At 71.2% G+C, this 227,772-nt stretch carries 194 protein-coding genes, 1 tRNA gene, 3 rRNA genes, 6 pseudogenes and 1 riboswitch (2 of these 205 only partly in view); of the genes and pseudogenes, 115 read left to right on the top strand and 89 right to left on the bottom strand.

Features of this window, described 5'->3' with window-relative positions:
• From pepN to OHB04_RS32395, 3 genes are all read right to left on the bottom strand, one after another.
• Positions 1–1,179 carry the 5' end (the start) of an aminopeptidase N gene (gene pepN / locus OHB04_RS32385; protein WP_326808850.1) on the bottom strand. Its footprint begins 1,410 nt before the window's first position, so only the first 1,179 of its 2,589 coding nucleotides appear in the window; its start codon is at positions 1,177–1,179; its stop codon lies beyond the left edge, outside the window.
• A 113-nt stretch (positions 1,180–1,292) separates the two neighbouring features.
• Positions 1,293–2,060, bottom strand: coding sequence for a transcriptional regulator (locus OHB04_RS32390; RefSeq protein WP_326691200.1), 768 nt, complete (start codon positions 2,058–2,060; stop codon positions 1,293–1,295).
• 110 nt (positions 2,061–2,170) lie between these two features.
• A tRNA-Leu gene (locus OHB04_RS32395) sits at positions 2,171–2,245 on the bottom strand.
• Positions 2,246–2,392: 147 nt separating this feature from the next.
• Between OHB04_RS32395 and OHB04_RS32400 the strand changes: the two genes are divergently transcribed.
• A complete protein-coding gene (locus tag OHB04_RS32400) occupies positions 2,393–3,031 on the top strand; it encodes an ANTAR domain-containing response regulator (RefSeq protein WP_326693017.1) in 639 nt (212 codons plus the stop codon).
• Positions 3,032–3,108: 77 nt separating this feature from the next.
• On the opposite strand, the gene OHB04_RS32405 is transcribed toward OHB04_RS32400, so the two are convergent.
• From OHB04_RS32405 to OHB04_RS32440, 8 genes are all read right to left on the bottom strand, one after another.
• On the bottom strand, positions 3,109–3,825 hold the full coding sequence (locus tag OHB04_RS32405) for an ABC transporter ATP-binding protein (protein WP_326693018.1): 717 nt from the start codon (positions 3,823–3,825) through the stop codon (positions 3,109–3,111).
• Entirely contained in the window at positions 3,822–4,775 is a 954-nt protein-coding gene (locus OHB04_RS32410) for an ABC transporter ATP-binding protein (RefSeq protein ID WP_326691201.1), read from the bottom strand. Before OHB04_RS32410 ends, OHB04_RS32405 begins: the two co-directional genes overlap by 4 nt.
• A gap of 6 nt (positions 4,776–4,781) precedes the next feature.
• Positions 4,782–6,620, bottom strand: a complete 1,839-nt coding sequence (locus OHB04_RS32415) for a branched-chain amino acid ABC transporter permease (protein ID WP_326691202.1) — start codon at positions 6,618–6,620, stop codon at positions 4,782–4,784.
• 5 nt (positions 6,621–6,625) lie between these two features.
• Complete coding sequence (locus tag OHB04_RS32420) at positions 6,626–7,555, bottom strand: branched-chain amino acid ABC transporter permease (RefSeq protein WP_326691203.1); 930 nt, start codon at positions 7,553–7,555, stop codon at positions 6,626–6,628.
• Between the two features lie 99 nt (positions 7,556–7,654).
• Positions 7,655–8,896 carry a branched-chain amino acid ABC transporter substrate-binding protein gene (locus tag OHB04_RS32425; RefSeq protein ID WP_326691204.1) on the bottom strand — a complete coding sequence of 414 codons (1,242 nt, stop codon included), beginning with the start codon at positions 8,894–8,896 and terminating at the stop codon, positions 7,655–7,657.
• 283 nt (positions 8,897–9,179) lie between these two features.
• Positions 9,180–9,623, bottom strand: coding sequence for a hypothetical protein (locus OHB04_RS32430; protein WP_326808851.1), 444 nt, complete (start codon positions 9,621–9,623; stop codon positions 9,180–9,182).
• 346 nt (positions 9,624–9,969) lie between these two features.
• Positions 9,970–10,422 (bottom strand): PaaI family thioesterase, encoded by a 453-nt coding sequence (locus tag OHB04_RS32435; RefSeq protein WP_326808852.1) that lies wholly within the window; start codon positions 10,420–10,422, stop codon positions 9,970–9,972.
• A 48-nt stretch (positions 10,423–10,470) separates the two neighbouring features.
• Positions 10,471–12,765: an FdhF/YdeP family oxidoreductase gene (locus tag OHB04_RS32440; protein WP_326808853.1), complete on the bottom strand. Its 2,295-nt coding sequence runs from the start codon at positions 12,763–12,765 to the stop codon at positions 10,471–10,473.
• Positions 12,766–12,939: 174 nt separating this feature from the next.
• On the opposite strand from OHB04_RS32440, the gene polA reads away from it, so the two are divergent.
• Positions 12,940–15,681, top strand: a complete 2,742-nt coding sequence (polA, locus tag OHB04_RS32445) for a DNA polymerase I (RefSeq protein ID WP_442815000.1) — start codon at positions 12,940–12,942, stop codon at positions 15,679–15,681.
• Positions 15,682–16,000: 319 nt separating this feature from the next.
• On the top strand, positions 16,001–17,692 hold the full coding sequence (locus OHB04_RS32450) for a lytic transglycosylase domain-containing protein (RefSeq protein ID WP_326808854.1): 1,692 nt from the start codon (positions 16,001–16,003) through the stop codon (positions 17,690–17,692).
• Here OHB04_RS32450 and OHB04_RS32455 read toward each other — a convergent pair.
• A complete protein-coding gene (locus OHB04_RS32455) occupies positions 17,682–17,885 on the bottom strand; it encodes a hypothetical protein (protein WP_326808855.1) in 204 nt (67 codons plus the stop codon). The genes OHB04_RS32450 and OHB04_RS32455 overlap by 11 nt on opposite strands.
• Before the next feature lie 216 nt (positions 17,886–18,101).
• Between OHB04_RS32455 and OHB04_RS32460 the strand changes: the two genes are divergently transcribed.
• Together OHB04_RS32460 and OHB04_RS32465 are read left to right on the top strand one after the other, a co-directional pair.
• Positions 18,102–18,236 (top strand): SPW_0924 family protein, encoded by a 135-nt coding sequence (locus tag OHB04_RS32460; RefSeq protein WP_326691209.1) that lies wholly within the window; start codon positions 18,102–18,104, stop codon positions 18,234–18,236.
• A gap of 12 nt (positions 18,237–18,248) precedes the next feature.
• On the top strand, positions 18,249–19,301 hold the full coding sequence (locus OHB04_RS32465) for a DUF3068 domain-containing protein (protein ID WP_326808856.1): 1,053 nt from the start codon (positions 18,249–18,251) through the stop codon (positions 19,299–19,301).
• A 27-nt stretch (positions 19,302–19,328) separates the two neighbouring features.
• Here the strand turns inward: OHB04_RS32465 and hrpB are convergent, their stop codons facing one another.
• Together hrpB and OHB04_RS32475 are read right to left on the bottom strand one after the other, a co-directional pair.
• Positions 19,329–21,941 carry an ATP-dependent helicase HrpB gene (hrpB, locus tag OHB04_RS32470; RefSeq protein WP_326808857.1) on the bottom strand — a complete coding sequence of 871 codons (2,613 nt, stop codon included), beginning with the start codon at positions 21,939–21,941 and terminating at the stop codon, positions 19,329–19,331.
• 28 nt (positions 21,942–21,969) lie between these two features.
• Positions 21,970–22,767 carry a class I SAM-dependent methyltransferase gene (locus tag OHB04_RS32475; protein ID WP_326693020.1) on the bottom strand — a complete coding sequence of 266 codons (798 nt, stop codon included), beginning with the start codon at positions 22,765–22,767 and terminating at the stop codon, positions 21,970–21,972.
• A gap of 503 nt (positions 22,768–23,270) precedes the next feature.
• Between OHB04_RS32475 and rpsA the strand changes: the two genes are divergently transcribed.
• The 4 genes from rpsA (at position 23,271) to OHB04_RS32495 (ending at position 27,192) form a co-directional block, all read left to right on the top strand.
• Entirely contained in the window at positions 23,271–24,797 is a 1,527-nt protein-coding gene (gene rpsA, locus OHB04_RS32480; RefSeq protein ID WP_326691211.1) for a 30S ribosomal protein S1, read from the top strand.
• Positions 24,798–25,101: 304 nt separating this feature from the next.
• Complete coding sequence (locus OHB04_RS32485) at positions 25,102–26,064, top strand: proteasome assembly chaperone family protein (RefSeq protein WP_442815001.1); 963 nt, start codon at positions 25,102–25,104, stop codon at positions 26,062–26,064.
• A gap of 47 nt (positions 26,065–26,111) precedes the next feature.
• Positions 26,112–26,699 (top strand): dephospho-CoA kinase, encoded by a 588-nt coding sequence (coaE, locus tag OHB04_RS32490; protein WP_326691213.1) that lies wholly within the window; start codon positions 26,112–26,114, stop codon positions 26,697–26,699.
• Between the two features lie 91 nt (positions 26,700–26,790).
• Entirely contained in the window at positions 26,791–27,192 is a 402-nt protein-coding gene (locus OHB04_RS32495) for a tetratricopeptide repeat protein (protein ID WP_326691214.1), read from the top strand.
• Positions 27,193–27,228: 36 nt separating this feature from the next.
• Here the strand turns inward: OHB04_RS32495 and OHB04_RS32500 are convergent, their stop codons facing one another.
• A complete protein-coding gene (locus OHB04_RS32500; RefSeq protein WP_326691215.1) occupies positions 27,229–27,780 on the bottom strand; it encodes a hypothetical protein in 552 nt (183 codons plus the stop codon).
• Positions 27,781–27,845: 65 nt separating this feature from the next.
• On the opposite strand from OHB04_RS32500, the gene OHB04_RS32505 reads away from it, so the two are divergent.
• Complete coding sequence (locus tag OHB04_RS32505) at positions 27,846–28,265, top strand: hypothetical protein (protein WP_326691216.1); 420 nt, start codon at positions 27,846–27,848, stop codon at positions 28,263–28,265.
• Positions 28,266–28,328: 63 nt separating this feature from the next.
• Here OHB04_RS32505 and OHB04_RS32510 read toward each other — a convergent pair whose 3' ends face one another.
• Positions 28,329–28,946, bottom strand: coding sequence for a hypothetical protein (locus OHB04_RS32510; RefSeq protein WP_326691217.1), 618 nt, complete (start codon positions 28,944–28,946; stop codon positions 28,329–28,331).
• Positions 28,947–28,984: 38 nt separating this feature from the next.
• Here OHB04_RS32510 and OHB04_RS32515 point away from each other — a divergent pair, with 38 nt between their 5' ends.
• Positions 28,985–31,132 (top strand): tetratricopeptide repeat protein, encoded by a 2,148-nt coding sequence (locus OHB04_RS32515; protein WP_326808859.1) that lies wholly within the window; start codon positions 28,985–28,987, stop codon positions 31,130–31,132.
• 174 nt (positions 31,133–31,306) lie between these two features.
• Here the strand turns inward: OHB04_RS32515 and OHB04_RS32520 are convergent.
• Positions 31,307–32,170 (bottom strand): annotated as a pseudogene (locus tag OHB04_RS32520) (MMPL family transporter); the annotation flags it as partial.
• Here OHB04_RS32520 and OHB04_RS32525 point away from each other — a divergent pair.
• The 3 genes from OHB04_RS32525 to OHB04_RS32535 all read left to right on the top strand — a co-directional run bounded on the left by OHB04_RS32525 (position 32,058) and on the right by OHB04_RS32535 (position 37,550).
• Positions 32,058–32,348 carry a hypothetical protein gene (locus OHB04_RS32525; RefSeq protein WP_326808860.1) on the top strand — a complete coding sequence of 97 codons (291 nt, stop codon included), beginning with the start codon at positions 32,058–32,060 and terminating at the stop codon, positions 32,346–32,348. The pseudogene OHB04_RS32520 and the gene OHB04_RS32525 sit on opposite strands and share 113 nt — an antisense overlap.
• 178 nt (positions 32,349–32,526) lie before the next feature.
• Entirely contained in the window at positions 32,527–35,625 is a 3,099-nt protein-coding gene (locus tag OHB04_RS32530) for a DEAD/DEAH box helicase (RefSeq protein WP_326808861.1), read from the top strand.
• Positions 35,622–37,550 (top strand): SWIM zinc finger family protein, encoded by a 1,929-nt coding sequence (locus OHB04_RS32535; protein ID WP_326808862.1) that lies wholly within the window; start codon positions 35,622–35,624, stop codon positions 37,548–37,550. The genes OHB04_RS32530 and OHB04_RS32535 overlap by 4 nt, the downstream gene beginning before the upstream one ends.
• 312 nt (positions 37,551–37,862) lie before the next feature.
• Here OHB04_RS32535 and OHB04_RS32540 read toward each other — a convergent pair.
• Positions 37,863–38,414: pseudogene (locus tag OHB04_RS32540) on the bottom strand (SDR family NAD(P)-dependent oxidoreductase); the annotation flags it as partial.
• Between the two features lie 530 nt (positions 38,415–38,944).
• Between OHB04_RS32540 and OHB04_RS32545 the strand changes: the two are divergent.
• Entirely contained in the window at positions 38,945–39,727 is a 783-nt protein-coding gene (locus OHB04_RS32545) for a hypothetical protein (RefSeq protein ID WP_326808863.1), read from the top strand.
• Between the two features lie 193 nt (positions 39,728–39,920).
• A complete protein-coding gene (locus tag OHB04_RS32550) occupies positions 39,921–41,237 on the top strand; it encodes a tetratricopeptide repeat protein (RefSeq protein WP_326808864.1) in 1,317 nt (438 codons plus the stop codon).
• Here the strand turns inward: OHB04_RS32550 and OHB04_RS32555 are convergent.
• Positions 41,216–42,058, bottom strand: coding sequence for a class I SAM-dependent methyltransferase (locus tag OHB04_RS32555; RefSeq protein ID WP_326691222.1), 843 nt, complete (start codon positions 42,056–42,058; stop codon positions 41,216–41,218). The two genes, OHB04_RS32550 and OHB04_RS32555, sit on opposite strands and share 22 nt — an antisense overlap.
• A gap of 109 nt (positions 42,059–42,167) precedes the next feature.
• Between OHB04_RS32555 and OHB04_RS32560 the strand changes: the two genes are divergently transcribed.
• From OHB04_RS32560 to OHB04_RS32570, 3 genes are all read left to right on the top strand, one after another.
• A complete protein-coding gene (locus OHB04_RS32560) occupies positions 42,168–42,692 on the top strand; it encodes a type II toxin-antitoxin system PemK/MazF family toxin (RefSeq protein ID WP_326691223.1) in 525 nt (174 codons plus the stop codon).
• A gap of 254 nt (positions 42,693–42,946) precedes the next feature.
• The gene (locus tag OHB04_RS32565) at positions 42,947–43,777 is read left to right on the top strand and encodes an MHYT domain-containing protein (RefSeq protein ID WP_326691224.1); all 831 of its coding nucleotides are present in this window, start codon (positions 42,947–42,949) and stop codon (positions 43,775–43,777) included.
• Positions 43,778–44,030: 253 nt separating this feature from the next.
• Positions 44,031–44,756, top strand: coding sequence for a PIG-L deacetylase family protein (locus tag OHB04_RS32570; protein WP_326693022.1), 726 nt, complete (start codon positions 44,031–44,033; stop codon positions 44,754–44,756).
• A 154-nt stretch (positions 44,757–44,910) separates the two neighbouring features.
• Here OHB04_RS32570 and OHB04_RS32575 read toward each other — a convergent pair whose 3' ends face one another.
• The 3 genes from OHB04_RS32575 to OHB04_RS32585 form a co-directional block, all read right to left on the bottom strand.
• The gene (locus OHB04_RS32575; RefSeq protein ID WP_326809564.1) at positions 44,911–46,191 is read right to left on the bottom strand and encodes an MFS transporter; all 1,281 of its coding nucleotides are present in this window, start codon (positions 46,189–46,191) and stop codon (positions 44,911–44,913) included.
• A gap of 147 nt (positions 46,192–46,338) precedes the next feature.
• Complete coding sequence (locus tag OHB04_RS32580) at positions 46,339–46,944, bottom strand: methylated-DNA--[protein]-cysteine S-methyltransferase (RefSeq protein ID WP_326808865.1); 606 nt, start codon at positions 46,942–46,944, stop codon at positions 46,339–46,341.
• A gap of 51 nt (positions 46,945–46,995) precedes the next feature.
• Complete coding sequence (locus OHB04_RS32585) at positions 46,996–47,952, bottom strand: glycerophosphodiester phosphodiesterase (RefSeq protein ID WP_326808866.1); 957 nt, start codon at positions 47,950–47,952, stop codon at positions 46,996–46,998.
• Positions 47,953–48,159: 207 nt separating this feature from the next.
• Here OHB04_RS32585 and uvrB point away from each other — a divergent pair, with 207 nt between their 5' ends.
• The 4 genes from uvrB to OHB04_RS32605 all read left to right on the top strand — a co-directional run bounded on the left by uvrB (position 48,160) and on the right by OHB04_RS32605 (position 54,468).
• Positions 48,160–50,280, top strand: a complete 2,121-nt coding sequence (uvrB, locus tag OHB04_RS32590) for an excinuclease ABC subunit UvrB (protein WP_326691227.1) — start codon at positions 48,160–48,162, stop codon at positions 50,278–50,280.
• Between the two features lie 154 nt (positions 50,281–50,434).
• Positions 50,435–51,013 (top strand): TerD family protein, encoded by a 579-nt coding sequence (locus tag OHB04_RS32595; protein WP_326691228.1) that lies wholly within the window; start codon positions 50,435–50,437, stop codon positions 51,011–51,013.
• A 133-nt stretch (positions 51,014–51,146) separates the two neighbouring features.
• The gene (locus OHB04_RS32600; RefSeq protein WP_326693024.1) at positions 51,147–53,135 is read left to right on the top strand and encodes a TerD family protein; all 1,989 of its coding nucleotides are present in this window, start codon (positions 51,147–51,149) and stop codon (positions 53,133–53,135) included.
• Between the two features lie 250 nt (positions 53,136–53,385).
• Positions 53,386–54,468, top strand: coding sequence for a TerC family protein (locus OHB04_RS32605; protein ID WP_326693025.1), 1,083 nt, complete (start codon positions 53,386–53,388; stop codon positions 54,466–54,468).
• A 73-nt stretch (positions 54,469–54,541) separates the two neighbouring features.
• Here OHB04_RS32605 and OHB04_RS32610 read toward each other — a convergent pair whose 3' ends face one another.
• From OHB04_RS32610 to uvrA, 3 genes are all read right to left on the bottom strand, one after another.
• On the bottom strand, positions 54,542–57,808 hold the full coding sequence (locus OHB04_RS32610; protein ID WP_326808867.1) for a phosphodiester glycosidase family protein: 3,267 nt from the start codon (positions 57,806–57,808) through the stop codon (positions 54,542–54,544).
• A gap of 1,105 nt (positions 57,809–58,913) precedes the next feature.
• Complete coding sequence (locus tag OHB04_RS32615) at positions 58,914–59,345, bottom strand: Rieske (2Fe-2S) protein (RefSeq protein ID WP_326691230.1); 432 nt, start codon at positions 59,343–59,345, stop codon at positions 58,914–58,916.
• Positions 59,346–59,471: 126 nt separating this feature from the next.
• A complete protein-coding gene (gene uvrA, locus OHB04_RS32620) occupies positions 59,472–62,450 on the bottom strand; it encodes an excinuclease ABC subunit UvrA (protein ID WP_326808868.1) in 2,979 nt (992 codons plus the stop codon).
• Positions 62,451–62,646: 196 nt separating this feature from the next.
• On the opposite strand from uvrA, the gene OHB04_RS32625 reads away from it, so the two are divergent.
• The 16 genes from OHB04_RS32625 (at position 62,647) to OHB04_RS32700 (ending at position 81,833) form a co-directional block, all read left to right on the top strand.
• A complete protein-coding gene (locus tag OHB04_RS32625) occupies positions 62,647–63,348 on the top strand; it encodes a maleylpyruvate isomerase family mycothiol-dependent enzyme (RefSeq protein WP_326691232.1) in 702 nt (233 codons plus the stop codon).
• A gap of 25 nt (positions 63,349–63,373) precedes the next feature.
• Positions 63,374–64,030, top strand: coding sequence for an MBL fold metallo-hydrolase (locus OHB04_RS32630; RefSeq protein WP_326691233.1), 657 nt, complete (start codon positions 63,374–63,376; stop codon positions 64,028–64,030).
• Positions 64,031–64,129: 99 nt separating this feature from the next.
• Positions 64,130–66,979, top strand: a complete 2,850-nt coding sequence (locus OHB04_RS32635; RefSeq protein WP_326808869.1) for a DEAD/DEAH box helicase family protein — start codon at positions 64,130–64,132, stop codon at positions 66,977–66,979.
• Positions 66,980–67,012: 33 nt separating this feature from the next.
• A complete protein-coding gene (uvrC, locus tag OHB04_RS32640) occupies positions 67,013–69,109 on the top strand; it encodes an excinuclease ABC subunit UvrC (RefSeq protein ID WP_326808870.1) in 2,097 nt (698 codons plus the stop codon).
• A gap of 77 nt (positions 69,110–69,186) precedes the next feature.
• The gene (gene rapZ / locus OHB04_RS32645; protein WP_326808871.1) at positions 69,187–70,140 is read left to right on the top strand and encodes an RNase adapter RapZ; all 954 of its coding nucleotides are present in this window, start codon (positions 69,187–69,189) and stop codon (positions 70,138–70,140) included.
• 5 nt (positions 70,141–70,145) lie between these two features.
• On the top strand, positions 70,146–71,189 hold the full coding sequence (locus tag OHB04_RS32650) for a gluconeogenesis factor YvcK family protein (protein WP_326691237.1): 1,044 nt from the start codon (positions 70,146–70,148) through the stop codon (positions 71,187–71,189).
• Positions 71,180–72,157 (top strand): DNA-binding protein WhiA, encoded by a 978-nt coding sequence (gene whiA / locus OHB04_RS32655; RefSeq protein WP_326691238.1) that lies wholly within the window; start codon positions 71,180–71,182, stop codon positions 72,155–72,157. Before OHB04_RS32650 ends, whiA begins: the two co-directional genes overlap by 10 nt.
• A gap of 132 nt (positions 72,158–72,289) precedes the next feature.
• Entirely contained in the window at positions 72,290–73,294 is a 1,005-nt protein-coding gene (gene gap, locus OHB04_RS32660; protein WP_326691239.1) for a type I glyceraldehyde-3-phosphate dehydrogenase, read from the top strand.
• A 108-nt stretch (positions 73,295–73,402) separates the two neighbouring features.
• Positions 73,403–74,626 (top strand): phosphoglycerate kinase, encoded by a 1,224-nt coding sequence (locus OHB04_RS32665; RefSeq protein WP_326691240.1) that lies wholly within the window; start codon positions 73,403–73,405, stop codon positions 74,624–74,626.
• Between the two features lie 39 nt (positions 74,627–74,665).
• On the top strand, positions 74,666–75,421 hold the full coding sequence (gene tpiA, locus OHB04_RS32670; protein WP_326693026.1) for a triose-phosphate isomerase: 756 nt from the start codon (positions 74,666–74,668) through the stop codon (positions 75,419–75,421).
• A gap of 226 nt (positions 75,422–75,647) precedes the next feature.
• Entirely contained in the window at positions 75,648–75,884 is a 237-nt protein-coding gene (gene secG, locus OHB04_RS32675) for a preprotein translocase subunit SecG (protein WP_326691241.1), read from the top strand.
• A 177-nt stretch (positions 75,885–76,061) separates the two neighbouring features.
• A complete protein-coding gene (locus OHB04_RS32680) occupies positions 76,062–76,397 on the top strand; it encodes an RNA polymerase-binding protein RbpA (protein ID WP_326691242.1) in 336 nt (111 codons plus the stop codon).
• Positions 76,398–76,611: 214 nt separating this feature from the next.
• On the top strand, positions 76,612–78,261 hold the full coding sequence (pgi, locus tag OHB04_RS32685; protein WP_326691243.1) for a glucose-6-phosphate isomerase: 1,650 nt from the start codon (positions 76,612–76,614) through the stop codon (positions 78,259–78,261).
• A gap of 204 nt (positions 78,262–78,465) precedes the next feature.
• Complete coding sequence (locus OHB04_RS32690; protein ID WP_326808872.1) at positions 78,466–78,912, top strand: hypothetical protein; 447 nt, start codon at positions 78,466–78,468, stop codon at positions 78,910–78,912.
• Between the two features lie 19 nt (positions 78,913–78,931).
• Positions 78,932–81,268, top strand: coding sequence for a DUF6571 family protein (locus tag OHB04_RS32695; RefSeq protein ID WP_326691245.1), 2,337 nt, complete (start codon positions 78,932–78,934; stop codon positions 81,266–81,268).
• The gene (locus OHB04_RS32700) at positions 81,243–81,833 is read left to right on the top strand and encodes a hypothetical protein (protein ID WP_326691246.1); all 591 of its coding nucleotides are present in this window, start codon (positions 81,243–81,245) and stop codon (positions 81,831–81,833) included. Before OHB04_RS32695 ends, OHB04_RS32700 begins: the two co-directional genes overlap by 26 nt.
• A gap of 14 nt (positions 81,834–81,847) precedes the next feature.
• On the opposite strand, the gene pgl is transcribed toward OHB04_RS32700, so the two are convergent.
• The 5 genes from pgl to tkt all read right to left on the bottom strand — a co-directional run bounded on the left by pgl (position 81,848) and on the right by tkt (position 88,643).
• Complete coding sequence (gene pgl / locus OHB04_RS32705; protein WP_326691247.1) at positions 81,848–82,618, bottom strand: 6-phosphogluconolactonase; 771 nt, start codon at positions 82,616–82,618, stop codon at positions 81,848–81,850.
• Positions 82,615–83,832: a glucose-6-phosphate dehydrogenase assembly protein OpcA gene (gene opcA, locus OHB04_RS32710; protein WP_326691248.1), complete on the bottom strand. Its 1,218-nt coding sequence runs from the start codon at positions 83,830–83,832 to the stop codon at positions 82,615–82,617. Before opcA ends, pgl begins: the two co-directional genes overlap by 4 nt.
• Positions 83,829–85,355, bottom strand: coding sequence for a glucose-6-phosphate dehydrogenase (zwf, locus tag OHB04_RS32715; protein WP_326691249.1), 1,527 nt, complete (start codon positions 85,353–85,355; stop codon positions 83,829–83,831). The genes opcA and zwf overlap by 4 nt, the downstream gene beginning before the upstream one ends.
• Before the next feature lie 5 nt (positions 85,356–85,360).
• Positions 85,361–86,479 carry a transaldolase gene (gene tal / locus OHB04_RS32720; protein WP_326691250.1) on the bottom strand — a complete coding sequence of 373 codons (1,119 nt, stop codon included), beginning with the start codon at positions 86,477–86,479 and terminating at the stop codon, positions 85,361–85,363.
• 88 nt (positions 86,480–86,567) lie between these two features.
• Positions 86,568–88,643 (bottom strand): transketolase, encoded by a 2,076-nt coding sequence (gene tkt, locus OHB04_RS32725; RefSeq protein WP_326691251.1) that lies wholly within the window; start codon positions 88,641–88,643, stop codon positions 86,568–86,570.
• A gap of 412 nt (positions 88,644–89,055) precedes the next feature.
• Between tkt and OHB04_RS32730 the strand changes: the two genes are divergently transcribed.
• Positions 89,056–90,015 carry a heme o synthase gene (locus OHB04_RS32730; RefSeq protein ID WP_405803165.1) on the top strand — a complete coding sequence of 320 codons (960 nt, stop codon included), beginning with the start codon at positions 89,056–89,058 and terminating at the stop codon, positions 90,013–90,015.
• A gap of 181 nt (positions 90,016–90,196) precedes the next feature.
• Here OHB04_RS32730 and OHB04_RS32735 read toward each other — a convergent pair whose 3' ends face one another.
• Entirely contained in the window at positions 90,197–90,550 is a 354-nt protein-coding gene (locus tag OHB04_RS32735; protein ID WP_326691253.1) for a hypothetical protein, read from the bottom strand.
• A gap of 133 nt (positions 90,551–90,683) precedes the next feature.
• Between OHB04_RS32735 and OHB04_RS32740 the strand changes: the two genes are divergently transcribed.
• Complete coding sequence (locus OHB04_RS32740; protein WP_326691254.1) at positions 90,684–91,841, top strand: amidohydrolase; 1,158 nt, start codon at positions 90,684–90,686, stop codon at positions 91,839–91,841.
• Here the strand turns inward: OHB04_RS32740 and OHB04_RS32745 are convergent.
• The 3 genes from OHB04_RS32745 to OHB04_RS32755 form a co-directional block, all read right to left on the bottom strand.
• Positions 91,829–92,902 carry a COX15/CtaA family protein gene (locus tag OHB04_RS32745; protein WP_326691255.1) on the bottom strand — a complete coding sequence of 358 codons (1,074 nt, stop codon included), beginning with the start codon at positions 92,900–92,902 and terminating at the stop codon, positions 91,829–91,831. The genes OHB04_RS32740 and OHB04_RS32745 overlap by 13 nt on opposite strands.
• Positions 92,903–93,040: 138 nt before the next feature.
• The gene (locus OHB04_RS32750) at positions 93,041–93,811 is read right to left on the bottom strand and encodes an ABC transporter permease (RefSeq protein WP_326691256.1); all 771 of its coding nucleotides are present in this window, start codon (positions 93,809–93,811) and stop codon (positions 93,041–93,043) included.
• 174 nt (positions 93,812–93,985) lie between these two features.
• Positions 93,986–94,912, bottom strand: coding sequence for an ABC transporter ATP-binding protein (locus OHB04_RS32755; RefSeq protein ID WP_326691257.1), 927 nt, complete (start codon positions 94,910–94,912; stop codon positions 93,986–93,988).
• Positions 94,913–95,113: 201 nt separating this feature from the next.
• Between OHB04_RS32755 and OHB04_RS32760 the strand changes: the two genes are divergently transcribed.
• The 12 genes from OHB04_RS32760 (at position 95,114) to OHB04_RS32815 (ending at position 104,989) form a co-directional block, all read left to right on the top strand.
• Entirely contained in the window at positions 95,114–95,911 is a 798-nt protein-coding gene (locus OHB04_RS32760) for a helix-turn-helix transcriptional regulator (protein ID WP_326693027.1), read from the top strand.
• Positions 95,908–97,329 carry a Fe-S cluster assembly protein SufB gene (sufB, locus tag OHB04_RS32765; protein ID WP_326691258.1) on the top strand — a complete coding sequence of 474 codons (1,422 nt, stop codon included), beginning with the start codon at positions 95,908–95,910 and terminating at the stop codon, positions 97,327–97,329. The genes OHB04_RS32760 and sufB overlap by 4 nt, the downstream gene beginning before the upstream one ends.
• Positions 97,330–97,391: 62 nt before the next feature.
• Positions 97,392–98,615: a Fe-S cluster assembly protein SufD gene (sufD, locus tag OHB04_RS32770; RefSeq protein WP_326691259.1), complete on the top strand. Its 1,224-nt coding sequence runs from the start codon at positions 97,392–97,394 to the stop codon at positions 98,613–98,615.
• The gene (locus tag OHB04_RS32775; protein WP_326691260.1) at positions 98,612–98,938 is read left to right on the top strand and encodes a non-heme iron oxygenase ferredoxin subunit; all 327 of its coding nucleotides are present in this window, start codon (positions 98,612–98,614) and stop codon (positions 98,936–98,938) included. The genes sufD and OHB04_RS32775 overlap by 4 nt, the downstream gene beginning before the upstream one ends.
• Before the next feature lie 7 nt (positions 98,939–98,945).
• Positions 98,946–99,710, top strand: coding sequence for a Fe-S cluster assembly ATPase SufC (gene sufC / locus OHB04_RS32780; protein WP_326691261.1), 765 nt, complete (start codon positions 98,946–98,948; stop codon positions 99,708–99,710).
• On the top strand, positions 99,707–100,975 hold the full coding sequence (locus OHB04_RS32785) for a cysteine desulfurase (protein WP_326691262.1): 1,269 nt from the start codon (positions 99,707–99,709) through the stop codon (positions 100,973–100,975). Before sufC ends, OHB04_RS32785 begins: the two co-directional genes overlap by 4 nt.
• A 9-nt stretch (positions 100,976–100,984) precedes the next feature.
• On the top strand, positions 100,985–101,449 hold the full coding sequence (gene sufU / locus OHB04_RS32790) for a Fe-S cluster assembly sulfur transfer protein SufU (RefSeq protein ID WP_326691263.1): 465 nt from the start codon (positions 100,985–100,987) through the stop codon (positions 101,447–101,449).
• The gene (locus OHB04_RS32795; protein ID WP_326691264.1) at positions 101,446–101,775 is read left to right on the top strand and encodes a metal-sulfur cluster assembly factor; all 330 of its coding nucleotides are present in this window, start codon (positions 101,446–101,448) and stop codon (positions 101,773–101,775) included. Before sufU ends, OHB04_RS32795 begins: the two co-directional genes overlap by 4 nt.
• A gap of 228 nt (positions 101,776–102,003) precedes the next feature.
• Complete coding sequence (locus tag OHB04_RS32800; protein WP_326691265.1) at positions 102,004–102,324, top strand: DMT family transporter; 321 nt, start codon at positions 102,004–102,006, stop codon at positions 102,322–102,324.
• The gene (locus tag OHB04_RS32805; protein WP_326691266.1) at positions 102,324–102,863 is read left to right on the top strand and encodes a TetR/AcrR family transcriptional regulator; all 540 of its coding nucleotides are present in this window, start codon (positions 102,324–102,326) and stop codon (positions 102,861–102,863) included. The genes OHB04_RS32800 and OHB04_RS32805 overlap by 1 nt, the downstream gene beginning before the upstream one ends.
• Positions 102,864–102,978: 115 nt before the next feature.
• Positions 102,979–103,968 (top strand): 2,3,4,5-tetrahydropyridine-2,6-dicarboxylate N-succinyltransferase, encoded by a 990-nt coding sequence (dapD, locus tag OHB04_RS32810; protein WP_326691267.1) that lies wholly within the window; start codon positions 102,979–102,981, stop codon positions 103,966–103,968.
• Between the two features lie 58 nt (positions 103,969–104,026).
• Positions 104,027–104,989 (top strand): EI24 domain-containing protein, encoded by a 963-nt coding sequence (locus OHB04_RS32815; protein WP_326808873.1) that lies wholly within the window; start codon positions 104,027–104,029, stop codon positions 104,987–104,989.
• Between the two features lie 53 nt (positions 104,990–105,042).
• On the opposite strand, the gene OHB04_RS32820 is transcribed toward OHB04_RS32815, so the two are convergent.
• Positions 105,043–106,929 carry an endonuclease/exonuclease/phosphatase family protein gene (locus OHB04_RS32820; protein WP_326808874.1) on the bottom strand — a complete coding sequence of 629 codons (1,887 nt, stop codon included), beginning with the start codon at positions 106,927–106,929 and terminating at the stop codon, positions 105,043–105,045.
• A 379-nt stretch (positions 106,930–107,308) separates the two neighbouring features.
• Here OHB04_RS32820 and OHB04_RS32825 point away from each other — a divergent pair, with 379 nt between their 5' ends.
• On the top strand, positions 107,309–108,901 hold the full coding sequence (locus tag OHB04_RS32825) for a hypothetical protein (protein WP_326809565.1): 1,593 nt from the start codon (positions 107,309–107,311) through the stop codon (positions 108,899–108,901).
• A 119-nt stretch (positions 108,902–109,020) separates the two neighbouring features.
• On the opposite strand, the gene OHB04_RS32830 is transcribed toward OHB04_RS32825, so the two are convergent.
• Positions 109,021–109,818 (bottom strand): crotonase/enoyl-CoA hydratase family protein, encoded by a 798-nt coding sequence (locus OHB04_RS32830; RefSeq protein WP_326691270.1) that lies wholly within the window; start codon positions 109,816–109,818, stop codon positions 109,021–109,023.
• A 633-nt stretch (positions 109,819–110,451) separates the two neighbouring features.
• Here OHB04_RS32830 and OHB04_RS32835 point away from each other — a divergent pair.
• Positions 110,452–111,738, top strand: coding sequence for a YeeE/YedE family protein (locus OHB04_RS32835; protein ID WP_326691271.1), 1,287 nt, complete (start codon positions 110,452–110,454; stop codon positions 111,736–111,738).
• Between the two features lie 279 nt (positions 111,739–112,017).
• Positions 112,018–112,365, top strand: a pseudogene (locus OHB04_RS32840) (MFS transporter); the annotation flags it as partial.
• On the opposite strand, the gene OHB04_RS32845 reads toward OHB04_RS32840, so the two are convergent.
• The 3 genes from OHB04_RS32845 to OHB04_RS32855 form a co-directional block, all read right to left on the bottom strand.
• Positions 112,332–112,526: a hypothetical protein gene (locus OHB04_RS32845; protein ID WP_326808875.1), complete on the bottom strand. Its 195-nt coding sequence runs from the start codon at positions 112,524–112,526 to the stop codon at positions 112,332–112,334. The pseudogene OHB04_RS32840 and the gene OHB04_RS32845 sit on opposite strands and share 34 nt — an antisense overlap.
• Before the next feature lie 56 nt (positions 112,527–112,582).
• Positions 112,583–113,185 carry a DUF1648 domain-containing protein gene (locus OHB04_RS32850; protein ID WP_326691273.1) on the bottom strand — a complete coding sequence of 201 codons (603 nt, stop codon included), beginning with the start codon at positions 113,183–113,185 and terminating at the stop codon, positions 112,583–112,585.
• 134 nt (positions 113,186–113,319) lie between these two features.
• Complete coding sequence (locus tag OHB04_RS32855) at positions 113,320–113,538, bottom strand: hypothetical protein (RefSeq protein WP_326691274.1); 219 nt, start codon at positions 113,536–113,538, stop codon at positions 113,320–113,322.
• A 74-nt stretch (positions 113,539–113,612) separates the two neighbouring features.
• Between OHB04_RS32855 and OHB04_RS32860 the strand changes: the two genes are divergently transcribed.
• Positions 113,613–114,287, top strand: a complete 675-nt coding sequence (locus OHB04_RS32860; protein WP_326691275.1) for a class I SAM-dependent methyltransferase — start codon at positions 113,613–113,615, stop codon at positions 114,285–114,287.
• 118 nt (positions 114,288–114,405) lie between these two features.
• Here the strand turns inward: OHB04_RS32860 and OHB04_RS32865 are convergent, their stop codons facing one another.
• Positions 114,406–115,011: a TetR/AcrR family transcriptional regulator gene (locus OHB04_RS32865; protein ID WP_326691276.1), complete on the bottom strand. Its 606-nt coding sequence runs from the start codon at positions 115,009–115,011 to the stop codon at positions 114,406–114,408.
• 261 nt (positions 115,012–115,272) lie between these two features.
• Here OHB04_RS32865 and OHB04_RS32870 point away from each other — a divergent pair.
• Positions 115,273–116,019 (top strand): annotated as a pseudogene (locus OHB04_RS32870) (DMT family transporter); the annotation flags it as partial.
• A gap of 187 nt (positions 116,020–116,206) precedes the next feature.
• Positions 116,207–117,442: a TerD family protein gene (locus OHB04_RS32875; protein WP_326808876.1), complete on the top strand. Its 1,236-nt coding sequence runs from the start codon at positions 116,207–116,209 to the stop codon at positions 117,440–117,442.
• 172 nt (positions 117,443–117,614) lie between these two features.
• Here the strand turns inward: OHB04_RS32875 and OHB04_RS32880 are convergent, their stop codons facing one another.
• The 3 genes from OHB04_RS32880 to OHB04_RS32890 all read right to left on the bottom strand — a co-directional run bounded on the left by OHB04_RS32880 (position 117,615) and on the right by OHB04_RS32890 (position 119,666).
• Entirely contained in the window at positions 117,615–118,043 is a 429-nt protein-coding gene (locus OHB04_RS32880; protein WP_326691277.1) for an SSI family serine proteinase inhibitor, read from the bottom strand.
• A 361-nt stretch (positions 118,044–118,404) separates the two neighbouring features.
• Positions 118,405–118,686 carry a GlsB/YeaQ/YmgE family stress response membrane protein gene (locus OHB04_RS32885; protein WP_326693030.1) on the bottom strand — a complete coding sequence of 94 codons (282 nt, stop codon included), beginning with the start codon at positions 118,684–118,686 and terminating at the stop codon, positions 118,405–118,407.
• 164 nt (positions 118,687–118,850) lie between these two features.
• Positions 118,851–119,666: an NAD-dependent epimerase/dehydratase family protein gene (locus OHB04_RS32890; protein WP_326693031.1), complete on the bottom strand. Its 816-nt coding sequence runs from the start codon at positions 119,664–119,666 to the stop codon at positions 118,851–118,853.
• 284 nt (positions 119,667–119,950) lie between these two features.
• Here OHB04_RS32890 and OHB04_RS32895 point away from each other — a divergent pair, with 284 nt between their 5' ends.
• Both OHB04_RS32895 and OHB04_RS32900 read left to right on the top strand, forming a co-directional pair.
• Complete coding sequence (locus OHB04_RS32895; protein ID WP_326691278.1) at positions 119,951–120,910, top strand: 5-dehydro-4-deoxyglucarate dehydratase; 960 nt, start codon at positions 119,951–119,953, stop codon at positions 120,908–120,910.
• A complete protein-coding gene (locus tag OHB04_RS32900; protein ID WP_326808877.1) occupies positions 120,910–122,163 on the top strand; it encodes a hypothetical protein in 1,254 nt (417 codons plus the stop codon). Before OHB04_RS32895 ends, OHB04_RS32900 begins: the two co-directional genes overlap by 1 nt.
• Before the next feature lie 272 nt (positions 122,164–122,435).
• On the opposite strand, the pseudogene OHB04_RS32905 reads toward OHB04_RS32900, so the two are convergent.
• Positions 122,436–122,725: pseudogene (locus tag OHB04_RS32905) on the bottom strand (penicillin-binding transpeptidase domain-containing protein); the annotation flags it as partial.
• Positions 122,726–122,948: 223 nt separating this feature from the next.
• On the opposite strand from OHB04_RS32905, the gene OHB04_RS32910 reads away from it, so the two are divergent.
• Positions 122,949–123,506, top strand: coding sequence for a carboxymuconolactone decarboxylase family protein (locus tag OHB04_RS32910; protein WP_326691280.1), 558 nt, complete (start codon positions 122,949–122,951; stop codon positions 123,504–123,506).
• Between the two features lie 93 nt (positions 123,507–123,599).
• The gene (locus OHB04_RS32915; protein ID WP_326691281.1) at positions 123,600–123,965 is read left to right on the top strand and encodes a VOC family protein; all 366 of its coding nucleotides are present in this window, start codon (positions 123,600–123,602) and stop codon (positions 123,963–123,965) included.
• A 120-nt stretch (positions 123,966–124,085) separates the two neighbouring features.
• Here OHB04_RS32915 and OHB04_RS32920 read toward each other — a convergent pair whose 3' ends face one another.
• The 5 genes from OHB04_RS32920 to OHB04_RS32940 form a co-directional block, all read right to left on the bottom strand.
• Positions 124,086–124,754: a response regulator transcription factor gene (locus OHB04_RS32920; protein WP_326691282.1), complete on the bottom strand. Its 669-nt coding sequence runs from the start codon at positions 124,752–124,754 to the stop codon at positions 124,086–124,088.
• On the bottom strand, positions 124,751–126,079 hold the full coding sequence (locus OHB04_RS32925) for a sensor histidine kinase (protein WP_326808878.1): 1,329 nt from the start codon (positions 126,077–126,079) through the stop codon (positions 124,751–124,753). Before OHB04_RS32925 ends, OHB04_RS32920 begins: the two co-directional genes overlap by 4 nt.
• Before the next feature lie 98 nt (positions 126,080–126,177).
• Positions 126,178–127,266: a hypothetical protein gene (locus OHB04_RS32930; RefSeq protein WP_326808879.1), complete on the bottom strand. Its 1,089-nt coding sequence runs from the start codon at positions 127,264–127,266 to the stop codon at positions 126,178–126,180.
• 182 nt (positions 127,267–127,448) lie between these two features.
• Entirely contained in the window at positions 127,449–128,378 is a 930-nt protein-coding gene (locus tag OHB04_RS32935) for an endonuclease/exonuclease/phosphatase family protein (RefSeq protein WP_326808880.1), read from the bottom strand.
• A gap of 296 nt (positions 128,379–128,674) precedes the next feature.
• On the bottom strand, positions 128,675–129,445 hold the full coding sequence (locus OHB04_RS32940; RefSeq protein WP_326691286.1) for an IclR family transcriptional regulator: 771 nt from the start codon (positions 129,443–129,445) through the stop codon (positions 128,675–128,677).
• 137 nt (positions 129,446–129,582) lie between these two features.
• Between OHB04_RS32940 and OHB04_RS32945 the strand changes: the two genes are divergently transcribed.
• Positions 129,583–131,094 (top strand): aldehyde dehydrogenase (NADP(+)), encoded by a 1,512-nt coding sequence (locus OHB04_RS32945; RefSeq protein WP_326809566.1) that lies wholly within the window; start codon positions 129,583–129,585, stop codon positions 131,092–131,094.
• Positions 131,095–131,185: 91 nt separating this feature from the next.
• Here OHB04_RS32945 and thpD read toward each other — a convergent pair whose 3' ends face one another.
• From thpD to ectA, 4 genes are all read right to left on the bottom strand, one after another.
• Entirely contained in the window at positions 131,186–132,085 is a 900-nt protein-coding gene (gene thpD, locus OHB04_RS32950) for an ectoine hydroxylase (protein WP_326808881.1), read from the bottom strand.
• Positions 132,086–132,184: 99 nt separating this feature from the next.
• Positions 132,185–132,589, bottom strand: a complete 405-nt coding sequence (locus OHB04_RS32955) for an ectoine synthase (protein WP_326691288.1) — start codon at positions 132,587–132,589, stop codon at positions 132,185–132,187.
• A 97-nt stretch (positions 132,590–132,686) separates the two neighbouring features.
• Positions 132,687–133,955, bottom strand: a complete 1,269-nt coding sequence (gene ectB / locus OHB04_RS32960; RefSeq protein WP_326691289.1) for a diaminobutyrate--2-oxoglutarate transaminase — start codon at positions 133,953–133,955, stop codon at positions 132,687–132,689.
• Between the two features lie 94 nt (positions 133,956–134,049).
• Positions 134,050–134,568 (bottom strand): diaminobutyrate acetyltransferase, encoded by a 519-nt coding sequence (gene ectA, locus OHB04_RS32965; protein WP_326808882.1) that lies wholly within the window; start codon positions 134,566–134,568, stop codon positions 134,050–134,052.
• Positions 134,569–135,015: 447 nt separating this feature from the next.
• Between ectA and OHB04_RS32970 the strand changes: the two genes are divergently transcribed.
• The 6 genes from OHB04_RS32970 to OHB04_RS32995 all read left to right on the top strand — a co-directional run bounded on the left by OHB04_RS32970 (position 135,016) and on the right by OHB04_RS32995 (position 140,938).
• On the top strand, positions 135,016–136,122 hold the full coding sequence (locus OHB04_RS32970; protein ID WP_326691291.1) for an amidohydrolase family protein: 1,107 nt from the start codon (positions 135,016–135,018) through the stop codon (positions 136,120–136,122).
• A gap of 154 nt (positions 136,123–136,276) precedes the next feature.
• Positions 136,277–136,684, top strand: coding sequence for a YciI family protein (locus OHB04_RS32975; protein WP_326808883.1), 408 nt, complete (start codon positions 136,277–136,279; stop codon positions 136,682–136,684).
• Between the two features lie 64 nt (positions 136,685–136,748).
• Positions 136,749–138,077, top strand: a complete 1,329-nt coding sequence (locus tag OHB04_RS32980) for an RNA polymerase sigma factor (protein ID WP_326808884.1) — start codon at positions 136,749–136,751, stop codon at positions 138,075–138,077.
• A gap of 32 nt (positions 138,078–138,109) precedes the next feature.
• On the top strand, positions 138,110–139,618 hold the full coding sequence (locus OHB04_RS32985; protein WP_326808885.1) for a carboxyl transferase domain-containing protein: 1,509 nt from the start codon (positions 138,110–138,112) through the stop codon (positions 139,616–139,618).
• A gap of 28 nt (positions 139,619–139,646) precedes the next feature.
• Positions 139,647–140,372 carry a DsbA family oxidoreductase gene (locus OHB04_RS32990; protein WP_326691295.1) on the top strand — a complete coding sequence of 242 codons (726 nt, stop codon included), beginning with the start codon at positions 139,647–139,649 and terminating at the stop codon, positions 140,370–140,372.
• 167 nt (positions 140,373–140,539) lie between these two features.
• Positions 140,540–140,938, top strand: coding sequence for a J-domain-containing protein (locus tag OHB04_RS32995; protein ID WP_326691296.1), 399 nt, complete (start codon positions 140,540–140,542; stop codon positions 140,936–140,938).
• Between the two features lie 239 nt (positions 140,939–141,177).
• Here the strand turns inward: OHB04_RS32995 and OHB04_RS33000 are convergent, their stop codons facing one another.
• The 11 genes from OHB04_RS33000 to OHB04_RS33050 all read right to left on the bottom strand — a co-directional run bounded on the left by OHB04_RS33000 (position 141,178) and on the right by OHB04_RS33050 (position 153,904).
• Positions 141,178–142,479 (bottom strand): alpha/beta fold hydrolase, encoded by a 1,302-nt coding sequence (locus OHB04_RS33000; protein ID WP_326809567.1) that lies wholly within the window; start codon positions 142,477–142,479, stop codon positions 141,178–141,180.
• Between the two features lie 80 nt (positions 142,480–142,559).
• Entirely contained in the window at positions 142,560–143,624 is a 1,065-nt protein-coding gene (cobC, locus tag OHB04_RS33005) for an Rv2231c family pyridoxal phosphate-dependent protein CobC (protein WP_326691297.1), read from the bottom strand.
• Positions 143,621–144,160 carry a cobalamin biosynthesis protein gene (locus OHB04_RS33010; protein ID WP_326808886.1) on the bottom strand — a complete coding sequence of 180 codons (540 nt, stop codon included), beginning with the start codon at positions 144,158–144,160 and terminating at the stop codon, positions 143,621–143,623. The genes cobC and OHB04_RS33010 overlap by 4 nt, the downstream gene beginning before the upstream one ends.
• Positions 144,157–145,509: a cobyrinate a,c-diamide synthase gene (locus OHB04_RS33015; RefSeq protein WP_326691299.1), complete on the bottom strand. Its 1,353-nt coding sequence runs from the start codon at positions 145,507–145,509 to the stop codon at positions 144,157–144,159. The genes OHB04_RS33010 and OHB04_RS33015 overlap by 4 nt, the downstream gene beginning before the upstream one ends.
• Before the next feature lie 7 nt (positions 145,510–145,516).
• Positions 145,517–146,122: a cob(I)yrinic acid a,c-diamide adenosyltransferase gene (gene cobO, locus OHB04_RS33020; RefSeq protein WP_326808887.1), complete on the bottom strand. Its 606-nt coding sequence runs from the start codon at positions 146,120–146,122 to the stop codon at positions 145,517–145,519.
• Complete coding sequence (locus OHB04_RS33025; RefSeq protein WP_326691301.1) at positions 146,122–148,227, bottom strand: putative cobaltochelatase; 2,106 nt, start codon at positions 148,225–148,227, stop codon at positions 146,122–146,124. Before OHB04_RS33025 ends, cobO begins: the two co-directional genes overlap by 1 nt.
• Before the next feature lie 85 nt (positions 148,228–148,312).
• Positions 148,313–149,845, bottom strand: coding sequence for a cobyric acid synthase (locus tag OHB04_RS33030; protein WP_326691302.1), 1,533 nt, complete (start codon positions 149,843–149,845; stop codon positions 148,313–148,315).
• Complete coding sequence (locus OHB04_RS33035; RefSeq protein ID WP_326808888.1) at positions 149,842–150,837, bottom strand: cobalamin biosynthesis protein; 996 nt, start codon at positions 150,835–150,837, stop codon at positions 149,842–149,844. The genes OHB04_RS33030 and OHB04_RS33035 overlap by 4 nt, the downstream gene beginning before the upstream one ends.
• A gap of 173 nt (positions 150,838–151,010) precedes the next feature.
• A riboswitch (cobalamin riboswitch) is annotated at positions 151,011–151,130 on the bottom strand.
• Between the two features lie 309 nt (positions 151,131–151,439).
• Positions 151,440–151,658, bottom strand: coding sequence for a hypothetical protein (locus OHB04_RS33040; protein ID WP_326691304.1), 219 nt, complete (start codon positions 151,656–151,658; stop codon positions 151,440–151,442).
• Positions 151,659–151,675: 17 nt separating this feature from the next.
• Positions 151,676–152,980 (bottom strand): inorganic phosphate transporter, encoded by a 1,305-nt coding sequence (locus OHB04_RS33045; protein ID WP_326808889.1) that lies wholly within the window; start codon positions 152,978–152,980, stop codon positions 151,676–151,678.
• Positions 152,981–153,139: 159 nt separating this feature from the next.
• Positions 153,140–153,904, bottom strand: a complete 765-nt coding sequence (locus OHB04_RS33050) for a lysozyme (RefSeq protein ID WP_326691306.1) — start codon at positions 153,902–153,904, stop codon at positions 153,140–153,142.
• Between the two features lie 559 nt (positions 153,905–154,463).
• Here OHB04_RS33050 and OHB04_RS33055 point away from each other — a divergent pair.
• The 7 genes and pseudogenes from OHB04_RS33055 to OHB04_RS33085 all read left to right on the top strand — a co-directional run bounded on the left by OHB04_RS33055 (position 154,464) and on the right by OHB04_RS33085 (position 161,649).
• Complete coding sequence (locus tag OHB04_RS33055) at positions 154,464–155,618, top strand: alpha/beta hydrolase (protein WP_326808890.1); 1,155 nt, start codon at positions 154,464–154,466, stop codon at positions 155,616–155,618.
• A 209-nt stretch (positions 155,619–155,827) separates the two neighbouring features.
• Positions 155,828–157,126 (top strand): hypothetical protein, encoded by a 1,299-nt coding sequence (locus OHB04_RS33060; RefSeq protein WP_326808891.1) that lies wholly within the window; start codon positions 155,828–155,830, stop codon positions 157,124–157,126.
• Positions 157,127–157,217: 91 nt separating this feature from the next.
• Positions 157,218–157,964 (top strand): annotated as a pseudogene (locus tag OHB04_RS33065) (MDR family NADP-dependent oxidoreductase); the annotation flags it as partial.
• Between the two features lie 52 nt (positions 157,965–158,016).
• Positions 158,017–158,403, top strand: coding sequence for a MerR family transcriptional regulator (locus OHB04_RS33070; protein ID WP_326808892.1), 387 nt, complete (start codon positions 158,017–158,019; stop codon positions 158,401–158,403).
• 224 nt (positions 158,404–158,627) lie between these two features.
• The gene (locus OHB04_RS33075; RefSeq protein ID WP_326691310.1) at positions 158,628–160,226 is read left to right on the top strand and encodes an ABC-F family ATP-binding cassette domain-containing protein; all 1,599 of its coding nucleotides are present in this window, start codon (positions 158,628–158,630) and stop codon (positions 160,224–160,226) included.
• A gap of 345 nt (positions 160,227–160,571) precedes the next feature.
• The gene (locus OHB04_RS33080; protein ID WP_069811969.1) at positions 160,572–160,793 is read left to right on the top strand and encodes a helix-turn-helix domain-containing protein; all 222 of its coding nucleotides are present in this window, start codon (positions 160,572–160,574) and stop codon (positions 160,791–160,793) included.
• A gap of 76 nt (positions 160,794–160,869) precedes the next feature.
• Entirely contained in the window at positions 160,870–161,649 is a 780-nt protein-coding gene (locus OHB04_RS33085; RefSeq protein ID WP_326808893.1) for an enoyl-CoA hydratase/isomerase family protein, read from the top strand.
• 101 nt (positions 161,650–161,750) lie between these two features.
• Here OHB04_RS33085 and OHB04_RS33090 read toward each other — a convergent pair whose 3' ends face one another.
• The gene (locus tag OHB04_RS33090; protein ID WP_326808894.1) at positions 161,751–162,644 is read right to left on the bottom strand and encodes a hypothetical protein; all 894 of its coding nucleotides are present in this window, start codon (positions 162,642–162,644) and stop codon (positions 161,751–161,753) included.
• A gap of 187 nt (positions 162,645–162,831) precedes the next feature.
• Between OHB04_RS33090 and OHB04_RS33095 the strand changes: the two genes are divergently transcribed.
• The 5 genes from OHB04_RS33095 to amaP all read left to right on the top strand — a co-directional run bounded on the left by OHB04_RS33095 (position 162,832) and on the right by amaP (position 165,355).
• Positions 162,832–163,326 (top strand): Asp23/Gls24 family envelope stress response protein, encoded by a 495-nt coding sequence (locus tag OHB04_RS33095; protein WP_326808895.1) that lies wholly within the window; start codon positions 162,832–162,834, stop codon positions 163,324–163,326.
• Positions 163,327–163,395: 69 nt separating this feature from the next.
• A complete protein-coding gene (locus OHB04_RS33100; protein ID WP_326691314.1) occupies positions 163,396–163,584 on the top strand; it encodes a hypothetical protein in 189 nt (62 codons plus the stop codon).
• Between the two features lie 4 nt (positions 163,585–163,588).
• Entirely contained in the window at positions 163,589–164,038 is a 450-nt protein-coding gene (locus tag OHB04_RS33105) for an Asp23/Gls24 family envelope stress response protein (protein WP_326808896.1), read from the top strand.
• Positions 164,035–164,748: a DUF6286 domain-containing protein gene (locus OHB04_RS33110; protein ID WP_442815009.1), complete on the top strand. Its 714-nt coding sequence runs from the start codon at positions 164,035–164,037 to the stop codon at positions 164,746–164,748. The genes OHB04_RS33105 and OHB04_RS33110 overlap by 4 nt, the downstream gene beginning before the upstream one ends.
• A 10-nt stretch (positions 164,749–164,758) precedes the next feature.
• Positions 164,759–165,355, top strand: coding sequence for an alkaline shock response membrane anchor protein AmaP (amaP, locus tag OHB04_RS33115; protein WP_326808897.1), 597 nt, complete (start codon positions 164,759–164,761; stop codon positions 165,353–165,355).
• Between the two features lie 94 nt (positions 165,356–165,449).
• Here amaP and OHB04_RS33120 read toward each other — a convergent pair whose 3' ends face one another.
• The 4 genes from OHB04_RS33120 to OHB04_RS33135 all read right to left on the bottom strand — a co-directional run bounded on the left by OHB04_RS33120 (position 165,450) and on the right by OHB04_RS33135 (position 169,215).
• Positions 165,450–166,229: an SDR family oxidoreductase gene (locus tag OHB04_RS33120; RefSeq protein ID WP_326691317.1), complete on the bottom strand. Its 780-nt coding sequence runs from the start codon at positions 166,227–166,229 to the stop codon at positions 165,450–165,452.
• Between the two features lie 88 nt (positions 166,230–166,317).
• Entirely contained in the window at positions 166,318–167,331 is a 1,014-nt protein-coding gene (locus OHB04_RS33125) for an SURF1 family cytochrome oxidase biogenesis protein (RefSeq protein WP_326808898.1), read from the bottom strand.
• 26 nt (positions 167,332–167,357) lie between these two features.
• Complete coding sequence (locus OHB04_RS33130; RefSeq protein WP_326691319.1) at positions 167,358–168,407, bottom strand: DEDDh family exonuclease; 1,050 nt, start codon at positions 168,405–168,407, stop codon at positions 167,358–167,360.
• Between the two features lie 127 nt (positions 168,408–168,534).
• Positions 168,535–169,215, bottom strand: coding sequence for a TetR/AcrR family transcriptional regulator (locus OHB04_RS33135; RefSeq protein WP_326693035.1), 681 nt, complete (start codon positions 169,213–169,215; stop codon positions 168,535–168,537).
• Positions 169,216–169,320: 105 nt separating this feature from the next.
• On the opposite strand from OHB04_RS33135, the gene OHB04_RS33140 reads away from it, so the two are divergent.
• The 4 genes from OHB04_RS33140 to OHB04_RS33155 are packed head-to-tail and all read left to right on the top strand — an operon-like array spanning position 169,321 to position 173,718.
• Positions 169,321–170,181: an acetoacetate decarboxylase family protein gene (locus tag OHB04_RS33140; RefSeq protein WP_326808899.1), complete on the top strand. Its 861-nt coding sequence runs from the start codon at positions 169,321–169,323 to the stop codon at positions 170,179–170,181.
• Positions 170,181–171,080, top strand: a complete 900-nt coding sequence (locus tag OHB04_RS33145; protein WP_326808900.1) for an SDR family NAD(P)-dependent oxidoreductase — start codon at positions 170,181–170,183, stop codon at positions 171,078–171,080. Before OHB04_RS33140 ends, OHB04_RS33145 begins: the two co-directional genes overlap by 1 nt.
• Entirely contained in the window at positions 171,077–172,408 is a 1,332-nt protein-coding gene (locus OHB04_RS33150) for an amidohydrolase family protein (protein ID WP_326691322.1), read from the top strand. Before OHB04_RS33145 ends, OHB04_RS33150 begins: the two co-directional genes overlap by 4 nt.
• A gap of 35 nt (positions 172,409–172,443) precedes the next feature.
• The gene (locus OHB04_RS33155; protein ID WP_326809569.1) at positions 172,444–173,718 is read left to right on the top strand and encodes an amidohydrolase family protein; all 1,275 of its coding nucleotides are present in this window, start codon (positions 172,444–172,446) and stop codon (positions 173,716–173,718) included.
• Between the two features lie 70 nt (positions 173,719–173,788).
• Here the strand turns inward: OHB04_RS33155 and OHB04_RS33160 are convergent, their stop codons facing one another.
• Positions 173,789–174,814 (bottom strand): helix-turn-helix transcriptional regulator, encoded by a 1,026-nt coding sequence (locus OHB04_RS33160; protein WP_326691323.1) that lies wholly within the window; start codon positions 174,812–174,814, stop codon positions 173,789–173,791.
• Between the two features lie 104 nt (positions 174,815–174,918).
• Between OHB04_RS33160 and OHB04_RS33165 the strand changes: the two genes are divergently transcribed.
• From OHB04_RS33165 to OHB04_RS33175, 3 genes are all read left to right on the top strand, one after another.
• On the top strand, positions 174,919–175,344 hold the full coding sequence (locus OHB04_RS33165; RefSeq protein WP_326808901.1) for a VOC family protein: 426 nt from the start codon (positions 174,919–174,921) through the stop codon (positions 175,342–175,344).
• 226 nt (positions 175,345–175,570) lie between these two features.
• On the top strand, positions 175,571–176,671 hold the full coding sequence (locus tag OHB04_RS33170; RefSeq protein WP_326808902.1) for a winged helix DNA-binding domain-containing protein: 1,101 nt from the start codon (positions 175,571–175,573) through the stop codon (positions 176,669–176,671).
• Positions 176,672–176,768: 97 nt separating this feature from the next.
• Positions 176,769–177,725 (top strand): sterol desaturase family protein, encoded by a 957-nt coding sequence (locus OHB04_RS33175; RefSeq protein ID WP_326808903.1) that lies wholly within the window; start codon positions 176,769–176,771, stop codon positions 177,723–177,725.
• A 12-nt stretch (positions 177,726–177,737) separates the two neighbouring features.
• Here the strand turns inward: OHB04_RS33175 and OHB04_RS33180 are convergent, their stop codons facing one another.
• Entirely contained in the window at positions 177,738–179,273 is a 1,536-nt protein-coding gene (locus OHB04_RS33180) for a S8 family peptidase (RefSeq protein WP_326691327.1), read from the bottom strand.
• A 298-nt stretch (positions 179,274–179,571) separates the two neighbouring features.
• Here OHB04_RS33180 and OHB04_RS33185 point away from each other — a divergent pair, with 298 nt between their 5' ends.
• From OHB04_RS33185 to moaA, 3 genes are all read left to right on the top strand, one after another.
• Complete coding sequence (locus OHB04_RS33185) at positions 179,572–179,970, top strand: DUF485 domain-containing protein (protein ID WP_326691328.1); 399 nt, start codon at positions 179,572–179,574, stop codon at positions 179,968–179,970.
• The gene (locus OHB04_RS33190) at positions 179,967–181,613 is read left to right on the top strand and encodes a solute symporter family protein (RefSeq protein ID WP_326691329.1); all 1,647 of its coding nucleotides are present in this window, start codon (positions 179,967–179,969) and stop codon (positions 181,611–181,613) included. The genes OHB04_RS33185 and OHB04_RS33190 overlap by 4 nt, the downstream gene beginning before the upstream one ends.
• A gap of 350 nt (positions 181,614–181,963) precedes the next feature.
• Positions 181,964–182,953: a GTP 3',8-cyclase MoaA gene (moaA, locus tag OHB04_RS33195; protein WP_326808904.1), complete on the top strand. Its 990-nt coding sequence runs from the start codon at positions 181,964–181,966 to the stop codon at positions 182,951–182,953.
• Here the strand turns inward: moaA and OHB04_RS33200 are convergent.
• The 5 genes from OHB04_RS33200 to OHB04_RS33220 form a co-directional block, all read right to left on the bottom strand.
• The gene (locus tag OHB04_RS33200; protein WP_326691331.1) at positions 182,936–183,181 is read right to left on the bottom strand and encodes a hypothetical protein; all 246 of its coding nucleotides are present in this window, start codon (positions 183,179–183,181) and stop codon (positions 182,936–182,938) included. The two genes, moaA and OHB04_RS33200, sit on opposite strands and share 18 nt — an antisense overlap.
• A 192-nt stretch (positions 183,182–183,373) precedes the next feature.
• Positions 183,374–183,730: a DUF3099 domain-containing protein gene (locus OHB04_RS33205; RefSeq protein ID WP_326693037.1), complete on the bottom strand. Its 357-nt coding sequence runs from the start codon at positions 183,728–183,730 to the stop codon at positions 183,374–183,376.
• A gap of 218 nt (positions 183,731–183,948) precedes the next feature.
• On the bottom strand, positions 183,949–185,367 hold the full coding sequence (tyrS, locus tag OHB04_RS33210; protein WP_326691332.1) for a tyrosine--tRNA ligase: 1,419 nt from the start codon (positions 185,365–185,367) through the stop codon (positions 183,949–183,951).
• A gap of 79 nt (positions 185,368–185,446) precedes the next feature.
• Positions 185,447–186,961: a metallopeptidase TldD-related protein gene (locus OHB04_RS33215; RefSeq protein WP_326691333.1), complete on the bottom strand. Its 1,515-nt coding sequence runs from the start codon at positions 186,959–186,961 to the stop codon at positions 185,447–185,449.
• Positions 186,958–188,487, bottom strand: a complete 1,530-nt coding sequence (locus OHB04_RS33220; RefSeq protein ID WP_326808905.1) for a TldD/PmbA family protein — start codon at positions 188,485–188,487, stop codon at positions 186,958–186,960. The genes OHB04_RS33215 and OHB04_RS33220 overlap by 4 nt, the downstream gene beginning before the upstream one ends.
• Positions 188,488–188,683: 196 nt before the next feature.
• On the opposite strand from OHB04_RS33220, the gene fabG reads away from it, so the two are divergent.
• Together fabG and fabI are read left to right on the top strand one after the other, a co-directional pair.
• Positions 188,684–189,388: a 3-oxoacyl-[acyl-carrier-protein] reductase gene (gene fabG, locus OHB04_RS33225; protein ID WP_326691335.1), complete on the top strand. Its 705-nt coding sequence runs from the start codon at positions 188,684–188,686 to the stop codon at positions 189,386–189,388.
• 2 nt (positions 189,389–189,390) lie between these two features.
• A complete protein-coding gene (fabI, locus tag OHB04_RS33230) occupies positions 189,391–190,161 on the top strand; it encodes an enoyl-ACP reductase FabI (RefSeq protein ID WP_326691336.1) in 771 nt (256 codons plus the stop codon).
• A 228-nt stretch (positions 190,162–190,389) separates the two neighbouring features.
• Here the strand turns inward: fabI and OHB04_RS33235 are convergent, their stop codons facing one another.
• Positions 190,390–191,106, bottom strand: a complete 717-nt coding sequence (locus tag OHB04_RS33235) for a FadR/GntR family transcriptional regulator (RefSeq protein WP_326691337.1) — start codon at positions 191,104–191,106, stop codon at positions 190,390–190,392.
• 23 nt (positions 191,107–191,129) lie between these two features.
• Here OHB04_RS33235 and OHB04_RS33240 point away from each other — a divergent pair, with 23 nt between their 5' ends.
• From OHB04_RS33240 to OHB04_RS33255, 4 genes are all read left to right on the top strand, one after another.
• Positions 191,130–192,659, top strand: coding sequence for a CynX/NimT family MFS transporter (locus OHB04_RS33240; protein ID WP_442815010.1), 1,530 nt, complete (start codon positions 191,130–191,132; stop codon positions 192,657–192,659).
• 17 nt (positions 192,660–192,676) lie between these two features.
• Entirely contained in the window at positions 192,677–192,793 is a 117-nt protein-coding gene (locus OHB04_RS33245) for an SGM_5486 family transporter-associated protein (protein ID WP_326691338.1), read from the top strand.
• A 194-nt stretch (positions 192,794–192,987) separates the two neighbouring features.
• Complete coding sequence (locus OHB04_RS33250; protein ID WP_326691339.1) at positions 192,988–193,212, top strand: hypothetical protein; 225 nt, start codon at positions 192,988–192,990, stop codon at positions 193,210–193,212.
• A gap of 90 nt (positions 193,213–193,302) precedes the next feature.
• Positions 193,303–193,818 carry a SixA phosphatase family protein gene (locus tag OHB04_RS33255; RefSeq protein ID WP_326691340.1) on the top strand — a complete coding sequence of 172 codons (516 nt, stop codon included), beginning with the start codon at positions 193,303–193,305 and terminating at the stop codon, positions 193,816–193,818.
• Positions 193,819–194,119: 301 nt separating this feature from the next.
• Here OHB04_RS33255 and serB read toward each other — a convergent pair whose 3' ends face one another.
• Positions 194,120–195,364, bottom strand: a complete 1,245-nt coding sequence (gene serB, locus OHB04_RS33260) for a phosphoserine phosphatase SerB (RefSeq protein WP_326691341.1) — start codon at positions 195,362–195,364, stop codon at positions 194,120–194,122.
• A gap of 395 nt (positions 195,365–195,759) precedes the next feature.
• Between serB and OHB04_RS33265 the strand changes: the two genes are divergently transcribed.
• The 5 genes from OHB04_RS33265 (at position 195,760) to OHB04_RS33285 (ending at position 202,222) form a co-directional block, all read left to right on the top strand.
• Positions 195,760–198,474, top strand: a complete 2,715-nt coding sequence (locus tag OHB04_RS33265) for an ABC transporter ATP-binding protein/permease (protein WP_326808906.1) — start codon at positions 195,760–195,762, stop codon at positions 198,472–198,474.
• A gap of 1,134 nt (positions 198,475–199,608) precedes the next feature.
• On the top strand, positions 199,609–200,799 hold the full coding sequence (locus OHB04_RS33270; protein ID WP_326808907.1) for a GAF domain-containing sensor histidine kinase: 1,191 nt from the start codon (positions 199,609–199,611) through the stop codon (positions 200,797–200,799).
• Complete coding sequence (locus OHB04_RS33275) at positions 200,792–201,427, top strand: response regulator transcription factor (RefSeq protein WP_326691345.1); 636 nt, start codon at positions 200,792–200,794, stop codon at positions 201,425–201,427. Before OHB04_RS33270 ends, OHB04_RS33275 begins: the two co-directional genes overlap by 8 nt.
• A gap of 207 nt (positions 201,428–201,634) precedes the next feature.
• Complete coding sequence (locus tag OHB04_RS33280) at positions 201,635–201,880, top strand: chaplin (protein WP_326691346.1); 246 nt, start codon at positions 201,635–201,637, stop codon at positions 201,878–201,880.
• A 96-nt stretch (positions 201,881–201,976) separates the two neighbouring features.
• Entirely contained in the window at positions 201,977–202,222 is a 246-nt protein-coding gene (locus OHB04_RS33285; protein WP_326691347.1) for a chaplin, read from the top strand.
• 131 nt (positions 202,223–202,353) lie between these two features.
• On the opposite strand, the gene OHB04_RS33290 is transcribed toward OHB04_RS33285, so the two are convergent.
• Positions 202,354–203,187: a hypothetical protein gene (locus OHB04_RS33290; RefSeq protein WP_326691348.1), complete on the bottom strand. Its 834-nt coding sequence runs from the start codon at positions 203,185–203,187 to the stop codon at positions 202,354–202,356.
• A gap of 105 nt (positions 203,188–203,292) precedes the next feature.
• On the opposite strand from OHB04_RS33290, the gene OHB04_RS33295 reads away from it, so the two are divergent.
• From OHB04_RS33295 to OHB04_RS33310, 4 genes are all read left to right on the top strand, one after another.
• A complete protein-coding gene (locus OHB04_RS33295) occupies positions 203,293–204,084 on the top strand; it encodes an ABC transporter ATP-binding protein (RefSeq protein WP_326691349.1) in 792 nt (263 codons plus the stop codon).
• A 21-nt stretch (positions 204,085–204,105) separates the two neighbouring features.
• Positions 204,106–204,528, top strand: a complete 423-nt coding sequence (locus tag OHB04_RS33300) for an NfeD family protein (RefSeq protein WP_326691350.1) — start codon at positions 204,106–204,108, stop codon at positions 204,526–204,528.
• A 74-nt stretch (positions 204,529–204,602) separates the two neighbouring features.
• Positions 204,603–205,574 (top strand): SPFH domain-containing protein, encoded by a 972-nt coding sequence (locus OHB04_RS33305; protein ID WP_326691351.1) that lies wholly within the window; start codon positions 204,603–204,605, stop codon positions 205,572–205,574.
• Positions 205,575–205,673: 99 nt separating this feature from the next.
• Entirely contained in the window at positions 205,674–206,441 is a 768-nt protein-coding gene (locus OHB04_RS33310) for a sulfite exporter TauE/SafE family protein (protein WP_326691352.1), read from the top strand.
• Between the two features lie 63 nt (positions 206,442–206,504).
• On the opposite strand, the gene OHB04_RS33315 is transcribed toward OHB04_RS33310, so the two are convergent.
• Together OHB04_RS33315 and OHB04_RS33320 are read right to left on the bottom strand one after the other, a co-directional pair.
• Positions 206,505–207,026, bottom strand: coding sequence for an HNH endonuclease (locus OHB04_RS33315; protein ID WP_326691353.1), 522 nt, complete (start codon positions 207,024–207,026; stop codon positions 206,505–206,507).
• A 490-nt stretch (positions 207,027–207,516) separates the two neighbouring features.
• Positions 207,517–208,053, bottom strand: a complete 537-nt coding sequence (locus OHB04_RS33320; protein WP_326691354.1) for a YbhB/YbcL family Raf kinase inhibitor-like protein — start codon at positions 208,051–208,053, stop codon at positions 207,517–207,519.
• Between the two features lie 176 nt (positions 208,054–208,229).
• Between OHB04_RS33320 and OHB04_RS33325 the strand changes: the two genes are divergently transcribed.
• Positions 208,230–208,661: a barstar family protein gene (locus OHB04_RS33325; RefSeq protein ID WP_326691355.1), complete on the top strand. Its 432-nt coding sequence runs from the start codon at positions 208,230–208,232 to the stop codon at positions 208,659–208,661.
• Positions 208,662–208,676: 15 nt separating this feature from the next.
• On the opposite strand, the gene OHB04_RS33330 is transcribed toward OHB04_RS33325, so the two are convergent.
• Positions 208,677–209,459 carry a sporulation protein gene (locus tag OHB04_RS33330; protein ID WP_326691356.1) on the bottom strand — a complete coding sequence of 261 codons (783 nt, stop codon included), beginning with the start codon at positions 209,457–209,459 and terminating at the stop codon, positions 208,677–208,679.
• A gap of 52 nt (positions 209,460–209,511) precedes the next feature.
• Between OHB04_RS33330 and OHB04_RS33335 the strand changes: the two genes are divergently transcribed.
• From OHB04_RS33335 to OHB04_RS33360, 6 genes are all read left to right on the top strand, one after another.
• Positions 209,512–210,207 carry a DNA-3-methyladenine glycosylase gene (locus tag OHB04_RS33335; protein ID WP_326808908.1) on the top strand — a complete coding sequence of 232 codons (696 nt, stop codon included), beginning with the start codon at positions 209,512–209,514 and terminating at the stop codon, positions 210,205–210,207.
• A gap of 437 nt (positions 210,208–210,644) precedes the next feature.
• Positions 210,645–212,173: ribosomal RNA gene (locus OHB04_RS33340) — 16S ribosomal RNA — on the top strand.
• Between the two features lie 302 nt (positions 212,174–212,475).
• Positions 212,476–215,598: ribosomal RNA gene (locus OHB04_RS33345) — 23S ribosomal RNA — on the top strand.
• Positions 215,599–215,716: 118 nt separating this feature from the next.
• A 5S ribosomal RNA gene (rrf, locus tag OHB04_RS33350) occupies positions 215,717–215,833 on the top strand.
• Together the 16S, 23S and 5S rRNA genes form the textbook arrangement of a ribosomal RNA operon.
• Before the next feature lie 196 nt (positions 215,834–216,029).
• Entirely contained in the window at positions 216,030–216,938 is a 909-nt protein-coding gene (locus tag OHB04_RS33355) for a hypothetical protein (RefSeq protein WP_326808909.1), read from the top strand.
• Positions 216,878–217,591, top strand: a complete 714-nt coding sequence (locus tag OHB04_RS33360) for a hypothetical protein (protein WP_326691359.1) — start codon at positions 216,878–216,880, stop codon at positions 217,589–217,591. The genes OHB04_RS33355 and OHB04_RS33360 overlap by 61 nt, the downstream gene beginning before the upstream one ends.
• A 152-nt stretch (positions 217,592–217,743) precedes the next feature.
• Here OHB04_RS33360 and OHB04_RS33365 read toward each other — a convergent pair whose 3' ends face one another.
• From OHB04_RS33365 to OHB04_RS33385, 5 genes are all read right to left on the bottom strand, one after another.
• The gene (locus OHB04_RS33365; RefSeq protein WP_326691360.1) at positions 217,744–219,555 is read right to left on the bottom strand and encodes an IucA/IucC family protein; all 1,812 of its coding nucleotides are present in this window, start codon (positions 219,553–219,555) and stop codon (positions 217,744–217,746) included.
• Positions 219,552–220,133 (bottom strand): GNAT family N-acetyltransferase, encoded by a 582-nt coding sequence (locus OHB04_RS33370; protein ID WP_326691361.1) that lies wholly within the window; start codon positions 220,131–220,133, stop codon positions 219,552–219,554. Before OHB04_RS33370 ends, OHB04_RS33365 begins: the two co-directional genes overlap by 4 nt.
• Positions 220,130–221,485 carry a lysine N(6)-hydroxylase/L-ornithine N(5)-oxygenase family protein gene (locus OHB04_RS33375; RefSeq protein ID WP_326691362.1) on the bottom strand — a complete coding sequence of 452 codons (1,356 nt, stop codon included), beginning with the start codon at positions 221,483–221,485 and terminating at the stop codon, positions 220,130–220,132. The genes OHB04_RS33370 and OHB04_RS33375 overlap by 4 nt, the downstream gene beginning before the upstream one ends.
• Before the next feature lie 23 nt (positions 221,486–221,508).
• Entirely contained in the window at positions 221,509–223,023 is a 1,515-nt protein-coding gene (locus OHB04_RS33380; protein ID WP_326691363.1) for a pyridoxal phosphate-dependent decarboxylase family protein, read from the bottom strand.
• Positions 223,024–223,251: 228 nt separating this feature from the next.
• Positions 223,252–224,640, bottom strand: a complete 1,389-nt coding sequence (locus OHB04_RS33385; protein ID WP_326691364.1) for a DUF1015 domain-containing protein — start codon at positions 224,638–224,640, stop codon at positions 223,252–223,254.
• A 318-nt stretch (positions 224,641–224,958) separates the two neighbouring features.
• On the opposite strand from OHB04_RS33385, the gene OHB04_RS33390 reads away from it, so the two are divergent.
• Positions 224,959–226,053: an HAD hydrolase-like protein gene (locus OHB04_RS33390; protein ID WP_326691365.1), complete on the top strand. Its 1,095-nt coding sequence runs from the start codon at positions 224,959–224,961 to the stop codon at positions 226,051–226,053.
• Positions 226,054–226,210: 157 nt separating this feature from the next.
• On the opposite strand, the gene OHB04_RS33395 is transcribed toward OHB04_RS33390, so the two are convergent.
• The gene (locus OHB04_RS33395) at positions 226,211–227,095 is read right to left on the bottom strand and encodes a siderophore-interacting protein (protein WP_326691366.1); all 885 of its coding nucleotides are present in this window, start codon (positions 227,093–227,095) and stop codon (positions 226,211–226,213) included.
• 124 nt (positions 227,096–227,219) lie between these two features.
• Positions 227,220–227,772, bottom strand: the 3' portion of a protein-coding gene (locus OHB04_RS33400; RefSeq protein WP_326808910.1) for an ABC transporter substrate-binding protein. The gene runs 455 nt beyond the window's last position; 553 of the gene's 1,008 nt are visible here — the last part of the coding sequence; its start codon lies off the right edge, out of view; it ends in the stop codon at positions 227,220–227,222.

Below are 227,772 nucleotides of genomic sequence, written 5' to 3' on the forward strand. Positions count from 1 at the left end.
CCACGCCACCAGCTGACGCAGCGCCGAGGCACCCTTGGCGTAGGAGATCCCGTCGAAGTTCTGCCGCGCCGCCGTCGTGTCCGGCACCGCCTCCGAAGCCGGCGCCACCGGATGCGTCGAGTGCCGCTCATCCGCGTCATAGCCCCAGCTCTTGCGGGACACCGCGAAGTCCGTCCACGTATCCGTGAACCGCGTCGCCTCGCTCAGCACCTGATAGCCCATGTACTCCGCGAACGACTCGTTCAGCCAGATGTCGTCCCACCAGCGCAGCGTCACCAGATCGCCGAACCACATGTGCGCCATCTCGTGCGCGATCACCATGCCGCGCGTCTGCCGCTCGGTGTCCGTGACCGCCGAGCGGTGGATGAACTCGTCCCGGAAGGTCACCAGCCCCGGATTCTCCATCGCACCCGAGCTGAACTCCGGCACGAACGCCTGGTCGTAGGAGTCGAACGGATACGGCTCGTCGAAGATCTCGTGGTACCGGTCGAAACAGCGGCGCGTGATGTCCAGCAACTCCGCCGCGTCCGCCTCCAGATACGCTCCCAGCGACTTGCGCACATGCAGCCCGAACGGCAGCCCCGCGTGCTCCGTGCGCACCGAGTGGAACGGACCCGCCGTCACCGCCATCAGATACGTACTGATCGGCGGGGTCGGCGCGCACTCCCAACGCCCGCCGCCCGCCCGCTTGGCCACCCCGTTCCCCAGCACCGTCCAGTCCTCGGGCGCGGTCACCGTCACCCGGAACTCCGCCTTCAGATCCGGCTGGTCGAAGCAGGCGAACACCAGCGGCGCGTCCGACATGCAGCACATCGTGTACACATACGTCCGGCCGTCCTCGGGATCCGTGAAGCGGTGCATGCCCTCGCCCACCCGCGAGTACGGCATCTCCGCCTCGACACGCAGCTCGTGCTCCCCCTCCGCGAGCCGGCGCAGCGGCAGCCGGCCCTCGCGCAGCTCGCCGGGGTCGATCGCCACCCCGTCGAGCTCGGCCGCCACCAGCGTGACCGGCCGCACCTCGACGAACGTGTCCGCCCCCGCCTCTCGCACGGCGAACCGCACGACGGTCGTGGACCCGAAGACGTCCTCCCCACGCGTCAGATCGAGATCGACCGCATACTGCTGCACCTGGAGAACCTGGGCTCGGCTCTGCGCGTCCTCGCGCGTCAACACGGACATGCGCGCCATAGTGCCGTACGTCACTTATGGGCGCATCAGGGCGTCAACGCTCGTGTCCCGATCGGTGCTTGGGCCCCGATCGGGCGCGGGATCCAATCGCTGCTCGGGGCCGCTCAGTGCTTGGGCCCGATGTGGCGGTCCATCATTGCTACGGAGGGTTTGCGGGCGACGGAGAGCGTGTAGGCGCCCTTGCGACTGCGGCTGCTGGTCCACTCGATGCCAAGGGTGCCGAGCGTCTTGCCATAGAGCCGCGCGATGTCGACGGACTTGTTGGTGAAGAAGTACCTCGGATACTCGTAGCGCCTCCGGATGCCGCCGACCGTTTTCGTCGTCCAGTTGGTGATCCGGCACCCGTCGGAGTGCACCAGGCCCCGGACCAGTTCCCATGGATGCGCGTCCACGATCTCCCGCTGCCAGGGCTCCAGTACGATCCGGCGCTCGTGCTTCTTGCCGGGGCCGTGCTGGGGAAAGAGGCAGGGCCAGTGGTTGGAATAAGCGGTGACGGCCACACAGCCCGGAGCCTGGACGCGGTTGACGCTATTGTCCGGCCGTACGGCGCGTATGGCGCGCTCGCACTCTTCGATGAGCCCGGGCCAGGCGTCCGCGCACGAGACGCGGAGCGTGTAGGTGCGGGCCAGGCGGCTGACGCAGCCGTCGCCAAGGTAGAGGCCCAGCAGATAGCTGTAGGCGCTGGGGTCCTCGGGCGACCGGGGAGGGGACGAGCAGCGGGGGCAGGTGCTCTTCGGGGACAGCGGGTGCAGCCGCTGCTGCCAGGAACGGAGCGACCAGCGGGAGATGCCGGTCTCCTTGCTCACGGAATTGAGGCTGCGCCCCTGGGTGACCAGGGCGAGGGCGCGCTCGCGGGTGGCGATCTCGTACATGGGCACAGGATTCGATGACCCATGCGGATCGCGAGGCGTATCGAAGGCTCGTTCGCCCGATGTGGCGAAGTCAGCGCGTATCGGTTGTGACCTTGGAATCGAAGGTCAAGTGCCCCGGGTCGGACTCGAACCGACACTGTATGGGTTTTGAATCCATTGCCTCATGCCAATTGGGCTACCGGGGCCGGTAGAATCTAAGGCTAACGCCCACCCGCTGGGCCACTACTTTACAGGACCTGGGTAGGCTCGTACCTCCCACCTTTGCGTAAACGAGGAGCCCAGTGAGCGCCGCGGACGTCCCCGAGTCTGAGAGTGCAGAGAGTGCCGAGCCCATCGAGGCGGGCGCTGAGACAAGTGGTGGTGAGCATGTGCCTCCGGCCACGACCCGGGTCGTGATCGCGGAGGACGAGGCGCTGATCCGCATGGACCTCAAGGAGATGCTGGAGGAGGAGGGCTACACCGTCGTCGGCGAGGCCGGGGACGGGCAGGCCGCCGTCGAGCTGGCCCGCGAGCACCGCCCTGACCTGTGCATTCTCGATGTGAAGATGCCGGTCCTCGATGGCATCTCCGCAGCGGAGAAGATCGCCGAGGAGAGCATCGCGCCGGTGCTGATGCTGACCGCGTTCTCCCAGCGCGAGCTGGTCGAGCGCGCCCGGGACGCGGGCGCGATGGCGTATCTGGTGAAGCCGTTCAGCAAGAGTGACGTGGTGCCGGCGATCGAGATGGCGGTCTCGCGGTTCACGGAGCTGAAGGCGCTGGAGTCGGAGGTCGCCGACCTCTCCCAGCGGCTGGAGACGCGCAAGCTGGTCGACAGGGCCAAGAGCGTGTTGCAGACCCAGTACGGGCTGACGGAGCCGGCGGCCTTCCGCTGGATCCAGAAGACGTCGATGGACCGCAGGCTCTCGATGCAGCAGGTCGCCGAGGCGGTCATCGCCGACGGCGAGGAGCGCAAGAAGCCGAAGGAACAGTAGAGGCCGGCGGTCTCGGACCGAGGCGGCGCGCACGGCGCGGGCGGGCCCACGGGTGCCCGTCCGCGCCGTGCGCCGTCTCAGTCCTCCCCGAGGTACGCCTTGCGTACCGACTCGTCGTGCAGCAGCTCTTCGCCGGTGCCCGACAGGGAGATGGTGCCGATCTCCATCACGTGGCCGTGATCGGCCAGTGACAGCGCGGCCTGGGCGTTCTGCTCGACGAGCAGGATCGTGGTGCCCTGTGCCTTCAGCTCGCTGATCGTCGACATGATCTTCTGCATCATGATCGGCGAGAGTCCCATGGAAGGCTCGTCCAGCATCAGGAGCTTGGGCTGGGACATCAGCGCGCGCCCCATGGCGAGCATCTGCTGCTCGCCGCCGGAGAGGGTGCCGGCGGCTTGTCGGCGGCGTTCGCCGAGGATGGGGAAGCGCTCGTAGGCGCTGTTGATGTCCCGGGTGACGGCGTCGCCGTCCTTGCGGAGGAACGCGCCGAGCTGGAGGTTTTCCTCGATGCTGAGCCGGGGGAAGATCCTGCGGCCTTCGGGGGAGTGGGCCAGGCCCATGGAGACGATCTTGTGTGCGCCGACCCCGTTGAGCACCTGTCCGTCGAAGGTGATCTTTCCGGCGAGCGGTTTGAGCAGGCCGGAGAGGGTGCGCAGGGTGGTGGTCTTGCCGGCGCCGTTGGTGCCGATGAGGGTGACGACCTCGCCGGCCTCGACGGAGAACGAGATGCCTTTGACGGCCTCGATCTTGCCGTAGGCGACGCGGAGGTCCTCGACTTCGAGCAGGGCCATCAGTCCTCGTCCCCTTCCTGCGAGCGCGCTTCCCGCGAGTGTGTGTCCTGCTGCGGGCGGGTGTCCTGCTGTGCGTGCGCTTCTTCTTGGGAGTGTGCTTCGGCAGCCTGGACCTCGGCGGCCTCGGCCTCTCCGGGTTCGCCTTCGAAGGGTGTGCCCAGGTAGGCGGCGATGACGCGCTCGTCGTTCTGCACGGTCTCGGGGGTGCCCTCGACCAGTTTCTCTCCCTGGACGAGGACGGCGACGCGGTCGCAGAGGTTGAAGATGAAGCGCATGTCGTGCTCGATGACGAGCACGGCGGTGCCCTGTTGCCGGACGGCCAGTACGAGTTCGCGGGTGGCGGTGGTCTCGCTGGCGGTCATGCCGGCGGTGGGCTCGTCGAGCAGGAGGAGCCCGGGTTCGCTGGCGAGGGCGCGGGCGATCTCCAGCTTGCGCTGTTCGCCGTAGGGGAGGTTGCGGGCGAGGTGTTCGCGCTTGTCCTCCAGGCCGGTGAAGCGCAGCAGTTCCATGGCGCGCTCTTCGGATTCGCGTTCGGCGCGGCGGAAGCCGGGGCCGCGCAGGAGTGCGGAGAAGAGGCCCTCGCTGGTGCGGGTGTGGCGGCCGACCAGCACGTTTTCCAGGACGGTCATGTTGGCGAAGAGCCGGATGTTCTGGAAGGTGCGGGCGATGCCGGCCTGGGTGACCAGGTGGGAGCGGTGGGGCAGGACGGTGCCTTTGTAGCGGACGACGCCCTCAGTGGGGATGTAGAGGCCGGTGAGGCAGTTGAAGAAGGTGGTCTTGCCGGCGCCGTTGGGGCCGATGAGGCCCAGGATTTCCCCGGCGTTGACCTTCAGGTCGACGCCGCGTACGGCGGTGAGGCCGCCGAAGCGCATGGTGACTCCGGAGGCGTCGAGCACGGTGCCGCTCGCGGCTCCGGGCGCGGTGGCGTCCGCGGTCTTGGTGGTGGTCGTCATCTCTTCTCATGCCTCCGTCTTGCTGAGGCCGGGGGTCGTTGCCGTGGGGACGTCGAGCTGTCCCGTTTCGTGGAATTCCAGCTGTTTGCGGCGGTCGGCGATGAGTCCTTCGGGCCGGAAGCGCATCAGGAGGATGAGGGCGATGCCGAAGAGCAGCAGCTGGTAGTCGGCCATGAACTGGAGCTTGGCCGGGATGAGGTAGAGCAGGGCCGCGCCGATGAGGGGGCCGGTGACGGTGCCCATGCCGCCGAGGATGACGGCGATGAGGAGGAACGCGGAGTTGGGCGGGGCGGTGTGGACGAATTTGTAGGACTCGGGGTTGACCGAGAACTCGACGTGGGCCAGTACCGTGCCGGCCATGCCGGCCAGGGTGGCGCCGAGTGCGAAGGCCATCAGTTTGAGCCGGAAGGCGTTGACGCCCATGGCGCGGGCGGCGGTCTCGTCCTCGCGGATGGCGATCCAGGCGCGGCCGATACGGGAGTTGTCGGAGCGTCGGAAGATGGTGACGACGATGGCGGTGAACACCAGCATGAGCAGGTAGTAGTTGGCGAATCTGCCCAGTTCGAAGCCGAGGATGGTGTGTGGCTCGCCGAGGTTGAAGCCGAAGATCTCCAGGTCGGGGATGTTGGGGACGCCGTTGGGCCCGTTGGTGACGTTGGGGCCGGAGTCGCCGTCGAGGTTCTGTACGGAGATGCGGAAGATCTCACCGAAGCCGAGGGTGACGATGGCGAGGTAGTCGCCGTGCAGCCGCAGCGAGGGGAAGCCGATGATCAGGCCGAAGACGAGGGCGACGCCGGCGCCGAGGAGGACGGCGGCCCAGAAGGGCACATGGAACCCGAGTGGGGAGGTGTCGGCTCCGGAGACGAGTGCGGCGGTGTAGGCGCCGACGCCGAGGAACGCGACGTAGCCGAGGTCGAGGATGCCGGCGAGGCCGACGACCATGTTGAGGCCGAGCGCGACGGTCGCGAAGATCAGCACGCTGACGGCGATGTTGGTGTAGGCCTCGTTGCTCTGGGTGATGGGGAAGAGCAGTGCGGCGACGAAGGCGGCGGCCAGGGTGACGTTGCGGTGCTTGGCCGCGATGGCGGACAGCCGTCGGGTCAGTCCGGCCCTGCCGAGCGCGGGTGCGGCGAAGGCGACCAGGAGGAGGAAGCCGATGAACGGCGGTCCGTCCTCGGCCTCGATGCCGTAGGCGAAGACGTACAGGCCCAGGGCGCAGGACGCGCAGATGACCAGGATCTCGGCCCAGCCGGGGAGGGGCGCCGGGGCGCCGGGCGCGGGTGCCTTGAGGGCGTGGACGAGCCGCTTCCACGGGTTGCTGCGCTCTTCGGTGAGGCCGGGGTCGGCCGGGGGCAGGTCGGTGGGGAGGGCGAGCGCTCCGACGAGGGCGAGGAGGGTGCCGGCGACTCCGATCCACATGCCGGGTTCGAAGTTGGCGAGGCCGCCGAGTTCGACGGCGATGGCGCCTGCTGTGTACCAGGTGGCGGCGAGGTTGGCCAGCGTCATCAGCAGCAGCGCGCTGTGTTTGCCGCCGGGGGTGAGCCAGCGCAGTCCGCGTACTCCGGCCCCGGCCAGCAGGAGTGTGGCGGTGAGGATGGAGGCGGCGACGGTGAGGAGCTGGAGCCCGGCCGGGTAGAAGGCGACCGTCAGGTCGCCGGGGAATTCGGCCGTCCATGTCCAGGCGAGCATGGTGCTGGCGAAGGAGATGACGGCGCCGGCGCCGACGAGGATCCGGCCGAGTTTGCGGCTGGTGTACGGGTCGGGGCTGAGGGGCAGGGGTGGTGCGCCCGCTGTGGAGGTGCGGGGGGCGGTGGTGTCCGCTTCGGTGGTGTGGTCGGTGGTCATGGATATCACGCCCGATCCGCGAGGCGTTCGCCGAGAAGCCCCTGGGGTCGTAGCAGCAGGACCAGGATGAGCAGGATGAAGGCCCATACGTCCTTCCACGATCCGCCGCCGAACTGTTCCATTCCGGGGATGTTTCCGATGTAGGCGGTGGCCATGGCCTCGGCGACGCCGAGGACGAGGCCGCCGACCATGGCGCCGTAGATGTTGCCGATGCCGCCGAGGACGGCGGCGGTGAAGGCTTTGAGTCCCGCGATGAAGCCCATGCGGAAGCTCACTTCGCCGGTCTTGAAGCCCTGTGCGATGGCGGCGACGGCGGCGAAGGCGGCGCCGATGGCGAAGGCCATGACGATGATGCGGTCGGTGTTGATGCCCATCAGCTTCGCGGTGTCGGGGTCCTGCGAAGTGGCCTGCATGGCGCGGCCGGTGCGGGTCTTGGCGACGAAGAGGCCGAGCGCGATCATGCACACGGGTGCCGAGATGTAGATGAACAGGTCTTCGCGGGAGAGAGTGACGAAGCCGAGGTCGAAGTCGGCGCCGGTGAACTGCGGGAAGGGGCGGGCCTTCTTGGCGTCGGGGTAGAAGGACCAGACGGCCTGCTGGAGCGCGAGGGAGAGGCCGATCGCGGTGATCAGCGGGGAGAGCCGTGGTCCTCCGCGCAGCGGCCGGTAGGCGAAGCGTTCGGCGCCGACGCCGACGAGCGTGGCGCAGACGACGCCGAGAAGGATCATGAGGGGCAGGGCGATGGTGAGTCCTGTGCCGTCGGGCAGCCACAGGTAGGCGGTCAGCGCGCCGAAGCCGCCGATCATGAATATCTCGCCGTGGGCGAAGTTGATGAGCTGGACGATGCCGTAGACCATCGTGTACCCGATCGCGATGAGACCGTACAACGCGCCGAGTGCGAGGCCGTTCGCCAGCTGATCCGGCAGATCTTGCACCGGGTGTCCTCCGGGGATGTGTCAGATACGGCTGCGCGGGGGCGCTTGGGGCGCCCCCGCGCGGCAGTGAGATTTGGTTGGGGCGGGTGGGGAGGGGGGTCAGCTTCCCTGGAAGGGGCCGGTCTGTACGGGCTTGTGCTTGCCGCCCTTGACCTCGTAGACGGAGAGCTGCTTGTTGGTGGTGTCGCCGTACTGGTCGAAGGCGACATCACCGGTGACACCGCTGAACTTGACGTTCTTCATGGCCTCGGTGACCTGCTTGCGGCCGTCGTCGCCCTCGGGCAGCTTGCCGTCGTTCTTCTCCACGACGGCCTTGACCGCCTGGATGATGGCCCAGGTGCTGTCGTAGGAGTAGCCGCCGTAGGCGTCGTAGAAGGCCTTGTAGCCCTCGCTCTTGTAGTTCTTGATGAACCTCTTGGCCGTGTCGAGGGTCTCCAGCGGAGCGCCGACCGAGGTGGCCATGTCGCCCTCGGACTTCTTCTTGTGCAGCTTGATGTACTCGGGGCTGTAGAGCGCGTCGCCGCCGACGGTCGGCAGGGTGCCGCCCGCCTTCTTGATCTGCGCGGAGAGCGGGGCGCCCGCGGGGTACTCCATGCCGAGGTAGACGAAGTCGGCCTTGGACTTGGCGACCTTGGTGGCCACGGCGGAGAAGTCGCGGTCCTCGGGGTTGATGTGGTCGCTGCCGACGACCTTGCCGCCGAGCTTCTTGAACTCGTCGCTGAAAGTCGCGGCCAGGCCGGCGCCGTACGTCTTCTTGTCGTCGATGACGTAGGCCTTCTTGAACTTCCGCTCGTTGTACAGGTACTGGGCCGCGTAGGGGCCCTGCACCGCGTCGGTGGTGGAGGTGCGGAAGTAGGTGTCGAACAGCCGCTTCTTCTTGCCGGACTGCCAGTCGGGGCCCTGGGAGAGCTGCGGGGCGGTGTTGGCGGGGGAGACCTGGACCAGGTTGGCGTTGCCGAAGACCTTCTGCATGGACTGGCCGACGTTCGAGTTGAGCGGACCCACTACGCCGTAGACGTCCTGGTTGCCGACGAGCTTGGTGGCGTTCTGCTGGCCGGTGCCCGCCTGGGCCTGGTCGTCGAGCGGCTCCAGCTTGAAGGTGACGCCCTTGACCTCTTCGTTCTTGTTGGCTGTCTTGACGGCGAGGTCGGAGGAGTTCTTGATGCCCTGGCCCAGTGCGGACAGGTCACCGGTCAGCGGGGCGTCGAGCCCGATGGTGACAGTGGTCTTCTCGCCGCTGTCGCCGCTGCCGCCCTTGTCGTCGCGCGATCCGCACGCGGACAGGGTGAGAGCTCCCACCGTGACGGTGGTGGTGAGTATGAGCAAGGAACGGTGACGCACGATCAGTCCTTTCCCAAGGCGCGGCCCTCGTGGTGAGTGGCCGTATCGCGCGCCGGGCCGTACGAGGGGTACAGATCGGTGCTCGTCGTGCACGCCCGGCGGCGCGGTGACTGGCGGTGACTCTATGGCGATGGACTGAAGTCGGGCAGAGGGGCGGGAGAGGATGTGACTTTCTTGTTATGACCGTCACACAGTCAGCAGTCCTGTCCGAAGGTGTCCCTCAACTTCCCTTGTATGACGGGGACGTAGCGGACACGTTTCTCGTGGCGAAGCCGCAGTTGGTTCAAGGGGTGTCCGCGGAGGGTCGCGGAGAGGGTCCGCATACCGTACGGAAGACGCGGGTGAGTGACCGCGCGTAATGATCACCGGGGATGAAGCTGAGATCTTGAGTGGCGCGCGCGTTACGCAGGGTTACTTCGAAGAAGGGGAGCCGGGCCGCCATCGGCAGGTCCCGGCAGGAGAGCACCCGGGCATGAAGCCACAGCCGCCGGGGCGTTCCGGGCCGGACCCTGACCGGTTGTGACGGTGTGAGGGTCATGTCGAGTGCGGCGTAGTTCTGGGTGACGCGCTGGATCAGGACGGGATCGTCGGTCCTGGCGCGCAGTTCGACCCGGAAGGTGCGCCGGTGTTCGTCCACGTCCAGGACGCGTACGAAGGTGACGCGGGTGCTCTGCGCGGGGTAGGGCACCTTGTGCGCGGCGCGGGCCTGCGGAGGTCCGGGGCGCACGGTGAGTGCGTATCCGGCGCCCGCGACGAGCAGGTGAGCAGGGCGGCTGCGAGGACGAGACGGCGCACGCGGCGCGGGAGCGTTCCCCAGCGCTCCCGCAGGCGAGGTCCTTCGCCGCCGCCGCTGAGTATCTCCCCCCGTGCGGGGGAAGCTAGCGAATCCCCGCGCTTGCGCAATGGCGCGCGCCGCACCGGTGTCCGCGGCAGCGGGACCCGCCGCTCTCCCCGCCGTGACGGGCCCGCGTTCTTTCCCGCCGCACCGGTGCCCGACCACGACGGTGAGGGTTCGGCGGAATCCGGGACGGGCTTTGCCGCCGCGTTCGTGAGGAAGCCGGCCGGATTGCCGGCTACGCGTCGCGCAGGAGGCAGGAGAGCCGGGCCGAGCAGACCCGCTTGCCGTCCTCGTCGGTGATGGCGATCTCGTACGTGGCCATCGTGCGGCCCCGGTGCGCGGGGGTGGCCACGCCGGTGACCAGCCCGGAGCGCGGGCCCCTGTGGTGCGTGCAGTTGAGGTCGACGCCCACGGCGGCCTTGCCGGGGCCGCCGTGCAGCATCGCGCCGACCGAGCCGAGCGTCTCGGCCAGCACGGCGGAGGCGCCGCCGTGCAGCAGTCCGTAGGGCTGGGTGTTGCCCTCGACGGGGAGGGTGCCGACGACGCGCTCGGGGGAGGCTTCCACGACCTGGAGGCCCATGCGCTCGCCCAGGTGCCCGGCGGAGAACAGCGCCGGCAGGTCGAGCCCGGAGCCCGCCCACTGGTCCAGGATCTCCTGGGGGAACTTGGTCGTGGTCTGCTCACCCATGCCCGCGGCTCCGATCGTCCTTTGTCGTCGTCCGCTTCGAGCTTAGGTTCAGACGAGCGGATCTCCCTCGCCCGAGGGGGTGAGCCTGATCACCACGGACTTGCTGGCCGGGGTGTTGCTCGTGTCGGCCGTGGCGTCCAGCGGGACCAGCACGTTGGTCTCCGGGTAGTAGGCGGCGGCGCAGCCGCGCGCGGTCGGGTAGTGGACGACACGGAAGCCGCGTGCGACCCGCTCCACCCCGTCGCTCCACTCGCTGGTGAGATCCGCGTAGGCGCCGTCGTCCAGCCCGAGCGCCTGTGCGTCCTCCGGCCGGACGAGCACCACGCGGCGGCCGTTCTTGATACCGCGATAGCGGTCGTCCAGGCCGTAGATCGTGGTGTTGTACTGGTCGTGCGAGCGCAGAGTCTGCAACAGCAGGCGGCCCTCGGGCAGCTTCGGATACTCGATGGGAGCCGCCGTGAAGTTGGCCTTGCCCGTGGTGGTGGGGAAGCGCCGCTCGTCGCGCGGCGCGTGCGGCAGCGTGAACCCTCCGGGGTGGGCCACCCGTGCGTTGAAGTCCTCGAAACCGGGGATGACGCGGGCGATGCGGTCCCGGATGAGGGCGTAGTCCCCCTCGAAGTCCTCCCAGGGGGTGGCGCTGCCGGGACCGAGCACGGCGCGGGCCAGGCGGGCGACGATGGCGGGCTCGGACAGCAGGTGGGGGCCGGCGGGGGCCAGCCTTCCGCGGGAGGCGTGCACCATGCCCATGGAGTCCTCAACGGTCACGAACTGATCGCCGCCGGACTGCGTGTCGAGCTCGGTCCTGCCCAGCGTCGGCAGGATCAGCGCCCGCGCGCCGGTCACGCAGTGCGACCGGTTGAGCTTGGTGGACACGTGCACCGTCAGCCGTGCCCTGCGCATCGCGGCCTCGGTCACCTCCGTGTCGGGGGAGGCGGACACGAAGTTGCCGCCCATCGCGAAGAAGACCTTGGCCTGCCCGTCGCGCAGCGCCCGGATGGCGCGTACGACGTCGAAGCCGTGCTCGCGCGGCGGTGCGAAGCCGAACTCCTTCTCCAGCGCGTCCAGGAAGGCGGGCGCGGGGCGCTCGAAGATGCCCATGGTGCGGTCGCCCTGCACGTTGCTGTGCCCGCGCACCGGGCACACTCCGGCGCCCGGCCTGCCGACGTTGCCGCGCAGCAGCAGGAAGTTGACGACCTCCCGGATGGTGGGCACCGAGTGCTTGTGCTGGGTCAGGCCCATCGCCCAGCACACGACGGTGCGGCGGGAGGCCAGCACCATCTCCAGGGCGCGCTCGATCTCGGCGCGCTCCAGGCCGGTCGCCGTCAGCGTCTCGTCCCAGTCGGCGGCCCGCGCGGCCCCCGCGAAGTCCTCGAAGCCGTGCGTGTACTCCCGGACGAACTCCTCGTCGACGGCTCCCTCGTGCTCCAGGAGCATCCGGTTGAGCGTGCGGAAGAGCGCCTGGTCCCCGCCGATGCGGATCTGGAGGAAAAGGTCGGTCAGCGCGGTGCCCCCGGCGGCCAGTCCCCTGGGCGTCTGCGGGTTCTTGAACCGCTCCATCCCCGCCTCGGGCAGCGGGTTGACGGTGATGATCCGGGCGCCGCCCGCCTTGGCCTTCTCCAGCGCGGAAAGCATGCGCGGATGGTTGGTGCCCGGATTCTGCCCGGCGACGATGATCAGATCGGCCTCGTGCAGGTCCTCCAGCAGCACGCTGCCCTTGCCGACTCCGAGGGTCTCGCTCAGCGCGGAGCCGGAGGACTCGTGGCACATGTTGGAGCAGTCGGGCAGGTTGTTCGTGCCGTACTCGCGGGCGAAGAGCTGATAGAGGAACGCCGCCTCGTTGCTGGTACGCCCGGAGGTGTAGAAGACCGCTTCATCCGGTGAGGCGAGCGCCCCCAGTTCCTCGGCGACCAGCGCGAAGGCCCGCTCCCAGGTGATCGGCTCGTAGTGCTCGCCGCCCTCGGGCAGGAACATCGGCTCGGTGAGCCGGCCCTGCTGGCCGAGCCAGTATCCGGAGCGCCGCGCCAGGTCGTCGACCGGATGCCCGGCGAAGAAGTCCCTGGTGACCCGATGGGTGGTCGCCTCCTCGGCGACCGCCTTGGCACCGTTCTCGCAAAACTCCGCCGTGTGCCGCTTGTCACCCTCCGGCCATGCGCACCCCGGACAGTCGAAGCCGTCCTTCTGGTTGACGCGCAACAGCGTCAGCGCTGTGCGCTTCACCCCCATCTGCTGCCGCGCGATGCGCAGCGAATGCCCAACGGCGGTCAACCCGGCCGCGGCGTGCTCCGGCACCCCGACCTCGGGCGCGTCCTGAACGGGATCGGAGGAGGGGGGCTTACGCGTCATGATTCCGATGGTGCCATCAACAGGCCGCCGTGGGCAGTCCGGGCCAAGGGCGCAGGGTGGGCACAGCCCCACCACCGGCCCGCACAGGGCGACGAACCCCCGGCCACACCGGTGCGAGCCCCTGCCCCGCGCCGCCGTACCCACAATGTCAGAGCCACATGCGAGGATCGCCACGTGGCTAAGAAGGCAGCAGCGAAGACGACGAAGCACGCACCCAAGACGGCGAGCGGCGAGGCGCAGCCTCGCCTCCTGCTCATGGACGGACATTCCCTGGCGTACCGCGCCTTCTTCGCGCTGCCCGCGGAGAACTTCAACACCGTCACGGGTCAGCCGACGAACGCGATCTACGGCTTCACCTCGATGCTGGCGAACACACTGCGCGACGAGGCACCCACGCACTTCGCCGTCGCCTTCGACGTCTCCCGCAAGACCTGGCGCTCCGAGCAGTTCTCCGAGTACAAGGCGAACAGGTCCAAGAGCCCGGACGAGTTCAAGGGGCAGGTCGAGCTGATCGGCGAGCTGCTCGACGCCATGAAGGTGCGCCGCTACGCCGTGGACGGCTTCGAGGCCGACGACGTGATCGCCACGCTGGCCACCGAGGCGGAGGAGGAGGGCTTCCAGGTCTCCATCGTCACCGGTGACCGCGACGCCTTCCAGCTGATCACCGACAACATCACGGTGCTGTACCCGACCAAGGGCGTCTCCGAGCTGACGCGCTACACCCCGGAGAAGGTCGAGGAGAAGTACGGCCTGACTCCGGCGCAGTATCCTGACTACGCCGCGCTGCGCGGCGACCCCTCGGACAACCTCCCGGGCATCCCCGGTGTCGGGGAGAAGACCGCCGCGAAGTGGATCAGGGAGTTCGGCTCCTTCGCCGAGCTGGCCGACCGCGCCGAGGAGGTCAAGGGCAAGGCGGGCCAGAACCTCCGCGACCACCTGGAGGCCGTCCAGCTCAACCGGCGGCTGACCGAGCTGGTGCGCGACGTCGAGCTGTCCGACCGCCCCGAGGACCTGATCCGGGCCCCGTACGACAGAGACGCCCTGGGCGTGATCCTGGACGCGCTGGAGTTCCGCCACCAGAACTTCCGCGACCGCCTCTTCGCCGTGGACCCGGGCAACGCCACGGAGGAGGAGGCGCCCGCGGTGGCCGAGGGCGTCGAGGTCGACGGCACGCTCGTGGAGCCCGGAGCCCTCGGCCCGTGGCTGGCCGAGCACGGGGGCGGCACGCTGGGCGTGGTCACGGTCGACGTGTGGAAGCTGGGCAGCGGCAGCGTGAGCGAGGTCGCGCTGGCCACCGCGACCGGCCCCGCCGTGTGGTTCGACCCGGCGCAGCTGTCCGAGGACGACGACAAGGCGTTCGCCGCCTGGCTCGCCGACACCGGCAAGCGCAAGGTCATGCACGACGCCAAGTCCGTGCAGCGAGTCTTCGCCGAGCACGGCTGGAGCGTGGGAGGCGTGTGGACGGACACCGCGCTGGCCGCCTACCTCGACAAGCCGGGCCGCCGCTCCTTCGCGCTCGACGCGCTGTCCGTGGAGTACCTGGGCCGTGAGCTGGGCCCCGCGGCCGAGGCGGACGGGCAGCTCGCGCTGGGGGTGGACGAGCAGGCCGAGGCGGACGCGCTGATGGTCAAGGCCCGCACCATTCTCGACCTGGGGGTCGCCTTCGAGGAGCGCCTGGAGCAGGTCGGCGCCGCGGAGATGCTGCGCGACCTGGAGCTGCCGACCTCCGAGGTGCTGGCCCGTATGGAGCGGGCCGGTATCTGCGCGGACCGTGAGTGGCTGACGGGCCTGGAGCAGCAGTTCGCGGACGCCGTGCAGCAGGCGGTGAGCGAGGCGCACTCCTCGGTGGGCCACGAGTTCAACCTCGGCTCGCCCAAGCAGCTCCAGGAGGTCCTCTTCGGTGAGCTGGGCCTGCCCAAGACGAAGAAGACCAAGACGGGCTACACGACGGACGCGGACGCGCTGGCGTGGCTCGCCGGGCAGACCGAGCACGAGCTGCCGGTGATCATGCTGCGTTACCGCGAGCAGCAGAAGCTGCGCACCACCGTCGAGGGCCTGATCAAGACCATCGCGCCCGACGGCCGTATCCACACCTCGTTCAACCAGACGGTGGCCGCCACCGGCCGGCTCTCCTCCACGGACCCGAACCTCCAGAACATCCCCGTGCGCACCGACGAGGGCCGGGCCATCCGCCGCGGCTTCCGCGTCGGGGAGGGCTACGAGTCGCTGATGACGGCGGACTACAGCCAGATCGAGCTGCGGGTGATGGCGCACCTGTCCGAGGACGCGGGCCTCATCGAGGCGTTCACCACCGGCGAGGATCTGCACACCACCGTCGCCGCGCAGGTCTTCGGGGTGGAGAAGTCCGCCGTCGACCCGGAGATGCGCCGCAAGATCAAGGCGATGTCCTACGGCCTGGCCTACGGTCTGTCCGCCTTCGGTCTCTCCCAGCAGCTGGGCATCACCCCGGATGAGGCGCGCAAGCTGATGGACACCTTCTTCGAGCGCTTCGGAGGGGTCCGGGACTACCTCCAGAACGCGGTGGAGGAGGCCCGCGCCATCGGCTACACCCACACGATCATGGGCCGTCGCCGCTATCTGCCCGACCTGACCAGCGACAACCGGCAGCGCCGCGAGATGGCCGAGCGCATGGCACTGAACGCGCCGATCCAGGGCACCGCGGCGGACATCGTCAAGGTCGCCATGCTCAAGGTCGACGCGGCCATCCGCACGGCGGGCCTGCGCTCGCGGATGCTGCTCCAGGTCCACGACGAAATCGTGCTGGAGATCGCACCGGGCGAGCGCGAGCAGGTCGAGAAGCTGGTGCGCGCCGAGATGTCCGCGGCCGTCAGCCTGCGCGCTCCGCTGGACGTGTCGGTCGGCGTCGGCCAGGACTGGGAGTCCGCCGCGCACTGACGCCGCCGCCTCCGTCGTACTTGTCGCGCCGAATTCCGCCGCGTCGGCCTCCTTCGCGGCGAGTTCCTTCGTACTGATCCGCCCGTGGGCGGCCCCCGCCGGGGCCACCCACGGGCGGATCGGCGTACGGGCGGGGGGAGTTGGGGTGACACCTGGGCAAATGCTGGGGAAACCGGCCCGAAAAGCGGGTCAGAAGCGTCGCAAGTGGCCGGTGCCCGCTGACTTGGGACGTGTAGTTGCCGTAAGGTCACGTTGATTGCGTCCCCAGGGGAGAGGACGGGACTCACTTATGGTGCGGTACCGGGGCAGGCACGCAGCAATGAGACAGGGCGCCACGAACAGGCGGCGCAGGGCGTTCGGCGGCAAGAGGCTCCGCCGCGGACTGGGCGGAACGGCGGTGGCCGCCATCGTCATGGCGGCGCTGACCGCGTCCCAGGCACCCGGCGTGGAGCCGGGCGGAAAACAGGACGGGAAAAAGGGCCACTCGGACACGGCCCAGGACGGCTCTACCGGCGACGACTCGTACCACACCGAGCTGCCGCCGCTGGAGACCCCCAACCCGCCCGGCGGCGACGCCCCCGGCAGCGCAGGCGACGAATCGGGCATACCGGCCTCGGTGTTGGACGCCTACAAGAAGGCCGCCAAGTCGCTCGCCTCGTCCTCGACCGGCTGCGGGCTGCGCTGGGAGGTCCTTGCCGCCATAGGCAAGGTCGAGTCCGGCCAGGCGCGCGGCGGCGCCGTCGACGAGAAAGGTACGACGCTGCGGCCCATCCTGGGCCCGGTGCTCAACGGCCAGGGCTTCGCCAGCATCAAGGACACCGACGGCGGCAAGTGGGACGACGACGCCGAGTACGACCGCGCCGTCGGGCCCATGCAGTTCATACCCTCCACCTGGAGCCGGTGGGGCGCCGACGGCAACGGCGACGGCCGCAAGGACCCCAACAACGTCTACGACGCAGCACTGGCAGCGGGCGAATACCTGTGCGCGGACGGCCGTGACCTGGCGGTCAAGGCCGACCTGGACCGGGCGATCCTCAGCTACAACCACTCGAACGACTACCTGCGTACGGTCCTCTCCTGGTTCGACTACTACCGCAAGGGCACCCACTCGGTGCCCGACGGCGAGGGCGCTTTGCCGACCTCGCCCGGAGCGGGCGGCTCGGGTGACAGGTCCTCGCAGGGCTCCGCCGAACGCGGCGGAAGCGGTAGCGGCGGCAAGGGCGGCAAGGGCGGGGGAAGCAAGGGCGGGTCCGGTCACAGCAAGCCCGGCAAGGGCGGCTCCAACGGCGGCTCCGGCGGCGGGGGTGGCCAAGGCGGCGGCAGCCACAGCCCGAGTCCGAGCCCCAAGCCGACGGCCCCCTCCTCCCTCAAGCGCGTCGGCGCCAAGGACCTCACCGCGGCGGCGGGCGAGAGCTTCGCCAAGCGGCCCCAGGTCAAGGCCGCGACGTCCAGCGGCAAGGGCGTCAAGGGTGTCCACGTCCGCTTCGAGATCCGTGGTGAGACCGGAGCGAGCTTCGCGGGCGGCATCAAGAGCGTGGCCGTCGCCACGAACTCCGCCGGCGTCGCCACGGCCCCCGCGCTGAGCGCGGGCGGCGAGACCGGCTCCTTCACGGTGCGCGCCTCGGCCCCGGGCAAGGGTCTGGGCACCGTCGACTTCGCCGCCTCGGTGACCGCACCGAGGGCGGAGGCGCTGGCCCGCACGGGCGACGCGGCGCTGGAGGCCGAGAAGAACGGGACCTTCGCGAACGCGGTCGAGGTCAAGGCCACGCGAGGCGGCAAGGCGGCGGCGGGCGTCGCGGTGACCGCGGCCTTGGCCGACATGTCGAAGGGCCCCTTCTTCAAGGACGCCGACGGAAAGCCTCTGCGTACCCTTCAGGGCCTCAAGACCGATGCCAACGGCATCCTGAAGCTCCCCCCGCTCTACGCTGACGCGACCCCCGGCACCTATACCCTCACCCTCACCGCCACAGGCGGCGCCAAGCTGGAGGTAAAACTCACCATCAAGGGCTGACCCCTCCCTTCTCGTGTCGCCCCCGGTGCTCCGTACCGGGGGCGACGGCGTGTGCGTGCGCACCCTCTCCCAGCCCCAGCCCCAGCCCCAGCCCCAGCCCCAGCCCCAGCCCCAGCCCCAGCCCCAGTCCAAGCCCCAGCCCCAGCCGCAACGGCGCCCAGCCGAGACGGCTCATGCCCGGCCGCAGGGCCACGCGCCGAGCCGGGCTCCCAGTAAGGGGCCACCCCCAATCGCGCGGTCACCCTCGCGCCGGCCCGACACGGGGCGCGGGCACCCATCACGCTGACGCGTCCCAAGGCGTTCCCATCAAGCGCGGCGCTTGCTACCGTGCCCCGGCAACTGACGGAGCATCAGTTCGCGTGTCCCTGCCCCCGGGAGGGCTCGCGTGCCCACCCCCGGGAGGCCCCGTATGCGAGCCCTCATCGCGGCCGTCATCGGCCTGGCCGCGGCCCTCGCGCTCGTCCTCACGATCACCGCCGTCGGCGCACCGCCGGGCGAGACCTCGAAGAAGCCGCTGCACACCACCGTTCCCCAGCACCCATAAGCAGGAGGCAGCATGCGCAGGAAAGCGAGCCTCGTCCTCCTGGCGCTGGCGGTGTTCTTCGCGGCGCTCTCGCCCCTGATCCGCTGGTACGCCTTCCCGCGCCTGGCGAAGATCCCGCCCAGCCAATATCAGGACATGGTCCTGGAGGCGAAGAACGCCACCCTCCTCGACTACGCCACGATGAAGTCCAAGAAGGTCGACAAGGTCAGCATCGTGCAGACCCTCAAGGGCAACGTGAAAGAGGCCGAGAAGGTCAAGGACCGCACAGGGCGCGACGTGGTCGTCTGGGACTCGCTCAGCTACGTGGCCGATCCCAAGGGCAAGATGGTCTCCCAGATCCCCGAGCGCTACATCTTCGACGCCCACTCCCAGGAGCCCGTGCACGCCTCCGGCGAACATGTCGACGGCGACCGGGTGCGCCGCGAGGGCATCGAGTACAAGTGGCCCTTCCTCACCGAGAAGCGCGACTACGAGTACTTCGACTTCCAGACCCGCACCTCGGCCCCCATCCACTACAAGGGCACCCGCACCGTCCGCGGCCTGGAGGTCTACTACTTCGAGCAGGACATCCCCTGGACCAAGGTGAAGGTCCCCAAGAAGCTGCCCATGGGCGCGACCCCCGAGGTCGTCAAGCAGGCCGGAATGGAGCGCTGGTACACCACCAAGCGGATGTTCTGGGTCGAGCCGACCACCGGCGCACCCGTCGACGGCCAGGAGATCCACAAGGAGCAGATGCGCTGGACGGGCAAGCCCGGCAAGAAGCCGCTGACCGCCTTCGCCGGGCACGTCAAGATGCGCCCCGACTACCAGGACGCGACGGTCGACCTGGTCTCCTCCCAGCGCCGGCTCGTCCTGGCGATGACGACGTATCTGCCCTGGGGCTTCCTCGTCCTCGGCGGCGCTTTGCTGGCTCTCTCCCTCACGCTGGAGGCCAGGGGCCGAGGCCGCGCCGCCTCCGGTGCGGCCCCGGGCGCGGACGGGGACGACGGGGACGGCGGGGACGGCGGGATTGCCGGGGACGGCCGCCCGGCCGGTCCGCCCGGCAGACACCGGCTTCAGGTGTGACAGAGCCGGGGGAGGGAGCGGGGGTCCTCAGCTTCCTGAAGCCCCCCGCTCCCGCGCCGCCTGCTTCGCCTTCGTATGCCGCGTCGCCTCCGCCGAGGCCGGGTCCTCCGGCCACGGATGCTTCGGGTAGCGCCCGCGCAGACCCGCGCGCACCGACGGATACCCGTTCTCCCAGAAGGAGGCGAGGTCGGAGGTGACCGCCGCCGGGCGCCCGGCCGGGGAGAGGAGATGCACGCGCACCGCCACCCGCCCGCCCGCGAGCCGTGGTGTCTCGCGCGCGCCGAACATCTCCTGGACCTTCACGGCCAGCACCGGAGGGTGCTGCTCATAGTCGACCCGGACGCGGGACCCCGAGGGGACCTCGATCCGCTCCGGCGCCAGCTCCTCCAGCCGCGCCGCCTCACCGGACGCCCAGGGCAGCAGCCCCGACAGCATCGCGGCGGCGTCGATCCGGGCGAGGCCGGCGCGGGACCGCACCGTGCCCAGCCACTCCTCGGCCCGCTCCAGCAGCGCCTCGTCGGAGACGTCGGGCCAGGGCTCGCCCAGCTCATGGTGGAGGAATCCCAGCCGGCGCCGCAGCGATACGGCGCTCTCCGTCCAGCGCAGCAGTCCGAGGCCGGACTGGCGCAGTCCCTCCAGCGCGGCGGCCCACAGCCGTTCCGGCGCGGGGCGGGGCAGCGCGCGCACGGCAAGCCGCACGGCGCCGAGCGACTCCACCTCCTGCGCCACGACATCCCCCTCGTCCCCGCGTGCGGCGTCCCATCGCACCTCCTCGCGGAGCTCGTGCAGCGCGCCCGCCGCCTCCAGCGCCGTCCGTTCGTCGACGGCGACCGCGAGCCGCACCCGGGCCGAGGCGGCGCCCGCCGGCCGGTCGGCGACGGCGACGGCCAGCCAGGGCGTGCCCCGCAGTGCGCTGTCCCGGCCCAGCTCGGCCCGGGTCCCGGCGACCATCAGATACGAGGTCCCGCTCCGCGCCCGCCCGATACGCTCGGGCTGGGCCAGCGCGACGACCATGCCCACGGCCTCGTCGTCGCTGAGGAACCGCCCACGGCCGGCTCCTTCCCCCGGGCCGCCCTCCTGCCGGCCGCCCTCCGCGCCCAGCAGCGCCCGCAGCCGCCGTACCTCCGCCACCCAGCGCGCCCCGTACGGGTCGCCACCGCGCCGCGCGCGGGCCCGCCGCAGTGCCTCGGCCGCGTCGTCGCCGTACTCGCGCGGCGGCTCCTCGCTCAGCAACGCCACGGTTTCCGCCGCCAGTTGGGGACCCACGGCCGCCGCCCCGTCCAGCAGCGCACGGGCCAGCCGGGGGTGCAGTCCGAGACGTGCCATCCGGGCGCCCCGTGCTGTCACCCGCCCCGCGCCGTCCAGCGCACCGACGGCGCGCAGCGTGGCGTGGGCCGCCGCCATCGCGCCCTGCGGCGGCGCGTCCAGCAGAGCCAGGCTCGCGGCCCCCGGGTCGCCCCAGCAGGCGGCCTGAAGCGCGAAGGCCGTCAGATCGGCGACAGCGATCTCGGGGGAGGGCTCCTTGGGCCGCCCCGTGTCCTCGCCCTGGGGCCAGCACCGGAAGGTGACCCCCGGCGCCTCGCGCCCGGCCCGGCCCGCCCGCTGGTCGGCGCCCGCACGGGAGACCCGTACCGTCGCCAGCGAGCCCAGACCCCGCGCGTGGTCCATCCGCGGCTCCCGCGCGAGCCCCGAGTCGACCACGACCCGCACACCGGGCACCGTCAGGCTCGACTCGGCGACGGCGGTCGAGAGGATCACCCGCCGCCTGCGAGGATTCCCGTCCCCGTTCCCGTTCCCGCCCCCGCCCCGCAGCACCGTGTCCTGCACCGCGGCCGGGGCGCGTCCGTGCAGCTGCAATACCTCCGCACCCAGAGCCGCCACGTCCGTCAGCAGCGCGCCGACCCTGTTGATCTCGCCGACACCGGGCAGGAAGCACAGCACGTCGCCCTCCGGCACCGTCTCCAGCGCCTCACGCACCGTCGCGGCGACATGGCGCAACAGCGCCGGGTCCACCCAGGTCCCGTGCGCGGGCCGCACCCCGGACGGCGGCGGGGCATGCCGCACGTCCACCGGGTGGCTCGTCCCGCTGCCGTGGACGACCGGTGCCGACAGCAGCCGCGCCCACGCCTCGCTGTCCTGCGTGGCGGAAGCGGCGATCAGCCGCAGGTCGGGGCGGAGCGTGGCGCGTACGTCCAGCAGGAAGGCGAGCGCCGTATCGGCGTCCAGATGGCGCTCGTGGCACTCGTCCATGAGGACCACGTCCACGCCGGGCAACTCCTGGTCGCGCTGGAGGCGTTGCAGCAGTACCCCGGTGGTGACGACCTCCACCCGGGTCCGCGGTCCCGCACGGCGCTCACCGCGCACGGTGAAGCCGACGCTGTCCCCGGGCTGTTCACCCAGCAGCCAGGCCATCCGGCGCGCCGCCGAGCGGGCCGCCATCCGGCGCGGCTCGGCGACCAGAACGGTGCGCGCGGCGGCGCCGTCGTCGAGCAGGCCCGCCAGGGCGAGCGGGATCAAGGTGGTCTTGCCGGTACCGGGAGGGGCGTGCACCACGGCTGCCCCACTGCCCCGCAGCGCCTCGCGCACCCGTGGCAGCGCCTCCCCGATGGGCAGCCGCGCCAGCTCGTCCGTTCTCAGCACTGATCGTCCGTTCTCGGCACCGACGCGGTCACTCCGGCCGGGTGCAGACGAAGATCGCGGTCCCGGGGATGAGTCGGCCCCGCAGCGGGGACCAGCCGCCCCAGACCTGCTGGTTCCATTCCGGCCATTCTGGTTCGACGAGATCGTCCAGCCGGAAGCCGGCGCCCACCAGCTCCCGCACCCGGTCGCCCAGGGTCCGGTGGTGCTCCACATACACCGTGCGCCCCTGCTCGTCCTGCTCGACGTACGGCATCCGGTCGAAGTAGGAGCCCAGCGCGGTGAGCCCCTCGGGACCGGGCTCGTCGTCGAAGGACCAGCGCAGGGGGTGGGTGAGGGAGAAGACCCAGCGCCCACCGGGCCGCAGCACCCGCCGGACCTCGGTGAAGACCCGCTCGGGGTCGGCGACGAACGGGATCGCGCCGTAAGCCGAGCAGGCCAGATCGAAGGAGGAGTCGGCGAAGGGCAGCGCCCGCGCGTCCGCCTCGATCAGCGGAAACCCCAGGTCACCGCCGGATCCGTCGCCGATCCGCAGGGCGTGCTGGAGCTGGCGGTGGGAGAGGTCGAGCGCGACGGGCCGCGCGCCCTGGGCGGCCAGCCAGCGCGAGCACTGGGCCGCGCCGGCGCCCACCTCCAGGACGTCGAGGCCACGCAGCCCGGCAGTGGGCCCGAGCAGCCCGGCCTCGGCCTCGTCCAGGCCCTCCGGCCCCCAGACGAAACGGGCATCACCCAGGAAATCGCCGTGATCGTTCTGGTACTCGTCGGCGTTGCGGTCCCACCAGCCGCGGTTCGCGTGGCTGCTCTCGCCGCCCCCGGCGGGCCGCCGCATGGCCACCGCCTGCTCGTCCACTCCGCCGCCTCCCTGGCCGTCCGTGCCGTGCCCGTCTGCCCCGCCATGGCCGGACGCCGCGCCGTGGTGTGCGACGGGCTGGACGCCCCCGCCCACATCGTGCTTTTGTTCCATAGCGTCTGTCGCCGTACTCTCGTTGATGTCCGCTGCCGGACCCGGCAGGACACCGAAGATGATCTCCGGAGCGCGCCGGGCGAAGGCCATCTGACCATGCGAAGCGGCGAGTTGTGCCGGGTATGGGCCGTTCCATCCCAGGTGTGCTCTTTCGCGCATTGACCATGCCCAGCGGCCCCCGTATGCTACAAGTTGCGCTGCGGGCCTGTGCGCCTCAGACGGAGCAGGCCGCGCTCGCATCGGTTGTATGTCCCCTCGGGTTTCCTGTCTCTCAAGGCTGTCCGGCTGACTTGCATGTGGTGCGAATCAAGGGCTCTCGGCGTAGCAGTACCTACGACTCAATGTCCGTACCGGAGACCGTTAACCACATGACGAGCAGCACCGAGACCTCCGCCACCACTCCGCAGGTTGCGGTAAACGACATCGGTTCCGAGGAAGAATTCCTCGCCGCGATCGACGAGACGATCAAGTACTTCAACGACGGCGACATCGTCGACGGCGTCATCGTGAAGGTCGACCGGGACGAGGTCCTGCTCGATATCGGTTATAAGACCGAAGGTGTCATCCCTTCCCGAGAGCTGTCGATCAAGCATGACGTCGACCCGAACGAGGTCGTGGCCGTCGGCGACGAGATCGAGGCCCTGGTTCTCCAGAAGGAGGACAAGGAAGGCCGCCTGATCCTCTCGAAGAAGCGCGCTCAGTACGAGCGTGCCTGGGGCACCATCGAGAAGATCAAGGAAGAGGACGGCATCGTCACCGGTACCGTCATCGAGGTCGTCAAGGGTGGTCTCATCCTCGACATCGGCCTCCGCGGCTTCCTGCCGGCCTCTCTCGTCGAGATGCGCCGCGTCCGCGACCTTCAGCCGTACGTCGGCAAGGAGCTCGAAGCCAAGATCATCGAGCTGGACAAGAACCGCAACAACGTGGTCCTGTCCCGCCGTGCCTGGCTGGAGCAGACGCAGAGCGAGGTCCGCCAGACCTTCCTCACCACCCTCCAGAAGGGCCAGGTGCGCTCCGGCGTCGTCTCCTCCATCGTCAACTTCGGTGCCTTCGTGGACCTGGGTGGCGTCGACGGACTGGTGCACGTCTCCGAGCTGTCCTGGAAGCACATCGACCACCCCTCCGAGGTTGTCGAGGTCGGCCAGGAGGTCACGGTCGAGGTCCTGGACGTCGACATGGACCGCGAGCGCGTCTCCCTGTCGCTCAAGGCGACCCAGGAAGACCCGTGGCAGCAGTTCGCCCGGACCCACCAGATCGGCCAGGTCGTCCCCGGCAAGGTCACCAAGCTGGTGCCGTTCGGTGCGTTCGTCCGCGTCGACGAGGGCATCGAGGGTCTGGTCCACATCTCCGAGCTGGCCGAGCGCCACGTGGAGATCCCGGAGCAGGTCGTCCAGGTCAACGACGAGATCTTCGTCAAGGTCATCGACATCGACCTGGAGCGTCGCCGCATCAGCCTCTCGCTGAAGCAGGCGAACGAGTCGTTCGGCGCCGACCCGTCGGCCGTCGAGTTCGACCCCACGCTCTACGGCATGGCGGCGTCCTACGACGACCAGGGCAACTACATCTACCCCGAGGGCTTCGACCCCGAGACCAACGACTGGCTCGAGGGCTTCGAGACCCAGCGCGAGGCGTGGGAGAACCAGTACGCCGAGGCGCAGTCCCGCTTCGAGCAGCACCAGGCCCAGGTCATCAAGTCCCGCGAGGCCGACGAGCAGGCTGCGGCGGAGGGTGCGACCTCCACCAGCGCTCCGGCGCCGCAGGGCGGCGGTGGCGGCGGCCAGGGTGGTGGCGGCGGCTCCTACTCGTCCGAGGGTTCGGAGGAGGACAGCGGCGCGCTGGCCTCCGACGAGGCACTCGCCGCCCTCCGCGAGAAGCTTGCCGGTGGTCAGAGCTAACTCCTGACCCCGGGCTCAAGCCCGCGACGAGGCCCGCACTCCCCAGGGAGTGCGGGCCTCGCCCATTTTCGCGACCCCTTGGGCCTCTCGTCCGGATCTTGCCGGGCTCGCGGTGTCCGGCACCGCTACCTGATCCGGCCCGATCCGAACGGCAGCCCTGATTCCGCGCCGCAGCGGCGGCGCACCGCCATCCCGGGTGGTCACATCGGGGGCGCCATGTCGTCGCGTACGGCGCACGGCAGAGGCGGGAATGACGGGCGGGCGGCGGGCGTTGAGCGTATGTATGCCAGAGGAGCGTGAATCAGTGGATCCGCAGGGTTTGTACGCGTGGGACCAGACCGGGCTGGAGGCCGTCGACGCGATCGTCGACGAGCCGGACAGTGCCGGGCTGGTGATGCTTTACCACTTCGAAGGCTTCATGGACGCCGGCGACACCGGAGAGCAGATCGTGGAGCGGCTGCTGGAGAGTCAGCCCTCCGTCACGGTCGCGCGCTTCGACGTCGACCGGCTCATCGACTACCGCGCGCGCCGCCCGATGATGACGTTCCGCCGTGACCAGTGGGTCTCCTACGAGAGGCCACGCCTTGAGCTGCGCCTGATGCGGGACGCCACGGACGCGCCGTTCCTCCTGCTCGCGGGCCCGGAGCCGGACAACGAGTGGGAGCGGTTCTCGGCCGCCGTCCTGGAGATCGTCGAGCGCGTGCAGGCCCGGCTCTCCGTCACCTTCCACGGGATCCCGATGGGCGTCCCGCACACCCGTCCGGTCGGCCTGACGCCGCACGGCAACCGCACGGAGCTGGTGCCGGGGCAGCGGTCCGTCTTCGAGGAGGCGCAGGTGCCCGGCAGCGCGTCGGGGCTGACCGAGCTGCGGCTTTCCGAGGGCGGGCACGACGTGCTCGGCGTCGCCGCGCACGTGCCCCACTACATCGCGCGGTCCACATATCCGGACGCCGCGCTGATCGTCACCGAGGCGATCACCTCTGCGACCGGCCTCGTCCTGCCCGACGTCGCGCACGCGCTGCGCACCGAGGCGCTGCGGACGCAGAACGAGATCGAGCGGCAGCTCGCCGAGGGCGACGAGGACCTGGTGTCGGTCGTACGCGGCCTGGAGCAGCAGTACGACGCGGTCGCCGGCGCCGAGACGCGCGGCAACCTGGTCGCGGAGCCCACCGAGCTGCCGTCCGCCGACGAACTGGGCGCCGTCTTCGAGCAGTTCCTCGCCGACCGGGAGGGCGAGGGTGGCCCCGGCGGGCAGCGCGGGAGCTGACGGGAGCGGAAGCCCGACGCGGGCGCGCGGCGTATAGCGTGGCCCTTATGGTCAAGGTGGGTCTGACAGGCGGGATCGGCGCCGGCAAGAGCGAGGTCTCGCGGCTGCTGGGGGAGTACGGCGCGGTCGTCATCGACGCGGACGTGATCTCCCGGGAGGTCGTGGCGCCCGGGACGCCCGGGCTCGCGGCGATCGTCGCGGAGTTCGGGGAGGACATGCTGGCGCCCGACGGCACACTCGACCGGCCCCGGCTGGGCTCGCTCGTCTTCTCCGACACGGAGCGCCTCGCCGCGCTGAACGCGATCGTCCACCCGCTGGTGGGGCAGCGCTCGGCGGAGCTGGAGCGCGCGGCGGGCGAGGCTGGCGTGGTGGTGCACGATGTGCCGCTGCTCGTGGAGAACGGGCTCGCGCCGCTCTACGACGAGGTGATCGTCGTCGACGCCTCCCCGCAGACCCGGCTCGATCGGCTGGTGCGGCTGCGCGGGATGGACGAAGGCGAGGCGCGCGCCCGGATGGCCGCTCAGGCCACCCGCGAGGAGCGGCTGGCCGTCGCCGATGTCGTGATCGACAACGACGGCCCGCTGGAAGAGCTGGAGCCGCAGGTGCGCGAGGCGTGGAAGCGGCTGAGCGGCTGAGGGCGGCTTTCCGGGCTTCAGAGGGGGAGCCGTCGGGAATGCTGCGACTCGGTGTGCTGTTGTGCACTGCGACGACCCGAAGAGAAGGGCGGTGCCCGTGACCAGCCCCGAGACGAACATCATCCAGTTCCGCGCGGCTGAGCAGCTGCTCGAGGCGCGCGACGCGCGCGGTGCGGTCAACCTCCTCGACGGGGTGATCGAGGCGCACCCCCAGCACACGGCGGCCCGGCTGCTGCGTGCCCGCGCCTACTTTCTCGAGGCCCGGCTCCAGTCCGCCGAGCAGGAGTTCCAATGGGTGCTGGAGCGCGAGCCGGACAACGCGTTCGCGCACTTCGCGCTGGCGCGCACGCTTCAGCGCTGCTCCCGCGGGGACGAGGCCCGGGGGCACTTCAAGCTCGCCGCCGCGCTCGACCCGCGCCCGGACTTCGTCGAGGCCGCCGGCTTCGACTCCTTCGAGCCCCCGGCTCCCGGCACCACGGATCTGGGCAACTGAACCGCTCCGACGGAACCCCCTGCCCGCCCCACACCTTCAGGCCCCGCGCTCCCGCTCCGCGGCCCAGCGGGCGAGCGCCGCGAAGTCCGCGGCGCGCAGGCCGCGCCGGGCGTCCACGTGGTGGAGCAGCGCGGGGCCCGGGTGGTGCGCGGTGACGAATCTGCGCTCCCTCGGCGTGAGCGCGTCGTCCACCCAGGCGAACGGGCGGCCGGACGCCCACTCGACCACGTGCCGGGTCTTCCACAGCAGCCCGTCCAGCTCCGGGATGAACTCTTTCGGCCACTCGATCACGGGCAGCCGCGGCAGCCCCAGCACCGGCCCGATGAACTCGTTGGCCTCGGCAGCCCACGCCGTGGCCCACACCAACTCGTAGTCCAGGCCCCGCAGAATCGCTCCGTGTGCGGCGTTCAGCCGGACCCTGAGAGGCTTGGTGTCCTTTCCGGCGGCCTCCCGCCGTGCTACGTAGCTGGGCGGCAGCAGCCGGTGGGTGCGATAGCCGCGCGGGCTCAGCGGCAGCCGCGCCGCGAACGGATTGAGCGGGCCGTCGACATCCAGCAGCAGGAGAGGGCGCCGGGAGTCTGCTTCCATACTGGCCGACGGTACCGCGAGGGCGCCCTGGCGGGAGCCGCGCCCACAGATCTACCGTATGCCGCATGGACGTTGAAGCCGCACTCGCTCTCGCGACGACCGCTGCCGCTTCCGCCGCAGGGGGTGCCGCCACCGCCGCGGGGCAGTCCGCGTGGGAGTCCCTGCTCTCCCTCGCGCGGCGGGTCACCGGCCGGGGCGCCGTGGGCGAGGGCGGCGCGGCGGGCGAGGCGCGGGGCGCTGCCGGTGAGCTGACGTCCGTCGATCCCGGGGACGCGGATCAGGTGCGGGTGCTCACCGGGCGGCTGGCCGACCAGGCGCGCGCGGACGAGGAGTTCGCCGCGCTGCTGCGTGGCTGGGCGGAGCGGCACGCTCCGGCGCTGCACGCCGAGCGTTCCGAGGTGCACAACACGATCTCCGGCCCCGCCCAGGTCAACGGCCCCGTCATCCAGGCCCGCGACATCCACGGCGGCATCAACCCGGGCTGACCGGGGTCGTCGGCGGGTCCGGAGCGCCGGCAGGGCCGGAGCGGGGAGTGGCATGCCCGGAACTCAGCCGTCCTCGGACGGCGGCGGAGACTGCGGTGGTACGGGAGGCTGCGGTGGTAAGGGCGCGTCCAGGCGGATCAGGTCGCCGACGCCCGCGACCTGCTGGAGCGTGAGCGCCAGCGACAGCAGCGCCTCGCGCACGGCCGCGATGTCGGAGCGCAGCTGCTCCGCGTGCTCCCAGGCCCGCTCGTAGGCCACCGGATCGGTGCCCTGGGGGCGCTGGGACTCGTAGGCGGCCAGCCGGGGGTGCCAGCGCGTCAGCAGGGGGCGCAGCACGCGGTTGAGCGTCGTCATCGCCAGGACGCCGAAGCTCACATGGCCCGGCTGGAGCGGTGGCGCGACCTCGGGGCCGTAGCGGCGCAGGATGTCACGGGTGGTGCCGAAAAGGGAGTAGAGCGAGGAGATCGCCTCGCGCAGCAGCCCCTGCTCGCGGTCCAGTTCGACCACGGAGACGCGGCTGGCCAGCTCCAGATACAGCTCCCACGAAGCGCGCCGCTCCGCGTCCGCCGGCTCCCACACACCGGAGATCTCTCCGAGGAACGGAAGTGCCAGCCGCGCGCTGACCTGCGTCGGCCCCGGCATCCGTGCCGGCTTCCTGCCACCTTGCTGCCTTCGGCTCATGGCTCCCTCCCCGATCGACCACAGTAGGGTAAGACGCCGTGTGGGACGTCTTCTTCAGCTACAGCCGCGGTGACGCGGAGCGCGTACGGCCGTTGCTGGAGGCCCTGCGCGGTGCCGGGCTGAAGGTCTTCACGGACGAAGCGGGTGTGGCCGGGTTTTCCGGCATCAGCCGGACGATCCGCACGGAACTGGCCCGCTCCTACGCGCTGCTCGCCTTCTATTCGCGCGAGTATCCGGAGCGCGAGGCGTGCCAGTGGGAGCTGACCGCCGCCTATCTGGCCGGGCTGGGCGAGGGCGACCCGCGCGCCCGGGTCATGGTCGTCAACCCTGAGCGGGGCACCGGCCACATCCACCCCGTGGAGCTGCGCGACGCCCGCCACTGGCCCTGGCCGCCCCCGGGCGGAACCGGGGCCACGGGGGCGCTCGTCGCGGACGTCCAGGCCCACTTGGCGCGGCTGCACGCGCCCATGCGGCTCGCCGGGTGGGACGAGGCCCGCCAGGACACCGCGCTGCCGCGCTGGCTGCCCGACCCCCGCCCCACGGCCGCGCCCCGCTTCCTGGGACGGCTGCCGGAACTGTGGCGGGTCCACAGCGCGCTGCACGCGCACGCGGCGCCCCTGGTGACCGGCAGCCCGGCGGCGCGCGCGGTGCAGATCCGGGGCCTGGGCGGCATCGGCAAGTCGCTGCTGGCGCGCGAGTACGCACAGCGCTTCGGCGCCGCCTTCCCCGGCGGCGTCTGCTGGCTGGACGCCTCGGACGAGCGCGGCTACGAGGCGGAACTGCGGCGGCTGGAGCGGCGGCTGGACACCCGCGACCTGTACAGGCACTTCGAGGCAGCGGGCGCGCCCTTCCTCTTCGTCGTCGACGGGCTCCCGGGTGGGCTCACCCTGGCGCAGGCCGCCGCCTTCGCGGCTCCCCACCCGCTGGGGCGCACGCTGTTCACCACCCGCAGCCGGGCCTACGGTGCGCTCGCGGCCCCGGTCGACCTGCGGCCCCTCGATACGGAGCACGCCGCCGAGCTGGCGGGCTCGCCCGTACTCGCCGTCGAGGCCGGCGGACACCCCGGCGCGCTGGCGCTGCTGGGGGATGCCGTGCGCGCGGGTCAGAGCGCGCGCGCCCTCGTCTCACGCCTGTACGCGCCGGGTGACTCCCTGCTGGACGCCCTCGGCGGCGGCACGCAGGAACCGTTCACCGCCTCCCTGCTGCGCGACGCGCTGAGCGCCGGGGACGAGGCCATGGACGTCCTGCGCTGCGCCGTCGCCCTCTCGCCGCTGCCGCTGGCCGAGGAGGACGTGGCGACGGCGTTGGCCGCGGCGGACCCGGTGCCGTCAGTGGTCGCCCGCCGCCGCACGGCCGTGGGACTGGCGGAACTGCGCGTACGCAGCATCCTGTCGGCCCGTTCGCACGAGCCGGCCCGTTCGCACGAACCCGCGCAGGGCCCGGCCGAGCCCGACCACTTCGTGCCGCCCTCACACACCGACGGCGCGGTCTGGCACGTCCACCCCGTGACCGCCCACGCCTGGCGGCACCACGACCCCGCCCCCGACCGTACCGAGGCACTGCGGCACGCGATGCTGCGCACTCTTCATGGAGCATCCGGTCACGGGCACTGGCGCACGGCTACGCTGAGGGTCTCCGATGACCGGAGGAAGGCACGGCACATGGCAGGCACCACGGGGGACACCCCCAGCGAATCCGAGCGGATGGCCGCCTTCGACATCCAGGTCGAGCTGGTCACCCGGATCGGCGTCCAGGAACTGGCCCCCGGCACGGGCAGCCTGCGCGAGGCGCTGGCGTCGCTGCACGCGCTGTTCGCGTTCACGCGCGGCACGCTGCGCGAGTACAGCATCAGCCTCGCCGAGAGCCGGGCCGGCGGGGGCGCCGGGAGCGAGGGCTCGGGCTCGTCCGGCGACGCGCCCGAGCCGACGGCTCCTACGGTGCAGTCCCTCGCGCACGAGCTGCTGAACGGCACCCTGCGCCCGTTCCTGTCCACCTGGCACCCGCGCCTGTCCGCCTACGAGGCCCAGCGCCCGGACGGGTCCAGCCCGCTGGACCACGAGGCCGCCTGGCAGCACGCCGCCGAACTGCGCGCCGAACTGGCGGCCCTGCGGGCCCCGCTGCACCGCATCGCCACGGCCCTGGCCGCCATCTCGGGTGCGGACTTCGGCCTGGCGGAGGTCGGCTGAGCGGTGGCCTTGGCCGTGTCCTGGGCCGTGTCCCTGACGCCGGCCCCGGCCGGGCGCGGTGCCGGTGCGGTGTCCCGTCGCGGGGGTGCGGGGATGTTCGGCGAGGCCGATGCGGCGGTGGAGACGGCGCATCGGTGCCGGGGCCCACCAGTTGGCGCGGCCCGCCAGGCGCATGAAGGCCGGTACGAGCACACCCCTGATGAGGGTGGCGTCCACGAGGACCGCCAGGGCCATGCCGACCCCGAGCTGTTTGAGGAAGACGACACCGCCGGTCGCGTAGCCCGCGAAGGACACCGCCAAGATGGCGGCGGCCGAGGTGACCAGGGGCGCGCTGCGGGCGATACCGAGCGGGACGGAGCCGGCCGCGTCGCCGGTGCGGTCGTACTCCTCTTTGATGCGGGAGAGCAGGAACACCTCGTAGTCCATGGACAGCCCGTAGGCGATGCAGAACATCAGGATCGGGATACTCGGCTCGATCGTCCCCGTGGGCGTGAATCCGAGCAGCCCTGCCAGATTCCCGTCCTGGAAGACGAAGACGAGCGCGCCGAACATCACGCTCAGGCTGAGCATGTTGAGCACGGACGCCTTCAGGGGCGCGATCACGCTGCCGGTCATGACGAACAGCACGACGAACGTCACCAGCACGATCAGCGCGGCGATCAGGGGAAGTCTGCTGGTCACCCCGTCGCGGTAGTCGGTGAGTTCGGCCGGGTAGCCGCCGGCCTCCACGTCGAACGGCGCCTTCACCGCGCGGACGTCGCCGACCAGGCCGCCGGGATCGGACTCCAGCCGGTCGGAGGAGGGGATGACGGTCAGCCGCCCGCCACCGCCGTCCTTCGCGGTGAACGAGGCGCCCCGCGGCGCCGGTGCGCGCTCGCCGCCGGAGTAGGAGCCCGCGGCGGAGTCGACCCGTACGACGCCGTCGATGCGGGACAGGTCGGCGGCGTACGGGCTCACACCGGCTCCGCCGCCGGGGGTGACGACCTGGACCGCGTCGGCCTCCTCCACCGCGAAGCCGTCACGGATCTGGTCGTACATCTGGCGAGCCCTGCGCGGCTACCCCGGGCCCGTCATCGGCTGGACGGCCATCGGCCGGGACGCGGAGGGTCGGGACACGGTCGGCCGGGACGCGGTGGGCCGGGACGCCGTGGGTCGGGACGCCAGCGGCCGGGACGCGTCCGGGGAAGGGCGACCGGGAGCCCGACGGCCTGAGTGAACTCCTTGCCGATGCGTGGCTTCGGGGGAGGGGCTTCGGGTGGGTGATGCCGCACCTGACCTGCATATGCCTTGATCGTCGGAGGGGATTGTCACTGGGCGCTCCTAGACTCGCTTGCGGGTGGATGATCCGCGAGGCGGCCTGGGTGGCCGGTGGTGAACAGGGAGTGGTGGCGCGTATGGGGCAGGGGAGCGGTGCGGATCTCCTGCGGTGCGCCGTGGTGTTCCTTCCCGGGGAGGTGCCCCGGGAAGGGCGGCTGGCGTTCTGGAGCGCGGACGGGGCCGAGGTGTCTCAGGAGGGGGAGCCGGGGGAGCTGGGCGAACTGACCGTTGTACGGCCGCAGGGGCGCGGCGTACGACAGCGGGAGGTGCCCGCCCGGATGCTGACGGTGCGGGAGGCGCTGCCCCTGCTGATGCGGGCGCGCACCGCCCCGGGGGCCCACCCGTCCGCCGCCTGCTGGGGCGCCGCCGCCCTGCACGGCCTTCGCCTGGTCGCGCAAGGGCGGCTGGTGCCCTCGGTGGGCGAGGGAGACACGGATGTGTGGCGGGCGGGGCCTCTTGACGAGACGGATGCCGCGCACCTGAGAGCGATCGCCGCCGCGATGCCCGGGGAGGGCCACGCGGTGCCGGCGCCGCTGCCTTCCGAGGGCGGGGGTGCGACATCGGGTGGTGGTGCGACCTCGAGTGCGACGGCGGGCGGGGCCGGGGCGCTCGATGAGGCCGGGCCTCGGGTGCCGGAGGCCGAGGGGCTCGTACGCGCGTTCCTGGACGCCGTCGCCGACACGCTGCCCCGTACGCCCGCCGGGCCCTCCGTCGCGGGATCCGCGTTCGCCGCGCGGGAGCCGCAGCGGCTCTCGGAGCGGTATCCGCGGGTGCGCGAGTGGGAGGCCGAGGTCGCGGCGGGGAACGACGCGGGCATCCGGATCTCCCTGCGGCTGGACCTGTCGCCGCGCGGGCTGTTCGACACCGGCACGGACGAGGAACGGGAGGCGGGCGCCGGCAGCGGGCCGGAGGGCCCGGGCAGCGGTTCGGGGCCGCCGCCGCGTGCCGCCGCGCTCGTCCAGGCGCACAGCGTCGAGGACGCCACGCTCGTCGCGGACGTCGGCGAGTTGTGGCGGGGCGAGGCCGGACATCTCGGCCCGCGCGCCCGGGCGGACACCCTGTTGGCCATCCGCCGCGCGGCCCGCGTCTGGCCGCCGCTGGGGCGCCTGCTGGAGCGGCCGGTACCCGATGTCCTCCCGCTCTCCGAGGAAGAGCTGAACGACCTGCTGGGCCGCACCGCGCGCGAGCTGGCGGCGGCGGACGTCGCCGTGCACTGGCCGCGCACCCTCGCGCGCGAGCTCGGCGCGACCGCCGTCGTCGGGCCACGGCGGCAGGCGCCCGGCTCGGCCGCCGACGGCTTCGGCTTCTTCAAGGAGGAGCACCTCCTTGAATTCCGCTGGCAGCTCGCCCTCGAAGGAGACCCGCTCACCGAGGGCGAGATGGACGAGCTGGCCGAGGCGCACCGCCCGCTGGTGCGGCTGCGCGACCAATGGGTGCTGGTCGACCCGGAGCTGGTGCGCAAGGCGCGTAAACGGCACCTCGGCCTGCTCCAGCCCGGAGCCGCGCTCGCCGCCGCGCTGTCGGGCGAGGCGGAGGTGGACGGCGAGCGGGTGGCGGCCGTGCCGACGGGAGCGCTGGCCGCGCTCCGGGACCGTCTCACCGACCGGATGAAGCACGGCGGGGAGAACGACGGGGAGGCGGAGCTGCCTCCCGAGGCACTCCGTGCGACGCTGCGCGGCTACCAACATCAGGGGCTCGCCTGGCTCGACCTGATGACCTCGCTCGGACTCGGCGGCTGCCTGGCGGACGACATGGGCCTGGGCAAGACCGTCACCCTCATCGCGCTCCACCTGCGGCGCGCCGAACGGGGCGAGACGGCGCCGACGCTGGTCGTATGCCCGGCCTCCCTGCTGGGCAACTGGCAGCGGGAGATCACCCGTTTCGCACCCGGCGTCCCCGTACGCCGATACCACGGGCCCGGCCGCAGCCTGGAGGGGCTGCCCCGGCGCGAGGAAGAGCACGCCGGGGGCGGGAGAGACGCCGAGGGCGGGAGAGACGCCGGGGCCGAGGAGGCGGACGAGGGCACGGACGGCGGATTCGTCCTCACGACCTACGCGACGATGCGCACCAGCGCCGCCGAACTGGCCGGGCGCCGCTGGGGCCTGGCCGTCGCCGACGAAGCCCAGCACGTCAAGAACGCGCGCTCCGCCACGGCCCGTGCCCTGCGCACCCTCCCGTCCGCCGCCCGCGTCGCCCTGACCGGCACCCCCGTCGAGAACAACCTCTCCGAGCTGTGGGCACTGCTGGACTGGACGACGCCGGGGCTGCTCGGCCCGCTCAAGACGTTCCGTGCCCGGCACGCGCGCGCTGTCGAGGGCGGTGAGGATCCGGAGGCGACGCGGCGGCTCGCGCGCCTCGTCAGCCCGTTCCTGCTGCGCCGTAAGAAGTCCGACCCCGGCATCGTCCCCGAGCTGCCGCCCAAGACCGAGACCGACCATCCGGTCGCGCTCAGCCGCGAGCAGGCGTCGCTCTACGAGGCGGTGGTGCGCGAGACGCTCGCGGAGATCGAGGCGGCCGAAGGCATCGCGCGGCGCGGCCTGGTGATGAAGCTGCTGACGGCGCTCAAACAGATCTGCAACCATCCGGCGCAGTATCTGCGCGAGGCCGCCGGAGGCCGTGCGCGCGAGGTCGCGACCGCGCACCCCGGCCGCTCCGGCAAGCTCGAACTCCTCGACGAACTGCTGGAGACGATCCTCGCCGAGGACAGCTCGGTGCTGGTCTTCACGCAGTACGTGGAGATGGCCCGCCTCCTCGCCGCGCATCTGGGCGAGCGCGGCACGACGACCCAGCTCCTGCACGGCGGCACGCCCGTGGCACAGCGCGAGGAGATGGTGGACCGCTTCCAGTCGGGCGAGATCCCCGTCTTCCTGCTGTCCCTCAAGGCGGCGGGCACGGGCCTGAACCTGACCCGGGCCGGTCACGTGATCCACTACGACCGCTGGTGGAACCCTGCGGTCGAGGAGCAGGCCACCGACCGCGCCTACCGCATCGGCCAGACCCAGCCCGTACAGGTGCACAGACTCCTCACGGAGGGCACCGTGGAGGACCGCATCGCGCAACTCCTCCATTCCAAACGGCAGTTGGCCGACGCGGTGCTCAGCGGCGGCGAGGCCGCGCTGACAGAGCTGTCGGACGCGCAGCTCGCCGACCTCGTCTCGCTGCGGAGAGAGCCGTGAGCGGCCCGGAGTCCCCGCTCGGGCGGTGGGGCGAGGCGTGGGTGCGCGCGCTGGAGGAGACCGCGCTGGATACGGCACGCCTGGAGCGGGGGCGCGCCTACGCGCGCGACGGAGGAGTGGCCGGAGTGCGCGTGGAGCGCGGACGGATCACCGCGTACGTGTACGGCAGCCGGCCCCGCCCGTACCGCGCCGAGCTGCGGCTGCCCGTGCTGACGCCGGCGCAGTGGGACACCTTCCTGGACACGGCGGCGGAGCAGCCGGCGTGGGTGGCCGCGCTGTTGGACGGTGAGGTCCCCCACGAGGTGGCAACCCAGGCCGAAGCCGCCGGCGCCCGCCTCCTCCCCGGCCCCGGCGACCTGCTCCCCACCTGCACCTGCCCCGACAGAGGCCGCCCCTGCAAACACGTAGCGGCCCTCTGCTACGAGGTGGCGGCCCAGTTGGACGCCGACCCCTTCACCCTCCTGCTGGCCCGGGGAATGCCGAAGCCCGACGTCCAGACCCGCCTGCACCGCCGCGCGCGCCGCCACGGGCAGGCCCACGGCGAGGCGGACCCACGGAGCTTGCGGAGCCCGTGGAGCTCACGAAACCCGCGTGCGACGCGCACGAGCGCGGAGGGCCCGCGGGGTTCGGGGGGTGTGCGAGGCGCGCGGGCCGGGACGCCGGGCACGGGCGGGGACGCCGGTGTGGCGGAGTCACCTGCCGGTGCGGGGCGCGAAGAGGCGGGGGACACGTGTGCCGGGGCGGAAGCTTCCGCACGCAGTGGCGAGGCGGATTCGGACCCGAGCGCCGGTACGGCCGGCACGGGCAAGGAGGCGGCGCGGGCGGCTGCGAGGCGCGCGCGTACCGGGAACGCGGAAACAGATGGAGGCGCGTCGGGAGCGAGCGCGAGTCAGGCGGGAGCGCGTGCGCGGGCGGTCGGCAAGGACGAGGGCGGTGGTGTGGCGGGGTCGCGTTCTGGTGTGACGGATGCCGGGGCTGCCGCTGCGCAGGTGGCGCGGATGGCTGCGAGGCGTGCGCGTGGTGGGGGCGCGGGTGTTGGTGCGGGGGGTGCGAGCGCGCGTTCGGGCGCGGTGGGCACGGGTGCGGCGGGGCCAGGCACCGGTGCGGCACGTGAGGACGGGCGAGGTGCGCGTTCGCGGGACGCGGAGGAGAGCGGCCCCGGGTCCGGGGCCGGGGAGCCGGGTCAGGGGGAGGGAGGCGAGGCCTCTCCGGCTCCCGTCCTGCGGTCCGGTGGGGGCTTCGTGCCGGCCACGGAGGCGCTTGCCGCCTCCGTACGGCCCCCGTTGCCCGAGCCGCTGCCCGCGCTGGAGGGGCCCGGGGAACCCGGCCCGTTCCCCGACGTTCCGGGCGGGCCCAGCCCGGACGGCCTCGCGTTCCTGGCGATGGACGCGGCAACCCGCGCGCACCGGGCACTCACCGCACGCACCGCACCCCCCGCACCCCCCGCACCCCCCGCACGCACCGCACCCACTGCCCCAAGCGCGGACCCGCTGACCGAACTGTCGATGGAGCACGACATCATCCGGCTCGCGGCCACTCACCCCCGGCTGACCGGCCGCCGCACCCTCTCCCCCCTATTCGCCGGCCTCGCCCGCACGGCGGGGTGCACCGCGCCGGAGCTGGCGCGGGCCGCGGCGGCGTGGCGGCAGGGCGAGGCGGCGGGGCTCACCGTGCTGGAGGAGGACTGGGATCCGCCCGCCGGTGACTTCGACCGGGCCCGCAGCATCCTGGCCGCCGCCGGGATATCCGTGTCCATCCGCCGTAACCACCTCACCCACACCACCCGCCTCCTTCAGCTCCGCTATGGTCCGGACGGCCGCTGGTACCCCTACCGCGCGGACAGCGAGGACGGTGAGTGGTGGCCCGAAGGCCCGTCCGCCGCCGATCCGTTGACCGCCATGTCGGCGGCGCTTGGGGAGGGGTAGCCTAAGCCCGCCGTCCCCGTCCGCCGTCCGCCGTATGGAGCGCGCCGAGCGCCGGGCGCTCACGTGTCGAGATCGGTGGCCCGTGCGACCTTCTCCCAGGCGCCGATCTCCTCGCGCACGCTGTCCGCATGGCTGAGGATGGCGTTGACGGCGTCTCCCCCCGAGCGGAAGCCGGAGCGGGGTGTGTTCGGCGTTCAGCGCGGTGAGGATCGCGGCGGCGGCCTTGTCCGGATCGCCGGGCGCCGTGCCGTCGTTCGACTCGGTCATGCGCCGGGTCGGTCCGACGGTCTCCGCGTAGGGGCCGGTCTCCTCGCTCGTGCTTCTGGCGCGGAAGAGTCCGGTCCTGAACGTACCGGGCTCCACCACCAGCACTTGATCCCGTAGGGCGTGAGTCCACCAGCGCCTCGGACATCCCCTCCAGCGCGAACTTCTCGCGCTGTACGCCCCGAGGCCGGGGAAGGACATCTGAGCGCCCATGCTGCTGAGCTGCACTATCGCGCCGGAGCGCCGGGCGCGCATGTGCGGCAGTACGGTGCGGCTGAGCGCGGCGGGGTCGAAGACGTGCACGTCGAACAGGGCACGCAGCTCGGCGTCTGTGGTCTCCTCGACGGCTCCGACGTGAGCGCGCCCCGCGTTGTTGACCAGGATGTCGATCCGGCCGTGCCGGGCGACCACGTCGGAGACCGTCGCCTCGATGCCTTCGGTGTCGGTCACGTCGAGCCGGACGGCGTCGACCTGGCCGGGGTGGGCGGCGACGAGGCCGTCCAGCGCCGTGGTGCGGCGTGCTGTCGCGACGACGGTGTCGCCGGCGACCACGGCGGCTCGCGTGATCGCCCTCCCGAAGCCGCTGCCCGCGCCTGTCACCAGCCATATTCTGCCTATCGGTACTCCCCTTTTGATCGGTTCGTCCGCTCAGCTCTTCTCTCCGGTCTCCGCCGGAGAACCGGAGACCGTTGGACAAGGATCTTGCTGAATTTTTCGGCGCGCGCCCAACACTCTTTGAACGCGCGCCCAACACTCTTTGAAATAGCCATTGTTGTGGACGTCCATGGCTGAAAACTGCGCTGCTTCCGAGCGATTTACGGAGGACGTGCACTTCGCACGCGCAGGAGAGCGACTTACGCGCGCGGCAGAGCGGCTGTTCGTCTCGCGGCCTGGCTCCACCCCGGGGTCGGGTGTCCTTTGACCGCCCGTGACCGCTCATTGACAAGTTAGGTTCCTGATCTTGTCCCTGACTGTGACTCGGCCCACGCCCGGCCCCGGCTGGCGGCCCCCGACGCTCTCGTGTCACCTTCGCCGAGTACGCTGCGCCGGACGCTGGGACAGCCATCGGGCTGGGCAGCGCGCAGACGACACCGAGGACGCGCAGAGCGTACGGAGCGAGGAGTGGCCCGATGGCCTTTCGTAAGGCGACGATGAAGAAACAGGTGGCCGAGGCCATCGCTCAACAGGCTCCGGGCGACCGCCCGTTGGTCTCCGTAATGACCGTCGCGGGTCCCAATCCGTGGCTCAGTGTCGGATTTCTGGGCCTGGTCGGACAGTTTCTGATCAAGTACTACTTCATCACGATCACAGATCAGGCCCTGCTTTTGCACCGTATGGCCAGGTTTTCGCAGAAGCCGAAGGAAATCGTGCACGCGATCCCCCGCGACCAGGCGCGCCCGCTCTTCGGCGAGATTCAGCTCAACCCCTTGTGGAGCTTCTTCCACATGACCCTGCCGGACTCGGCCAAGCCCGTCCGCGTCAACGTCCACCGCATGTGGCGCAACGAGCTGGAGGAACTGCTCGCCGTCGTCGGTGGCACCCCGGGTCCGCAGGGCCCGCAGGGTTACGCGCCCCCGCCCCAGCAGGGTTACGCCCCGCAGCCCCAGCAGGGCTACGCGCCTCAGCCGCAGCAGCAGCCCTACGCCCCGCAGCAGCCCCACCAGCAGCCGCAGGCACCCCAGCAGCCGCAGGCACAGCCGGGCTATCAGCAGCCGCAGCCCGGCTACCAGCCGCAGCAGCAGCCGCAGGGCCACCCCGGCTACCAGCAGCCCCAGCAGCCGCAACAACCCCAGCAGCCCGGCCCGTACTACAACGACCCCCGGGCCCCGCAGGCTCCCCAGGCCCCGCAGGACCAGCCTGGCCCTTACTACGGCAACCCGGGCCAGCAGCAGGGCGGCAACCCGTACGCGTAAGCGGCGACCCGTACGCGTAGGGCACCACCGGGGGAACGCGCAGGACGACGGCCCCAGAGCACAAGCGCGTAAGTAGCGCCGTTGCCCCCCGGCCCCGTCGTACGGTGGGCATCCACCCACGGCGGGTGGCGATCCGGGGCCGGGGCAGGGCCGCCCGCGCGCTCCCGCCGCGTCGATGCAAGGGGAACGCACCGTGACCGCAGCTCTGTCCGTCGCGTATTCGGGCCTCACCGCTGAGCAGGCCAGGCTCTACCGGCTGCTCGGGCTGTTCCCCGGGCCCAGCCTCGACATCGGGATCGCCGTCTGCGTGGCGGGAGCCGCGCCCGAGACCACCGAGGACCTCCTCGACACGTTGGAGGACGCCGCACTCCTGGAGTGGGACGAGGAGGCCGGCCGCTACCGCCTTCCCGAGGCAGCGCGCCCGCACGCCCGCGAGTGCGCTCTGCACGAGGAGAGCGAGCAGGAGCGCGAGGCGGTGCTGGAGCGCTGCGTCGACTACTACGTCACCGGTGCCGCCTTCGCGGACCTGGCCGTGCTGGGTGCGGCCCGGCTGCGGGTCGGCGGCGAAGCGGCCCACCGCCCCGGCGCCTTCGACCCGTTCGACGCGCCCGGCAGGGACCGCGCCGCCCGGCGGCGCGCCGCACTCGCCTGGCTGGCCGCCGAGCGCCGGGACGCGCTCGCCGTACTGCGCGCCGCCGCCGAACACGGCGGCATGGCCCGGCAGGTGTGGCAGCTTGCCGAATCCCTCACCGCGCTCTACCTGCACCACCGTCATGTGGACGACTGGCGGGTCTGCTGCGACCTGGGCATCGAGGCAGCCGTCACCGAGGGGGAGCCGGAGGCCGAGGCCCGGCTCCGGGCCCTGCTCTCGCGTCCCTTGCTGGACGCGGGGGAAGAGGGACGGGCGCGCGCCGAGCTGGACAGCGCGCTCGCGCTCGCCGGCCTGGCGGACGACCGGCAGCTGCGCGCCGGTGTGCACGTCGCCGACGGCCACTACTGGCTGGCCCGCGAACCCCGTCGCGCCATAGCCGCCTACGAGCGTGCCCTCGCGCTCAACGAGCAGGCCGGCCAGGACAGGGCCACCGCCGTCGTCGACTACTACCTCGGCCAGGCGCTGAGTGTGGCCGGTGAACTCGGCCAGGCCCGGACCCTGCTGGAGGACGCCCACCAGCGCTTGCGCGAGTTGGAGGACGACCGAACGGCGGGCCGTGCCCTCGCGGCGCTGGGACGGGTGTACGACGCGCAGGGCGAGCAGGACGCCGCTCAGGAGGCGTACGAGAACGCTGTCCGGATGCTGCGTGAAAACCAGGCGGCCCACTATGAGGCGCGGGCGCTTGAGGACTGGGCCGGGCTCGACCAGCGCGCGGGGCGCGCCCAGGAGGCGCGCGAGCGGCTGCTGCGGGCTCTGGAGATCCACGAGACCGTCGGCGGCCCGCGCGCGGAGAGCGTCCGCCGCCGGCTGGCGGAACAGCCGCCGGCGCCGCCGGCTCACTCCCCGTCGCGGACGTAGGCGCGGGGCAGCGTGGCGCGGATCTTCGACTGCCGGTGCGGCAGTTCGTCCCAGTCGTCCATCGTCGCGGCCAGCAGCCCCTGGGACTCGGCGAGCGCGATGAGCGTGGCGGGCCGGTAGTAGAAGTCCTCGTGCAGGACGTGGTGTTCCTCGCCGTCCGTCCTGTTGTACGTGAAGTCGAAGAATCCGCCCGGCTTCAGGACGCGGGGGATGTGGCTGAGGCACTCCTCGATCACCTGCGGTGGGGAGTGCGAGAAGACGCTGTGCGCGTGCGCCATGTCGAAGTGCCCCTCCGGGAGGTGTGCCAGACGCATGTCGTCCACGAGCGTCAGGTGCGGCAGCTTCCCCTGGAGTCCGCGCGAGGCCAGCACCCGCTGGGCCGCGAACAGGATGTCGGGTGAGATGTCGAGGCCGTAGTAGTGCCCCGGCGCGAGGTAGTCGATGAACCGCCATCCGGCGCGCAGATTCCCGCATCCGATCTCCAGCAGCCGGTGCGAGGGCTGAAGTCCGTGCGACCGCAGGTAGCTGAACTGCAACTCGCCCACTGCCTCCCAGCGTTCCTGGGTGGGGGTGCCCACGGCCGCGTTCGGATTCCGGGCCACGTCCGAGCGCATCACACCCCGGTAGAAGGTGATGTGGTCGCCGTGCGCGCCGCGCCGCAGCCACCAGTCCCGCATCATCCGCCGTGCGTAGGGGGCCAGGCGCGCCGGGTGCAGCAGCGTGTGCCGCAGCCGCTCCGGAGAGGAGAGCCCCTGGCGGGCGCGGGAACCGGCGCGTGCGCGGGCGCGCGGTCCGCCGTGGGAAGTGGCGTCGTGAGGCATGAGGGTGCCCCGCCTTCCGGCTCGTCGCGGCAGTCGACTCCTTCCCTTCCCCCAGGCGCCCGGTTCAAGGGGAATTCGAGGAGCGGAAGGCGGACGATAACTTGAGCCCATGAGTCATGTGCGCGACGAAGGACAGGATGCCGCGGGATTCGGCGGTGCTCCGGATGAAGAGGGTTTTCCCGGGCGGTACGGCCCCAGCGCGACCGTCGAGGTCGACCCCCGCTCTGTTGGCCCCGTACGGACGGCATACGCGCCCGACCCGGACGGCGACCCGGATCCCGGCGAGATCGTATGGACGTGGGTGCCCTACGAGGAGGGCGACGGCAGGGGCAAGGACAGGCCGGTCCTGATCGTCGCGCGCGAGGGCGGCGGGGAGCAGCCGGAGCGCGGGGGCGGGAGCCGGCAAGGGGTCGTCCTCGCCGTACAACTCACCTCCCGTGAACACCACGGCGACCAGGAGTGGCTGCCGCTCGGCTCGGGTCCGTGGGACCGCGAGGGCCGGGACTCCTGGGTCGGGATCGACCGGGTGCTGCGCCTGCGACCCGGCGGCATGCGCCGCGAGGCATGCGCCCTGGACCGCGCCCGCTTCCAGGCCGTCGTGCACCGTCTCCAGCAGGTGTACGGCTGGCGCTGACACCCGCCGGATCCCCGGGTGTTGACCGGCTCCGTCATCGTGTTGACGCGAGGTTCCGTCAAAAGGCGTACCCGGTACTGAGCTTGGTGCGAGACCTCTTCCCCTGAGCACCCGGTCCATAGGATCGGACGGCATTCATGTGTGTGCGCGGAGTGACGGACTTCAGGTTCGCGGCCCGCCGGTCACTCCGCTCATACAGGGACCGAAAAACAGGCCCCTTCGCCGCACGCGGGGGCCGCTCAGGGGGACAGATCATGCAGAGCGCAGCCGGTGTGCCGGTCGACAGTTTTTCCTACGGACTGGTGACACCCGTTCTGGCCTACGGGATGGCGTGTCTGGGCAGTGCGCTGGGACTCAGATGCACGGTGCGCGCGCTGGGCCTGCGCGGCGGGGCCCCGACCGGCTCCGAGCGCGCCGGGTGGCTGCTGCTGGGCTCGCTCGCGATCGGCACCGGCATCTTCACCATGCACTTCATCGCGATGATGGGCTTCACCGCACGCGGAGTCGAGATCCAGTACGACCTCCTCACCACCTACGCGAGTCTGGCCGTCGCGGTGGCCGTCGTCGGGGCCGGGGTCTTCCTCGTCGGACACCGGGGACGCACAGTGCCGGCCCTGCTCGGCGGCGGCGTCATCACCGGACTGGGCGTCGCCGCCATGCACTACCTCGGGATGGCGAGCATGCGCATGCCAGGCAGCCTCGTCTACGACCTGCCGACCGTCCTGCTCTCCATCGCGATCGCCGTGGTCGCCGCGACGGCAGCCTTGTGGTTCGCCACGTCCGTGAAGGTCCTCGGCGCGGCCCTGGGCGCCGCGATGATCATGGGGGTGGCCGTCTGCGGCATGCACTTCACCGCGATGCGCGCGGTCTCCGTCCACTCCCACGACACCGACGCCGCCGTGGACGGCACCTCCGCCATCGCCACCGTGATGCCGATCCTCATCGGTCCCGTCCTGTTGCTGCTGTTCGTCGGCCTTTTCGTGAGCCTTGACCCGATGGTGCAGCGCGACGGCAAGCGTGGCTGGGGCAGCAGGCCGGGGGAGGGCTCCGGTGAGAAGCTGGAGTGGACGCCGTTCGAACGCTGAAGGATCACCGCGCGTGAACACCAGTGGGAACACCGCGTTCTCCCGGCGTCGTTGAGACCGCACAGACCCGTACGGGTACGGGCCCGTACAGCCGCCGACCGGCGTGTTCAGCGCGCCGCTACGAGGGGTGAGACCGATGGCTGCAACAGCGGACGACGCGGCTGCGCCCGGCGAAGGAGGCGCCCCCGGCGAAGGGGCCGCGCCCGGCCCGGACGCGGGAGCGGGAGCGCGTACGAGCCCCCAGCTCGCGGCGATGCCCGAGGGCTGGACCCGGGCTCTGGCGGTCGTGGCCCACCCCGACGACCTGGAGTACGGCGTGGCCGCCGGCATCGCGGAGTGGACAGCGCGCGGCAAACAGATCAGCTATCTCCTCGCGACCAGGGGAGAAGCGGGCATCGACAGCATGGATCCCGCCGAGGCCGCACGGGTGCGCGAGGACGAGCAGCGCGCGAGCGCCGCCGCCGTCGGCGTCACCGACGTGCGGTTCCTGGACCACCGCGACGGGGTCCTGCAAGAGGGCCCCGCGCTGCGTTCGGACATCGCGTCCGTCATCCGCGCCGCCCGGCCCGAACTGGTCATCACGGTGAACCACCGCGACACCTGGGGCGGCGCCCCCGGCAGCCCCTGGAACACCCCCGACCACCGTGCGCTGGGCCGCTCCGTACTGGATGCCGTCGGGGACGCGGGCAACCGCTGGATCTTCACCGAACAGCTGAAGAAGGACGGCGTCCAGCCGTGGGGCGGCGTCCGGTGGGTGGCCGTGGCCGCCTCGCCCGCCGTGACCCACGCCGTGGAGGTCGGCGAGGAGGCGGCACGCAAGGGCCTCGCCTCGCTGCTGGAGCACCACGCCTACATCACCGCGCTCACCGACGAGGACCCGGAGACCTACGCACGCTCGATCGTGAACCGCGCGCTGGACATGTACGGCCAGAGCTACGGAGGCCGCCGGGCGGTCGCCTTCGAACTGCACCCTTGCTGAAGGACCGACGGAGCCGAGGAGCCGACGGAGCCGACGGAGCCGACGGAACGAGGAACCGAGGAAGGCGGGCGGCGGACCCGAGTGAGGTGGGGAACGGGGTACGCGGGAGGCGGGGAGAGCGGGAGGTGGTGGGTGCCCCCGGCCGCGCCACCCGTCACTTCCGTCGCCGCACCACGGACAGCAGCGTCAGCGCGGCCACCGGCACCAGCGTCGCCGCGGCCAGGACGTTCAGCCAGCCGTAGCCGGCCTGGGCGACGACCAGCCCGGAGAGGGCCCCGCCGATCCCCGCGGCGGAGTTCATGATCAGGTCCGAGAGGCCCTGTACGGCGGCGCGTGCGGGCTGTGGCACCGAGTCGGTGAGCAGCGCCGATCCCGCCACCAGCCCGGCCGACCAGCCGAGGCCGAGCAGGAACAGCCCCGCGGCGGACTGCGCGTGATGGCCGTTCGCCGTGCCCGCCAGCGCCGTCGCACAGGCCAGCAGTGCCACGCCCGCCAGAATCACGCTGAGCCGTCCGACGCGGTCCGCGAGAGTCCCCATGAGCGGTGAGAACGCGTACATGCCCATGATGTGCCCGCTGATCACCAGCCCGATCAGCTCCACTCCGGCGCCGTGCCCGCCCAGGTCGACAGGCGTCATCACCATCACCGACACCATGACGGTGTGCGTACCGGCGATGGCGGTCAGCGCCACGCGCGCGGAGGGGGAGGCGGTGACCGCGGCCAGCCCCGCGCGCAGCGACCGCTCGCCTCCAGAGCCCTCCTCGGTGCCGCCCGCACGGGCCAGGGCGCGCGCCGTCAGCAGTGGGTCGGGCCGCAGCATCATGTGCATCAGCAGCCCCGCCACCAGGAAGACGCCCGTGCCCCACAGGAAGGGACCCGCAGCTTCGGGCACCCCCAGCCAGGCGACGGACTTCCCGGCGGGAGCCGCGATGTTCGGCCCCAGCACGGCGCCGATGGTGGTCGCCCACACGACCGTCGAGATCGCTCGCGCGCGGTGAGCGGGCTCTGCCAGGTCGGCGGCGGCGAACCGCGCCTGGAGGTTCGCGGAGTTTCCCGCGCCGAACGCCGCCATCCCCACCAGCAGCAGCGGGAAGCTCCCCGCCGTCGCGGCTGCCACGACGACGAGCCCGCCCAGGGCGGCCACCGCGTACGCCGTGGTCAGGCCCATCCGTCGGCCGTGCCTGGCCATGAGCGCGGCGAAGGGCAACGAGAGCAGCGCTGTCCCGATCACCGAGGCCGTGGAGGCGAGGCCCGCGACCGCCTCGGACCCGCCGATGTCCTCGGCCAGCATCGGGGCCAGCGCGACGGCTGTGGCGACCCCGAGGCCCCCGAGGATCTGGCTGACCACGAGCGTGCTCTGGACCCGGCGTCGCACCGCCGCCAGACCTCCGGCGGGGAGGGGGTCGGATATGCCGTCGGGAAGGGGCCCGGCCATGCCGCCCTCGGGTATGTCCCCAGGGTCGCCGCCGGGTGTGTCAGGTGCGTCGGCTGAGTCACTGATGTCGGTCACGTCGCGCAGTGTGGCAGGAGCGGGCCTGTCCCACCATGGGTTTGACGCGCCATGAAGCCAGGCGCCCGCGCCTCAGAAGAGCGGCTCCGGCAGCACCCCCTCCAGCGTCAGCAGCGTGCGCTTGGTCTCCAGACCGCCCCCGAAGCCGCCTATGCCGCCTGAGCTCTCCAGGACGCGGTGGCAGGGGACGACGACCGGCAGCGGGTTGGCCCCCATGGCGACGCCCACCGCGCGGGCCGCGCCGGGCTCCCCGACCCGGACGGCGAGATCCTGATATCCGACGGTCGTGCCGTACGGCACCGATTCGGCCAGCTCGCGCAGCACCCGCTCGTGGAACCCGCCGGTCAGCGACCAGTCCAGCGGGACCGTGAAGGGGACGGCCGCCCCGTCGAAGTAGCCGGTCAGCTCTCTTCCCACGCTGTCCAGGTGCGCGGCGGGCGACGAGGGCGGGGCCTCGGCGGGTGCCGCCCCGTCGAGGGGTGAGGTGTCTTCGAAGCGGCCCGAGAGCCGCGCGAGGGCCTGGTCGAGAACGTGTCCCCGCGCATGGAAGACGACGTTGACCAGACCCTCTCCGGTGGCCGCCAGCAGCAGCGGGCCGATGGGGGTGTCCCGCACCGTCCAGGCGCAGGACACCGCACCGGGCGTCTCGTTCACCGGCTCCACCGGCGCGTCAGTCATACCCGCAGACTAGAGCGGGCCACTGACAGCGCCGGCTCGGCTCGTCGGGGCTCAGTTCGCCGGGGCCGCGGAGTCCTTCGCCGCGTCCCGGACCACGTCCGGCTTGTTGGAGATGATGCCGTCCACACCCGCCCCGGCGACCTTCTTCGCGGTCTCCGCGTCGTTCACCGTCCAGGTGAACACCTCCAGCCGGCGGTGGTGGGGGCCCTTGACGTCGTGGACGGCGTCCACGTACTCCTTGCTGACGTCGGTGTGGGTCGGGTTTATCTGGTCCGCGAACTTCGCGTAGGACTCCAGCTCGCTCACCTTCGGCGTGCCCAGGAAGCCCGTCTTGACCTCGGGCTTGTCCTGGTGGACCGCCGCGACGGCGTCGGCGTTGAAGCTCTGGATTATCAGCTTGTTCTTGGTGTGGTGCCGGTTGAGCCAGCCCTTCTGCCGCAGCTCGCCGAGCGTCTGGCGCTCGATGCCCGGGTAGAGCTCGGGTGCTTTCAGCTCCAGGAGCAGCTCCTGGCCGTTCTTGGTGACCCGCGCGAGGTACTCGTCCAGGGTGGGGATCTTCTCGCCCTCGAATTCCTTGCTGAACCAGCTCCCGGCGTCCAGCGACTTGATCTCCTTGGCCGTGAAGTCGGAGACGTTCCAGGGGGCGCGGTCGGGGAAGCGCTGTTCGACGTCCGTCGTACGGGAGAGCGTCGTGTCGTGTATGACGACCAGCTCGCCGTCCTTGGTGCGCTGCACATCGTTCTCGACCCACTCGATGCCGAGCTGGCGGGCCTTGTCGACGGCGGCGAGCGTGTTCTCCGGCGCGTAGGCGGACGCTCCCCGGTGCGCCACCGGGAGGGGGTCGCGCTGGGCTGTGCCGGCCGCCGCCCCCGGCGCCTGGCCGGATCTCGTCGGTGCCGCGGTGTTTTCGGCCGCCGTGGCGGTCGGGGTGACGGTGAGGAAGAGCGCGCTCATACCCAGCAGCGCACCGGCAGTGGTGGCGGTCGCAGTCAGTGGGCGTATCGACATGCGGGACTCCTCGCTTCTGTCTGTGCACGGACTGCGATGACAGTTCCCGATGCGCAATACAAACAAGCGGGGGCAAAGTGGCGCGGAGCTGAACGCGGAACGTCCGAGCCGCTGACCTGCGGCAGGACAAAATGGCGGTTATCTGCCACCCGGGGATTGTTTGGGCGTGGACGCCCATTGTCAGTGGTGAGTCGTACGGTGGTTTGCATGCGGCCCAACACCGAGATCGAACGCAAGGTGGCGCCTTTCGAGGTCGTCAGCCCCTATCAGCCAAGCGGCGACCAGCCGACCGCCATCGCCGAGCTCGCCCAGCGCGTCACGGGCGGGGAGAAGGACGTCGTACTGCTCGGCGCAACCGGTACGGGCAAGTCGGCGACGACCGCATGGATGATCGAGAAGCTCCAGCGTCCGACCCTGGTGATGGCACCCAACAAGACGCTCGCCGCCCAGCTGGCCAACGAATTCCGCGAGCTGCTGCCGAACAACGCGGTGGAGTATTTCGTCTCCTATTACGACTACTACCAGCCAGAGGCGTACGTCCCCCAGACGGACACCTACATCGAGAAGGACTCCTCGATCAACGAGGAGGTGGAGCGCCTCCGCCACAGCGCCACCAATTCCCTGCTCACGCGGCGTGACGTGGTGGTGGTCGCCTCCGTCTCCTGCATCTACGGCCTGGGCACCCCGCAGGAATACGTCGACCGGATGGTGCCGCTCAAGGTCGGCGAGGAGTTCGACAGGGACCAGCTGCTGCGCCGTTTCGTCGACATCCAGTACACACGCAACGACGTGTCCTTCACGAGGGGCACCTTCCGCGTCCGGGGCGACACCATCGAGATCTTCCCGGTCTACGAGGAGCTGGCCGTCCGCATCGAGATGTTCGGTGACGAGATCGAGGCCCTCTCCACGCTCCACCCCCTCACCGGCGAGGTGATCTCCGACGACCAGGAGCTGTACGTCTTCCCGGCCTCGCACTACGTGGCCGGTCCTGAGCGCATGGAGCGCGCGATCAACGCCATCGAGGCCGAGCTGACCGAGACGCTCACCTCGATGGAGAAGCAGGGCAAGCTCCTGGAGGCCCAGCGGCTGCGCATGCGCACGACCTACGACATCGAGATGATGCGCCAGATCGGCACCTGCTCGGGCATCGAGAACTACTCGCGGCACATCGACGGCCGCGACCCCGGCACAGCGCCCCACACCCTGCTGGACTACTTCCCGGACGACTTCCTGCTGGTCATCGACGAGTCCCACCAGACGGTCCCGCAGATCGGCGCGATGTACGAGGGCGACGCGGCGCGTAAGCGCACCCTGATCGACCACGGCTTCCGGCTGCCCTCGGCGATGGACAACCGCCCGCTGAAGTGGGAGGAGTTCCTGGAGCGCATCGAGCAGACGGTGTATCTGTCCGCGACCCCGGGCCCCTACGAGTTGGCCCGCTCCGACGGCTTTGTCGAGCAGGTCATCCGCCCCACCGGGCTCATCGACCCGGAGGTCGTCGTCAAGCCGACCGACGGTCAGATCGACGACCTGGTGCACGAGATCCGCGCCCGCGAGGAGCGCAACGAACGGGTGCTGGTCACCACGCTGACCAAGAAGATGGCCGAGGATCTGACCGACTATTTCGTCGAGCTGGGCATTCAGGTCCGCTATCTGCACAGCGACGTGGACACCCTGCGACGTATCGAGCTGCTGCGCGAGCTGCGCTCCGGGGAGTACGACGTCCTGGTGGGCATCAACCTCCTGCGTGAGGGCCTCGACCTGCCCGAGGTCTCCCTGGTGGCGATCCTCGACGCGGACAAGGAGGGCTTCCTGCGCTCGGGCACCTCCCTGATCCAGACGATCGGCCGCGCGGCTCGCAACGTCTCCGGCCAGGTGCACATGTACGCGGACAAGATCACCCCGGGTATGGAGCGGGCCATCGAGGAGACCAACCGCCGCCGCGAGAAGCAGACCGCCTACAACGAAGAGCACGGCATCGATCCCGAGCCGCTGCGCAAGAAGATCGGCGACATCGTCGCGGACATCGTCCGCGAGGAGATCGACACCGAGGCGCTGCTGGATACGGGCTACCGCCAGCGGGACGAGACGGGCAAGGGCGGCAAGGCGGCCAAGGGCAAGGCCCCCACCCCGGCCAAGGGCAAGGCCAAGGCCGGCGAGCTGACCGACCGGCCCGCCGCCGACCTCGCCGAGACCATCGAGGAGCTGACCGAACGTATGCGCGCCGCGGCGGCGGAGCTACAGTTCGAGGTCGCCGCCCGACTGCGTGACGAGGTGGGCGAGTTGAAGAAGGAGCTGCGCCAGATGAAGGAGGCGGGGCTGAAGTAGCGCACTGGCAGGCGAGGGGCCGCCAGACCTGCGGAGTGTTGCAAGAACGACACAAAGAAGTCGCCGCCCGACCTGGCCGTCACCCGTCTTGCGTAGGGTTCTGCGCGTGGTGGCCGCCGGTCCGTGGCGGTCACGCTGTCGAGAGGGGACGCACGTGTCGGTCAACTTGTCCAAGGGCCAGGCGATCAGCCTCCAGAAGAGTGACGGAGGCACCCTGACCGCCGTACGGATGGGGCTCGGCTGGCAGGCCGCACCGCGCCGGGGGCTCTTCGGGAAGCGCACCAAGGAGATCGACCTCGACGCCTCGGCGGTGCTCTTCGCCGACAAGCAGCCGGTCGACGTCGTCTTCTTCCGTCACCTGGTCAGCGACGACGGCTCCGTCAAGCACACCGGCGACAACCTGGTGGGCGGCGCGGGCCAGGGCGGCGACGACGAGGCGATCATGGTCGACCTCCAGCGCGTCCCCGTCCACATCGACCAGATCGTCTTCACGGTCAACTCCTTCACCGGGCAGACCTTCGCCGAGGTCGAGAACGCCTTCTGCCGCATCGTGGATGAGACCAACGGTCAGGAGATCGCCCGCTACACCCTCACCGGCGGCGGCGACTACACGGCGCAGATCATGGCCAAGGTGCACCGCCAGGGCAGCGGCTGGCAGATGACAGCCATCGGCGACGCCGCCAACGGCCGCACCTTCCAGGACCTGATCCCGGTGATCCTGCCGAAGCTCTGAGGCTGTGGGACGGGGCCGCGCGGGCCCCGAGGTGAGGTGAGTGACCGGCCCGGCCGTACGGACCGCGCGGGCCGCGACCGGCAGGGACCGACCTGCCGGTCCACAGAGGCAGTGCGACATGGGGGGCGCGAGAATGACGGCCGAGCTGGTCAGGGGGCAAAACCACCTGCTGCCCGTGACCCGGGTGGAGATCCGGGTGTCGGCGGGCACCCCGGTCATCGCCGGGGCGACGCTCAACGACGAGCAGGGACGGATGCGTGACACCGGATGGTTCGCACACCCGGCCGAGCCGCAGCTGCCCGGGCTTGAGGTCTCCCGCCAGGCCGCCGCAGTGCACCGCCTCGCCGTCGACCTGGCGGCGCTGCCCGAGGACGCGCACCGGGTCAACGTCCTGCTGGCCCTGCCCGCCGGAGTCGGCGGGCCCACCAGCTTCGCGGGGCTGGCCACGCCCTTCGTCGCCGTCACCGGCCTGGACGGTGAGGAGATCGCCAGCTACACCGTCGAAGGGCTGAGCGCCGAGTCCGCCGTCGTCACGCTGGAGCTGTACCGCAAGCAGGACGCGTGGAAGGTGCGCGCCGTCGGCCAGGGGTACGCCGAGGGGCTCGCCGCGATGCTCGGCGACCAGGGCCTGCCCGAGGCGCGGCAGCTCGCCGACGAGATCAACGAGGCTGTGGCCGCCGGAATGGCCCGCTCGATAGCGCCCCCGCCCGGACGGCCCACACGCCGTCCGGAAGGCTCCGCACAGCAGCAGGAGGCCGGCACGGCCACCGGCGTGAGCACGGCCGGTGCGACGAGCGCGGCGGGTGCGGCGGGCGCGGGCACGGCCCCCGTCGGCGGCACGGCCGCCGGCCCTCCGGGTCCGGCCGCTACCCCGAGCCCGGCCGCCGGCAACCAGACCCCGGCCCCGGCCGGCGGCCCGGTCAACTACCAGCACCCGCGCCGCGCCGCCACCCCGAAGCCCCAGCCCCAGCCCCAGCCGGACGGCGCCGAGGGGCAGCCCGTCGCCGGGGACGCGCCCGGCTGGTCGATGGAGGAGCGGCTCTACAACCAGGTGTGGGGCATGTTCGAGGACCTCGCCCGCACCGTCGCGGCCTACCGCTCCGCCGTCGACTTCGCCGACTCCCGGATGGAGCGCGAGCTGGAGAAGGTGCTGGACGACCCGCGCACCCGCGTCGGCCCCGTGGCCGACGCGGCCCGCAGCGAGGCCAGGGCCAAGCACAGCAGCCTTGTCGCGCAGGCACAGACTGTGCTCGACCGGGACATCGACCAGCTGGTGGCCGAATCGCAGGTGGTCGAGCCCGCGCTCCCGCCCGCGCTGGCCCGCTGGGACAACCCCGTCTGGCAGGCGTACCAGCCGCCCACCGAGCGCCCGATGGCCCTGCGTGTGGGCGACCTCAGCCTTCCGGAGGGCTCGGGGCTGCGCATCCCCATGCTGTTGCGGCTCCCGCTGGACCGTGGCCTGTGGATCGACAGCGGACGCTCCTCCGGCAGCGAGGGCCTCGCCCATGGCGACGAGGTGCGGCAGCTCGCGGCGCAGACGGCGACGGCGCTGGCGGCCCGCCTTATCGCCGTTCATCCGGCGGGCGAGTTCTCGGTGCACGTCATCGACCCGGCGGGCTCGGCATCCGGTGCGCTCGCCCCGCTGGTGGAATCCGGTGCGCTGCACGAGCCTCCCGCCGTGGGAGCGGCGGGTGTCTCCGCCGTGCTGGAGCGGCTGACCCAGCGCGTGGACCTGGTGCAGATGGCTGTGCGCAGCGGCGCCACCGACGCCCTGCCCGACGACCTCGACATCGGCGACCAGCTGCTGATCGTCCACGACTTCCCGCACGGCTTCGACGACCGCGCCGTCACCCAGCTCCGTTACTTGGCGGACGAGGGCCCCTCGGTCGGGGTGGGTCTGATGATGGTCGCGGACCGCGACGAGGCCCGCGGGTACGGGCCCGTGCTCGACCCCCTGTGGCGCTCCCTGATGCGGCTGACGCCGGTGCCCGACGACCACCTGGCCGACCCCTGGGTCGGGCACGCGTGGACGTACGAGCCGCCGCTGGCGCCCAGCGGCAGCCAGGTGCTGCCGCTGGTGCTGCGCCGGATCGTGGCCGCGCGCCAGTCCTACGGGGGCTGAGTTCCGCCCGAACGTCTTGTTCCCCGGGGCCGCTCGGGCCGTCGGTCCACGTCCTGGACGCTCACTTTGCCTTTATATGGGATTGCTTTACTCTTTCTTTCAACGGAGGGGAGTATTCCCAGCCACGCGGTGACCCCGTCAGTACGGACCGGCAGGACGGTCCCGGGGCGCCGGCCCGGTCCGCCTTGGGCGGCGAGACCAGGGTGGAAGAGACCTCCGGCCCATGCTCGTAGCCAAGCCGGAGGATTTTGTGGACGTCTCCATGACCATCTGGGCGCTGACCATCGTCGGTCTCTGCGCCCTCATCGCCGCCGACTTCTTCATCGGTGGCCGAAAACCGCATGACGTCTCCCTCAAGGAGGCGGGGATCTGGACCACCGTCTGGGTCGTGCTGGCCGCGCTCTTCGGAGTCGGCCTGCTGCTCACCGGCAACGGCCAAGCGTCCGGCGAGTTCTTCGCGGGCTTCATCACGGAGAAGTCGCTCAGCGTCGACAACCTGTTCGTCTTCGTCCTGATCATGGCGAAGTTCTCGGTGCCCTCGATCTACCAGCAGCGGGTGCTGATGGTGGGTGTCCTGATAGCGCTGGTGCTGCGCGGCATCTTCATCGCTGCGGGTGCCGCGATCATCTCGAGCTTCTCGTGGGTCTTCTTCATCTTCGGCGCCTTCCTCATCTGGACCGCGTGGAAGCTGATCCAGGAGGCGCGCTCGAGCGAGGAAGACGAGGACTGGGAGGAGAACCGCCTGCTGAAGGCGGTCGAGCGGCGCTTCCCGTCCACGGACAAGTACCACGGCACCAAGTTGTTCATCGTCGAGAACGGCAAGCGGCTGATGACGCCGATGCTGATCGTGATGCTCGCGATCGGCACGACGGACCTCCTGTTCGCGGTGGACTCCATCCCCGCGATCTTCGGCCTGACCCAGGACCCGTACATCGTCTTCACCGCGAACGCCTTCGCGCTGATGGGCCTGCGTCAGCTGTACTTCCTCATCGGCGGTCTGCTGAAGAAGCTGGTCCACCTGTCCTACGGGCTCTCGGTGATCCTCGGCTTCATCGGCGTCAAACTGGTGCTGCACGCGCTGCACGAGACGGGAGTGCACGTCCCGGTGGTCAGCATCCCGGTCTCGCTCGGCGTCATCTGCGCCGTGCTGGTCGTCACCACCATCACCTCGTTGATGGCCTCCAAGAAGCAGGAGTCCCAGCAGGCCCAGGAGCAGCAGGAGACCGCCGGCGAGGAGCAGGACGCCGACGCCGGAAGTGACGCCAACTCCGGAAGTGACGCCGACACCGGAAGCGAGGCCGGCGCCGGACGCAAGGCCGACGTCGACTCCTGAGCGCCCCGCACCTCCCGGCCCCGCCCCGCCACTCCTTCCGGTAGGGGGCGGGGCCGGGAGTCCGTCGACGGCGTCAGCGGGCGACGGTCACCTCGCGGGCGGCGCGGGTCCCGTTGACGGTCACCGAAAGTGTGACCTTCCCGGGTCTGTTGCCCGAGAGGGTGCCGCTGTCCGGGTCGTACGACGCCACACAGCGCCCCCTGGGCACCGTGCCCTTCACACACAGCCCCGGTGAGCCGGGCCAGTCGGCGCTCACCGGCCAGTCCACCGGGATGCGCCGGGCATCGGACCCGGTGCCCTGCGTCACCGTCGCCGAGGCCTCGGCCCGGCCGCCCACCCGGATACGCGCGGGCGCCTCCATCGACAGCCCGTCCACATGGGCGCGGGTCTGCACGGAGATCCAGTCGCCGTCACGCGGCGGCCTGCCCGCGTCGATGCCCAGCAGGGACCACCCGGTGAAGCCGCCCTCGTCCGGCGGTGAGGCGGGCGCCTTGCCCGAGTTGCCGTTCACCAGATACGGGACGCCGTCCACGCGGGAGGCGTCGAAGACCCCGACATGGCTGCCGACCAGCACCGCGCCCTTGCCGGTGCGGGAGCGGAAGCCGGCCAGCCAGTCCTCCAGCAGATCGGCCTCCCGGCGGTCGGTGAGCCTGCTGGCCTGCTGCGCTGTCGGGTCGCGTGGCGGCACATGCTGGATGACGGCCACGGAGCTGACGCCGCTGTCCTTGGCGGCGTCGTCCAACTGCCGCCGCAGCTCCCGGAACTGCTCGTATCCGCCGCCCCGCACCGTCAGCGAGGAGGTGTCCAGCGTGATGAAGCGGGTGCCCCGGTGGTCGAAGGTGCGCCGGGCCGGGCCGAACTCGTTGACGAAGTTGCTGATGGAGCCGCCCATCACCTCGTGGTTGCCCGGCACGTAGTACCAGTCGACGGCATCACCCAGCTCCTCCGTCAGCACTTTGCGGGCGAACTTCAGATCCTCCGGCGAGCCCTCGTCGACCAGGTCCCCGTTGACGACGAGGAAGTCCGGCCGCGCGGCGCGGATCTCCCGCAGCGTGCGGCGCGCCTGGCGCACGAGGTCGCTGTCCGGGGCGCGCGCCACGAACTGGGCGTCCGACATCACGGCGAACCGCCAGTCGCGCCCCGCCGTGTCCGAGGCCGTGGAGATCAGCGGATCGTGCGGGCGCCCGGCGGGCGGCAGGTCCACATCCGGCGGGGTGCGCGCCACCAGTTCGTCCAGTACCACCTCGCCGGTGTACTGCGCGGTGGGGCGGGTCTCGGCGAGGTAGATGCGGTGCAGCTTGAGGGGATAGGCGACGCCGTCCGGCACCTCGAAGGTGATCTGCCGCCAGTCCCGCCAGTCGATCACAGGGCCGCGCAGCACCTGGTCGGTACCCACGGCGTCCTTGAGATGGAGGGAGGGCCAGGCGCCGGAGCCGTCGCCTCTTATCCACATGGTGAAGCTCTTCGGCTGCCCGGCGACGCCGCGCGCCGAGGGCGGGTTGACGTAGGCGGCGCGGGTGGCCGTCGACTGGGTGAAGTCGTAGCCGAGCTTGAGGCCGCCGCCCTCCTTGCCCGAAGGCTCGGGGGTGACCGAGCCGGTGGCGCGGGCCGCGCTGAAGGTCCATCCGGACGCGTCGTCGAAGTCCGCGACCTTCTGCTCGCGCAGGCCGACGGTCAGGGCGAGGTGCGTGGTGCGGCCGTCCACCGTGACGGTCAGGACCCCGGAAGCGGACTCCTGCCCCGGGCGGGCCTTGACCGTGAACGCGCCGGTGGCGGCGTCCTTGTCCGGGGTGACCTCGAAGTGCGAACGGTCGTAGTCCAGCCGCGCGTCCGAGGGCTCCACCGGAGCGCTGTTCCCCTGCGCGTCGTAGCCGACCAGGCCGAACGAGGCCGTCGCGCCGCTGTCCTGGAGCCCGACCCGGTCGGTGGTGGGCCGGACCCGTGCCAGCCTCCCGAGCACCTTCAGCTCCGTCGCTCCCTTGGCCGGCCCGCTGCGCGCCATGACTTTGGTGCTGCCGGTGCGGTGCGCGTGGAAGACGCCGCTCGCGTCGCTCCGGCCAACGGCAGGCCGGGTCGAGACCCATCCGGGGCGGGGCGCTCCGGTGGCGGGGCCGTAGGTCTCGTCGTATCCGGCGGCGGTCAGTTTTCTGGTGAGCCCGGGGAAGACGCGCTCCGGATGCCCGCCCGGAACGTTGTCGGCGGTAGGGGCCTTCTCCGGGTCGGTCGCCGTTTTCACCCGGAATCCGGACAGCCGCCCCGATCCCTCGGGTGCCGTCAGCGCCAGCCCGTTGGGAACCTCCCGCTCCTCGCCGTCGGAGGGCGAGTTCTCCAGGCGCAGCCCGTCGGAGCCCGGCTCGCGCGCCAGGAGCGTGGAGGAGCCGCCGCCGTCGAGGTTGAGGGCGTTGTAGGCGCCCAGCTTCTTCATCATCAAGGCCAGCTCGGTCAGCGTCACTCCGCCCGAGGACGCCTGCCGGCCGTCGACGGTGAGGACGTGCATGGTGCCGCCGTCCTTGGAGAAGCCGACCGCTGTGCGGGGAGCGGCCGGGTTGTTCGGCCGGCCTTCCCAGTCCTGCGCCGCGCCGTCCACCACCAGCAGTCCGCGTCCGCCGACTGCCGTACGGGGTACGGGCGAGCCGTCGTCGGTGCGTACGCGGTACTCCACCGACACCGGATCACCGGTGTGCAGCGCCGCCAGCCGCTCCGCGCCTTCGCCGCGCCCGAGCAAGACGGTCACTCCTTCGGGTACGGGTCCCTTGCCCGGCTTCTCGGACACGGAGGTCACCTTGCCGTCCTCGACGGTCACCTCTGTGGTGTCGGACGCCTGATCGACCGTCAGTTCGCGGTCGGCCTCGCCCCACTGCGCGTCGTACAGGCCGATGCCGTCTTCGGGGACGTTGGCGGCGTCGCGCCCGTCGAGCCGCACCGTGCCGCCGGGGAGGGTGAGCGTTCCCTCGAAGTACAGGTCCAGCACGCGGCCGGCCGCCTCGGGGCCGACGCCGACCGCCTCCGAGGTGCCCGGCGCGGGGGAGTGGGCGGGCCGCCCGTCGCGCACTCCGGGACCGAGCGGCGCGCCTGTCTCGTTGATGTCGAAGAAGTCGGCGTTGAAGGCCGCGACCGTACGCCGTCCCTTGCCCGGGTCGTGGGCCTTGGCCAGCTCGCTGACGGGCTTGCGCTCGGACACCTTGCCGGAGGAGAGATAGTCGGCCGTCGCCCCCTTCTTGCCGCTGCCCAGCCGGAGACTGAGCGCGTCGGCCCGGAGCCATTTGTCCGACTCCAGCCTCTCGAACGAGGTGAGTTCGGCTCCGGGCGCGACAGGACGGGTGGTGCGCGACAGCTCCATGCCGTCCCCGTCGGCGCTCGACCGGGGACGCGTCTGTGCGCTCCCCGGGGGCGGTTCGGCTCCGGGGGAGGCCAGCGCCGCGCCGGCCGGCAGGAGACCGGCCAGGAGCGCGGAAACGGCCGCTGCCGGAAGCAGCGACCGGGCGAGGAGTCTTCGGGGCGAACGGTTCGGCGACCGTCGTGCGCGTGCGTGGACTTGTCTCACAACGTCCCCCACAAACACCAGTGTTCTCCGTGCTTTCTGCGCAGAGTGCCGCACAGCGTCCCAAGAGGGACCGGTCTACACCAGAGGGTTGTAGCGAAATCGAGGGAAACATCCGCCCGTACGGCCCCATTCGTCTCAACCCTTACGGGACGGTCCGGGGCCCGACGGGAAGCCGGGCCGCGGGCGCCGGAGTACGTGGGGACGCCGGAGTGGTTGGGGACGCCGGAGTGCACGTGGACGCCGGAGTACCCATGGACGTCGCTGGGGCGTGTGCCGCCGCTGCCGCAGAGGCGGGCGCCGCTCCCCTCCATCGCCGGATCAGCCATGTCACGCCCGCTGCCGCCGCCATGGCGAGCCCGCCGGAACCCGCGGTCGTCGCACCGGCTCCCCGTGCGCCGTCCCCGCTCTTGGGATGTGCGTTCGGGCCGAAGTCACCAGCCAGCCCCTTCCTGTCGTACGCCGAGCCCGGCAGCTTGTCGGCGTACCCGGCGGGCACCCGCTCCTGGCAGGCACGCAGGCTGGTCCCCTCCTGACCGACCGCCTCACGGGCTCCGGATCGAGGGGGCAGCGCACGCGTCCTCTCCTGGACGTACCACGCGTCGATCTGCGGCTCGTGGAGGACCGTGCCGCCGGGCGCCTTCTTCGCACCCATGGCGGCGTACCGGGTCTGTCGTCACCGGTCGCGATGAATGCCGACGGCCGCCGGCCGTGCTCCGTACGTACGCGCCGACAGGGCTCAGGTCGCTACCCGTCGATACGGCGTGCGCCGTCGATACGACCGCCCCCGGAGGGTGGCTTCGGTGCGGCGGGCGCACCATCGGGGCGCGTGGCGAGGGCCTGGGGTGGGGCGAGGGACTGGCCGAGCCCGGCCCGGAGGACGCCCAGGCCCCTCAGCGCCACGTCAGCCCGCGGTGAGCTTCCCGTCGCTCTCCTTGACGGGAACGGAGGGCAGCGGCTTGGTGGCCGGGCCCTTGGCGACCTTCCCCGTGTCCACGTGGAAACGGCTGCCGTGCAGCGGGCACACGGCCTCGCCCTTTTGAATGTCGTCCAGAATGCTGCCCTTGTGGGTGCACACGGTGCTGAACGCCTTGAACTCGCCCTTCTTCGGCTGTGACACGAGCAGCTTCTCCTCGTGGTACAGCTTGGCGCCGCCCACCGGGACGGCGCCCGCCTCGCCGAGGTCGACGGGCTTGTCGGGGGTCTCCGAGCTGCTGGACCCGCCGCTTCCGCCGCCCGAGTCGTCACCGCAAGCGGCGGTGGTGAGGCCGAGCGCGGCAAGGGCGGCCCCGCACAGGACGGTACGGCGCGTGGCCTGCGGATCAGTGCTTGTCACGTGCCGTACTCTACGTCCTCTTCCGCCCTCCCGACCCGGTCGCGGACCGCCATATCGGCGGTCGCGGCAGGGGCGGAAGGGCCGGCAGAGGCGGGGCCCGCCCTCAAGACCGGCAGGCCCGGTGCCTCACTGCTTGCGTGCGGCTGCCTTCTTGGCCGGCACCTTCTTCGCGGCGCTCGCCGTGGTGCCCTTCGCCGGGGCCTTCTTGGCGGAGCCGGCCGCCGGCTTCCGGCCGCCGCCCTTCACCGGGGTGGCATCGCTGACACGGTCTCCCAGCACGTCGCGCAGGAATTTCCCGGTGTGGCTGGCGGGGATGGCCGCCACCTGCTCGGGGGTGCCCTCCGCGATGACGAGGCCGCCGCCGCTGCCACCCTCGGGGCCCATGTCCACGACCCAGTCGGCCGTCTTGATCACGTCGAGGTTGTGCTCGATGACCATCACCGAGTTGCCCTTGTCGACCAGGCCCTCCAGGACGCCGATGAGCTTGCGGATGTCATCGAAGTGCAGGCCCGTCGTCGGCTCGTCCAGGACGTAGACCGTGCGGCCCGTCGAGCGCTTCTGCAACTCGCTGGCGAGCTTCACCCGCTGGGCCTCGCCGCCCGAGAGGGTCGGCGCCGACTGCCCCAGGCGGACGTAGCCGAGGCCGACGTCGTTGAGGGTGCGCAGGTGGCGGGCGATGCCGGGCACCGCCTCGAAGAAGTCCAGGGCCTGCTCGATCGGCATGTCCAGGACCTCGGCGATGTTCTTGCCCTTGTAGTGCACCTCCAGGGTCTCCCGGTTGTAGCGCGCGCCGTGGCAGACCTCGCAGGGGACGTACACGTCCGGCAGGAAGTTCATCTCGATCTTGATGGTGCCGTCGCCGGAGCAGTTCTCGCACCGGCCGCCCTTGACGTTGAAGGAGAACCGGCCCTGCTGGTAGCCGCGGACCTTCGCCTCGGTCGTCTCCGCGAAGAGCTTGCGCACATGGTCGAAGACGCCGGTGTACGTCGCGGGGTTGGAGCGCGGCGTACGGCCGATGGGCGACTGGTCGACATGCACCACCTTGTCGACCAGGTCGTCGCCCTCGACGCGGGTGTGCCTGCCGGGCACGGACTTGGCGCCGTTCAGCTCCCGCGCCAGGTGCGTGTAGAGGATGTCGTTGACCAGCGTCGACTTGCCGGAGCCGGAGACGCCGGTGACGGCCGTCAGCACACCGAGCGGGAAGGACACGTCGATGTCCCGCAGGTTGTTCTCCCGGGCGCCCCGCACGGTCAGGTGACGCGAGGGGTCCACGGGCCTGCGCACGTCGGGGGTCGGGATCTGGCGCTTGCCGGAGAGGTAGTCGCCCGTCACCGACTCCGGGTTGCTCAGCAGCTCCTTCAACGGGCCGCTGTGCACGACCTTGCCGCCGTGCTCCCCGGCGCCGGGGCCGATGTCCACGACCCAGTCGGATGCCTTGATGGTGTCCTCGTCGTGCTCGACGACGATCAGGGTGTTGCCCAGGTCGCGCAGTCGCACCAGGGTTTCGATCAGCCGGTGGTTGTCGCGCTGGTGCAGGCCGATGGAGGGCTCGTCCAGGACGTAGAGCACGCCCACGAGCCCGGAGCCGATCTGGGTGGCGAGCCGGATGCGCTGGGCCTCGCCGCCGGAGAGGGTGCCCGCGGCGCGGTTGAGCGTCAGATAGTCCAGGCCGACGTCGACCAGGAAGCGCAGCCGCTCGTTGACCTCCTTCAGCACCCGCTCGGCGATCGTCTTCTCGCGCCCGGTCAGCTTCATGTCGCGCAGGAAGTCGGCGCACTCGGTGATCGACATCGCGGAGACCTCCGCGATGGACTTCCCCTGCACCGTGACCGCCAGGATCAGCGGCTTGAGGCGGGTGCCCTCGCACGCCGGGCAGTTCACCTCGCGCATGTAGCCCTCGAAGCGCTCCCGGCTGCTGTCGGTCTCCGCCTCCGAGTGCCGCCGCTTCACGAAGGGCACCGCGCCCTCGAACGCCGTGGTGTAGGCGCGCTCGCGGCCGTAGCGGTTGCGGTAGCGCACCTCGACCTGCGTCTTGTGGCCGTGCAGCAGCGCCTTCTTGGCGCGCGCCGGAAGGCCCGCCCAGGGGATGTCCGTACGGAACCCGAGCGCGTCGGCCAGCGCGTTGATCAGGCGGGCGAAGTAGTCCTTCGTGTGGCCGTGCGACCAGGGGTGGATGGCGCCCTCGTCCAGCGACTTGTCCTCGTCGGGGACGATCAGCTCGGGGTCCACCTCCATCCGGGTGCCGATGCCGGTGCACACCTGGCAGGCGCCGAAGGGGGAGTTGAAGGAGAACGAGCGCGGCTCCAGCTCCTCGAACGACAGGTCGTCCTGCGGGCAGTACAGGTGCTCGGAGTACATCCGCTCGCGCTGCGGGTCGTCCTCGTCCAGGTCGACGAAGTCGAGGATGATCATGCCGCCGGAGAGCCCGAGCGCGGTCTCCACCGAGTCCGTCAGCCGCCGCTTGGCGCTGCTCTTGACCGTGAGGCGGTCGACGACCACCTCGATCGTGTGCTTCTCCTGCTTCTTGAGCTTGGGCGGCTCGGACAGCTGGATGGTCTGCCCGTCGACCCGGGCGCGGCTGTAGCCCTTGGCCTGTAGCTCGTTGAACAGGTCGACGAACTCGCCCTTGCGCTCGCGCACCAGCGGGGAGAGCACCTGGAAGCGGCTGCCCTCCTCCAGGTCGAGGACCTTGTCGACGATGGCCTGCGGCGACTGCCGGGAGATCGGGCGCCCGCAGACCGGGCAGTGCGGCTTGCCGATACGGGCGTAGAGCAGCCGCAGGTAGTCGTAGACCTCGGTGATCGTGCCGACCGTCGAGCGCGGGTTGCGCGAGGTCGACTTCTGGTCGATCGAGACGGCGGGGGAGAGGCCCTCGATGAAGTCGACGTCGGGCTTGTCCATCTGCCCGAGGAACTGCCGTGCGTATGCGGAGAGCGACTCCACGTAGCGACGCTGTCCCTCCGCGAAGATCGTGTCGAAGGCGAGCGAGGACTTCCCCGAGCCGGACAGACCGGTGAAGACGATGAGGGAGTCGCGGGGGAGATCGATCGAGACGTTCCGGAGATTGTGCTCGCGAGCGCCACGGACGAGAAGACGGTCGGCCACGCCGGTTGGCACCTTTCATGTGAGAAGCGGGACCCGCGGCGGCGCGGGGATCCCCGACCAAGAGTAGGACGGCGCCGGCCGGAGTGTCGTTCGCTTCCGGGACAGGAGCCTCCCAGAGCCTATAGCACGTGCTTTCGAATTGCGGCCGGGTCTTGCCATCTTCCACTCGAAGGAGTGGCCGGATTAGCTTTGGATCATGACGACGCCCACGCACGACGCCGAACTCGTACGGACCGCGACCGAGCACCTGCTGAGCGCCACCGTCAAACTCGACCCGTCCGCGATCGCCGAGCCCTCCCAGCTGCCCGGCTGGACCCGCGGCCACGTGCTGGCCCACCTCGCGCGCAACGCCGACGCGCTCGTCAACGTCCTGGCGGGCAAGCCCATGTACGCGAGCGCCGAGGCCCGCGACGCCGACATCGAGCGTGGCGCGCCCCGCACCCTGGACGACCAGGTCGACGACGTGCGCACCAGCGCCTCCCGCCTGGAGAGCGCCTTCGCCTCGCTCGGCGAGGAGGACTGGGCCCGCACCGTCACCCTGCGCAACGGTGTGACGGACCTCGCCTCCTCCCTCCCCTTCCGCCGCTGGATCGAGGTCGAGCTGCACCACGTCGACATGGGCATCGGATACAAGCTGGAGGACCTGCCCGGCTCCTTCCTCGACCGGGAGCTGACCAACATGGCCGGCCGCTTCCTCGGTCACCCCGACGTGCCCGTCGCGGTCGAACTGCGCGCCGAGGACGGCAGGACCTGGCGCACCGGCGCGCGGGAGGCCGGCGAGGAGGGCCTCCTGGTGGTGGTCGGCGGCCCGGTCGCGCTGGTCGGCTGGCTGACCGGACGCACCACCGGAAGCGGACTCTCGGCGAGCGGCTCCCTGCCTCCGCTGCCCGCGCTCTAGGGGGAAGACGCCCTAGGGTGGGTGCATGCCTTACAGCGGAGTGGTGAGGGTCGGCGGACCCGCGGACGTGCACGAGCTGCCGGAGCTGATGATCTCCAAGGCGGCCGTCGGCCCCATGGAGAACAACGCGTACCTGTTGCGCTGCCGGGCCACCGGCGAGCAGCTGCTGATCGACGCGGCGAACGAGCCGGAGACCCTGCTGCGGCTCATCGGTGAGGACGGTATCGCCTCCGTGGTCACCACCCACCGGCACGGCGACCACTGGCAGGCGCTCGCCGAGATCGTCGCCGCCACCGGCGCCCGTACCTTCGCGGGCCGGTACGACGCCGAGGGGATCCCCGTGCCGACCGACGTGCCGGTCGACGACGGACAGACGCTGCGGGTGGGCGAGGTGGAGCTGACGGCCCGTCACCTGACCGGGCACACCCCCGGCTCCATCGCCCTGGTCTACGACGACCCCCAGGGCCACCCGCACCTGTTCACCGGAGACTGCCTCTTCCCCGGCGGCGTGGGAAACACCTTCGGGGACGCGGACGCTTTCGTCAGCCTGATCGACGACGTGGAGAGCAAGCTGTTCGCGCAACTGCCCGACGAGACCTGGGTGTACCCCGGGCACGGTGACGACACCACCCTCGGCGCCGAGCGCCCCCACCTGGGGGAGTGGCGCGAGCGCGGCTGGTAGCGGAAGCGGGCGGGAGGCGCGACCGGGGGAGCGGTCGTAAGGCGCAACGGGCAGCGGGCGCAAGAGCCGACGGGCAGCGGTCGTCGCGGGGAGCGGGACATGGGGCGCGGGTACGCGGAAATGGCCGCCGCGCGTCCGCCCGTGCCGCTGCGCGGTCCGCAGCGCGCGGCGCTGGACGAGCTGGAGCGGGTGTTCGCCGCCGGCCGCCGCCGTGCCTGGCTCGTGCTGCCGCCCGGCATGGGCAAGACGCTCACCGGGCTTGAGGCGGCCCGGCGGCTGGGGCGCCGCGCCGTCGTTTTCGGGCCCAACACCGCCATCCAGGCCCAGTGGCTGCGGGAGTGGGCCGCCTTCCGCCCCGCGCCCGAGCCCGCCGGCACCGACCGTTCGCTGACGTCTCCCCTCACGGCGCTGACCTACCAGTCCCTGGCGACCTTCGACCCCGAGGCCGAGATCGCGGAGGAGGGCGGACCCGGCGACGGCTCCGCCCGCCCCCACCTGCGGCGGCTGCGCTCTCAGGGGCGGGAGCTGGTCGGCCGGCTGCGGGCTGCCGGAGACCTCACCCTGCTGCTGGACGAGTGCCATCATCTCCTCGACACCTGGGGCGAGTTGCTGGCCGAACTGCTGCGTGAGCTGCCCGACGTCACCGTCATCGGCCTCACCGCGACCCCGCCCGAGCGGCTCAGCCCCGCCCAGACGGCACTGGTCACCGAGCTGTTCGGCCCCGCGGTACGCGGCCCCTCCCTGCCCGCCGCCGTCCGCGACGGCTACCTGGCCCCGTACGCCGAACTCGCCTGGCTGACCGAGCCGACCCCGGCCGAGACCGACTGGATCGACGCCGAGGCGGAGCGCTTCACCGAGCTGACCACCCGTCTGCTCGACCCCGCCTTCGCCTCCGTACCGTTTCTGGCCTGGCACGACGCCCGGGTGGTGCATCGCCGGTTCGAGGGTGCCGAGGGGCCCCCGCTGCCCTGGCGCCGCTTCGAGCGCGAGCAGCCGCAGCTCGCCGCAGCCGCGCTGCGCCTCCACCACCACGGCCTGCTCGCCCTGCCGGAGGGCGCCCGGCTGCGCGAGGAGCACCGGCGGGCGCCCGACGCCGCGGACTGGGTGCGGCTGCTGGACGACTGGGTACGGCACTGCCTCGGCGACAGCGCGGACCCCCGGGACGCCCGCGCCGTGGCGGCCGTACGGGCCGCGCTGCCCTCGGTCGGACACCGGCTCACCGCGCGCGGCATCCGCGCCGGGCGCTCCGCCGTCGACCGGGTGCTCGCGCGCAGCGCGGCCAAGACCGGCGCCGTACGCGAGATCCTCGCCGCCGAGGCCGCCGCGCTGGACGCCCGGCTGCGGGCCGTCGTCGTGTGCGACCACGAGCGCGCGACGGCGACCTTGCCCGCACGGCTGGACGGGGTGCTCGACGAACAGGCCGGCTCGGCGCGGCTCGTGCTGGCCGAACTCGCCGCCGACCCTCGCACCAGCGCGCTCTCCCCGCTGCTGGTGACGGGGCGCACGGTGGCCGCGTCCCGCGCCACGGCCGCGCGCTTCGCCCGCTTCTGCGCGGAGGCGGAGCCGGACCTGAGACTGCGCCTGGTCCCGTCCGGGCCGGAACCGGAGGGTCCGGACGGTCCGGAGAGCCCGGATGACCCGGCCGGGACTCTCACCGAACTGGCGGGCAACTGGACCAGCCGCCGCTGGGTCCCCCTGGCCACCCGCTTCCTGGAGAGCGGCGGCACCCGCGCCCTCGTCGGCACCCGGGCCCTGCTGGGGGAGGGCTGGGACGCGCGCGGCGTGAACACGCTGGTCGACCTCAGCGAGGCCACCACGGCGACCGCCGTCGTCCAGACCCGGGGCCGGGCCCTGCGCACCGACCCGGGCTGGCCGGACAAGTGCGCGCACACCTGGTCGGTGGTGTGTGTCGCGCCGGGACACCCGCGCGGCAACGCCGACTGGGACCGCTTCGTGCGCAAGCACGAGGGCTACCCGGGCGTCACGGCGACAGGGGAGGTGATGACGGGAGTGGCCCACGTCCATCCGGGCCTCTCCCCGTACGCGCCGCCCCCGCCCGGGGAGTTCGCCCGGCTCAACGCCCGGATGCTCGACCGGATCGAGGCGGACCGGGCGAGCGTACGCGCGCTGTGGCGGGTCGGCACCCCGTACGAGGACAGCCTCGTCCACACCGTCCGGGTGACCCGGCACGGGCGCACCCCGTCGGCGCGCCCCCTGACCCCGGACGGGCCCGCGCCCGCCCCGCCGGACGCCGTGCCAGGGCCGCGCGGACTCGTGCCCCGCGTTCCGCTCGGCCGGGCCACCCCGGCGGTCACCACCACGGCCGCGCTGCTGGCGGGTCCGCTCGGCGCGGTGGCGGGCGGCGGGCAGACGGGTCTGGTGTCGGGGGTACTGGCCGGCTGGGCCGCCTACGCGGCGGGACGGACGGTCAGCGGGCTGCGCGCGCTCCGCGCCGCGAGCGCCGAACCCGTGCTGCCCGCGCTCGCCCTCGCCGTGGCCGACGGGCTGCACGCGGCCGGATGCCTGCCCGTCGGCGCGGCGGCCGTTCGGATCGAGCCCGACGGCACGGGCGCGTACGGCATCCGGCTCGACGGGGTCTCCCTTGCGGACTCCGAGCGCTACGCGACGGCGCTGGACGAGGTCATCTCCCCGGTGGCTGACCCGCGTTATCTGATGCCCCGCTACCTCGTCCGCGCGGGCGGCCCGCTTGCCGGCCTCCGGGCGGCGGGCCGCAGGGCGACGGCCGACGCCGTGGTCCACCACGCCGTTCCCGGCGCGGCCGGCGCCAACCGGGGGCTCGTCACGGCCTACGCCGGGGCCTGGCGACGCTGGGTCAGCGCGGGCGAGCCGGTCTACACCCGCGGCCCGGAAGGCGCCGGGCTGCTCGCCGCACAGGCGGGCCGCTGCCCGCTGGATGTGACCACGGCGCTGCGCGTCGGATGGCGCTGAAGGCTGTCACCCCGCGCCAGTAGGGTGTGCGTCATGGCAGACCCCACCAGCTACCGTCCCAAACCGGGAGAGATCCCCGACTCACCCGGGGTCTACCGCTTCCGTGACGAGCACCGCAGAGTGATCTACGTAGGCAAGGCCAAGAGCCTGCGCCAGCGGCTGAACAACTACTTCCAGGACCTCGCCGGGCTGCACCCCCGCACCCGCACGATGGTGACGACAGCCGCTTCCGTGGAGTGGACGGTCGTCTCCACCGAGGTCGAGGCGCTCCAGCTCGAATACACCTGGATCCAGGAGTACGACCCCCGCTTCAACGTCAAGTACCGCGACGACAAGAGCTATCCGTCGCTCGCCGTGACGATGAACGAGGAGTTTCCCCGCGTCCAGGTGATGCGCGGCCCCAAGAAGAAGGGCGTGCGCTACTTCGGCCCCTACGGCCAGGCATGGGCCATCCGCGAGACGGTCGACCTGATGCTGCGGGTCTTCCCCGTACGCACCTGCTCCGCCGGGGTCTTCAAGCGCTCGGCGCAGATCGGCCGCCCCTGCCTGCTCGGCTACATCGGCAAGTGCTCGGCGCCCTGCGTGGGCCGCATCAGCCCCGAGGACCACCGTCAACTGGCCGAGGAGTTCTGCGACTTCATGGCCGGTCACACCGGCTCCCAGCTGCGCCGCCTGGAGCGCGAGATGCAACAGGCCGCCGAGGAGATGGAGTACGAGAAGGCGGCCAGGCTCAGGGACGACATCGACGCGCTGCGCCGCGCGATGGAGAAGAACGCGGTGGTGCTCACCGACGCGACCGACGCCGACCTGATCGCCGTCGCGGAGGACGAGCTGGAGGCCGCCGTCCAGATCTTCCACGTACGCGGTGGGCGCGTACGCGGCCAGCGTGGCTGGGTCACCGACAAGGTCGAGGAGATCGGCACCCCCGAGCTGGTCGAGCACGCGCTCCAGCAGCTCTACGGCGAGGAGCGCGGCGACGCCGAGGGCAGCAGCGGCAGCGGCGGCGTGCCCAAGGAGGTGCTGGTCCCCGCGCTGCCGGAACCGGCCGAGCCGATAGCGCAATGGCTGGCCGAGCGCCGGGGCTCCCATGTGAGCCTGCGCATCCCGCAGCGGGGCGACAAGCGTGCCCTGATGGACACGGTGCGTCGCAACGCCGAGCAGGCACTCGTGCTGCACAAGACCAAGCGCGCCTCGGACCTGACCACCCGCTCCCGCGCCCTGGAGGAGATCGCCGAGGCCCTCGACCTGGACTCGGCGCCGTTGCGCATCGAGTGCTTCGACATCTCCCACCTCCAGGGCGACGACGTGGTGGCCTCCATGGTCGTATTCGAGGACGGCCTGGCCCGCAAGAGCGAGTACCGCCGCTTCCAGATCAAGTCTTTCGCGGGCCAGGACGACGTCCGCGCCATGCACGAGGTCATCAGCCGGCGCTTCCGCCGCTATCTCCTGGAGAAGCAGAAGACCGGCGAGTGGCCCGAGGAGGAGCTGGGCGGCGAGCTGGAGACGGGTCCAGCGCCCGAGCCTGTCCCCGCCGCCGACGGCCCCGCTCTCGACGGGCCCGCTCCCGAGGGCGCTGGCGCCGACGGCCCGCCCGCCCGGGGCGCCGGGCGGGATGAGGACGGGCGGCCCAAGAAGTTCGCCTACCCCCCGCAGCTCGTGGTGGTCGACGGCGGCCGGCCGCAGGTCGCGGCGGCCCAGGCGGCGCTGGACGAGCTGGGTATCGACGATGTCGCCATCTGCGGCCTGGCCAAGCGGCTGGAGGAGGTCTGGGTCCCCGGCGAGAGCGACCCCGTCGTCCTGCCGCGCACCAGCGAGGGCCTGTACCTGCTGCAACGGGTCCGTGACGAGGCGCACAGGTTCGCCATCCGCTACCAGCGGGGCAAGCGCGGCAAGCGGCTGCGCAGCAGCCCGCTGGACGACGTCCAGGGGCTGGGGGAGACCCGCAAGAAGGCCCTGCTCAAGCACTTCGGCTCGATGAAGAAGCTGCGGGCCGCCAGGGTCGAGGAGATTTCCCAGGTCCCGGGGATCGGCCGCAAGACCGCCGAGACGGTCGCCGCGGCGCTGGCCGGCTCCGCGCCCTCGGCCCCCGCGGTGAATACCGCGACCGGTGAGATTGTTGAAGAAGAGTGAACAAGCACCAAGAAGATCGAAGAAGCGGACAAAGGCCGGTGTGACCGGCCGGACGGAAACCGGCGGGGGATGACAGCATGAGCGCGGAACGCGAGCAGCGCGGAGACGGAGCAGTGGTGAGTACGCTCAAACCGGCCGAGCCGGCCGATCCGGACACTGCGGCAGGCGCGACGATCCCGGAGCTGGTGATCATCTCCGGGATGTCCGGCGCCGGCCGCAGCACCGCGGCCAAGTGCCTGGAGGACCTCGGATGGTTCGTGGTCGACAACCTCCCGCCCGAGCTGATCCCGACCATGGTCGAGCTGGGCGCCAGGTCCCAGGGGAATGTGGCCCGCATCGCGGTCGTCGTCGACGTACGGGGCCGTAACTTCTTCGACAACCTCAAGGGCTCGCTGGCCGATCTCGCGGCCTACAACGTCGCCCGCCGCATCGTCTTCCTCGAAGCGTCCGACGACGCCCTCGTGCGCCGCTTCGAGTCGGTGCGCCGCCCGCACCCCCTCCAGGGCGACGGGCGCATCGTCGACGGCATCGCCGCCGAGCGCGACCTGCTGCGCGAGCTCCGCGGCGACGCCGACCTGGTGATCGACACCTCGGGGCTCAACGTCCACGAGCTGCGCGCCAAGCTGGACGCCCAGTTCGCCGGCGACGAGGAGCCCGAACTGCGCGCCACCGTCATGTCGTTCGGCTACAAGTACGGCCTGCCCGTGGACGCCGACCTCGTCGTGGACTGCCGCTTCCTCCCCAACCCGCACTGGGTCCCCGAGCTGCGCCCCTACACCGGCACCAGCGAAGAGGTCTCCAACTACGTCTTCAACCAGCCCGGTGCCAAGGAGTTCCTGGACCGCTACACCGAGTTGCTCCAGCTCATCGCCGCCGGATACCGCAGAGAGGGCAAGCGGTACGTCACCGTCGCCGTGGGGTGTACGGGCGGTAAGCACCGCAGCGTCGCCATGTCCGAGAAGGTGGCCCGCAGGCTGTCCGACGAGGGCGTGGAGACGGTCGTGGTGCACCGGGACATGGGGCGTGAGTGACGCACATGCCCCGTAGGACACTCCGGCACCTCGTCGGCCCGCGTGGCTCGCTGCGCGGCTCGACGGGAAAGCAGGGAAAGCTGGGGAAGACCCCCAAGGTGGTGGCCCTCGGCGGTGGCATGGGCCTGTCGGCCTCCCTCACCGCGCTGCGCCGCATCACCGGAGACCTCACCGCCGTGGTCACCGTCGCCGACGACGGCGGCTCCAGCGGCCGGCTCCGTGACGAGCTGGGCGTGCTGCCGCCCGGCGACCTGCGCAAGGCGCTCGCCGCGCTGTGCGGGGACGACGAGTGGGGCCGCACCTGGGCAGAGGTCATCCAGCACCGCTTCGAAAGCAGGGGCGAACTGCACGAACACGCGGTCGGCAACCTGCTGATCGTCGCCCTGTGGGAACAATTGGGCGACCACGTCCAGGCCCTCGATCTGGTCGGCAAGCTGCTCGGCGCGCACGGCAGGGTGCTGCCGATGTCCGCCGTTCCGCTGGAGCTGCGCGCCCGCGTGCGCGGGCACGACCCCGCGCGCCCCGACGAGCTGTCCACCGTCCGCGGCCAGGCCACTGTCGCGCTCACCCGTGGTGAGGTGCGCGAAGTCCACCTGGAGCCGCACGACCCGCCGGCCGTGCCCGAGGCGGTACGCGCCGTGCTGGACGCCGACTGGGTGGTGCTGGGGCCCGGCTCCTGGTTCTCCTCCGTCATCCCCCACTTGCTGGTCCCTGACCTGCTGGGCGCGCTCACCGAGACCAAGGCCCGCAAGGTCCTCTCACTCAACCTCGCGCCGCAGCCCGGAGAAACGGATGGTTTTTCCCCGCAGCGTCATTTGGAGGTTTTGGCCCGACACGCACCTAAACTCGCCTTCGACGTGGTGCTGGCCGACCAGGACGCCGTGCCGGACCAGGACTCTCTCAGCGAGGCCGCCGAACAACTCGGCGGAAAGGTCGAGCTGGCTCCGGTAGCGGCGCCTGACCGTGCTCCGAAGCACGATCCGGAGCTGCTGGCCGCCGCGTACGACCGTATTTTTCGGATGCATGGAAGGATCGGCCCATGGCGATGACGCCTGCGGTGAAGGACGAGATCTCCCGGCTTCCCGTCACCCGGACCTGCTGCCGGAAGTCAGAGGTCTCGTCGATCCTGCGCTTCGCCGGGGGTCTGCACCTGGTGAGCGGGCGGATCGTGATCGAGGCGGAGCTGGACACGGGCATCGCGGCCCGGCGCCTGCGCAAGGACATTCTGGAGATCTTCGGGCACGCCTCCGACCTGGTGGTGATGGCACCGAGCGGGCTGCGCCGTAACAGCCGGTACGTCGTAAGGGTGGTCGCCGGCGGCGATCAGCTCGCCCGGCAGACCGGTCTGGTGGACGGGCGGGGCCGCCCCATCCGGGGTCTGCCCCCGCAGGTGGTCTCGGGGGCCACCTGCGACGCGGAGGCCGCCTGGCGCGGGGCCTTCCTGGCGCACGGCTCGCTGACCGAGCCGGGCCGCAGCTCCTCCCTGGAGGTCACCTGCCCCGGCCCCGAGGCGGCGCTGGCGCTGGTCGGCGCGGCGCGCAGGCTCCAGATCCCGGCCAAGGCCCGCGAGGTGCGCGGCGTGGACCGCGTCGTCGTCCGGGACGGCGACGCGATCGGCGCGCTGCTCACGCGCCTCGGCGCGCACGACTCGGTGCTGGCGTGGGAGGAGCGGCGCATGCGCCGCGAGGTGCGCGCCACCGCCAACCGGCTCGCCAATTTCGACGACGCCAATCTGCGCCGCTCGGCCCGCGCCGCCGTCGCCGCCGGTGCCCGCGTGCAGCGGGCGCTGGAGATCCTGGGCGACGAGGTGCCCGAGCACCTGGCCGCGGCCGGCCGGCTGCGCATGGAGCACAAGCAGGCCTCGCTGGAAGAGCTGGGCGCGCTCGCCGACCCGCCCCTGACCAAGGACGCGGTCGCAGGCCGGATCCGGCGCCTGCTGGCCATGGCGGACAAGCGCGCACAGGACCTCGGCATCGCCGGTACCGAGACAAATCTGAGCGAGGAAATGGTCGGCTGAGGCCCCGGCCCGACCCGCCCGGCCGATGTGAGCCCCACCCCGATGGAGAGGTAGGGTCGGACGCGGTCGGGGACATCCCATACAGCACTCGCCGGTGTCCTCACCGGCGTACCCAGCGAGGAGATCGGTTTCGTGACGATCCGCGTAGGCATCAACGGCTTTGGCCGCATCGGTCGTAACTACTTCCGCGCGCTGCTGGACCAGGGTGCGGACATCGAGATCGTCGGTGTCAACGACCTGACCGACAACGCGACCCTGGTGCACCTGCTGAAGTACGACAGCATCCTGGGCCGTCTGAAGCAGGAGGTCAGCCACACCGACGACACCATCAGCGTCGGCAAGCAGACCTTCAAGACCATGGCGGAGAAGGACCCGGCGAAGCTCCCGTGGGGCGAGCTGGGCGCCGACATCGTCATCGAGTCGACCGGCATTTTCACCAAGCGTGACGACGCGGCCAAGCACCTCGCCGCCGGCGCGAAGAAGGTCCTCATCTCGGCCCCGGCCAAGAACGAGGACATCACCATCGTGATGGGCGTCAACGAGGACAAGTACGACGCCGCCAGCCACGACGTCATCTCCAACGCCTCGTGTACCACCAACTGTGTGGCGCCGATGGCCAAGGTCATGGACGAGAGCTTCGGCATCGAGCGCGGCATGATGACGACCGTGCACGCCTACACCAACGACCAGCGCATCCTGGACTTCCCGCACAAGGACCTGCGCCGGGCGCGTGCCGCCGCCGAGAACATCATCCCGACCACCACGGGTGCCGCCAAGGCCACCGCGCTGGTCCTCCCGCAGCTCAAGGGCCGCCTGGACGGCATCGCCATGCGCGTGCCGGTCCCCACCGGCTCCGTCACCGACCTGGTGATCGAGCTGAAGCGCGAGACCACCCGCGACGAGGTCAACGCCGCCTTCAAGAAGGCCGCCGATGGCCAGCTCAAGGGCATCATCGAGTACACCGAGGACGAGATCGTCTCCTCGGACATCGTCAACCAGCCGCCGTCGTGCACCTTCGACTCCGCGCTGACGATGGTCGACGGCAACCAGGTCAAGATCATTGGTTGGTACGACAACGAGTGGGGCTACTCCAACCGTCTCGTCGACCTCACCACCTACGTCGGCGCCCGTCTCTGACTCCGGGCAGCACGAGGTGAACGACAGGGCTCGTGCGCTGTGCACGAGCCCTGTCCCCATGCTGCATCCCCCGGGGGAGGCCCCGGGGTCCCCAAGCAGGAGCCATCCATGAAGACGATCGACGAACTGGTCGGCGAAGGCGTCTCCGGCAAGCGGGTATTCGTCCGCGCCGACCTCAACGTCCCGCTCGACGGCCAGCACATCACCGACGACGGCCGTATCCGTGCCGTCGTCCCCACGATCAGCAAGCTCGCCGCCGCCGGCGCGCGGGTGGTCGTGGCCTCGCACCTGGGCCGCCCCAAGGGCGCCCCGGACCCGCAGTTCTCGCTCGCACCCGTCGCGCGGCGGCTCGGTGAGCTGCTCGGCGACACCGCCTCGGGCGGGGTCGCGTTCGCTGCGGACACGGTGGGGGACAGCGCGAAGGCCACCGTCGGCGCCATGGCCGACGGCGGGGTCACGCTGCTGGAGAACCTCCGCTTCAACCCGGGCGAGACCAGCAAGGACGACGGCGAACGCGGCGCCTTCGCCGATGAGTTGGCGGGCCTCGCCGACACGTACGTCGGCGACGGGTTCGGTGCCGTGCACCGCAAGCACGCCTCCGTCTACGACCTGCCCGCACGGCTCCCGCACGTCGCCGGGTATCTGATCGCCACCGAGGTCGGCGTCCTCAAGAAGCTCACCGAGGACGTCAAGCGCCCCTACGCGGTGGTGCTCGGCGGCGCCAAGGTCTCCGACAAGCTCGGGGTCATCGATCACCTGATGCAGAAGGCCGACCGCATCCTCATCGGCGGCGGCATGGCCTACACCTTCCTCAAGGCACAGGGCTACGGCACCGGAGACTCGCTCCTCCAGGACGACCAGGTCCCCACCGTCAAGGGCTACCTGGACCGCGCCAAGGAGCTGGGCGTGGAGTTCGTGCTGCCGGTGGACGTGGTCGCGGCGGCGCAGTTCCCCGACCTGAAGACCAAGGCACCCTCCGACCCGACGACGGTCTCCGCCGAGGAGATCCCCGCCGGCCTGATGGGCCTGGACATCGGCCCCGAGAGCCGTAAGCTCTACGCGGCGAAGCTCGCCGACGCGGCGACGGTCTTCTGGAACGGGCCGATGGGCGTCTTCGAGCACCCGGACTACGCCGAGGGCACCAGGGCGGTCGCGCAGGCCCTGCTCGACTCCTCCGCCTTCACGGTCGTGGGCGGCGGCGACAGCGCCGCGGCTGTGCGCCAACTGGGCTTCGACGAAAACGCGTTCGGACACATTTCGACCGGCGGTGGCGCCAGCCTCGAATACCTCGAGGGCAAGACGCTTCCTGGCCTCGCCGCACTGGAGGACTAGATCACCGTGACAGATTCCCCCCGGGGCCGCACTCCGCTGATGGCGGGCAACTGGAAGATGAACCTCAACCACCTTGAGGCCATCGCCCACGTCCAGAAGCTCGCCTTCGCGCTGACGGAGAAGGACTACGAGGCCGTGGAGGTCGCGGTCCTGCCGCCCTACACCGACCTGCGCTCCGTCCAGACACTGATCGACGGCGACAAGCTGAAGATCAAGTACGGCGCCCAGGATGTCTCGGCGCACGACTCCGGTGCCTACACCGGCGAGATCTCCGCGCCGATGCTGGCCAAGCTGAGCTGCACCTACGTCACCATCGGTCACTCGGAGCGCCGCCAGTACCACGGCGAGGACGAGCCCGTGGTCAACGCCAAGGTGAAGGCCGCCTTCAAGTACGGCCTGACCCCCATCCTCTGCGTCGGCGAGGAGCTGGAGGTCCGTGAGGCAGCCGGCCACGTCAGCCACACCCTCGCGCAGCTCGACGGCGCCCTCAAGGACGTCAAGGCCGAGTCCGCCGCCGAGATCGTGGTCGCCTACGAGCCCGTGTGGGCCATCGGCACCGGCAAGGTCTGCGGCGAGGAGGACGCGCAGGAGGTCTGCGGCGCGATCCGTGGCCGGCTGGCGGAGCTGTACGACGAGGAGACCGCGCAGAAGGTGCGCATCCAGTACGGCGGCTCGGTCAAGGCGGGCAACGTCGCCAAGATCATGGCGCAGCCCGACATCGACGGAGCCCTGGTCGGCGGCGCCGCGCTGGACGCGGAGGAGTTCGTCAAGATCGTCCGCTTCCGTGATCAGTGAAGACGCAGTCGTGATCAGTGAAGACGTAGTCGTGATCAGTGAAGGCACGGCCGTGATCAGCGATGAACGCAGAAGCGACCGGCAGAGCTGATCAGTGAGTGTGACGGCGGGTGTGAGCTCGTCGTAGTCTTACGGGGCCGGGCCGGCTGTCCGGCCCCGTAAGCGTTCATAAGCTGTAGTCGTCATCCATAGTGTCCAGCCACGATCCGAGAGAGTTGGTCCAGCCGTGGTCATGGGGTTCCAAATCGCCCTTATCGTCTTCAGTGCCCTGCTGTTGATGCTGGTGCTGATGCACAAAGGAAAGGGCGGCGGCCTCTCCGACATGTTCGGCGGAGGCATGCAGTCCTCCGTCGGTGGCTCCTCGGTAGCCGAGCGTAACCTCGACCGGATCACCGTCGTGGTCGCTGTGGCGTGGTTCGCCGTCATCGTCGTACTCGGCCTCTTGATGAAGTTCAAGAGCTGACGCTTGCAGGAGAGCTGACAGGGTGTCGTACCCCCTGCCTATCATGAGGACTCGCGTCCGGTACCGACGCAGTAACTCTGGTCACTGGACGCGCGTTGGGCCCTACGTACACTAGGGCGCCCGCAGCGGAGCTGCTCTTCGATGCTCCGCAGCACCGTGAGGCAGGGAGTTACGACCGTGGCAAGTGGCAACGCGATCCGGGGAAGCCGGGTCGGAGCGGGGCCGATGGGGGAGGCCGAGCGAGGCGAGTCTGCGCCCCGCCTCCGGATCTCCTTCTGGTGCTCCAACAGGCACGAGACCCAGCCGAGCTTCGCCAGCGACGCACAGATCCCGGAGACCTGGGACTGCCCGCGCTGTGGCTTCCCAGCCGGGAAGGACCGGGACAATCCCCCGGACCCGCCGCGCACGGAGCCGTACAAGACGCATCTCGCCTACGTCAGGGAGCGGCGCAGCGACGCGGACGGCGAGGCCATTCTCGCCGAGGCGCTCGCCAAGCTGCGGGGTGAGATCTGAGATCGCCAAGGCCCGTCCCGGACCCGTACGTACCCAGGACGCGTACGCGCTTCGTCCTCGTCCCCCACGCGGTGAACAGGCAGCGAGTACGCATACAGCACCGACCGATGGACGGCTCGGTCGCACGCCGCAGGGGCGGTGCGCGACCGAGCCGTCCATCGTCTAGGTTGGAGGTGGTGGGGATCGTTACGAGAGGAATGGGCTGATTTCGCTGATGAACGCTGAAGGCCGCACCCGGCTCGACCAGATGCCCGAGTGGCACGCGCTGTCCAAGCACCGCGAGGAGTTCGGCCAGACGCATCTGCGACGGCTGTTCGCGGACGATCCCGGCCGCGCCGAGCGTTACACCGTGCGGGTCGGCGATCTGTACCTCGACTATTCCAAGCACCTGGTCACCGACGAGACCTTGCGCCTGCTCCAGCAGTTGGCCGAGTCCGCCGGGGTGTCCCGGCTGCGGGACGCGATGTTCGACGGCGAGAAGATCAACATCACGGAGGACCGCGCGGTGCTGCACACCGCGCTGCGCACCCCCGAGTCCGCCACCGTGCGGGTCGACGGGGAGAACGTGATGCCCAAGGTGCACCAGGTGCTCATCAAGATGGGGACGTTCGCCGGCAAGGTCCGCGAGGGCCACTGGCGCGGGCACACCGGCAAGCGCATCAAGACCGTCGTCAATATCGGCATCGGCGGCTCCGACCTCGGCCCCGCGATGGCGTACGAGGCCCTGCGGCCGTACACCGCACGGCACCTGGACTTCCGCTTCGTCTCCAACGTCGACGGCGCCGATCTGCACGAGGCCGTCCGCGACCTCGACCCCGCCGAGACCCTTTTCATCGTCGCCTCCAAGACCTTCACCACGATCGAGACCATCACCAACGCCAAGGCGGCGCGCGCCTGGCTGCTGGACGGCCTCGGCGGCGACACGGACGCGGTGGCCAAGCACTTCGTCGCGGTCTCCACCAACGCCGGGAAGGTCGCCGAGTTCGGCATCAACACGGACAACATGTTCGAGTTCTGGGACTGGGTCGGCGGGCGCTACTCGTACGACTCGGCCATCGGGCTCTCGCTCATGGTGGCCATCGGCTACGACCAGTTCGGGGGGATGCTCGCCGGCTTCCACCTCGTCGACGAGCATTTCCGCACAGCACCGCCGGAGGCCAACGCCCCGCTGCTGCTGGGGCTGCTGGGCGTCTGGTACGGCAACTTCCACGACGCGCAGTCGCACGCCGTGCTGCCCTACAGCCACTATCTCTCCCGGTTCACCGCCTATCTCCAGCAGCTCGACATGGAGTCGAACGGGAAGTCGACCGACCGGGAGGGCCGGCCCGTCAACTGGGAGACGGGCCCCGTCGTCTGGGGCACACCCGGCACCAACGGGCAGCACGCGTACTACCAGTTGCTGCATCAGGGCACCAAGATGATCCCCGCCGATCTGATCGGCTTCGCGGAACCCATCGCCGAGCTGGGCGCGCTGCGCGACCAGCACGACCTGCTGATGGCCAACCTCTTCGCCCAGGGCCAGGCCCTCGCCTTCGGCAAGTCCGAGGAAGAGGTGCGGGCCGAGGGCGTCTCCGAGGCCCAGGTCCCGCACCGCACCTTCCCGGGCAACCGCCCCACCACGACGATCCTCGCCGACGAGCTGTCCCCCTCGGTGCTGGGCCAGCTCATCGCCCTCTACGAGCACAAGGTCTTCGTCCAGGGCGCCATCTGGAACATCGACTCCTTCGACCAGTGGGGCGTCGAGCTGGGCAAGGTCCTCGCCAAGCGCCTGGAGCCGGCGCTGACGGAGGGCGCGGAGGTGGCGGGGCTGGACGCGTCGACCTCGGCGCTGGTCGAGCGCTATCGATCGCTGCGCGGACGCTGAATCCTGTGCGGTCCCGAGAGGGGGCGAGGCCGAGGGCCTCGCCCCCTCTCTTGTGCGCGGTTCGCTCTTTCGGGTGGGCGGCCGTAGCGCGTCCCCTGCCCTGCCGGGGCCGGCCCTTCGAGCAGCCGGGGACGCCTGCTTCCCGTGAGATACCGTCCGTGCCCAGGTGGTGGCTACGAGTGGTGCCGGTGCGGTGGGGGCGAGATGGACGAGGGACAGGCGGGGGCGGGGACGGGGGCGTTGAACGACGTCCTCAAGCACTCGGAAGTGGCGAAGAGGCACGCGGCCCGGTACATCGAACACCACCTCGGCCCCGACGTACGCGCGGCCGGCGCCCTGGCCGAAACCGAGACCCAGGCGGCGGCAGGACCCGCCGCGATTCCCTGGGCCCCGGGCCGCTCCGGCCCGGCCACCTTCTCCCCGCAGGCCGGTCTGCGCGGCTGGGAGATCCAGGCGGGCCTCACCCACCGCGAGAGGGAGTGGAAGCACCACCAGAAGCAGTTGGAGGCCAGGCTGCGCGGTGAGATGGCCGCACTCCTCGACGCGGGCTTCGTGTTCGGATGCCAGGACACACTCACCGCCCACACCCTCTCCGGCCAGGCGTGGGGCAGCCCCCGGCCCTCGGTACGCAGCCGCCTGGAGGACCTGTGAGGGACCGGGAGGCAGCCGAGTGAGCGTCGGCTACGAAACCATCGTCAACACCGACCTGGGCGTGCTGAAGACGGCCGCCCAGGCGTGGACGGACATGGGCGACCGCTACGCGACGCTCCACGGCCAGTACCGCGACCACGTCAAAGCCGCCGTCGACAGCGACAGCTGGCAGGGGCTGGCCGCCGGCTCGTATCGGTCCCAGGCGCGGGTCACGCTCCAGGAGTTCGCAGGGGCACGCGACGAGGCCCGGGCGGTCGGCAAACTGCTGGACGAGGCGTACCGGACCCTCCACCAGCACAAGCGGCACGTGGAGCGCCTGCGTGACCAGGCGGAAGGCGTCGGCATGACCGTCTCCGCGACCGGCCACTGCACGGTGGACCTCGCCAGTCTGGATGAGGACAAGGCCGAGGCCTACGCCCGGGATCACCTGGCCCGTGAAGAGGCGGAACGCGCCTGGACCGGCCGGATCGCCCGAGCCGTCAAAGACACCCAGGACGCCGACCACAACCTGAGACTCGCGCTGAAAGCCAGCCCCTCGGACGGCGACCGCGGTCTGCCCGACGGCTTCAACAGCGCGCTGAAGGGCGACGCCGGGGCGGTGAACGCCGGCCGAGCGACCGAGCTCTACCGAAAGCTCGCCGGAGGAGAGAACCTCAGCGCGGGGGAGCTGCGCGAGCTGGCCTTCCTCGCGCGCGAGAACGGAGAGGATCGCGAGTACGCCCGTACGATGCTGAACTCCCTCGGCCCGGCCGGGACCATCGAGGCGGCCAACCGCCTCGCCCTGCTCTCCCACCAGGGCGACGCGGCCCGGCGCGCCGTGTACGGAGACCTGGAAGGGGGCCTCGCGACCTCGCTCGCCACCGCCACGAGAGTGCCCGTCTTCCGCGACGCCGCCGGCAAGAAGCTCGCCCTCGGCTCGGAGCCCTACGCGGACCGGTTCCGCGACTGGCTGCACGGGCGGGACGGCGCCTTCTACCGCAGCTGGCGCGAGGGCATGCGGCGTGTCGGCGTACGCGCCTTCGACGCGGATGCCGCGAACGAGACGACCGACCCTCAGCGCGAAGTGCGCGGCTACCAGAGCCTGGTGACACTGATGCGGCGCGGTGACGACTACGCGCCACAGCTGCTGTTCGACCTCGGCGACGGCATCCGCGCCGCCGAGGAGAAGGAGCCGGACCTCTGGGACCAGGAGCGCCGGTACGCCGGCCGGCACGGCGGCTGGTTCGCCAACGACCCCATGGACGGAGTCCTCGGCCTCATGAGCGAGGACCCGCCCACCGCCGCCGCGTATCTCGACCCCCGCTCCGGCGGGGGAAACGACCGGCTGGACTACCTGGTCAACGACCGGGACTGGCACGTCATCGACACCTCGCGCTTCCTGGACGGGGCGGAGGTGCGGGACCACGACGTGGCGGACGCGGACACCCACTCCGGGTTCGAGGCGGCGTTGGAGGCCGGAGCCACCGGTCGGGCGCCCGGCGCCGAGCCGGAGCCGTCCGCCCACCACTCCGCGTCGAACGCCGGCGTCATGCGGGAGGCCGTACGTCTCTTCGGAAGCGAGCCCTCGCTCCTCCAGAAGGACGGCGACTTCCAGGACCTCCGGCCCGCGCTCGGCCGGATGACCGCCGACTATCCCGCCGACGTGCAGCGGACCATGTACCGCGACGATTTTCCCGTCGCCGGGGCGCGCGCCGGCTTCAGCGCGGGCGAACTCCACGGCTTCCTGGGCGCGGTCGCGCGCGATCCCCACGCGTACGGCGCCATTGCCGCCTCCCAGCACGCGTACACGGCCGGGCGTCTGGACAGCGCCCTGGGCGCCTTGCCGCCCGGCACCGACAAGAGCGATGCCGCGCTGGAGGGCCAGCACGCCGTTCGAAGCGGCGCGAAGGTTCTCGGCATCCTCAGCGAGGCGAAGGCTGACGCGCTGTACGAGGACAAGGTCGTGGAGGTCCGCGAGTTCAACGAGCGGGCCGACGAGGGCAGCAAGTGGGTCAACCGCCTCGTGGGGCTCGGCACCGGCACGGCCTTGGAACCCACCGCAGGCGGCTCAGCGGCGGCCACCCCTGTGGGGTGGCTCCAGGAGGACCTGAACGAGTTGGTGATGGAGCACATCAAGAAGGACGCCCCCAGCGAGTTCGCAGACTCACAGGAAGAGGCCAAGCACGGGTTCGTGAGTGGAGGCGACCAGACGGTCAAGAGCACCAAGGAAATGGCAGAACATGCAGGAGCCGACGCGGGGATGGAGCCGAACATTCTCAAAGCTGCCAGTAGCGCTGTCGCAGGACAGGCGGGCAGTTCCTTCGCCGAAGGGGCGGGGACAGAGAGGGCGCATGGCTCGACGGAACCGATCGATTAGCGTCGGCATCGCACTTGCGGTGTTCTGCGTCCCCTTGGCAGGTTGTGGTGATGAGCAGCAGCGGAACTACGCGTTGCCCGAGAGCTTCTGTGGGCTCGACCTCTCGGTGAAGAAGTACGCGCCGGTCTTTGCCCCCGGAGAGCGGATCGAGGCTGAGTACAACAGACGATGGGGGGACCGCGAAGAGCGCAGCTCGCAGGGGTGTCGCTATTTCGTGGACGGAAACATCGCTGTGGATGTCAGTGGCGACTGGCGGCGCAGCGATGAAAAGGCGCTACCCGCTGACCCCATGGCGGCTCTAGCACGCTATTCCGGAGCCGACCCGCGGCCTTACCCGGGCAGATTCGGAGCGGCGACACGACGCGGTGGCGCTGCGGCGGTGCTCAAGTGCTCCCCTGCCAAAAGTGGTGGCCCAGACCGGTTCCACCTCGACATCAGCGTGAACGCCTACAAGTTCGCCCAGGACTGGGACGAGGCGCGTGAGCCGCTCGGCAAGCTCGTTCAAGCCGCCATGGCCAAGGTCGAAGCGCGGTTGCCGTGTAAAGGAAAGAAGCCCCCGGCGTGAGCCGGGGGCCGGGGTCAGGGGTGGTGTTTGGCGGCGGCCGGCTCGTCCAGGAGCCAGAGGGTGCGGTCGCGGCCTCGGGCCGCCGCCGCGGGGGCCTGGAGTTCGCCCGGGCCCGAGAGGGCGAGGGCGACCGCGTCGGCCTTGTCCTCGCCCGCCGCGAGCAGCCACACCTCGGAGGCGGCCCGGATCGCGGGGAGCGTGAGGGAGATCCGGGTGGGCGGCGGCTTGGGCGCGCCGTGGACGCCGACCGCCGTCCGCTCCGTCTCGCGCAGCGCCGGGTGTTCGGGGAAGAGCGAGGCGACGTGGGTGTCGGGCCCCACGCCCAGCAGGAGGACGTCGAAGGCGGGGACCATGGGAGCCCTCGCCTGGTCCCCCCGTCGGGCCGCCGCGGCCAGTTCGGCCGCGTACGCCTCGGCCGCCGCCTCCACGTCCCCGCTGTAGGGGCCGTCCGAGGGCGGCATGACGTGGACCCGCGCGGGGTCGAGCGGGACGGCGTCGAGCAGGGCCTCGCGGGCCTGGGTGTGGTTGCGGTCCGGGTGCCCCTCGGGGAGGAACCGCTCGTCGCCCCACCACAGGTCCAGGCGGGACCAGTCGATGGCGCCCCGGGCGCCTGACGCGGCGAGGGCCGCCAGCAGCGCGTTGCCGTTGCGGCCTCCGGTGAGGACGACGGAGGCCGCGCCCCGTGCGGCCTGCGCGTCGGCGACGCGGGTGATCAGGCGCGCGGCGGCGGCCTCGGCCAGCTCCTCCTTGTCGTGGTGTACGAAGACCTCGGGGGCTGCGGTCACTTGTCCGCCGCCTTCTGCGAGGAGCTCGCGGACGGTGCCGCCTTCTTCGAGGAGCTCGCGGACGGTGCCGCCTTCTTCGAGGAGCTTGCGGACGGTGCCGCCTTCTTCGAGGGGCCGGCGGACGACGCCGACGCGGTCTTCTTCGCCGGGGGCTTGCTCTTCCCCGTCTTCCCGTCCCCGTCCCCGTCCCCGCCGCCCTGGGCAGTCGCAGTCGCAGTCGCAGTCGCAGTCGCAGCCGGTGCCGGCGCGGGTGCGGTCGGGGTCGGGTGCGCCGGGTCGGGCGCCGCGAGCTTGTTGACGCCGAAGCTCACAGCTTCCGCGTACGCCTCGTCCGGGTCGAGCCGCCGCAGCTCTTCGGCGATCAGCTCGGCCGTGGTGCGCCGCTGGAGGGCGACGTGCCGGTCGGGCTGGCCGGGGACGGCCAGTTCCGCGAGGGCGCCGTTGGCGCGGTCCAGACAGATCTGGCCGTCGGCGGTCTCCAGGCGGACGGCGGTGATGCCGGGGCCCTCGGAGATGCGCCGCTCGACGGGGATCCGCAGCCGCTCGGCCAGCCACAGCGCGAGCAGTTCGCTGGAGGGGTTGTACTCCTCGCCCTCGATCACCGCCGAGTGCAGCGTGGAGTGCTTCTGGTCCAGCGAGGCGGCCAGCATGCTGCGCCAGGGAGTGATGCGGGTCCAGGACAGGTCCGTGTCACCGGGCGCGTAGGTGGAGGCGCGCAGACTGAGCGCGCCGACCGGGTCCTCGGTGGCCGCCGCGTCGGTGATGCGGCGCTGGGCGAGCTTGCCCAGGGCGTCCTCGGCCGGGTTCTCGGGGGCGTTCTCCGGCCACCACACGACCACCGGCGCGTCCGGCAGCAGCAGCGGCAGGACGACGCTGTGGGAGTGCGAGGCGAGTTCGCCGTGCAGGCGAAGGATGACCGTCTCGCCGGAGCCCGCCTCGCGGGCGTCGGTGCCGACGCGGACCTCGGCGTCGAGGCGGTGCTGTGCCCGGTCGCGGGGTGAGCGCCCGGGGCGGCGCACCACGACGAGGATGCGCGAGGGGTGCTCCCTGGAGGCGCCGCTGGCGGCCTTGAGCGCGTCGTAGTGGTTGCCTTCGTCGGTGACGATGACAAGGGTGAGCACCATGCCGGTGGCCGGTGAGCCGAGGGATCGGCGCGCCTTGACCAGTTCGGCGTTGATGCGGCTGGACGTGGTGTCCGTGAGGTCGATGTTCATGGCCGGCGCCAGCTCCGTCCGTCGCGTGCGAGCATCTCGTCGGCTGCCTGGGGCCCCCAGGTCCCGGCGGGGTACTGCTCGGGCTTGCCGTGCTTGTCCCAGTACTCCTCGACGGGGTCGAGGATCTCCCAGGAACGCTCGACCTCCTGGTGCCGCGGGAAGAGGTTCGCGTCGCCCAGCAGGACGTCGAGGAGGAGGCGTTCGTACGCCTCGGGGCTGGACTCGGTGAAGGACTCGCCGTAGGCGAAGTCCATGGTCACGTCGCGGATCTCCATCTGGGTGCCGGGCACCTTGGAGCCGAAGCGGATCGTGACGCCCTCGTCCGGCTGGACGCGGATGACCAGCGCGTTCTGACCCAGCTCCTGGGTTTCGGTGGCGTCGAAGGGGGAGTGCGGCGCCCGCTGGAACATGACGGCGATCTCGGTGACGCGGCGGCCCAGACGCTTGCCCGTGCGCAGATAGAAGGGGACGCCTGCCCAGCGGCGATTGTCGATCTCCAGCTTGACCGCCGCGTAGGTGTCGGTCTTCGACTTGGGGTCGATGCCGTCCTCGTCGAGGTAGCCGGGCACCTTCTCGCCGCCCTGCCAGCCCGCGGCGTACTGGCCGCGCACCGTGTGCTTGCCCAGATCCTTGGGCAGCCGCACGGAGTTGAGGACCTTCAGCTTCTCGGTCAGCAGCGCCTTGGCGTCGAAGGAGGTGGGCTCCTCCATGGCGGTCAGGGCGAGGAGCTGGAGGAGGTGGTTCTGGATGACGTCACGGGCCGAGCCGATGCCGTCGTAGTATCCGGCGCGACCGCCGATGCCGATGTCCTCGGCCATGGTGATCTGTACGTGGTCGACGTAGCCGCGGTTCCACAGCGGCTCGAACATCGTGTTGGCGAAGCGGACGGCCAGGATGTTCTGGACCGTCTCCTTGCCGAGGTAGTGGTCGATGCGGAAGACCTCGGCAGGCTTGAACACCTCGTGGACGACGGAGTTCAGGTCCTGCGCGGACTTCAGGTCGTGCCCGAACGGCTTCTCGATGACGGCGCGGCGCCAGGAGTCGGGGCCGGAGTCGGACAGCCCGTGCTTCTTGAGCTGGGAGACGACGGTGGGGAAGAACTTGGGCGGCACAGAGAGGTAGAAGGCGAAGTTGCCGCCGGTGCCGCGCGACTTGTCCAGCTCGTCGATGGTGGCCTTGAGCGTCTCGAAGGCGTGGTCGTCGTGGAACTCGCCCGACACGAAGCGCATGCCCTCGGCGAGCTGCTGCCAGACCTCCTCGCGGAAGGTGGTGCGCGCGTGCTCCTTGACGGCGTCGTGCACGACCTGTGCGAAGTCCTCGTCCTCCCAGTCGCGCCGGGCGAAGCCCACGAGGGAGAACCCCGGGGGGAGAAGGCCGCGGTTGGCGAGATCGTAGACGGCAGGCATCAGCTTTTTACGTGACAAATCACCCGTGACGCCAAAGATGACCAGACCCGACGGCCCCGCGATACGCGGGAGCCGACGGTCCTGGGCGTCACGCAGCGGGTTGGCTGCGCTGCTCAATTCGCTTACGCCTCCTTCGGGGCGAGGCGCTGAAGCTCGGCCTCGGTGGACTTCAGCAGGTCGTTCCAGGCGTCCTCGAACTTCTGCACGCCCTCGTCCTCCAGCACCTTCACGACGTCGTCGTAGGAGATGCCGAGCTTGGCGATGCCGTCCAGAACGGCCTGCGCCTCCTCGTAGGTGCCGCGGACCGCGTCACCGGCGATCTCGCCGTGGTCGGCGGTGGCCTCCAGCGTGGCCTCCGGCATGGTGTTGACCGTGTTCGGCGCCACCAGCTCCGTGACGTAGAGCGTGTCCGGCAGCTCCGGGTCCTTCACGCCGGTGGAGGCCCACAGGGGGCGCTGCTGGTTGGCGCCGGAGCGCTCCAGCTCCTGCCAGCGGTCGGAGGCGATGACCTGCTCGTACGCCTGGTAGGCGAGCCGGGCGTTGGCGATGGCCGACTTGCTCTTCAGCTGCTTGGCCTGGTCCGTGCCGACGGCGGCGAGCCGCTTGTCGATCTCGGAGTCCACGCGGGAGACGAAGAACGAGGCCACCGAGTGGATCTGCGAGAGATCCAGGCCCAGGGCCTTGGCCTTCTCCAGGCCCGCCAGGTAGGCGTCCATCACGGCGCGGTAGCGCTCCAGGGAGAAGATCAGCGTGACGTTGACGCTGATGCCCTTGCCGATGGTCTCGGTGATCGCCGGCAGGCCCGCCTCGGTCGCCGGGATCTTGATGAAGGTGTTCGGACGGTCCACCAGCCACGCCAGCTGCCGGGCCTCGGCCACCGTGGCGCGGGTGTTGTGCGCCAGGCGCGGGTCGACCTCGATGGAGACCCGTCCGTCCTTGCCGTCGGTGGCGTCGAAGACCGGGCGCAGCACGTCGGCCGCGTCCCGGACGTCCGCCGTGGTGATCATGCGGAGGGCCTCTTCGACGGAGACCCGGCGCGCCGCCAGATCGGCCACCTGCTGCTCGTAGCCGTCACCGGCCGAGATGGCCTTCTGGAAGATCGACGGGTTGGTGGTGACACCCACCACGTGCTGCTCGTCGATCAGCTCGCCGAGGCCGCCCGACGTGATGCGCTTGCGCGACAGGTCGTCCAGCCAGATCGCGACGCCTTCGTCGGAGAGGCGCTTGAGTGCGTCTGTCATGGGGTTTGCATCTCCTGTGCTCGTTGAAGCTTTCTGTTGTGCCGCCGGCACCGGCCCGTCGACGACGGAGCCGGCGCCCGCGGCGCGGTCACCGTGCCGCGTCTGCCAGCGACTCCTTCGCCGCCAGCTGTACGGCCTCGACGGTGAGGCCGAACTCGCGGAAGAGGTCCTTGCCGTCGGCCGAGGCGCCGAAGTGCTCCAGCGACACGATCCGGCCGGCCTCGCCCACGTAGCGGTGCCAGGTCAGGCCCACGCCCGCCTCGACGGCGACCCGCGCCTTGACGGCGGGCGGGATCACGCTGTCGCGGTAGGACTGCTCCTGCTCCTCGAACCACTCGACACACGGCATGGACACCACGCGGGTGGGCACACCCTGCGCCTGGAGCCGCTCGCGCGCCTCGACGGCGAGCTGCACCTCGGAACCGGTACCGATGAGGACGACCTGCGCGTTGCCGCCCTCGGCGTCGAACAGGACGTAACCGCCCCTGGACGCCGCCGGGTTGGACTCGTACGTCGGCACTCCCTGACGGGTGAGCGCGATGCCGTGCGGGGCCGGCTTCTTGTCGTGGCGGCGCAGGATCTCCGCCCAGACCGTCGCCGTCTCATTGGCGTCGGCGGGGCGCACGATGTTCAGGCCGGGGATGGCGCGCAGGGCCGAGAGGTGCTCGACCGGCTGGTGCGTGGGGCCGTCCTCGCCCAGGCCGATGGAGTCGTGCGTCCACACGTAGGTGACGGGCGCCTTCATCAGCGCGGCCAGGCGCACGGCCGGGCGCATGTAGTCGGAGAACACCAGGAAGGTGCCGCCGTAGATACGCGTGTTGCCGTGCAGCGCGATGCCGTTCATGGTCGAGCCCATGGCGTGCTCGCGGATGCCCCAGTGGACCGTACGGCCGTAGCGGTCGGCGCCGGGCAGCGGGTTGCCCTCCGGGAGGAAGGAGGTGTCGGCGAACGTGGTGTTGTTCGAGCCCGCGAGGTCGGCGGAGCCGCCCCACAGTTCGGGGACGACCGGGCCGAGCGCCTTGAGGACGCTGCCGGATGCCTTGCGGGTGGCGACCGACTCGCCGGCGGGGAAGGAAGGCAGTGCCTCTTCCCAGCCGTCGGGCAGGCGGCCGGCGCTGATCCGGTCGAACTCGACGGCGCGCTGCGGGTTGGCGGCGCGCCACTCGTCGAGCCGCTTGTCCCACGCGGCGTGCGCCTCGCGGCCCCGGTCACCGGCCTTGCGCACGTGGGCCATGACCTCGTCGGAGATGAAGAAGTGCTTCTCCGGGTCGAAGCCCAGCACCTTCTTGGTGGCCGCGACCTCGTCCTCGCCCAGCGCCGAGCCGTGTGCCGCCTCGGTGTTCTGGGCGTGGGGGGCCGGCCAGGCGATGATGGAGCGCGCCGCGATGAACGAGGGGCGCTCCGTCTCGGCCCGCGCCGCCTTCAGCGCCTGGTAGAGCGCCTTCGGGTCCAGGTCGCCGTTCTCCAGCTGCTCGACGCGCTGCACGTGCCAGCCGTACGCCTCGTAGCGCAGAAGCGTGTCCTCGGAGATGGCGGTCTCGGTGTCGCCCTCGATCGAGATGTGGTTGTCGTCCCACAGCACGACGAGGTTGCCGAGCTTCTGGTGGCCCGCGAGCGAGGACGCCTCGGAGGAGATGCCCTCCTCCAGGTCGCCGTCACCGGCGACGACCCAGACCGTGTGGTCGAACGGCGACTCGCCGGTCGGGGCCTCGGGGTCGAACAGCCCACGCTCGTAGCGGGCGGCCATCGCCATGCCCACGGCGTTTGCGACGCCCTGGCCCAGCGGCCCCGTCGTCGTCTCCACGCCGACGGTGTGGCCGTACTCGGGGTGGCCGGGGGTGCGGCTGCCCCAGGTGCGGAACGCCTTCAGGTCATCCAGCTCCAGGCCGTAGCCGGCGAGGAAGAGCTGGATGTACTGGGTGAGGCTGGAGTGCCCGGCGGAGAGGACGAAGCGGTCGCGCCCCTTCCACTCCGGATCGGTCGGATCGTGGCGCATCAGCTTCTGGTAGAGCAGGTACGCGACGGGAGCCAGGCTCATGGCCGTACCGGGATGGCCGTTGCCGACCTTCTGCACGGAATCCATGGCCAGGACTCTCACGGTGTCCACGGCCTGCTGGTCCAGATCGGTCCACTCAAGATCTGTGGTGGTCGGCTTGGTGCTCACCCTGCGTCAGGGCTCCTCTCCACATGTTCGATGGCCGGTGTGTGCGCTCACCGGGCGGTGTCGAGCGTACCTCTGCCGGGACGTGCGGCTTTTCGCGTGTTCACTGTCCGGTCGCCTCCCGCGCCTGGGCCGCCATCCAGGAAAACGAGGGAAGGAAATGTGCTATTCCCACCGGTTGGCCGTGCCGGGCACGGCACGCCTCTCCAGGCTGCCGCGTGTGCCCCCGTTCCGCCTGTCGAACACGGACCGTCCACCGAACACGGACCGTCTGCCGGATGGCGAAGGAAGCCAACACGAGCGACCCCCCATGACAGGCGATGTATCGCCAACGTCTAAAGTGGCTTGGTACGCGCGAGCTTGGCCGGGCCTGCACATTTCGTGCGGCACGGGCCCGACAGCTCGCTGGTTCCTTATGAGGCGATCAGAGGTGTCCGTGACGGCCGTCGAAACCCGTCCAGCGGGGGCGCTGGACAGCAGCGGCCACCGGCCGTTCGGGGCCCGCGTGAAGGCGTTCATCGAGCTGACCAAGCCGCGGATCATCGAGTTGCTCCTCATGACCACCATCCCGGTCATGTTCCTCGCGGCGCAAGGTGTCCCCGACCTCAAGCTCGTGCTGATCACCTGCCTCGGCGGTTATCTGTCCGCGGGCGGCGCCAGCGCGCTGAACATGTACATCGACCGGGACATCGACGCGCTGATGCACCGCACCGAGCAGCGCCCCCTGGTCACCGGAATGGTCAGTCCGCGCGAGTGCCTGGTCTTCGGCATCAGCCTCGCCATCGTCTCCACCCTGCTGTTCGGGCTGCTGGTCAACTGGCTGTCCGCGGCACTGGCGTTGGGCGCGCTCCTCTTCTACGTCGTCGTCTACACGATGATCCTCAAGCGGCGCACCTCCCAGAACATCGTCTGGGGCGGCATCGCGGGCTGCATGCCCGTCCTCATCGGCTGGTCCTCGGTCACGAACGACGTCAGCTGGGCGGCCGTCATCCTCTTCCTGGTGATCTTCTTCTGGACGCCGCCGCACTACTGGCCGCTGTCCATGAAGGTCAAGGAGGACTACCAGCGGGCCGGAGTGCCGATGCTGCCGGCCATCGCCAGCAACGTCACCGTCGCCACCCAGATCGTCGTCTACAGCTGGGTGATGGTGCTCGTCTCCCTGCTGCTGTGGCCGCTGGGCTACGTCGGCTGGTTCTACCCGCTGGTCGCGGTCCTGGCGGGCGGGCTGTGGCTCTGGGAGGCGCACGCGCTGCGCTCGCGCGCCCGTGCGGGGCTGACCGGGGCCAAGCTCAAGGAGATGCGGCTCTTCCACTGGTCGATCACCTACGTCTCGCTGGTCTTCATCGCCGTGGCGGTCGACCCCTTCCTGCGCTGAGCCCCGCACCGCGCTTCGCGGCACGCACGGCCTCGCGTACACGCTTTCTCGCACACGACCTTCACGTAAACGGCCCTCGCGTACACGGCCTCGCGAACCCGACCCCGCGTACACACGCACTCCGGCCCCTCCCGCTCGGCGCGGGCAGGGGCCGGAGTGCGTGGTGCCGTCCTGCGGGGTGCTATGTGCTCGCCGGGTTTGCGAGGTTCGTGGGATTCGCAGGGTTCGCGGGGCCGCCGATCTGGACGCCGGCCATCCGCTCCCACTCGTAGGGGCCGGTGCGCACCCGCTCGGCCAGCTCGCTGTCGAAGTTCTCCTTGAGCGCGATCCCGGCCCGCTCCGCGGCGTCCTCGGCGACATCGCGGGACGGGGCCATCAGGTCGCCCCAGCCGCCGTCCGCACCGACCAGGACGATACGGAAACCGGCCTCGCCCACATAGGCGATCTGTCCCTCGGCGCTGCCGCCGTGCCGCCCGGCGAAGGCGCTGATCTGCTTGGCGAGCCGGGCCGCCCGCCTGCTGTTGTCTGCTGCCATGACGCTGATGCTACCGGCGGGTAAGCGAACAGGCGAGGGGCCCGAGCTCCCCGTACGGCTGCGGCCCGGCTCCGGCCCGCGACCGCGACCTGAGCGACCTTCGGACGTTAACCAGCGGGGGAGAGGAGGGCGGATGGCTGCTGTCTCACGGGAAGCGCTCTCTCGGGCACCGTTCCTCCGCGGACCGATCATCGACCAGTACGCCCGCGGTGTAGTGCACACAGAGCTGGGGCTGCGGACCTTCGAGACCCGGCTGGCGGCGGCCACCCGCTGCGGCACACCGGTGCACGGCACCTTCTACGACAGCCCGCACGGGCTCGCGCTGCGCCGCTGGTGCCCGCCGCTGCTCGGCCTGGAGCCGCACTGCTCGCCGGTCCGGTATCTGGCACGGCGCCGCGAGCTGGGGGCCTACGCCGCCTCCCGGGCACTGCTGCGGGGTAGCGGAATCGGCTGCTTCCTGATGGCGGATTCCGGTGGCGCACCGGATGAGGGCCGCGCACCGGATGAGGGCCGCGCACCGGGTGAAGGCTGGGCGACGGGAGAACGCGCCGCACCGGATGAGGACGCGGACGGGGGGCTGTGCTCGCCGGGGGAACTGGCCGCCGCCTCCGGCACGCGGGTGGGCGAAAGCGTCCGGCTGGAGGCGCTGGCCGCGCAGGTCGCCGATACGTCGGGGACCGTGCGCGGCTTCGTCGCCAACGCCGCCGAGGCCCTGTACGGGGCGGCGGAGCGGGCCGTGGCCTTTCTCTGTGAGGCGGCCTTCCTGGAGGGCGAGCCGCCCGGCCCGCAGGAGGTGCACCGGGCGGCGGGCAGATGGCTGCGGACGAGACCCGCCGGGGGAGCGCCGAGCGGGGAGCCCGCGCTGCTGCGCCATCTGGTGTGGAGCGCGCTCGTCACGGGGCGGGCCGTGCAGCTGCGCTGCGACGATCCAGGGCCGCTGGCCCGCTTTCTGCGGGCGACGGCGGGACGCGGACCGGAGGTGGTCCTGCTGCCCCGGGCCCCGCACCACAGGGCCGCCGCGCGGCTGGCCGCTGTCTTCCCGCACGTGTACGCGGATGTGGGGCCCTGCCCGGCCGGGACGCTGGCCGAGGCCCCCTTCGGCAAGCTGCTCTTCTCCTCCGGCGCCCGCACGCTTCCCGAGCTGTACGTCGTGCGGGCGCGTGCCTTCACCGCGGAGATGGAGCGGCTGCTGTCAGGGTGGACGCGCGAGGGGGTGTGCTCCCGCGTGGACGCCGTCCGAATCGCCGGACGGATCGCTCACGGGAACGCACGCCGGCTCTACCGGCTGTGAGCGGGTGAGGCATCCGGTGCTTCGGGAACTTCCGCTGCATCCGGTTCGACGGGCTTTTCCGCGGCATCCGGTACATCGGATCGCTCCTGGCCGACGGCGGGCGCCGGTACGGTCGCCTTCGCGGTCTGTGGCAGCCCGCGCTCCCGCATCGACATCAGCACGCGCAGTGCGCCGACCCACACCACCGTCGAGCCCAGCAGGTGCAGCGCGACGAGGACCTCCGGCATGTCAGTGAAGTACTGGACGTAGCCGATGACGCCCTGCGCGAGCAGGACGAGCAGGAAGGTGCGGGTGGCCCGCCGGGGCCCGGCGGGCGCGTCGACGGCGCGCAGGACGAACCACAGCGCCAGCGTCAGCACGATCACGATCCAGGCGAAGGCGCCGTGCGTCTGCGCGGCCAGCTTCACCTCGATGGGCATGCGCGGGACCTCGCTGCTGTCGCCCGCGTGCGGCCCCGCGCCGGTGACGACGGTGCCCGCGGCGACGAGGAGGCCCGAGAAGACGACCAGCACGGCCGCCAGCTTCTTGACCGGCTTGCCGACCAGCGGCCTGGGCGGGGTGTCGCCCTCGCGGACGCGCATCCAGGTCAAGGCGGTGACGGTCAGCAACGCCATGGCCGCCAGGAAGTGCCCGGCGACGGTGTAGGGGTTCAGCTCGGTGAGCACGGTGATCCCGCCGACCACGCCGTTGCTCATCACCAGCCAGAACTGCGACCAGGCGAGCTTGCTGAGGCCCCGGCGCGCCGGCTTGGCGGAGCGCACCGCGATGATCGTCCAGCCGACGGCGGCCGAGAGCACCCACGTCAGCATCCGGTTGCTGAATTCGATCGCGCCGTGGATGCCCATCTCCGAGGTGGCCGTCAGGCTCTCGCTGCTGCACTTGGGCCACGTCTCGCATCCCAGCCCCGAGCCGGTGAGCCGCACGGCCCCGCCCGTCAGCACGATGAAGACACTCATCAAGAGCGCGGAGGAGGCCGCGCGCTGGAGAGTGCGCTGCGTGGGCGTCCAGCGCGCGGCGATGTACGCGATGGGGTTACGTACGACTTCGAGCAGATTCGGCACGGAGACATCGTAGGGCGCCGCTTGTGCGCGCTTTCACGAGGGGCCCGCCGGAACGCCTTTCCCCTGCGGAGCCCGGACTTGCTCCCACGTGAGCCCGGGTTACTGTCACTTGAAGCCGGGCTACTCCCACTTGAGCTGCTACTCCCACTTGAAGAAGCGCGCGGCGGTGCCCAGGCCGAGCACGGCCCAGACCGCCAGGATCGCCAGGTCGCCCCACGGAACGCCGGCGCCGTGCTGGAGCACGTCGCGCAGCCCGTCCGAGAGCGCGGAGATGGGCAGCAGGTGCAGCACGTCCTGTGCGGGGCCGGGGAACTTGTCCAGCGGGACGACGACGCCGCCGCCGACCAGCAGCAGGATGAAGAGGAGGTTGGCGCCCGCGAGGGTCGCCTCGGCCTTCAGCGTCCCCGCCATGAGCAGGCCGAGCCCGGAGAAGGTCGCCGTGCCCAGCAGGAGCAGGAGCACCACCGTGGCCGGATTCCCGTGCGGCGACCAGCCCAGCGCGAAGGCGACGACGCTCAGCAACGCCACCTGGAGCACCTCGATGACCAGGACGGAGCAGGTCTTCGCCGTCATCAGGCCCCAGCGGGGCAGCGGGGAGGCGCCCAGCCGCTTCAGCACGCCGTAGCGGCGCTCGAAGCCGGTGGAGATGGCCTGTCCGGTGAAGGCCGTGGACAGCACGGCCAGCGCCAGGATGCCGGGCGCCAGGAAGTCGACCCGTGAGCCCTTGCCGGTGTCGACGATGTCGACGGCGCCGAAGAGCACCAGCAGCAGCGTCGGGATGATGACGGTCAGCAGCAGCTGCTCGCCGTTGCGCAGCAGCGTCCGCGTCTCCAGCGTCGCCTGTGCCCGCACCATTCGCCCCAGCGGCGCGGCGCCGGGCGCGGGTGCGTACGTCCCGTGAGCGCTCATGACCGCAGCTCCTTCCCCGTCAGCTCCAGGCTGCGTTTCCCCGGGGGGCGACCCCCGGACCCCCGGCCGGGGCAGGCGTACCGCCTCATGACCGCAGCTCCTTCCCCGTCAGCTCCAGGCTGCGTTTCCCCGGGGGGCGACCCCCGGACCCCCGGCCGGGGCAGGCGTACCGCCTCATGACCGCAGCTCCTTCCCCGTCAGCTCCAGGAAGACGTCCTCAAGGGTTCGGCGCTCCACCGAGATGCGGTCGGGCAGGACGCCGTTCTGCGCGCACCAGGAGGTGACGGTTGCGAGCAGTTGGGGGTCGACCGTGCCGGTCAGGCGGTAGCTTCCCGGGCTCAGCTCGATCGCCGCGGTCCCGGAAGGGAGGGCCTTCAGCAGGGAGTTGAGGTCGAGGCCGGGCCGGCCTCCGAAGCGCAGGGTGTTCTCCGCGCCGCCCTTGCACAGCTCCTCGGGCGAGCCCTGGGCGATGACCTTGCCGCCGTCGACGATCGCCACGTCGTCGGACAGCTCCTCGGCCTCCTCCATGTGGTGCGTGGTCAGCAGCACCGTCACGCCGTCCGCGCGCAGGTCGCGCACCAGGTCCCAGGTGGCGTGCCGGGCCTGGGGGTCCAGACCCGCCGTCGGCTCGTCCAGGAAGACCAGCTCGGGGCGGCCGACCAGGGCCAGTGCGAGCGCGAGCCGCTGCTGCTGGCCGCCGGAGAGCCTGCGGTAGGGCGTACGGCCGCAGCTGCCCAGCCCGAGCCGTTCGATCAGCGCGGGCACCTCCAGCGGGTGCGCGTGCAGGGTCGCCATGTGGCGGAGCGTCTCCTCCGCACGGGCCGTGGGGTAGATTCCGCCGCTTTGGAGCATCACCCCGATACGGGGGCGCAGCTCGGAGCCCTGAGTGACCGGGTCGAGGCCGAGGACCCGCACGGTCCCGGCATCCGGGCGCCGGTAGCCCTCGCAGGTCTCGATGGTGGTGGTCTTACCCGCTCCATTGGGGCCCAGGAAGGCGGTGACGGTGCCGCGCGCGACGGTCAGGTCGAGTGCGTCGACGGCGGTCTTGCTTCCGTACCTCTTCACCAGCCCGGCGACCTCCACAGCCGCTGAACTTCGCATGCCAGGCAGTCTAAGGAGCCGTACGCCGGCTCCTTCCCCGGGGCCGGGGCCGGGGCGGCCGACCGCCAGGTCTGCTACTTAGGTCTGCCTTACGTGATACACCCCATTGCGGCTGGTCATGGGCACCGCTTGCCGGGTCCGCCGGAATTAAGCAACAATGGCGTTGTGAAAAAGAGGGACGAGGCTCGGGAGGACCGCACGATGGCCGCACAGGCCACCGGCGGCTCAGCCGTGCCCGCGCCCCAGGATGAACAGAACGGCACGAGGGACAGGGTCGCCCGCTCCATTCTCGACCACGGCCCGTCCACAGCGGCCGAGCTGGCGCTGCGCCTGGAGCTGACCCAGGCGGCCGTCCGCAGGCATCTGGACGCGCTCGCGGCCGAGGGTGTCGTGGAGCCCCGTGAGAAGCGGGTCTACGGCTCCCGGGGCAGGGGCCGCCCCGCCAAGGTCTTCGCCCTGACGGACTGCGGCCGGGACGCCTTCGACCAGGCATACGACCAGCTCGCGGCCGACGCCCTCCGGTGGATCGCCCAGACCGCCGGAGGAGGCGAGGTCGGAGAGGCCGCAGTGGCGGCCTTCGCCCGCGCCCGGATCGCGGCACAGGCCGAGAAGTACCACGCGGCGCTGGAGAGCGCCGCGCCCGAAGACCGCACCAGGGCGCTGGCCGAGGCCTTGACGCAGGACGGGTACGCTGCCACGGCGCGCGCCGCGCCCGCCCAGGCGGGCGAGCAGCTGTGCCAGCACCACTGCCCGGTGGCGCACACCGCCGAGCAGTTCCCGCAGCTCTGCGAGGCGGAGACCGAGGTCTTCTCCCGTCTGCTCGGAACCCACGTCCAGCGCCTGGCGACCATCGCCCACGGGGACGGGGTGTGCACCACCTTCATTCCCGGAGCGCAGCCGAAGCCCTCGGCGAGCTCAGCAAGCCCCTCGAAGACCAGCAACGCCAGCACCACCAGCAACGCCACCAAAGCGAACCAGGCCGGGAGGAACCCCGCATGACCGCTCCTACAGAGACTGCTCACCCCGAGCTCGACGGGCTGGGCAAGTACGAGTACGGCTGGGCCGACTCCGACGCCGCGGGCGCCGCAGCCAAGCGGGGCCTGTCCGAGGACGTCGTCCGCGACATCTCCGGCAAGAAGAACGAGCCCGACTGGATGCTGAAGCTGCGGCTCAAGGGCCACAAGCTCTTCCAGAAGAAGCCCATGCCGAACTGGGGCTCGGACCTGTCGGGCATCGACTTCGACAACATCAAGTACTTCGTACGGTCCACGGAGAAGCAGGCCCAGTCCTGGGAGGACCTCCCCGAGGACATCAAGAACACCTACGACAAGCTCGGCATCCCCGAGGCGGAGAAGCAGCGCCTGGTCGCCGGTGTCGCCGCGCAGTACGAGTCCGAGGTCGTCTACCACCAGATCCGCGAGGACCTGGAGGAGAAGGGTGTCCTCTTCCTGGACACCGACACGGCCCTGCGTGAGCACCCGGAGCTGTTCCAGGAGCACTTCGGCACCGTCATCCCGGCCGGTGACAACAAGTTCGCCGCGCTGAACACCGCGGTGTGGTCCGGCGGCTCCTTCATCTACGTCCCGCCGGGCGTGCACGTCGACATCCCGCTCCAGGCCTACTTCCGGATCAACACCGAGAACATGGGCCAGTTCGAGCGGACGCTGATCATCGTCGACGAGGACGCGTACGTGCACTACGTCGAGGGCTGCACCGCGCCGATCTACGACTCGGACTCGCTGCACTCGGCCGTCGTCGAGATCATCGTCAAGAAGGGCGGCCGTTGCCGCTACACGACGATCCAGAACTGGTCGAACAACGTCTACAACCTGGTCACCAAGCGTGCCGTCGCCTACGAGGGCGCCACGATGGAGTGGGTCGACGGCAACCTCGGCTCCAAGGTGACGATGAAGTACCCGGCGGTCTACCTCATGGGTGAGCACGCCAAGGGCGAGACGCTGTCCGTCGCCTTCGCCGGCGAGGGCCAGCACCAGGACGCCGGCGCCAAGATGGTGCACATGGCGCCCCGCACCTCCTCCAACATCGTCTCCAAGTCGGTGGCCCGCGGCGGTGGCCGTACCTCCTACCGCGGTCTGATCGAGATCGGCGAGGGCGCGGAGGGCTCGAAGTCCAACGTGCTGTGCGACGCGCTGCTGGTGGACACCATCTCGCGCTCCGACACCTACCCCTACGTCGACGTCCGCGAGGACGACGTGACGATGGGCCACGAGGCCACGGTCTCCAAGGTGAGCGACGACCAGCTCTTCTACCTGATGAGCCGCGGTCTGTCCGAGGACGAGGCGATGGCGATGATCGTGCGCGGCTTCGTCGAGCCGATCGCCAAGGAGCTGCCCATGGAGTACGCGCTGGAGCTGAACCGGTTGATCGAGCTCCAGATGGAAGGGGCGGTGGGCTGACCCCCGGCCGCACCACGCACCCCAACCCCTTTTGAGCGAAGAAAGCGAGCAACACGACAGCCATGGCTGAGGCCCAGAACTCCTCCGAGGACCTCCGACAAGCTCCGGTCCAGGGGGGACCCCTATCGGTCGGTTCGAACACCACCGGAGCGATCGCGGTGGCCGCGGAGTCCACCACCGCCACGAGGATGAGCGCGCCGCCGTCCTTCGACGTGGCGGACTTCCCGGTGCCGCACGGCCGCGAGGAGGAGTGGCGGTTCACTCCTCTGGAGCGGCTGAAGGGCCTGCACGACGGTACGGCGCAGGCGTCCGGCTCGGTCAAGACCGAGGTGTCGGCGCCCGACGGCGTCACCGTCGAGACGGTCTCCCGGGACGACGCGCGCGTCGGCCGGGCCGGCAAGCCGGTCGACCGGGTCGCGGCCCAGGCGTTCTCCGCCTTCGAGAAGGCGTCGGTCATCACCGTGCCCAAGGACGCGGTCCTGGCCGAGCCGGTGCGGGTCAGCCTGCACGGCGAGGGCGGGGTCACCTACGGGCACACCGTCTTCGACATCGGCGCCTTCGCCGAGGCCGTCATCGTCATCGACCACACCGGTGACACCGTGCGCTCGGCCAACGTCGAGTTCGTCCTCGGTGACGGCGCCAAGCTCACCGTCGTCTCCGTGCAGGACTGGGACGACAGCGCGGTGCACTGCTCGCAGCACAACGCGCTGGTGGGCCGCGACGCGACGTTCAAGTCGGTCGTGGTCACCTTCGGCGGCGACGTCGTCCGGCTCAGCCCGCGCGTCAGCTACGGCGGCCCCGGCGGCGAGGCCGAGCTGTACGGCCTGTACTTCACCGACAGCGGCCAGCACCAGGAGCACCGTCTCCTCGTCGACCACGACACGCCCAACTGCCGCAGCAACGTGGCGTACAAGGGCGCGCTCCAGGGCGAGGACGCGCACGCGGTGTGGATCGGTGACGTGCTCATCCAGGCGGGTGCCACCGGCACCGACACCTACGAGCTGAACCGCAACCTGGTGCTCACCGACGGCGCCCGCGTCGACTCGGTGCCCAACCTGGAGATCGAGACCGGCGAGATCGTCGGCGCCGGCCACGCCTCGGCGACCGGCCGGTTCGACGACGAGCAGCTGTTCTACCTGATGGCGCGCGGCATCTCCGAGCGCGAGGCGCGCCGGCTGGTCGTACGCGGCTTCTTCGCCGAGCTCGTTCAGCAGATCGGGCTGCCCGACCTGGAGGAGCGGCTCATCACGCGGATCGAGACCGAGCTGGAGGCGTCGGTCTCATGAGCGAGGAGAGCTTCGTGCGCGCCACGGCGCTGAGCGACCTTGAGGAGGACACCCCGGTGCGGGTGGAGCTGGGCGGCGTCCCGGTCTCCGTCGTCCGCACGGAGGAGGGGGTGTTCGCGATCAACGACATCTGCTCGCACGCCAACGTCTCGCTCTCCGAGGGCGAGGTGGAGGATTGCACCATCGAGTGCTGGCTGCACGGCTCGCGCTTCGACCTGCGGACCGGCAAGCCCTCCGGGCTGCCCGCCACCCGGCCGGTCCCCGTATACCCCGTAAAGATCGAAGGGGACGATGTTCTCGTCTCCGTCACACAGGAGTCCTGAAGTCCCCATGGCAACGCTTGAGATCAACGACCTGCACGTCTCCGTCGAAACCGAAGGCGGCCCCACCGAGATCCTGCGCGGCGTCGACCTGAGCATGAAGCAGGGCGAGACGCACGCGATCATGGGCCCGAACGGCTCCGGCAAGTCCACGCTCGCGTACTCCCTGGCCGGTCACCCGAAGTACACCGTCACCAGCGGCTCCGTGAAGCTCGACGGCGAGGACGTCCTGGAGATGTCCGTCGACGAGCGCGCCCGCGCCGGTGTCTTCCTCGCCATGCAGTACCCGGTCGAGGTTCCCGGAGTCTCCGTCTCCAACTTCCTGCGTACCTCCGCCACCGCCGTGCGCGGCGAGGCACCCAAGCTGCGTACCTGGGTCAAGGAGGTCAAGGAGGCCATGGAGCGGCTCTCCATCGACCCGAAGTTCGCCGAGCGCAACGTCAACGAGGGCTTCTCCGGCGGTGAGAAGAAGCGCCACGAGATCCTCCAGCTGGAGCTGCTCCGGCCGAAGATCGCGATCCTCGACGAGACCGACTCCGGCCTCGACGTCGACGCCCTGCGCGTGGTCTCCGAGGGCGTCAACCGCGTCCACGAGACCGGTGAGGTCGGCACCCTGCTGATCACCCACTACACGCGCATCCTGCGCTACATCAAGCCCGACTTCGTGCACGTCTTCGCCAAGGGCCGCATCGCCGAGTCCGGCGGCGCCGAGCTGGCGGACAAGCTGGAGGAAGAGGGCTACGAGGAGTACGTGAAGGGTGGTGCCACTGCGTGACAGCTTCCTCCCAGTCGCTTCCGGGGCTGCTCGACACCGAGGCGATCCGTAAGGATTTCCCGATCCTGGATCGCCAGGTGCACGACGGCCAGAAGCTGATCTACCTGGACAACGCCGCGACCTCGCAGAAGCCGACCCAGGTGCTGGACGCGCTGGCCGACTACTACGAGCGGCACAACGCGAACGTGCACCGCGGGGTGCATGTGCTCGCCGAGGAGGCCACGGCGCTGTACGAGGGCGCGCGCGACAAGGTCGCCGCGTTCATCAACGCGCCCAGCCGCGACGAGGTGATCTTCACCAAGAACGCCTCGGAGTCGCTGAACCTCGTGGCGAACATGCTCGGCTGGGCCGATGAGCCCTACCGCGTCGAGCGCGACACCGAGATCGTCATCACGGAGATGGAGCACCACTCCAACATCGTGCCGTGGCAGCTGCTGTCGCAGCGCACGGGCGCGAAGCTGAAGTGGTTCGGGCTGACCGACGAGGGCCGGCTCGACCTGAACGGGATCGATCAGCTGATCACCGAGCGCACCAAGGTCGTCTCGCTCACGCTGGTCTCCAACATCATGGGCACCTTCAACCCCATCGAGGCCATCGTGCGCCGGGCCCAGGAGGTGGGCGCGCTGGTCGTGGTGGACGCCTCGCAGGCCGCGCCGCACATGGTGCTGGACGTCCAGGCGCTCCAGGCCGACTTCGTGGCCTTCACCGGGCACAAGATGTGCGGGCCCACAGGCATCGGCGTGCTGTGGGGGCGGCAGGAGCTGCTCAACGACCTTCCGCCGTTCCTCGGCGGCGGCGAGATGATCGAGACCGTTTCGATGCACTCGTCGACGTACGCGCCCGCGCCGCACAAGTTCGAGGCCGGCACGCCGCCGATCGCCCAGGCGGTCGGTCTGGGCGCCGCTGTGGATTACCTCACGGCGATCGGCATGGAGCGGATCCACACACACGAGCAGGCGCTGACCGAGTACGCGGTGCGCAAGCTCCAGGAGATCCCGGACCTGCGGATCATCGGCCCCCCCACGGCCGAGGACCGGGGTGCGACGATCTCCTTCACGCTCGGTGACATCCACCCGCACGACGTCGGTCAGGTCCTGGACGAGCAGGGCATCGCGGTCCGTGTCGGACACCACTGCGCTCGGCCCGTCTGCCTGCGGTACGGAATTCCCGCGACCACGCGAGCGTCGTTCTATCTGTACTCCACTCCCGCCGAGGTGGACGCCTTGGCGGACGGGCTGGAGCACGTACGGAATTTCTTCGCTTAGGGGCTGTCGGTGAAGCTGGACTCCATGTACCAGGAAGTGATCCTGGACCACTACAAGCATCCGCACGGACGTGGCCTGCGCGAAGGCGACGCCGAGGTGCACCACGTCAACCCGACGTGCGGGGACGAGATCACCTTGCGGGTGCGCTACGACGGCGACACGATCAAGGATGTGTCGTACGAGGGTCAGGGCTGCTCCATCAGCCAGGCCAGCGCCTCGGTGCTGAACGAGCTGCTGGTCGGCAAGGAGCTGGGTGAGGCCCGTCAGATCCAGGAGAGCTTCCTGGAGCTGATGCAGTCCAGGGGCCAGCTTGAGCCGGACGACACCATGGAGGACCTGCTGGAGGACGCTGTGGCGTTCGCCGGGGTCTCGAAGTACCCGGCGCGGGTGAAGTGCGCCCTGCTGAGCTGGATGGCCTGGAAGGACGCCACGGCGCAGGCATTCGGTGAGCCGACCAAGGAGACGACATCATGACCGAGACGACCACCAAGCCCGCGAGCGAGGACGAGGTCCGCGAGGCGCTGATGGACGTCGTCGACCCGGAACTGGGTATCGACGTCGTCAACCTCGGCCTGATCTACGGGGTTCACATCGATGACGCGAACATCGCGACCATCGACATGACGCTCACGTCGGCGGCCTGCCCGCTGACCGACGTCATCGAGGACCAGGCAGTGTCCGCGACCGAGGGCATCGTCAACGAGCTCAAGATCAACTGGGTCTGGATGCCCCCGTGGGGTCCGGACAAGATCACCGACGACGGCCGCGAGCAGCTCAGGGCGCTGGGCTTCAACGTCTGAGCCGCCGCGCTGATCGCGCCGTCCCGGAGCTGATCACACCGCCGGGAAAACCGCCTCGTAACGGCCATGCCCGCCAGCCATGCTGGCGGGCATGGCCGTTTTGCTGCACCAACCTCGGGCTCGGGGCCCGGAAGCCGGACATCGGGCAGGGGGAGGGCAGGTCCTGGTGGTGCTCCGGGAACCGGATTATATGTACAGGCGTACGCAACGTTGTGTACGCTCGTACGCATGATGTACGTGACGCTCGCAGGCGCGATTTTCGCCGAGATTCTGGCGACGACCTCGATGAAGTACAGCGACGGCTTCAGCAAGCTGTGGCCCTCGCTGATCACCGGGGTGGGGTACGTGGTGGCGTTCCTGCTGCTCGCGCATACGCTGAAATCCATGTCCGTGGGCACCGCCTACGCGATCTGGTCCGGCGCGGGGACGGCAGTGGTGGCGATGATCGGGATGGTGTTCATCGGCGAGGCCGTCACCATGGCGAAGATCCTCGGGCTGTTGCTGGTGATCGCGGGGGTTGTGGTGCTGAACCTGGGAGGAGCGCATTGATGGCACGGCGGTACGACCCCGAGCGGCGGCAGCGCATCATCGACGCCGCGATCAGGATCGTGGAGCTGAAAGGCATCACGGCGCTGAGCCACCGCTCGGTCGCGGCCGAGGCCGATGTGCCGCTCGGCTCCACGACGTACCACTTCGCGAGCCTGGACGATCTGCTCGTCGCGGCGCTGGAACAGGTCAACTGCGGGCCGCAGTCCGCGATCGAGAGCTGGGAGCGTGAGCTGTCGGGCGACGAGCCGCTGCTGGACGCGGTCACGCGGATCCTGGAGGAGTACACCTCGGGCGCGCACGGGCGGATCCGGCTGGAGTACGAGCTGTATCTGGGCGCGCTGCGCCGCCCGCCCCTCCAGCCGGTGGCTGCGGCCTGGATCGACGACTGGGTCGAGGTGGTCGGCCGCCACACCGCCGACCCCGCCACAGCGCGGGCGCTGGCGGCGCTGATCGACGGGCTGCTGCTCCAGTTCCTGCTCACCGCCCGGCCCTTCGACCGTACGGAGGTCCGGGCCGCGCTCGCCCGGGTCATCGGCTGACCCAGGCCGCTGCCGACCGGCAGGCCGGACCGCGGCCAAGGCCGCCGCCGAGGCCGCCTGATCGCACAGCGGACCGGTTCGTCATCGCGGCCCGGATCCGGATAGCGTTCCAGGCATGACCGACGCACCCACCACTCGCACCACCGGCGCCGTCGCCGCCGGGCTCGCCACCGTCACGGCCGACGGGAGCGTACTCGACACCTGGTTCCCCAGCCCCGAGCTGACCACCGAGCCGGGCCCCGCCGGAACCGAGCGGCTGAGCGCCGAGCGCGCCGCCGCGCTGCTGGGAGAGGCCGCGCCGCAGGCGATGGGGCCCGACCCGCGCCGCGGGGTCGAGATCATCGCCGTCCGTACGGTCGTCGCCTCCCTGGACGACAAGCCGCTGGACGCGCACGACGTCTATCTCCGGCTGCACCTGCTCAGCCACCGCCTCGTCCGCCCCCACGGGCAGAGCCTGGACGGGATCTTCGGGCACCTGGCGAACGTCGCCTGGACCAGCCTCGGCCCTGTGGCCGTCGACAACCTGGAGCAGGCGCGCCTCAACGCGCGCGCCTCCGGCACCCACCTGAGCGTCACCAGTGTCGACAAGTTCCCGAGGATGACCGACTACGTCGCGCCCAAGGGCGTGCGTATCGGCGACGCCGACCGGGTGCGCCTGGGCGCCCACCTGGCCGAGGGCACCACCGTCATGCACGAGGGCTTCTGCAACTTCAACGCCGGCACACTGGGCACCTCCATGGTTGAGGGCCGCATCAGCGCGGGCGTGGTCCTGGGCGACGGCACGGACCTGGGCGGCGGCGCCTCGATCATGGGCACGCTCTCCGGCGGCGGCAAGCAGACCATCTCCATCGGACAGCGCTGCCTGATCGGTGCCGAGGCGGGCATCGGCATTTCGCTGGGCGACGACTCCGTGGTGGAGGCCGGGCTCTACGTCACGGCGGGCACCCGCGTCTCCCTGCCCGACGGGAAGATCGTCAAGGCTCTGGAGCTGTCCGGCGCCAACAACCTGCTCTTCCGCCGCAACTCGGTGACCGGCTCCGTGGAGGCGCTCCAGCGCACCGGCTCCTGGGGCGGCCTGAACGAGGCCCTGCACAGTCACAACTGAGTTCCGGCCGGTCCACCCCGGCCCCCCGCGCATGCCCGTAGGCCATAGGCTTACGGGCATGCGCGATCTTGTGGCCGGAATGCGGTACTTGGGGCGGGGCCAGCGGTGGGTGCTGGGGCACGGACGGTGGTTCGGGTTCGGGCTGCTGCCCGCGCTGGTCACCCTCGCCCTCTACGCCGTCGTCCTCACGGTGTTGGGCTTTTGGACGGACGACATCGTCACCTGGGCCACGCCCTTCGCCGACGACTGGAGCTCGGCCTGGCGGGGGACGCTGCGCGGGGTCTTCGCGGCGCTGCTGTGGGGCGGGGTGCTGATGCTGGCGGTCGTCACCTTCGCCGCCGTCACGCTGCTGGTCGGCGAGCCCTTCTACGAGAAGCTTTCGGAGAAGGTCGAGGAGAGCGAGGGCGGACTCCCGCCGGGCCGGGACCTGCCGCTGTGGCAGGAGCTGTGGACCGCGTTGCGCGACAGCCTGTTCGTGCTGTGGCGCACGCTGCTGTTCACGGTGCCGCTGTTCCTCCTCGGCTTTGTGCCCTTCGTCGGTCAGACGATCATCCCGGTCCTCGGGTTCTGCGTATCCGGCTTCTTCCTCTCCCTTGAGCTGTCCTCGGTCGCCATGCAGCGCCGGGGCATCCCGGTGCGGGAGCGGCTACGGATGCTGCGCCGGCGCAAGGCCCTCGCGCTGGGCTTCGGGGTGCCGCTGGTGCTGTGCTTCCTGGTGCCCGTCGCGGCCGTCTTCCTCATGCCGGGCGCGGTCGCCGGTGCCGCGCTGCTGGTCCGGGACCTGCTGGGGGAGCGCGGGCCGGACCCGCAGGCCCCCGGACAGGGCGGGCCCGCGCAGGGGCAGGCCGCGCCGCAGCCGTACGGCCAGGCGCCGGGGGCCGACGGCCGTACGGCGTCCCCGTACGGACCGCCGCCTGCGGGCCCGTACGGAGCGCCCTCGGGAGGCCCGTACGGTCCGCCGCCCGGGGATCCGTACGGAGCGCCGCCCGCATCCGGGGGCGGCGCCTCCACCCGGCCCTGAGCCGCCGGCGCGTCCGCGAGGCTCCGTGTACGGCGGAGCGTTGAACTCCCGCCTCAGCGCAGCGGTATCCGCACGACCGACGGGTCGTGGTCGCTGGACTGGTCGGCGAACTCCGCGTTGATGTGGACGATGTCGTAGTCGGGACGCCGCGCCCCCGGGCTGGTCAGCAGGTGATCCAGGCTCTGGGAGTTGCCGTTGAAGACGTAGCCGTAGCGCTCGTTCTCCGGCAGCTGATTCATGGGGCTGGTCAACGCGTTGCCGGAGCGCAGCGCGTCCAGGGAGGGCGAGAACGGGAAGTCGTTGAAGTCGCCGCCCGCGACGATCAGCGCGTCCCGGTCCTTGGCACGCACGTCCCGCGCGAAGGAGTTGAGCAGCTTCGCCTGCTCCACACGCTGCGGCTCCGAGTGCCGGGTCGGCGGCTGGAAGCGGCCCTCCATCGGCTCGTCGCCGTCCAGGTCGCCACCGCCCTTGGAGCTGAAGTGGTTGGCGACGACGAACACCGGGCGGCCCCGGAAGCGGAACTCACCGGCCAGCGGCTTGCGGCTGGCCTTCCACGCCGGGTCCTGCGGGGCGATCCGCCCCGGTGAGGCCGACAGCGCGGGCTTGCCGCCCTTCCCGACGACCTCGACGGGGGTGGTCGCGTCGCCGCCGGGCCGGTCGGTGAAGGAGACCCGCTCGGGGTTGTAGAGGAACGCGACGCGGATGTTGCCGCCCGGCTGGCCGCCGTCCTGCTTGTCGCCCGGGTCGATCTGGCGCCACTTGTAGGAGGGCCCGCCCGCCTTGCGGACCGCCTCGGTGAGCTTGTCGAGGGTCTTGCCCGCGCTGACCGTGCCGTCGTCGTCGGGGCCGGTGTCGTCCTGGACCTCCTCGACGGTGACGATGTCGGGCGAGGACAGGTTGGTCACCAGCCCCTCGGCCAGCCGGTCGAACTTGGCCGGGTCGGTCTTGGGGGAGAGGTTCTCGACGTTGTAGGTGGCCACCGCCAGTTCGTCCGCGCGCTGTGCCCTGGTCCGCTCGCGCTTCAGGTCCCGGTCCTGGTGGGTGCCCAGCGTGGTGGCGCGCAGCGTGTAGCCGCCGAACTGCTCGTAGTCCAGGGGCCCTTCGGTCTTCCCGGCCAGCCCGTCGCCGACGTCGGCCCGTGGGAAGGGGTGCTCGTCGGGCGGGAGGAGCGAGGAGACCTTCATCCGGGCGCCGTTCTGATCCCCGTACGAGCCGTAGAGGGTGCCGCCGCGCGGGGTGGGGCGCTGGCGCGGGTCGGTGGTGACCCACAGGTCGTCGTAGGCGGAGGTCGGGCCCGTGACCCGTGCGCCGCGCGCCGAGACGCGCATGCCCTCCAGCGCCTCGTAGCGGTCCAGCGCGTAGCGGGAGGGGCGCAGGGCGCGCTTCTCGATGCTGTCGCCGCCCGCCTCGGGGGCGTAGGCGCGGGGGACGCTGTGCGGGGTCAGCCGGAAGGCGGCGGGCAGCTTCGCGCGGCGCTCCTCGCTCTTCGCGCGGCGCCCTTCGCCCGTGGCACTGTCCGGCGCGGACTTCCAGGTGGCGCCGGTGAGCTGGGTGACGGACTGGCCGCCGGCCTCCTTGCCGCCCGGGTAGAACTCGCTGACCTCGCCGGAGACCGTCAGCTTGTCCCCGACGGCGACGCCGGGGCTCTTCTTGCCGGTGTAGACGAAGATCCCCTCGCTGGTGGCCGGGTCGTCGTCGGGGTCGGCGTCCTGGAGCCAGAAGCCGCGCGCGGAGCCGAAGTCGCGTACGCCCGTGACGATTCCGGGCACACCGGCGACCTCGCGGCCCGCGTAGGGGGACAGTCGGGTGGCGCCCTGGATGTCGTGGATGCGTACCTCTGCGCCGGAATCCTCGGCTCCGGCGGAGGACGGCAGGACCAGCAGGGTGGAGCAGACGGCGGCGACGGTGAGCGTCGCACCCCGTGTCGGTCGGGACGGCACGGAAAGCCTCCGGAGTTCGGGCCCTTGGGGCGTTGCTGTGCGGTGCTGGGCGGGTGGTGGTGCGGTGCTGGGCGGAGCGAGCGGTGCTGGGTGGGGCAGGCTGCGCCGAGCGGCGCGCCGGGGCGCGGAGGCGGTGCGTGCGCCGTGGGCGTGGGGCGCGCACCGGCAGCGCCGGGTGGCTGGACGGCATTCTCTACGCGCGTAAAGTCTGGCGGGGAAACGGCGGTTGTCAAGGACGTGACATGGCGCGAGAGCGCCCCGCCGCCCTCCTGTTACATGGCGGGTGCACGATTCGGGCAGCCGGGGACAGAACCCGTCTACGCTGGGGGCCTTGCACCGCCCCGAGAACCCGTAGGACTCGTAGGAGATGAACGCGCACATGACCGGTGACGACCGTCCCACCATGCCGCCTGTACGGCTGCCCTCCGATGCCGAACTGGCACGGGACGCGCTGGCCGCGCCGCTCCTGGCGCGCGCGGTGGAGCTCACCCGCTGGGCGCGCGCGGGCGAGCCCGAGGGCGCGGGCATCCCGGTCGGAGCGGGCGGCGAGCTGCTGTCCGAGCAGCTCAAACAGGCCGCTGCGCACCTGGGTCTGGCGGACGGCGAGGACGCGCCCGCGCTGGCGGCCGACGCGTGGAACTTCGCGGTGGACACCGGGCTGCTGGTCATCGACGAGGACGAGGACGAGCAGGCGGCGGGCGGCGACGACGCCTCGCCCTCCAGCGACGAGCCGGTCGGCGTGGCCACCCCGGACGAGGAGATGGCCGGGCTCACCGGCGGCGGCGCCGAGGCGGGCGCCCCGACCCCCGCGGAGATCCTCGAGGTCTGGCAGAACGGCTTGGAGACGGTGCTCGCCGACGCCGCGACCCCCAGCTTCGAAGAGCTGCTCGGCGGCATCGAGAACGCCATCGGCCAGGACGGCCAGATCGACCCGGACGCCATCGACCTCGACTCCGTGGACTGGAACCCGGAGGAGGAGGCCGACTTCCTCGACAGCGCTCTCGGCAACCTCTATCTGCTGACCGCCACGGACGCCGCCGTCGCCGCGGGCTCGATGGTGCCGCTGCCGGTCCTCGCCGCCTCGATGATCGTCCCGGAGGGCATGGACGAGCCCACCGACGAGGTGCTCGAAGAGGTCTCCACGGCGATGATGCGGCTGGACGAGCAGTTCCGGATGCTGGAGCCGACCGGACTGGTGGAGTACCAGCCGGTGGACGAGGCGCTCACCCGCGAGGCAGGAGAGGCCGAAGAGGCCCTGGAAGCCGAACAGTTGGGCGGCGACCTGGACGACGAGGACGTCTCGCGCTACGGAATGGTGCGGCTGACCCCGCTCGGGCTGCACGGGGTGCGCGAGCGGATGCGGGAGGCCGGTCTGGACGTACCCGCCGTCGGCGATCTGGCCGGATCCGGCGCTGATGTGCTCCTCGCGGCACTCCCCGTCTACACCGAGGACAACGCGCGCAGCGAGATCGAGACGTGGTTCGCCGAGCGCGCCGGACGGCCCGAGGGCGGCGGGACGGCGGGCGCGGCCCGCGAGCTGCTGGCCGCGGCGCGCGGCGGCGACGACGAAGGTCCCGTGCGCAGGCTGGCGTGCCAGCAGGCCCTCTCGCTGGCCGGCCCCGAGGCCGAGTCCGCGCTGCGCGAGGTGCTGGATGACCGGCAGCTCGGCGGCCTGGCGCGGGTGTGGCTGGCGGAGCGCGGCGCGGCGGACGTGCCGCAGCCCGACGAGGAGATGGTCTTCTGGCTGACCGTCGACACGATCGCGGCCCAGCTCGCCACGGCGGGGGAGCCGGAGGAGCTCCAGGACCTGGTGCGCGGGCTGGTGGACCAGCACGCGGGCTTCTTCGAGAAGGCATGGCGCGTCGACCACCCGGCGACCGGCGAGGTGCTGGAGGCGATGGGCCGCGTGCACCCGGACAAGCAGGTCGCCAAGGCCGCGCGCAAGGCCGCCTTCAAGGCCCGCTCCCGCTGACACGTCCTGGCAGTCCCGACAGGGGCCTTGACGCAGGGCCGCCCTCCCGCCGGTGCGAGCCGGAGGGAGGGCGGTGAGTGTTCAAGGAACCGCGCGGCAGTCACAGCTTCGCGGAGGGCTCAGCTCTCGTCGGGCGGCGGCCCGCCGGTGCCGCTGAAATCGCCGTGCCTGCCCTCGCCCGCGGCGAAGCGGGCCGCGCCCTCCCGCGCCTCGGTCAGCGCGTCCTGGCTGTGCGCGAACTCGTTGACCATCGCCTGCCGCTCCGGCAGCCCCTGCTGGCCGCGCAGGGAGGCCAGATCGGTGCGCAGACAGGTCTGCGGGAAGCGCGCCAGTGACGCGGCCAGCTCCTCGGCCGCCGCGCGCGCCTCGCCGCGCGGCACCACCCGGTTGGCCAGCCCGATGCCGTACGCCTCGGCGGCGTCCACGGGACGTCCCGTCAGCACCATGTCGGCGGCGCGCCCCGCGCCGATCAGCCGGGGGAGGCGCACCGTACCGCCGTCGATGAGGGGCACCCCCCAGCGGCGGCAGAAGACGCCGAACACCGCGTCCTCCTCGGCCACCCGAAGGTCGCACCACAGCGCCAGCTCCAGTCCGCCCGCGACGGCGTACCCGCTGACGGCGGCGATCACCGGTTTGGTGAGCTTGAGCCGCGTGGGTCCCATGGGTCCGTCGCCCTCCGGCGAGAGGCGGTTGCCGCGCTCGGTGCCCATGGCCTTCAGGTCGGCGCCCGCGCAGAACGTCCCGCCCTCGCCCCACAGCACCGCCGCGCTCGCGCCGCGATCGGCCTCGAAGGCCCGGAACGCGTCGGCGAGCGCGGCCCCCGTCGGTCCGTCCACGGCGTTACGCGCCTCCGGGCGCGAGAGCACCACGGTGGTGACGGCACCGGCGCGTTCGGTGCGGACGGAAGAGCTGCTCACGAATCGGCCTCCGAGGCGGGAGCGGGTGAGGGCGGGTGGCGCGTCGGACCGGAGCGGACGCGACGGCCCGGAACGGACGCGACGGCCCGGAACGGAACGGAACCGAGCCTAAGCCGGGGACCGGCCGCTCTCCAGGCCCTCGGGGTGACCGCCGGCGGCCTGTGGGGCCCTCCCCCCGTCCCCCCTGTATCCCACCGCGTCCCCTTTGTGACCCCTCCGTATCTCAAATCCACATCTCGCTGCATGAGACGTGGAGGTGTGGATTCCGGTGCCTCGATTACCGTTGCACGCATGTTCGGACCTGCGCGCCTGCGGGCGCTCGCGCTCACGCTCTTCGCGGCCACCGCGTGGAGCGTCGACGACGCGCTCTGTCCCCGCTGACGCCGCCGCGCCGCGCCTTCCGGACCCGCCACCTCCTTCCCCGCCGTCTCCCCCCGTCTCCCGGCCGCCCCGTGCCTGTCGGCCGGTCCTGGCGGATCCGGGCGGGGCCCGGGTGGCCCGGTTCCCTGCCTCGCGTGCCGTGCCCCGTGCGGCGGCCCCTCGTACGCTGCCGCCGCACGGCGCGGCGTACCGCCCGTCCCTGTCCGCCTCGCCTCCCCGGCGTTTCCTCCCGTACCCCGCACGGAGGTCCTCGTGACGACCGCTCCACCCGCCGAGGCGCAGCCGCCGGTCCGCACCGGGCTGCTGCCGCCCTCACCCACCAGCGCCCCCGCGCCCGAGGCGGCGCCCGCGCCCGCCGTGCGGTGGCTGCCGCTCGCCGTCGCGCTGGTCATCGGGCTCGCCCTGACCGGCTACGTCTGGGCGGCGCACGGCACCAAGCCCGGCGTACTGCTGCTGCTCGGCATCGGCCTGGGAGTGGGCCTCTTCCACTCCCGGTTCGGATTCACCTCCGCCTGGCGGCAGTTGATCGCCGTCGGCAACGGCACCGGGCTGCGCGCGCACGCGCTGCTGCTCGGGACGACGGCCACACTCTTCGCGCTGATCATCGGCACCGGCACCGGGCTGTTCGGCTCCGTGCCGGCGCCCAGTGCCGGGCCGCTGGGCGCCGGACTGCTGGTCGGGGCCTTCCTCTTCGCCGTCGGCATGCAGCTCGGCGGCGCCTGCGCCTCCGGCACGCTCTTCGCCGTCGGCTCGGGCCAGAGCACCATCGTGCTGACCCTCGGTGGCTTCATCGTCGGCTCGACCCTCGCCGCGTGGCAGTACGGGCTGTGGGGCGACCTCCCCGCATTCGACCCGGTCGTCTTCTCCGACCACCTCGGCTGGGGCGGTTCGCTGGCCGTGACGCTGGTGGCGCTCGCGGCCGTCGTCCTCATCTCGCGCCGGGTGCAGTCGCGGCGCAACCCGCCGCCGGTGGGCGCGCCGCCGTCCGCGCGCGGCACCCTCGCCCGGGTGGTGCGCGGCTCCTGGCCGCTGGCCGCCGGTGCGCTGGTGCTCGCGGTGCTCGGCGGGGCGGTGCTGCTGGTGTCGGGCGGCGCCTGGGGCATCACCAGCGCCTTCGCGCTGTGGGGCTCCAAGCTCGTGGGAGCGCTGGGCGGTTCGCCCGAGAGCTGGGCGTTCTGGCAGGACCCGAAGAACGCCCAGCAGCTCGCCGGGCCCGTGCTGGCCGACAAGACCAGCCTCACCGACCTCGGCATCATGATCGGTGCCGCGGTCGCCGCCGCGGCGGGTGGCGTCTGGACGCTGCACCGGGGCGTGCCGTGGCGTACGGCCGTCGCCGCCGTGCTCGGCGGAGTACTGATGGGGATCGGTGCGCGGCTCGCCGGAGGATGCAACATCGGCGCCTACCTGGCCGGGATCGCCTCCGGCAGCCTGCACGGCTGGATCTGGGGCGCCGTCGCGCTCGGCGGCACCTGGGCCGGGCTGCGGCTGCGCCCGTACTTCGGCCTGGGCAACCCCAAGCCGGGCGACGGGGTCTGCTGACGACCTGCCCACGCTGACAGGGCGGAGGCCCGTCCGCGCTGACAGGGCTGATGCCCCGCCCACGCTGACAGACCGGAACGGCCGCCCGCCGCGCACCCGCCGGGCGGCCGTTCCGGTTCGTGCGGGCGAGGCGGCTCTTTCGTGCGGGCGAGGTGGCATTCCGGTTCGGGTGTGCGGGTGTTCCGTCCCCCGCGTATGACCAGGTCCTGGCGGCGCATGCGGACCGGCGAGTCCGGCGACCCGGTTCCGGGATCCGCTCCGTACGATCGAGCGGACCGGGCCGGTTTCGCTGCACCGTCCGCCGCGACACTGCCCGCGCTCTTCCCGGCCAGCGTGCGCTACGCCGCGATGGGCATCGGCTTCAACTTCTCGGTCGCCGCCTTCGGCGGCACGACACCGCTGTTCACCGAGGGGCTGGTGCACCTGATGGACAACAGCCTGGTGCCCGGCTGCCATCTGATCGTCAGCGGGCTGATCGGCCTGGTCGCTGTGCACTTCATGCCGGAGAGCGCCGGGGTCCCGCTGCGCGGCTCGCAGCCCATGGTCGGCTCCGAGCAGGAGGCACAGGAGCTGATCTCCACCAGCCGACAGCTTCAGACGCTCCGGGAGAGGGAGGCCCGTTCCTGAAGCCGGTCCCCCCGGGGCCGCTCAGCGCGGATCGAAGGGCCGCTGTCCAGGAAGCGGACCTGCTCGCTTTCGACGGCCTCGGCCAGCGCCTCGAACGTCGCCGCGGCGTCCGGATGCGTCCGCATCCCCTCGAAGGCACGGGCGATGTGGCCCTGGTCCATCCCTGGCCACGCTCCTGGCCAAAGCGCAGCCGCACTGAAGCGCGCACCGCAAGATCTCATCCGGTCCGTTTCCGGCCGGCCGGTCGGCCGGTCCGCGCGCCCTGGCCGTCCCGGTCCCGGCCCCTGCCCCGGCGGTCCAGGACGGCGGTCGCGAGGACCGCGAGGGTGCCGGCGAGGAGGGGCAGCATGGTGAGCAGCAGCGGCAGGGTGACGTTCTCGCCCTGCTCGCCGAGCGGGTCCGTGCGCCACATCAGCGTGCAGGCGACGGCGAGTCCCATTCCCACACAGCACGCGAGGAACAGCTGCGCCTTCGCCGCGCGCCGCGCACCGCGCCGGGTGCGCGGCCGGTTGACCAGGCTGGACACCCGCTCGCCCGGGGCGAGTTCGGACTCCGGCCGCACGCGCAGGGTGAGCAGGGCCGTCGCGCTCATGACGGCGAGGACGCCGGCGTGGAGGAAGACGGGCACGAACACGCTGCCGACCGACTTGGCGGCGTACGAGTCGACCCCGTCGCTGCCCAGATGCTGCGGCACCCGGCCCGGCAGTTGCGGATACACCATGATCCCCCAGACCGTGAGGCCCGCCAGCACCAGGATCCCGGGTGCCAGCCACAGCCAGGGGAAGCCCGCCCGCCCTTCTTCGTGCCCTTGCGCCCCCACGTTCCGCCCCTCCGCTCCCGGCCCCGGCCCGCTCCCGCTTCCGTTCCCGCTCCGTTCCCGGCCTGGGAGTGATCACCGAGCGCCTGCCCGGGCTCCGTGCCGTGAAACGGGCAGGGTCCCACCGGGGCGGCGGGTCACTCCACGTCGCGGCCCCAGATCTCGTGGTTGCCGCCCCGCCAGTCGATGACCTCGTCGTCGTAGAGGTCGACCGTGGCGATGTCGAGGCCCGCCCGGCGGAGGTACTCGATGAGGTCGGTCAGCCCATACGCCGTACCCAGGGTCTCGCCGTGCGCGGTGACACGGCGGCCCCCCTCGGGCAACGGCGGGTGTACGACGACAATGGGCGGATTCATACCCCCAGGCTGCGCCAGCGTGGCCCCCGCCGCATTTCGGAGCCCCGGGCGCCCCCAGGGGGTACCGTCTGGCCATGGCTGCTGTTCGCCCTGATGTACACGGCTTCTGGGAAGCCGACGGTGCGACGAAGACGTTCACCCACGCGCTCGACCCCGGGCTGCTGGCCGCCTACGTCCCCCGGGACGCCCGCGTCCTGGACTACGGGTGCGGATACGGCCGCCTCACGGCACGGCTCACGGCGCTCGGATACGAGCGGGTCGTCGGCGTCGACCCGGCGCGGGCCATGATCGAGCGCGGACTGCGCGAGAGCCCCCGGCTCGCGCTGCGCCATCAGTCCGAACTGCCCCTGCCGGACAGGGACGGGTCATACGATGCCGCGCTGCTGTTCGCCGTCCTCACCTGCATCCCCGACGACGCCGCACAGCGCGTGACCGTGGCGGAGCTGGCGCGAGTGATCAAGCCCGGGGGAGTGCTGTACGTCAGCGAGGTGCCGCTCCAGAGCGACGAGCGCAACGTGAGCCGTTACGCGTGCTACCGCGAAGCGGCCACCGCGCCGCTGCGTCCGTACGGCACGTTCACCACGCCCGACGGCGGATTCTTCCGGCATCACACCCCCGACCACCTGCGCACGCTCCTGGACGACCACGGCTTCGGCATCGCAGAGGAGCGCACCGGCACGTTCCCCACGCTCAACGGCCACACCGCCGAGAGCCTCCAGCTGCTGGCCCGCAGGCGCGCCGAAGTCTAGGGCCGCTCGTTCGGATTCTCGCGGACCCGCGAAGATCCAAACGGGCGGACGCTGCCCTGGCCGGGACCGTCCCGTCGATCGGCCCTCACGCGGTCCTCACGCAGCCCTCACGCGGACGTCATGTGGCCGTCGCGCGGTCCAGCGCGGCCTCGGCCATCGCGCGGGCCGCGCCGACCGGGTCGTCGACCACGCCGATCCCGCGCAGCACCATGACGCCCTCGTGCAGCAGCGTCAGCTCGTCGGCGAGGCGGCCGGCCCGGCCCGGGTCCGTGACCCCGGCAGCCGCGCCCAGCTCGTACAGATAGCCGCGCAGCCAGCGCTTCTGCTCCGTGATCACCTGCCGCCCCGGATGCGCGGGGTCGGGCAGTTCGGCGGCGGCGTTGACGAAGCCGCAGCCGCGCGGATTGCGCCGGAGCATCCACTCGGCCAGCGCGTCCAAGGTGGTCAGCACCCGCCCGCGCGGCCCGCCGTCGTACCCGTCCACCCACTCGGTGAGCCAGGCGCGCCAGCGCTGGTCGCGTTCGCGCAGATACGCCGCGATCAGCGCGTCCTTGCCGCCGAAGCGGTCGTAGAGCGTCTTCTTGGTGACGCCCGCCTCTTTGGCGATCAGGTCGACGCCGACGGCGGTGATGCCGCGTTCGTAGAAGAGTGTGGCCGCCGCGTCGAGGATCTTCCGCGCGCCTGGGGTCAGTTCATCCGGTGGCACCGCGCTCACTTCGCTCACCTTCCTCGCCCGCCCTTTCGCTCGTCTTCCTTGCCGTTCGCACCGGCGTTGTCCGGCTTCCTTGCGGCACGGCCTCCTTGCAGTAAACCGATCTGTCTAGTTCACTCTACTACGAGCACGGGTAAACAGATCGGTCTACCGCGCTGTCCCTCGTCGTCAGGAGGTCCCATGTCAGCCGCACCCGCACCCGCACCCGTATCGGCAGCCGCCCGCTCCTCCGGGGCGCTCGTCTCGACAGGCGTGTCCGCCGGTCTTGTCGTCATGTGGAGTTCCGGCTTCATCGGCGCCGAACTCGGCACCCGCGAGACCGGCGCCGACACGCTCTTGATGTGGCGGTTCCTCGTCGCGGGCGCGCTGCTGGGCGGAGCCTGGCTGCTGCTGCGGCGGCGCAGGCTGCCCGCACGCGCGCTCGCCGAACAGTCCGCGATCGGGCTCCTCTCCCAGGGTGTCTACCTCGGCTCCATCGTCTGGGCCGTCGGCCTGGGGGTGCCCTCGGGGACCTCCGCGCTGATAGCCGCGCTCCAGCCGCTGGCCGCCGGAGCGCTGGCCGGGCGGCTGCTCGGCGAACAGGTCTCGCGCCGCCAGTGGGCCGGGCTCCTGACCGGACTGGGCGGCGTCGCGCTCGTCGTACGGGACGACCTCGCGGCGCAGGGCGCGGCCCCGCCGTGGGCGTACGCGCTGCCGTTCGCGGGCATGGCGGGGCTGCTAGCAGCCAGCTTCCTGGAGCGCCGCGCGCACCATCCGCTGCCCGCCGCCGACGCGCTGCCGCTGCACTGCGTGGTGAGCGCGCTCGTCTTCTCCGCGGTGGCGGGCGCGCTGGGGCACGCCGCGCCGCCCGCCTCCTCCGGCGGTTTCTGGCTCGCCGTCGCCTGGGTCCTGGTGCTGTCCACCGTCGGCGGCTACGGCTTCTACTGGATGAGCCTGCGCCGCGACGGTGTCACCCGCACCAGCGCGCTGATCTACCTCACGCCGCCGACGACCGTGCTGTGGGCGTACTTCATGTTCGGCGACGCCCCAGGGGTGGGCGCCGCGTTGGGCATGCTGGTGTGCGTGGGCGGAGTGGTGGCCGCGACGGTACGGCCCCGCGCCGGAACGGGGACCCGGGCAGCCCGAGCGGAGACCCAGGCAACCGGAACGGGGACCTCGGCAAAGGAACCGCAAAGCGTGGCCGGTCGTTACCCCCGACATGACGGCAATGACTCCCGGCTCCAATCTTCCGCTGACCGCGCAGCGCGTGGCGGTGGATGTGACCGCACCCACCAAGCTCGACATCTCGGCCCTGCTGCTGGGCCCCGAGGGCAAGGTGCGTTCGGACGACGATTTCGTCTTCTACAACCAGCCGAGCGCGCCCGGAGTGACCCACAGCACCGGTGCCGCTGACTCCATCACCGTGGAGACCGGGGCAGTTCCCGCCGACATCGCGAAGGTCGTCGTCACCGCGAGCCTGGACAGCGGTGCCACCTTCGCCGGCACGGAGCCCACGGCCACGGTCCGCGACGCCGCGACGAACGCGGTGCTCGCCACCTTCACCCCACCCCAACTCGGCACGGAGACGGCCTTGCTGGTGGTGGAGCTGTACCGCAGGAACGACGCGTGGAAGGTGCGCGCCGTGGGCCAGGGGTACGCCAACGGCCTGGGCGGGATCGCTTCGGACTTCGGGGTGAACGTGGAGGAGCCGCCGCCCGCCGCCTCCGCCCCATCGGCCCCCGCAGCCCCGGCTGCGCCTCCCGCTCCCTCCGCGCCCGTTCCCTCCGCGCCGCCGGTCGCGGCGGCTCCCTCCGCTCCCTCTGCCCCCTCCGCTCCGACGGCTCCTTCGGCGCCCCCCGCGGCGCCGGCGCCGGCAGGGAAGATCAATCTGGACAAGGGGAAGGTCAGCCTCCAGAAGAATCAGACGGTTTCCCTGGTCAAGGGCGGTCAGCCGCTGCTCAGTTCGGTCCGGATGGGCCTCGGCTGGGAGCCCGCCTTCCGCGCGGGCAGGCGGCCCCAGGACATCGACCTGGACGCCTCGGTGATCGCCTACGACGCCAACCGCAAGAAGATCGACTCCTGTTACTTCGGCAAGCTCGCCATCCTGGGCGGTGTCATCCAGCACTCGGGCGACAACCTCACGGGCGAGGGTTCGGGGGACGACGAGGTCATCACCGTCCACCTCGGCGATCTGCCCCCGCAGGTCACGGGCCTGGTCTTTACGGTGAACTCGTTCTCGGGCCAGAAGTTCACCGACGTCGCCAAGGCGTACTGCCGGCTGCTCGACGGCTCCGGCGCCGAGCTGGTGCGCTTCGACCTGACCCACTCCGAGCCGCGCACCGGTGTCCTCATGGCCAAGTTCGTACGGCAGTTCACCGGCGAGTGGGACATGACGGCCCTCGGTGAGTATGTCGACTCACGCACGGTGCGCGGGATGGTCAAGCCGGGAGCCGCCGCGCTGTGAAGCCCGTAGGCGCTGTGAGCCCGTAGCGCTGTGAACATCCCGTAGCGCCGTGAGCTTCCGCCGACGCGAGAGGGCGGGCCCACACCCCACACCATGGCGGCGGGCCCGCCCTCGGCGGGAGGTCCGGAGGCCGGCGCGCTACAGGACTGGCGGGCTTCAGGCCCCGTGGGCTTCAGAAGTCGAAGACGGGGCCGGTGGCCGCGTGCAGGGTGCAGGCGTTGGGGAAGGTCTTCTGCCAGCTCACGGGTCGGCCCCGGTGGGTGCCCTGTGCGCTCACCGTCACCGGGTCGTACTCCTTGGTGCAGGGGCCGTGGTCACCCGACAGGGCGTCGAGGTCGCCCCCGGCCCGGTCCAGCGCCGCGCACGCCTCGACGGCGTGGGGGTGGTGTCCGTGCGGTGCCGGTTCGCAATCCAGCGTCACCCCGCGGACCCAGGTGTGCTCGGAGCCCGAGACGGTCAGGAAGACGCCGTGGGAGGGCCGGGAGTGCTGGGGGCCTCGCGGGCCGGCGGCGGCGGAGTGCGGGGCCAGCAGCGGGAGGGCGAGGGCAGCGGCGGCCAGAGTGGCTCCGGCGAGGGGGCGGGTGAAGAGTTGAGTGCTCACGCCCGTTCAACGAGACGGAGCGTGACGGGTCACCCACGCGGGCGACGTGAACGGGGGCGGACGCGGCGGGCGGTTGACCGCCGGAATCCCCCGTGACGGTGCGGCTCTCTCGCCAGGACCGCCCTCTTGCCAAAACCGCCCGGGTCTCCCCGTGCGCGGGGCACGCGGGAGACCCGGGTGGTTCGGGTGGCCCGTTCAGTTCAGGACTGCGGACGCCGGCCGTGGTTGGCGGCGTTGCCGCGGCGGGCCTTCTTCTTACGGCGACGCTTGGATGACATGAGCGCCTCCTCTCGCTGTGGTACGTAAAGGTTTCTCCGCGTTTCTACCACTTCATCCTGTCGGTTGTCCGGCCGATCAAGGTTCAGCGGCGGTCACGGGAGTGGCCGAAGAGGAGACGATAGACGATCAGGAGTACCAAGGAGCCCGCGATGGCGGCGACCCAGAGGCTCGGATCGACAAAGTTGTTGTCTATCGGGCGGTCCAGGAAGGTGGCCGAGAGCCAGCCGCCGAGGAAGGCGCCCGCGATCCCGATGAGTACGGTGCCGACCACGCCGCCGGGATCGCGCCCCGGCAGCAGGATCTTGGCGATGCCGCCCGCGATCAGACCCAGGATGATCCAGCTCACCACGCCGGAGTGAGCCAGGTCCGAGAGCGTGTCCGAGCCCGAGGACGAGCCGGAGTCGGCGAGCAGGGTCAGGTGGGTGAGCTGCGTGGTGGGCATACGAAGGGGCCTCCCCGTGGCTGATCGGTTGCGGTCCCATCATGCCCCGTACGCCTGAAGGCCCCTTCAGGTGCCCCGTCGGGCCGTCAGTGGGGCCACTGCGGCGGGTGGGTGCAGAAGTGGCCGCCCAAGTGCGCCTGGTCCGGGTTGGAGGTGTCCAACTCGCCGTGCTGTTCGATCAGTTTGGCGGCGTACGGCTCCGAATCGTCGCGCGGCTCGTACCCCAGCGCGCGCGCCGAGGTCAGGTCCCACCACAGGCGGGTGTTGGCGGAGGAGCCGTAGACGACTGTGTGGCCGACGTTCTCGGCCGTCAGCGCCGCGTGGAAGAGCCGGGCGCCGTCGGCGGGGCTCATCCACATCGACAGCATCCGCACCGAGGTCGGCTCGGGGAAGCAGGAGCCGATGCGCACCGAGACCGTCTCGATGCCGTGCAGGTTCCAGTAGAGCTGCGCGAGATCCTCGCCGAAGGACTTGGAGAGGCCGTAGAAGGTGTCGGGGCGGCGCGGCGCTTCCACGGGGACGCGGGGCGCGCCCTCCTCGGGCACGGGCGTGAAGCCGACCACATGGTTGGAGGAGGCGAAGACGATCCGGCGCACGCCCTCGGCACGGGCGGCCTCGTACAGCGCGTGGGTGCCGCGGATGTTGGCGGCGAGGATCTTCTCGAACGAGGACTCCAGCGAGATGCCCGCCAGATGGATGACCGCGTCCACGCCGCGCACGGCGGCGCGGAGTGTCTCGCTGTCCGCGGTGGCCAGATCCACGGCGAGCGAGCCGGGCTCGTCCTGGACCGGGCGCAGATCGAGCAGCCGCAGCTCGTACCCGTAGGACGGCAGCAGCTCGCGCATCAGCGTGCCGACGCCGCCGGCGGCGCCTGTGAGCAGGACGGTGCGGGGTGCGGGCATCGGCAGGGTCTCCATCTGTAAATGGCATTCACATATATGGGAAAACGCTAAGGAGTGCCCCCTCCGGCGTCAAGGGAGCGGCGCCGGGTCCGGCTGGCCCGGTGGAGTGGTGAAATCCGGTCCCCGGTAACCGACTTCGGCCTTGACCGGCGCAGATGCGCTGCCTTAGCGTGGCATTTGTTCAGGAATATGGACGCAGATCAGAAACGTGCACGGCGGGGAATGGCAGCGTGTGCACTTGTCTGTCGCCGTCAGGCGTGACCCGACCCTCCAAGGAGCGCCGCATGCCCTCGTCCCAGCCCTCGTCCGCCTCCGTGCGTCCGCTCGCCGAGCGGCTCGGCGGGCTGCTCTTCTTCCCCGTCACCGCCTTCGCGCCGGACGGCTCCGTCGACCTCGACGTGTTCCGCGCGCATGTGCGCAACGGCATCGAGGCGGGCGCGGGAGCCGTTTTCGCCTGCTGCGGCACGGGCGAGTTCCACGCGCTCGCGCCGGAGGAGTTCCGCGACTGCGTGGCGGTCGCCGTCGAGGAGGCGGAGGGCAGGGCACCTGTCGTGGCGGGCGTGGGCTACGGCACGGCGCTGGCCGCCGAGTTCGCCGCACTCGCCGAAGAGGCGGGTGCCGACGGTCTGCTGGCGATGCCGCCGTACCTCGTCGTGCCCGACCAGGATGGGCTGCTGCGGCACTACACCACGCTGGCCGAGGCCACCTCCCTGGACCTCGTCGTCTACCAGCGCGACAACGCCGTCTTCACCCCCCGCACCGTCGTCGAGCTGGCCCGCCATCCCGGCATCGTCGGGCTCAAGGACGGGTACGGCGACGCCGACCTGATGCAACGCATCATCACCGCCGTGCGCGGCGCGGGCCTGGAGCGGGACTTCCGCTACTTCAACGGCCTGCCCACCGCCGAACTGACCGAGCTCGCCTACCGGGTCCTCGGCGTGACCCTCTACTCCTCCGCCGTCTTCTGCTTCGCGCCCGAGATCGCGCTCGCCTTCCACGCGGCGCTCGACTCCGGCGACGACGCCACCGTCCACGAACTGCTCGACGGCTTCTACGTACCGCTGGTCGAACTGCGCAACCAGGGCAAGGGATACGCCGTTTCGCTGGTCAAGGCGGGCGTGCGGCTGCGCGGCCTGGACGTGGGCGAGGTGCGCCCGCCGCTGTCCGAACCCTCGCCCGCACATGTGAAGGAGCTGGCCGCGCTGATCGAGCGCGGCCTGGAACTGGTCGGGGCCGGCCGCTGATGCGCGCCTCCGCCTTCGTCTACCCCTGGGACATCGTCGGCGACCCCGAGGCGCCCGGCCGGCTCGCGGCGCTCGGCGTCCAGCAGGTCACACTCGCCTCCGCCTACCACTCCACCCGCGCCCTCACCCCACGCCACCCGCGTCACCGCGTCGTCACCGCCCGGCACTCCGCCGTCCTCTATCCGCCCGAGGCGCATCGCTGGACGGCCGGCGCGCCCCGTCCGTACACCCAGGACTGGCTGCCGAGCGAGGACCCCGGCGGGCCCTACGCCGAGGCCGCCCGCGCGCTGACCGGCGCCGGACTCGATGTCCACTCCTGGGTGGTCCTCGCGCACAACTCCCGCCTGGGCGAGGACTTTCCGCACACCAGCGTCCGCAACGCCTACGGCGACCGCTACCCCTGGGCGCCGTGCGTGGCGCGTCCCGAGGTGCGCTCCTACGCGGTCGCCCTCGCGGCCGAGGCGGCCGTACGGCACGGCACCGGCACGCGAGGCACCGAGCTGGAGTCCTGCGGCTGGTACGGCTTCGCGCACCTGCACGCCCACGACAAGGTCGCGGGAGTGCCGCTGGACGGGGTGGGCGCTGCGCTGATGTCCCTGTGCTTCTGCGAGGTGTGCGAGGAGGGGTACGCCGGACTCGGTGCGGACCCCGGGCGGCTGCGCCGTACCGTCATCGCCGCGCTGGAGCCGCTGTGGCGCGGTGAACGCTCCCGCCCCGCCCCGGGGCCGGGCGGGAGGGCGGGGGAGCGCGCCGCTCTCCGCGCGCTCCTCGGCACCGAAAGCGCCGCGCTGTTCGCGACCTGGCGCGGCGGAGCGGCGCGCCGCCTCCAGCGCGAGGCGGTCGCCGCGGTACGGGAGGAGGCGGCACGGGGCCCCTCCGGCGGCGCGGCGGACTTCCGGGTCCTGCTCCACGCCGATCCGGCCCTCCACCGCACCGGGGCCAACGCGGGCACCGAACCCGCCGATGTGCTCGCGCACGCCGACGGGGTGGTCGTCCCCTGTCCCGGCGGCGCACCGGGGGCGGACGAACGGGCCGACGCGCTGGGGCCTTTCGCCGCGCACGCGGGTGGCACGACGACGCTCGCCGCCAACTTCACCGTCGTCTCCGGTATGGGCGGCTCGCCCGGCACCCTCGCCGACGACGCCGCGCACGCGCGCTCGCTCGGCGCGCACGAACTGCGCCTCTACCACGCGGGCCTCGCCTCGGTACCCGACCTGGAGACCGCCGCCGCGGCGCTTCGTCAGCTGCGCTGAGGCCAGGCCGCTTCTCCGCGCTCTTTCCGCCGCGAGGCCCCGCCACGGCGTTCACGTCCCGCGGTGTGGGTCGCCCCCCCACGTTCCGCCGCCATGGTGCCCGGCCACGATGCTCGTGTTCGGCGGTGCCGTGCCTGCTTGCCGGGCTGGGGTGTGCGGGGCACCGCCGGGCTCCGCCGTAGTGGTTGTTCGCCGCTGCGGCGGAGGCGGACGCGGAGGCGGAGGTGGAGGCCCCGGCACCGTGGGCGGGCGGCCTCCGGCGCGAGCCGGGATCAGCGTAGGGCGGCCTTCACCATCTTCTTCGCGATGGGAGCCGCCAGGCCGTTGCCGCTGACCTCCGCGCGGGTCGCGTCCGAGTCCTCGACCATCACGCCACGGCGACCTTCTTGCCCGAGTCGCTCTTGGCGTACGAGGTGAACCAGGCGTACGGCGTACCGCTGTTGTCCACGCCGTGCTGGGCCGTGCCCGTCTTGCCGCCGACGGTGGCGCCGTCGGTCTTCGCGTTGCTGCCGGTGCCCTTGTCGACCACCGTCTCCATGGCGGACCCGAGCTGCTCGGCGTTGTCGGCGCTCATCACCCGGTGCGAGCCGGGGTTGTCGTAGGAGCGCAGCGTACCCCGCCCGAGTCCTGGACCTGCCACGCTCCGGGACGCGTCCGGGAGCGGGAGAGTGCGCCGATGTCACAACGTCCGGGCCGCCGTCCGTCGTACCCGTGTGCGCCGGCGAACGGTCCTCCCGTCAGGCCGGTGTCCGTGAACGGAACGCTCTCGACCCGGAGGAACGATCATGCCCCGCATCTCACTCGACCCGCCGCGCAGCCTCGTCCTACGGCTGGTCTCGTGGTATTCGCGCCGCAAGTTCGGCACGGTGATTGAGCCCGTACTGGCCGCGGGGCACCACCCCGGGGTGCTGCTCGTCGGGGGGATCTTCGAGGTCGGCACGGAGCGCTGGAAGGCCCTCGATCCCGGCCTCAAGCAGCTCGCGCTCATGGCCTCGGCCGCGCGCATCGAGTGCACGTGGTGCATGGACTTCGGTCACTGGTCGGCCGAGGAGATGGGCCTGCCCATGGAGCGCGTCCAGCACGTGCCCCGGTGGCGCGAGCACCGTGAGATCTTCAGCGCCATGGAGCTGGACGTCATGGAATACGCGGAGGCCATGACCGACACCCCGCCGCGCGTGCCGGACGAACTGGCGGAGCGGCTGCTGGGTCGGCTCGGCGAGAAAGCGTTCGTGGAGCTGACCATGACGGTCGCCGTCGAGAACATGCGCTCGCGCACCAACAGCGCCTTCGGCCTGACGGGGCAGGGCTTCTCCGACCACTGCGAGGTGCCCTTCCAAGGCTGAACGGCCACCCGTCGGCGGATTCACCGGCCGGCTCGCGGGCGGCGCGGTGAAATGCGGGCGACATCCGTGCCCTTGCGGTGGAAGCCTGGGGACATGCTCGATCACATCGCCATCCAGGTACGCGACGTCGCCGCAAGCGCCGCCTTCTACGACGCCGTGCTCGCCCCGCTCGGCGGTGAGCGCAAGAAGCAGTTCGGCCAGAACGTCAGCTTCGGTGTGACCGGACACCCGCTGTGGCTGGTTCCCACCAGCGACCGGGCGCCGGCGCGCGAGGTGCACATCGCCTTCGCGGCGGCCGACCGCGCCACCGTCGACGCGTTCTACGCCGCCGCCCTCGAGGCGGGCGCCGAGGGTCTGCACGCGCCGCGGCTGTGGCCCGAGTACCACGAGGCGTACTACGGCGCGTTCGTCCGCGACCCGGACGGCAACAACATCGAGGCCGTCTGCCACACCGCGTAGCAACGCCCGCATCACGGGGGCGGGCGTGGCTACGCGGTCCGGCAGACAGCGCTCGGCCGGCGTGACTCAGCGGGAGTGACCAGTTCGGACGCGGCCGGAGGCGACGCGGCCGGACGCCGCTCAGCCGGGCGTCACAAAACCGTGCTCGTACGCCATGATCACGGCCTGGGTCCTGTCCCGCGCGCCGAGCTTGGTGAGCACGGCGGCCACATGCGTCTTCGCGGTCGCGGTACCCACGCCGGTGCGCGCCGCGATCTCGGCGTTGGTCAGCCCCTCGGCCATCAGCCGCAGGACGTCCGCCTCGCGTGCGGTCAGCCGTGCGGAGAGCGCCTCGGCGCGCCGGGAGCGGGCGTGCCGCGCCGCCAGCGCCCGCACGGCGGCGGGAAACAGCAGTGATTCGCCGCGCGCCACCACCCGCACTCCCGCCACCAGGTCCTCGGCCGTCGTGCGCTTGAGGAGAAAGCCGTGTGCTCCGGCGCGCAGCGCGTCGTAGACGTACGAGTCGTTCTCGAAAGTGGTCAGGATCAGGATGCGCGGGGCCGCCTCGCCCAGGGTGGCCAGGATCCGCTCGGTGGCGCGGAGGCCGTCGATCTCGGGCATCCGCACATCCATCAGCACCACGTCGGGGCGCAGTTCGCGCACGAGGGAGACGGCCTCGCCGCCGCCCGCCGCCTCGCCCACCACCTCGAACCCGGGCTCCGCCGTCAGGATCGCGCGCAGCGCCGTGCGGACCATGCGCTCATCGTCCGCGAGGACGACCCGCAGCGCGGGGACGGGGTCGGCATTCATGAGGTGCTCTCCGGTCTCGTGGTTCTCGTCTCCAGCGGCAGCCGCGCCGTCAGCCGCCATACGCCGTCCTCGGCCCCCGCGTGCGCCACGCCGTCCAGCAGCGCGGCGCGCTCCGCGAGGCCCGCGAGCCCGCGTCCCCCGGACGGACGGCGCGGAGGGGGATCCGCGTCAGCCATCCGGTTCTCCATGAAGAGGATCAACAGCTCGCGCTCCGGGGAGCGGTGGCGCTCCAGCCGCACGTGTACGGGCACACCTGGCGCGTGCCGCAGCGCGTTGCTCAGACCCTCCTGGAGCACGCGGAAGGCGGCGGCGGACATCTCGACCCCCAGGAGCGCCAGCGGCTCCAGCGCGGCGTCGACGGTGACGTCCACCTCGGTGCCGGTCGCGCGGGTACGGGCGAGCAGGCCCTCGAGTCCCGTGGCCAGGGTGGGTGCGGTGGAGTGCCCGTCGTCTTCCGAGCGGGCGTCCTGGTCCTCGCGCAGCACGCCGAGTACCGCGTCCAGTTCGGCCACCGCGCCCCGGCTGGTCTCCTCGATCGAGGCCAGCGCCTCGCGTACGAAGCCCGCGTCCGTCTCCAGCACCCTGCGCGCCGCGCTCGCCTGGAGCGAGACGGCGCTGAGCGCGTGCCCCACCGAGTCGTGCAGCTCGCGCGCCAGCCTGTTGCGCGCCGCCAGGTCCGCGGCACGGCGCTCGGCCGCCGCCAGCCGGTCGGCGGGGGTGGGCCCCAACAGAGCAGGCGCGCACCGGGCCAGCAGCGCCCCCGCGCCGTACACCAGTGCCAACAGGCCCGCCAGCAGGGCGAATCCGGCGACCGGCGCTGCCCACAGCGCGGCACCCTCGTGGTCCCACGGCCAGTTCCAGTCCCTCTCCCGCAGCCCGGGGACGAAGGGAAAGGCCAGGAGGACGAGGGCCATGGGCGGGGTCGCCAGTGACGCGCCGCTGACGAGGGCGCCCAGGCCCGCGTGGAGCGTGAACCAGGCGGCCGAGCGCCGCCGTGCCGCCCAGGTGCGGGCGGGTCCGGTGGCCAGCGCGCCCGCCCGCACCCCGCACAGGGCGCGGACCGAGGCCGTCTCCAGGGTCCGCAGGGACGGCAGCAGCCCGGCCACCGCCGCCAGCGGCAGCGCCAGCCCGAACCCCGCGAACTGCCAGCCGTACGACTGCCCGAAGGCCGTCGCCTCGCCGGGCCACGCGATGCCGAGGCCGACCATCACCAGCAGGAAGAACGGGGTCAGCAGCGCACCGCCCTGGAGCAGATGCACCCAGCGCAGCCCCAGCCGCCGCACCCGCTCCCGCCCGGTCACAGTTTCCCGCTCCCGCCCGGTCACAGCCTCCCCCGTTCCTTCTCCGCGCCGCGATGAGGCAGCGTAACGGCGTACGCGCCGCCTCACCGCTGCCGCCCCTGCCCCCGGCCGCCCCGCCGCCCTCACACCCGCGAGGCCGCGGGCGCCGTCTCCTCCCGTGCCGTCGCCTCCAGCGCTGTTCCCTCCAGTGCCGTCACCGTCGCGTCCTGCCCTCCGCCGGCAGGCAGCGCACGGGCCCGGAGCACCAGCACCTGTGTGGCGAGCCCGGCGATCAGCAACCCCGCGAGGGCCTGCACGGAGTAGACGCCCTCCATGGCGGCGGTCGCCCGCTGGCCCGCCGGCTTGCCCGCAGCGGACAGCGCGCCCATCAACAGCCAGCCACCCCAGCACGCCAGGGTGCCCGAGCCGGCCCAGGCGGCGGCCAGCGGGCCCCACAGCCGGGCCCCGCCCCGGCGCCCTTCGGCGCGGGAGCCCGCCAGCCGCGCGGCTCCCGCGACGGCGAGGAGCGCGAAGAACAAGAACGCCGCGTTCGTGATCCGGCTGTCCGAACCGCTCCGTGCCGCGCTCGTCCCGCTCAGCCCGGCCTGCGAGCCCAGCGCCCACATCGCGTGCATGACGGCGGGTATCAGCGCCGCCAGTGCGCCGAGCGCGAACCAGCCCCGCCGCACCCCGCGTCCCCGCGACGGCAGCGGCAACTCGCTCAGCCGGGCGCGCAGGAGGGTGCCCCAGCGGTCGCGTACGTGGAGCACGAACAGGGCGCTCAGGGTGACCGCCTGGGCCAGGAAGCCGGTGTAGACCAGCGTCCACACCCAGCCGTCCAGCAGATCGCTCGCCGCCATGCGGCTCCCGTCCGCACCGGACGCCTGCCCGGTGCCCGGCCCGCCGCTGAGCGCCGCGTAGAGCTGCTGCACCGGGAAGGCGACCACGATCGGGCCCAGCAGCCCGCAGGCGCACCACAGGGGGAGCAGCAGCCAGGCGGCCGGAAGCCGTCGGCCCCACGGGCGGATGAGGGCGAGGACCAAAAGGATGACCGTGGCGTCCATGGCGACGGTCAGCGCGTTGACGGTCCACAAGGTGGTGCCGCCGTCCAGGAGGGGGCTGCCCTCGGGGATGCCCGCCCGGCCGCCGCACAGCCAGATGACTTTCAGAGTGAGATACGGGAGGCACGCCACGGCGGTCAGGAGCGCCAGACACGTCTTCGCTTTCGTCATGGAGACCACGCTTCCGGCACGGGCGCGGCGGCACGTCCTGCCCGGTGAGGAAGTGCCTCCGCCCCGCGGCGGAGACCGCCTCATCCCGTCAGCCGCTCCTCATCCGTTCAGCGCCTTCACACCCGCTGAGCCGTTCCTCATCCGCTGAGCCGCTCCTCATCCACCGAGCTGCCGCCGGATGCTCAGCGCGGCGCCACCGCCAGGTCGGTGACGACCGCGCCGTGGTCGGAGTAGAACTGCCCCGCGGGGTGGGAGGGGAGGCGCTTGTCGACGGTGAAGGACCGGTTCACGCGCAGGCCCCGGCCCTTGGCGAAGATGTAGTCGATGCGCTCGGGAGTGACCCGGTGATGCCGCTTGAGCGGGCTCCAGGTGCTGCCCGGGTGTGTGCACACGTTCGGGTGGGCCGCGCGGTAGGTGTCGCGGAAGCCCGCGTCGGTGATCATCCGGGTGGTCCGCAGGGCATAGGAGAGCCCGTAGTGGCGCGGGCAGCGCGCCCATTCCGCCGACCAGTCGGAGGCGGGGACGGTGTTGAGGTCGCCCGCCATCAGCACGGGCGAGTGGTCACCCTCGAGCATGAACGGGAGCTGGTGGCTGAGGATGTTCCGCAGCTGCGGGCTCTGCCTGTGCCGCTCGGCGGCTGCGACCTGTGCCCGGGTGTGGAGCAGGGGGCGGCCCGCCTTGGCGGCCTTGGCGTTGTTGTTCACCATGTTCCCGATCCAGGGGCGCGAGAAGGACAGCCAGGTGTCGACGAGGTTGAGCCGTCTGCCGTTCGGCAGGGCCACGCGTGCCCCGCCCGTGTTGAAGCCGGTGGCGGCGACGCGTCTGCGCGGTTCGGGGAAGACCTTCACCACGTTGTAGCGGGTGAAGATCCACAAGTTGTCCTTGTTCGGCCCCTGCCCGCCCCCGGTGACCTGCACCGCGCGGTAGGTCCCCTTGCCCGCGCGCTCGGTGAGCGCACGGCGGACGGCGTCGCCCGAGCCGTAGGTCTCGACGGCGAAGAAGACGTCGGGCTTCAGGGCGACGACCTGGTCGAGGAGCAGCCGCAGGTTCTTGCGGCCCCCGAGGACCCTGTCCTCGCCGCCGTGCCGGATGTTCCAGGACAGCACCCGCACCGGCTGGGCCGAAGCCGAAGCCGAAGCCGAAGCCGATGTCGGGGCCGAGGGGGACGCCGATGCCGAGGGTGGCGCCGGGGACCGTGCGGGCGCCGATGACGCCGCTGCCGACGGGAGCAGCAGCGCACCGCCCGCGAGGGCGAGGCCGCAGCTCAAAACGGTGGCTCTACGGCTCGGGCGCCCGGCCTTCCGGTATGTGGTCCGCGTCTTCCGATATGTGGTCCGCATGCCGGGATTGGATCAGTGCGCTAATCGGAAGCAAAGGTTCCGCGCCGGGGATCGGCTGCCCGTGGCGCTCACAGCCTCCGGGTGGCGTGCATCAGACGGTCCTTCGCGTCGAAGAGCGCGTCCTTGATCATCTGCTCGTGCGCCGGGGTCAGCCGGGCCACCGGCACCGAGCAGCTGATCGCGTCGCGGGCCGGCGTGCGGTACGGGACGGCGATGCCGAAGCAGCGCAGCCCCAGCGTGTTCTCCTCCCGGTCGACCGCGTAGCCCTGCTCCCGTACCAGGTGCAGCTCCTCGATGAGCTTCTCGCGGTCGGTGAGGGTGTGCTCCGTGAGCTGCGCCAGGCTCTCCGGCAGCATCTTGCGCACCTGCTCGTCCGAGTGCGTGGCCAGCAGTGCCTTGCCGAGCGAGGTCGAGTGCGCGGGCAGCCGCCGCCCGACGCGGGTGAAGGGCCGCAGATAGTGCTGCGACTGGCGGGTGGCCAGATAGACGACGTTGGTCCCGTCCAGCCGCGCCAGGTGGATCGTCTCGGTGGTGTCGTCGGAGAGCCGGTCGAGGGTGGGCCGGGCCGCGGCCACCACCTCGTCGCCGTCGATGTAGGAGGTGCCGACCAGCAGCGCCCGTACGCCGATCCCGTAGCGCGTGCCCGTCGCGTCAGTCTCCACCCAGCCGAGGTCGACCAGCGTGCGCAGCAGCATGTAGAGGCTCGACTTCGGGTAGCCGACCGCCTCCTGGACGGTGGCGAGGGCGTGCATTCCGGGCCGCCCCGCGAAGAACTCCAGCAACTCCACCGTCCGCACGGCCGATTTGACCTGCGAACCCCCCGCCTCGGTACCCGACATCGACCTTGACCCCTCTGTTCGTACAGCCCTAGAGTCCCTGCTGAATTCACCTACAGAGACTTTGTTCAGCATACCGAACAGGGATCGCTGTGGGGGCCGGATCTCGCAGGAGGACTCCCGTGGCAGCAGCAGTACCAGTGTGGAGCGTTGACCCCCGGACCGGGAAGCGGCGGGAGCAGGTCACCGACGAGGCCACGGCCCCCGACGTGGACGCCGCCGTACAGGCCGCGCACGCCGCGCTGCCCGCGCTCGCCGACCGTGGGGCGCGCGCCGCCTTCCTGCGCGCCGCCGCCGACCGGCTGGAGGCCGGGCGGGAGAAGATCGTGGCCACGGCCGACGCCGAGAGCGCGCTGGGCGAGCCCCGGCTGTCCGGCGAACTCGGGCGCACCACCGGACAGCTGCGCGCCTTCGCCGACGAGGTCGAGGACGGCGGCTACCTCGGCGTCATCGTCGACCACGCCGACGCCACCCTCACCCCGCCCCGGCCCGACCTGCGCCGCTACCGGGTCCCGATCGGCGTCGTCGCCGTCTACGCGGCCTCCAACTTCCCCCTCGCCTTCTCCGTTCCCGGCGGTGACACCGCCAGCGCGCTCGCCGCCGGCTGCCCCGTCGTCGTCAAGGCCCACCCCGACCACCCCGCGACCTCGGCACTGTGCGGGGACGCGCTGCGTGCTGCCGCCGTCGAGACCGGGCTTCCCGAGGACGTGGTCAGCGTCGTGCACGGCTTCGACGCCGGGGTCGAACTGGTGCGGCACCCACTGGTCGCCGCCGCCGGGTTCACCGGCTCCGTACGCGGCGGCCGGGCCCTGTACGACGCGGCGGCGGCCCGCCCCCGCCCCATTCCCTTCCACGGGGAACTCGGCTCCCTCAACCCCGTCGTGGTCACCCCGGCCGCCGTCGCCGAGCGCGCCGAGGAGATCGGTGAGGGCCTGGGCGGCTCGGTGACGCTGGGCACGGGCCAGTTCTGCGTCAAGCCCGGCCTCGTCTTCGTCCCCGAGGGCGACGCCGGCGACCGGATGCTCGGCACGCTCACCGAACGCCTGCACGGAGCGGCCCCCGGGCACCTGCTCGACGACCGGATGCGCGAGGCGTTCCTCGACGGGGTCGCGGCCCGCTCGGCCCTCGACCACGTCGAGACCCCCGTCACCCCCGGCACCGGCGACGACGGCCGTGCGGTGCGGCCAGGGCTGCTCACCGTCACGGCGGACGCGCTCGGTGACGGGCACGAACTGCTGCTGGAGGAGTGCTTCGGGCCGGTGACCGTCGCCGTGCGCTACGGCGACGAGGCCGAGGTCGAAGAGGTGCTCGGACGGCTTCCCGGAAGCCTCACGGCCACCGTGCACCTCGGCGCGGCGGAGGCCACGGGCGCGGGCGGATCGGCCGCGGCCCTGCTCGCGCGGCTGACGCCGCTGGCGGGGCGCGTGCTGGTCAACGGCTGGCCCACGGGCGTGGCGGTCACCACGGCGCAGCACCACGGCGGGCCGTACCCCGCGACGACGTCGACCTCCACCTCGGTCGGGGCGACCGCCGTCGAGCGGTGGCTGCGGCCCGTCGCCTACCAGGACACCCCCCAGCCGCTGCTGCCGCTGGAGCTGCGCGACGAGAACCCGCTGAAGCTGCCGCGACGGGTCGACGGCCACCGCGAGTGACCTTGCCCCGGCTCCGGCCGGAGCAGCCCCGGCCGAGCAAGCCGGAGGGGCGGGTGCGCCGTGCGCCCCGCCCCTGGGTGTTCCGGCCGTATTACTTCACGGGAGTGAAGTCCCGTGCCCCGATGTACTCGGGACGGCGGACGGGTGCGGCGAAGGGTTCCACCGCTTCGTTCTCCACGCTGTTGAAGACGATGAAGACATTGCTCCGTGGGTACGGAGTGATGTTGTCACCGCTTCCGTGCATGCAGTTGCAGTCGAACCAGGTCGCCGAGCCGGCCTTGCCCGTGAACAGCTTGATGCCGTGTGCGTCGGCGAACTTGGTCAGGGACTCGTCGGACGGAATCCCCGCGTCCTGCATCTGCAGCGACTTCTTGTAGTTGTCCTTCGGCGTCTCACCCGCACAGCCGAGGAAGGTCTTGTGCGACCCCGGCATGATCATCAAGCCGCCGTTGGTGTCGTAGTTCTCGGTCAGCGCGATCGAGACCGACACGGTCCGCATGTTCGCCAGACCGTCTTCCGCGTGCCAGGTCTCGAAGTCCGAATGCCAGTAGAAACCTGTGGCGCCGAAGCCCGGCTTGACGTTGATCCGGGACTGGTGGACGTAGACGTCCGAGCCCAGGATCTGCCGCGCCCTGCCCACCACACGCGGGTCCCGCACGAGCCGTGCGAAGACCTCGCTGATCTTGTGCACCTCGAACACGGTCCGGATCTCCTCCGACTTCGGCTCGACGATCGAGCGTTTGTCGGAGCGGATCTCCGGATCCGAGGTGAGCCGTTCCAGTTCCGCGCGCAGGGCGTCCACCTCGTCGGAGGTGATCAGCTCGTCGATCGCGAGGAACCCGTCCCGCTCGAAGCCCGCCAGGTCCGTGGCCCTGATGGGCCCTGGAGTACCCGGTTCGGACCACACGACGGGGTTCATCCGCGGGGTGGCCACCTCGGTGGTTCCGCGAGTCGGGTACAGGTCGGCGGTGCGCTCGGGTGCGATGGTCATGGTGGTGCCTTCCTCTCCTCTCGTACGGCCCTGTCCAGTGGGCGAAACAGCAGGAGCGGACCGGCACTGCCGGTCCGCGGCCCGGCTGGGAACTGTGGCTCAGCCCTCGTCGGGCTCGGTGAGCAGCGGGTAGACGCCGTTCTCGTCGTGGTCCTCCCGGCCTGTGACAGGCGGGTTGAAGACACACACGCACCGGAAGTCGGTCTTGGGGCGCATCGTGTGCTTCTCGTGCCCGTCGAGGAGGTACATCGTGCCGGGAGAGATCCAGTGCTTCTCGCCGGTTTCCTCGTTGGTGAGTTCTGCCTCGCCCTCAACGCAGAGTACGGCCTCGATGTGGTTGGCATACCACATTGACGTCTCCGTGCCTGCGTAGAGTGTCGTCTCGTGCAGGGAGAAGCCCACGCGCTCCTTGGCGAGCACGATGCGCTTGCTCTCCCATGTGCCCGAAGCCGCCTTGACGTGGCGGTCGGTGCCTTCGATGTCCTTGAAGGAACGAACGATCACGGTCTGATGGTGCCTTTCTCTCGTCCTGCCCCGTGGGGCGGTCATTACGGAACCGGCCCGTCCCGGGTTACCCGGGACGGGCCGTGTCAGGCGTGCGCTAGACGGTTTCGCGCACAGCGCGCGCGAGGATGCGCAGACCCTCGTCCAGCTCCTCGGGGGTGATGGTCAGCGAGGGCAGCAGTTTGACGACCTCGCTCTGCGGACCCGAGGTCTCGATGAGCATGCCCAGGTCGAAGGCGCGGCGCGCCACGGCGTTGGCGAGGCTCTTGTTGTGGAACTCCAGGCCCCACACCAGGCCGCGGCCCCGGAAATCGGCGATTTCGGCGGTGTGCTCCTCGGCGATGGCCTTGAGCGCGGCCTCGACCTGCTCGCCGCGCGCCAGGGTCTGCTTCTCCATCTGGCCGTCGGCCCAGTAGGTCTGGAGGGCGACGGTGGCCGTCACGAAGGCCGGGTTGTTGCCGCGGAAGGTGCCGTTGTGCTCGCCCGGCTCCCAGACGTCCAGCTCCGGCTTGAACAGCGTGAGCGCCAGGGGCAGGCCGTAGCCGCCGATGGACTTCGACAGCGTGATGATGTCCGGCTCGATGCCCGCCTCCTCGAAGGAGAAGAAAGCACCCGTTCGGCCGCAGCCCATCTGGATGTCGTCGACGATGAGCAGCATGTCGTGCCGCTTGCACAGGTCGGAGAGCGCGCGGAGCCACTCGGCGCGGGCGACGTTGATGCCGCCCTCGCCCTGCACGGTCTCCACGATCACGGCGGCCGGCTTGTTGAGCCCGGAGCCCTGGTCCTCCAGCAGCCGCTCGAACCAGATGAAGTCCTCGGTGGCGCCGTTGAGGTAGTCGTCGAACGGCATCGGAGTGCCGTGCACCAGCGGGATACCGGCCCCGGCGCGCTTGAAGGCGTTGCCGGTGACCGCGAGCGAGCCCAGCGACATGCCGTGGAAGGCGTTGGTGAACGAGACGATCGACTCGCGGCCCTTGACCTTGCGGGCCAGCTTGAGCGCGGCCTCCACGGCGTTGGTGCCGGTCGGGCCCGGGAACATCACCTTGTGGTTCATTCCGCGCGGCTTGAGGACCGTCTCGGAGAACGTCTCCAGGAAGGCCCGTTTGGCGCTGGTGCTCATGTCCAGGCCGTGCACGACCCCGTCCCGCTCCAGGTAGTCCAGGAGGGCTCGTTTGAGAACGGGGTTGTTGTGGCCGTAGTTGAGCGTGCCCGCTCCGGCGAAGAAGTCGAGGTAGGTGTGCCCGTCCTCGTCGTACATGTGGGCGCCCTGGGCCCGGTCGAAGATGGTGGGCCAGGCGCGGCAGTAACTGCGCACCTCCGACTCGACGGTCTCGAAGACGCTGAGGTCCGGCTGGGTGATGGTCACAGCTTGCTCCTGGGAGTGAGTTGCGTGAGAAAGAAAGTCTTCGGGGGGTGGGCCGGCAACGGTGCCGTACCCGCGTGCGGATGGGCCGTGTACGTCAGCGCCGCGCCGCGGCGCCGGGAAACACGACCGGGCCTATCCGGTACAGCACCTCCGGCTCGTGCCCGTCCTCGGGGAACAGGCCGGCGTCGAAGAGCACCTCTTTGGCGACCGCTGCCGAGTGGCGCCGGCCGTAGGAGGCGAACAGCCGGTTGGAGGGGGTGTTGTCCGGGGTGACCGTGGTCTCGACGCTGTCGATACCGGACTCCTCGGCGACGCGGAGCGTCAGCCCGTCGAGCATCGCGGCTGCGAGCCCCCGGCCCTGGGCCGTCTCGTCGACGGCGACCTGCCAGACGACGAGGGTGGCGGGCTGCTGGGGGCGGACGTAGCCGGTGATGAAGCCGACCGGCTCGCCGCCGCCGTCGCGGGCGACGACCGAGGTGGCCGCGAAGTCGCGGCACCACAGCAGGTAGCTGTACGAGGAGTTGAGGTCGAGGGTCCTGGAGTCACGGGCGATGCGCCAAATCGCGACTCCGTCCTCCACACGAGGCGTGTCGAGCTTCAGTCCCTCCGGCATTTCCAAGAAATCGCTATGGGCACGTGCATGGTCTGCTTGTGCGGCGGTCATGCGGATTCAATTTACCCAGCAGAATCCGAAACTGCACGGGGGTGAGGGGTTACGTGAGGGGGGTGCATTGTGTTATCGCGCAGGGGCGCGCAGGCGCGCAGCGCTCCCGTTTCTGGCCCTCAATTAAGCGGATTTGTCCGGGTATAGCAGACCAGCTGTGGAGTCCGTCACAGTGACGTAACGACGACGAGTTGCGTCCGAATTGCGGGATCGAGGTCCCGTGAAAACTTAGTGTTTGAGGTGACGGAAAGCGGGCAGAAGAATACGGGAACCTGCGCCTGGAAATGCGCCTGAATTGCATCCTAATCCAGTGCGCAAGGGCGCGTCCCCCTTTTCGGGGTTTCGGATGTTCACCAGGCTTCGGATGTCCCCCGGCCCGCTCGTACAGTTCCGTCCATGAGCGAGCGTGACGCGAGTCTGCACATCAAGGGGCGGGTGCTGGCGGGGCCCGAGGACGTACGGGGCGAGCTGTGGGTCGTGGACGGCCGGATCACCTACGAGCGGCCCGCGCCACCGCGCGGCTCCGATCCCGGGCCCCGGACGCTGGAGGGCTGGGCGCTGCCCGGCCTGGTCGACGCCCACTGCCACGTGGGGCTCGACACCCATGGCCCCGTCGACGACATCACCAGTGAGAAGCAGGCCCTCACCGACCGTGAGGCGGGCGCGCTGCTGCTGCGTGACGCGGGCTCGCCCTCCGACACCCGCTGGATCGACGAGCGCGCCGACCTGCCCCGCATCATCCGCGCCGGGCGCCACATCGCCCGCACTCGCCGTTACATCCGCAACTACGCCCACGAGATCGAGCCGGGCGACCTGGCCGCCTACGTACGCAGGGAAGCCCGCCGGGGTGACGGCTGGGTCAAGCTCGTCGGGGACTGGATCGACCGGGAAGAGGGCGACCTGACCTCCTGCTGGCCGCGCTGGGCCATCGAGGAGGCGATAGCAGCCGCACACGAGGAAGGCGCACGTGTCACCGCGCACTGCTTCGCGGAGGACTCCTTGCGCGATCTGGTCGAGGCGGGTATCGACTGCGTCGAGCACGCGACGGGCCTGACCGAGGACACCATCCCGCTCTTCGCCGAGCGCGGCGTCGCCATCGTGCCCACGCTCGTCAACATCGCGACCTTCCCCCACCTCGCCGACGGCGGCGAGGCGAGGTTCCCCCGCTGGTCGGCACACATGCGCGAGCTGCACGCACGGCGCTACGAGACCGTGCGCGCCGCCTGGGAAGCCGGCATCCCCGTCTTCACCGGCACGGACGCCGGCGGCTCGGTGCCGCACGGGCTCGTGGGTCAGGAGGTCGCCGAACTGGTCAAGGCCGGAATCCCGCCCCTGGACGCGCTCTCCGCCACGGCCTGGCGGGCCCGCGACTGGCTCGGCCGCCCCGGCCTCACCGAGGGCGCCCCCGCGGATCTCGTCGTCTGCGAGGCCGATCCCCGCGCGGACGTGGGGGCTCTGGTGGCGCCGCGGCACGTGGTGCTGCGTGGACGAGTGGTGTCGTGAACCGCTGGGAACCCCGCGAGTGTGGCCGTCCGGCAGACGTGGGGGAGACGGTGTGAAAGTTTTTTCCCGGGACCTGTCGAGAGCGCGCCGCCGGCTCCGACGTACCCGTGAAGGCGCCCACCGGGGGCGCCAGGAAGACCCGGGAGAGTGGACCATGAAGTACATGCTGATGATCATGGGCGACCAGGCCACCTACGACTCCATGAGCGGCAAGGGGGGCTCCTCGGTCTGGACCGAGGCGGACATGCGGGCGATGTTCGCGCACATGGGGGCCCTCAACGACGAGCTGGCCGAATCCGGCGAGCTGGTCGACGCGAATGGTCTGAGCGCCCCCTCCGAGGCCAAGCTGGTCACCGCCAAGGACGGCAAGCCCCTCGTCTCCGACGGCCCCTACGGCGAGTCCAAGGAGGTGCTGGCCGGATACTGGATCTTGGATGTCGCCAGCGAGGAACGTGCCATCGAGATCGCCGCCAAGGCGTACTCCTGCCCCGTTCCCGAGGGCGTGGTCGACCCGCCCATCGTCGTCCAGCCCGTCCAGGAGGGCGGCGGATCCGAGATGTGAGACCCGCTGCCCGGGAAGCGGGCCGGATGCGAAGACCCGACCCGACCCGAGGAGCGGACAGGGCATGCCCGCGACCGCCGCGACCGAGGACCTGCTGCGCCGTCTGGCGCCGCAGGTCCTCGGCGCGCTCGTACGCCGCTACGGCCACTTCGACGCGGCTGAGGACGCCGTCCAGGAGGCCCTGCTGGCCGCCGCACGACAGTGGGACGCCGACGGAGACCCTGCTGGTGGGGCTGGTGGGGCTGGTGAGGCTGGTGAGGTCAGTGAGGCCGGTGGGGCCGGGGGAGCCGGCGGTTCCGGTGGGCGGCCCCAGAATCCGCTCGGCTGGCTCATCCGGGTGGCCTCGCGCCGGCTGACGGACATCCTGCGCGCCGAGGAGGCCCGCAGACGCCGCGAGGAGCGAGTGGCCGCCAGCGCGCCCCGCGACGAGCTCCTCGCGCCCCCGCCCGGTGAGAGCCGTGCACCCTCCAAGGACGACACCCTCACGCTGCTGTTCCTGTGCTGCCATCCGGTGCTCGGCCACGAGGCGCGCACCGCGCTCACCCTGCGTGCGGTCGGCGGCCTGACCACCGCCGAGATCGCCCGCGCCTACCTGGTGCCCGAGGCGACCATGGCCCAGCGCGTCAGCCGCGCGAAGCGGCGCATCAAGGAGGCGGGCGCGCGCTTCGTCCCGCCCGGGGAGAGGGAGCGCGCCGAGCGGCTGGGCGACGTCCTGCACGTGCTGTACCTCATCTTCAACGAGGGCTACACCGCCACGGCGGGCAGCAGCCTCCAGCGGCACGAACTCGCGGGGGAGGCCATCCGGCTCACCCGCGCCCTGCGCGCGCTCCTGCCCGCGAACGGCGAGGTGACCGGGCTGCTCGCACTGATGCTGCTGACCGACGCGCGCCGCGCGGCCCGCTCCAGGCCCGACGGGTCCCTGGTGCCGCTGGACGAGCAGGACAGGACGCTGTGGGACCGGGGGGCCGTCACCGAGGGGCTCGCGCTGGTCACCGAGGCGCTGTCCCACAAGCCCGTCGGCTCCTACCAGCTCCAGGCCGCCATCGCCGCCGTGCACGACGAGGCGGCCTCGGCCCAGGACACCGACTGGCCGCAGATCCTCGCCCTCTACGGGCTGTTGGAGCGCGTCGCACCCGGCCCCGTCGTGACCCTCAACCACGCCGTTGCCGCCGCCATGGTGCACGGTCCCCGGGTCGGCCTCAGCATGCTCGCGGCGCTGGAGGACGAGCCGGCCATGGAACGCCACCACAGGCTCGGCGCCGTACGTGCCCATCTGCTGGAGCGCGCGGGCGACCGGGAAGCGGCGCGTGCGGCGTACTCCGCCGCGGCGGAGCTGACCCTCAGCCTGCCCGAACGGCGCTATCTGCTGGCCCGCGCGGCACGGCTGGGCTGACAGCGGGGCGCCGGGTGCCGCAGCCTGGACGTATGAGCCCCAGCGAAACCACGGACCCGGACAGCCACTCGGCGCGCGGCGCACTCGCCCAGGTGGTGCGCGACTTCAGGGAGTTCGCGTCGGCGGAGCCGTTGGCTCCGGCCCTTGAGACTGCTCCGGAGAGAGGGACTCCCGGGGCGGACCAGGCCGACGGGCCGCTCGGCTGGCCCGGCTACGACGAGGCCAGGGCGCGGGCCGCGCTGCGCACCGGCGAGAGCGAGTCCGTCGTGTGCGGCACCGGCATTGCGGGCGGCGCTGCCCCGGAGGGCCGCGCTGCCCCGGGGGGCGGCACAGGTGCGGCGGGCGGTGTGCAAGCGGTGCTGATCTCTTTCGAGTTCGGCTTCCTCGGGGGCTCGCTCGGAGAGCGCACCGGCGACCGGATCGAGGCCGCCCACCTGAAAGCGCGCGAACTGGGCCTGCCCGTCGTCACCCTCGTCGCCACGGGCGGCAGCCGTATGCAGGAGGGGATGCGGGCGCTCAGCCAGCTCCAGCGCGTGGCACGGCAGACCGCGCTGACGCGGCGTGCGGGCCTTCCCCAGCTCGCCGTCGTCCGCGATCCGTCCACCGGCGGCGGCTGGGCCACCCTCGCGGCGGGCGCCGACGTGGTGCTCGGACTCCCCGGTGCCCAGGCCGCGTTCGCGGGCTCCCGGGTGCGGCCCCCGGACGCCGATCCCGCCGCCTACACCGTCGAGGGCCAGTACGCGGCGGGGCACCTCGACCAGATCGTGCCGCCCGCGCGCCTGGGCGGCGCGGTCGCCGAGTGGCTGGCCCTGCTCACGGGCGGCACCCGTTCTCCGGAACCCGCCCCGGTCCCGTACGCGCTGACCGGAAACGGTGGTGACGGCGCGCTCCCGGGGAGCGGCCCGGAGGCGGTCGCACGGGCCCGTTCCTCCGGCAGGCCGCGCGCCGCCGCGTATCTGGACGCCTACTTCGACACCCGCCGGGAGATCAGCGGCGACCGCTGCGGGGGAGCGGACCCGGGCACGCTGTGCGGCTTCGGGCTGCGGGAGGGCCGCGCGGTCGCCTACGTCGCACAGTGCGGGACCGCGACCCTGCCGTCCGGATACCGCGCCGCTTCCCGGCTCATCCGGATGGCGGACCGGCTCGGCCTCCCCGTCCTCACCCTCATCGACACCCCCGGCGCCGCCAACGGGGCCGAGGACGAGCGGGCCGGGGCGGGGCCCGCCATCGCGGAGGTGTTCGCCGCCGTCGCTGAGGCGAGCGTTCCGGTCACCTCGCTGCTCATCGGCGAGGGCGGCTCCGGCGGCGCCCTCGCGCTGGCCGCGCCCGGCAGGCTGTGGGTCACTCCCGACAGCTACTTCTCCGTGATCGCCCCCGAGCCGGCCGCCGCCATCCTCAAGCGCGGCCCCGAACGCGTACCGGAGACCGCCGAGGCCCTGCGGCTGCGCCCCCAGGACGCGGTCGCCCTCGGCGTGGCACGCGGGGTGGCGGAGATCGAGGAGGAGGCGGGGATCAACGACCCCGCGGCGGGCGGGGAATAGCGCCCGTGTACGGACGGTTGGTCCGGTCATGCGTGTAGAGATCTGGTCCGACATCGCCTGCCCCTGGTGCTACATCGGAAAGGCCCGCTTCGAGAAGGGCCTGGCGGCCTTCGCGCACCGCGACGAGGTCGAGGTGGTGCACCGCTCCTTCGAACTGGACCCGAACGCGGGGGAGCCCACCGGGCTGCCCGTCATCCAGCTCCTGGCAGACAAGTACGGGCTCTCGCCCGACGAGGCCGAGGCGGCGGAAGCGCGCGTGGCGCAGACCGCGCGCGGTGAGGGCCTCGGGTACGCGTCCGGGCGCCTGATGAACGGCTCCACCTTCGGCCTGCACCGGCTGCTGCACCACGCCAAGAAGCGCGGCCCCGAGGCGCACACGGCGCTGCTGGAGGCCTTCTACCGGGCCAACTTCGCCGACCTGCTGCCGCTGGGCGACACGGAGACCGTCGTCGCCGTCGCCGCCTCGGCAGGGCTGGAGGAGGCGGAGGTCCGCGGGGTGCTCGCCGACGAGGAGGCGTACGCGGACGACGTACGCGCCGACGAGCGTGAGGCCTCGGCGCTCGGCGCGACGGGCGTGCCCTTCTTCGTGCTGGACCGCCGCTTCGGTGTCTCCGGGGGCCAGCCCGCCGAGGTCTTCACCCAGGCGCTGGAGCAGGCCCACGCGGCGGGTGGCGGCCTCGTCCAGGTCCAGGCATCCGAGAGCGCACCGGTGTGCGAGGACGGCGCCTGCGCGGTCCCGGCCCACCAGCACTGAGGGTCCCGGCCGCCGGTACTGACGGTCCCGGCCGCCGGCACTGAGGATCCCGGCCGCCGGCACTTGAGGGGAGCACCGGGGGGCTTCTGTCCCTGGGCGGGGTGCGCTTGCGAAACTGGGGGGCGAGCGCCCTTGCCGGACCAGGCCACTACCTGAGAGGACGTGCCATGACCGAACGCAAGCCCCCAGGCATCAGCTTCGAGACCTGGGCCGACCGCCAGATCCGGGAGGCCGAGGAGCGCGGCGAGTTCGCGAATCTGCCCGGCGCCGGCAAGCCGCTGCCCAGCATCGACAAGCCCTACACCGAGCAGTGGTGGGTCGAGCGCAAGATGCGCGACGAGAACCTCTCCTACGTGCCGCCCTCCCTCGCGCTCCGCAAGGAGGCGCAGGAGGCCCGCGAGAAGGCCGCCGAGGCGACCTCGGAGGCCCAGGTGCGCGCGATCCTCACCGAGATCAACGCGAAGATCGCCGAGGCCGTCCGGCGGCCCCCGGACGGCCCCCCGCACCGGCTCGTGCCGTTCGACGTGGAGAGCGCGGTCCGGGAGTGGCGCTCGGCCCGCCCCTGAGTGCTCCGTGGGGAGTGCGGTTCGGCGTCTGCGGGTGTGCCGTCTGCGGGTGTTCCCCCAAGCTCTTCGAGCAGGGAGGTACCCCCAGGCTGGTCGGTCCCCCGGGTTCTCGGCTGTGCTCGAACAGGGGGGACCCCCATCGCGGCGGAGCCGCGTATATGACACCGCACCGCGCCCCTTTGGCGCCCAGATGCGGGGCCCGCGCCTCGCGCCCCGCGCTTCACACCTCGCCCCGCGCTTCACACCTCGCCGCGCGCCATCCCCGTCAGCCGCTCCAGGACCTTGCCCTGGCTCACGCGCAGCCCGTCGTGCTCCCACTCGTTGGTCACCCACGTGCGCACCCGGGGCACGGCGCGCGCGGTGGCCAGCGAGTGCTTCCTGTCGACGTACATGTCGTCGTGGTAGACCGCCGCGTACACCGGCACCTCGTTGGCCGCCAGCCGGTCCGTGTCGTACAGGTCCGGCCAGTCCCCGCGCTCCGCCAGCAGCTGCGCCGCCTCACGCAGCGGGAGCAGCGCCGGGTCGGTGTCGAACATCCAGGGGTAGATCATCTCGCCGGTCAGCCCGACCGGCTCCCCGGCCGCCAGCGCCCGGCGCGCGTCGAAGGCGGGGAACTCGCCGCGGACCCGCTCTGCCGCCCAGCGGGTGCCGAGTGAACTCACCGAGCGCTGGGCGTAGACCGGCTCGTGCAGCGCCGCGAACAGGGGGCTGTCCGCCAGTGAGATCCGCGCCCGCACAGCCTCCAGGAACGTGTCGGACAGCTCCGCTCCCGCCACGCCACGGATCCAGGGGTCCTCCAGCAGATAATGCAGGGCATCCGAGCCGCTGCCCTGGCCCAGCAGCATGCCCAGGGTCTGGAACCGCTCGACGGTCAGCGGGCTCCCGTCCGGCAGCCGCACCTCACGGCCGGCCAGATGCTCCACAATCCGGTGCACGGCTTCCACGTCCTGCGGATAGCGGGAGTAATGGGCGGCGTTCTTGGCGGCGACCCTCGGGTAGGCGGCGCGGTAGACGTCTTCGGCGCCGACGCGCAGACCGGGCAGGCCGCCGGTCACGAAGCACTCCTTGAGACCCTCCGGTGCGTGGGAGAGATAGGCGAGCGTGCAGAAGCCGCCGAAACTCTGGCCCAGCGTCGACCACTTCCCCCGCTCACCCAGCAGGCTCCGGCGTGCGGCCTCCGCGTCCCGGACGATCGCGTCGGCGCGGAAGTGGGCCAGGTAGGCGGCCTGCTCCTCCGCGCCGCCGCGCAGCGCGAGGGACTGCCGGTTCACGGGCGTGGAGCGGCCGGTGCCCCGCTGGTCGAGGAGCAGCACCCGGTAGTGGCGCAGCGCGACGCCCAGCCAGGATTCCGGGCCCAGCGGGCGGGGCGAGCCGTGGCCGGGGCCGCCCTGGAGGAACAGCAGCCACGGCAGGTCCTCGTGCTCCTTCCCGGCCGCCACCACCTCGCGCGCGTACACCTCGATCCGCTCGCCGTCCGGACGGCTGTGGTCCAGGGGGACGGAGAAGACGTGGTCGGTCAATACGGTGCCGGGGTGCCTCATCAGGGTGGCGGACACGGGTACCTCCTCGGTGGCGAACGGTAAGCGGGGGCCGGGGGCGGTCGGAACGTGTCAGCGGTCGGTCAGGTTCGCTCAAGGGCCCGGTGGAGCGCGTCGACGAACTGATCGGTCGTCATCCGGTCACGAACGGCCATCCGGAACCACTGCGGGCCAAGGCCGGGGAAGGTGTCCCCGCGCCGCACGGCGAAGCCCAGCTCCCGCAGCCGCTCCCGTGCGGCACCCGCCTCCGGATGCCGCACCAACAGGAAGGGCCCCTCCGGATCGGGGGTGGCCTCCCGCAGCCCGGCTTCACGGAAGGCCGCCAGCCGGGCGCTCAGATACGCGCGGTCGTCGGTGAACCGCTTCGCCGCCGCCTCCGCTTCGGCGAGCGCTTCCGGGGTGCTGCACGCCTCGGCCGCCGTCAGCGCCGGCGTGGAGACCGGCCACAGCGGCTGGTGGTACGCCAGCGCGCGCACAGTGGCGGGGTCGGCCAGCACATAGCCGATGCGCAGCCCGGCCAGCCCCCACGTCTTGGTGAGGCTGCGCAGCACCACCGTCCGCCCCGGCAGCTGGTCCAGAAGCGGTACCAGCGAAGCGTGTTCGCCCGGCACCGCGTCCATGAACGCCTCGTCCACGACCAGCGTGCGCCCCTCCCGGGCGAGCGCCGCCAGGGAGGCGGCCGGATGCAGGACGGAGGTCGGGTTGGTGGGGTTGCCCACCACGATCAGATCCGCTTCATCCGGAACGGCGCCGGACGTCAGCCGGAACCCGTCCTCGGCGCGCAGCAGCACCCGCCCGACCGTGTGCCCGGCGTCCCGCAGCGCGGCCTCGGGCTCGGTGAACTGCGGGTGCACGACCACCGGATGCCGTGCGGAAAGCGCCCGGGCCACCAGAACGAACGCCTCGGCGGCCCCAGCCGTCAACAGCACCCGGTCCTCCGTCAGCCCGTGCCGCCGGGCGACGGCCCCTCGGGCCGAGCCTTCATCCGGATACGCGGCCAGCGTCGCCAACGAGTCGGCCAGCCGCGTCCTGAGCCACGCCGGCGGAGTGCCGGTACGGACGTTGACGGCGAGATCCACCAGCCCTGCTCCCGCTCCCCGGACCTCCACATCCCCGTGGTGCCGCAGATCCGGACCGTGCGCGCTCATGACGTCTCCGTGTGATGCGGGTCCGCTGATGTCTCCGTGCGGCGCGCGTCCGCCGCACGGCGCGCGTCCGGTGCGCCGAGTGCGAGGGCCGCCGTGGCGCGTACGGGAGCGCCGTGCGGCGGGCGGGACTTGGTCTTCGGGGTGAGCAGCATCCGGTCCGCGCCCGCCGCCAGCAGCGCCGCCGCCTCCGCGACCGAGGGCGTGCCCAGGGCCGTGCGGGAGAAGTCCGAGGGGTGGGGCACCTGGACGCGGGCCAGGGCTGTGGCGTCGTAGGCCAGCAGGGGCACCGTCAGCCGTTCGGCCACCGCCAGGAGCCCGGGCTCCTGGGCCCGCGCCGTGACGGTCGCCAGCGCCGTGACGTCCCGCTCCGTCAGCCCGGCGCCCGCCAGCACGTCCCGCACGAGTTCCAGCACCTCCCCGGGCGGCACGCCCTGGCAGGCGCCCACGCCGATGGTGACTCGCCGCCCGGCGGCGCTTGCGCGCCCGCTCACGTCGCCGTCGCTCACGTCGCGCCCGCTCACGTCGCGCCCGCTCACGTCGCGCCCGCCACGAAGCGGCGTACCATCTGCGGCGCGGCGGCCCAGTGGACGTGCAGGTACGAGGCGTGCACGTTGCCCTGGACGAAGCCCTCGGTGCGCCGTTCGGGGCGCACCAGCCCCCAGGCGGGGACCTCGCCGGTGCCCGGCTCCAGCACCGTGCGGTGGAACTCGTGCCCGCGCACCCGAGTGCCCGCTGGTGCCAGCGCGCTGTCCGCGACGGCAACCGCCTCCCGGTACCCCAGCGTCAGCCGCTCCGCCATCCGGCCCGAGGCCGCCAGTACCCCGCACATGGGCCGGCCGTCCAACTCCTGCGCCAGGTACAGCAGCCCGGCGCACTCGGCCGCCACCGGGCCGGTGAAGGTGCCGACCTCCTTGCGCAGGGGCTCGTTCGCCGACAGCTCGGGCGCGTACACCTCGGGGAAGCCCCCGCCGATGACCAGGCCCGACGTACCCGTCGGCAGCGCCTCGTCACGCAGCGGGTCGAAGCCGACGACCTCGGCGCCCGCAGCACGCAGCAGCTCGGCGTGCTCCGCGTACGAGAACGTGAAGGCCGGCCCGCTCGCCAGGGCGATCCGGGGCGCCGCGTTGCCGGAAGGCAGCGCTGAGCCGTCGGTCTCGGCCACCGGGTCCCAGGCGGGTGCCGCCAGCGGCGGCGCCTCGCGGGCCAGGGCCAGCAGCGCGTCCAGGTCGCAGCCCTCGCGCACCCGTTCGGCGAGGGCGGCCACCGACTCGACGGCCTCGGCCCGCCGTTCGGCGACCGGCACCAGACCCAGGTGCCGCGAGGGAGCGCGCACCACCTTCGTACGGCGCAAAGCGCCCAGCACCGGCACGCCGGAGCCCTCCAGCGCCTCCCGCAGCAGCTCCTCGTGCCGGTCGGAGCCCACCTTGTTCAGCACCACGCCCGCCACCCGCACCTCCGGGTCCCAGGAGGCGAAGCCGTGCACCAGCGCGGCCACCGAGCGGGACTGCGAGGAGGCGTCCACGACCAGTACCACGGGCGCCCGCAGCAGCTTGGCGACGTGCGCGGTGGACGCCGTCTCGCCCTGCCCGGCCGCGCCGTCGTACAGGCCCATCACGCCCTCCACGACGGCCAGATCGGCACCGGCGGCACCGTGCCCGAACAGCGGCGCGATCCGCTCGGGGCCGCACAGGTACGCGTCCAGATTGCGGCCCGGACGTCCCGTGGCGAGCGCGTGGTAGCCCGGGTCGATGTAGTCGGGGCCGACCTTGTGCGGGGAGACGTCCAGGCCCCGCGCGGCGAAGGCGGCCATCAGGCCCGTGGCCACCGTCGTCTTGCCGCTCCCGGAGGAGGGCGCGGCGATGACCAGGCGCGGCACGCGGATCACGCGGGCCTCACCACTCGATGCCCCGCTGGCCCTTCTGGCCCGCGTCCATGGGGTGCTTGACCTTGGACATGTCGGTGACCAGATCGGCGGCCTCGATGAGCGCTTCGGGCGCGTTGCGACCGGTGATGACCACATGCTGCTGTCCCGGCCGGTCGTGCAGCACGGAGACGACCTCCGCCACATCGACCCAGCCCCAGTGTATCGGGTAGGCGAACTCGTCCAGCACCAGCAGCCGGTAGGTCTCCGCCGCCAGGTCCCGCTTGACCTGCTCCCAGCCCTCGCGGGCCGCTGCCTCGCTGCTCATCTCGTCCTGGGTACTGCGCTGGATCCACGACCAGCCCTCGCCCATCTTGTGCCAGTCCACGGTGCCGCCCTCGCCCGAGTCACCGAGCACACGCAGCGCCCGCTCCTCGCCGACCTTCCACTTCGCGGACTTGACGAACTGGAACACCCCGATCGGCCAGCCCTGGTTCCAGGCGCGCAGCGCCAGCCCGAAGGCGGCCGTCGACTTTCCCTTGCCGACGCCGGTGTGCACCGCGACCAGCGGCCTGTTGCGGCGCTGACGCGTGGTGAGGCCGTCCTCGGGTACGACGCTCGGCTGTCCCTTCGGCATTACGCGGCCCTCCGTGAGTCCGTGGTGTGGCGTACGAGTTCCGAGACGGTATCGGCGCGCAGCTCCTCCAGTGTGACGGCGGTGCCGCCCAGCTCCCCGGCCAGCTCCCGCGCCAGGCCGAGCCGTACGTGCCCCGCCTCGCAGTCCACGACCACCGAGGCGGTGCCCTCGGCGGCCAGCAGCCGCGCGGCCTGCCGGGCGCGCACCACGGGCTCCGGCCCGCCGGTGGCCCGCCCGTCGGTCACCGTCACCAGCAGCGCGCGGCGCGCCGGATCGCGCATCCGCTCGACCCGCAGCACCTCACGGGCCCGCAGCAGCCCCGCGGCCAGCGGGGTACGCCCGCCGGTCGGCAGTGACTCCAGCCGGGCCGCCGCCGCCTCCACGGACGAGGTCGGCGGCAGCGCGACCTCCGCCTCGCCGCGCCGGAAGGTGACCATGCCGACCTTGTCGCGCCGCTGGTAGGCGTCCAGCAGGAGGGAGAGCACCGCGCCCTTGACGGCGCCCATCCGCTGCCGCGCGGCCATCGAGCCGGAGGCGTCCACGACGAACAGGACGAGGTTGCCCTCCCTGCCCTCCCGGACGGCCTCACGCAGATCGTCCCCGCGCAGCACCAGCCCGCTGCCGGTGCGGCCCCGCGCCCGCTGGTGCGGTGCCGCGGCCTGCACGGTCGCGGCCAGATGCAGCTTGGTCAGCGTCCCGCGCGGACGCCGGGCGCCCGTCGTACGGCCGTGCGCGGTTCGCGCCCGCGACCTGCGCCCCGCCGCGCCCTCGCCCAGCCCGGGGACGGTGAGGGTACGCGTCTTGAACGGCTCGCCGGGTCCGGTCGCGGCCTTCTCCTGAGCCGGTGCGCCCGGAGCGGGCTCCGGCTCCTCGCCGGACTGCTCGGGCGCTGTCTGTCCGGGCGGCGCCTGCTCGGGCACGGACGGCTCCCCGGCGGGCGGATCGGCGGGCGGGTCGGCAGGCCCTTCCGGGAGCCCGCCGCCGTCGGGGCCGCCCTCCGGACCGTCCGGTTCCGGCCCGCCATCCGGTCCGTCCGGTTCCGGGTCCTCATCCGGTCCGTCCGGTTCCGGGCCTTCATCCGGTGCGCTGTTCTCATCGTTCTCCTCCAGCGTCTGGTCGAGCTTGTCCTCGTCCAGACCGGGCGCGTCGAAAGGATTTCGCCGACGCCTGTGCGGCAGCGCGAGCAGCGCCGCCTGGCGTACGTCCTCCGCCTCCACCTCGGTGCGTCCCGCCCAGGCCGCCAGCGCGGTCGCCGTACGCGCCATCACCAGGTCGGCACGCATGCCGTCCACCTCGAACGCGGCGCACGTGGCGGCGATCTGCCGCAGCGCGGCATCCTCCAGCCGCACCTTCGGGAGCAGGGCGCGCGCCGCGGCGATCCGCTCGCGCATCGTCTGCTCCTCGCCCGCCCAGCGCCCCGCGAACTCCTCCGGGCCGTCGTCGTAGGCGAGCCGCCGGCGTATGACCTCCACCCGCTCGTCCGTCTCACGCGAGGCCGCCACCTCGACGGTCAGCCCGAACCTGTCCAGCAACTGCGGGCGCAGCTCGCCCTCTTCGGGGTTCATCGTGCCGACGAGCAAGAAGCGCGCCGCGTGCCGTACGGAGACGCCCTCGCGCTCCACGTACGAGGCGCCCATCGCCGCCGCGTCCAGCAGCAGGTCGACCAAATGGTCGTGGAGCAGGTTGACCTCGTCGACGTACAGCACGCCGCGGTGCGCGTCCGCGAGCAGCCCCGGCTCGAACGCCTTCACGCCCTCCGACAGGGCCCGTTCGATGTCGAGCGCCCCCACGAGCCGGTCCTCCGAGGCGCCGACCGGCAGCTCCACCATCCGCGCCGGCCGCGCCTCGCCCGCATCCGCGCTCTCGTGCGGCCCGTCCGGGCAGCCGGGATCCGGTGCGGCGGGGTCGCAGGAGAAGCGGCAGCCGGGTACGACGTCGACGTGCGGCATCAGCGTCGCCAGCGCGCGCACCGCCGTGGACTTCGCCGTCCCTTTCTCGCCGCGTACGAGGACTCCGCCGACCTGCGGGGAGACCGCGTTGAGGAGCAGGGCGAGCTGGAGGTCCCGCATGCCCACGATGGCGGTGAACGGGTAGGGGGTGCTCACGCGACTGTCCTTTCATTGAGGTGCGGTCGGATCTTGAGTTCCTGTGCGGCCGGTGGGGCCGGTGCGGCCTTGGGGCCCGGCGTCCTCACGGTGCCCCCGGCGGGACGAACGGCAGCCCCACCGGGGCCCCCTCCTCGATGAGCCGCAGCAGCGCGTCCGTGTCCGCGTGCTCCTCGATCAGGTCGCCGAGCCGGTCGAGCTGTTCCTCGCGCAGCGCGGCGAAACAGGTGCCGGGCGCGGGCACGAAGTCGCGGCCCGCGTCCGCCGCGACGCGGCGCAGGAAAGCGCGCCGGAAGCCGTCCGACTCCAGCGAGCCGTGCCAGTGCGTACCCCATACGGCGCCGAAGCGGCAGCCGTCGAGGAAGGGCGTGCCGCCGCTCACCTCGGCCACCCCGTGGTGGATCTCGTAGCCCTCGGCCCGCTCACCCAGCGCCGTGCCCTCCGGGCGGGCCAGCGTCTTCTCCTGGTGGAACCGCACGTGGACGGGCAGCAGCCCGAGCCCCTCGACGGTTCCGGCGCGCGATTCGACCTCGTCCTCGATGCGCTCGCCGAGCAGCTGGTAGCCGCCACAGATGCCCAGCACCGGGCGGCCTTCGGCGGCGCGCCGGGCCAGCGCACCGGCCAGGCCCCGTTCCCGCAGCCAGCCGAGCGCCTTGACGGTGCCCCGCGTGCCGGGCACCACCACCAGGTCCGCGTCGGCCAGTTCTTCGGGACGGTCGCTGAAGCGCACCACGACGCCGGGCTCGGCGGCCAGCGCGTCCACGTCGGTGAAGTTCGACATCAGCGGCACCGGAAGGACCGCGACCCGCAGTACGTCGCCGCCGTGCGGCGGCGCGCTCTCCGCCTCGCGCACGGTCCCGCGCAGCGACAGGCGCAGGCCGTCCTCCTCGTCGATGCCCAGCCCGTGCTGAAAGGGCAGGACTCCGAAGGACGGCCGGCCCGTCAGCTTCCGCAGCATCTCCAGGCCCGGCTCCAGCAGTCGCACGTCGCCCCGGAACTTGTTGACGAGGTAGCCGGCCAGCAGCGCCTGGTCCTCCGGCGCCAGCAGTGCCGTCGTCCCGAACAGGGAGGCGAAGACGCCGCCCCGGTCGATGTCGCCGACGACCAGCACGGGCAGCCGCGCCGCGCGGGCGAGGCCCATGTTCACGATGTCGCTGCGGCGCAGATTGATCTCGGCGGGGCTGCCCGCGCCCTCGCAGATCACCGCGTCGTGTGTCCGGCGCAGCTCCTCCAGGGAAGCGACGACGGGCTCCAGCAGGTTCTCGCGGCGCCCGTACTCCCCGAAGTAGCCCTTGGCGGACATCTCGCCGACGGCTTTGCCCATCAGGACGACCTGGCTGGTGCGGTCACCGCCCGGCTTCAGCAGGACGGGGTTCATCAGCGCGCTGGGCTCGACCCGGGCCGCCGCCGCCTGCATGGCCTGGGCGCGGCCGATCTCCGCGCCGTCGCGGGTGACGAAGGAGTTCAGGGACATGTTCTGTGCCTTGAACGGGGCGACACGCATGCCCTTGCGGGCCAGCCAGCGGCAGATGCCCGCCGTCACCACGCTCTTGCCCGCGTCCGAGGTCGTCCCCGCGATCAGCAGCCCGCCGCCGGTACGTCCGCCCCTGGCGCTCATCGCGTCCTCCTCTCGCGGACGCGGCGTACCGCGGCCCCCGTCAGTGCGGTGGTCGCGAGCGCCAGCAGCCCGACCCGCCGGGAGAGCCGTACGGCACGGCCGATGTCCGCCGCACGGACGGTGCGCCCGGGGGAGTTGAGCACGGGACGGTGTTCGGTACGGCCGCCGTACGAGAGCGTGCCGCCCAGCCGCAGCCCCAGCGCCCCGGCGAACGAGGCTTCCACGGGGCCCGCGTTGGGGCTGGGGTGACGGTGCGCGTCGGTACGCCACGCCCGTACGGCGCCGCGCGGGTCCGGCCCGGCGAGCGCGGCCAGTGCGGCGGTCAGCCGTGCGCCGGGCCAGCCCGCCACGTCGTCCAGGCGGGCCGACGCCCAGCCGAACCTGCGGTGCCGCCGGGAACGGTGGCCGACCATCGCGTCCAGTGTGTTCACCGCGCGGAACCCGGTCAGCCCCGGAACTCCCGCCAGCGCGCCCCACACGAGGGCGCCCACCACCGCGTCCGAGGTGTTCTCCGCGACCGACTCGACCACGGCGCGCGCCACCGCCGCCGCGTCCAGCTCCTGCGGATCGCGCCCGCACAGCGCGGGCAGCAACTCGCGGGCCAGTTCCAGGTCGCCGGACTCCAGCGCGGAGCCCACGGCGCGCGCCTCGCGTGCGAGGCCGGTCCCCCCGAGCGCGGTCCAGGTCGCCAGCGCTGTCACCACGACGGGTGCCGCGCCCCGCAGCCCGGATATCGCCTCTTCGGCGCGCCCGACGCGTCTGGCGCTCCTGCCAACTCCGGCGAGCGCGCCCCCGAAGACCGTGGCACCGCCCGCACACAGCGCGGTGTAGAGCGCGCCCGTGGCTCGGTCGTCCCGCCACATCAGCCGCTCGGCGGCACCGGCGGCCCGGCCGAAGGCGGCCACTGGGTGCCCGCGCCGGGGGTCGCCGAACAGGGCGTCGGCGGCGAACCCGAGGGCAGCGCCCCACACATGGGCGTCGGAAGGCCGCATCGTCAGCGTGCCGTGGCGCCTCGAAGGGACCGGGACCCGGCAGCGGCGGCGCGTGGCCGCCCGCAGGCGTGTGGTGCCGCGCTCGCGGCAGGAACGGAAACGGCGGCTGAGCCACGCATGGTGTTGGTCCTCACTCAGGGTCCGCGCCCTGGCTCGACTCGACCGGCGACGAGAGTCTCCTGGCTTCCCGGATCCGCGCAGACCCCGCCTTCCAGCCCGTGCGGGGCCGTGGCTTTCTGGGTGCGCTCCCCGGTGACAGTGGCGGGACCGCGCCGGATTCGCACCGGCTTCCTCTCCATGCCGCCGTTTGGCACCGGAAGTCCACCACGCGAGTGTGACCCCGTCAACTCGCCCTTGACCTGCGAGGAGGTTGTGTGAGCAGACACACCACGGGCGCGCCGGAGCGTGCCGTCGTACGCGGGTCACGCCCTCCGGCCCGGCCGCGCGTCAGCTCCGACGTGACGCGATCGCCGCCCATGACCCCACGACGGCACAGCGGTCCGGCCGGGGCGCCAGTGGTGACGCCCCGGCCGGACCGCTGCCTCGGATTCTGTGCTGTTGCCCCAGGCAGGTCTGTGCTGTTGCCCCGAGGCGGGGAGGGCCTACGCCGCGATGACGTAGATCCCCAAGGCGACCGCCGCCAGGCACAGCGCGTAGCAGGCGTAGGCGCCGGTACGGGCCAGGGCTGTGGGGCCTCCTCCCGCGGCGTCGCCACGGGAGGAGTGTCCGACGATGCCCAGCGTGAAGACTCCGACGAGTCCGACGGTGGCGATCAGACTGACTCCGAAGACCTGGCCGAGTGCGGCCCAGTCGATGCTCATGTCGTCTTCCTTCCTGCCTAGCCGAGACTCGTCGCCGAGGCGGGACGATTACCGGTCCGCGCTGTTCCGGGCTGCGCCCGTTCCTCGGCCGCCGTGGTGGTGCCCACACCGGCGGGCGGCGGGGGCGGTGCCACCACCTGCATGGCGGTGGTGACCACCCCGGCCGGCTCCGGCTCGGGCTCGGACTCGGACGCCGGCTCTGCCGAGGCCGTCGCCGGGCTGACGTCGTTGACGTTGGTGTGGTCGACCGGCTCGCGGCGCGAGCGGGCCCAGATGGTGCCGCAGATCGCGAGCGTGAGCACCGCGACCAGCGTCACGCCCCAGTCGCCCTGGTCGGCGAGGAAGGCGGCGCCCGCGGCGACCAGCGCCGCGGCGGGCAGTGTCAGCGCCCAGCCGACGACCATCCGGCCCGCCGTCGACCACCGCACGACGCCGCCCTTGCGGCCGATGCCGGAACCCATGACGGCACCGGAGCACACGTGCGTGGTGGAGAGGGAGAAGCCGATGTGCGAGGAGGCCAGAATGGTGGCCGCCGCGCTGGTCTGCGCCGCGAAGCCCTGCGGCGGCGCGATGTCGGTGATGCCCCTGCCCATGGTGCGGATGATGCGCCAGCCGCCGAGGTAGGTGCCCGCCGCGATGGCCAGGCCGGCCGAGCCGATCACCCACACGGGCGGGTCGGAGCCGGGAGCCAGGGCGCCACCGGTGACGAGGGCCAGGGTGATGACACCCATGGTCTTCTGTGCGTCGTTGGTGCCGTGCGCGAGGGAGACGAGTGCGGCGGAGGTGATCTGCCCCGCGCGGTAGCCCTTGGCGGTCTGCCCCTCGTCGGCGTTCCGGGCGACGCGGTAGGTCAGCCGGGTGGCGCACAGGGAGGCGATGCCCGCGACGAGCGGCGCGGCGAGTGCGGGGATGAGCACCTTCATGACGACGACGTCGCCGTTCACGGCGCCCAGGCCGACCGAGGCGACCGTCGCGCCGATCAGCCCGCCCATCAGCGCGTGCGAGGAACTGGAGGGGAGGCCGGCCAGCCAGGTCAGCAGGTTCCAGATGATCGCGCCGACCAGCCCGGCGAAGATCACTTCGGGCCGGATGCCGGATCCTTCATCGATGATTCCGGAGGAAATTGTCTTGGCCACCTCGACGGACAGGAAAGCGCCGACGAGGTTGAGGACCGCCGACATCGCCACCGCGGCCCTAGGAGCCAGTGCCCCCGTGGAGATGGTGGTGGCCATGGCGTTGGCCGTGTCGTGGAAGCCGTTCGTGAAGTCGAACACCAAGGCCGTGACGATCACGATCCCGATGAGAAGCGTGATGTGTTCCATTCACCAGGCACAATCAGTTCGGAGGGCAGTGACATCGTGAACGTAAAGACGGTGGATGAACGGAAGGTGAACTGGGGCGGGCATCGAAGTGTCACCCCCCGATGCCTGTTGTGAGCGTCCGATCTCTCCCCTTCCGAAGCCGTCAGAGAGACCAGTCTCTCAGCCTCGGGCGTACTTTCTGAGCTGGGACATCGTGCCGTTGAAGAGGTCCTGGTCGCCGGGCAGCCGACCCTTGTCGGCGTACTGCCAGACGGTGCGCGTGTGCCATCCTCCGGGCAGCGGTCCGGCCCTGTTGTTCCAGTCGGCCAGCCACAGTGGATGTTTCGCGGCGAAGGCCGGGGTGTTGCCGGTGCAGGTCCGCCACCACCGGGTCGAGGTGTAGAGGGCCGGGTGACGCCCCGTCAGCCGTAGCGTCTCTTTGCTGAAGGAATGAATCCAGTCACGCATTTGGGCGGGGCTGATCCCGTGACAGGTCTTGCCGTAGGCGGCCTCCAGGTCGACGGCGGGCGGCAGCGTCGCGCCGTCGCGGTGCCAGGCGCCGCCGTGGCGTACGAAGTAGGCGGCCTGCTTCCTTCCTGACGACTTGTCGGCGCGCGCGAAGTGGTAGGCGCCGCGCAGGATGCCGGCTGATCTCGCGCCGTCGTACTGCTGCCGGAAGTACGGGCTGCGGTAGGTGGTGCCCTCGGTGGCCTTGACGTAGACGAAGCGTGCGCCGTTCGCGCGTGCACGTGTCCAGTCCACGTCCCCCTGGTGCGAGGAGACGTCGTGACCCCTGGGCCTGCCGGTGGCCTCCGCCGGTCCGGGAGCCTCGGCGAGCGTGGTCCCGGTGAGGGCGAGCGCGGCGGCGGTGAGGGTCAGTGCGCGCAGCCGGCGTACCGCCGGATGGCGGCACGTGCCCAGGCGTTCCACGATAGTTCGGTACATGACAAATCCCCTGCCGACGAGGCCTGATGTACGAGTGCGACAGATTGCCTTTCTCCGGCTGAAGCGCTTAAGGCGGGTTATTCCGTCTAGTCCCGTTACTACGGCTGTAAAGCTCCGTAATACGGCGACTTCGCTGGAGGTATGACATATGCAGAACGCGTCGCGCCGCCCGGTGGACACGGCTGATCATCCGTCAACGGCGCACTCGCGGTGAACGACTCGGAGTGCCCGCCGCGTCCATCACTCCTCGTGCTGGGCTTTATCAACCCATTACTCCTGAAGTAGGGCGTCCGCTCGGTCGTGAAACCCGTGCCGGTCCACGGCGGCGGAGTCCGTTCTCCTCCGGCCCGTCACCCACCGCCACCGCATGGCGCACAGGCGCGTCGGCAGTGGTACGCCCTGTCTCTGCGCGCGCCGCGCGTATGTCAGTGGCGCGCGCCGCCCTCCCGGCCGCCCCGCCTCGGGCGCCGCGCAGGCCGCCTCGGGCCGCCGCGGTACGCGTCACCCGCCCGGGACCGCCCACTGGCCCCCGGATCCGATCCCGTCGACACTGGAGGGGATGCGTCTGCGAACGGTGGCCGTGGCCGCCACCTCCGTGCTCGGTGCCGGCACGGCCGCCCTGGCGGCCGGACGGTACGCCGCCGATGCCGCCCTCCGGCCCCCACACCGCAGGCCGGACGGCACGGGCCCGCCCCCCGCCGGCTTCGAGGGCACCCGGCTGACCGTGCACTCCCACGGCGATGGCAAGGTCGCCGTCACCCGGTCGCTGGCGGCCCACCTGCCCGGGGTCTACGGGCTCACCGGCCGGGGCACCCACGCCGTCGTCGGGCGGGTCCTGGACAGCGAGGCCGAGCAGGCCCACGTCCATGTCGTCGTCCGCGAACTGGACCGCATCAGCCGCGGTCAGCTGACGACGGGCAGCACCGTGCGTCTCACCCCCCAGGTGCACATCGGAGACCCGGGTGAGGCCCTCGGGCTGGACTACGCCGAGGTCGAAATCCCCGGCGAACTCGGCACGCTGCCCGCCTGGTTCCTGCCCGGCGACCGGAACACCTGGGTCATCACGGTGCACGGCCTCGGCGCCACCCGCGAGCACCCCATGGTCGTGTTCCCCTTCTACCGCCGCCAGCGCATGCCCGTGCTCGACATCGCCTACCGGGGCGACCCCGGCGCGCCGGGACCGCTGGACGGCATCAGTCACCTCGGGGACACCGAGTGGCGCGACCTGGACGCCGCCATCCGGTACGCCGTGCGGTACGGCGCCCGCCGCGTCATCCTGCACGGCTGGTCCAGCGGCGCCACGATGGCCCTGCACGCGGCCCTCAACTCCTCGCTGCGCGAGCGTATTTCCGGCCTCGTGCTCGACTCGCCGGTGCTCGACTGGCAGCGCACCCTGCGCGCCCTCGCCGGGACGCGCGGCACTCCCCGCGCCGTGCTGCCGCTCGTCATCCGGGCCGTCCAGGGGCGCACGGGCCTGCCCGAGGGGCAGCTCGCGGCCGTGGCCGACCCCGCACGGCTGCGCGTGCCCACTTTGCTGCTGCACGGTCCCGACGACACCATCGCCCCCTGGGACAGCTCCCGTGCGCTGGCCGACAGCAGGGAGGACCTGATCACCCTGCACCGGGTCACCAAGGCCCCGCACGCCGCGATGTGGAACGTCGACCCCCACGACTACGAGGAAACGGTCCGCCGCTTCATCACCCCCCTCATGTGACCCCCGTCGGGCCGGCCCGCACCCCGCGAAACCCCCGCACACCGGGCACCGTGCCGGGCGAACGCCGCGTGAACGACCGGAAACGGCACCCCAGGTTTGGGTTTCCCCGGCACACCGTGAAGACTGCTCCTGTGACGTCGTCCCGTACACCGCGAGACAACCGGCTCCGCCTCGTCCCTCAGCAGCCTGTCGCCGCAGCCAGGCGCACTGTGAGCACCCGGCGCTCGCGCAGCACGCCCCGGCCCCCGGACGGTGTGCTTCCGCGCGAGCAGCTCGCCCGGCACGCCCGCGCCTCCCTCGCCGACGCCGTCCGCGTCGCCCGCTGGGCCGCCCGTACGGGCCTGCCGCCCCAGGCCGGCCCCGAGGCCGAACGGGCAGCGGCAGCGCTGCGCATGAGTGTGCCGCTGGTGCGCACCCACTGGGACCGGGCCAGGCTCGCCGGGCTGAGCGAGCTGCACGGCGACGGCACGGCGCGCGCCGGCTGGCGGCTGCGGGCCTGGGACCGCGACGACAGCGCCGTACTGCGCGGCTGGGTCGCCCTCTTCGACGCCTGGTCGCTCGCCCACCCCCCGCCACTGCCGCACGAGCAGGGCCTGGTCGCCGAGATCGTCGAGGCGGCCCCGCAGTTCCTCTCCGTGATGCACCTGTCCGGAGGCCCCGTCACCTTCACGCTGCTGCACGACCTGCTCGCCCAGCGCATCGCCGAACTGCGCGCCGAACGCCATCCCGACGCCGGCCAGGCTGTGGGAGTGGCCCTGCCGGGGCTGCTCGACTGGGCACTGGACGGCCTGTCCGCCGTGGGCGCCCTCACCCGCTGCCCCGACGAGGAGACCGGCGTACGCCAGGGCTCGGCCGTGCTGACCCCGCTCGGCAACTGGGCGGTGTGGACGAAGCTGGAGCAGATCTGCGTCGCGGCCCAGAGCCCGGCGGGCAACATCGAGCGCTCCGCCGAGGAGATGCTGCGCGGCTGCGCCCGGATGACGCCGGGCCCCGCCCGCGACGAGTACCGCGCCTGGCTGGCGGCCCGCCCCACCGGCCCCGCCGTCACCGAACTGCTGGAGGCCGCGCGGGGCGAGGACGCGCTCATCCGCGGCCTGGCCTTCGAGGCGCTGCGCGTGGTGGGAGCCCCGGCGGAAGAGGCGGTCAACGAGTCGGCGGGTGAGCCGACCCTGCGCCCCTACGCCCTGCTCTGGCTCGCCGAGCAGGCCGGCACCGACCCCGAGGACCTGGCGGGCGGCGCACCAGGTGTGCTCACCCGCGAGGAGGCCACCTGGCTGTGGGTGGACACCGCCGCAGCCGTCACCGACCACGGCGAGGAACAGCTCCTGGTCGACCACCTGGGCACCGCCGTCCAGGGCTCGGTCCCCAGGCTCCTGGCGGACGTCCGCGCCACCGGCCATCCCCGCACCGTGCAGGTCCTGGTCGCCCTCGCCGCCGCCCACCCCGACCCGGCGCTCGCCAAGGCCGTACGCCGGGCCGCCTTCCAGGTGCACACCGGCGGGGAGTAGCCGGCCCCGGCGGGCTTGCACTTGACGCGCACGGCAGGTTTTAGCGTCCCCGTGAACCAGCCCCCGGGGGACCGTCCCCGGGGCGTCGAAGGTCGGGGACCTCGTCGCGCACGGCTACGGCTGGCGGGAGTACGCGGCCGTGGACCCGGCCGAGGCCGAACTGGTCGCCACCGAGGGCCCCGAGGCGCTGCCCGACCTGGCGGCGCACCTGTCCCAGGGCTTCACGGCCTGGCTCGGCGTCGTGCACGGCGCCGAGGTGCGCCCGGGGGACACCGTGTTCGTCAGCGGCGCGGCGGGCGGAGTCGGCTCGCTCGCCGGGCAGTTCGCCCGGCTGCGTGGCGCTGCCCGGGTGATCGGCAGCACCGGGTCGCCGCACAAGGCCGGGGTCCTCACCGGAGAACTGGGCTACGACGCCGTCGTGCTCCGGGGGAGCGGAACCTCCATCGAGGACCAGCTTCGCGAGGCGGCCCCCGACGGTGTCGACGCGGTCCTCGACAACGTGGGCGGCGAGCAGTTGGCGGCAGCGCTCGCCGTCGCCCGGCACGGGGCCCGCGTCTGCGTCCTGGGCTCGCTCTCGACCCAGGTGAGCGGCGGACTGTCGGCCTCGCTGACTCTCGACTCCTTCAGCCTGCCGGCCAAGGCCCTCACCCTGCGCGGCATCCGGGGCTTCGACCATCTGGACCGGCTCCCGCTGTGGCGGCGGGAGTTCGCCGAAGGGCTGCGCTCGGGAAAGCTGACCGACCCGCACGCCCGGGTGAGCGGAATCCAGGAGGCCCCCCGCGCGTTGTGCGAGCTGCTGGAGGGCCGTCACCTCGGTGCCGTGCTGGTGGAGGTGTGAGCCCGGCGGAGCGATGAGCGGCCCGGGGACGGGCGGAGCGGAGAGGGCAGGCATGCGTATCGGGGACGCCGCCGCGGCGGTGGGGGTCACCCCGCGCGCCCTGCGCTACTACGAGCAGCGCGGGCTGCTCACTCCACAGCGGGCGCCCTCGGGCCACCGCGAGTACGGCTCCGGGGAGCTGAGCCGGCTGCGCGTGGTGCGGGGGCTGCTGGCGGCCGGCTTGACCATCGAGGACGTGGCGGACATCCTCCGGGGCTTCCCGGCCGCCGGGCCCGGACCCGGCTGCGGGGTGGTCCTGGAGGTCGTCCAGCGCCGGCTTGACGACCTCGACGGCCGCATCCGGCGGCTGACGGAGCTGCGGGCCCGGCTGGCCGGACAGTACGAGAACCGCTTCGGGACGATCTTTCCGCCCGGCGGCCGGAATCCGGACGGGGGCTGACCGGAGCGGCCCCGCCGCGGGGCACGGGCCGCCGGAAGCGACGCCGGGAAATCGGGTTGCGCCCCGCCGTTAGACTGAGATGTATGCCGTACCTCCTTGTGCATTAGACGTGCGTGCCCCAGCCCGCTGCCGCCACGCGCCGCGCGGCAGGTCCAGCGGTGCTCTCCGCCTCTTCGCCGCACCTTTCGTACGTACGCCCGTCTTCCCCGCCTTGGAGCCTTTCAGTGATCACCGCCACCGGCCTTGAGCTGCGCATCGGAGCCCGCGTCCTCATCGAGTCCGCAACCTTCCGGGTTGCCAAGGGCGACCGCATCGGGCTCGTGGGCCGCAACGGCGCGGGCAAGACGACCCTCACCAAGTGCCTCGCCGGGGAGGGCACCCCCACGGCGGGCAGCATCGCCCGGTCCGGCGAGGTCGGCTATCTCCCGCAGGACCCGCGCACCGGAGACCTCGACATCCTCGCCCGCGACCGCATCCTGTCCGCGCGTGACCTCGATGTGGTGATCCGCAAGATGCAGGAGAACGAGCAGCGGATCGCCAACGGCCAGGGCGCCACGCGCGAGAAGGCGCTGAAGAAGTACGAGCGCCTGGAGACCGAGTTCCTCACCAAGGGCGGCTACGCCGCCGAGGCGGAGGCCGCGACCATCGCCGCCAGCCTCGGCCTGCCCGACCGCGTGCTCGGCCAGCCGCTGCACACCCTCTCCGGCGGTCAGCGCCGCCGCGTGGAGCTGGCCCGCATCCTCTTCTCCGACGCAGACACGCTCCTGCTGGACGAGCCGACCAACCACCTCGATGCCGACTCGATCGTCTGGCTGCGGGACTTCCTCAAGACCTACCGCGGCGGCCTGATCGTGATCTCCCACGATGCCGACCTCGTGGAGACGGTGGTCAACAAGGTCTTCTACCTGGACGCCAACCGCTCGCACATCGACATCTACAACATGGGCTGGAAGCAGTACCTCACCCAGCGCGAGGACGACGAGAAGCGCCGCAGGCGCGAGCGGGCCAACGCCGAGAAGAAGGCCTCCGCGCTCAACTCCCAGGCCGACAAGATGCGCGCCAAGGCCACCAAGGCCGTCGCGGCCAAGAACATGGCCCGCAGGGCGGAGAAGCTGCTGTCCGGGCTGGAGGGCGAGCGCAGGTCCGACAAGGTCGCCAAGCTGCGCTTCCCCGACCCCGCGCCCTGCGGCAGGACGCCCCTGATGGCGGAGGACCTGTCGAAGTCCTACGGCTCGCTGGAGATCTTCACCGGCGTCGACCTGGCCATCGACAAGGGCTCCCGCGTGGTCATCCTCGGCCTCAACGGCGCGGGCAAGACGACGCTGCTGCGGCTGCTGGCCGGTGTCGAGGAGTCGGACACGGGCAAGGTCGTACCCGGCCACGGGCTGAAGCTGGGCTACTACGCGCAGGAGCACGAGACGCTGGATCCGGAGCGCACCGTCCTGGAGAACATGCGCTCCTCCGCGCCCGACATGGACCTGGTCGCCATCCGCAAGACACTCGGCTCCTTCCTGTTCTCGGGTGACGACGTGGACAAGCCGGCCGGCGTGCTCTCCGGCGGCGAGAAGACCCGTTTGGCCCTGGCCACGCTGGTCGTCTCCTCGGCGAACGTCCTGTTGCTGGACGAGCCCACCAACAACCTCGACCTGGCCAGCCGCGAGGAGATCCTCGGCGCGCTGCACACCTTCACGGGCGCCATCGTCCTGGTCACCCACGACGAGGGCGCGGTCGAGGCACTGGAGCCCGAGCGCATCATCCTGCTCCCCGACGGTGTCGAGGACCTGTGGGGTCAGGGCTACGCCGACCTCGTCGCTCTTGCTTGATCCATCTCTTATGGATCATTCGGCCGACGGTTGATCCTTCATCTGAGTGAGTACGGCTCGTACCCCGGCGCGGCCCGGCGCCGGGCGCACGCGGCTGTGGCATGCGCCTCCCGCATCATGGGGCGCGTGCCTCGCGCGTCGCTGACCTGCCCCTTCCCGCCGGATGTCGTGCGCCGGGAAGGTCGCCGCCCGCTCTGACGCCCGCTGGAAGGGGCTCCTCCGGCCCGTGGCGGGCGCGTATGCGCGTGCACTCTCTCCGTGAAGACCTTGCCGAATGGGTGGCCAGATGTGGGAGGAGGGGTGATCATGAGAGTCACAGAGCGCACTTCCCATGAGGAGGCACGGGTGGCCGAGACTCTGAAGAAGGGCAGCCGGGTGACCGGCTCCGCGCGCGAAAAGCTCGCGGCAGATCTCAAGAAAAAGTACGACTCCGGAGCGAGTATCAGGGCGCTGGCTGAAGAGACGGGCCGCTCCTACGGGTTCGTCCACCGGATGCTCAGTGAGTCCGGCGTGACCCTGCGTGGTCGCGGCGGAGCGACACGGGGCAAGAAGGCGGCCTCCTCCTGAGGAGGCTTCCGAGCGTCCTCCCCGGTGGTTACTCTTCAGTTAATAAAACTGCGGAGTAGCCACCGGAGGAAGCTCGATGACCCTGCTCGACAAGGACGGCGTCCACGTCTCCGCCGACGGCGAGGTGGCCACGGTCACGCTCGCCAACCCGGCCAAGCGCAACGCGCAGTCGCCCGCGATGTGGCGGGCACTGGCCGAGGCGGGACGGGTGCTGCCCGGCGGGATACGGGTCGTTGTACTGCGCGGCCAGGGCAAGTCGTTCTCCGCAGGGCTGGACCGCCAGGCGTTCGAGCCCGAGGGCTTCGAGGGCGAGCAGTCCTTTCTGGACCTCGCGCGCGGCTCCGACGAGGAGCTCGATGCGGCCATCGCCGAATATCAGCAGGCTTTCACCTGGTGGCGGCGGCCCGACCTCATCAGCGTCGCGGCCGTACAGGGTCACGCCATCGGCGCCGGATTCCAGCTCGCGCTCGCCTGTGACCTGCGGGTGTGTGCCGAGGACGCGCAGTTCGCCATGCGGGAGACCAGCCTCGGGCTCGTCCCCGACCTGACCGGCACCCACCCCCTGGTGGGCCTGGTCGGCTACGCGCGTGCGCTGGAGATCTGCGCCACCGGCCGTTTCGTACACGCCGAGGAGGCCGATCGGCTCGGCCTGGCCAACCTCGTCGTCGCCCCCCACGAGCTGGAAGGTGCCGTCACCGATCTGACAGCGGCGCTCCTCGCGTCGCCGCGCGACGCCGTCGTGGAGACCAAGGCGCTGCTGGCGGGCGCCACGGCACGTACCTACGACGAGCAGCGCGCCGCCGAGCGCGCCGCGCAGGCGCGGCGGCTGCGCGACCTGGCTGGACTCGGCGACTAGAGGGCGCCGTTCGGATCGCCGCGCACTCGGCGCGATCCCCAAGACACCCCCGGCCGCCGCCCCGCCGCCCGCCACCGCTCGGGCGTTCGCCGTTCGCCGTCTCAGACGGAGCCGACCCCGGTGATCAGCACGGCTACGGTTGCCGGGCCGTCGCCGCCTTCCGCCAGCGCCAGGTGCGCCGCCGTACGCACGGCCCGGGCCACCCCGATCGCGCGGTGGCCCGGAGTGATCGCGAGCTGGATCAGCACATGCCTGCCGCTGTGGCGGGAGCCGTCCGATTCCGCGTTCCCGACTGCGTCCACACCCTGGGCTGCGTCTGTGGCTGCCTCTGCGTCGGCGGCTGTGACGCGTACGGCGCGGGGGCGCGTCCCGCCCGAGGACAGGGCGAGGAGCGGGCCGAGCACCGGGGCCAGCCGGTCGACACCGTCCACCGCGAGCACCGCCGAGGCCACCTCGTGCGCGAGGCCACCGGACGCGGCGGAGGCGGGCGGCGCACCGGATGAAGCGGACGAGGGCGGCGCACCGGATGAAGCGTCACTTGCCCTCGTGCCGGATGACGTGGCATCCGGCACGTACGGCTCGTCCAGCAGCTCCGCCACCCGCAGGTCCACCGCCCTCAGCGGCAGCCCCCACTCGCGTTCCGCAGCCGCCAGCAGCGCGTGCCGCAGGTCGTCCGCGACCGCCGGCACCGGCCGGTCCGCGGGGACGGCCAGGTCGGCGGTGAGGGCGAGCGGCCCCCAGGGAAGCGCGCTCGGCGGAGGCGGGACCGCCGGGTCGCCGGCCTCCGCCGCGTCGCTGAGGCCCAGGCGTACCCCGCTCAGCCGTACGCCCGGCACCGCGGCGGAGGCCGCCGTACGCAGCGCGGCAGCGGCCGTCGCCTCGGTGACCCACGCGCCGTCCTCCGCCTCGCCCAGCGGCAGCAGCCGCCCGATCCCGAGCTGGTGGCGGACCGCCTGAGTCAGCCGGTCCGCTGCCTGCGCTGCCTCCGCTGTCATGAGATCCCCATTTCCTCCGCGCCGCGGAAACTTCGGTGCCTGACGCACACCTTTCCGCACCGCACCGGAGGACCGCCCGCCCGTCACCCGTTCGGCCGGGCGTGCACAGGGCACCCCCGCCCGGGCACGCTTAATGTGGGCAGCGGGAGCGGCAGGCCGCTCCGAACCTCCGAAAGGGGCGCAGGAGATGTCCGAGACCAGCACGTCCAACCGCTCCGTCAGCACCAAGCAGGGCCCGGACACGGCCGCCAAACCCGAGCCCCAGCGCCGTGGGGGAGGGCCGCCCGCCTCCCGTGGCCGCACCACGATCGCCGACGGCGTCGTCGAGAAGATCGCCGGTCTCGCGGCGCGTGACGTGGTCGGCGTGCACGCGATGGGTGGCGGCATGGCACGCACCTTCGGCGCCGTGCGCGATCGCGTTCCCGGCGGGAGCAGGTCCGTCGCCCGCGGGGTCAAGGCCGAGGTCGGCGAGGTGCAGACGGCACTGGACCTGGAGATCGTCATCGACTACGGCGTCTCCATCGCCGAGGTGGCCCGCAGCGTGCGGGAGAACGTGATCTCCGCGGTCGAGCGGATGACGGGCCTCGAAGTGGTCGAGGTCAATATCGCGGTGAGCGACGTCAAGCTGCCCGACGAGGAGGACGATGAAGAAGAGGACCAGGGCAGGCCGCAGTTGCAGTAGAGGCCGGTGACCCCGGCGAGGTGAGCCGCGCCGCACGGGCCGGCGTGGTACCGAGCGAAGGAGCGCACGATGAGCATGGCCCTTGTCGGCTTGATCGCCGGTATGGCGCTGGGCTTCGCCGGGTATTTCGGCGGCTTCGGTGCCTTCCTGCTGGTGGCGGCGCTCGGCGCCGTCGGCTTCGTGGCGGGGAGGTTCCTGGACGGAGATCTGGAGCCGGGGTACTTCTTCCGCGGCCGGAACGACGAACGCCGTAGGTGACTCGGTGACCGGAGAGGACGTTCCGGCGGGCGAGCGCGGATCGACCAGGATCGCCGACCGCGTGGTCGCCAAGATCGCGGCCCAGGCCGCGCGCGAGGCCCTGCGCGGCGACAGCCCGGAGGGGCCTGGCAGGCAGGACGGGCGTGGCGGAGCGGAGGAGGCCGGCGGGCCGGACGGGGCGGGGGGTGCGGGCGCGCGCGGCGGCGCGCTGCCGGACGGCACCCGCCCCGCGCCCCGGGCGACGGTCACGGTGCGCGAGCAGTCGGCTCGGGTGCGGGTCGCGCTGGAGCTGGGCTATCCCTCGGACATCGGCGCGCAGTGCGGCGCCGTACGCCGCCGCGTCGCCTTCCGGGTACGCGAACTGGCCGGCATGGAGGTGCCCGACGTCGCCCTCGACGTCGAGCGGCTGCACTCGGTGCACCTCAAGGGCAAGGTCCCGGGGAGGGTGACGTGAGTGAACCACACGAGGCTCCAGCCGGAGCGGGAGCTGGGTCCTGGGCCGGGGCCGCGGCTGGATCCGGTCCCGGAGCGACTCTGGAGAAGGCACCGACGGCGGGGTCAGGGCTGGAGCACACGGAATCCTCCGCCGCCTATGTGCCGGGGCCCGGCGAGGGGGACCAGGGCAAGGCGGGCAGATTCTGGTCGGTGCGCCGCGTGCCCGCGGCCCTGGTCGCGCTGCTGCTGCTCGCGGGCATCGCCGTACTGCTGTACGACGTGGTCTCCGTGCGGACCGGCCGGCCCGGCATGGCCTGGCGCCGCACCCTCGCGGACGAGCTGGCGAGTACCCGTGTGGACGACACCGCCGTGCTCGCCGGTGCGGCCGTGGCCGCCGCGCTCGGGCTGTGGCTGCTCGTGCTGGCCCTCACCCCGGGGCAGCGCTCGCTGCTGACGATGCGGCCCGATGTGCCACAGGTGCGCGCGGGGCTGGAGCGCTCGGCCGCCGCGCTGGTGCTGCGGGACCGGGCCATGGAGGTCTCGGGCGTGCAGTCCGTACGCATCAAGGTCAAGCGGCACAAGGTCAAGGCGCACGCGCAGGCCCACTTCCGCGACCTGGACGAGGTGCGCTCCGACCTCGACGCCGCGCTCGAAGAAGGCATCGAACAGCTCGGCCTGGCCCGGCGGCCGGGCCTTTCCGTCCATGTGAGACGACCGGCGAAACGGTGAGGCGAGGGCGATGCTGCGGATCGTGAACCGGGTACTGACCGCGCTGACCGGGCTGGTATTGCTCGCGCTGGGTCTGGCCGTGCTGTGCGGAGGGCTGGACCTGCCGCACCGCTGGGGCTTCTCGATGCCGTCCGGGTGGCCGTGGACCCACGGCGGCGATGTGCTGCTGAGCGATCACAACCTCACCAAGTGGCGGGGCGAGGGCTGGTGGTGGCCGGTCGTCATCGCCGCCTTGGCGGTGCTGTTGGTGCTGACGCTGTGGTGGCTGCTGGCGCAGCTGCGGCGGCACAGGCTTCGCGAGGTGCTGGTCGACAGCTACGACGGCGGGGGAGCGCTGCTGCGGGGCCGCGCCATGGAGGACGTGATCGCGGCGGAGGCCGAGGCGCTGCCCGGGGTGGACCGGGCCAGGGTCACTCTGACCGGCCGGCGGACCCAGCCACGGGCCCGTATCGGCCTGGTGCTGGCGGCGCACGCGCGGCCGGGCCCCGAGGCACACCGGCTGCGCGCGGAGGCGATCGAGCACGCCGCGGTCTCGGCCGGGCTCGACGCGCTGCCGGCCGAGGTCAAAATGCGCGCCGCGCGGCACCGCGCCGAGCGGGTCAATTGACGTACGACGTGCCCGATCGCGAGGGCACGTCCGGCTTCTGTCACATGTTCAGATCTTCTGCCATGTGTTCAGGGAAACCGTTCCCGCCGGGCGCTCAGAAGCCGTGCTGCGCACCGCCGTCCACCGGGAGCATCACACCGGTGAGGTACGAGGCGGCGGGCGAGAGTACGAAGGCGGCCGTCCGGCCGAACTCCTGGGGCGTGCCGTAGCGGCGCAGCGGGATGCCGGCGGAGTTGCGCTCGCGCGCGGCCTCGCCGTCGCCCGAGAGCGAGTCGAGGTATTCCAGCCGCTCCGTGGCGATCCGGCCGGGCATCAGGCCCAGCACCCGGATACCGCGCGGGCCCAGCTCGCTCGCCAGCGTCTTGGCGAACCCGGCCAGGCCCGGTCGCAGTCCGTTGGAGAGGGTCAGGCCGGGGATCGGCTCGTGCACGGAGCCGGAGAGCACGAAGCCGATCACGCCGCCGTCCTCCAGCTCGGCCGCCGCGGCGCGGGCCAGCCGTACGGCGCCGAGGAAGACGCTGTCGAAGGCCGTCTGCCACTGCTCGTCGGTCAGCTGGTCGGCGGGGACGCCGGCGGTCGGCCCGCCGACGCTGATCAGAAGGCCGTCGAAGCGGCCGAACCGGCTGCGGGCCGCCTCGATGAGCCGGGCCGGGGTCTGCGGATCGGCGTTGTCGGCCGCGACGCCGATCGCGCGGCCCTCGCCGCCCGACGCCTCGACGCCGAGCTGAGCGGCGGCCTCCTCGGCGCCCTTCTCGGTACGGCCCGAAATGACCACCTTCGCGCCCTCGGAGAGCAGTTGGGACGCGGTGGCGAAACCGAGGCCACGGGTGGCGCCGGTGATGACGAAGACGCGGTCTGTCAGTCCAAGATCCATGGGAGCAGTCTGCCGCAGCCCCGCGCGCGGGTGGAGCCCCGGTGCGGTCCGGAAACGGGCGCGCGCCCAGAGGCGTGCGTGAACAGGCCTATTCGGTGACCGGCTCCGGCTCCTTCGCGAAGCTCTCCCCACGGGTGGCTTCGCGCTTTTCGCCGGGCCCGGTGGGTTCGCCGGCTTCGGCCGGCGGGCCGGGCTCGGCGGCTCCGCGCCTTTCGGTGGGATCGGCGGGCTCGGCGTGCTTGTCGTGCTTGTCCACCTCGGCGGGTGCGCTGGGCTCCGTCGGCTCGGCGGGCTCCGCGCTCTGCGCGGTACTGCCCCCGGGCGCCTCGCCGGGTCCCCCGGCAGCCGCCCTGCGGCGCTCTTGTGCCTCGCGGCGGACCAGGATGACCCAGCCGACCGGGACCGCACCGGTGAACAGCCACCACTGGACGGCATAGGCCATGTGCGGGCCGATGCCGCTGTGGTCGGGTTCGGGGAGCAGCTCGGGCTGGTGGCCCTGCGGCTTGGGGGCGGTCGCGGTGAGCTGGACGAAGCCGCCGAGCAGGGGGCGGCCGAGCGCCTTGGCCTGCTGCTTGCTGTTGATGAGCATCACCTGGCGGTCCGGCAGACCCTTGGTGTCCTTGATGCCGCTGGCCCCGGTCGTCTCATCCGGCATGAGCCTGCCCTTGACGGCGACTTCACCCTTGGGCGCCGGGGGGACGCTGGGGAAGGCGGTCAGATCGCGGTCCGCCTTGATCCAGCCCCGGTTGACGAGGAGGGGCGGGCCGTCCTTCCGGATGAGCGGGGTGACGACGAAGTAGCCGATCGTGTCGCCGTCGGCGCCCGTGCGGTGCCGGACGACGACCTCGTGCTTCTCGTCGTAGGTGCCGCGCGCGGTGACCGTACGGAACTTGTCGTCGTCGGCGGGCCCGTCCCGGGTGTCGGTGAGCGTGCCGACCGGAACGGTGGCTGCCGACAGGCTCGCGGCGACCTCCTCGTTGCGCGCGACCCGGCTCTCGTGGCGGTGGAGCTGCCAGAAGCCCAGCTTGATCATCGAGGGGATGAGTACAAGGCCGAGCAGGGTGAGGATCACCCACTGCCGGGACAACAGGAAGCGGTACACGTCTACTGACGGTACCCGCAGGCCGCTCAGCCCTCCGGTGCGGGGGCCACGTCCTGGAGGAGCTGGCTGAACGCGGCCTCGTCGATGACCGGGGTGCCGAACGCACGGGCCTTGGCGGCCTTGGACGTGGGGGAGTCCGGCTGGTTGGTGACCAGGAGACTGGTGAGGCGGGAGACGCTGGAGGCGATGTGCAGCCCCGCCGCGATCGCCCGGTCCTCCAGCAGCTCGCGGTCCACGGTGGTGTCCCCGGAGATCGCCACGCGCATTCCCTGCACCAGCGGCCCCTCCGGCGCGTACCGCCCCGGGTTCGGGTAGGGGCAGGCGGGGCGCTTGCGCGAGGGACGCCAGGTGCCGTAGCCGCCGCTGGAGGAGCGGAACCCCGCGCCCGCGCCGCCGCTCGGGCTGCGCGGCACCACGGCGTCCGACCACTCGCTCAGCGGCTGGCAGGTCAGCAGCGGCAGCCGCACCTCCTGCCGCGCCGCCAGATGGAGGCTGGGGCGGAACGCCTCGGCCAGCACGCGGGCGTCATCCAGCGCGTGGTGCGCGCGCTGCTGGACGACTCCGTAGTGCGCCGCGAGGGACTCCAGCTTGTAGTTGGGCAGCGGGAGGGCAAGCTCCTTGGACAGGGCGATGGTGCACAGGCGCTGGCGGACCGGCGCCTCCCGGCTGCTCCTGGCGTACTCCCTGGCGATCATCGACCAGTCGAACAGGGCGTTGTGCGCGACCAGGACGCGGTCCGCCAGCCGCGCGGCGAACTCCTCGGCGATCTCGCCGAAGAGCGGCGCGTCGGCGAGGGCTTCGGCCGTCAGCCCGTGGATCCAGGTGGGGCCCGGATCTCGCTGGGGGTTGACCGGGGTGTACCACTGGTCCTCGACCTCGCCTCTGGCGTCCAGCCGGTAGACGGCAGCGGACACTATGCGGTCGTCGCGAGCGAGCCCCGTGGTCTCGACGTCCACCACCGCGTAGCCGTTCGGATAGCCCGCCGGCCATGTCAGGGGCGGGTGGGCGTCGGCGCCGGGCTGAGCGGGGATGCGCTCCGACATCCCGTCGGGGCGTGCCGTCTGGTCTTCGAGCATGGTCACAGAGAATACGGGTCGGTACTGACAGTGCCGGAGGCGCGCCCGCTCCACGGCCCGTCCCAGCACCTCGCACGGGGCCCGGCGCCGGGCCCGCGAGCCGCCGGCGGCGGAGGCGGCAACGGCGTCAAAGGCTCTGCGGAAGAGGTGGATCGGGCGGCCCGAGCAGCCCCTCGACGAGCGCTCGCACCGAGGCCATGAACACCTTCTCGGGGTCCGGCGGCCGGGCGAGGGCGCGGGCGAGCGCCGGGTCGTCCGCCGCCTTCGCCTCCGCCGGCTCCCACAGCTCGGGCTCGCCGGGGCGCTGGGTGGGCGCGCGTTCGCGGTTGCGCTCCACCAGGACATGACCGATCACCGTGAACTGTACGGAGCGCACTGCCTCGGCCGCCCGCGCGCCGCGCAGCCCGGCGGCGTGCGCTTCCTGCGCGAGCGCCCGCTGCGCCGAGAGGAACATCCGCTCCGTCAGGCCCCGTTCGTGCACCATCGCGATCAGGTGCGGGCGGGCGCGCAGCTCCCGGCGCAGCGTGCGGGCGATGGAGACGACGCGCGCCTGTGGGGTGCTGCCGCGTGGCCGGATCTCGCCCAACTCCCGCACGGTGCACTCGACAAGGGCCTCCAGCAGCGACTCGCGGTTGCCGACGTGCCAGTAGATCGAGGTGACGGCCGTACCCAGCTCGGCCGCCAGCTTGCGCATCGTGAGGGCCTGCGGACCGTGCTGGCTGACCAGTCCGGAGGCCGCGTCGAGAACCGCCTCGCGCGTCAGCCGGGGGCGCGGCGGCGGGGCGGCGCGTGACTGCGGGCTCGGCATGATCCTCCCGTTCTGAACCGTGCGCATGCCTTTACCCTTCGCGGCCCGCGCTGTAACAACGTTACAGACGAGCGGGACCGCGCACGTCCGACGAAGGAGGTACGCATGGCACGCGTACGGTACGGTCCGCGCGACGAGGAGGAGACCCGGCGGGCCAGGGAAGCGGGCGCGAAGCTCCCCGACATCTGGTCCACCGGAGTGCTGGCCGTCTGGGAGACCGACCCCGACGTGGTGGCGGCCGTGTTGCCGCCGCCCCTCAAGCCCGCCGAACGGCCCCTGGTGCGGGCCTCCATCAGCCAGGTGGACCTGCCCGGATACCCGCTGGGTGCCGGCTCGGTAGCCGTCGCGGCCCGGCACGCGGGCGCCGCCGGCTGGTATCCGCTGGTGATGCCGATGACCCATGAGCGGGCCCTCATCGGCGGGCGCGAGGTCTTCGGCGAGCCCAAGAAGCTGGGCGAGGTCACGCTGGAGCGCGGCCCCGAAGGCTCGGTCCGGGCGCGGCTGGCACGGCACGGGATCGCCTTCGTCGAGGTCACCGGCACGGTCGGCGCCGCGCTGCCGCTGCCGGAGCCCGCCGAGAAGCTCGACTTCTACTTCAAATTCCTGCCCGGGGTGGACGGCCGGGGCTTCGACGGCGACCCCGTCCTCGTGCACTGTCTGCGCAACGAGAAGGTGCGCCGGCTGGAGTCCGTCACCGGACGGGTCGTCCTGCGCGAATCGCCCTACGACCCGGTGGCCGACCTGCCCGTACGGCGCCTGGTGGAGATCACGCTCGGGGAGAAGACCAGCGACCAGCGCGGCCGGGTCGCCGAACGCGTCAGCGCCCAGGCCCTGTTGCCGTACGTGCACCAGCGCTACGACGACGCGGCGCAGGTCCTGGACGGGCCCCCGCCGGACGAACCGTCGCCGGTCGAGCCGCCGGCCGACGGACCCTCGCTGGACGGGCCGTCCGAGGGGAGCCTCTGATGCTGCTGCGGGCCGGACAGACCGCCGTCGTCACCGGGGCCGCGAGCGGCGTGGGGCTGGCGATGGCGCGTCGCTTCGCGGCGGAGGGGCTGAACGTCGCCCTGGCCGACGTCGAGCGGGCGCCGCTGGAGAAGGCCGCGGACGAGCTGCGGGACAACGGGGCGCGGGTGCTGGCGCACCTCACCGATGTGAGCGAGCCGGAGGCGGTCGAGGAACTGGCCGAGGCCGTCCAGGAGAGCTTCGGCGCCGTCCATGTGCTGTGCAACAACGCCGGTGTCGGCTCGGGAGCCGAGGGGCGCATGTGGCAGCACGAGATCAACGACTGGAAGTGGGCGTTCGCGGTCAACGTCTGGGGAGTCTTCCACGGCATCCGGGCCTTCGTGCCCCGGATGCTGGCCTCCGGCGAGCCCGGACACATCGTCAACACCTCATCGGGCGACGGCGGTATCGCGCCGCTGTCCACCGCCTCGGTGTACGCGGTGACCAAGTCCGCAGTCGTCACGATGACCGAGTCCCTCTACGCCCAGTTGCGGGCCGAGGGCGCGGAGGTCAGCGCCTCCGTGCTCTTCCCGGGCCCGCACATGCTGCGTACGGGCCTGTGGGAGTCCTACCGCAACCGCCCCGAGCGCTACGCCAAGACCCGTCCCCGCAAGACGCCCTACCGCTCCCTGGACCAGTGGGAGGCGGCGATGCGCGAGGCGGGCCAGGAGGTGCGCTTCACGCCCGTCGAGGACGTCGCGGACGTGGTCGTGACGGGCATCGAGGAGGACCGTTTCTGGATGCTCCCGCCCAGTGAGCACAGCGACGCGCAGATCAGGGCCCGCGCCCGGTCGATGCTGGAGCGCGCCAACCCGGACTACTTGGAGACCTTCGTACTGGATCGGGGGAAGCAGGCATGAACGAGCGAGGCCCGGACACGCGGGTGTCCCGTGACCCCGAACAGGAGTCCCGTGACCCGTACCTGATCATCTCCTCGGACTGCCACGCCGGACTGCCGACCGAGGAGTACCGCCCCTATCTGGACAGCCGGTTCCACCGCGCCTTCGAAGAGTTCCTCGGGCAGCGCGAGGCGCGCGTCGAGGAGTCCACCCGGCTGGGCATCCGGAACGAGACGTTCGCGCGCAAGTGGTTCGAGGACAACGAGGAAGGGCTGCGCGGCGGCTGGGACGCGGCACAGCGCGTCAAGGAGCTGGACGGCGACGGGGTGGCGGGCGAGGTCGTCTTCCCCGACGCCGACGCGGTCGACAGCGGCACGGCGGCGCCCTTCGGCGTGGGCCTGGGCCTGTCCGGGGACCAGGACCCCGCGCTGGGCATGGCGGGCGCCCAGGCACACAATCGCTGGCTCGCCGACTTCTGCGCGCAGCATCCGGAACGGCACTGCGGTGTCGCGCTGCTGCCCGTCACGGGGGAGACCGACGCGGTCGTCGCGGAGATCCACCGGGCGAAGGAATCCGGGCTCGGCGCGCTGATGATCCCCTCCATGTGGGTCGACAAGGCGCCCTACCACGACCGGCGTTACGACCCCGTCTGGGCGGCGGCGGCCGAGACCCGGATGCCCGTGGTCACCCACTCCGGAGCCGCCCCGCGCCACGAGTACGGCGACCACCTCGGCATCTACGTCAGCGAGGTCACCTGGTGGCCGGCGCGCCCCTTGTGGTTCCTCCTGTGGTCCGGCGTTTTCGAGCGCCATCCGGGGCTGCGGTTCGGCGTCGCGGAATCCGGCTGCTGGTGGCTGCCCAACCTCCTGTGGTTCATGGACCGTCTCTATCTGGGCGCGCACGGAGGGAAGAAGCTCTCGCCCTTCGCCGAGCTGAAGCGTCCGCCCCACGAGTACCTCGACCGCCAGGTCTTCATCTGTGCCACCAACACCAAGCGGCGCGAACTCGCCCAGCGCTACGAGATCGGCGTCGGCAACATCCTGTGGGGCAGCGACTTTCCGCACCCCGAGGGCACCTGGCCCAGGACCCGCGAATGGCTGCGGAGCACCTTCCACGACATCCCCGTCACCGAGACGCGCCGGATGCTCGGAGAATCGGCCGCCGAGGTCTTCGGCTTCGACACCGTGGCGCTGGCGCCGCTCGCCCGCCGTATCGGGCCCTCACCGGCCGAGCTGGGCCAGCCAGGGGACCAGGGGCCCGTCGAGGACTCCTGGCGGCGCTCGCGCGAGACGGGCCGCCACTGGCTGACCGGAAGCGACTTCCCGGCCATAGGGACGGACACGCCATGAGCAGCGATGGACACACCGGCAGCGACGGCCAGGCCATGAGCAGCGACGGACACACCAAGAGCGGCGACGGACACACCAAGAGCGGTGAGGACCGCTACACCGTCATCTCCGCCGACTGCCACGCGGGAGCCGATCTCCTCGACTACAAGCCCTACTTGGAAAAGCGGCACCACGACGCGTTCGACGCCTGGGCCGCCACCTACGTCAACCCGTACGAGGATCTGCTGGCAGACACGGCCGACCGCAACTGGAACTCCGAGCGGCGGCTGGCGGAGATGGAGGCGGACGGCATCGTCGCCGAGGTCGTCTTCCCCAACACCATCCCGCCCTTCTACCCCGCCGCCTCCCTGATGGCGCCCGTGCCCACCCGCGAGGAGTTCGCGCAGCGCTGGGCGGGGCTGCGCGCGCACAACCGGTGGCTCGCCGACTTCTGCGCGCTCGCACCCGGACGGCGCGCCGGCATCGCGCAGATCCTGCTCAACGACGTCGACGAGGCCGTCAAGGAAGTGCGCTGGGCCCACGAGAACGGGCTGACCGGCGGCATCCTGCTGCCCGGAGCGCCGCCCGGGTCCGGGGTGCCCGAGCTGTACTCGTACGCCTACGACCCCCTGTGGGCCGTCTGCGCCGAGCTGGGCGTGCCCGTCAACCACCACGGCGGCTCCGCCTCGCCGCCCCTGGGCGAGGAACCGGCGGCGCGCGCGGTCTTCATGGTGGAGACCACCTGGTTCTCGCACCGTGCCCTGTGGCACCTCATCTTCGGCGGCGCGTTCCGGCGTCACCCCGCGCTCCGGCTCGTGCTGACCGAGCAGGGGTCCGGGTGGATCCCCGGTGTGCTGGAGATGCTGGACTACTACCACGGCCGCCTCGTCTCCGCCGCCTCGCGCGCCGCCACCGCCGAGTCCAAGTTCGGCGCGGGGCTCGCCGCTTCCATGGGCCAGGGCCCCAGCGAGGTGTGGCGCGCCAACTGCTACGTCGGCGCCAGCTTCATGAGGCCGCACGAGGTGCCGCTGCGGGAGCGCATCGGCCTCGACAAGATCATGTGGGGGAGCGACTACCCGCACGACGAGGGGACGTGTCCCTACTCGCGGGAGGGGCTGCGGGTGGCCTTCGCCGGCGTGCCCCGGGAGGAGGTCGCGGCGATGGTGGGGGGCAACGCGGCGGGCGTGTACGGCTTCGACCTCGGGCTGCTCGATCCGGTCGCGGCCCGTGTCGGGCCGACGGTCGCGGAGGTCGCCGAGCCGCTGACGGACGTCCCGTCCGACGCGACGAGCCCCGCCTTCGCACCCGGTGGCCGCGTCCGCGTCTGGTGAACCGGTCCCTGCCCTGCCCTGCCCGGCCCGGCCCGGCCCGGCCCGGCCCGGAGCCGAGCGCGCGCGTCGCTCAGTGGCTCGAGGGCGGCGGGGCGAGCTCGGCGGGGCCGTCGGTCGCGGCGTCGGCGAAGCGACGGGCCAGGTGCGCGAAGGCGTCCTTGAGTTCGGGCGGGCCGACGACCTCGATGCCGGCGTCGAACCTGCCGATGGTGGCGGCCAGACCGGGCCATGACCACGACCCCAGAACGAGCCGGCAGCGGTCCGGGCCGAGCTCCTCGACGACTCCGTCGGGGGTGTAGCGGGACACGGCGGCGGCCGGCAGGTCGAGGATCACCTCGCCGCGGCAGGGCCGGTCACCCGAGCCGTCGGAGCCCTGGAACCTGTCGGCGATAAAGGCGGCCACCTCGCCTCCGGGCACTTCGCGCGGGGTGAAGCGGGGGCCCGTGGGGGTGCGCGGGGTGATCCGGTCGGCGCGGAAGGTGCGCCAGTCGTCGCGGTCGAGGTCCCAGGCGACGAGGTACCAGCGACCGCCCCAGGTGACGAGGTGGTGGGGCTGCACCCGGCGCGGGGGAGCCGGGGCACGCTCGTCGTCGGCTTCCGGTGGGGAAACGGGTGCGTAGTCGAAGCGCAGCACCTCACAGGCGTGGACGGCGGCGCTGAGCGTCATGAGTACGCCGCTGTCGACCTGTGGGTTCGGCCGCGCCGAGGGCCGCTCGACGGCGGTGACCCGGAGGGTGTCGATGCGGTGGCGCAGCCGGGCGGGCATGACCTGCCGGACGGTGGTCAGCGCGCGTGCCGCGGCTTCCTCGATGCCGGCGCCGGTGGTGACGGCGATCTGGAGTGCGACGGCGAGTGCGACGGCCTGCTCGTCGTCGAACAGCAACGGGGGCAGCTCCGTGCCGGCGTCGAGCCGGTATCCACCGTCCGGCCCCTTGGCCGCCGTGATGGGGTAGCCGAGTTCGCGCAGGCGGTCGACGTCGCGGCGCACGGTGCGCGGGCTGATTTCCAGCCGCTCGGCCAGCAGCGCCCCCGGCCAGTCCCGGCGCGCCTGGAGCAGCGAGAGCAGCGAGAGCAGTCGGGCTGAGGTCTTCGGCATGACTCCGATGGTGCCCCAAGAAGCGGCCACACCTTGGCCGCTTCCCTTGCGACTGTTGCGATGCGCCGGACGGCGTGCCAGACAACGAGAGCAAGGAGCCGGCCATGGCCGTCAACGCTGTGACCCACCTGAACTTCCGGGGTGACGCCCGCGAGGCACTCACGTTCTACCAGTCGGTATTCGGCGGGGACGTGGCCGTGGTCACGTACAAGGACGCCGGAAACGTCCAGGAGCCGGCCGGGGCGGACCAGGTGATGTGGGGTCAGGTTGCCGCCGACAGCGGCTTCCGCGTGATGGCCTACGACGTGCCCGCCGACATGCCGTGGAACCAGGGCGAGAACGCCTTCTTCGTCTCGCTCCGTGGCGAAACGACCGAAGAGATCACCGCGTACTGGAAGAAGCTGTCCGACGGCGCGGCTGTCCTCCAGCCGCTGGAGCCCGCGCAGTGGGCGCCCCTGTACGGAATGCTGAAGGACCGGTTCGGCGTCACCTGGGTCCTGGACGTCGTCAGCGAGTACAACGCGTCCTGACCAGCTGAGTCCGACCACCCGAACCTGATCACCCATAAGCCGGGCGGCGGGCATCCGCCGCCCGGCCGCGACTGCAAGGCAAGGACGCAGCAGTGAAGACGCGCACGCAGGGCCGGACCGGGCTCCAGGTCAGCCCCCTATCGCCGGGGAACCATGCCGCCGGCGTGACCCTCACCCGCGCCGCGCTACGCCGGTGCCCGGCCGGCGAGCGCGCGGCGGTGGCCCGATGACCGTTCTCGGCACCCGGGCGCTCAACCGCGCGACGCTCGCCCGGCAGCTGCTCCTCGACCGCGCCGACGTTCCCGTCCTCGACGCCGTCGCGCACCTCGGCGGCATGCAGGCGCAGGAACCGCAGGAGCCCTTCGTCGGACTCTGGTCGCGGCTGCGCGCGTTCGACCCGACAGCGCTCTCGGACCTGCTGACCGGGCGGAGCGTGGTGCGGACCCACCTCATGCGCCGCACCGTCCACCTCGTCACCGCCGCCGACGCCCTGGCCTGGCGGGCCCGCCACGGCGCCATGCTGCGCCAACGGGTCCTCGGGGTCTACCGCCGTGAGCTGGACGGGGTGGATCTCGATGAGCTCGCGGCGGCGGGCCGGGCGGTGATGGCCGACGGCGAGCCGCGCTCGATGAGCGAGCTGGGGCGGGCGCTCGCCGGGCGCTGGCCGGCGCCGGGGCCACGGGCACTGGGGGAGATGCTGGTCGCCGCCCTCGTCCCGATGGCACAGCTGCCGCCGCGCGGGCTCTGGCGCACGAAGGCAGGAGTGCGCAACGTCCCGCTCGCCTCCTGGCTGGGACGCGAGATCGACCAGCCGGATCCGGACGGTTCCGATCCGGTCGGGCAGGCGCTGGTACGGCGCTATCTGGCCGCGTTCGGCCCCGCCGCCTCGGCCGATCTGCGCGCCTGGTCCGGCCTCGCTGGGCTCCCCGCGGCCGTCGACGCGATACGCGGGGAACTGGTCTCCTTCCGCGACGAGCGAGGCCGGGAACTGCTGGACCTCCCCCAGGCCCCGCGCCCCGACCCTGACACGCCCGCCCCGGTGCGGTTTCTGCCGGCGTTCGACAACGCGCTCCTCGGCTATCACGACCGCGGCCGGATCGTCGACGACGCCCACCGCGGCCTGTCGGTAGCCGGCACCCGCGTCGTGCTGGTCGACGGCAGGGTCGCCGCGACCTGGAGCGTCGAGGCCGGCACCGTGACGGTCACCCCGTTGTGCCGCTTCTCGCGAGCCGACCGCACCGCCGTCGCCGAAGAGGCGCGGGTGCTGGCAGCGTTCCTCTCCGACAACGACAGCCACCGCGTACAGATCCTCGCCTCTCCCCGCTGAGCGGCCCGGGGACCGCGTACTCCGAGCGGCCGAGGACTGCATACTCCTCGGTAACAACCCCTAGCGGCGGCCCGCAGGGGCGGCTTACCTTGCTGACATGCCGTCCAGCCTTCCCGACGTCGTGCTCTGGTCGATCCCCGCCTTCGTGCTGCTCACCGTCCTGGAGATGGTGAGCTACCGCCTGCACCCGGACGAGGACTCCGCCGGATACGAGACCAAGGACGCCGCCACGAGCATCGCCATGGGGCTGGGCAGCCTCGTGTTCGACGCGCTGTGGAAGGTGCCGATCGTCGCGCTGTACGCGGCGGTCTACGAACTGACACCGCTGCGCGTGCCGATCCTGTGGTGGACGCTGCCCCTGATGCTGCTCGCGCAGGACTTCTTCTACTACTGGTCCCACCGGGGCCACCACGTGATCCGCATCCTGTGGGCCTGCCACGTGGTGCACCACTCCAGCCGGAAGTTCAACCTGACCACCGCGCTGCGCCAGCCGTGGACGACCTGGACGGTGTGGCCGTTCTACGTGCCGATGATCGCGCTGGGCGTCCACCCCGCGGCGCTCGCCTTCTGCTCCTCGGCGAACCTGGTCTATCAGTTCTGGGTACACACCGAACGGATCGGAAAGCTGCCTCGTCCGATCGAGTTCGTCTTCAACACGCCCTCGCACCACAGGGTGCACCATGCTTCGCAAGGCGGCTATCTCGACCGCAACTTCGGCGGAATCCTGATCGTCTGGGACCGGATGTTCCGCTCTTTCGTTCCGGAGACCGACGGGTGTGTCTTCGGGCTGACCAAGAACATCGGGACGTTCAACCCGCTGCGCGTCGCCACCCACGAGTACGCGGCCATCGCACGGGACATCCGGGCGGCCGAGGACTGGCGCGAGCGCGCGGGGCGCGTCTTCCGGGGGCCCGGATGGAACCCCCGGCGGACGCGCGCGGAAGAGGCACACGCGGAAGAGGCACACGCGGAAGGGACGCACGCGGAAGGGACGCACGCGGAAGGGGCCGAGCCGTCGAAGCGGCCCGGCCCCTCCCTCAGCTCAACTCTCTGAGGTCCGCGTCCGTCACTTGGTGACGGCGGCGAGCGCGTCCACGAGACCGTGGCCGTTGAAGCTGTTGTTGCCCTTCACGCCCGTGCACTTGGCGGCATAGGTGCCCTGGCCGTCCGGGTCGTAATTGTCCGGGCACGGCAGGGTCTGCGCCTGCCCCTTCAGACGCCAGGCGACCTCCTGCGGCGTGGCCTTGGGGTGGGTGCTCTTGATGAGCGCCGCCACGCCCGCGACCTGCGGGCCGGCCATCGAGGTGCCCTGGAGGTAGGCGTAGTCGCCGTCAGGCATGGTGGACAGGACGCCACCGTCCTTGGCGGGCTCCTCCGGGGTCTGGTACCTGCGGTCACCGCCGGGGGCCGTGACGTCGATCTGGTTCAGGCCGTAGTTGGAGTAGTACGACTTCAGGTTCTCCGGGCCGGTGGAGCCGACGGAGGTCGTGCCGGGGAGCATCGTCGGCACGTCCGGGCAGACCGCCGGGTTGACGGTGCGCTTGACCGGCGTCCCGTCGTCCGGGCTGGTGTCGTCGACGATCGAGGTCGACGCGAGGTCGTGCGAGGAGTTGCCCGCCGAGCTGACCGTCGTGACGCCCTTGCCCTGCGCGTACTTGATGGCGCGGCCCACCGAGTCGGCGATGGCCTTCTGGTCGGCCTGGTCGCCGCAGTTGTAGAGCCACGGGTCCACGTAGTAGCTGTTGTTGGTGACCTGGACGCCGTGGTCGGCCGCGTAGACCATCGCGCAGACGACGGCCTCGCTGTAGAACAGCGAGGTGTCGGGCTCGCTCACCTTGAGGGCGGCGACCTTCACGCCGGGTGCCGCACCGGCGACGCCGACGCCGTTGCGGGGCGCCGCGATGATGCCGGCGACGTGCGTGCCGTGGTAGTCGTTGGCCGGGTCGTAGGGGCGCCAGGCCCCGGGCGAGGCATCCGGCTTGCCGCCGACGCAGTTCGCCGACTGCTTGGCGGAGAAGTTGGGCTTCAGGTCCGGGTGCGTGTCGTCCACGCCGGTGTCGATGACGCCGACCGTGACCTTCTTGCTGCCCTCATCGACCTTGGCGGCCTTGTCGGCCTTGATGGCCCGCTTGTCCCACTGGAGGGACTCCAGCGGCTCCTGTCCCTTGGCCTTCGCCTGGGCGAGCGCCGCCGCCTTGGGCGCCTTCACGAAGACGGGCTTGCCCACCTCCGTGGTGGTCGCGGCCTTGAGCGGGGCGGTGCGGGTGGCACCGGCCGAGTCGACTCCGTCGACCGCGCGGAGCGTCTGGCCGAACTCCGGGTTCGTGGAGTGGGCGACGATGACGCCGATTTTCTTGTACGCCGTGACGACCTTGCCGTCAGCCTTGCGTATTTCCTTCTTGACCCGTTCGACGGTACCCGGATCGGTTTCGGTGTTGACGACGTAGCTGAGCTTCTCGCCGGCCTTCGCCTTGGGCGCGTCGTCGTCCCCGGCGTTCTGCGCGTTCGCCGCGGCGGCCCCCGCAAGGCCAAGTGACGCGGTCAGCACCAGTCCCAACGGCAGCGCGAGGATGCGCCGTCGTCTGGAAGGTCTCGAATCCATGGGGTCTCCATGTCGTCTGAAGTTGTTCACAGACGACGGAAGTTATCCCTGAGAGGCATACAACTGCAATGGATTGATGAAGAACGTCCGAAGCGGGTGCCTTCTGGGGCCGCTCTTATGCGTTTCAACTACCACCCCCTGTTGCTGCGCGTAGGGAAGATCTACGATGCGCGCACTGTATGACTGGAGAGACTTCCGTCACATTCCCGTTCGTCCCTCTCCGCCCCGTTTCTCACCCACGCTCCCGTTCCCCACTCACATTCCCGTTCCCCACCGACGTTTCTTGTCTGGAGTCACTGTGGACACCGCCCCAGAGCACGCGAGTTCCGGCCCGCCGGGCAGCCGGGACTACACGGACGTGCAGCAGAGCGCCGAGTTCGGCGAACTCCGGAGCCGCTACCGCTCGTTCGTCTTTCCGCTCACCGTCGCGTTCATCGTCTGGTACCTGCTCTACGTCCTGCTCTCGAACTACGCGGGCGGGTTCATGGGCACCGAGGTCGTCGGCAACATCAACGTCGCCTTCGTCTTCGGTCTCGCACAGTTCCTGACGACCTTTCTCATCGCCTGGTGGTACTCACGGTTCGCCGCCGCGAAGCTCGACCCGAAGGCCGAGGCGCTCAAGGCCCGCCTGGAGGGTGAGAACGCCCAGCGGCAGGACAGCCGGCCGGAGACCCTCGGCAAGGAGGACGACGCATGAGCCTGACCCACCAGCTCGCGGCGCCCACCGCGCAGTTCGCGGCAGAGGGGGCGAGCGAACACCGCCCGCTGATCATCAGCCTCTTCTCCGTCTTCGTGGTCGCCACCTTGGCCGTCACCGTGTGGGCGGGCCGCAAGACCAAGGACGCCACCGACTTCTACGCGGGCGGGCGCTCCTTCACCGGCTTCCAGAACGGCCTCGCCATCTCCGGCGACTACATGTCGGCCGCGTCCTTCCTGGGTATCGCGGGCGCCATCGCCCTCGCCGGGTACGACGGGTTCCTCTACTCCATCGGCTTCCTGGTCGCCTGGCTCGTCGCCCTGCTGCTGGTCGCCGAGCCGCTGCGCAACTCAGGCCGCTACACCATGGGCGACGTGCTCGCCTACCGGATGCGCCAGCGCCCGGTGCGCACGGCGGCCGGCGTCTCCACGATCATCGTCTCGATCTTCTACCTGCTCGCCCAGATGGTCGGCGCCGGAGCGCTGGTCGCGCTGCTGCTCGGCATCACCGGTGAGACGGGCAAGAACCTGATCGTCGTCTTCGTCGGCATCGTCATGATCCTCTACGTGACGATCGGCGGGATGAAGGGCACCACCTGGGTCCAGATGATCAAGGCGTGCCTGCTGATCGGCGGCACCCTGATCATCACGTTCCTGGTGTTCCACAAGTTCAACTACAACCTCTCCACGCTCCTGGGCGCGGCGGCGGAGAACAGCGGCAAGGGGAAGTCGTTCCTCGAGCCAGGACTGAAGTACGGCGTCACCACGACCTCGAAGATCGACTTCATCTCGCTGGGCATCGCCCTCGTCCTGGGCACCGCGGGACTGCCGCACATCCTCATCCGCTTCTACACCGTGCCCACGGCCAAGGCCGCGCGGAAGTCGGTGAACTGGGCGATCGGCATCATCGGCGTCTTCTACCTGATGACCATCGCGCTCGGCTTCGGCGCCGCAGCGCTGCTCAGCCCGAAGACGATCACCGACTCCAACGCCGCGGGCAACACGGCGGCCCCGCTGCTGGCCCAGGAGATCGGCGGCGGCGCCGACTCGAACGGAGGGGCCATCCTGCTGGCGATGATCTCGGCGGTCGCCTTCGCCACCATCCTCGCCGTCGTCGCCGGGCTCACCCTCGCCTCCTCCTCGTCCTTCGCGCACGACCTGTACGCCAACGTGATCCGCAAGGGTCAGGCGACCGAGAAGGAGGAGGTGCGCGCGGCCCGCGTCTCCGCCGTCATCATCGGCGGCGTCGCCGTCGCGCTGGGCATCTTCGCGGGCAAGCTGAACGTCGCGGGCCTGGTGGCGCTGGCCTTCGCGGTGGCCGCCTCCGCGAACCTGCCCACGCTGCTCTACAGCCTCTTCTGGAAGCGCTTCACCACCACGGGCGCGCTCTGGTCGATCTACGGCGGGCTGATCTCCTCGGTGCTGCTGGTGTTCTTCTCGCCGGTGGTCACGGGCAAGGAGACCTCGATGTTCCCCGACGTCGACTTCGCGTGGTTCCCCCTGGAGAACCCGGGCCTGATCTCCATCCCGCTGGGCTTTTTGCTGGGCTGGGTCGGCTCGCTTCTCTCGAAGGATGAGGTGGCGGGTGGCAAGAAGTACGCCGAGCTCGAGGTTCGCTCCATGACGGGGACGGGGGCCCACTGAGGGGCGGCCCCCTCTGACCCGCCGTTGTTGGGGGCTTCGCCCCCAAACCCCCTTGGCCTCGCCGGCCGGGCGTCAGGGAGGCTCCGCCCCCAGCCCCCGGCCGGGGGCGGAGCCGCCCCAACGCCCGGCCGGCGAGGCCATCGGTCAGAGGGCGAAGCCCTCACAGGGGCCAGGGGCCCAGGGGGCGAAGCCCCAAGACGGGGACCCAGGGGCGGAGCCCCAAGCGGCGCCTGCGACCCGACACAGGGGCAGCCCCTCGCACCTGCGAGGGCCGATCTGAGCGCGCTATCGATTGTCACAACAGTGACTTACGCTGCGAAGCAGATCACGCAACTGGGAGGGATGTCAGCATGCTGCTCGACACCTACCGCAGGGTCGCCACCGACCTGCGCATCTCGCTGACAGACCGCTGTAACCTGCGCTGCACGTACTGCATGCCCGAAGAGGGCCTCCAGTGGCTGGCCAAACCCGAGCTGCTCACCGACGACGAGATCGTCCGGCTGGTCGGCCTGGCCGTCACCGAGCTGGGCGTCACCGAGGTGCGCTTCACCGGCGGTGAGCCCCTCCTGCGTCCGGGCCTGACCGGCATCGTCGAGCGCTGCGCCGCGCTTACGCCGCGCCCCAGGATGTCCCTGACCACCAACGGCATCGGCCTGGAGCGCACCGCCGCCGCGCTGCGCGACGCGGGTCTGGACCGGGTCAACGTCTCGCTGGACACCCTCAGCCCCGAGACCTTCCAGCGCATGACCCGCCGCAAGCGTCACGCGGACGTGCTGCGCGGCCTCGCCGCGGCCCGCAAGGTCGGCCTCACCCCGGTGAAGGTCAACGCCGTCCTGATGCCGGGGCTGAACGACCAGGAGGCCCCCGACCTGCTGGCCTGGGCGCTGGAGGAGGACTACGAGCTGCGCTTCATCGAGCAGATGCCGCTGGACGCGCAGCACGGCTGGCAGCGCGACGGCATGATCACCGCGGGGGACATCCTGGAGTCGCTGCGCACCCGCTTCCAGCTCACCGCGGAAGGCGAGGACGAGCGCGGCTCGGCCCCCGCCGAGCGCTGGCTGGTGGACGGCGGTCCGCAGCGGGTCGGCGTCATCGCCTCGGTCACCCGCCCCTTCTGCCGCGCCTGCGACCGCACCCGGCTGACGGCCGACGGACAGGTACGCACCTGTCTGTTCGCGACGGAGGAATCCGACCTGCGCGGCGCCCTGCGGGCGGGAGCCACCGACGCCGAGATCGCCGGGCTGTGGCGCAAGGCGATGTGGGGCAAGAAGGCGGGTGCCGGGATCGACGACCCCTCGTTCGTTCAGCCGCAGCGACCCATGTCAGCCATCGGCGGCTGATTCCCACTCCGTCAGCGGCACGGTGTCCTTCAGAAAGCCGCGAGCTCCGAGGAACTTCGAGAGGTATTCACGGTGTTCCTCGCACGCCAGCCACGTCTTGCGGCGCTCGGGGGTGTGGAGCTTCGGGTTGTTCCACGCGAGCACCCACACGGCCGGCTCGCGGCAGCCCTTGGCGGAGCAGATGGGGGTCTCGGGGCCCTCGTCGGAGGGCGAGGCGGAGGGGATCACCCCTCCATCATCCACCAGGGTCCGGACATTAAGCGACGCCGGGCAGCCACGGGGGGAGCCGCCCGGCGTCGGTCCATCGCTCCGACGGGGGATGCGGAGCGCAACTGAAGTATGGCATGTGTGACCGGGCCCAGTGCACCGGAACCGCATGATTGATCTGAGGTTTTCTTGAGCTTTGTACGAAGAGCCAGATCAACTGCGGTCGCTCGACGGTCCGTTCGAGGCGCGGGACGCCGCTTCCGGGGCGGGTTCCGGCGCGTCCAGCATGGGGCGCGGCGGGTTCGCGAGGACCGTGGAGGGCAGCGAAGGCACGTTCTCCCGGCCCGCGTTGGCGATCACCACCGCGACGTACGGGAGCAGCGCGCCGAGCACCAGAGTCACAACGGCCAAAGGCCGCTGCACGTTCCACAACAACACGGTCAGCAGGAAAGCGGCGGTACGGACCAGCATCGAGATCACGTAGCGGCGCTGTCTGCCACGGACGTCGTCCTGGAGCCCCTGACGCGCGCCGGTGATCCGGAAAACTTCCGCCTGGCGCCGCTTCCGCATCACGATTCACCACCTGCTCGCCCTGCCGTTCCCCATGTGCCGTACAGAGGGATCCGGACACTTCCACGTTACGCCTCGACTCCGCCGGCTTCGAGACCGGGGCGCCGGGCGGAGGAGACCGCCCGGCCTGCGTACCGCGTCCCGTGCAGGGGTCCTTCAGCGGGCGTAGCCCGGCCGGAACCGTGCCCCGTGCGGGGGAAGCTCCGGCCGGTCAGCGGTCACAGCCCTCGGATTTCGGCGACCTTCCGGCCCGCCTTCAGGTACACCGCGTCTGCGGCGTCACCGGCTGAACCGGTGACTTTTTCGCGGACGACCTCGGCGAGCGGACGCAGCGCGTCGGCCTCGGGCAGCACAACGGCCTCCTGCTCGGCGCCCGCCCGCTCGACGATGAGGCGCAGCCCGTTCTGCTTGGCGATCCTGCGCGCGGCCGAGGCGCTGGGCGTGAACTCCAGCACGTTCGTCATCACCGCCGCGATGCCCTCCTCGCCGTGCTCGGCCACGTCGACCGAGGGCAGCGAGCCGACATCGGCGAAGGACTTCTTGGAGAACTGCGCGACGAATCCGGCGCGGGCCTCCATCGCCGACGCCACCCCGTGCAGGGCCGCGACGACCTCGCCCGCGAGGATCTTCTTCAGGTCCATCGGGTGCAGCGAGCCGGCCTCGATGCGGGCCGTCGCCCGCTCGATCTCCGGGTCGGTCCACTCCGTCCAGGCGCGCAGGTAGGGCGCCATCAGCCGGTCCGGGATCGACATGATCTTGCCGAAGACCTCGCCCGGCGCGCTGCCGAGACCGACGTAATTGCCTTTGGACTTGGACATCTTTGCGCCCGAGCCGTCGGTGCCCTCGACCAGTGGCATGGTGACCACGAGCTGCGGCTGCTGGCCGTACGCCTCCATCACCCTGCGGCCCATCTGGAGGTTGAGCAGCTGATCGACGCCGCCCAGCTCCACATCGCAGCGCAGCTCGGCCGAGTCCACGGCCTGGGCGATGGGGTAGAGCAGCTCGGACATCGTCAGCCCCGAGCCCTCCGAGAGGCGGTTGCGGAAGTCGTCGCGCTGGAGCAGCGAGGAGACCGGCACCTGGGAGAGCAGGCCGAGCAGCCGCGACAGGGTGAAGGAGCCCAGCCACTCGCTGTTGTGTACGAAGCGCACCTTCTCGAAGTCGAAGAAGGGGCGCACCTGCTCCCGGTACCCGGACAGGTTCTCGGCGATGTCCTCGTCGGTCAGCGGGGGGCGCTCGGCCGTACGGCCCGAGGGGTCGCCGATCTTCGCGGTGAAGTCCCCGATGATCAGCGTGACGTCGTGGCCCATGCGCTGGAAGCGGCTCAGCACGATCACCGGCACCGCGTGGCCCAGGTGCACATCGGCCGCCGTCGGGTCGATACCCAGCTTGATGTGCAGGCCCCGGCCCTGTGCGGCGCGCTCTTCGATGCGCTCGGCCAGCTTCTCCACCGACGGCAGCAGCTCCACCGTGCGCGCCCCGATCAGCGCCGCCTGCTCCTTCGCGGGCAGGTCGCTCAGGTCCAGATAGCGCCGTGACCCCGTCTCCGCGAGCAGCCGCTCGACGGTCTGGTCGGAGGAGAGGTCCTGTGCCAGCAGTTCACTGGCGCGCTGTACGGAGTCGCCGAGGCGTGTCACGTCACTGTCCTGGTGTGGTGGATCCGGATGGGGTCCCCCGAAGTCTATGCGCCGACCGCCCCCACTCGGACGCCCCCGCTCAGACGCCCCGGCTGACCGAACTCATGTTGAAGTCCGGCACCCGCAGCGGCGGCATGGAGGTGAGGGGGAACCACTCCGCCCACTCCCTGGACAAGGTGCGCTCGGCGCGGCCGGCCTCCGTCGCCCGCGCGAGCAGGTCGACGGGGGACTCGTTGAAGCGGAAATTGTTGACCGTGCCGGTGACCTCGCCGTTCTCGACCAGATGTACGCCGTCGCGGGTGAGCCCGGTCAGCAGCAGAGAGGCGGGATCCACCTCGCGGACGTACCACAGGCTCGTCAGCAGCAGCCCGCGCTCGGTCCCGGCCACCATGTCCTCCAGGGAGGGGGCTTCCAGCGAGGGGGCCTCCAAGGAGGCGGCGGGACGGCCGTCGTCGGCGCACTCCAGCAGCAGGTTCCCGGCGGCGGGGGCGAGCGGCAGGCCGGTGAGCGCGGCGCTGTGCCGGGAGGTGAGCAGCCGGGTCAGCGTGCCCTCCCTGATCCACTCGGTGGGGGCCAGCGGCAGCCCGTTGTCGAAGACCGAGGCGGGGGCGCCGCCCGGACCGCCGCCGCTCGGCGCCTCACCGCCCGAGGCGTACGCCACCAGGAACGGCGCGCTCTCCAGGCCCGGCGCCCACGGATCGCTGCGCAGCGTCAGCGGCAGCCGCGTGAGCCGCTCTCCGACGCGGGTGCCGCCCCGCTCGGCGCTGAAGACGGTTCGGCCCTCCGCCGCGTTGCGCGCCGAGGACGACCATGTCTGGTAGACGAGCAGATCGGCCACGGCGGTCGGCGGCAGCAGCGTCTCGTAGCGCCCCGCCGGAAGCTCCACCCGGCGGCGCGACCACTCCAGCCGCCGGGCGAGCTGGTCGTCCAGCGCCTGGAGCCTCTCCTCCGTCAGCTCGGTGAAGTCCCGTGTGGAGTGGCCCGACCAGGCGGATGCGGTGGTGCCGTCGGGCGCTGGGGCCTTGGCGTTCAGGGTGAAGGTGCCCGAGGGCTGGTCGTGGCGCAGCCGCAGCCCCGTCGAGGTGCCGAGGTAGGTGGACAGCACGCTGTGCCGCGCGTAGCCGTACAGCTCGCGCCCCCGCGCCCCGGCTCGGGCGAACGCCCGTCCGAGAGCGGGGGCCAGCGTGCCGAAGACCGACGGGGACGTCACGACGGGGGGCGCGGTGAAGCGCGGATCCGGCGGCACCCCCTCCACCAGCGGCACCGCGTCCTCGGCCGGGCCCGCCGCACGAGCTGCCGCCTCGGCGGCGCGCACCAGGTCCTCCAGTTCCTCGGGCGTCGCCGCGTTCCGGGACACCACCCCGCAGGCCGCGCCCCGGGCCCCGCCGAAGACCGCGATCACGGTGACGGTCCGGGCCCGGGTGACGCCGTTGGTCGTCAGCGTGTTGCGCGCCCAGCGCAGGTGGACGGTGGAGTGCTCCTCGGCGATCACCACACAGGCGTCGGCACGCGAGAGGCCCAGGGCCCGCTCCACGCTCTCGTACGGCGCCGGCGCCCTGCCGCTGCCCCCGCCCGCTTGCCCGTAACGGCTCATCGGCCCGCCTCCTGTGCGGTGTTGAGGACATTGACGCGGCGGAAGAGCGCCGAGGGACAGCCGTGCGAGACGGGCGCCGCCTGGCCCGGCTGACCCTTGCCGCACACGAAAGAGCCTCCCTGCACATACGTCCCGGGCCCGCCGACCGCCTCCAGCGAGCCCCAGAAGTCGGTGGTCGTCGCCTGGTACGCCACATCGCGCAGCTGTCCCGCCAGCCGTCCGTGCGCGATACGGAAGAAGCGCTGGCCGGTGAACTGGAAATTGAACCTCTGCTGGTCGATCGACCACGAGCGGTCGCCCACCACGTAGATTCCGCGCTCCACCCCGCCGATCAGCTCCTCGGTCGAGGGCCCCTCGGGCGCGGGCGCCAGCGACACGTTCGCCATCCGCTGCATCGGCACATGCGCCGGGGACTGGGCGAAGGCGCAGCCGTTCGACCGGGGGAGGCCCGCCAGCGCGGCGGTACGGCGGTCGAGCTGGTAGCCGGCCAGCACGCCCTCCCGCACCAGGTCCCAGCTCTGCGCGGCCACGCCCTCGTCGTCGTACCCCGTGGTCGCCAGCCCGTGCGGGGCCGTGCGGTCGCCGGTGATCCGCATCGCGGGGGAGCCGTAGCGCAGCGAGCCAAGCCCGTCCGGGGTCGCGAAGGAGGTGCCCGCGTACGCCGCCTCGAAGCCGAAGGCCCGGTCGAGCTCCGTAGCGTGCCCGACCGACTCGTGGATCGTCAGCCACAGGTTGGAGGGATCCACCACCAGGTCGTAGGAGCCCGGCTCCACGCTCGGCGCCCGCAGCTTCTCCGCGAGCAGCTCGGGCATCCGCTCCAGCTCGCCGGCCCAGTCCCAGCCGGTGCCCGTGAGGTACTCCCAGCCGCGCGCGGTGGGCGGCGCCAGCGTCCGCATCGTGTCGAGCCCGCCGGGGCCCTCCTGCGCCACCACCGCCAGCCGCGGCTGGATCCGGACCCGCTGCTGCGTGGTGACGGTCCCGGCCGTGTCCGCGTAGAACTTGCACTCGCGCACCGAGGAGACCCCCGCGTCCACATGGGCCACCCCGGCGGCCGAGAGCAGCGCTCTGCTCCGGCGGGCCAGCAGGTCCACCTTCTCCGTGTCCGGCACCTCGAACGGGTCCCGCTCGTACGAGGAGACCCACTCGCGCTCGCCGTGCGAGGGCTCCCCGGCCAGCTCCACCCGCCCGTGCGCCCCGTACGCCCCCTCCGGCGCGCGCGCCGAGGCCGCCAGCCGGGCCATCTCCACGGCACGCTCCGCCGTGGCCGCCGCCTCCTCGCGCGTCAGGTCCGCCGCCGAGGCGAACCCCCAGGAGCCGTCGTGCACCACGCGTACGGCCAGGCCGCTGGTGGTCGTGTCCGCCGCACCCGCCGTCCGCGCGTCCCGCAGCTCCAGCGAGGCGGTGCGCACCCGCTCCAGCCGGAAGTCGGCGTGCGCGGCACCCAGCGCCGTGGCCCGCGAGAGCGCGGCGTCCGCGAGGGAGCGCAGCGGCAGCGAGGTGAACGTCTCATCCAGAGCAGGGCACATGGCGTCTCCCGTCGGCCGGGCAAGCGATTACGACTGACCACCGCCTCGCAGTGAAGCACGCTCCGCTTTCTGTAGGGACCCCACAGGACGCCGTGCGGGCCCCTGTCCATGCCCGAGTGCCCTCGGCGGACTCCCGCCGGATAGGTTCTCTTATGCGACAGACCACGAAAGCAGAAGCAGAAAGGGTGGTCACAACTTGAGCCGCTCAGTGCTCGTGACCGGGGGAAACCGCGGGATCGGCCTCGCCATCGCCCGGGCCTTCGCCGAGGCAGGCGACAAGGTCGCCGTCACCTACCGCTCCGGCGAGCCGCCCGAGGGCTTCCTCGGCGTCAAGTGCGACATCACCGACCCGGACCAGGTGGAGCGGGCCTACAAGGAGATCGAGGAGAAGCAGGGCGCGGTCGAGGTACTCGTCGCCAACGCCGGGATCACCCGCGACCAGCTGCTGCTGCGGATGTCCGAGGAGGACTTCACCTCCGTCGTCGACACCAACCTCACGGGCACCTACCGGGTGGTCAAGCGCGCCTCCCGCGCCATGCTGCGCGCCCGCAAGGGCCGCATCGTGCTGATCTCCTCGGTCGTCGGGCTGATGGGCCAGGCGGGGCAGGCCAACTACGCCGCCTCCAAGGCCGGTCTTGTCGGGTTCGCCCGCTCGCTCTCGCGTGAGCTGGGCTCGCGCAACATCACCTGCAACGTCGTGGCGCCCGGTTTCGTCGACACCGACATGACCCGCGTGCTCAGCGACGAACAGCGCGCCGACATCGTCAAGCAGGTGCCGCTGGGCCGCTACGCGCAGCCCGACGAGATCGCCTCCTCGGTGCGCTTCCTGGCGTCCGACGAGGCCGCGTACATCACCGGAGCCGTCATTCCCGTCGACGGCGGATTGGGCATGGGTCACTGAACATGAGCGGAATCCTCGCCGGCAAGCGGATCCTTGTCACCGGCGTCATCACCGACGGGTCGATCGCCTTCCACGCCGCGAAGGTCGCCCAGGAGCAGGGCGCCGAGGTCATCCTCACCGGGTTCGGCCGCGTCTCCCTGGTCGAGCGCATCGCCAAGCGGCTGCCCGAGGCCGCGCCCGTCATCGAGCTGGACGTCAGCAACCAGGAGCACCTGGACGGGCTCGCCGACAAGATCCGCGAGCACTGGGGCGCCGACGCGCGGGTGGACGGCATCGTGCACTCGATCGCCTTCGGCCCGCAGGGCGCCTTCGACTTCCTCGGCGCCACGTGGGAGGACGTGAGCACCGCCGTACACGTCTCGGCGTACTCGCTCAAGTCCCTCACCATGGCCTGCCTGCCGCTGATGCACGAGGGCAGCTCGGTCGTCGGCCTCACCTTCGACGCGCAGATCGCCTGGCCGAAGTACGACTGGATGGGCGTGGCCAAGGCGGCCCTGGAGTCCACCAGCCGCTACCTGGCGCGCGACCTGGGGCCCCGGGGCATCCGCTGCAACCTCGTGTCGGCCGGACCGATCAAGTCCATGGCGGCCAAGTCCATTCCGGGCTTCGAGGAGCTGGCCGACGTGTGGAACCACCGCGCCCCCATCGGCTGGGAGCTGTCGGACCCGGACCCGGCGGGCCGCGGTGTCGTCGCCCTGCTGTCGGACTTCTTCCCCCGCACGACGGGTGAGATCGTCCACGTCGATGGCGGCGTGCACATGATGGGCGCGTAACGCCGTTCGGCGGGGGGCGGCGAACGCGGGTGGCCGGTGTCGTCCGCGAGCCCGCCGTACCTCGCCTGATCCGGTTGACCGTCGCCGCGGGGGTTCGCCGCGGCGACGGGTGACGCCGGGACCCGCACGGCCCGCTGCCCGTCCGTACGGAGGCCCTCGCCTCCCGTCGAGCGGGCGGCGGGCCGTTCCCCTTCGAACTCCCGCCCGGCCCCGGGCTGTTCAGTCTCCTTACAGCTCCAGCCCGTGTCCCCACTCCGCCGTGTGCGAGGCCGCCTCCCGCGAGGCGGCCTCGGGGTCGCCCTCGCGGATCGCGTCCAGCAGACCCGTGTGGTCCATGTAGCCCTCGGCGCGCAGTTCGTCGCCCACGTCCTTGCGCAGGAAGGCGCGCAGCACCTCGCCCAGGTCCGCGTACACCGCCGTCAGCACCTCGTTGTGCGAGGCGGACACCACCCCCAGGTGCAGGCTGCCGTCCGCGTCGATGAAGCGGTTCACCTCGCCCGATTCCCACGCGGCCTCGCGCCGCGCCAGCAGCCCGTCGAGCTGCCGCAGATCCGCCTCCGTACGCCGGCGCGCCGCCAGCCGCGCGCCCGCCGTCTCCAGCGCGGAGCGCAGCTCCGCCACGTGGTGCAGGTCCGCGCCCTCGAACCTGCGGTGCATCACGCCCGCCAGCTCGCTGGTCGCCACGACGTAGGTGCCCGAGCCCTGCCGGATGTCCAGCAGCCCGTTGTGCGCGAGGGCACGCACGGCCTCCCGCACCGTGTTACGGGCCACACCCAGCTGCTCCACCAGCTCGGGCTCGGTGGGGATACGGCAGCCGACGGGCCACTGGCCCGAGGTGATCTGCTGGCGCAGCGTCGAGATCACTTGGTCGGCCAGCGGGGCGCGCTGGGGGGCGGAGAGCACGGGCGGGGAGACGGACGGGGAAACGGATTGGCCGCGATTCATCCCATGATTCTATGATGGTGCGCATGGCCACGGCAGACGACAGTGCAGAATCCAGGGATCTCAGGACCCGCACCGCCCCCGAACGCGGCCCGGAGACCCCGGACGCCGCCCGCGAGGCCCATGGGCCAGGCGCCCAGGACGGCGCGGACACCCCGGTGCCCCCGCCGGCGCGGACGGGCGCGGGGCGGACCGGCGGGGGACCGGCGCTCTCTTCCTGGATGTTCCGCCTCCTCGTCGCGGGCCTTGTGATCGCCGCGCTCAACCTGCGACCCGCGATATCCGGGCTCGGCCCGCTGCTGGAGGAAGTGCGCGACGGTCTCGGCATGAGCGGCACCGTCGCCGGGCTGCTCACCTCCGTGCCCCCGCTCTGCTTCGCCGTCTTCGGCGGTCTCGCCCCCCGGCTCGCACGGCGACGGGGCCCCGCCGCCGTGGTGCTGGCCGGCATGGTGGCGATCACGGCCGGACTTGTCCTGCGGCCCTTCGCCGGCGGCACCGGCACCTTCCTGGCCGCGACCGCGCTGGCGCTGGCGGGTATCGCCGTGAGCAACGTGCTGATGCCCGTGATCGTCAAGCAGTGGTTCCCCGACCGCGTCGGCTCCATGACGGGGCTCTACTCCATGGCCCTCGCCCTCGGTACCGCGGGCGCCGCGGCCGTGACCGTGCCCATGACCGACGCGCTGGGCGGCAGTTGGCGCCTCGGCCTCGGCGCCTGGGCCGTGCTCGGTGTCCTCGCCGTCCTCCCCTGGGCCGTGGTGTGCCGCGCCCGCGCGGCACGCTCCCCCGAGTCCGATGCCGCGCAGGAGGCCGTCCCCGAGGAGACGGCGGAGGGCGAGGCGCGCACCGAGAGCCGCACGGGGAGCCGCACCGAGAGCCGCGCCACCTCCCGCCCGGCGGACACCGGCTCGGCGAACCCTGGCCCGGCGGCCACCGGTACGCCTGGTCCGACGGCCACCGGTACGGCGGCGGAGCCCGCGCTGCGCATCGCCAAGTCGCCCACCGCGTGGGCCCTCGGCGTCTTCTTCGGACTCCAGGCGTCCGCCGCCTACATCACCATGGGGTGGCTCCCGCAGATCTTCCGCGACGCCGGCGTCTCCGCCTCGGCCGCCGGGCTGATGCTCGCCGTGACCATGGGCATGGGCGTCCCGCTCTCCTTCGTGCTGCCGAAGATGGCGGCCCGGATGCGGCACCAGGGGCCCCTGGTCTTCGCACTCGGCGGCTGCGGCCTGGTCGGCTACGCGGGGCTGTGGCTGGCCCCGGCGGCGGGTGCCTGGGCGTGGGCCCTGGTGCTCGGGATCTCCAACTGCGCCTTCCCGCTGGCCCTCACCATGATCGGCATGCGCTCCCGCTCGCACACCGGCGTCGCCAAGCTGTCCGCCTTCGCACAGAGCACCGGATACCTCATTTCCATCCCCGGCCCGATCCTCGTCGGAGCCCTGCACGACTTCAGCGGCGGCTGGAATGTGCCGCTGATACTGATGACGGCGCTGATGCTGGCCCAGATGGCGACGGGGCTGCTCGCGGGCCGGGACCGGGTCATCGAGGACGGACGCTGAGTGCGACACTGACTGACATGCCCGTTCTCGAACCCCATCCGCCGAACCCGCAGAAGAAGCTGCTCATGATCTTCGGCGCGATGATCGCCGTCACGGTCGTCATCGGCGTGATCGCCAGCATCGCGGCACCCTGAACCGTCGGTATCGCGCCCCTGACCGGCGGCCGGCCCCCCGGCTTAGTGCTAGCACTACGTCCCCTAGGGGGGCTAGCTCAGGGGTAACTGGGTGGATTACCCGATGGGCCCGCGCCTCGCTTCTCCGTACCTTCGAAGAGCACGAGACCTTCGAAGAGCACGAGCGAAGACCACGGAATCCGGAGGCGAGCCTCATGACGGCCCCCGCGCACCTCACGAGCGACCAGAGCGGGAAGCGCACCTCGGCCGGCGGGGTACAGACCCGGCTGCCGTGGTGGGGCCTGCTGCTTCCCGCCCTCGGCTTCGCCCTGCTGATGGTCCTGCTCGTCGGCGGCGGCCAGGCAGGGGCGGCCACGCACCGCGACCAGAGCCCCGTCCTGGCCTTCTTCGCCCAGGTGCGCGACATATTGCTGGGCTGAGTGCCCACCGGATCACCGTCCGTCACCCGGGCCGGGGAGCTGCCCCAACACCCCGCGACCGTCAGCGCGTTTCGTGCGAAGCTGGGAAACATGAGCGTCGATGTGCCCCGCAATATCGTCCTTCTCCGGCACGCCAAAGCCGACTGGCCACAGGTGGCGGATCACGAACGCCCCCTCGCGGAGAGGGGCCGCCAGGACGCCCCCGCGGCCGGCGAGTGGCTCGCCGGGCACGGCTTCAGTCCGCAACTCACCCTCTGTTCCACAGCGACCCGCACCCGCGAGACATGGAAGCTCGTCGTCCACCAGCTCCCGCACCGCCCCAAGACGGTGTACGAGGACAGGCTCTACGACGCGCCTCCCGGCCAGATCATCGAAGTGATCAACGAAACCCCGGACGAGGTAACGGATTTGCTCGTCATCGGCCACAACCCCGGAATGCAGTCCGTGGCCGAGCTGCTCGTCGGCACCGCTGAGCAGGAGGCGCAGGAGCGGATCTCCCGCGGCTTCCCCACGGCGGCTGTCGCGGTGCTTCGGCACACGGGTTCATGGAAGTCCGTCGAGTCCGGCAGGACCCACCTGACGGAGTTCTGGGCCCCGCACGAGTAGGGCTCTCCTCCCGCCCCTTCTTCGCCCCGTCCCCTTCTCCTTTTTCGCCTCGCGCCCTTCTCCGCCGCGACCTCCATCGCGACGGTGAGGGCCCGACGGAGGATCCCGGCGGCGGACCCCGGCGGTGCCGAACTCGCCCGTCCAGGCAGGCTCGGCACCGCCGGACACGTCGTTCCCGGCCGAGCGCCGTCACGGCGGACGCCGAGCGCCGTCACGGCGGACAGGGCGGTCCCGCCGCGAACGCTGCGGCAGAGAGAGGCCGGCGGCAGAAAGAGGCCGGCGGCAGACAGAGGGGGAGCGGTCAGGCGTGGGTGGCGCCGGGCTCGTCGTCCACGTCGGCTGCCTCGACCTCCTCGCGGGTGACCCCGAGGAGATAGAGCACGGTGTCCAGGAACGGCACGTTGACCGCCGTGTGCGCCTTCTCGCGCACCACCGGCTTGGCGTTGAAGGCCACCCCGAGCCCCGCGGCGTTCAGCATGTCCAGGTCGTTGGCCCCGTCGCCGATCGCGACGGTCTGCGTCAGCGGCACCCCGGCCTCCTCGGCGAACCGCCGCAGCAGCCTGGCCTTGCCCGCGCGGTCGACGATCTCGCCGGTGACCCGTCCCGTCAGCTTGCCGTCCACTATCTCCAGCGTGTTGGCGGAGGCGAAGTCCAGACCCAGCTCGTCCCTGAGCGCGTCCGTCACCTGCGTGAAGCCCCCGGAGACGACGCCCACCTGGTAGCCCAGCCGCTTGAGCGTACGGATCAGCGTGCGCGCGCCGGGAGTCAGCCGGACCTCGTCGCGGACCTTGTCGACCACCGAGGCGTCCAGCCCGGCCAGCAGTTCGACCCGCGCGTGCAGCGACTGCTCGAAGTCCAGCTCGCCGCGCATCGCGCGCGCCGTCACCTCGGCGACCTCGGCCTCGCAGCCCGCGTGGGCGGCGAACAGCTCGATCACCTCGTCCTGGATGAGCGTGGAGTCCACGTCCATCACCACCAGCCGCTGGGCCCGCCGCTGGAGCCCCGAGGCGACCACGGCGACATCCACGCCGTACTTGGCCGCCTCCAGCGCCAGCGAGGTGCGCAGCAGCGACGTCTCCGTCCCCGAGACGTCGAACTCCACGGCGAGCACGGGATATTTCGCGAGCCGGAAGATGCGGTCGATGTTGCCGCCGGTCGCGGTGATGCTGGCCGCTATGGAGGCGGTCGACTCGGCGGTCAGCGGGTGGCCCAGCACGGTGACGTGCGAACGCCCTGTGCCACGCGGGCGGTTGTCGCCGGTGCCGGAGATGATCTCCGCCGTCATGCCCACGGACTCGGCCCAGCTGTGCACGGTCGCGCGCAGCTCACCTTCGGTCCCCGTCCCCGTGGTCGGGGAGGTGACCAGCGCGCACAGCGTGATGCGGCCACGGGTGACGAGCTGCTCGATGTCGACGACCTCCACGGCGAAGGCCGCGAGGGTGTCGAAGAGGCCGGCGGTGATGCCGGGCCGGTCCTTGCCGAAGATCTTGACGAGAAGCGTCGGGGTATCGGCGTACGAAGGAGGCGGGTCCAGGGGTGCGCTCATGGTTCTCTCAACATTACCGTCGCCGGGCCCCACGCCTCTTCACCCCTGTCCACCTGCTGGGACACCCACGGGGATACCCGCGAGAAGAACGGCACAGGAAGGGCGGAAGAGGGAGGGAAAGGGCGGGAAAGGGGCTGGGGAAGGACACGGAAGAGCGACGGACCGGCGCCCGGATAGCGATGGACTGTCCGCATCAGTCAGCATCATTCAGGATCTGTGCGGTTCCGCGTGAGCATCCGCTGTCCAGGCCCGATTCACCCCCCGGCAACAGTCACAGCCTTGCCTCTGTCTTCCGGCCCGGCTTCCTGTCGGACGCCCGGGCCTGGAATAGTTCCCCACGATGTTCGCCATCCCTAGACTCCCTCTGAGCAGGGGGTACCTCGGGGGACAACTTTGTGGGGCATGGAGTGCCGGAACTCGTACTGGAATTGAACGGACAGACCTGGACGCTAGACCCGTCCAGGGCATACACCCTCGGCCGTGATCCGCAGGGGGACATGGTGATCGACGACGCCAGGGTTTCCTGGCGGCATGCCACGGTGCGCTGGGGAGGGCGCAGCTGGGTCATTGAGGACCACGGCAGCACGAACGGCACCTATGTGCAGGGACGGCGGATCCAGCAGTTGGAGCTGGCCCCCGGGATGAACGTCCACCTGGGCAACGCCACCGACGGTCCGCAGCTCGGTTTCTCCGGCGGCGCTGCCGGCGGCCATGCACCGGCCGCCGACCACTACAGCGCCCAGGGAGCAGCACCGGCGCAGCACCACCAGGCCGCGCCCCAGCAGCCCGGCCCCGGTGGCCCCGGCTGGGGTCAGCAGCCCCACCAGCCTCAGCAGCAGCCCGGCTGGCAGCAGCAGGCGCCGCACATGCCGCAGCAGATGCAGCAGGCGCCCCCGCAGCAGTACGCGCCGCAGGCGGCCCCGCAGCAGGCTCCGCCTCAGCAGTACGCCCAGCAGCACCCGCCCGCGCAGCCGCACATGCCGCAGCAGGGCGGCGGCCCCGGCATGCCCCCGATGGGCGGCATGCCCGGCGGCCAGGGCCCGGGCCAGCCCGCCCAGCCCCAGCAGGGCCCGCCGCAGGGCGCCGCGGGTGACCGCAGCCCGACGACCTTCCACCAGCTCTCCCTCGGCCGCATGATGCGCATCGGCCGTGCGCTGGAGAACGAGCTGGTCGTCTCCGACCTCCAGGTCTCCCGGAACCACGCGGAGTTCCACTCCTCGCCCGACGGGCGCTGCGAGATCCGCGACCTGGGCAGCCACAACGGCACGTACATCAACGGTCAGCCGATGCCCAAGTCCGGCACCGCGGTCATCACCCCGCAGGACATCGTCGGCATCGGTCACTCCACCTTCCGGCTGGTCGGCGACCGCCTGGAGGAGTTCGTCGACACCGGCGAGGTCTCCTTCTCGGCCCGCCACCTCACCGTCAAGGTGGACGGCGGCAAGGTGATCCTCAACAACGTCACCTTCGGCGTCCCCGAGAAGTCCCTGATCGGCGTGATCGGCCCGTCCGGCTCCGGCAAGTCCACGCTGCTGCGGGCGCTGACCGGATACCGCCCCGCCGACGTCGGCGAGGTCCTCTACGACAACCGGAACCTGTACAAGCAGTTCGCCGAGCTGCGCCAGCGCATCGGACTCGTTCCGCAGGACGACATCCTCCACAAGGAGCTGAAGGTCCGCACCGCGCTGCGCTACGCGGCCAAGCTCCGCTTCCCCGGCGACGTCGCCGAGGCCGAGCGCAACGCGCGGGTGGAGGAGGTGCTGGCCGAGCTGAAGCTCGACATCCACGCCACCAAGCGCGTCACCTCGCTCTCCGGCGGCCAGCGCAAGCGCGTCTCGGTGGCCCTGGAGCTGCTCACCAAGCCGTCGCTGATCTTCCTGGACGAGCCCACCTCGGGCCTGGACCCGGGCATGGACCGCGACGTCATGCAGCTCCTGCGCGGCATGGCGGACGACGGCCGCACGGTCCTGGTCGTCACCCACTCCGTGGCCGAGCTGCGCCTGTGCGACAAGCTGCTGGTGATGGCCCCGGGCGGCGGTGTGGCCTACTTCGGCCCGCCGGAGGAGGCGCTGAACTTCTTCGGCTACGACTCCTGGGCCGACGTCTTCTCCGCCTTCGAGAACTACCGCGAGTACGACTGGATGGGCCGCTGGCAAGGCTCGCAGCACTACCAGATGTACGCGGCCGAGATCGACGCGGCCCAGCCGCAGCAGGACCCCTACGCGCTGCAACAGCAGCAGGCGATGCAGCCGACGAGACTACAGAAACCGCAAAGCTGGGGCTCCCAGTTGTGGACACTCGTCAGCCGCTACGTCTCGGTGATCTCGGCCGACCGCTCCTTCCTGGTGCTGTCCTTCGTCACACCGCTCATCCTGGGCCTGGTCAGCACCCTGATGCCGTCCGACTACGGCCTGACGGCGCCACCGCTGAAGACCAACCGCGACGCGGGCCCGATCCTGCTGATCCTCGCCATCGGCGCCTGTTTCTCCGGTGCGGCGAACTCGGTACGTGAGCTGATCAAGGAACGGGTGATCTACGAACGGGAACGGGCCACCGGCCTGTCCCGGTCCGCGTACCTGATGTCCAAGGTCATCGTCCTGGCCGTGGTCGCCGCCATCCAGGGCGTGCTGATGTGCGTCGTCGGCTTCTACCCGCGCGACCTGCCCGACGAGGGCCTGCTCATGAACAACCCGGCCTTCGAGATGGCCCTGGTCATGATCGCGCTGGGCGGCACCTCGATGATGTTCGGCCTGATCATCTCCTCGCTGGTGAAGACCTCCGAGAAGACGATGATCCTGCTCGTCCTCTTCGCCGTCATCCAGGTCGTGTTCACCGGCGTGCTCTTCAAGCTCTTCGACAGCCCCGGCGTGGAGCAGTTCGCCTGGCTGATGCCTTCCCGGTGGGCCATCGCGGGCCTGGGCACCACCATCGAGCTGGGCCGGATGATGCCGCAGGACAAGAAGGACCCGACCAACACCGATCCGCTGTGGGAGCACACCCTCAGCCAGTGGACGATCGACGTCGGCATCCTGGTCCTGATGGGCATCCTGTGCGGCTTCGTCGTCATCCGACTGCTGCGCCGCCACGAGCCGGAGATCATGCGCAAGTAACCTCGCGAGCGACCGCGCAAGCGGTCGCGGCTCCGCCGTAGAGCACGGAAGGGCGGCTCCCCTCACAGCAGGGGAGCCGCCCTTCCGTGCTCAGTACGCGCTGTCGGCACGGGCGCGGTCCCCACGAGAGGTAGGGAGCTGCGAACCCGTCACCGGTGAGCCGTCGCGCTGTCCGATGCGGCGGACGAGGAGGGCGGGGAGGACGGCGACGATGACGATGGCGACGACGATGGCGACGACGACGGCGAGGAAGTCGGCGAGGAAGTCGGCGACGAGGACGGGGAGGGCGGGGAGGACGACTGCGACGGCGACGGCGAGGAGGATGGCGACGACGAGGGCGACGACGGCGACGAGGATGCTGACGGCGACGAGGGCGCGGGCGCCTTCCGCCCGGCCGAGTGGCTCGCCTCGGCCGCCGCCTCCCGCCGCCGCTCTGCGGCCTTCGCCTTCCGCGCTGCCTCGGCCGTACGCGCTTTCGCGGCCCGCTTGCGAGCCTCGGCGGCCTTCCGGGCCGGTGCCTCGTCCCGCGCCGCCGCCTTCCGCTTCGCCGCAGCGCTCCGCTGCGCGTCCGTCTCGGCCCGCTCGTCGGCGTGCGCGGATTGCCGGCCGATACTCGCGCGCTGTTCACCCACGCTGTGCCGCGCGGTCTGCCAGGCCACCGGCATGCCGCTCTCGTCGCCGCCCTGCCCCGTCCCGAACCCGAGGGTCAGCGCCGCGACGCCCGCAGCTGCGACAGCGGTGACAGCGGTGACCTTCTGCAGCCGGCTGACGCGGTGCGGCCGACGGTGTCGCCGACGTGGGGCGGGAGCGGACATACGCGACGGACCTCTTTCGTTTCGCGGACCGCGGACCTCTGCGGCGTGCGACATTTCTGAGCGACACGCAATTTGCGGGGCAAAGGTCACCACGCGCGCCCGCTACTAAGCCGCGTCGTGGGACAGCGCCTGGGGAAGCCCATACGCACCCGTCACCGGAAGGTTCACTCCACTAAGCGGCCTCGTAGAAGTCCGACCGCCCTGTGGTGGTCCTCACAGCGTGGGCCGTCTCCGCCGTCGGTCCTAGGACCACCGGACCGCCCGTCGACCGGCCCCTGCCCGATCTCCCGCTCCGGGCCCCGACGGTACGGTGAGCCGCATGGTCCCCCGATCAGGGCTCGCCGCCGTCAGCGCGGCACTGCTCGCCATGAACAGACAGCTGGAGGTGCGCGACGTCCTCCAGACGATCGTCACCTCGGCCCGCGAACTGCTCGGCGCCGAGTACGCAGCCCTCGGCGTCCCGGACGACCACGGCGGCTTCGCCCAGTTCGTCGTCGCGGGCGTGAGCGAGGAGGAGTGGGAGGCCATCGGCCCGTTGCCCCGCCAGCACGGCATCCTCGCCGCGATGCTGCACGAGGCCACCCCGCAGCGCCTCGCCGATGTCCGCAAGGACCCGCGCTTCGGCGGCTGGCCCTCGGCGCACCCGAAGATGGCCGACTTCCTCGGCATGCCCATCGCCGACGGCGAAGAGGTCCTCGGCGCGCTCTTCCTCGCCAACAAACCCCGCTGCTCAGGCCGCCGCGCCGCGTACAAGGCCGTCGAGCGGGCCGAGCGCCCCGCCGCCGACGAGCGGCCCTGCGCCTTCACCGAGGACGACGAGGAACTCCTGCGCAGGCTCGCCCAGCACGCCGCCATCGCGCTGACCAACGCCCGCCTCTACGAGCGCAGCCGGGAGCTGACCATCGCCGGCGAGCGCGCCCGCATCGGGCACGAACTGCACGACGCCGTCTCCCAGAAGCTCTTCTCCCTCCGCCTCACCGCCCAGGCCGCCGCCGCTCTCGTCGACCGTGACCCGGCCCGCGCCAAGGCGGAGCTGCACGAGGTCGCCCGGCTGTCGGCCGAGGCCGTGGACGAGCTGCGCGCCGCCGTCGTCGAGATGCGCCCCGCCGCGCTGGACGAGGACGGTCTCGTCGCCACCCTGCGTACCCAGGCCCAGGTCCTCGACCGCGCGCACACCGCCGAGGTCACCTTCGAGTGCGACGGCGTACGCGCCCTCCCCGCGGCCCAGGAAGAGGCCCTGCTGCGCGTCGCACAAGAGGCACTGCACAACGCCCTGCGGCACGCCGACGCGGCGCACGTGGAGCTGGCCCTCGTACGTCGCGGCCCCGGCGCCGTCCTCGCCGTCACCGACGACGGCACGGGCTTCGACCCGGGCGCCGTGCGCAGCTCGGGCCGCCACCTCGGCCTCGTCTCCATGCGGGACAGGGCGGCGGGTGTGGGCGGCAGGCTGACCGTCCAGTCGGAGCCCGCCAAGGGCACCGTTGTCGAAATGGAGGTGCCCGGTGGCTGACCCGATCCGTGTGCTGCTGGTCGACGATCACCAGGTCGTACGCCGAGGACTGCGCACCTTCTTGGAGGTGCAGGACGACATCGAGGTCGTGGGCGAAGCCTCCGACGGCGACGAGGGCGTGGCCCGCGCCGAGGAACTGCGCCCCGACGTGGTGCTGATGGACGTCAAGATGCCCGGCACCGACGGCATCGACGCCCTCCGGCTGCTGCGCGAGCGCGACAACAAGGCACGCGTCCTCATCGTCACCAGCTTCACCGAACAGCGCACCGTCGTCCCCGCCCTGCGCGCGGGCGCCGCCGGGTACGTCTACAAGGACATCGACCCCGAGGCACTCGCCGGCGCCATCCGTTCCGTGCACGCGGGCCATGTGCTCCTCCAGCCCGAGGTCGCCGGAGCGCTGCTGTCCGACGACCAGGGCGGCAGCGGACGAGGTCCCTCACTGACCGAGCGCGAACGGGAGGTGCTCGGGCTGATAGCGGACGGCCGCTCCAACCGCGAGATCGCCCGCGCCCTCGTGCTCTCGGAGAAGACGGTCAAGACCCACGTCTCCAACATCCTGATGAAACTCGACCTGTCCGACCGCACCCAGGCGGCGCTGTGGGCCGTCCGGCACGGGCTGACGGGCTGACGGGCTGACGGGCTGACGGATCGACGGATCGACGAGGGACGGGCTGATCAGCCGGGAGCGAGCGCGCCGGAGGGTTCCCGTCCGGCCCGAGATTCATACCGTCGTGTGGTCGTCATCTTTTCGGCGCATCCTCTATGCGGATGACCCGTTCTCCATGGCGTGCCGCGGCGGTGTGCCGCGGCGCAGTCCGCTAGAAGGGTCATCACAGTGAAGAACCTGAAGAAGGCCGCCGCCGTGACCATGGCGGCCGGTGGCATCCTCGCCGTGACAGCAGGCGTCGCCTCCGCGACCGGCGGCGCGGGTGCCAACGGCGCCGCGGCCCACTCGCCCGGCGTCGTCTCCGGCAACCTGGTCCAGGTCCCGGTACACGTCCCGGTGAACGCCACGGGCAACAGCGTCAACGTCGTCGGCGTCCTCAACCCGGCCTTCGGCAACCAGTCGGCCAACTTCTGAGGCCACGGCCCTGACCGGCGGCGCACGGCGCCCCGGCACGTTGCTCAACGTGCGAGCCCCCAGCCCGGGTTCGCGAGACTCCACAGAAAGATTCCCATGAAAACTGTCAAGAAAGCCGCCCTGGTCATCGCCGCCGCCGGTGTCGCGGCGGGTGCCTCCACCGGCTCCGCGTTCGCCCACGGCGGTGCCGCCGCCAACGGCTCCGCGACCAAGTCGCCGGGTGTCGGCTCCGGCAACCTGGTCCAGGCACCGGTGCACATCCCGGCGAACGTCTCGGGCAACTCGGTCAGCGTCATCGGCGTGCTCAACCCCGTCTTCGGGAACCACGCGCAGAACTTCTGATTCCGCCTGCGTTCGGGCACACCCACCTCAGCGGGGCCCGCGGACCACCAGGTCCGCGGGCCCCGCTGCTGCCGCGTGGGGGCCGGGCGCCGGCGTGCGGGCGCCAAAGGCCGGAGGCCTGCCCCCGGATGTCAGGGCAGCCCCTCCTCCTGCCGCCGCTCCATCTCCTCCGCGTACGCGTTGTACGCCGCCACCTGCGCACGCCGCGCCGTACGCTCCACGGGCCGCAAGGCCTCGGAGCGCGCGGCCATCTCAGCGGCGCTCACCGCCCCGCCGTGCGCCCTCCCGTCACCACCGTCCCCGTAGGCGATCGACACCAGCGCACCCACCCGCTGCGCCAGCTCCAGCACCCGCACCGCACGCGGCGGATACCCCGGCGCCAGCAGCTGCCGGCCCGCCGCCAGCCGTGCCCGGTACGCCTCCAGCGCCGCGTCGGCCACCGGCCCCGAGCCCGCCACATCCAGCCGCGTCAGCACCTGGGTGGCATCCCGCATCGCCTCCGCCAGCTCCCGCTCCGCCTCGCCCAGCGACGGCACATCCGCCGGCGGCGCCTCCCGCACCGGCAGGCACTCCCACACCACCTCCGTGTGCACGTCCTCCGGCCCGGCACCACCGCCCGGCGGGCCCGACTCGTACACCGCGGGCACCAGCCCCAGCGCCGCGCCGTGCACCAGCACCGCCTCCTCGGCCTCCACGGCCCGCGCGTTGAACTCCGGAGGGCCGCTGAGCCCCAGCGGGTGCCCCGGCACCGGCAGGGCCACCCGCAGCCCCGAGGCGCCCAGCGCCCGCAGCCGTCCAAGTGCGAGCGTCAGGCCCGCCTCGCCGGCATCCGGCTCCGGAAGCAGCATCCGGTGCCGCGTGTCGTCCTCCACGATCCGCTCGACCGCCTCATCGGGCGAGACGAGTCCGGCCAACAGCGCGTTTCCCCAGGCGGCCAACCGCCCCGAGCGAGGTTCCTTGAGCATGAACCAAGCCTAGGGAACGGACGCCGTACACGGTGGCGTAGGTTTTCCCCTGGGGAATGTGCCCACAGGCACTGAAACGCGACTGCAATAGGAGACAACGCGCTCATGAGCGAAGTACTGGAGCTGGTGGACGTATCCGTGGTCCGCGACGGACGTGCTCTGGTGGAAGATGTCTCCTGGTCGGTCAAGGAGGGCGAACGCTGGGTCATCCTCGGCCCCAACGGCGCGGGCAAGACCACCCTGCTCAACCTCGCCTCCAGCTACCTCTTCCCGACCTCCGGCACCGCGTCCGTCCTCGGTGAACGTCTCGGCGCCGTCGACGTGTTCGAGCTGCGCCCGCGCGTCGGCATGGCCAGCATCGCCATGGCCGAGAAGCTGCCCCGCCGCCAGACCGTGCTGGAGACCGTGCTCACCGCCGCCTACGGCATGACGGCCCACTGGCAGGAGAGCTACGAGAAGGTCGACGAGCAGCGCGCCCTCGCCTTCCTCGACCGGCTCGGCATGTCCGACTACCTCGACCGCAAGTTCGGCACCCTCTCCGAGGGCGAGCGCAAGCGCACCCTGATCGCCCGCGCCATGATGACCGACCCCGAGCTGCTCCTCCTCGACGAGCCCGCCGCCGGGCTCGACCTCGGTGGGCGCGAGGACCTCGTGCGCCGCCTCGGACGGCTCGCCCGCGACCCGTACGCCCCCTCCATGCTCATGGTCACCCACCACGTCGAGGAGATCGCTCCCGGCTTCACCCACGTCCTGATGATCCGCCAGGGACAGGTGCTGGCAGCGGGCCCGCTCGAAACCGAGCTGACGTCCCGGAACTTGTCTCTTTGCTTCGGACTTCCGCTGGTCGTCGAGGAGAACAACGGCCGCTGGACGGCACAGGGCCTGCCGCTTCGCTGATCGCGCGCCTACCATGGCCGTGTGGACGCATGGGTCTGGTGGCTCGTAGCCGCCGCAGCGCTGGGAATCCCGCTCATCATCACCGCCATGCCCGAATTCGGGATGCTGGGGGTGGGGGCGGTCGCGGGAGCGGTGACCGCCGGAATCGGCGGGGGGCCCGTGGCGCAGGTCGCCCTCTTCGCAATCGTCTCCGTCGCGCTCATCCTGGTTGTACGCCCCATCGCCCGCCGTGCGCGCACCGAGCGGCCGGCGCTGACGAGCGGGGTCGAGGCGCTCAAGGGCCGCCAGGCGCTGGTGCTGGAGAAGGTCGACGGGCAGGGCGGACGCATCAAGCTGGCCGGCGAGGTCTGGTCGGCACGCGCGCTGGACACGGGGGAGAGCTACGAGCCGGGAAGCCAGGTGGATGTGGTCGAGATCGACGGAGCGACCGCCGTCGTGATGTGATGGCGTGAGCAACCGCATACGAGCGGCAACTCTTATACGCGGCAACCTTCTTGAAGAATGCAGGGGGCAAGGCGATGGACGCCATCATCATCGTCCTGATCATCCTGGTGGTGCTTGTCTTCATCGCACTCATCAAGACGATCCAGGTCATCCCGCAGGCGAGCGCGGCGATCGTCGAACGCTTCGGACGCTACACGCGCACCCTCAACGCCGGCCTCAACATCGTCGTCCCCTTCATCGACACGGTGCGCAACCGCGTCGACCTGCGTGAGCAGGTCGTCCCCTTCCCCCCGCAGCCGGTGATCACCCAGGACAACCTCGTGGTGAACATCGACACCGTCATCTACTACCAGGTGACCGACGCCCGCGCCGCGACGTACGAGGTCGCTAGCTACATCCAGGCGATCGAGCAGCTCACCGTCACCACGCTGCGCAACATCATCGGTGGCATGGACCTGGAGCGGACGCTGACCTCCCGCGAGGAGATCAACGCGGCCCTGCGCGGCGTCCTCGACGAGGCCACCGGCAAGTGGGGCATCCGCGTCAACCGCGTCGAGCTGAAGGCCATCGAGCCGCCCACCTCCATCCAGGACTCGATGGAGAAGCAGATGCGCGCCGACCGTGACAAGCGCGCCGCGATCCTCCAGGCCGAAGGTGTCCGCCAGTCGCAGATCCTCACCGCCGAAGGTGAGAAGCAGTCCGCGATCCTGCGCGCCGAAGGTGAGTCCCGCTCCGCCGCCCTGCGCGCGGAAGGTGAGGCGCAGGCGATCCGTACGGTCTTCGAGTCCATCCACGCGGGCGACCCGGACCAGAAGCTGCTCTCCTACCAGTACCTCCAGATGCTGCCGAAGATCGCCGAGGGCGATGCCAACAAGCTCTGGATCGTGCCCAGCGAGATCGGCGACGCCCTCAAGGGCCTCGGCGGCGCGCTCGACGGCTTCCGCCCCGGCGGCGGCAGCACCCCGAGCGCACCCAGCGTCCCCAGCCCGCCCAGCCCCCCGAGCGTCACCAAGCCCCCTCGCGAGCAGCCCCCGCTCGACTCCTGAGCCGAGCCGGAAAGAGCCTCCCACCGGCCCCGGACCGGCGGCGCCGTCGCCTCTCGGGCATGATCAGTGGCACTGACACCGATCACCGAGGGGCGACGCGTGAGCATCTGGGAGGCACTGGCGGTCTGCGCGGCGGGCATCGCTGCCGGCGGCATCAACACCATCGTCGGCTCCGGAACGCTCATCACCTTCCCCGTGCTCCTGGCGGTCGGCCTCCCTCCCGTCACCGCCAACGTCTCCAACTCCCTGGGCATCGTGCCCGGTTCGGTCAGTGGAGCCATCGGATACCGCAAGGAGCTGCGCGGCCAGCGCACCCGCGTCCTCCGCCTGAGCGCCGTCGCCTTCCTCGGCGCGCTGACCGGAGCGATCCTGCTGATCAACCTGCCGTCCAGCGCCTTCGACATGATCGTCCCGGCGCTGATCGCGCTCGCCCTGGTCCTCGTCATCCTCCAGCCGAAGCTGGCCGAGGCCGTCCGCCGTCGCCGCGAGCGCAACAACACCGAAGCCCACCCCCACGGGGGCCTCCCCCTCCAGGGCGGCATCCTGCTCTCCAGCGTCTACGGCGGATACTTCGGCGCCGCCCAGGGAGTGATCTACCTCGCGCTGATGGGTCTGCTCATCAACGACGACCTCCAGCGCGTCAACGCCGTCAAGAACGTCCTCGGCGCCGTCGTCAACGGCACGGCCGCCGTCTTCTTCCTCTTCGTCGCCGATTTCGACTGGACCGCAGTCCTGCTCATCGCCGTCGGTTCAGCACTCGGGGGCCAGCTCGGCGCCCGTATCGGACGCAAGCTGGCCCCCGGAGTCCTCAGAGCCGTGATCGTGGCGGTCGGCGTCTGTGCCATCGTCCAGCTGCTCCTGCACTGAACGCCCCCCCGATACGGATCACCCGTACGGGTAAGACCGGCTCCCCGACAGCGAAGGGCCCGCTCAGGCCGATGCCGGCAGCGAGGAGGGCAGCGGCAGCCACTCCGGCAGAGACTCACCCTCCTTGAGCCCCAGCGCGAGCAGCAGCGCATCGGCGGGAGTCGGCTCGAACGGCTTGACCAGCAGCTTCATCCCCGCCTGCCCCGGCGTACGGTCGGCCTTGCGGTGATTGTCCGTCGCGCACGCCGCCACCGTGTTCAGCCACGTGTCCCCGCCACCGTGCGAACGGGGGACCAGATGATCGACCGTGGTCGCCCGGCGTCCGCAGTACGCGCACCGGTGCTGGTCCCTGATCAGGACACCCCGCCGCGACCACGGCGCCCGTTGTCGGAAGGGCACTCTTACGTACCGGCGAAGCCTGATCACCTGGGGCACCGGCAGCTCCACATTTGTCGCACGCACCCGCAGGCCGGGATGCGACTGCTCGACGACGGCCTTTTCCCGCATCACGAGCACTACCGCACGCCGCAGCGACACCGTCGACAGCGGCTCGAAGCTCGCGTTGAGGACCAAGGTCTCCCGCATCCCGACCACCTCCCATATGCCTGCCCGCTCCGGCGGCGGGCTGGCACCACTGTGCCCTCGTCTCCGCAGGTCGACAACGCAATTTCCCTACGTTGTACGGCAGATGAAGGGCCCCGTAATGGAGGGGCGCGAATAGCCGAAGAGGAGCGAAACAGTCGAGCGGTCAACCGTACAGGAAGGGACGGAAGAAAGGCATAAGGAAGAAAGGCATAAGCCGGAAATGGCGGACAAAAGCGAAAGGTGAAAGGCAGCCGACGCGGCCGTCCGGCCCCCGGCCGGACTCCGGCAGACGACCGGCGCTGACACGCGCACGACCGCCCCCGCCGCGGTTGATGTACCGCACGCGGTGCCGACTGCCCCTACACACGTTGCGCCGCGCGAAAGGCGCGGCGCAACGGAATTCTTCGGCAAGGACTGCTTCAGGACATGGAAGATCAGGCAGGGCGCGGACGATCCCACCGGGACCCGCCCGGCGCCCGGCCCCTCCGTTTCAGCTCGCGGAGATCTCGTATTCGCTGATCAGATGGCCCCTGGCCAGAGTCTTGAAGCGCAGATTGAAGCCCACGACGGCCGGCGAGGCGTCCGCGTCGGGCCCCAGCTCCTCATTGCCGACCGCGTACACAGTGAAGACATAACGGTGCGGTCCGTCACCCGGAGGCGGCGCGGCCCCGCCGAAATCCCTGGTACCGAAGTCGTTCCGGACATGTACGGCCCCCTGTGGGAGCCCCTTAAGGTCCCCCGTACCGGCGCCCGTGGGCAGCTCCGTCACCGAGACCGGAATGTCGAACACCGACCAGTGCCAGAACCCGCTGCCGGTCGGGGCATCGGGATCGAAGCAGGTCACGGCGAAGCTCTTCGTCCCCTCGGGGAAGCCCTCCCAGCTCAGCTGGGGCGAGGTGTTACCCTCCGCGTACACCTGTGCGGAACCCAGATGGCCGCCGTCCGCCAGGTCATCACTCGTCACCCGGAACGAAGGCACCGGAGGGTGGAAATCATGGGGGAGCGGGCGCCGTTGCTGGTCGGTCACGTCAGAACCTCCTCGTCACGCGAATCGCTGTACCGGCCAGCCTAACGATCCTGACCGCCTCTCTTTGCCACCATGGCGTCGTGCGGCGGCACGCGCAGTACATTCCAGCCCCATGCTCGGCCGTCAGCGCCCTCCGGTGAGTGACCACGACGAGACCCCGAAGCGGTGGTGCGACCATGACCAGCCCCGTGGAACTGCCCGAGCTGCCCCAAGCCGACCTGCCCCGCCTCTTCGACGCCTCGGTACCCCCCGGCGTCTACCGGCTCCCCTCGGTGGGGCCCGACGCCCTGATGCAGGCGGAGGCGGCGGGCTGGGTCGACGCCGTGGTGGACCTGGCGGGCGCCACGAACAAGGGCGAGTTCATGGAACGTTGCGCCGCCGGCCTGGAGCTGCCCGACTACTTCGGCCACAACTGGGACGCGCTCGCCGACCTCCTCACCGACCTGAGCTGGTGGGGCACGACCCGTGGATACCTGATCCTCGCCACCGGATGGTCCAGCTTCGAGCTGGCCGACCCGGAGGATGCCGCGGCGGCGGCCGAAGTTTTCACCGCCGCCGTCGGCTTCTGGGCGGTACGCGACACCCCCCTCACAGTCCTCCTGGGCTGACCGGGGAGCGGAGGATCAGAACCAGTTCCGCTTGCCGCCGACCTCGGCCAGCCACTGGTTGAGGTAGGCCGTCCAGTCCGTCTGGTCGAAGGTGTTGAAGTCCACCGGGAACGCCCGGAAAGAGTCACTGCCCTCAGCGAACAGCCCCGGCTTCTTGTCCATCTCCAGCACCACGTCCATGCCCCGGGAGTCGGCCACGAACGACAGCTCGACCTGGTTCAGCCCCCGGTACTGCTGCGGCGCGTGGAACTCGATCTCCTGGTAGAAGGGCAGCTGCTGCCGCGTATTACGGATGCGCCCCTTCTCCATGTCCGCCGACTTGAAGCGGAAGCCCAGCGCACCGAAAGCGTCGAGAATCGCCTGCTGCGCCGGCAGCGGGTGGATGTTCACCGGGTCCAGGTCGGACGAGTCCAGCGCCCGCGCGATCGACAGTTCGGTTGTCACACCGATCTCCATGCCCACGAGCTGCTGCCCCAGGAACGTGGTGATGGGCGTCTCCCAAGGCACCTCGAGCCCGAACGGCACCACGTGGCTGGCCCCCTCCTCAAGGGTGAGCGACCCGCCCAGCCGCTGCCGCCCGAACTCGATGTTCTGCTTCATCTCCCCGTCGTTCGTCTCCACCTCGACCCGTGCCTGAAGGCCGACGGACAGAGACTCGATCTCCTGGGCCACCGAGCCACCCTGGATCCGTACCTCGCCCTGCAACACCCCTCCGGGCAGCGCGTTCGGCTCGTGCAGAACGGTGTCGACCGACGCACCGCCGACGCCCATGCTTGCGAACAGCTTCTTGAATCCCATCCGATTTCCTCCCCATCCGGGAACGCACCGCGTTCTTGTACGCTCGGACGGCATGATCGCAGGCCGAGACCGCAAGCCCAGCACGACCGGCGGCCACAGGTATGTAACACGCAGCTTCTTCGACCGCCCCGTCCTGGATGTCGCCCCCGACCTTCTGGGACGCACCCTGGTACGCACGACGCCCGAGGGCCGGCTGCAGTTGCGCATCACGGAGGTCGAGGCGTACGCGGGCGAGGCCGACCCGGGCTCCCACGCCTATCGCGGCAAGACAGCACGCAACGCGTCCATGTTCGGACCCCCGGGGCACGCCTACGTCTACTTCATCTACGGGATGTGGTGGAGCCTCAACCTCGTCTGCGGTCCCGAGGGCCACGCCAGCGGTGTGCTCCTGCGCGCGGGCGAGGTGGTGCGAGGAGAGGAACAGGCCAGGCAGCGCCGCCCCAAGGCCCGCAAGGACACAGAACTGGCCAAGGGCCCCGCCCGCCTGGCCACAGCCCTCGCCGTGGACCGCACCTTGGACGGCACCGACCTGTGCACCCACGACCAGAGCGCTCCCCTCAGCGTCCTCGCAGGTGAACCGGGTCCTCCCAGCGCCATACGCAGCGGCCCCCGCACGGGCGTCGGTGGCGACGGCGCCCACCACCCCTGGCGCTTCTGGCTGAGCGACGACCCAACGGTCAGCCCGTATCGGCCACACAAGCCGAGGCACCGCAAGCCAGGACTTGACGCGGCCCGGGCTGCGACCTAATGTAGTTCGAGTCGCTTGAAACGGGACGGCTTGCCACGGACCTGAAGGTCTGAAGAAAGCGCCCCCGAAGCGGCCACTCACTACCTACGACGTACCCCAGAACCGGGGTCGTTTTCGGCACGCCGAAAATCGACTTCCACTGACTCGATTATGAGTCTCGGGGAAAACCCGCTAACGTAGTGAACACCGAAAGGGAAGCGCCCGGAGGAAACCCGGAAGGGAATCCAAAGGAAGCGTCCGTTCCTTGAGAACTCAACAGCGTGCCAAAAGTCAACGCCAGATATGTTGATACCCCGACCTACCGGGTTTCCGGTGGGTTGAGGTTCCTTTGAAGAAATACACAGCGAGGACGCTGTGAACCGGGGGATTATTCCTCTCCTGGTTCCGCTCTCGTGGTGTTGTACCGGTGGTGGATTCGTCTGCTGGCCGAGTAAACATTCACGGAGAGTTTGATCCTGGCTCAGGACGAACGCTGGCGGCGTGCTTAACACATGCAAGTCGAACGATGAAGCCTTTCGGGGTGGATTAGTGGCGAACGGGTGAGTAACACGTGGGCAATCTGCCCTGCACTCTGGGACAAGCCCTGGAAACGGGGTCTAATACCGGATATGACATCCTCCCGCATGGGAAGGGTGTGGAAAGCTCCGGCGGTGCAGGATGAGCCCGCGGCCTATCAGCTTGTTGGTGGGGTGATGGCCTACCAAGGCGACGACGGGTAGCCGGCCTGAGAGGGCGACCGGCCACACTGGGACTGAGACACGGCCCAGACTCCTACGGGAGGCAGCAGTGGGGAATATTGCACAATGGGCGAAAGCCTGATGCAGCGACGCCGCGTGAGGGATGACGGCCTTCGGGTTGTAAACCTCTTTCAGCAGGGAAGAAGCGAGAGTGACGGTACCTGCAGAAGAAGCACCGGCTAACTACGTGCCAGCAGCCGCGGTAATACGTAGGGTGCGAGCGTTGTCCGGAATTATTGGGCGTAAAGAGCTCGTAGGCGGCTTGTCACGTCGGATGTGAAAGCCCGGGGCTTAACCCCGGGTCTGCATTCGATACGGGCAGGCTAGAGTTCGGTAGGGGAGATCGGAATTCCTGGTGTAGCGGTGAAATGCGCAGATATCAGGAGGAACACCGGTGGCGAAGGCGGATCTCTGGGCCGATACTGACGCTGAGGAGCGAAAGCATGGGGAGCGAACAGGATTAGATACCCTGGTAGTCCATGCCGTAAACGTTGGGAACTAGGTGTTGGCGACATTCCACGTCGTCGGTGCCGCAGCTAACGCATTAAGTTCCCCGCCTGGGGAGTACGGCCGCAAGGCTAAAACTCAAAGGAATTGACGGGGGCCCGCACAAGCAGCGGAGCATGTGGCTTAATTCGACGCAACGCGAAGAACCTTACCAAGGCTTGACATATGCCGGAAAACCCTGGAGACAGGGTCCCCCTTTGGGTCGGTGTACAGGTGGTGCATGGCTGTCGTCAGCTCGTGTCGTGAGATGTTGGGTTAAGTCCCGCAACGAGCGCAACCCTCATTCTGTGTTGCCAGCGTGCCTTTCGGGGTGACGGGGACTCACAGGAGACTGCCGGGGTCAACTCGGAGGAAGGTGGGGACGACGTCAAGTCATCATGCCCCTTATGTCTTGGGCTGCACACGTGCTACAATGGCCGGTACAATGAGCTGCGAAGCCGTGAGGTGGAGCGAATCTCAAAAAGCCGGTCTCAGTTCGGATTGGGGTCTGCAACTCGACCCCATGAAGTCGGAGTTGCTAGTAATCGCAGATCAGCATTGCTGCGGTGAATACGTTCCCGGGCCTTGTACACACCGCCCGTCACGTCACGAAAGTCGGTAACACCCGAAGCCGGTGGCCCAACCCCCTTGTGGGGAGGGAATCGTCGAAGGTGGGACTGGCGATTGGGACGAAGTCGTAACAAGGTAGCCGTACCGGAAGGTGCGGCTGGATCACCTCCTTTCTAAGGAGCATCTTGCTGCCGCAAGGCAGTCAGGGGCCACAACGTCAGCGAGTGTCTGACGGTGGTTGCTCATGGGTGGAACGTTGACTATTCGGCACGGTTCAACTGTTTGCGCTGGTACTGCTCTTCGGAGTGTGGAAGGTGTGGGTGGGGGAGTCGTGCCGGGCGCGCTGTTGGGTGTCTGAGGGCATGGCCGCTTGGCTGGGTCTTCGGTGCCGGTCCCGGTGAACTCGCACGTATGTGGCGGGGTGGTGGGTGGCTGGTTGTTGTTTGAGAACTGCACAGTGGACGCGAGCATCTGTGGCCAAGTTTTTAAGGGCGCACGGTGGATGCCTTGGCACCAGGAACCGATGAAGGACGTGGGAGGCCGCGATAGGCCCCGGGGAGCTGTCAACCGAGCTGTGATCCGGGGGTGTCCGAATGGGGAAACCCGGCAGTCGTCATGGGCTGTCACCCGCCGCTGAATGTATAGGCGGTGTGGAGGGAACGCGGGGAAGTGAAACATCTCAGTACCCGTAGGAAGAGAAAACAACCGTGATTCCGGGAGTAGTGGTGAGCGAAACCGGATGAGGCTAAACCGTATGTGTGTGAGACCCGGCAGGGGTTGCGCATGCGGGGTTGTGGGATTTCATTTCAATGGTCTGCCGGCTGTTGGACGAGTCAGAAATTGTTGGTGTAGGCGAAGGGCATGCGAAAGGCCCGGCGTAGAGGGTAAGACCCCCGTAGCTGAAACGTCAGCAACTCGTTTATGGAACACCCAAGTAGCATGGGGCCCGAGAAATCCTGTGTGAATCTGGCGGGACCACCCGTCAAGCCTAAATATTCCCTGGTGACCGATAGCGGATAGTACCGTGAGGGAATGGTGAAAAGTACCGCGGGAGCGGAGTGAAATAGTACCTGAAACCGTGTGCCTACAAGCCGTGGGAGCGTCGCATCAAGTGCTTGCACTTGGTGTCGTGACTGCGTGCCTTTTGAAGAATGAGCCTGCGAGTTTGCGGCATGTTGCGAGGTTAACCCGTGTGGGGGAGCCGTAGCGAAAGCGAGTCCGAATAGGGCGTTGAGTAGCGTGTTCAAGACCCGAAGCGGAGTGATCTAGCCATGGGCAGGGTGAAGCGGCTGTAAGAGGTCGTGGAGGCCCGAACCCACCAGGGTTGAAAACCTGGGGGATGACCTGTGGTTAGGGGTGAAAGGCCAATCAAACTCCGTGATAGCTGGTTCTCCCCGAAATGCATTTAGGTGCAGCGTCGTGTGTTTCTTGCCGGAGGTAGAGCACTGGATAGGCGATGGGCCCTACCGGGTTACTGACCTTAGCCAAACTCCGAATGCCGGTAAGTGAGAGCGCGGCAGTGAGACTGTGGGGGATAAGCTCCATGGTCGAGAGGGAAACAGCCCAGAGCATCGACTAAGGCCCCTAAGCGTGTGCTAAGTGGGAAAGGATGTGGAGTCGCAGAGACAACCAGGAGGTTGGCTTAGAAGCAGCCATCCTTGAAAGAGTGCGTAATAGCTCACTGGTCAAGTGATTCCGCGCCGATAATGTAGCGGGGCTCAAGCACACCGCCGACGTCGTGTCATTGCAGCATGAGGGTCAACGCCCGCTGTGATGGGTAGGGGAGCGTCGTGTGCCGGGTGAAGCAGCCGTGGAAACGAGTTGTGGACGGTTCACGAGTGAGAATGCAGGCATGAGTAGCGATACATGCGTGAGAAACGTGTGCGCCGATTGACTAAGGGTTCCTGGGTCAAGCTGATCTGCCCAGGGTAAGTCGGGACCTAAGGCGAGGCCGACAGGCGTAGTCGATGGAGAACCGGTTGATATTCCGGTACCCGCTTTGAAGCGTCAAACATTGAATCAGGTGATGCTAAGTCCGTGAAGCCGCCCTGAGCTCTTCGGAGTGTAGGGGAGTGGTGGAGCCGACGGTCCAAGCTTGTAGTAGGTGAGTGATGGGGTGACGCAGTGAGGTAGTCCAGCCCGGGCGGTGGTTGTCCCGGGGTAAGGGTGTAGCCCGTTGTGTAGGTAAATCCGCGCAACTTTTGGGGTGAGACCTGATGCCGAGCCGATTGTGGTGAAGTGGATGATCCTGTGCTGTCGAGAAAAGCCTCTAGCGAGTTTCATGGCGGCCCGTACCCTAAACCGACTCAGGTGGTCTGGTAGAGAATACCGAGGCGTTCGGGTGAACTATGGTTAAGGAACTCGGCAAAATGCCCCCGTAACTTCGGGAGAAGGGGGGCCACGCCTGGTGATGGGATTTACTCCTTGAGCTGGGGGTGGCCGCAGAGACCAGCGAGAAGCGACTGTTTACTAAAAACACAGGTCCGTGCGAAGCCGTAAGGCGAGGTATACGGACTGACGCCTGCCCGGTGCTGGAACGTTAAGGGGACCGGTTAGTCACATTTCGGTGTGGTGAAGCTGAGAACTTAAGCGCCAGTAAACGGCGGTGGTAACTATAACCATCCTAAGGTAGCGAAATTCCTTGTCGGGTAAGTTCCGACCTGCACGAATGGCGTAACGACTTCTTGACTGTCTCAACCATAGGCCCGGTGAAATTGCATTACGAGTAAAGATGCTCGTTTCGCGCAGCAGGACGGAAAGACCCCGGGACCTTTACTATAGCTTGATATTGGTGTTCGGTTCGGCTTGTGTAGGATAGGTGGGAGACTGTGAAGCGGACACGCCAGTGTTCGTGGAGTCGTTGTTGAAATACCACTCTGGTCGTGCTGGATGTCTAACCCGGGTCCGTGATCCGGATCGGGGACAGTGTCTGGTGGGTAGTTTAACTGGGGCGGTTGCCTCCTAAATGGTAACGGAGGCGCCCAAAGGTTCCCTCAGCCTGGTTGGTAATCAGGTGGTGAGTGTAAGTGCACAAGGGAGCTTGACTGTGAGACTGACGGGTCGAGCAGGGACGAAAGTCGGGACTAGTGATCCGGCGGTGGCTTGTGGAAGCGCCGTCGCTCAACGGATAAAAGGTACCCCGGGGATAACAGGCTGATCTTCCCCAAGAGTCCATATCGACGGGATGGTTTGGCACCTCGATGTCGGCTCGTCGCATCCTGGGGCTGGAGTCGGTCCCAAGGGTTGGGCTGTTCGCCCATTAAAGCGGTACGCGAGCTGGGTTTAGAACGTCGTGAGACAGTTCGGTCCCTATCCGCTGCGCGCGTAGGAGTCTTGAGAAGGGCTGTCCCTAGTACGAGAGGACCGGGACGGACGGACCTCTGGTGTGCCAGTTGTTCTGCCAAGGGCATGGCTGGTTGGCTACGTTCGGGAAGGATAACCGCTGAAAGCATCTAAGCGGGAAGCCTGCTTCGAGATGAGGACTCCCACCAACTTGATTGGTTAAGGCTCCCTGGAGATGACGGGGTTGATAGGCCGGATCTGGAAGCCCAGTAATGGGTGGAGGTGACCGGTACTAATAGGCCGAGGGCTTGTCCATAGAGGCTCGCGTCCACTGTGTAGGTTCTGAGACAACAACCGCATTCAATTGAAGAGTGTGCTTGTTCGCTAGAACTCTGGGACTTGGATTTTATTGATCCGAGTGACCCGAATAGAGTTTCGGTGGTCATAGCGTGAGGGAAACGCCCGGTCTCATTCCGAACCCGGAAGCTAAGCCTTACAGCGCCGATGGTACTGCATGCGGGAGCGTGTGGGAGAGTAGGACACCGCCGAACAATCTTTGAGGCCCTTGGCCTTCAGCGTGCATGCGCTGAAGGCCAAGGGCCTTTTTTATTTCCGAAAAGCGTTGTTGGAGCGGCTGCGCGAGAATTGTTGTGCAGTCCCAGCAGACAGGAGCCACGCTGATGTCCCCCAATTCGCCTGACGACCGCCCCGAGCGTCGGCCGCGTCAGTCCGGTCCGCGCAGGAGTGATGACCGCGCCCGTGGACCCCGACGTGACGATGCCGGCCGCGGTGGCCGACGTGACGAGGGGGGCGGGAGCGGCCGGGGTGGTCCTGGTGGGTTCCGTCGGGACGATCGTGGGCGCGATGAGCGGGGTCGTGACGAGCGGGACCGGAACCGGGACGGCGACCGGGGGCGTGGCGGGCAGGGCTTCCCTCGTGATGACCGTCCTCGTCGTGATGAGCGTCCTCGGAGCGAGCGTCCTCGTGATGACCGTCCTCGTCGTGATGAGCGTCCCCGGGACGATCGACCCCGTGATGATCGGCGGCGGGACGACCGTCCTCGTGACGACCGGGGTCGGGGGGAGCGGCCTCGGGCCGAGCGGCCCCGTGACGACCGGGGCCGGGCCGAGCGGCCTCGTGATGACCGTCGGGGGGACGGGCGGGACAGCCGTGGTGGTGGCTACCGGGGGGATCGGCCTCGCCGGGATGACTCGGGGCGGGACCGGGCTCCGTATCGTCGGGATGACCGTGACGAGCGTGGCGGCGGCAACCGGGCGCCGGGGGCGCGTGGTCCGCGGCGTGATGACGAGCGTGGGGGGCGGCGGCCCTACGGGCAGGGCAGCGGGGGTTCCGGGCCGGGCGCCGGTGGTCGCGGGCGCGATGAGCGTGGCCGTGATGACCGTAGGGACAACCGTGGTGGCGGGTTCCGTCGGGACGACAACCGTGGGGGTGGCTTCCGGCGGGATGACAACCGTGGTGGCGGGTTCCGTCGGGACGACAACCGTGGTGGCGGGTTCCGGCGGGATGACAACCGCGGGGGTGGGTTCCGGCGTGGGGGGGACCGGGATCGGCCGGAGCGTGAGCCGTTGCGGCGGTTGCCGATCGACGAGGAGGTCACCGGTGACGAGCTGGACAAGGAAGTCAAGCAGGAGCTGATGAGCCTGCCGAAGACGCTGGCCGGGGACGTCGCGAAGAACCTGGTGATGGTCGCGCGGCTGCTGGACGAGGAGCCCGAGCGGGCCTACGACTACGCGAAGGTGGCGCTTCGGCTTGCCTCCCGGGTGCCGTCCGTGCGGGAGGCCGCCGGGTTCGCCGCGTACGGCGTCGGGAAGTACGCGGAGGCGCTCGCGGAGTTCCGGGCCGCGCGGCGGATGACCGGGCTTCAGCACTTGTGGCCCGTCATGGCTGACTGTGAGCGGGGTATGGGGCGGCCGGAGAAGGCGTTGGCCATGGCCGGTGAGCCCGAGGTACAGCGGCTGGACAAGGCGGGGCAGGTCGAGATGCGGCTGGTCGCGGCGGGGGCCCGCCGCGACATGGGGCAGGCGGATGCGGCTGTGGTGACTTTGCAGAGTCCTGAGTTGGCGTCCAGCTCTGTGCAGCCTTGGACTGCGCGGCTTCGGTATGCGTATGCCGATGCGCTGTTGGAGGTTGGGCGTGAGGGGGAGGCGCGGGAGTGGTTTGGCAAGGCGCTGGAGGCTGATCAGAACGGGATGACCGATGCGTCTGATCGGCTTGCGGAGCTGGACGGGGTGGAGTTCATCGATGCGCTGGATGAGGGTGAGGACGGGGATGGTGAGCGCGAGGGCTGAGGCCTCCGCGCGTTGATAAAGGGCGGGCCCACGGTGGGGCCCGCCCTTTGTCGTGTGTGCGCCTGCCCCTCCCCTTTCTCGTTTCTTTCGGGGGCTCCGCCCCCCGGACCCCCGCTCCTCAAACGCCGGAGGGGGCTATGGCGGCGGGCTGGTTATTTGTGCGCGGCCAGGGGGTTTTGGAGAGTGCCGGTCAGTTGCAGGGCGCCGGCTGGGTCCTGGAGGTCTACCATCTCCTGGTTGTTGCGCAGTTGGAGGCGGTTGAGGCAGGAGAGGGCGAAGCCGTCGGCGAACAGGTCGTAGCGGGCGAAGCGGTCTGCCAGGTGGGGGGCTGATTTCTGGTAGGCGGTGACGCAGTCGGCGACGGTGGCCCAGAAGTCCGTCTCGTTCAGGGTTCCCGCGGCTTCCAGGGTGGGGGCGAGGAAGCGGAAGAAGCAGTCGAAGACGTCGGTGAAGAGGGAGAGGATCTTCATGTCCTCGGGGACGTCGGCGCGGATGCGTTCGACCTCCGGGGGGAGGTCGGCGTCTGCGCTCATCACGGCTATTTCCTCGGCCAGGTCCTTGAAGAGGGCGCGCTGGGGGATGCCGTTCTCGTCCAGGACGAGGATGACGTTCTCGCCGTGCGGCATGAACACCAGGTCGTAGGCGTAGAAGCAGTGCAGCAGCGGGGTGAGGTAGGTGTCGAGGTAGCGGCGGAGCCAGTCGGCGGGGGCCAGGCCTGAGCGTTCGATGAGGGCCGAGGCGAAGGAGTTCCCCTCGCGGTCGACGTGCAGCAGCGAGGCCATGGTGGCGGGCTTCTCGCCCTCGTTGAGGAACGGCGCCGGGCTCTCGCGCCACAGGGCCGCGAGCATCTTCAGATACGGGGAGCCCTTGGGTGCCGCTGCCTCGTAGGGCGCGGGGTGGTAGCCGACGGCGGCGCGTTCGCGCAGGACGCCCAGGCCGGTGGAGCGGAGCACCTCGTCGCGCGCCACCAGGTCGGCCAGCCAGTCGTTGATAGCGGGGGTCGCTTCCATGTACGAGGCGGACAGGCCGCGCAGGAAGCCCATGTTGAGGACGGAGAGCGCCGTTTTGACGTAGTGCTTCGTGGGGTGGGTGGTGTTGTAGAAGGTGCGGATGGACTGCTGGGCGAGGTGTTCGTCGTCGCCGTGGCCCAGGCAGACCAGGTGGCGCTGGGCGACCTCGGCGGCGAAGGTGACCGAGAGCTTGTTCCACCACTGCCAGGGGTGGACGGGGATGAGGTAGTAGTCGTCCAGGTCCAGGCCCTGTTCGCTCATCGCGGCCGAGAAGCGGCGCAGGGTGGGGCCCGACAGTTCACTCAGCACCAGCTTGTCGTAGCTGATGTCGGCGCAGGCGGTGAAGGTCGCGCGGTCGCGGCGCGCCGCGACCCAGACGAGCCGCACGGGGGCGCCGGTCTCGGGGGCGTAGGCGCGGTACTCGGCGATGTCGAAGCCGAGGCGGCCGTTGTTGGCGATGAAGCAGGGGTGGCCCTCGGTCATGCCGGACTCGATGTCCTGGAAGCCGGAGCCGGCCAGCTGGGTGGCGCTGACGGGCGGAGCCGCCAGTTTGTAGGCGGTGCTGGCCAGGGTGCTGCTGATCTCCTCCAGGTAGACGGGGAGGATCCCCTCGCCCAGGCCGAGGGCGGTGCGCAGCTCGGTGATGAAGGCGAGGGCGTCGAGGGGGAGTTCGGCCCCGTCGCGGTGACGGGTGATGCTGTCGGCCTCGACCTGCCAGTGGTCGAGGGCGAAGCGGCGCGCGGTGAAGCGGTATTCGGTGGCGCCGTCGTCGGAGCGGATCGCGTAGCGGTCCTCCGTGCCTTCGAGGGGCTGTGGCGTCAGCAGGCGCTCGTGGGTGAATTCGGCGAGGGCCTTGCGGATCAGCAGGCGGGTCGCGGTCTCCCAGCGCTCGGGGGTGAGGTGGGAGACGGACTCGCGCGCGGTGAGCGGGCGGGAGGTTTGGGGGAGGGTCATGCGGGGGTCTCTCCTGTGGCGGTCAGGAACTGCTCGCGGGTGCAGAAGCTGAGCAGGGCTTCCTTCTCCGGCTTGGTGAGGGTGGAGTCGACGTGGAAGCCGACCGCCTCGTTGAGGGCGTGCACGGCGGTGTTGCGTACGTCGGGTTCGACGACGACGCGGTGGACCGCCGGGTCGGAGAAGAGCATCTCCATGACGGCGGTGATCACCGCGAGGGTGAAGCCGTGCACAGGGGTGTCGGTCGGGGCGCAGAGGAAGTGCATCCCGATGTCGCCCTCCTGGTGCGGGTAGAGCCCGGCCAGCTCCACGTGGACCGGGTCGTAGCGCTCCATGAGGAAGGCGGGCTCTCCCTCGCGGAGGCCCAGGAAGGCGTCGTGATGGGGGGAGGCGGCGATGCTCATGAACTCGCGCTCGACATCCAGGAGCGTGGCGTCCTGGAGGAGGTAGAACGCCGACTTCGGGTGGGTGACCCAGCCGTGCAGCAGCTCGGAGTCGGTGAGCGGGTCCACGGGACGCAGGGCGAGGGTGCCGAGCTTGTCGTCGGTGCGGCGGAAGAGCACCGCCTCGCTGCCGGTCACAGCTCTGTCCCCAGGCCCATGGGGGCGGCGAACTCCTGGAAGGCGATGGCCTTTTCGACGGCGTAGTGCTCGTGGCCGAGCAGCTCGCGGATGATGCAGGAGTTGCGGTAGGCGGCCATGCCCAGGTCGGGGGCGGCGAAGCCGTGGGTGTGCAGCTCGGCGTTCTGGACGTAGATCTCGCCGCCGGTGCTGTCGGCGCTGTCGATGCGGTAGTCGCGGCGAACGGCGAAGCGGCCCCGGGCGTCCCACTCGATGCGGTCGGCGACGGGGTCGAGGAAGGCGGGGCGCTCGTAGCGGTATCCGGTCGCGAGGATCAGGCCCTCGGTGGTGAGGCCGAAGTCGCGCTTTTGCTCCTCCTGGCGCAGGCCCAGGGTGTAGGTGCCGCTGTCCTCGTCGTAGGACGCGTCGGTCAGCGAGGTGTTGGTCATCAGGCGGGTGGGGCAGGGCGTGACGCGGTTCTTCTGGTAGAGCAGGTCGAAGATGGCGTCGATCAGCTCGGAGTTGATGCCCTTGTAGAGGTTCTTCTGCGAGGCGACCAGGCGGTCACGCGTGTCCGCGGGGAGGGAGTGGAAGTAGTCGACGTACTCCGGGGAGGTCATCTCCAGCGTGAGCTTGGTGTATTCGAGGGGGAAGAAGCGCGGGGAGCGGGTGGCCCAGGTGAGGGTGTAGCCGCGCTTGTCGATGTCCTGGAGGAGGTCGTAGTAGATCTCCGCCGCGCTCTGGCCGCTGCCGATGAGGGTGATGCTGGCCTTCTCCTGGAGGGCTTCCTTGGTCTCCAGATAGCGCGAGTTGTGGATCAGGTCGCCGCCGAGGCCCTGGACGGGGTCGGGGAGGTGCGGCGGGGTGCCGGTGCCCAGGACGAGCTTCGGCGCGCGGAAGACGCGGCGTTCGCCGTCGGGCAGGTGCTCGGCGTGGGCGGTGTACAGGCCCTCGGTCTCGTCGTACTCGACGGAGGTGACGCGATGGCCGAAGCGGACGGTGTCGCCGAGGCGGTTGGCGGCCCAGCGGCAGTAGTCGCTGAATTCGGCGCGGAGCGGATAGAAGCTCTCGCGTATGTAGAACGAGTAGAGCCTGCCGGATTCCTTGAGGTAGTTCAGGAAGGAGTACGGCGAGGTCGGGTCGGCGAGGGTGACCAGGTCCGACAGGAACGGCGTCTGGAGGGTGCTGTCCTCCAGGAGCATGCCCGGGTGCCAGGTGAAGTCCGGCTTGTCGTCCAGGAAGACGCCGTTGAGGTCGGGTATCGGCTCGGTGAGGCAGGCGAGGCCGAGATTGAAGGGGCCGAGGCCGATGGCGATGAAGTCGTGGACCGGCGAGGGGACGGCGCCGTCGGATGGGTGGGGGGAGTCAGTCACGTCGGGGCTCCGTGAGCTGTCGGTCAGCACGCGTGTGCGGTGCTGAGGGGAGAGTGGGCGGACAGGTGCTGCTCGGCGTGGCCGGCGATGAGCTCGAGGACCGCGGCGATGTCCGCCAGCGAGGTCTCGGGGTTGAGCAGGGTGAACTTCAGGTAGTGGCGGCCGTCGACGACGGTGCCCGCGACGATGGCGTCACCGGAGGCGAACAGCGCCTCGCGGGCGTGCAGGTTGGCCTGGTCGGTCAGGGCTTCGCCGGCCTCGTCCATGGGGAGCGGGGGGACGTAGCGGAAGACGAGGGTGGAGAGCTGGGGCTCGGTGACGACCTCGAAGCGCTCGTCGGCGTCCAGCAGTTTCCAGGCGTCGGCGGCGCGGTCGACCACCTCGTCGAACAGCTCACCGACGCTGTCGGCGCCCATCACGCGCAGGGTCATCCAGAGCTTGAGCGCGTCGAAGCGGCGCGTGGTCTGGATCGACTTGTCGACCTGGTTGGGGATGGCCCGTTCGGCCGCGTGGGCCGGGTTGAGGTAGTCCGCGTGGTAGGTGACGTGGCGCAGCGTGCTGGCGTCGTTCACGAGTACGGCGCTGGAGCTGACGGGCTGGAAGAACGACTTGTGGTAGTCGACGGTCACCGAGTCGGCGCGGGAGATGCCCTCCAGCATGGGGCGGCGCCGGGAGACCAGGAGCCCGCAGCCGTAGGCGGCGTCGACGTGCATCCACACCCCGGACGCCTCGCACAGGTCGGCGATCGCGGGGAGCGGGTCGATGCTGCCGAAGTCGGTGGTGCCCGCCGTGGCGACGACGGCCATCACCACCTGGCCCTCGCGCTCGCAGCGCGCCAGTTGTTCGGCCAGCGCGGCCGGGCGCATGCGGCGGCCCTCGTCGCAGGGCACGGAGAGGACGGCTTCGGCGCCCAGGCCCAGCAAGGTGGCGGCCTTCTCGATGCTGAAGTGGCTGCACTCGGAGGTGAGGATGCGCAGCTTCGGCAGGATCTGCGGGGTGCTGAGCTCGGTTTCGGTGTCCTTCGCGTGCTTGCGCACCAGGCGGCAGGTCTCGTCGCGGGCCAGGAGCAGCGCCTGGAGGTTGGACTGGGTGCCGCCGCTGGTGAAGATGCCGTCCGCTGCCCGGCCGAAGCCGATGCGGTCGGCGGTCCACCGGACGAGACGGCGCTCGATGAGGGTGGCGCCGGCGCTCTGGTCCCAGGTGTCCAGCGAGGAGTTGACGGCGCTGAGTACGGCCTCGCCGAGGACGGCGGGTATCACCACGGGGCAGTTGAGGTGTGCGAGGTAGCGGGGGTGGTGGAAGTAGACGGCGTCGCGCAGGTAGACGTTCTCCAGTTCGTCGAGAGCAGCCTGTGGGGTGTCCAGGGGCTGGTCGAGGTCGATGGCGGAGATGGACGGGGCGAGTTCGGCGGGGGTGATGCCGGTGAACGGCCGGTCCGTGGACGCGATTTTCGCGGCCACACGCTCCACCCCGTGGGTGAGGGAGCGCTGGTAATGCTCCGCTGTCCTGTCGTTGAGCAGGTTCGACCTGCTGCTCATGAACTCTCCTCCTGACGCGGCGGGGCACCGCGCTGAACTGCGCGGTCAGGTAAGGCTAGCCTAACTAGGGCAGCCGGTCGCCGTGCAGGGGGCCTCCGCCGGACGGAGGTGAAAGGAGTGCGCGGGTGTGGTGAAAAGCGGAGAAAGCGGAGGGGCAGGTCGAAAGGAAGCGCTCGGAAACGCGTGGAAAGCGCCGGAAGCGGGTGGAAGACGGAGGAGACTCGCAGGTCAGCTCGCCGCACCGTTCGCCGCGCTGTCGATCGTGCGCAACACGAGCCCCGTGGCCGGTTTTGGCCCGAAAGACGTGGACTTACGGGGCATCGTGACGCCCTGCTCGGCCAGCGCGCGCACCGTCTCCTCGCGGACCGGCCGCATCAGGACGGCCGTACCACCGTGTGCCCTCGCCTGTTCGACCGCCGCCTCGGTGTGGTGAATGTAACTGATGTCCGCGGCGTGGTCGGGGACATGGAGGATCCCGTCGAGCAAGGCGGAGTGCAGCACCGCCGCGTCCAGCCGTCGCCACGCCTCGGGGCGTTCGCCGTCCAGGGTGCGGGCCAGCAGCGCGGGGGAGGGGCGGTCGAGCAGATGGAAGACGCCCTCGCCCTCGGTCAGCAAGAAGGCGTTGCCCGGAGTGTCCTCCAACTCCTCCAACGCCTCGTCCAGGGGTGCCTCCAGCGCGCGGACGCGGAAGCCGCCGTCCGCACGGTCGAGCAGATCGAGGGCCTGCTTGAGCGGGAGGCGGGGCAGTACGCGGTGGATGGCGCGCACCTGGAGCGGATAGCGAGCGGTGTCGACCAGCAGGACGAGGCCGTAGTTCCACGGCGAGAAGCCGTTCGCGGACGCGGCGGCCACCGCGTGCCCGGCCTGCCCGGCCTGCGCGGATTGTCTGGCGTGCGCTGCCTGCCTGGCGTGTGCCGCCTGCCTGGCGGCTTCGGCGTGTTCGGCGCGCAGCCGCAGATAGGTCGCCCAGCGGTGGTGGCCGTCGGCGATCAGCGCGCGGTATCCGGACAGGTCCGCGTCCACCTCGGCGAGTTCGGCCGGGTCCGTGACCGCCCACAGGCGGTGTGCGAAGCCGTCCTCCGTCGTGGTGGCGACCAGCGGGGTGCGCCTCGTCGCGCGCTCGATGACGGCGGTCGTGCCGGTGCGGGTGCCGCGGCTGCGGTAGGAGAGCAGCAGCGGCTCAGGATTAGCGGCGGTCTCGCGCATCAACGCTGCGCGGTCCTCGACGACCTCAGCTATCACCTCCTCGTGCGGGAGGACGATGCCGTCCTCGGGCGGGGAGAGGCACAGGGCGCCGATGATGCCGCGCTGGAGCAACTCGCCCTTGCGCTGCTCGTAGACGTACAGCGCCGGCTCCGGGTCGGTCGCCAGGACACCGTCGGCGCGCCAGCGGCGCAGCGTCTCGCCCGCTTGACGGTGCCGTGTGGCGGGATCGGCCGCCTGCGGCAGGATCAGGCGGACGATGTTGTACGGATCTGCCGTCTCCAGGTGGCGCAGCCCGTCGGGCCGGACCACCACGTCGTACGGCGGGGAGGTCACGGCGGCGAGGCTGCTGACCCGCTCGGGCGCGTAGCGCAGCCCCCGGAACGGAGTGAGTCTCAGGCCCTCGGCGGTCATCTGTGCATGTTATGCCCGTATCGGGCCGCGCGTGGAGCGGGGCACGGGGGGCGCAGGGAGTCGGGTCCAGGGCAGCGGCGGCGCCGCTTTGACCGAGCTTTGGGCAGAGCTTGGAGGTCGCTTGGTGCGTCGCGGCGCCGCTGTGGTGCGTCGCGGCGCCGCTGTGGTGTGTCGTGAGGCCGCTGAGGTGCGTCGTGACGCCCGCTTGGCGCACCACCCGCCCGTCGCGGGGCCCGTCCGCGTGTGCGAGAGGATCGGGGCGTCGCGGGGCGCCGGTTCCCGCGCGGACCCCGTGAAGCACCCGCGAGGAGCGAGACCATGCACCACAACTCCCTGGACGACGGCGGCAAGGACCGGTACGGCCGGGACGCGGCCTCGGTGCGGTACGTGCCGCAGGCCGCCGAGCGTCCGCCGCACGCGGCGTACGACACGGCGCTGCTCGACCTGGACGGGGTGGTGTACGCCGGGGGAGAGGCGCTGCCGCACGCGGTGGACTCGCTGGGCGCGGCGCGCGAGAGCGGGCTGCGGCTGGCGTACGTGACCAACAACGCGGCCCGCACCCCGGACACCGTCGCCGCGCACCTGAGCGAACTGGGCGTGCCGGCGCTCCCGGACGAGGTGATCACCTCGGCGCAGGCCGTCGCCCGGCTCATCGCGGGGCAGGTCCCCGAGGGCGCGCCCGTGCTCGCCATCGGCGCCGAGGGGCTGACGGCCGCGCTGGAGGAGCGGGGGCTGAGGGTCGTCGCCTCGGCCGACGAAGACCCGGCCGCCGTGGTGCAGGGGTACGGCGGGCCCCACATGGCCTGGGAGCGGCTGATGGAGGGGGCGCTCGCCGTGCAGCGCGGCGTGCCCTGGTTCGCCTCGAACACGGATCTGACCATTCCGAGCAACCGCGGTATCGCGCCGGGCAACGGCGCCGCCGTCGAGGTCGTCCGCATCGCCACGCGCTGGATGCGCAAGCCGCCGGAGCCGGTGGTGGCGGGTAAGCCGCTGCCGCCGATGCACCGGGAGTCCATTCTGCGGACGGGCGCACAGCGGCCGTTGGTCGTCGGCGACCGGCTGGACACCGACATCGAGGGGGCGCACGCGGGGCGCGTGGATTCGCTGCTCGTACTGACCGGGGTGACCGACGGTGCGCAGCTGCTGGCGGCACCGCCCGTGCACCGTCCCACCTATGTGGCGCGCGATCTGCGTGGGCTTCTGGAGGTGCACCCGGAGGTGACCGGGGACGCCTCCGCCGGGTTCCGCTGCGGCGGCTGGGAGGCCGTCGCGGGGCTGGACGCGCTCGAACTCAGCGGCGACGGCGACCCGTTGGACGGCCTCCGGGCACTGTGCGGCGCGGCCTGGAGGGCGGGCGGCGAGGACGGGTGCGCCCTGGACACGGAGAAGGCGCTGGCCCGGCTGGGTTTGTGAGACCCGGTGGGGCATGGAGAGCCCGCGGGGTCGGCTGAGCCCTGCGGGCCAGATGAGTCCCGGCGGGAGTCGGTTTGAGCCCCGCCGAGGTCGGTTGAGCCCGGCGGGGGTCGGTTGAGACCCCCGCCGGGGCCGGTGAAGAAGGTCCGGTGCTGTCTCAGCCCGCGGTGGCCAGTGCCTCCGCGACGAGCTGCTCCTCGGTGGCGCCCAGCCGCCAGTAGCCGGTGAATTTGACGGCGCGGCGGTCGAAGGCGCGCTCCTTGACCAGGTGGCGGCGCAGCGCCTTGACCGTGCCCGCCTCGCCCGCGATCCAGGCGTAGGGCGTGCCCGGGGGAAGTTCGGCCGCGCGGACCGCTTCCACCACCGTCTCGGCGCGCGAGCCGGCGCTCTCGTCCCGGACCAGCCAGGTGATCCGCGCGTCGGCGACCGTCGGCAGGTCCTGGATGTCCTCGGCGCGCGGCACCTCGGCGAATACGCGCACGGGCATCCCGGCCGGCAGCCACTCCAGGATGGCGCCGATGGCGGGCAGCGCGGTCTCATCGCCGTTCAGCAATACCCAGTCGGTGCCCTCCGGCGGCCGGAAGTCGACCCCGCCGTTGTCCTCGACCACCGGGCCGAGCAGCGTCACCCGGTCCCCGGGCAGTGCGCCGAGTGCCCAGCGGGAGGCCGGGCCTATGTCGCCGTGGAGTGCGAAGTCGATGTCCAGTTCGTCGTGGCCGCCGTACTCGCTGCCGTGACGCAGGGCGCGCACGGTGTACGAGCGCATGATCGCCCGGACGCTTTCGTCCATGGCACGCCACTCGGGGAACCAGTTGTCGCCCGCCGTGGTCGGCACGACGGGAGTGTCCTGGCCGGGCTGGGGGAGGAACAGTTTGAAGCGCTGGTCCCGTCCGCCCGAGGCGAAGGCCCCCAGCCGTTCGCCGCCGAGGGTGATCCGCTGCATGGTCGGACCCAGACGGCGGGTGCGCAGGACGCGCAGCTCGAAGAACTCGAAGGGGACGGCGGCCGGTGTCGGGGGCGCCTCGGAGACCGTGGTGCTCATGTCTGTTCCTCCCGGATGCGTTTGCTCGGTAGGGGACGTGTCGGCATGGGACGTATCGGCGGGTGGTGTGTGCGGGGCGGGCTGGCGTGCCCTGTGCCGTGCGAGGCGGGCACGCCCGCGCGGCTCAGCGGACCTTCTTGGCCTTCTCGATCAGCTTGGCGAGGTCCTCGACCAGCGGCGCCGCGCCCGCGTAGGAGAAGCGGGGCTCGGCCATCCAGCCGCCGACCTGGTCGGCCTTGACGGCGGGCAGCTCGCCCCAGGAGGGCTTCGACTTGAGCGCCGGGGGCTGGAGGGACTGGGTGCGGCTGTCCAAGATGATGACGTCCGCCTTGTACTTGTCGGCGTTCTCCCAGCTCAGCTCCTCGAAGAAGCCCTGCTTGCTGAGCTTCTCGGGGACGACGAAGTCCACGCCGAGGTCCTTGAAGTACTTCAGGTCGGCGTTGGCGTTGGGGTCGGAGACGTAGAACAGGTCGGGGGCCGCGGCAGCGGCCATGACGCGGACGCCGCCCTTGGCGGCCTTGCGCAGCCGCTCGGAGGCCTTCTCGAAGCGGGCCTTGGCCTCGGTTACGGACTTGGCCTTCAGATCGGCGCCGAGGGACTCGGCGAGCTTCGCGAACTGCTGGATCGGCTCCAGCATCGAGACCTGGGCCGTCGTCAAGGCCACCGCGGGGGCCAGC

The sequence above is a fragment of the Streptomyces sp. NBC_01775 genome (assembly GCF_035917675.1).
In the GTDB taxonomy this organism is placed as follows: Bacteria; Actinomycetota; Actinomycetes; order Streptomycetales; family Streptomycetaceae; genus Streptomyces.

What these genes read in the sequence shown, in the direction of transcription:
- uvrB (WP_326691227.1), top strand. Translation starts at nt 48,160, where the DNA reads ATGCGGCCCAACACCGAGATCGAACGCAAGGTGGCGCCTTTCGAGGTC.
- sufB (WP_326691258.1), top strand. Translation starts at nt 95,908, where the DNA reads ATGACCGCTCCTACAGAGACTGCTCACCCCGAGCTCGACGGGCTGGGC.
- OHB04_RS33095 (WP_326808895.1), top strand. Translation starts at nt 162,832, where the DNA reads ATGTCCGAGACCAGCACGTCCAACCGCTCCGTCAGCACCAAGCAGGGC.
- OHB04_RS32665 (WP_326691240.1), top strand. Translation starts at nt 73,403, where the DNA reads ATGAAGACGATCGACGAACTGGTCGGCGAAGGCGTCTCCGGCAAGCGG.
- OHB04_RS32845 (WP_326808875.1), bottom strand. Translation starts at nt 112,526, where the DNA reads ATGGACCAGGGCCACATCGCCCGTGCCTTCGAGGGGATGCGGACGCAT.
- OHB04_RS33165 (WP_326808901.1), top strand. Translation starts at nt 174,919, where the DNA reads ATGGCCGTCAACGCTGTGACCCACCTGAACTTCCGGGGTGACGCCCGC.
- OHB04_RS32565 (WP_326691224.1), top strand. Translation starts at nt 42,947, where the DNA reads ATGCAGAGCGCAGCCGGTGTGCCGGTCGACAGTTTTTCCTACGGACTG.
- OHB04_RS33030 (WP_326691302.1), bottom strand. Translation starts at nt 149,845, where the DNA reads ATGAGCGCCAGGGGCGGACGTACCGGCGGCGGGCTGCTGATCGCGGGG.
- OHB04_RS33215 (WP_326691333.1), bottom strand. Translation starts at nt 186,961, where the DNA reads ATGAGCCGTTACGGGCAAGCGGGCGGGGGCAGCGGCAGGGCGCCGGCG.
- OHB04_RS32570 (WP_326693022.1), top strand. Translation starts at nt 44,031, where the DNA reads ATGCCCGAGGGCTGGACCCGGGCTCTGGCGGTCGTGGCCCACCCCGAC.
- OHB04_RS33045 (WP_326808889.1), bottom strand. Translation starts at nt 152,980, where the DNA reads ATGGAACACATCACGCTTCTCATCGGGATCGTGATCGTCACGGCCTTG.
- OHB04_RS33190 (WP_326691329.1), top strand. Translation starts at nt 179,967, where the DNA reads ATGAGCCTGACCCACCAGCTCGCGGCGCCCACCGCGCAGTTCGCGGCA.
- OHB04_RS32390 (WP_326691200.1), bottom strand. Translation starts at nt 2,060, where the DNA reads ATGTACGAGATCGCCACCCGCGAGCGCGCCCTCGCCCTGGTCACCCAG.
- OHB04_RS33180 (WP_326691327.1), bottom strand. Translation starts at nt 179,273, where the DNA reads ATGGATTCGAGACCTTCCAGACGACGGCGCATCCTCGCGCTGCCGTTG.
- OHB04_RS33335 (WP_326808908.1), top strand. Translation starts at nt 209,512, where the DNA reads ATGATCGCAGGCCGAGACCGCAAGCCCAGCACGACCGGCGGCCACAGG.
- fabI (WP_326691336.1), top strand. Translation starts at nt 189,391, where the DNA reads ATGAGCGGAATCCTCGCCGGCAAGCGGATCCTTGTCACCGGCGTCATC.
- rapZ (WP_326808871.1), top strand. Translation starts at nt 69,187, where the DNA reads ATGAGCGCGGAACGCGAGCAGCGCGGAGACGGAGCAGTGGTGAGTACG.
- OHB04_RS33170 (WP_326808902.1), top strand. Translation starts at nt 175,571, where the DNA reads ATGACCGTTCTCGGCACCCGGGCGCTCAACCGCGCGACGCTCGCCCGG.
- OHB04_RS33135 (WP_326693035.1), bottom strand. Translation starts at nt 169,215, where the DNA reads ATGCCGAGCCCGCAGTCACGCGCCGCCCCGCCGCCGCGCCCCCGGCTG.
- OHB04_RS32920 (WP_326691282.1), bottom strand. Translation starts at nt 124,754, where the DNA reads ATGAATGCCGACCCCGTCCCCGCGCTGCGGGTCGTCCTCGCGGACGAT.
- OHB04_RS33245 (WP_326691338.1), top strand. Translation starts at nt 192,677, where the DNA reads ATGCCCGTTCTCGAACCCCATCCGCCGAACCCGCAGAAGAAGCTGCTC.
- OHB04_RS32575 (WP_326809564.1), bottom strand. Translation starts at nt 46,191, where the DNA reads ATGGCCGGGCCCCTTCCCGACGGCATATCCGACCCCCTCCCCGCCGGA.
- OHB04_RS32440 (WP_326808853.1), bottom strand. Translation starts at nt 12,765, where the DNA reads ATGACGCGTAAGCCCCCCTCCTCCGATCCCGTTCAGGACGCGCCCGAG.
- cobO (WP_326808887.1), bottom strand. Translation starts at nt 146,122, where the DNA reads ATGCCGAAGGGACAGCCGAGCGTCGTACCCGAGGACGGCCTCACCACG.
- OHB04_RS33220 (WP_326808905.1), bottom strand. Translation starts at nt 188,487, where the DNA reads ATGTGCCCTGCTCTGGATGAGACGTTCACCTCGCTGCCGCTGCGCTCC.
- OHB04_RS33395 (WP_326691366.1), bottom strand. Translation starts at nt 227,095, where the DNA reads ATGAGCACCACGGTCTCCGAGGCGCCCCCGACACCGGCCGCCGTCCCC.
- amaP (WP_326808897.1), top strand. Translation starts at nt 164,759, where the DNA reads ATGCTGCGGATCGTGAACCGGGTACTGACCGCGCTGACCGGGCTGGTA.
- OHB04_RS33290 (WP_326691348.1), bottom strand. Translation starts at nt 203,187, where the DNA reads ATGCTCAAGGAACCTCGCTCGGGGCGGTTGGCCGCCTGGGGAAACGCG.
- OHB04_RS33390 (WP_326691365.1), top strand. Translation starts at nt 224,959, where the DNA reads ATGCACCACAACTCCCTGGACGACGGCGGCAAGGACCGGTACGGCCGG.
- OHB04_RS32775 (WP_326691260.1), top strand. Translation starts at nt 98,612, where the DNA reads ATGAGCGAGGAGAGCTTCGTGCGCGCCACGGCGCTGAGCGACCTTGAG.
- OHB04_RS32580 (WP_326808865.1), bottom strand. Translation starts at nt 46,944, where the DNA reads ATGACTGACGCGCCGGTGGAGCCGGTGAACGAGACGCCCGGTGCGGTG.
- OHB04_RS32740 (WP_326691254.1), top strand. Translation starts at nt 90,684, where the DNA reads ATGGCTGCTGTCTCACGGGAAGCGCTCTCTCGGGCACCGTTCCTCCGC.
- OHB04_RS32450 (WP_326808854.1), top strand. Translation starts at nt 16,001, where the DNA reads ATGAGACAGGGCGCCACGAACAGGCGGCGCAGGGCGTTCGGCGGCAAG.
- OHB04_RS33250 (WP_326691339.1), top strand. Translation starts at nt 192,988, where the DNA reads ATGACGGCCCCCGCGCACCTCACGAGCGACCAGAGCGGGAAGCGCACC.
- OHB04_RS32900 (WP_326808877.1), top strand. Translation starts at nt 120,910, where the DNA reads ATGCGCGCCTCCGCCTTCGTCTACCCCTGGGACATCGTCGGCGACCCC.
- OHB04_RS32915 (WP_326691281.1), top strand. Translation starts at nt 123,600, where the DNA reads ATGCTCGATCACATCGCCATCCAGGTACGCGACGTCGCCGCAAGCGCC.
- OHB04_RS32760 (WP_326693027.1), top strand. Translation starts at nt 95,114, where the DNA reads ATGGCCGCACAGGCCACCGGCGGCTCAGCCGTGCCCGCGCCCCAGGAT.
- OHB04_RS33355 (WP_326808909.1), top strand. Translation starts at nt 216,030, where the DNA reads ATGACCGCGCCCGTGGACCCCGACGTGACGATGCCGGCCGCGGTGGCC.
- OHB04_RS33140 (WP_326808899.1), top strand. Translation starts at nt 169,321, where the DNA reads ATGGCACGCGTACGGTACGGTCCGCGCGACGAGGAGGAGACCCGGCGG.
- OHB04_RS33255 (WP_326691340.1), top strand. Translation starts at nt 193,303, where the DNA reads ATGAGCGTCGATGTGCCCCGCAATATCGTCCTTCTCCGGCACGCCAAA.
- OHB04_RS32475 (WP_326693020.1), bottom strand. Translation starts at nt 22,767, where the DNA reads ATGCGGCGGCCCGCCGGGGGCGGCGAGAGCAGCCACGCGAACCGCGGC.
- OHB04_RS33285 (WP_326691347.1), top strand. Translation starts at nt 201,977, where the DNA reads ATGAAAACTGTCAAGAAAGCCGCCCTGGTCATCGCCGCCGCCGGTGTC.
- OHB04_RS33000 (WP_326809567.1), bottom strand. Translation starts at nt 142,479, where the DNA reads ATGAGGCACCCCGGCACCGTATTGACCGACCACGTCTTCTCCGTCCCC.
- OHB04_RS32500 (WP_326691215.1), bottom strand. Translation starts at nt 27,780, where the DNA reads ATGGAAGCAGACTCCCGGCGCCCTCTCCTGCTGCTGGATGTCGACGGC.
- OHB04_RS32875 (WP_326808876.1), top strand. Translation starts at nt 116,207, where the DNA reads ATGACTCCCGGCTCCAATCTTCCGCTGACCGCGCAGCGCGTGGCGGTG.
- OHB04_RS32460 (WP_326691209.1), top strand. Translation starts at nt 18,102, where the DNA reads ATGCGAGCCCTCATCGCGGCCGTCATCGGCCTGGCCGCGGCCCTCGCG.
- dapD (WP_326691267.1), top strand. Translation starts at nt 102,979, where the DNA reads ATGACCGACGCACCCACCACTCGCACCACCGGCGCCGTCGCCGCCGGG.
- OHB04_RS33365 (WP_326691360.1), bottom strand. Translation starts at nt 219,555, where the DNA reads ATGACCCTCCCCCAAACCTCCCGCCCGCTCACCGCGCGCGAGTCCGTC.
- OHB04_RS33050 (WP_326691306.1), bottom strand. Translation starts at nt 153,904, where the DNA reads ATGTACCGAACTATCGTGGAACGCCTGGGCACGTGCCGCCATCCGGCG.
- OHB04_RS33120 (WP_326691317.1), bottom strand. Translation starts at nt 166,229, where the DNA reads ATGGATCTTGGACTGACAGACCGCGTCTTCGTCATCACCGGCGCCACC.
- OHB04_RS33100 (WP_326691314.1), top strand. Translation starts at nt 163,396, where the DNA reads ATGAGCATGGCCCTTGTCGGCTTGATCGCCGGTATGGCGCTGGGCTTC.
- OHB04_RS32630 (WP_326691233.1), top strand. Translation starts at nt 63,374, where the DNA reads ATGCCTTACAGCGGAGTGGTGAGGGTCGGCGGACCCGCGGACGTGCAC.
- OHB04_RS32985 (WP_326808885.1), top strand. Translation starts at nt 138,110, where the DNA reads ATGAGCCCCAGCGAAACCACGGACCCGGACAGCCACTCGGCGCGCGGC.
- OHB04_RS33240 (WP_442815010.1), top strand. Translation starts at nt 191,130, where the DNA reads ATGGCCACGGCAGACGACAGTGCAGAATCCAGGGATCTCAGGACCCGC.
- OHB04_RS33055 (WP_326808890.1), top strand. Translation starts at nt 154,464, where the DNA reads ATGCGTCTGCGAACGGTGGCCGTGGCCGCCACCTCCGTGCTCGGTGCC.
- OHB04_RS32970 (WP_326691291.1), top strand. Translation starts at nt 135,016, where the DNA reads ATGAGCGAGCGTGACGCGAGTCTGCACATCAAGGGGCGGGTGCTGGCG.
- sufD (WP_326691259.1), top strand. Translation starts at nt 97,392, where the DNA reads ATGGCTGAGGCCCAGAACTCCTCCGAGGACCTCCGACAAGCTCCGGTC.
- OHB04_RS32545 (WP_326808863.1), top strand. Translation starts at nt 38,945, where the DNA reads ATGGCCTTTCGTAAGGCGACGATGAAGAAACAGGTGGCCGAGGCCATC.
- OHB04_RS32530 (WP_326808861.1), top strand. Translation starts at nt 32,527, where the DNA reads ATGGGGCAGGGGAGCGGTGCGGATCTCCTGCGGTGCGCCGTGGTGTTC.
- OHB04_RS33130 (WP_326691319.1), bottom strand. Translation starts at nt 168,407, where the DNA reads ATGCTCGAAGACCAGACGGCACGCCCCGACGGGATGTCGGAGCGCATC.
- OHB04_RS33160 (WP_326691323.1), bottom strand. Translation starts at nt 174,814, where the DNA reads ATGCCGAAGACCTCAGCCCGACTGCTCTCGCTGCTCTCGCTGCTCCAG.
- OHB04_RS33035 (WP_326808888.1), bottom strand. Translation starts at nt 150,837, where the DNA reads ATGCGGCCTTCCGACGCCCATGTGTGGGGCGCTGCCCTCGGGTTCGCC.
- OHB04_RS32510 (WP_326691217.1), bottom strand. Translation starts at nt 28,946, where the DNA reads ATGAGCCGAAGGCAGCAAGGTGGCAGGAAGCCGGCACGGATGCCGGGG.
- OHB04_RS32700 (WP_326691246.1), top strand. Translation starts at nt 81,243, where the DNA reads ATGGCTCGACGGAACCGATCGATTAGCGTCGGCATCGCACTTGCGGTG.
- OHB04_RS32730 (WP_405803165.1), top strand. Translation starts at nt 89,056, where the DNA reads ATGAGGCGATCAGAGGTGTCCGTGACGGCCGTCGAAACCCGTCCAGCG.
- OHB04_RS33235 (WP_326691337.1), bottom strand. Translation starts at nt 191,106, where the DNA reads ATGAATCGCGGCCAATCCGTTTCCCCGTCCGTCTCCCCGCCCGTGCTC.
- serB (WP_326691341.1), bottom strand. Translation starts at nt 195,364, where the DNA reads ATGAGCGCACCCCTGGACCCGCCTCCTTCGTACGCCGATACCCCGACG.
- OHB04_RS32980 (WP_326808884.1), top strand. Translation starts at nt 136,749, where the DNA reads ATGCCCGCGACCGCCGCGACCGAGGACCTGCTGCGCCGTCTGGCGCCG.
- coaE (WP_326691213.1), top strand. Translation starts at nt 26,112, where the DNA reads ATGGTCAAGGTGGGTCTGACAGGCGGGATCGGCGCCGGCAAGAGCGAG.
- moaA (WP_326808904.1), top strand. Translation starts at nt 181,964, where the DNA reads ATGCTGCTCGACACCTACCGCAGGGTCGCCACCGACCTGCGCATCTCG.
- OHB04_RS32505 (WP_326691216.1), top strand. Translation starts at nt 27,846, where the DNA reads ATGGACGTTGAAGCCGCACTCGCTCTCGCGACGACCGCTGCCGCTTCC.
- ectA (WP_326808882.1), bottom strand. Translation starts at nt 134,568, where the DNA reads ATGCCGGAGGGACTGAAGCTCGACACGCCTCGTGTGGAGGACGGAGTC.
- pgi (WP_326691243.1), top strand. Translation starts at nt 76,612, where the DNA reads ATGAACGCTGAAGGCCGCACCCGGCTCGACCAGATGCCCGAGTGGCAC.
- OHB04_RS32750 (WP_326691256.1), bottom strand. Translation starts at nt 93,811, where the DNA reads ATGAGCGCTCACGGGACGTACGCACCCGCGCCCGGCGCCGCGCCGCTG.
- OHB04_RS32855 (WP_326691274.1), bottom strand. Translation starts at nt 113,538, where the DNA reads ATGAATCCGCCCATTGTCGTCGTACACCCGCCGTTGCCCGAGGGGGGC.
- cobC (WP_326691297.1), bottom strand. Translation starts at nt 143,624, where the DNA reads ATGAGCGCGCACGGTCCGGATCTGCGGCACCACGGGGATGTGGAGGTC.
- OHB04_RS33325 (WP_326691355.1), top strand. Translation starts at nt 208,230, where the DNA reads ATGACCAGCCCCGTGGAACTGCCCGAGCTGCCCCAAGCCGACCTGCCC.
- OHB04_RS33155 (WP_326809569.1), top strand. Translation starts at nt 172,444, where the DNA reads ATGAGCAGCGACGGACACACCAAGAGCGGCGACGGACACACCAAGAGC.
- OHB04_RS32600 (WP_326693024.1), top strand. Translation starts at nt 51,147, where the DNA reads ATGACGGCCGAGCTGGTCAGGGGGCAAAACCACCTGCTGCCCGTGACC.
- OHB04_RS33175 (WP_326808903.1), top strand. Translation starts at nt 176,769, where the DNA reads ATGCCGTCCAGCCTTCCCGACGTCGTGCTCTGGTCGATCCCCGCCTTC.
- OHB04_RS33315 (WP_326691353.1), bottom strand. Translation starts at nt 207,026, where the DNA reads ATGCGGGAGACCTTGGTCCTCAACGCGAGCTTCGAGCCGCTGTCGACG.
- OHB04_RS32890 (WP_326693031.1), bottom strand. Translation starts at nt 119,666, where the DNA reads ATGCCCGCACCCCGCACCGTCCTGCTCACAGGCGCCGCCGGCGGCGTC.
- OHB04_RS32560 (WP_326691223.1), top strand. Translation starts at nt 42,168, where the DNA reads ATGAGTCATGTGCGCGACGAAGGACAGGATGCCGCGGGATTCGGCGGT.
- OHB04_RS33040 (WP_326691304.1), bottom strand. Translation starts at nt 151,658, where the DNA reads ATGAGCATCGACTGGGCCGCACTCGGCCAGGTCTTCGGAGTCAGTCTG.
- OHB04_RS32975 (WP_326808883.1), top strand. Translation starts at nt 136,277, where the DNA reads ATGAAGTACATGCTGATGATCATGGGCGACCAGGCCACCTACGACTCC.
- OHB04_RS33070 (WP_326808892.1), top strand. Translation starts at nt 158,017, where the DNA reads ATGCGTATCGGGGACGCCGCCGCGGCGGTGGGGGTCACCCCGCGCGCC.
- OHB04_RS32825 (WP_326809565.1), top strand. Translation starts at nt 107,309, where the DNA reads ATGACCGGTGACGACCGTCCCACCATGCCGCCTGTACGGCTGCCCTCC.
- OHB04_RS33270 (WP_326808907.1), top strand. Translation starts at nt 199,609, where the DNA reads ATGGTCCCCCGATCAGGGCTCGCCGCCGTCAGCGCGGCACTGCTCGCC.
- tpiA (WP_326693026.1), top strand. Translation starts at nt 74,666, where the DNA reads ATGGCGGGCAACTGGAAGATGAACCTCAACCACCTTGAGGCCATCGCC.
- OHB04_RS32410 (WP_326691201.1), bottom strand. Translation starts at nt 4,775, where the DNA reads ATGACGACCACCACCAAGACCGCGGACGCCACCGCGCCCGGAGCCGCG.
- OHB04_RS32735 (WP_326691253.1), bottom strand. Translation starts at nt 90,550, where the DNA reads ATGGCAGCAGACAACAGCAGGCGGGCGGCCCGGCTCGCCAAGCAGATC.
- OHB04_RS33145 (WP_326808900.1), top strand. Translation starts at nt 170,181, where the DNA reads ATGCTGCTGCGGGCCGGACAGACCGCCGTCGTCACCGGGGCCGCGAGC.
- OHB04_RS32805 (WP_326691266.1), top strand. Translation starts at nt 102,324, where the DNA reads ATGGCACGGCGGTACGACCCCGAGCGGCGGCAGCGCATCATCGACGCC.
- OHB04_RS32525 (WP_326808860.1), top strand. Translation starts at nt 32,058, where the DNA reads ATGCGGGACAGGTCGGCGGCGTACGGGCTCACACCGGCTCCGCCGCCG.
- OHB04_RS32815 (WP_326808873.1), top strand. Translation starts at nt 104,027, where the DNA reads ATGCGCGATCTTGTGGCCGGAATGCGGTACTTGGGGCGGGGCCAGCGG.
- OHB04_RS32895 (WP_326691278.1), top strand. Translation starts at nt 119,951, where the DNA reads ATGCCCTCGTCCCAGCCCTCGTCCGCCTCCGTGCGTCCGCTCGCCGAG.
- OHB04_RS33295 (WP_326691349.1), top strand. Translation starts at nt 203,293, where the DNA reads ATGAGCGAAGTACTGGAGCTGGTGGACGTATCCGTGGTCCGCGACGGA.
- OHB04_RS32625 (WP_326691232.1), top strand. Translation starts at nt 62,647, where the DNA reads ATGACGACGCCCACGCACGACGCCGAACTCGTACGGACCGCGACCGAG.
- OHB04_RS33150 (WP_326691322.1), top strand. Translation starts at nt 171,077, where the DNA reads ATGAACGAGCGAGGCCCGGACACGCGGGTGTCCCGTGACCCCGAACAG.
- OHB04_RS32910 (WP_326691280.1), top strand. Translation starts at nt 122,949, where the DNA reads ATGCCCCGCATCTCACTCGACCCGCCGCGCAGCCTCGTCCTACGGCTG.
- OHB04_RS32860 (WP_326691275.1), top strand. Translation starts at nt 113,613, where the DNA reads ATGGCTGCTGTTCGCCCTGATGTACACGGCTTCTGGGAAGCCGACGGT.
- OHB04_RS33330 (WP_326691356.1), bottom strand. Translation starts at nt 209,459, where the DNA reads ATGGGATTCAAGAAGCTGTTCGCAAGCATGGGCGTCGGCGGTGCGTCG.
- uvrC (WP_326808870.1), top strand. Translation starts at nt 67,013, where the DNA reads ATGGCAGACCCCACCAGCTACCGTCCCAAACCGGGAGAGATCCCCGAC.
- OHB04_RS32990 (WP_326691295.1), top strand. Translation starts at nt 139,647, where the DNA reads ATGCGTGTAGAGATCTGGTCCGACATCGCCTGCCCCTGGTGCTACATC.
- OHB04_RS33085 (WP_326808893.1), top strand. Translation starts at nt 160,870, where the DNA reads ATGACCCTGCTCGACAAGGACGGCGTCCACGTCTCCGCCGACGGCGAG.
- OHB04_RS32755 (WP_326691257.1), bottom strand. Translation starts at nt 94,912, where the DNA reads ATGCGAAGTTCAGCGGCTGTGGAGGTCGCCGGGCTGGTGAAGAGGTAC.
- OHB04_RS32795 (WP_326691264.1), top strand. Translation starts at nt 101,446, where the DNA reads ATGACCGAGACGACCACCAAGCCCGCGAGCGAGGACGAGGTCCGCGAG.
- rpsA (WP_326691211.1), top strand. Translation starts at nt 23,271, where the DNA reads ATGACGAGCAGCACCGAGACCTCCGCCACCACTCCGCAGGTTGCGGTA.
- OHB04_RS32415 (WP_326691202.1), bottom strand. Translation starts at nt 6,620, where the DNA reads ATGACCACCGACCACACCACCGAAGCGGACACCACCGCCCCCCGCACC.
- OHB04_RS32435 (WP_326808852.1), bottom strand. Translation starts at nt 10,422, where the DNA reads ATGGGTGAGCAGACCACGACCAAGTTCCCCCAGGAGATCCTGGACCAG.
- OHB04_RS33385 (WP_326691364.1), bottom strand. Translation starts at nt 224,640, where the DNA reads ATGACCGCCGAGGGCCTGAGACTCACTCCGTTCCGGGGGCTGCGCTAC.
- OHB04_RS32690 (WP_326808872.1), top strand. Translation starts at nt 78,466, where the DNA reads ATGGACGAGGGACAGGCGGGGGCGGGGACGGGGGCGTTGAACGACGTC.
- OHB04_RS32465 (WP_326808856.1), top strand. Translation starts at nt 18,249, where the DNA reads ATGCGCAGGAAAGCGAGCCTCGTCCTCCTGGCGCTGGCGGTGTTCTTC.
- OHB04_RS33205 (WP_326693037.1), bottom strand. Translation starts at nt 183,730, where the DNA reads ATGCGGAAGCGGCGCCAGGCGGAAGTTTTCCGGATCACCGGCGCGCGT.
- OHB04_RS32800 (WP_326691265.1), top strand. Translation starts at nt 102,004, where the DNA reads ATGATGTACGTGACGCTCGCAGGCGCGATTTTCGCCGAGATTCTGGCG.
- OHB04_RS32650 (WP_326691237.1), top strand. Translation starts at nt 70,146, where the DNA reads ATGCCCCGTAGGACACTCCGGCACCTCGTCGGCCCGCGTGGCTCGCTG.
- OHB04_RS32930 (WP_326808879.1), bottom strand. Translation starts at nt 127,266, where the DNA reads ATGACGAAAGCGAAGACGTGTCTGGCGCTCCTGACCGCCGTGGCGTGC.
- sufC (WP_326691261.1), top strand. Translation starts at nt 98,946, where the DNA reads ATGGCAACGCTTGAGATCAACGACCTGCACGTCTCCGTCGAAACCGAA.
- OHB04_RS32940 (WP_326691286.1), bottom strand. Translation starts at nt 129,445, where the DNA reads ATGTCGGGTACCGAGGCGGGGGGTTCGCAGGTCAAATCGGCCGTGCGG.
- OHB04_RS32635 (WP_326808869.1), top strand. Translation starts at nt 64,130, where the DNA reads ATGGGGCGCGGGTACGCGGAAATGGCCGCCGCGCGTCCGCCCGTGCCG.
- whiA (WP_326691238.1), top strand. Translation starts at nt 71,180, where the DNA reads ATGGCGATGACGCCTGCGGTGAAGGACGAGATCTCCCGGCTTCCCGTC.
- OHB04_RS32610 (WP_326808867.1), bottom strand. Translation starts at nt 57,808, where the DNA reads ATGGAGCTGTCGCGCACCACCCGTCCTGTCGCGCCCGGAGCCGAACTC.
- thpD (WP_326808881.1), bottom strand. Translation starts at nt 132,085, where the DNA reads ATGACCATCGCACCCGAGCGCACCGCCGACCTGTACCCGACTCGCGGA.
- OHB04_RS32555 (WP_326691222.1), bottom strand. Translation starts at nt 42,058, where the DNA reads ATGCCTCACGACGCCACTTCCCACGGCGGACCGCGCGCCCGCGCACGC.
- opcA (WP_326691248.1), bottom strand. Translation starts at nt 83,832, where the DNA reads ATGAACATCGACCTCACGGACACCACGTCCAGCCGCATCAACGCCGAA.
- OHB04_RS32585 (WP_326808866.1), bottom strand. Translation starts at nt 47,952, where the DNA reads ATGTCGATACGCCCACTGACTGCGACCGCCACCACTGCCGGTGCGCTG.
- tal (WP_326691250.1), bottom strand. Translation starts at nt 86,479, where the DNA reads ATGACAGACGCACTCAAGCGCCTCTCCGACGAAGGCGTCGCGATCTGG.
- OHB04_RS33305 (WP_326691351.1), top strand. Translation starts at nt 204,603, where the DNA reads ATGGACGCCATCATCATCGTCCTGATCATCCTGGTGGTGCTTGTCTTC.
- OHB04_RS33380 (WP_326691363.1), bottom strand. Translation starts at nt 223,023, where the DNA reads ATGAGCAGCAGGTCGAACCTGCTCAACGACAGGACAGCGGAGCATTAC.
- OHB04_RS32995 (WP_326691296.1), top strand. Translation starts at nt 140,540, where the DNA reads ATGACCGAACGCAAGCCCCCAGGCATCAGCTTCGAGACCTGGGCCGAC.
- OHB04_RS33090 (WP_326808894.1), bottom strand. Translation starts at nt 162,644, where the DNA reads ATGACAGCGGAGGCAGCGCAGGCAGCGGACCGGCTGACTCAGGCGGTC.